This window comes from Saccharospirillum alexandrii (assembly GCF_043641555.1).
GTDB classification, from domain to species: Bacteria; Pseudomonadota; Gammaproteobacteria; order Pseudomonadales; family Natronospirillaceae; genus Saccharospirillum; species Saccharospirillum alexandrii_A.
Map to the genome: position 1 here is coordinate 1 of NZ_JBHZRJ010000001.1, position 230,686 is coordinate 230,686.

Genomic DNA, 230,686 nt, shown 5'->3' on the forward strand with positions numbered 1-230,686 from the left:
GCGTTGAGCTAACCTGTACTAATTGCCCGTGCGGCTTGGCCATATAACGCCCAAGGGGTGTTGGGTCGCCGATGGAAGGACAAAGAAAGATACGACAGTGCTTGGTACTGACGAACGGTATTTTGAGAAGCAACAGACTTGATTAGAGCGAATTCGGTGAAAAGAGAGCTTTGAGCTGAGAGTCAGGGCGCTAAGGCGCATACTGCTGACTAACAGCTAACAGCTAACAGCTAACAGCTAACAGCTAACAGCTAACAGCTTCTCTTAACACCAACCAGTTTGCTTGACGACGATAGAGCTGTGGAACCACCTGATCCCTTGCCGAACTCAGAAGTGAAACGCAGCCTCGCCGATGGTAGTGTGGGGTCTCCCCATGTGAGAGTAGGTCATCGTCAAGCTTTTAATACCAACCCCAGGCCTGAGAAGGTCTGGGGTTTTTTTATGCATGGGGAGACCCGCTTTTTGGTGTGTGTGGTCCCGAATCGTCGGACCGCCCCATGTAAGAGTAGGTCATCGTCAAGCTTTTAATACCAACCCCAGGCCTGAGAAGGTCTGGGGTTTTTTTATGCCTGTGGCTTCGGTTCAACGGACGATGACCTACTCTCATGAGAGCAGCGGAGCGCCGCCCGGGTCCTCGTAAAGCTTTTAATACCAACCCCAGTATCGAAAGGTACTGGGGTTTTTTTATGCATTGGTTAATACCCTTTTACAGCGAATGGTTTTTCAACGGCGTCTTAACTCGTTATACTTCGCCCACCTTCGAATTTGATTACATAATACAGGTCTGATAATGAATAAACTGATAGGTCTGATCACCGTAACCCTGTTGGCGGGTTTCGCCTGGGGTGAGTCTTATGAAGATCAGGTGCGCGAGCGCCTGGCGCCAGCTGGTAATGTGTGTGTTGAAGGCCAGGAGTGCGCAACAGCGACAGTTGCTGCTTCCGCGCCTCAAAGCTCTGAGCCCAGAAGCGGTGATGCGGTGTACGCTGCGGCTTGTGCTGCCTGTCACACCTCGGGCGTATTGGGTGCACCCGTTTTCGGAGATGCCGGTCAGTGGTCTGCTCGTCTGGAACAGGATACCGCGACACTGTACGACCATGCGATTAACGGCATTGGTTCCATGCCAGCCAAAGGCGGCAACGCCAGTTTGAGCGATGAGGAAGTCCAAGCAGCCGTCGATCACATGATAGCGGCCGTTCAGTAAACGGAACTCGACTCACGTCGGTCTATCAGAACCGGCTGCAGAGGTCTATTTGCTCAACAGAAAAGCCAGAACGAGCCGGTAATTCGGCTCCTTCTGGCTTTTTTGCTGTTGGCCTGTTTTTTTGGGCGGTTGAGACTGGATCACTGCTCGTCTTCAAATATTCTGAAGACCGTGGTCAGTTTCTTCTGCTTTTCTCACCCCGCCTTTCCGATACTATGGTGGTTAATAATCTAGGGCTGTCGCTTAGTGATGGCTTGGGCCCGGTGTCTTCATGCAGTCAACTGTGTGGAGGCTATAACCACCAGAGGAGAACACCATGGGGCTTTTAGTAAACGGACAATGGCAAGACAAGTGGTACGACACCAGTAAAAGCGGTGGCAAATTCGAGCGTGAAGACGCGCACTTCCGTAACTGGGTCACCAGAGACGGTGAAGCCGGTCCTTCAGGCCGGGCCGGTTTCAAGGCCGAGAGCGGGCGCTACCACCTCTATGTCTCCATGGCGTGCCCCTGGGCCCATCGCACCATGATTTTTCGCAAGCTGAAAGGTTTGGAAGATCACATTGGTTTGTCGGCCGTGCATCCTGACATGCTAGAAAACGGCTGGACGTTTGAAGGCCCCACTCTGGAAAGCCCGACCGTTGTTGGTGATAACCTGCACCAAAGCCGGTTTTATCATGAGCTCTACACCCGGGCCAAATCCGACTATACCGGTCGGGTAACTGTGCCTGTACTGTGGGATACCGAGCAAAACACCATAGCCAGCAATGAAAGTGCCGAGATCATTCGCATGCTGAACCGCGAATTCGATCATATCACCGGTAACACGCTCGATTTTTACCCTGAAGCGCTGCGCGCTGAGATCGATGAGGTCAATGACCGGGTGTATCACACCGTTAACAACGGGGTCTACAAGAGTGGCTTTGCAACCACTCAGGACGCCTACGAAAAGGCGTTCGATGAGCTGTTCGACAGTCTGGACTGGCTGGAAGACCGGCTGAGCACCCGGCGTTACCTGGTCGGTGAGCAGATTACAGAAGCTGACTGGCGGTTGTTTACCACCCTGGTCCGGTTCGATCCGGTGTATGTGGGGCACTTCAAGTGCAACCACCGGCGCATTCAGGACTACCCGAACCTGCAGAACTATGTACGGGATCTTTACCAGCAGCCAGGCATTGCCGGGACGGTGGATCTGGTGCATATCAAGCGCCATTACTACTTCAGCCACAAGACCATCAATCCCCATGGGGTCATCCCGAAAGGCCCGGCGCTGAGCTTTGATGCGCCCCACGATCGCGATCGCTTCAACCGCTAATTGGCCAGGCCTGTGAGGAACCGGTACGCTGGCCCGCACCGGTTCCTCAGCTGTGCCGTGTGGGGTATCATCCGCACTCGGTTTTAGCGGATAACCTCCTGATGATTCACCCTCAATTCGACCCGGTTGCCCTAGCCCTGGGGCCCCTTCAAATCCAGTGGTACGGTCTGATGTATCTGGCTGGCTTTGCAGCCGGTCTGTATCTGGGTATCTGGCGTGCGCGCAAGCAGTCGTGGCGCGGTTTTACTTCGGAACAGGTGCAGGATCTGCTGTTTTACATTGTCGTCGGCATTATAGTGGGTGGACGTGTCGGCTATGTCCTGTTTTACAACCTGAGCGAATTCTTCCAGAACCCCCTTTATTTGTTCCGTATCTGGGAAGGCGGTATGAGCTTCCATGGCGGCTTCCTGGGGGTCTGTCTGGCCGTGATCCTGTTTGCCCGCAAGACCGGCAAACCGATCTTCGCCGTGGGCGACTTTGTCGCGCCGCTGGTACCGCCGGGCATTTTCTTTGGTCGCCTGGGTAACTTCATTAACGGAGAGCTCTGGGGACGCCCCACCGATGTCTCCTGGGGCATGATCTTTCCGCAAATAGATGGCCTGGTGCGCCACCCGTCTCAGCTCTACCAGATGGCCGGCGAAGGCCTTGGGCTGTTTATTCTGATGTGGTGGTTTAGCCGCAACCCGCGGCCACGCATGGCGGTGTCCGGTCTGTTCATTGTCGGCTATGGTGTCTTTCGTACCGCCGCCGAATTCTTCCGTGAGCCGGACGAACACCTGGGCATTCGCGCACTTGGGTTCCTGACCCAGGGCATGATACTGAGTATCCCGATGATCCTGATCGGCCTACTGATGATGGTCTGGGCATACCGTCGCAATGTGTTTGATACGGCCCCAGCGGTTGAACCGAGCGTAAACGGCTCAACATCAGCCTCAGCGGCCAAATCCGGTAAGACATCTTCCAAAAAGCAGTCCGGGAAGTCGGGCAAAGGCAAGCGCACATGAAGCAGTATCTGGACCTGATGCAACGCATCAAAGACGAAGGCACCCGCAAAGCGGACCGCACCGGTACCGGTACCCTCAGCATTTTCGGTCACCAGATGCGGTTCGATCTGAACCAGGGGTTCCCGCTGGTTACCACCAAAAAACTGCACCTGCGCAGCATCATCCACGAGCTGCTGTGGTTTCTGAGTGGCGATACCAATATTCAGTACCTGAAAGACAATGGCGTTCGCATCTGGGATGAATGGGCCGATGAAAACGGTGATTTGGGCCCGGTTTATGGTCAGCAATGGCGCCACTGGCGCACACCGGATGGCGATACCATCGATCAGATCAGTCAGGTGATGCACACTCTGAAAACCAACCCCGACAGCCGGCGTATGCTGGTCGTTGCCTATAACCCGGCCGATGTCGACAAGATGGCGCTCCCGCCCTGCCACAGCTTGTTTCAGTTTTATGTCGCCAACGGCAAACTCAGTTGTCAGCTGTATCAACGCTCCTGCGATGTGTTTCTCGGGTTGCCGTTCAACATCGCCAGCTATGCGTTGCTGACCCACATGGTGGCCCAGCAAGCCGGGTTGGACGTGGGCGATTTTGTCTGGAGCGGCGGTGATGTGCATCTGTATCTGAACCATCTGGAACAGACGGACCTGCAGCTCAGTCGCGAGCCTTATCCTTTGCCGCAACTGCGCCTGGCGCGAAAACCGGAGTCACTGTTTGACTATCGGTTCGACGATTTCGAGATTTTGGATTATCAGTCACATCCGCACATCAAGGCCGAGGTTTCGGTCTGATGCATGCCCCTGGCATCCGGAGTAGGGACATTCCGGCGAGCCTGGTGACAGACCCGTCATCAAGCCTGGTAGCAAAGCATAACTCACACTGTTTGCTCTTGGTGTATTGAAAAAGGCAGGACGCTTTCTTCAACAACTCGGTAGAGTAAGGAACAAAATGCCCAACACAGTCACAACCCCGACAGCCGACCGTTTGCAGCCCGAACAACTCAAAGCTCAGGTCTCGCTGGAGCATCTGCTGATCGAAACCTCTGACGATCTTGAAGGCGTTAGTGGCTTTCTCGGCCAGCCGCGCGCCAAAGACTCGCTGGAATTCGGCATCGCCATGCGTGGATCCGGGTATAACCTCTATGTGATGGGCGCTTCCGGCACCGGCCGGCAGTCGCTGGTCTCCAAGTACGTAAAAGACCTGGCTGACACCCAGCAGTCGCCAACCGAATGGGCCTACATCAATAATTTTGAAAACGCCCGGGAGCCAATGACACTGGAGCTGCCGGCCTCCCGTGGTGACGACTTGCTGAAGGCCATCAACGGCTTTATTGGTGAGTTGATGGATACCTTTCCGGCAGCGTTTGAAAACCCGACTTACCAGCGTAAACGCACCGCCATCGACCGGGAATTCAATCAGAAATACGATGCTGCCATGGCGGTGGTGGAGCGGTTTGCCAACCAGCATGAAATTGCCGTCGTCTCCGATGGCAATTCGGTCATGCTGCTGCCAGTGATCGATGGCAAAGCCCTGGATGAAACCGAATTTGCACAACTGCCAGAAGAACTGCGCAGCGAATTTCAGCGTCGCATCAGTGAGATTGAAGAGCACCTGAACGAGCAACTGCTGGAAATGCCCACCTGGCGGCGCACCAGTTCGGAAAAGCTGCGAGAACTCAATAACGAGACCGTGCAGCAGGCCATAAAACCATTGCTGAAGGAGCTCGAAGTTCGGTATCAGAGCCAACTGTCGGTGCTGCGTTATCTGCGTGCGGTTAAACAGCATCTGCCGCCGCTGATTCTCGAATTGTATTCCGATGAACTGGGGCTGGAAGTGCGTTCAGACCAGGAGCGCAAACAAACGCTGCAAACCTATTTGCGCCCCAATTTACTGACTCAGCACGAAATGAACGCCGGCGCACCGGTGGTTTACGAAATGCTTCCAACGTACCAGAACCTCTTTGGCCGCATCGAGTACAGCACCCAGCAAGGCATTCCGGTCACCAACTTTCAATTGATTCGGCCCGGCAGTTTGCTGCGTGCCAACGGCGGCTATCTGATTCTCGATGCTGAAAAACTGCTGATCGAGCCCTTTGCCTGGGAAGCGTTGAAGCTGGCGTTGAAGACCAAACAAGTAAAGATGGAATCACCCTTTATTGATGCCTCGCTGATGCACACCATCACACTCTGCCCGCAAAGCATTCCGTTGAACGTGAAGGTCATTCTGATTGGCTCGCGTGATATCTATTACCAGCTGCAGGAATGGGACCCTGAATTCAATGAACTGTTTCGGGTGCCGGTCGATTTCGATAATTTCATTCCACGCAACTCGGAAACCGTCGACAACCTGATTCTGCGCATCAAAGCCTATGGCGATGACAAGGGCTTTCGTCCTTTAACACGGGCCGCTCTGGAGCGGCTGGTTGAATTCAGCCTGCGCGAGGCGGAACACCAGTCAAGGCTGTCGGCCCAGGTGATCAAGGTGTTTAAGGTGTTTGCCGAAGCCGATTTTCTGTGCCGGCATGACGACGCCCGGGTGATCGATGCCGAACACATTGAGCGCGCCCTGAATGCGGCGGAGTACCGCAATGGTCGCATTGCCGACCAGATGCTAATGGAGATTCAGGAAGGCACTGTCCTGATCGACACCCAGGGCAAGCGTGTCGGTTGCGTGAACGGTTTGACCGTGATGGAAATTGGCGAGAGCCGCTTTGGCTCCCCGGCCCGCATAACCGGCACCGTGCATGTAGGGGCCAAGGGCGTCGTCGACATCGAGCGGGAAGTAGAGCTCGGGCAGGCCATACACAGCAAGGGCGTGATGATCCTCAGTGGCTTTCTGGGCCACGATTTTGGTCGCCAGTTTCCGCTGACGCTGTCGGCGCACATCGCCATGGAACAGAGTTATGGCGCCATTGATGGCGACAGCGCCACCGTCGCCGAATATTGCGCGCTGATCAGTGCCATCGCACAGATTCCGGTGAATCAGGGCTATGCGATTACTGGCTCAATGAACCAGTTGGGCGAAGTGCAGGCGGTCGGCGGCATCAATGAAAAAATTGAAGGCTTCTTCAAGCTTTGCGAGATTCGTGGGCTGACCGGTGAACAGGGCGTGATTATACCGGCCGATAACGTCAAGCACCTGATGCTGAAGCAGGAAGTCATCGAGGCGGTCAGCGCCGGGCGCTTTCAGATTCATGCGGTGCGGCACGTTTATCAGGCGCTGGCGCTACTGACCGGCATGCAACCCGGCGAGGCTGACAGCAAAGGGCTGTTCCCGGCGGAGTCGGTCAACGGCCAGGCCCAGACAGCCCTGAAACAGCTGTTTGAGAACTACCAGGATACCGATGAAGAATAACGCCCGTCGCTGTGCACACGCCAGCCGGAGCGTGAGCCGAATCGACTAATGTCGCATTGTGGTTCAACCGCCAAAAACAACAATAGGAGGCTACACTCGACTAGCCATGGCCGCTTGCTCCTCCCTGCTACGGGCAACTGACGCGCAGGGAGTTCAGCTGAAACGGCCAGAATCATTTCAAAACAAGAACATAGGGGAAGAATATGGACAGCAAGGTCTATCCGGTGCCCGCTGCGGCACGTGAACGTGCCCTGGTCACTTCTGAAGATTATGACCGCCTGTATCAGCAGTCAATCGAAGACAACGAGGGTTTCTGGCGCGAACAGGGCCATCGACTCGACTGGTTCAAGCCCTATACCCAGGTTCGGGACGTCAGTTTCGACAAGAACAATCTGCACATCAAATGGTTTCAGGACGGCACGCTGAACGTTGCTCATAACTGCATCGACCGCCATCTGGCGACCAAAGGCGATCAGACCGCCATTATCTTCGAAGGCGATGAACTGACCGACGAGAAAACCGAAATCACCTATCGCCAACTGCATGGCCACGTCAGCCGGCTGGCGAACACCCTGAAAGACCTGGGCGTCAGCAAAGGCGACCGGGTCACCATCTACATGCCCATGATTCCCGAAGCCGCCTACGCCATGCTGGCTTGTGCCCGCATTGGCGCGATTCACTCGGTGGTGTTCGGTGGTTTCTCACCCGATGCCCTGGCCGGTCGCATTGAAGACTGTGACTCCAACCTGGTCATCACCGCCGACGAAGGCGTGCGGGGTGCCAAAGCCATTCCGCTGAAGCAGAACGTCGACAAGGCGCTGGAACATTCCGGTACCGAGTGTGTCAAAAAGGTACTGGTGGTGCGTCGCACGGGCGCTAAGGTAGGCTGGAAAGAAGGCCGGGATGTCTGGTATCACGAGTCGGTAGACAAGGCCAGCGATGACTGCCCGGCCGAAGAGATGAACGCAGAAGACCCGCTGTTCATCCTCTATACCTCCGGTTCAACCGGTAAGCCCAAGGGCGTGCTGCACACCACCGGCGGCTATCTGGTGTACGCCTCGCTGACGCATCAGTACGTATTCGACTACCAGGACGGCGATGTCTACTGGTGCGCGGCCGATGTAGGCTGGATCACCGGTCACAGCTACATTCTGTACGGACCGCTGGCCAACGGCGCCAAAACCCTGATGTTCGAAGGCGTGCCGACCTACCCGTCGGTGAAGCGCATAGCTCAGGTCATCGACAAGCACCAGGTCAATGTTCTGTACACCGCTCCCACCGCCATCCGCGCGCTGATGGCCAAAGGCAACGAAGCCACCGAAGGCTCCGATCTTTCCAGCATTCGCCTGCTGGGCTCGGTTGGCGAACCGATCAACCCGGAAGCCTGGGAGTGGTACCACAGCCATTACGGCCGCAATGAAGTGCCCATCGTCGATACCTGGTGGCAAACCGAAACCGGCGGCATCCTCATCACCCCGCTGCCCGGCGCGACCGATCTCAAACCCGGCTCTGCCACACGGCCCTTCTTTGGTGTTCAGCCAGCGCTGGTCGATAACGCCGGGCGCGAATTGAAAGGCGCGGTAGAAGGCAACCTGGTCATCACCGACAGCTGGCCGGGCCAGATGCGCAGCATCTATGGCGACCACGACCGTTTCGCCCAAACCTACTTCAGCACCTACGAAGGCTATTACTTCACCGGCGACGGCGCCCGTCGGGACGAAGACGGCTATTACTGGATCACCGGTCGTGTCGACGACGTACTCAACGTCTCCGGCCACCGCCTCGGCACGGCCGAGATTGAAAGCGCCCTGGTCGCGCATCCATCGGTCTCCGAAGCCGCGGTTGTTGGCTACCCGCACGATCTGAAAGGGCAGGGCATCTACGTCTACGTCAGCCCCATGGCCGGTGTGGTACCGAGCGATGAACTGACCAAAGAGCTGGTGCAATGGGTGCGCAAGGAAATTGGCCCCATCGCCTCACCCGACCTAATTCAGTGGACCGACGGCCTGCCGAAAACCCGCTCCGGCAAGATCATGCGCCGCATTTTGCGCAAGATTGCCGCCAACGAGCAGGACAGCCTGGGCGATACCTCAACCCTGGCCGATCCATCTGTGGTGGATGATCTGATTGAGCATCGTCTGAATCAGAAATAAGCACCCGCTGAACCAAGGTAATCGACAACCCGGCCCCGCGCCGGGTTTTTGTTGGTTCACAGACGCCAAAAAACAGGTCAAACTAGGTCACAATAGAAAACAGCGTCAAGCGCTGACCGACTACAACAAAAAAATGCACCAACAAGCCATGCCCGGAGCGCCAATAACCGGTCTGGCCAAGCTGCCACGCAGCCTCAGCAATAGGAATGCCCATGTCATATCAGCTACTCATCGCCGATGACCACCCCCTGTTCCGGGATGCATTGATGATGGCCCTGCAGCAGGGTGACCTGAGCGACAGCACCATTGCCCTGGCCTCAACGCTGGAAGAAACCCTGACCGTGCTTGAGCAGCGACAGGATCTCGACCTGCTCATGCTCGATTTGCGCATGCCGGGCAGCGACGGCTTCTTTGGCCTGATTCAGATTCGCAAAACCTTTCCGGACGTACCGGTTGTGGTGATCTCCGGCAGCGACGACCCGGCCGTCATCGCCCGTACCCGCACCTTTGGCGCGCTGGGGTTTATTGCCAAGTCAGCCCCGACAGACGCCATTCGTCAGTCGGTACTGGCCATTCTGAACGGCGATGAAGTCTGGCCGGAGGGCGTCGATGCCACCCCGGAAGACGACGAACTGCTCGACATCGTGCGCCGACTCGGGGAACTGACCGACCAGCAACGCCGGGTGTTGCAACACCTGCAACAAGGGCGGCTGAACAAGCAGATCGCCTACGATCTGAATATCTCCGAAGCCACGGTAAAAGCCCACGTAACCGCCATTTTCCGCAAACTCGGCGTGTTAAACCGGACTCAGGCGGTCATTCTGGTCAACCGCCTGGCGATGGACTCAGAGAACACCTGACTGCTTTGATTCCAGCGACATACTGACAAAAAGCGTCACATTCTGGCCGATACCGCAAAGGCTGTGAACCAGTACTCCCCTGAAATGCCGACTGAGCGGCTTTCCCAACATTGGCACGCTTCTCGCTCTATGCTCTGTGTAAGCGAATTAAATCGAAGTATTTGATTCAGTACCCAGTGGGAAATAAGGGGAAGTGACATGACCTCCACGCTTAAACACAGCACCGCCCGCCGCAGCCAGGACGACTCGGCCAGCAAGGTTGTGCACCTTTATCAGGTTCGTCCCGAACTCGCGCTGGCGCACCTCAAGCGCACCACCGGGCTGGATTTCGATTCCGTACCCCAAAGTCTGGTCAATCACGTTAATCTGGCAAAAGAAGACGATGACCGGTATTCCGAGCCGCCGATTCTGACGGACGTAGTGGAGTGTCGCGGCTGATCAGCCCCTGAGGACTGACAGCCGCGCAATGCAGGCAAGCGTTGGAAAAGCAGTTATCAATCTTCCGGGGCAGCGAATCAGCTTTCTGATGATCCCCAAAGGACTTTGCGTGCAGGCCGTGACCGCTCGGCCGATTTATCCTGCACCGGCTGGACAAAGAGTTCATCGACCACATAGTGATCGAGATCGCTCTGCAAAATGACATCGATGCGTTCCAGCCGGCCCGTCAATTTCAGATTGGCCACACCGGAGAGCAACAGTGTCTTGCTGTTGATTCTTCCCTGGTCTACCGCAACATCCCGTACGCCAGAGGCATCCCGATAGCGAAGCAGCAACCGAACAGGGCTGTTGTCCTGAGCGTCAAAGCGTACCCAACTGGCCACATTGAAGCGTTTCTGCCAGCGCTGGGTAACGGCGATCTGGTTCGGAGTGCTAAAGATGTGCTCCGGAACCTGGGTCAAAATGTGCATTTTCTGCATCTTGTGAATCCTCCTCGAACCACTCAGCTTATAGAAATGCCCGACCCAGTTCAGAGCATCAGGTCTCAACTTCAGTAATTGCCTAAAACATCTGTTTTAATTTTTGCTGCCTATTCCGGTTAGGCCCCAACAGACTCAAGCCGCCGTCATCGCTCTAAGCAATGACCTCAGCGTGGCTGGCTTCACGGGCTTGCGCAGATAACTCAGCCCCATGGCTTCCGCTTCTCCGCGTAACTGGTCGTCCGGGTGTGCGGTGATCAGAATGCCCGGAACCGGGGTTTGCCAGTGTGCCAGCAACTGCGGGTAAAGCGTCAGCCCGGTTTCGTTCTCACCCAGGTGGTAGTCGAGTAGCACCAGATCGGGCACGGGCACCTTGAGCGCCTGGTCGCCACTGGTCGCGAAATGGGTCTCGCACCCCCAGCGTTGCAGCAGAGTGACCAGAGCGTCCACATTCTGGGGTTCATTGTCGATCACCAGCACCTTTAGGGTCAGATCGGACCGGGAGGCGGCCGTTATGGTCTGGGCGGGTTTCAATACCACTGTCGGCTGCGCCAAGGGTAGCTCAACTTCGAAGCAGGAGCCCCGTCCCGGACGTGAGTAAACCCGAATCGGGTGCTGCAACAGCTGGCTCAGACGGGTCACAACACCCAGACCGAGGCCCACGCCTTCGGCCTCCTGGCTGTGTTGATCGAGCCGGGTGAAGTCATTGAAAATGCGCTGTAAATCCCGGTCATCAATGCCCAGACCGGAATCCCAAACCTGAATAACCACCCGGTCACCGCGCTGGCGGGCTCCCACTAGAACGCCACCCGAGCGAGTGTACTTAATGGCATTCGACACCAGGTTCTGCACGATGCGACGCAGCGCATTGGGGACCGACTTTACCGCCAGACGGGTGTGCCGAATCCGCAGCTGAAGCTGCTTTTCGCGGGCGACTGGCTGAAACTCGTTGTCGATGCCCAATAACAGCGGGCCCAGCGCCATCGGTTGGGATTCGGGGGCCACCTCCTGACCATCGAGCCGGGCAATTTCAAGCAACGTCGACATCAGCTCTTCCGTGGTGCGCAGCGACTGATCCAGCTTGCCCAGCGTCGCCTCCGCAGGCCATTGCTCAGCCAGAGCCGCCGTATAAAGCCGGGCCGCATTCAACGGCTGCAGAATGTCGTGACTGGCGAGCGCCAGAAAGCGGGTCTTACTGGCATTGGCGCGCTCGGCTTCACTTTTAGCCGCCAGCAGAGCCGTTTCAGCGCGTTCCCGCTCACCGATTTCAGCCCGCAATTCCGCATTGATCAGTCGCGCCGCTTCCGTCCGTTCCGCTACCCGAATCTCAAGCGTGTTCTTGGCATCCTGCAATTCGTCTTGTGCCTTCACGAACTCGGTAATGTCGTTAAAGGTGGTTACAAAGCCACCACCCGGCAGCGGGTTGCCCCGTATTTCAATCACCGACCCATCGCGTCTCACCCGGATAAAGCGGTGCGACGTACCCTGTTTCAGGTGCTCAACACGGCGCCGCACGTGCTCATCCGGTGAGCCGGGCCCGCATTCACCGCGCTCGGCATTGAACCGTACCAGCGTCTCGACCGGAACGCCTACCCGAATCATGCCTTTGGGATACTGGTACATCTCCAGGTATTTGCGGTTCCAGGCGACCAGGTTCATGTCGCCGTCGAGCACCGACACGCCGTGGTCGATGTTTTCCAGCGTTGCCGACAGCACCTTCTGGTTGAACTGGATCGCCTGAGTGGTCTCATCAAAGAAGGTCACCACATCTTCAAAATTCAGGTGCCGCCCCGACAGTGCCGAGTGCATCATGGCGCGTGCCGAACTGGCGCCAATCACACCGGAGAGGGTGCGTTCAACGTAGCGTATGAAATCGGCCGTCGGGGCTTCCTGGGGGTTCAGGTGCAGGTGGTTCACCCGCTCGAAATCTTCGATAAGGGTGCGGGTGCGACCGTAGCCGGCAAACCGTTCCAGCATGGCGATCAACTCGCCGGTGCGAATGCTGATCTTGCGCGGCACTTGCCCGGGGTGGTGCAAATGCTCATCGAGATTCACATAGGCCGCCGCCTGCATTCGATCGTTGAGGCTGGGCTGGGTGCGACGCGATAACCAGATGTACACCACCGTATTGGCCAGCAAGCTGAAGAAAACACCGTGGCTCAGCGGGTCGGTAAACTCGAACCCGAAGAGCGCCTCTGGTTTAAGCCAGTCGAACCCGAACAGGCCATGCTGCAAAAAAGTATCCGGGAGCATGGTGGAACGGACCAGGGTAGGCAGCATCAGCGTCCACACCCAGAGCAAGGTGCCGATCAGCATGCCGCCGTAAGCCCCCCAGGCATTGCCCTTGCGCCAGTACAGACCCCCGATCAACGCTGGCATCAACTGCACCACCAGGGAAAACGCCAGCAGGCCGATGGTCGAGAGTTCATCGATGCCACCAAAGCTGTGGTGATACAGCCAGGCCGCCAGAATCACCCCGACAATGGCCAGGCGCCGCACCATGATCAGCGCTGGCCCAACCTGGCGTCTGGGCTCCGCCATGCGCCCGCGCATCAGCAGGGGCAAGATGACATCGTTGCTGAGCATGGTGGACAGCGTGAGCGTGGTGATCACAATCATCGCCGTCGAGGCTGAAAACCCGCCTATAAACACCAGCGCGCTCAGCCAGTTCTGCTGGGTCGCCTGGGGAATCAGCAGTACGTAGGTATCGGCGTTCACGGCATCAGCCGGAAACAGCATCAGACCAGCCGTGGTAATGGGCAGAATCACCAGGCTGATCAGAATCAGGTACAGGCTGAATCCCCAGCGGGCCTGGTTCAGATGGCGCAGATCGGTGTTTTCCACCACCGTCACATGGAACTGGCGCGGCAACACCAGAATGGCACTGGCGGCCAGTATCGTCTGGGTAATGAAATTGAGCGACGGCCCATTCCAGTCGAAGACCTCGATTTGCCGGAAGGTCGTCATGTAATCTGCCGGGCCGTTAAAGAAGACATAGATCACAAAGAGAGCCAGCGTCACCAGCGCGGCCAGTTTGATCACTGATTCAAACGCTATCGCCAGCATCATGCCCCGGTGATGTTCCGACACATTGACCTGCCGGGTGCCGAACAAGGTGGCAAAGCCGATCATCGCCAGTGCCACCATCAGCGCGGTGTCGCTGATGCCGCTTTGCTGGATCAGCACCGGGTCGACCAGTACTTCCAGGCTGGTGGAAACCGCCTTCAACTGCAGCGCAATGTAGGGCACCCCCGCCAGGGTGCAAATAGAGGTTACCAGCACGGCTATGCCGTTGCGCTTGCCATAGCGCGAGGCCAGAAAATCGGCAATTGAGGTCGTATTCTGCCGGTGCCCGAGCTTCACCAGCTTGATCAGCACCGGCCCACCCAGGGTAAACACGAGAATGGGCCCGAGATAAATGGGCAGAAACTCCCAGCCACCGCTGGCGGCACGGCCCACACCGCCGTAGTAGGTCCAGCTGGTGCAATAGACCGCGAGCGACATTGAATAAATGCTGGCGTTGATCCACCCCGGCCAGCGTTTTTCCTTTTGCCGGTCACCATAGAGGGCGATCATGAACAGGACCGCCACATAGGCGATCGCCAGGGAGAATAACGACCAGGGGTTCATCACGGGGATACTGCACCTCTTATTATTGGGTATTCTTAGACTTCACCGGTTGAAAGCCGGCAACCGGGCATGCCTATCCGGGGTCGGCGTGAACCCGTCCATGGGGCCTAGACCGCAACATCCATGTTGCGGACTTCCCCGGATAGGCATACCCGGCAGCTGGCACGATTTATGGCGCTGTTGAACCGTCAACCAGTGATATCCGTAGTGTCTGAGTCGCAGTGGTATAAAACCCGATGCCAGACGTGCATTATTGGACAGCGGGCCTATCGCGTTACAATACGTTATCAGTAATCATGGTTTTAGCAGTATTCATGCTGTAACCCTCGCCGTAAAGATCTACTCGCCTCTATCGCCCGATTGGAAGGAACGGAATGTCTAAACCAGAGCAACATCCTGCAGTAAAACACGGTCGCATTGGCGTCTTGCTGGTCAATCTGGGCACGCCGGATGCACCCGATACCACCAGTGTGCGCCGCTATTTGCGTGAGTTTTTAATGGACCGGCGCATTATCGAAGTCAGCCCGCTGATCTGGTGGCCCATACTGTTTGGCCCCATTCTGACCTTTCGCCCGAAAAAATCGGCCGCGGCCTATCAGAAAATCTGGCTGACCAACCCGGATGAATCCCCGCTGCGGCGATATACCCGCGAGCAGGCAGAGCGCCTGCAGCAGCAACGGCCCGAGTGGGTCATCGACTGGGCCATGCGTTATGGCACGCCGTCGATCGCCTCGCGCATTGACGCCCTGATGGCTCAGGGCTGTGACCGTTTGCTGGTATTGCCGCTGTACCCGCAATATTCCGCCACCACGTCGGCCTCAGTTACCGATGCGGTTTTTGATACCTTGAAGAAGATGCGCTGGCAGCCAACCCTGCGCTTGGCCCACCCCTGGCACGACCATCCGGCGCATATCGATGCGCTGGTCTCACAAACCCGGGAGCAACTGGCTGCGCTGGAGCAGGAGCCCGAGGTGCTGGTGCTGTCGTTTCACGGTCTGCCACAAGCCTATTTCGATAAGGGCGACCCCTATTACTGCCATTGCCAGAAAACCGCCCGTTTGCTGCGCGAAGGGCTGGGCTGGCCAAAAGACCGGGTGCGGGTTACGTTTCAGTCCCGGCTTGGTCCAACCAAGTGGCTGCAACCCTATACTGCCGAGGTGCTCGAAAAGCTGCCGGAAGAGGGTATTAAACGCATTGCTGTGGCTACGCCAGGGTTTGTGTCGGATTGCGTTGAAACGCTCGAAGAGATAGCCATTGAGGCGCGTCATGGGTTTCTGGAAGCAGGCGGTGAAGTGTGCGATGTACTGCCGTGCCTGAATGCCTCCGATCGAAGCATTGAGATGCTGGACAAAATTGTTACTCAGGAGTTGCAGGGCTGGGTGTAAACCGGCATCCGGTAGTCGCCCTAACCCCCCCTTGAAGGGTTCAGGGCGAACGGCTTGCAGTTCAACTCCGGCGCTTGGGGTTCAGCGGTTTAACATTGCTGGGCGGCGTGTCTTGTTGGCTGACCAGCCGATCGAGCTTGGCATCGATGCGTTCGAGTGCGCTGGCAATACGGCCCAGGGCCGTATCGTCGATCGGGCTTGACGCTTGCTCGTTAACCGGTGAATTGTCGACAACTGCGTTTGAGTGTTCTGCAGCGCCCGACGGCTTCTCGTCGTCACCGGTTTCCGCTTCCATATGGGCCATAAAGGTCTCACCCATCAGGTCCTGGCGAATTTCGACCAGATCGGCGGCGTTGAGGTGAGGGCGGTCGTCGGAATAGGCGCACAGCATCAGGCCGTCACACAACTTGTTGATTAAGCGGGGAATCCCTTTGCTGAGTGCATAAACCTGTTGCACCGTGTCGGCATTAAACAGGGTGTCGCCTTCGTAACCGGCAATAAAGAGGCGATGATCGATGTACTCACCGGTCTCTTTCGCGCTCAGGCCGTTGAGGTGAAAAAAGAGTTTAACGCGCTGTGCCAGCTGCGGAATGTTGTAGATGGCGTCTTTCAATTCGGGCTGGCCCAGCAGGATGACTCGCATCACCGGGCCACCCTTGCCCTCCAGGCCCGACAACATACGAATGTCTTCCAGGTTCTCGCGGCTCAGGTTCTGGGCTTCGTCCACTGCCAGTACCACGGGTACGCCATCGTCCGACAGCTTTTGCAAATAGTCGTTAATGGCCAGCAGCATCGATACCTTGTTCTTATCGTCATACGGCAAGCCAGCCTGGCGGACAATCAGGTGGAACAGATCATCCGATTTCAGGTTGGTGTAGGCAATGTGAAACAGCTTCAGGTCCTGATTCAGGCCACGCATCAGCTTCTTGAGCAAGGTCGTCTTGCCCGAGCCAATCTCGCCGCTGACGACGACAAAGCCTTCAGGACTCCAGACAGCCGAATCCATATACACGAACGCGCGCGAATGCTGCTGACTCATATAGATGAAGTCATCTTCCGGCGCCATCCGGAACGGGTGACGTTGCAGACCGAAATGTTCGAGGTACATGTTATTGCATCCAGTTGGGTGCCTGTCGCGGGCACCGAACAGTTTTAGGGGTGATGACAGATCTGGTCATCGGGGTCAGACCGCTCTTCCAAGTTCACTGGCAAAAAACACCGTCTCTGCCGGTTGATACTGCCGGTAACTGTTCGACACGGTATCAAACTGAAAATCATCCAGCAGTCGCTCCAGGCGAGCATAGCACCGGTCCAGATTCGTGTAGTGTCTGAATCGTGAAAACCAGCTGGCGGCATCAAACCGGGGTTGATCCGGGTCGATCTCCCAGGGGTGCAAATAGAACATCTGAGGAACGCTGTCCCCCTGGCTCGCCTGGCGAAACAACTGTCGGAATACAGGATAAGGAAATTGACGAAAATAACCACCACCGGCGGCCGGAATCGAGAGGCCCATAACCTGCGCGGTGGTTAACGGAAACTCACGCAAGGTTTTCCCGTTGGCGGCTTGCAGCAGGTAAGGTTCGCGCGGGGAACCGGGAATGCCGTAGTTGTCGTGGCGGATCGGGAAAATGCTGGAATCCCAGGTAAAGCCGAGTTCGGTCAGTACATCGAGCGCCCAGAGCGAGCGCTGGGTAATGGAATAACTGGCCGCGCGATAGCCCGTGACCGGTTGCTGAACAATGTCTTCAAGCAAGGCTTTGGAACGACGGGTTTCTTCGGTAAAAACGGCGCGTGTCTGATTGTAAATAAGCTGATGGCTGTAACCGTGTGACGCGATTTCATGACCGTGGTCAGCCAGGCGGCGAATCAGCTGTGGGTAGCGTTCGGCTACCCAGCCGAGCACAAAAAACGTTGCCTTGACGCCTTTGCGTTCAAACAACTGAAGCATCGCCTCAGTGTTGGCTTCTACCCGGGAGGGCATCGCATCCCAGTCGGCCGGTTTTACCACCTTGGCCATTGCCGCGACGTGAAAGTAATCTTCCACATCGATGCTTAGCGCGTGAACGGCTCGGGTCGGGTCGGGCTTGCTGTGTTGGCTCATGTGAACTCTCCTGCGGACGTGCCGCGGTTACAGACGCCAGACCGGTAATTGCAGCTCAGCGCACCGGGCCCGATCGAGAATGCATTTTATATCGAAAGCGCCCGCGCCCGGAACCAGCATGCCTTTCAGGTCGGCTGGTGTCATGGCCCGGTATTCGTTATGGGCGACGGCGATAACAATGCCATCCAACTGATTCAGGTCTTCCAGTTTTGCCAGTGGCAGGCCGTATTCATGCAAGGTGTCGGCTTCGTCAGCGTGCGGATCATGAACGAACACCTCAACATCCCAGCTGCGCAAACTGCGAATAACATCAATGACTTTCGAATTGCGAATATCGGGGCAGTTTTCTTTAAACGTAATACCGAAAATACCGAGTCGTGCGCCTTTAACCGGCTGATTTCTTGCCACCAGTTGTTTCACAATCTGAGTCGCCAGAAATTCACCCATGCCGTCATTAATTCGGCGACCGGCTAGAATTACATCCGGGTGATAGCCGAGTTTTTCTGCTTTGTGTGTCAAATAATAAGGGTCAACACCGATGCAATGCCCCCCGACCAGGCCGGGTTTGAAGGGCAGGAAATTCCACTTGGTACCGGCGGCTTCCAGAACTTCGGTGGTGTCGATGTTCATGTGATTAAAAATAATGGCCAGCTCATTCATCAAAGCAATATTGAGATCGCGCTGGGTATTCTCGATCACCTTGGCTGCCTCGGCCACTTTAATTGAGGGTGCCCGGTGCACGCCGGCCGTGACCACCGATTCATACACCCGGGCGACGATGTCGAGAATCTCCGGTGTCTGGCCAGACACAATTTTCAGAATATTGGTAAAAGTACGCTCACGATCCCCCGGGTTGATACGCTCGGGTGAGTAGCCGACAAAGAAATCCACCCCGCAGGTCAGACCCGAGGTGCGTTCGAGCACCGGCACACAGTCTTCTTCTGTGGTGCCCGGATAGACGGTCGACTCATACACGACGATGTCGCCGACTTTTAGATGGGGGCCCAGCGTTTCAGAGGCTTTGATCAGCGGCGTCAGGTCGGGTTGCTTGGAATCGTTAATCGGTGTCGGTACGCAGACGATGTGAAAATCGGCCCGCGCCAGATCAGCGGCATCGCTGGTAAACAGAATGTCTGCCTGGTTCAGATCCTTAATGGCCACTTCGCCGGTATGGTCGTCGCCCTGCTGTAGCTGCCGGATACGGCTGGTGTTCACATCGAAACCGACGCAGCCATGCTGGTGCCCGAAAGCAACGGCGACCGGCAGGCCAACATACCCAAGGCCGATGATGGAGATGCGCCGGTTGTGGGGCGAATGATCAGTAGTGGCGGCATCGCGAGCGGGGTTTGAGTGTTTTTGGGTCATAGTCACATCCTGTGAGAGTGTGGTTGCCAGTGGTCAGTCAGGTCAATTGAACGAGCGAACCGTCCAGATTGGTGTATGTCGTTGCCCAGCGGTGGCCCGTAAGGCTTTCGCTCAGCGTGGTAAAATGAAAGTCATCGAGCAGGCGCTTAAACTGCGTGAAACAGGGCTTCAGGTGGCGGTAATGACGCAGTCGGGATACCAGGCTCAAACCACTGAAATGTGGTTGTTCCGGGTCGATTTCCCAGGGGTGCAGATAGAACACCCGCGGGGTGTTGCCACTCTGGCCAGCAGCCCGAAACAGATAGCGGAACAGCGGGTAGGGCATCTGCCGAAACGAGCCGCCGCCGGATACCGGCACCTGCAAGCCCATGAAATTGGTGGTTGTAAACGGAAACTCAGACAAGCTGCGGCCCGACCGGGTAATGATGGTATAAGGTTCTGAAGGCGTTTCCGGAAGGCCATACTGATCGTGATAGATCGGGTAGATGCTGGCATCCCACTTAAACCCAAGTTCGACCAATACATCCAAAACCCACAACGAAGTGCGGGTGACCGAGCAATTGACGGCACGATAGCCCACTATGCTTTGTCCGGTCAGATCTTCGAGCAGGAATTTGGCACGGCGGGTTTCTTCGCGAAACGTTGCGGGCAGCTGGTCGTGTGCCGATTCATGGTGGTAACCATAGCAGCCGATCTCGTGGCCGCCGGCGGCAATGCGATGCACCAGGTTGGGAAACCGTTCGGCAACCCAGCCGAGAATGAAAAAAGTGGCTTTTACATCTTGCTGCTCAAACAGTTCCAACAGCCGATCAGTGTTCATTTCAACGCGGGAGGGCAGGCGGTGCCAGTCGGTCCGGGAAACCGCACCAGACAGCGCCAGGGTGTGAAAATAGTCTTCCACATCAATGGTCATGGCGTTAATCGGCGCTGGGGGTTTGGCTGTGGTGGTTCCGGCAAGCATGGCTACATCCTGTAACATCGTACCCGGGTATCAAACGTTGGAACAACGCCACCGGGTTGGCTATCCTTTGAAGGACGAGTTTACTGCTTCTGTGAGAAAGATGCACTAGGCTAAGACTTGTGATTTTTACGGAAAAAGAGCACCATAATGGGCGATAGCCATCGGAGTTGGCTGTCCCATTGGTGCTAGCCATTTGGGTCATCGTTCCAGATCATTGGGCAAGGAAGCTACTGTGTCGTATATCCGTATTCGAAAACACTATCTGCACGTTCCCTACCTGGCGCTCGGTCTGCTCGAGTTTCTTGTGCTGTTTCTGAGTTTTTACGTACTCAGCGAGATCCAGCAGGCGCTCGACCTGGTGCCGGTCTCCTACAGTCTCTGGTCGTCCCTGTTATATGCCTCCCTGCTCAGTGCCGGTTCCCTTGCCATGGGGGTGTACCTGGCGATGATGCGCGAAGGCTTTGCCGCCATGTTTTTTCGAACCCTGGTCGCCTTCTGTTTTCTGGGGTCGCTGGGGTTATCGGTTGTCACCGTCATCTGGCCCGCGCTCGATGTGGGCAGTTCCAACCTGTTCTGGGCGGTGATGATCTCGACTGGCATCACTCTGCTGGTTCGACGGGCCTTTGTGCATCTGGTCGATTCAGACCAGCTGTCGCGCCGTATTCTGGTACTTGGCACCGGCCAGTTAGCCGGTCAGATTCACCGTGAGTATGAGCGCTACCGGCGCAGCCTGGGGGTTCGCATTGTCGGTTACCTGGGCAGTGAGGAAGAAGCGTTGCCAGCCCACGCCTGCATGCCAACACCGGAAGACCTCTTTACCTTTTGCAAAAACAACCGTATCTCCGAGATAGTCGTCGCGACGCAGGAACGCCGGCGCACCGAGGGCGCCCAGTTCCCGCTCGACGACCTGATACGCTGCAAGCTCGGGGGCGTACAAATTTCCAGTGCACAGGCGTTTTACGAACGCGAGCTCAACCGCATTGACCTGACCCTGTTGCAACCGTCGTGGATCATCTTCTCCGACGGCTTCAAGGCGTCCAAGGCGCGCGATGCCATCAAGCGCCTGTTCGACCTGGTAGTCAGCGTAGCGCTGGCCATCCTGCTGGCGCCAATCATGTTGTTTGTCTTTGCGGCGGTTTATCTCGAGTCGGGCCGGCCTTTCGTCTACAGCCAGATACGCACCGGGCAGCACGGCAAACCCTTTAAAATCTATAAAGTCAGAAGCATGCGTCAGGATGCCGAAAAAGACGGCAAGGCAGTGTGGGCCAAAGCGCAGGATTCGCGCGTAACCCGGGTGGGCGCCTTTATCCGCAACACCCGGCTCGATGAAATTCCCCAGCTCTACAACGTGATTCGCGGTGACATGAGTTTCGTAGGCCCCCGGCCCGAACGCCCCGAATTTGTTGTGGATCTCGAAAACAGCATTCCCTTTTATACTCACCGTCACGCGGTCAAACCCGGGTTGATGGGGTGGGCACAGTTGAATTACCCCTACGGTGCGTCGGTTGAAGATGCGCGCTGCAAACTTGAGTACGACCTCTACTACGCCAAGAACCACAGCTTTGTGATGGACATACTGATTATGATCCAAACCGTTGAAGTGGTATTGCTCGGCAAAGGAGTTCATTGATGAGTGTTTCAGGCTGCAAACGTTCTCTGCTGGGCGCCCTGGGAGTGCTGTGGGCCCTGGCTCTGGCCGGGTGTGCCTCTTCTGGGGTGATCGACGGGCAAGGCCCTGAAATTACTTACAAACGCGAAGCCTATGTTATCGGTATTGGCGACCAGTTGCGGGTTGATGTTTGGCGCAACCAGGAATTAACCAGAGATCTGATCGTCAGACCCGATGGACTGATCACCATGCCGCTGATGGGCGATATGCAAGCCGAGGGGGAAACGCCCGAAGAATTGGCGGCTGCCATTTCAAATGAGCTGGGCGTTATCATTATTTCACCCGAAGTCAGCGTCACGGTGACCAACCCGGTCAGCGTTGCCTACCAGTATCGGGTGCGTGCTATGGGGCAGGTAAATGAAGCCGTATCGATCGCCTTTGTCGATGGCATGACAGTCGTCGACCTGGTGCTTGCCGCTGGCGGAATCAGCCCTTTCGGTGCCGGCAACCGGGCAGTACTTAACCGGGAAACGCCCGATGGTTACGTCGAATACCCGGTTCGACTCGACGACATTCTGAACAAGGGGGATATTCGGACCAACTACCCCTTGCAGCCGTCCGACATTCTAACCGTACCTGAAAAATCAGTGTTTCGAGGAGAGCTCTGATGGATCCGAGTAACATTAAAGATTTATTACAGTCATTGAAAATGGAAGCCTTGCGTTACCGCTATGTCATCGCAGCGTTGTTTATTGCGGTTTCTTCTGTCGTGCTGGTAGCCGGCTTCATGATGCCCAAAACCTATTCGTCCAAAGTCATACTTTATGCGGACGTGAGTAATATTATTGGTAATCTGCTGGAAGGCCAGGCTGAAATAACCCGGATCGATCGGGCCAAGGAAGCACGGGACATCGTCTTTACCGATCGAATTTTACGGTCAGTCGCCATTGAAAGCGGTTTTGAGAATCCTGAAGACACCATTCCCCGGCTGCGCAACGGGTTGCGTATCTCAGCTAACGGCGACTACGTGGAAATCAGCTACCGCTCCAGTAATGCCGATACCGCTTTTAAGGTGGTCAGTGCTGTTACCCAGGAATTTATCGAAGAGACCTCACGCAAAAAACGGGAAGAGAGCCGGGGAGCCTTCGAGTTCATTGACTCTCAGGTTGCCTCCTACCAGCGCCAGCTGGAGGCGGCTGAAAACCGGTTGAAGGAATTCAACAGCCAGAACATCGATGTTACCGAACAAAGCGTGACCAACCGGGTAAACGGCATCAAGAATGAAATACAAACCTTGCGTCTTTCAGTGCAGGACAGTGAGGCCCGGTTGCGCAGCTTTGAAGCCCAGATGCTGACCGAGCCGGAGTTCCTCACGGTAGAGCGGGACATTGAGCCCACCAGTCGCGAACGCCGCATGGAAGCCTATGAAGAGCAACTGGCGGAACTGCGCCTCAGCTATCGCGATACCCATCCGGACATCGTGAATCTCATCGAACAGATGACCGTTCTGGAAACCCAGATCGAACAGGAACGCATCAACAACCCGGGTCGCAGTGCCGTCGAGCGGGTGGAAAACCCGGCGATGACAAACCTTAAGGAAATGATCAGCAACGAACGGGCAACGCTGAGCGCCGCGCGCGAGCGGTTGAACAATCTGAGTAACTTGCTGGAAAACGAATATGCCAATGCCGAAACGGTTGCCTCCAAGCAGGCCCGACTGCAGGAATTGACGCGCGATTACTCGGTGACCAAAGACGTTTACGAAGACATGCTAAAAACCCGGGAAAATGCCCGCCTGTCGATGACGCTGGATATCGAAGGCCAGGGCGTAACCTACAAAATTCATGAGCCGCCGTCCTACCCGGTCAGATGGGACGGCTTGCAACTGGTTCATTTTGCCGCGCTGGGGCCTTTGCTTGGCTTGATGTTGCCTTTGGGGCTCACCGGTGCACTGGTGTTGTTTGACCCCCGGGTTCGCTCAGCCAGTTTTATGGAATCGCAACTGCCGGCCCATATACAACTGGTGACCAGCATTCCGCTTTACAACAGCGCCGTCAGTGAGGTGGCCAGTAAACGCAGCCTGATTCTTCTGGCGCTGTTGGTGCTATTGTATCTGGCGGTTTATGGCTTTGTTGTATTTGGTGCATCGCCCGAACTGATCAGCACCTTTTTGCCAACCTTGTAAGGCCGTGCCGGAGTACGAATGGATAACAGTAAGCTCTTGCGAGCATTGGAGAAAAACAAGGCACAACGCACCCAAGCAGCTGACTTTGAGCTGCAAAGTGAAACCAAACCCGTACGCGAAAAGCCGCGGGGGGCAGACATTATTACCGACCTGCTGCCCCAGGAGCATCGGCTGACCCGCCAGGCGTCGCTTGAATTAATGCCCAATCCGGATCCGATGTCGAAGGTCGATATGAAAAAGAACAAGCTCGTCTATTCCGGTATGAAAAACCGCGCTGTGCTCAATGCCTACCGTGAGTTGCGTATCAAGCTCATAGAGAAAAGCACGGCCGGTAGCGCCAACACCAATGGTGGCAACATCGTCGTCATGCTCACCTCGGTCGACGTGAACAGCAATTCAATTCTGACGCCGATGAACCTCGCCATTTCCTTTGCGCTCGACCTCAACTCCTCGGCATTGCTGGTCGACTGCAACCCCTACGGTTCCGATCTGCAACGCCTGGTGACCGCGCCGCTGTCGGTGGGTGTTACCGATTACCTGAAAGAACGCTCGCTGGGGCTGGATCGAATTATTTATCCTTCGGGTATTGATCGGGTGGCGGTTATACCGGCCGGTAATGAAACCGGCATCAGCGTCGAACAATTCTCATCTCAGGGCATGGAACACCTGATTTACGAATTGAAAAACCGCTACCCGGACCGCTTCATCGTAATCAATACACCGCCGGTGCTGGCGAACAGCGAAGCCCGGGTATTGTCCAAGTTCTGCGACCAATCGGTGATTACCGTGCCGTACGGCCGGGCCAGCATGGACGCCATTGAAGACGCGGTGGAGGCAATAGGCGCTGAACGGGTGACCGGTGTTGTGTACCAGCAATAACAGCCATTACCCACGGTGTTCAACACCCCGGCTGTTTGGCCGGCAGGTGGTGTTGCTGGCGCTGATCGCTTCGGTTGAACCGGCGCTGGCCGAATGGTCACTGGAAGCGGCGGCGACAGGCGCGCTGGCCAATGACGGTACCGAAACAAACGGGTCCGTAACGCCGGAATTCGCGTTCGAACTGGAAACGCCCTGGGTTGACTGGACATCGGCAGCGAACGTAGCGGTCACATCGCCCCTCGACGAGTGGCAGCCAACCACCCCCTGGCAGGCCGAGAACGACATTGTCTGGACCTCCAGTGACGAGGTGTTGTCTGTGGCACTGGAACATCAGCATACCGAAGACGAGGTCGACTTCAGCCAGGCCCGAACCATTGATGACCGGGTGGCTACTCTAGTTGCCCTGCAGCGTCGACAGGGCCAGCGGCTGATTCACCGGCTGGAAGCAGGATGGGACTGGCAGAACAATCGCCAGGTCGATGATGATCTGGTGCTGTCGGAGGTGGAAGACCAGGGCTGGCAGGCGGGCTATGCCCCTGCTTTTCAGCAGAGCCGGCAAACCCTGTGGCAGGCCGAGACCCGCTATCAGGAGCGCGAGTCGGGGCTCAGCGAATGGCGGTATGGACTGGGCTGGCAGTACCGGACCCAGGTGAATACCTGGAACCTGAATGGCCAGTGGATTGAAGCCAGTCGCGAACAGCAGGAACTGGAAACCTACAGCCTGTCGGCCCGGTGGCAGCGAGAAACCGATCTGGGTCTGTGGCAGGCGCAACTGGCGAGGTCGGTGGATGACACCCTGAGCTCCCAGACCATTGGCAACCAGAACACCGCGGTAGACCAGCAAGCGCTGGCCATCACCCGCCAGTTCACCCTGAGCCTGTCCGACGTACAGTGGCAGCAGGATCTGACGGTCTCGGCACTGCTGGAACTGAGTGATCAGGAACAGGAGCTGACGCTTGCAGGCAGCAATGTAGCCGATGACCGGGAACGCACAGCCCGGATTGAACTCGGGATTGAATATCAGGCCTCGCAGCGTTCAACCACCACGCTGGATACCTCGTACCAGTGGCTGGAAGAATCGCTGTGGCAAGCCAACCTGGGGTGGACGCGGGTGCTGAGTCCGCGCTGGCAAAGTCAGGCGGAAGTGCAGTACACCGAAAGTGACAACGATGAAGAATGGCAATGGCTGATCGGGCTGAGAGTGCAGTTGATCGACGCAGGTCAATAACACCCTCGGGCGTGATCGGACCGCCATGTTCAGGAACGAGCGCTCTGCTATCGGAGCAGCCGGATATCGACCGTTAAGGAGGACACCATGACGCAGTTGGTTCAGGATTATTTTACCGCCTCGGCACGCCGCTTCCCCGACAAGATCGCCGTGCGTTGCGCCGATCAGTCCATCAGCTACCAGGCACTCGATCAGGCAACCAACCGACTGGCCCGTCATCTTTCAGGGTGTGGCGTACCAGCCCAGTCTATGGTCGCGTTTTTCATGCCCAAGAGTCTGGAGTCGATGCACTGCATCCTCGGTATTTTGAAAGCCGACTGTACCTACGTTCCCATTGATGTGAATTCACCCGCGCAACGACTGCAATCGATTCTTAAGAGTCTCGACTCCCAGGTCATTCTGGTCAGCGATGCCAGCGAAGCCCTGCTGCGGGAGCGCCTGCCGGAAGATGCCGGCATCGAGATCATCAACGTCAATCAACTTGCAGATGCATCGTTGAGTTCTGAGCCTGTAGCCTGCACCAATTTATCGATCGACCTGGCCTATGTGTTGTTTACTTCCGGTTCCACCGGTGTACCCAAGGGCGTGATGATTCCGCACAAGGCCATTGTGGATTACATCGACTGGTGTGTTGAAACCTACGAACTGACCGACCAGGACGAGATTGCCAACCACGCGCCGCTGTACTTCGATAACTCCACCTTCGATCTCTACACCGCCTTCAAGACCGGCGCGACACTGCATCTGGTCGACGATGCCCTGAACGCTGTCTTGCCCAGGCTAATCCGCTGGCTCGACGAACATGCCATTACCACCTTTTTCTGCGTGCCGTCGGTGCTGACCCTGTTGCTCAAATCCCGTCGCCTGAAGCCTGAGGCGTTTCGCCAGGTACGGCATATTCTGTGCGCCGGTGAAGCCTTACCACCGACCGTGGTGCGCCAGTGGATGCTGATGTACCCGCACATTCAGTTCACCAATATGTACGGCCCCACTGAAATCACCGTCGATTGCACCTATCACGTCATCGATAAGGTGCCAGCGGCCGACGCCCGCTCGATCCCGATTGGCAAACCGCGACGCAACATGGACATCTGGGTCAGAACCGAGTTGGGCGAGCTGACCCGCACGCCGGGTGCCCAGGGGGAGTTGCTGGTGCGCGGCACATCGGTTGCTTATGGCTATCTCGGGTTGGCGGAAAAGTCCGCCGAGGTGTTCATTCAAAACCCCTGGCACGAGCGCTTCCACGACCCGCTGTATTGCACCGGCGATCTGGTTCAGATCGACGACGCCGGTTTGCTGCATTATCTCGGCCGTCTGGACGACCAGATCAAGTACCTCGGCTATCGCATCGAGCTGGGTGAAATAGAAGCTGGGTTGAACAGTCTGGATGCCATTGAAGAAGCCGTAGTCGTATTCAGCCCGGAACAGGAAGGCGAGGAGCCTTTTATTGCCGCCCTGGTTCACGCCGACCCGACCGTTAGCCAGACAGACCTGATCGATGCCATGAAAGCGCGGCTACCCGGTTATATGGTGCCTACTCGCATTGAGCGAACCGATCAGCCGTTTCCGCGCACGCCTAACGGCAAGTACGACCGGAAAACCATTCTGAAACGCTTTGTCACGACGGAGGCCGCATGATAGTAAACCCCCTGATCAAACGCCGGCGCCCGGGTCTTAAATGGGTGTTGCTGATCGCTGCTGTTGTACTGGCAATGCTGGCAACGGTTGCGGTCGCGTTTCTTAGACAGTCGGACCTGCCGCTCAGAGATGCGATGTTTGATGAGCATGCGGCGCAGCGTCAGCAAGTGTTGCTGGAACAGGACAGCGCCACCGACGCTGGAGCCATCGTACTGCTCGGCGACAGCCACCTGGAACTGATGGACAACGAACAACACTGGCCGGGATCCCTGAATCTCGGCATACGCGGCGATACCACGGCCGCTGTGCTCGATCGCATGGACAGCTACCAGAGCCTGGCAACCGCCCGTGTTGTGATCATCAGCCTGGGCGCTAACGACATCGCCCAGGGCTACCGGGTCAACCAAAGCGTTGCCAACCTGCGCGATATCGTTTCGCGACTGCCCGGGCAAACACCGGTCTTACTGACCACCATTCACGCCATGGACGAGCGTGTTGGGCTGGTGGGGTATAACCGTAATATTCGCCGCTGGAATGAAGCCTACCAGGAGGCTTTTGCCGACTCGGATCAGGTGCAACTGGTGGCCTCACCCCATGCCCCGCAGAGCGACAGCGACAACCTCGCCGTGGCCATGCACGTTGGCGATGGCATTCACCTGAGTCAGGCCGGTTATGACGCCTGGCTTTCCGCCCTGAGACCCGTTGTCGATACGGCAGTTGAAGAATGATCGACTAGGGCTAACTGCTGACAGAGGTGGTCGATCAGCCGCTGCCGGCTAACGGCGGTGGTGAAAGTGTGATCGGCCTGTTCGACCTGGTCCCAGCTGACCCGCCCGGTTTGCATCAGCCGTGTCATTGTACGCCCGCCCGCCTCCTGTAAGGCCGCCATGCCAGCTTCATCTGGCGAAAACACAAAACGGACCACCAGACCACGCTCTGTCAGCCGATTGAGATCCCGCTCCAGGGGCGACAGTTGCCGGCTGAGGCGCTGGCCGGTTGCATGGGCAACCCGGCCGACGCGCTCCACCAGATGACGCCCCACGTTCAGCCACTTCTGCGGCGAGGTGAGCAAACGCAGCCAGGCTTTGGGGTTGCTGGTCGACTGCGCATACTGCGCCCGGGTCAGCGCCGATTGCGCACCCGAAGGCATGCGGCTGTCGTCACCCTGTTGCCAGTAAAGCGTTTGCACATTAATCAGCGTCAGCCCGGCCACTGGAATGTCCGGGTGCGCAAGGGCTGCCTGGTAGGCGTTGTAGGCACCGGCGCACACCCCAAGCAAGGTCACCGCGGGCGCCCCGAGATCGATCACCGTCCTGGCCATGGCGGCCAGATCATCGCGACCGGTCAGGTTGTAGGCTTCATTGCTCAATGTCTGGGCGTGTTGCGGGCTGTCTCCCAAATGCGCGAGGTCCAGCCGAACGCTGGTAATGCCCTGCCTTGCCAGCTGCCGGGCAAGGTCGACATGCAGCCGGTTTGGCCCGGCGTGGTGGCCAGCGCCGGTATTGGGGATCAGCACCCAGGGGGCTGTGCTCGCCGCCCGCAATGGCCGGGTCAGAATGCCAAAGACGGCGCCGGCCCGCAGCGATGTCTCGGTAAACCCGGTGGAGTGCCAGCTTTCTATAGGCGCTATGCGTTCGGGCTGATGAGCTTTGCTGGAGACTGATTGTGAGCCGAGCCAGGTGATCAGGTGCTTGATGTCCGGTTGTGGAACGATCGATGCCTCAGCCTGACGCGCCATGCCCGACAGTGCAGAAGAGCTGATTCGTTCTACCTGGCCGCCAGCCGCCTCAAGCCCGGCCAGCGCGGCAATGCGCTTCTGTTCCGGTGTGTGAATTACCAGGGTATTCAATGGGTAGTCGGGTTCTACGGCCAGCGACCGTTGCTCCAGCTGCGCCGCCGTGTCGCGGTGCATTGGGTAGCCGCCCCCGGTCAGGCAGGGGGCATCGTCCGGTGCTCGGCTGTGCAGCTGCAGGTCAATCAGATTCAGGTCGCGAACGAACGTCTGGCCCCGGGTGTGCGGGTACCACCACACCAGGCCTGCCAGCGAGACACGGGAAACAACCGCCGGTGTGAGCAAACAGCTGGCCCGCATGGCCAGTAAAACAGGGGCGAGACCGCAGTGCCGCTGCACCCAGCCAGTGACCGCAATCAGGGCCTGTTCCCAGTCGTCCAGTATGCCGGGCTCGGTTAATTGACCGCTGCTGTTGCCGTAACCGGGCAGGTCAAACACCAGTGCTGCCTGACCGGCGGCCTGCAATTGCAACGCCAGCTGACGCAGCGTCGTGTGGCAGTGCATGTATTCCGGGCCGACCGGGTGGCACAGCACCACAGGTGGCGCACGGTGCGTCTCTACATCGAACCAGTGTGCAAAAACGGCACCGTTGTTGTCGGTGGGTAGCCAGAAGGTGTGCTGCTTCATGAAGGGCTCGTTTCGGTGGCGTTGTGAAGGGTGAACAGGGTGCGCGCCGCCTGCGTTTGTTGCGCCAGTCTGTCCCGTTCAATGCGGTTCTGGTCTGTTGCCAGGGTGTCCAGAAAATCCTGCAGGGGCCGGTTGCGCTCGGTGTTCACCCGGTCGAAAACCAGTGTATCGATTGCGATCAGCTGCTCAGTCAGAACATGCAAAAACGCCGCCTCGACCTGACGCTGCAGCACCCGGCACGACATCACCCAGGCACGAATGCAGCCCTCCACATCGATCAGGCAGGCCATGATCTCGCCATGGGCACCGTGCGCATCGGCCAGGCTGGCTGAGTATAGCCGGCCACCCTGGCGAAGCACTGCATCGAGCTCGTCGTCCGTCCAGCGCTTGCCATTCAAGTTGAATTGATTGGTCTTGTTGATCAGCTGCAAGGCCCGGTCGCGCTGTGTCTGGCTGCGGTCGTGCCAGGTGAGCTGCATGTCGAGTGAGCTCAGAAAGGCCGTCAGATCGGCCCCTTCTGCGTTGACCGGGGCCATACCCTTAAGCCGGGTCCGGTAGAGTTCTGTGCGTTGCCGGTCTTCCTGGCTGGTGGTGTCCTGCTTGAAGTGCGTTAGCAGCCGTTCCAGAAAATCCGGAAAGGCGGCCACGGAATCCGGAAACTGAAGACATTGCACTTCGGGCAAAGCGGTGCTGACTTCCGACAATTCGACTGGGTTGTCGTCGACAAAAACCACGGCATCCAGACCCAGATCCAGCTGTTCCAGCAAGTGACGGATCTGGGCCGACTTGGGCTGATAACTGCCCAGAATGGCGACCAGGTCAGCATCAATCAGCGTCATATTGCCCGTTTCAAACGGGGCCCGGGCCAAGTCGGCATCGTTGCGACTGACTGCGGCGATCAGGGCGCCGCTGTGCTTCAGGCGCTGCAGCGCCTGCTGATATAAAAAGTGCGGGTAGCCGGCGCCCTCGGGCCGGTACTGAATGCCATCGAGGCCGTCTTCACCGATGATGCCCTGCCACATGACCTGATCGAGGTCGGTCACCAGCACCTTGCGCGGCGACTTCGGGCTTGGGTAGCGCTGCTCATAGAGGGCTTCGGAAATGGCATCGGCACTGCGGCCTGCAATGGCAACGCCGGTGTTCAGAAAACTGGCCAGATCAAAGGCCTCGCCATCAAGCAACCTGGCGCCAGCCCGATACGCGGCTTCGCGCAGCCGGTTTGCGAGTTGCGCTTGCAGGGCCGGGCTGGCCATAACCGGTGGCAGGGGCGCATCGAGGTAGAGAATGGGCATGCTGCGTTGCTGCAGGCGTTGTTCCTGTGCGGCCAACCTCGCCTCCAGATCAGCCAGTTCCAGTGGTTGTGCGGGCAACCCGGTGCGCCAGTCGGTTTCCGGCAACCAGTCCCAGGGCAGCATCAGCCAGACTTCATCGTGGCTGGCGGCGGTATAGCTTTGTTGTGCCAGCGTATTGAATGGCAAATGCTGAACCGTTAGCCGTTGCCCTGCCAGGGCGTGTCGCGCCTGTAAGTACAGATCGAGGTTCTCACTCTGAAACGACGTCGCCAGCAGGACGGTTGAGGCAGGTGCGTCGTCCGCGAGCGCGGCGACCGCGCGTTGTGCTTGCAGATATTTCATGGCAGCGGCCTAGAGGTAGCGGTTCACCAGCTCGACGCAATCGTCGAGCGTGTTCAGTTGCATGGCCTCGTCGAGGCTTAACGCCAGGTCGAACTCACCTTCCAGTGCCGATACCAGAGCCACCTGTGCCATTGAATCCCAGGTGTCACACTGGCTGCGATGCACGCCCTCAGCCGTGTCGAGTTTGATGATGCTGCTCAGAATGGCGTCGATGTCGTCACGAAGGGAGGCTTCCATGCGCGGGTCCTTTTGGTTTGGGTCGATGAGTGAGTTTGGGTCTGATGCGGTGTTTATAGACTTGGCGGCAGGCACCGGCGATCCAGCGATCACCGAGCAGGTGAACCAGCAAAGCAAACAATAGACTCAGGGCGGTACACAGCAACAGAATGACCAGGCCCGGCATTTGCCCGTACCAGGCGTCTATCAGGTAGCGGCCTAACTGGTGATGCACCAGATACAGCGGGTAAGTCAGGCTGCCGAGCAGGAGAATCCAGGGGCGGTTGGCCGGGTTCCAGTAACCCAGGCTGATGGCCGTCAGCGCGGCAAAGCCGAGTGCGAGCAACAGGCTGCCGGCCAGCCAGTCAAAACCGGTGCTGGTGCCAAAGTTGTAAAAAGCGATTTGCTCGGGCAGGTAACTGCAGGCCAGCGCAAAGCTGCCCAGCAACACCAACCAGGCCCAGGGGTCTCGCCGCTCGGTGCGCAAGGCGCACAGGGTCATACCGGCAATAAAATAAGCAGAGTAATCAGGCGCGATGAGGTATTTCAGAAAAAACGGCTGGCCCACCAAACGGTAGCCGATGGCCGAGATCAGCCAGAGACTGAGCCAGAACCGGTAGGCACCAAGCTGGCGAGTCAGCAGCGCCAGCCCGATCAGGATGTAAAAATGCAGTTCGACCAGCAACGTCCAGTACACCGGGTCGAGATGGGTGACGCCCAGATAGGGCTGCACCATGGTCAGGTTGGCGGCGACCTCGAAAGCACTGACTTCAAGGCTGGCGCCAAGAAAGAACCAGAGCATGGCAAGGGTAAACAGAATGGAAACCCAGTAGGTTGGAAACAGCCGAATCCAGCGATAGACCGCAAAATCGAGTGCCGTGCGGCCACTGGCCGATGCAAAAATAATAAAGCCACTGATCAGGAAAAAGAGATTAACGCCCATAAACCCGAAATGGGTAACGTTGGACCAGCCAGGCAGTAACTCGGTTGAGGCAATGAGGTTATAGCGATTGGGAAAGTTCGTGTTGCCCACGCCGCTGGCGGTGTAGTGGTACAACAGCACCATCAGGGCTGCAAAAAACCGAAGCAGATCCAATGCGGGCAAGCGCATGTCCTGTCGTGGCAGCGGTGCCGAAAACCAGTATGCTTTCATGCCCACCCCCGTGGCTGGCCGATCAGCCAGTTGGCCTGGTGCGAGAACACCCGGCGGGTTAGCACCATGGCGCCGTAAAAGACAGCCAGACTCAGCACAACCCGGATCAGCCAGGTACCCAGATTAGCAACAATAAGACCATGGTCCAGCGCGATGGCAACGGCGAGGGTGCCATAGGTATGCGCCAGAAAAATGCCGTAGCTCTCGGCGGCCCATGGCCGCAGTACGCGATGCATTGCTGCCGACAACGACAGGCAAACACTCAGTAGCAACACGGCCAGTGATAACTTGTTAATCAACTGAAAATCGATCAGAGCACGCTCGGGGCCAAACCATTCGGTCACCCGATAAACACCGGCATGCTGTTCCACCAGAGTCATCCATAGAAAGGATGCAACGGCCAGCACGGCACTGACCCACACCATGGTGCGATGACCTGGCTGGCCCCGTTCAAGCCAGAGTGCTGCCAGCATTCCCAGCAACAAACCGGGCCAGAAATACATCCATAGCCACCAGACTTCCCGGTTGGGGTAGTGTGGGCGCTGGATGGTGTTGGCCCAGATTACCGCCACGATAAACACGCAAAGCAGCAGGGCGGGGCGTCGAGCCAGAGCAAGCCACAGCGGCAGCGACAGGTAGATCAGGGCTAGCATCGGTATGAACCAGAGCGGGTAGTTCGCCGTCGTACCACCGGTTATAACGTACCAGCCCAATTGCAACCACAGGGGCCACTCGGCCAGGTGCGGATAATTCGCACTCGGCTCACCGTTGGGGAAATACTCATAGGCCAGCCCCGGTAACAGCCAGACCAGATAGGGCACCCCAACGAAACGGGCCTGTCTTGCCAGAAAGCGGCCATAGGAAGCTGCCGTGCCTAGTTCAGTGCGCTTCAGTGTCAGCAACAGGCCAGTCAGAAAAACAAAAAACACCGGTGCGTTGTTAAACAGATTCAACAGCCAGCGTTCTGTGGTGCGGTTGCCCGGCCAGTTTAATAGATCAAAACAGGCGAGACTCGCCACCGCGATCAGCAAAGCCAGCGCCCGGTAACTCGACAGCGCGGTGCGCCAGGAGACGTTCATTGGCTCAGCCATGGGGCGCGGCTCCGCTGTCTGATGGGGCTGGCTGGGCTGTGTTTGCACCCGCCAGCGACGTCAGTAACTGGGCTGCGGCTGCGCGGCTGCGGTACCACGAAAAGGTGTGGTTGGCGTCGGTTACCGGGTGAATGTGAACGCCGAGTTTACGCGCCAGTTTGGTTTTCGGCAGCCGGGTTTCGTCGGCCAGAATGTCCCAGCCCGGGTCCCGATCCGAAAATACGAAGTTCACCTCAATGCCAGCTCGCACCAGTTGCTGCAAATCCCCATTCAGCTTTGTATCGGGAATGGGTTTGAGAATCCCACTGAGCTGATCACCCAGAGCCGCAACGCGTTTGCGCGCAAAGCGAACCGCATAACCGGCAATGTAGCCCAGGCTGGCCTGGCCTTTCAGCAGTTTTAACCAGCGTTTCGGGTCTTTCATCGCCTGTCGGTAGTAGGCGGTATCCTGGTGCGTGGATGATTCCCGCGGGATGTCCAGCGACAGGCCCGGCCGCCAGTAGAACGTCAGCGGGTTGATGATGGCCAGCCGCTGTACCAGATCGGGTTGCATCAGCGCAGTGTGCAGGGCGTGGTGGGCGCCGGAACAGATGCCGCCCAGCGTGATGGCACGCCCGGGAAAACGCTGCCGGATGTCGGCGAGCAGGGAGGCAACATAGTCATTGGCGTCGGCCGGATAACAGTGGTTTTCTTCGGCCACGGTTGCCCGGGCACTGTCACCCAGGTTCAACAGATCGAGCCGGACCGATGGAATGCCCTGCAGCGCTGCTGCGCGGCAGAACTCGGTATAGGTGCGGTTCGGGCCAACATGATGCACCGACCCCGAGTTGATCAAAACCAGAACCGAAGCCCTCGGGGCCTCGTTAACCGGCTGGGTGATCAGATAAAACTGACCTTGCTGATCGCGCGTGGTGGTCTCTGTAAAGCGGCCCTCATGCCATTGATGGTTTGCAATAGCGATGTGTTCGGGCTGAGGGGGCGTGGTTGTGTCTTTGGGTGCGGGCACCACGGCACTGACAATCTGCGTTAACAGTTCGACGGGAATTTCCGTGTATTGCGGCTCGGCCATCATGCCGGCATAGCCCTGGTACGGCTGGCAGACCGTGTCTACTTCCGCCAGGCTGGCCTGCAGGGCTTTGGCCGGTTGTTCACTGAAACAGAGTACGCGTTTGGCCGGTTGCAGGTCGGCACCGGAAATAGACAGCGCACTGAGGTCGGCCAACGTCGCGTCGGTGTAGATGAACCCGCCCGACTCAATAAAGTCGCTCTGGCTTTGAACTTCAGAAAAACGCGAGGCGGCGGTGAGTTCCCTCACCAGGCGCTTGCCGCTGGCCACCGGTTCAATCAGCACCAGGTCGTCACCGGACTTGATGGCCTGAACGGCCAGCGTTGCTCCCAGGCGCAGGCCCATAAGGGTGCACGCCAGGTTGGGGCGCTGGCGCTTCAAATCATTGCGAACGGCGCTTATGGCGTCAATCCAGCGGTTAACCAGGTTTGGGGAGGTCAGGTCTGATCCGGCATTGCCGGTGCCCGGGTAGTCGAGTCGGGCGACGCAACAGCCCGCCTGGGCCAACTGATCGGCCAGAAATTTTAGCGTACGGTGACTGTGCACATACTCGTAGCCAATGGGCGGGCACAGCACCACCAGGTGAGTAACGGGTTGCTCAGCCGGTTGATGCAACCAGTAGAAGGTCTGGTCGTCGTTATGCGTCAGCCAGCCCGCCTGGCGATGAATAGCCGGGCTGGGCGATTTGGCTGGCAGCACGGTCGTGGTTGTCACTTCTGAGACGGTGGTCATAAGGCGTCGACCTCTGCCGCCAGGCGCACGGTGCTGGACAGGTTCAGGGCGCTGAGGTGACCGCGCAAGCGGGTTTGACCCGGAGCATCGGGTATCAGCCTGACGCGCTGTACCTGCTCTGGCAGCAGGTGAAGGCCCTGGCGTTCGGCCTGCCAGCCGGTCAGGGTAAATTCGGCATAATACACAAAGCGTTCGGCGCGCAGGATCAGCCAGACATCGTCGCCTTCGCGGGTGATGTCGCAACTCAACCCGAGCCGGTCGCGATCGTATTCTACCGGCAAATTCAACCCGGTTGGGAAGTGGCAGTGCTGGCTGAACAGGACGTCGTTTTCGCCACAGAGCGAGACGGCAATGACATCCCAGGGTTCTGCACCAAAGTGATAGCTCGCGGTGGTGTCCTGAAACCCACCCAGCACTGAGTCCAGGCTGGTCAGGGTGTTGCTGTAGGGTGCCAGCGTGACTTCCTGTTCGTGTTCAAGAGTGTTGCCCCGGCCAGTATGGAGCAAGGTAACCGTAACCCGGGCATCGATGGCGGCGGGGCTTTCATTGATGCACGACAGGCTGTGCCCATTCAGGCCCTGCGGTACCAGACTCACCTGCACCGCCTGCCAGGCGGTGGCAACACCGTGAAGTGCCGGTTTGGCACCGCCGTCGCTGTCGAATAACCCCCAGCCAGCGCCGGGCACCAGGTCGTTCAGCCACCAGACGAGGGCACCCTGGCACGGGCTGGCGTCGCTGCGCCATAGGTGAAACGCCTGGCTCAACAGGTAGCCGGTCAGCAGGCGGCTGCGCTGGGCGTAGCCGGCCGGGTCAGCGGAGCGCAACTGCACCGGGTCACAGTGGAAATATTGGCGCAAGTAATGATCGCGAATGTCTTCGAAATCCCAGCCGCATCCGGCATCCCTGGGCACACCGGCTTTCCAGGCCGGGGTGTGGGTCAGCGGTGGGGTGGCGCCAAAGTGCCGGGCGGTAAAGGCATCGTCTGGCAAGTGTGAGTGCCCCAGGCATTCGGGGGTGAACCGCACCTGGCTCAGTTGCAGGTCCTGTTCATCCCGGCGGTAGGCGCCCAGCCCGAAATAGTGCGCGAGGCCGGTATCGGTATGAAACGGTAAGGCGCCATCGCATGGCGTTGACGGCCAGTAGGGCCAGTCCGGGTTGGCATCGCGCAGCAGGGCAGGCAGGTGTTCTGCAAACCAGGGGTTGCGCCAGCGCTCGCGGGGCTGGCCGAGCATGGCGGCCTGCTGCTCGACTTCGCTGTTGCCGCACCAGGCAACCACGGCGGCATACTGGCTAAGCCGGCGGGCTTGCTGGTGCAGTTCGGCCGACGCCGAGGCCAGCCAGTCCGGGTCGTCATGCGGGTAGTCCATATTGGCGAAGGCGGCGTCCTGCCACACCAGCACGCCTAGCTCATCGCACAGGTCGTAAAACGCATCGGCTTCATACTGCATGGTGCCGCCGATGCGCAGCATGGTCATGCCGGCATCCCGGGCTGCGGTGAGAATGCGCCGGGCTTTTTCAGCATCGAATTCAAAGCCAGCCAGGTTGCTGTGTGACCAGCAGGCACCGCGCATAAACAGCCATTGCTGGTTGATGTGGAAGCCTGGGGCCTGCTCGCTCAGGCTAACCGTCAGTTCCCGGAATCCAAGTTGAATGCGTCGCTCGGCCAGGCATTGGTCGCCCTGCCACAGTGCCAGGGTAACGCGGTGCCGGTAGGGCGTGCCCTGGCTGTGGACCTGCCAGCGTGGCAAGTCACCGAACGACAGCGTTTCACCCTCGCCAGAGAGGGTAACCGGTACCGCATCGCCCAACTGAAGTGTCAGGTGCTGGCCGGGCCGTTGCAACGCTGTGTCTTCGGGTGGGCGGGCTGAAACCTGGCAGTCGTCATCCTGTACCCGCGGGCACAGCGACCATTGATCGAGCCAGGCTTGCGCCTCATTCAGCCATTCAAGCGGCTGACAGGGACCGATGGCCCACTGCGAACCCGACCAGACGGTATGGCCAAGCAACGAGGTGCGGTACCAGCGCAGGTTGTTATTGACCAGCCCGGTTTTCCACTGAGGCCGGGGCTTGCGCGTGCTGAGCACGCTGGCCAGAGACCGGAACCGCAGCGTCAGCTGCCGGGCACTCGCGGGCACGGGCAAATAGTCGGTTATGAAGGAGTTACTGCCAGAGAACACCGGTTGGTCGTCGAACCACACATCAAACAGCGTTGCCAGATTGGCCAGGCGCAGCACGGCCTGGTCGGGCCGTTCTTCGGGTAAGTCGAGCCGGTACCACCAGTCCCGTTCGCCGGGTTGGTTAACCGCCTGCCTGGGCAAAACGTCGAGCTCACCTTCACACAGAAGCGCATTCACGGTCCGTGCAGCAGGGATGGGTATCCAGTCTGACGTGGCCGGAGTGGCATCGGGTTCGGTGCTGGCCAGGTGCCACCCGGTGGCGTGAGTGAGAGACGCAGCGCTCATCGGATCATTCCCGCATCAGTGTGCGTACCTGATCGACCGCCTGCTGCCAGTCGCCTGCCATCTGTTCCAGTGTGGTTAAATCCAGCGGCTTGTCTCGCGCAATGGCGCGAGCCAGCTGAAATTGCAGGGTTTTAGCCCCCTGACTGATGCGTCCGAACGCCGCTGCCGCGTCGCCAAAGGGCAAGTCGGTTCGCTGGTTCAACCAGCGCAAGTAGGCCTCGGCCAACCCATAGCAGGCACCGAATTGCCGCAGGGTGGCAAAGGAGTAAAGGTGAAAGTGGGCCATGCCAGCGCCTTTAACGGCCGGCAGGTCGTTAATGAAGGCTTCGATAAACAGGGTGAACGGATTGTGCTTGGGAATCAGCGCGCACTGGCGGCGCAATGACGCCAGCGAACACTGTGTCAGTGTATCGGGATCGAGCGTGCCGGGCGTATGGTGCAGCTTAATGTACTCGACATAGGGTGGCAGCATGCGCTCGTGCACCAGGCCGTGGGTCTGGAACAGCTTGTCGAAATCTTCACCACTGACCTGGTAGTAAGACTGGCCGTGGAAGTAACCCATGGCCCGTTCAGTAACGGAAATACTGTTTACCGACACCGTCGATTTCACATGTTCGGTGTGATACGTAGTGCCCTGAGTATCGGGCAGGTAGCAGGAATCCAGTTCCACCAGCACCGGCCGCCCGGCCGCAACCTGCCGTTCGACGTGTTCGGCCAGGGTATGCCAGGGGTTCATTTCCTGTATTTCAAAGCCGTAAAGCTGCCACAGGTCGGCATGGGGGTATTTGAAAAATGTCCACTGATCGACTTCAAAATCGATCGCCAGGGTAAAGGCGAGACCGGCCACAGGGTCGAAACCCAGGGCGTGTATTTGTTCGATCAGAACATCGACGTAGCAGTTGGTTTCCGACCATACCCGGTCTTCCCCGTGCAGGGCATGACGCTGATAAGTGGTCGGGTCCAAAGACACTATGTGTTTCATAAGCAGCGCTGGCCGGCATGGTACAGCCCGGCCTCTCCTTGCGATTCGGGTGTTAGCTTTCCTTAACCACCACCTGCATGGTGGCGTTGTGCCCGCGTATCCGGTCGTTGTTGACCATCAGTGCGGCGCCATGGGCATCGCGCAACTCGCGGCACAGACTGTATTTTCCATCGTTGCGATAGCCGCCGATGCCGACGATTTGCAACGCCTTGCCGACCACGTCGACCACCATTTCTGAACAACGGGTTTTTACGTTGTTCACCTGAATGGCGAAGCCGTATTTTTCGGCCTGGAACAGGTTATTGTCATCGAGCATCGCCTGGTAAGCCTGCATGGCGCCGGCCAGCCCGCCTTTCATGCTGAACAGAACTTCATCCAGCTCGGCCAGGCGCAAGGCGGTAACCTGGGGCAGTTCATCGCTGCGGCGCATCATGTCGCGCACGGCCAGGCGGGCCTTGTTGGTCGCGCCCTGGGCCATGCCGGTCCAGAGTGAACCCCAGGTGAGGTGCGATACCGGGTGCATGGTATGCGCCAGCACCACCGAGAACGGGGTAGGCAGAATCTGATCTTTATGACCCTGGGCTTCGAGTGTGAAGCCGGCACTGCAGGTGCCGCGAAAGCCCAGGGTATCCCAGCCGGTCAGCGGCGTCAGATTGGTTTTCTGGGTTTCGACCAATACCTGAACCTGGTCGCTGGCCGGTGCGTCTTTATGGCTGCGGCAGGTAACGAGAATGGCATCGGAGTGCAGTGCGTAGGAGATAACCGGCGCCTGCTTGGTCAGCGTGAATTGGTCATCGGTGACTTCAACGTGGCAGATGCTGGAACGCAAATCACCGCCCACGCCCATTTCCGTAGTGGCCGATGCCAGCAACAGCTGCTGTTCGCACATCTGGCGCAAATAACGGCTGAAATAGGCCGAGTCCTGACCATGGTGAACGATGCAGGCCACCTGAATCTGGTGCATGGCGTAAATCATCGCGGTCGAAGAGCAATAGTGGCCGAGAATTCGGCACAGCTCGGACACTTCCGTCAGGCTCAGGCCATCGCCGCCAAAGCTTGAAGGGACATAACTCGACAACAGGCGTTCGCTGCGCAAGGCGGCAAAGGCCTCGTGCGGAAAACGGGCTTGCTGGTCTACGTCGTCGGCGTGAGCGGCAACAACGCTCTGCCCCAGTTCATGAACGGTGGCTTTTATTTGAGCGAAGGTTCTAAGTGCGTGTGCTTCCATGCGTTTTCTCCTGTTCTTTTACAATTAGAACTGCAAGTACCGCCGTCAGTTGCGGTTAGGCACTCAGCTCTTCTACGGCGTCGTTCAACGCAGCAATACTTTCAAACGTCTGTCTGGAAAGGCGGTTATCGTCGAATTCAATGTCGAATTCGTCTTCGAGAGAGAGCATCAGGTTGACGGTGGTCAGCGAGGTCAGCCCGACTGAATACAGGTCGTCGGAATCCTGAATGTCATTGATATCTTTGGACAGCTTGACGGACTTGGCGACAATACTGCGAATCCTTTCCTGGTACACGGCGTATGCTCCTTGCTACATCTATAGTGAGTATATTCAGTTTTGGGTAAATTTCCACGCTCTAACGATGTCAGAAGGCGTAGCGTCGTTCTTTAAACCACTCCAGCCAGCTGCAGTATTGGCGAAAATCACTGAGCTTGTCGGGAAAGGCGAATCGCCTCAGGGCGAACAAATTGTTATGGGCATCGGCCCCCAGGTCAATGTAACCCGCATCGGCCGACATGGCGGCCTTTAGGCCTATGTGCTGGGCAATGGCCATTTCACGGGGGCCAAAATCCACCCCGCTGCGCCCGGTGGGGTAACAGAAAACCGGCAGCGGGTGCTTGAGTTCGGCTTTCAGCCGGCTCCAGCTGTGGCGAATTTCCCGCTCGGCATCGGCCAGCGACTGCGCTTGTAAAATATTGTGTCGGTGCGAATGGGGGCCGAATTCCACACCCTGGGATTCCAGCGCCCGGGCCTGCGACCAGGAAATAGCCCGGTAAGCCGGTGGCGGCAAGGGCGGCAGATCACACCCCAGTTGGTGGCTGATGTCTTCCACAAAGGCATCGTACCCGGTGCCATCCTGCCCTTTGATGTAGTTGCGCATAGACCGCATGCAGCGCCGGCGAGTGTCGCGGTCGGCGTTGTCCAGATGCCAGGTCTGGTCGCCAATGTGCACCTGCTGAGCGCTTTGCATGCGCGACATAATCAGGTATTCCAGCTTGTAATCCCACGACCACCACTCGTTGTCTGGCAGGCCGGTGGCGATGAAGATGGTGACCGGAACCTGAAATTCCTGAAAAATGGGAACGGCGATTTCAGCCTGGTCGTAGAAACCATCGTCCATGGTAAAGGCGACGGCCTTTTCGGGCAGGGGGGTTCCCTGGCTCAGGTGGTCGACCAGTGTGCGTATCGAAATGGGCTTAAAGTTATTCTGACGGACGTAAGACAAGGCCGCACGCAAAGTGTCTGGCTGGTGGCCATAGACGCCAAGGGGTTTATCCTGCATGCGATGCAGCATGAATATGGGCAGGCACTGGTTGCGCAAACCACCCATAAGGCGATTCATGGGTGCGCTGGTCAGTGCTTGAATCAGGGTGTTTTTGACGGTCATCCGTAACATCTCGTCTTTACTGCTGTTATCCTTAACAACGCCAACTTTGTCACAGTTTGGCTGCCAGCGGAAGGGTTTTTAACGCTTTTTAAAGCGATTTTCTGAGGTGTTTGCAACCCCTGTTTGCCAGAGTAGTGTTCAAAAAATGCCAGCCTGGTCGATACAGTTTATTGGCAAACACTGTGCAAACGATTGATTATTATCAACTAACTGTCACTCTGCCTAGCTTGTCAGTAGGCATTAATTCGCCTTTCCACAGCGCAGTATAGTCGACTCTTTTCATGGCCGTTTATTTTGCACCTGGTTCAGATTTTGATTGCCTGGTTTTCAGGGCAGGTGCTTTATGACCGGCGGCCCGATTAACCGGGTTAGCCAGACTGGCAAGCGTTGCCAGACGGCAATCATCAGCTTGAATTTGGGGCTGTCTGGCCGGGTTTCCGCAGCCGGTTGGTCTTCTGCCGAAAGCGTATACCAGTAATGTTGAACCGGTTTGGCCCCCCATTGTTTCTTGAACTGGAAGGTTGGAGCATCCCGGGTGGAGCGCCCGAAATCGAACCAGTCGTACCCTTGTTCGATGGCGCGACGCAGAATTTGCCGGTACATCCACATGTTCATGTTCATGGGGTTGGCGCGGCGCAGTGTTGAAGCCCAGGGTATTTCCAGTACGTTGCCCTGGCCCATTAGAAAACCGCACGCCACCGGCTTTTGTGCCTGATAAACAACGGCCAGTTGCGCTTTAAACGCATCGGTTTGCAGCAGTGTTCGAAACCAGTCTTTCCCGTAGACGGGTGTACCCAGGTCTCGCATGTTGTGCGCGAATACCCGGTAGAAATCATTCAGCAGCTCACTGTGCCCAAAGCGAATCACCGGCTGGTGCTCTTCTGCTTTATTTGCCTGGGCTCGAACTTTTGCGCCCAATTGCTGGTCTAGCCGGTCGTCTGTCGTTGGCAGTGGTAACAGCATGGAGACTTTTTGTTCGCTGCAAGGGTAGGGCAAGCCGGGCTGTGTGGTGCGTACCTCGATATGGCTTAACTCATATTCCGCCAATAATGGTCGTGCTGCTTCAATCAACGCCCGGGCAACGGCGCTGGAGTGGGTGAGCGGGCCACCGTAGTTAAAGTAAGGCACGGAGGTGCCAAAGCGACCAAACAAGCGGCTGCTCTGTATGACCAGCGGCAAAGCGCCGACCACATTGCTCTCTTCAACAGCCAGCAATACGGGGCCCTGGTGGCCCATTGCGTTCTGAATCACGGTGCCCATTTCAGGGTGGTGATATTGGCTTCTCTGCGGCTGGCGCAGGCACCAGTCGGCCCAAAGTGGGTCATCCCAGGTGGTGATTCTAATGTTGCCGGTAAAGGGCTGTGCGGCATCGTCGGGCCAGGCTTTAAACTGGGCGATGGCATCCGCTTCCGGGGGTTGCGCCAGGGCGGTTAGCTGTTCGATGAGTGACTGACGCTGTGCTTTTAAATCGCTTTCCAGGGCATCAAGTGACTGGCTGGCTTGGGCCATGCTTGCCTTTAAACTGGCACGGGTTTCCTCGGTGGCATCCCGGAACTGGCGAGCAATGGCTTTTTTCTCGGCCAGTCGCTGTTTCAGCTCTGGTTGGCGCTGACGCAGGGCATCTGCCTGAGCCAGCAAGGCAGCCTGGTGGGCTTCGTCCAGCGTGTGTGCGGCGTATGGCAAATCGGACAAAAAGGCGGCCAGTTGCTCCGGCCGTTTGATCAAGTCGTTCACATCCATGTCAGATCCAGTCGGTCTTGTTGAGGTCCATTTACACGACGCAGAATTGTCGTGATACTGCGCAGTGTAATGGATCGACTCTACAAACCAAAGGAAGGTTGCATGGCTGTGTCTTATCAGTGGTCGACAACCCGTTCGCGACCGGGTTTTGTGGCCCAGCGCGGGTTACCACTTTTTCTCTGCCTGTTTGGGGCAACCCTGTTTCTGGCCCTGGCACCCGATACTCTGGGCGCCTTGCATCGTCGCTGGACGGAATTAAACGGCACCTACTCTCACGGCTACTTGTGGGCCCCTGTTTGCCTGTGCCTGGTGGTCTACCGGCTGGCAACGGGGGCGTTTCATACCCGGCCCAGTTTGTTTGGTGCGGTGGCTGTGTTGCTCAGTGCCACCACCTGGCTGGCCGGTTTCGTTATTCAACTGGGGTTGCTGCAACAACTGGTGCTGCCCGCCCTGCTTGGCAGCCTTGTCCTCACCTGTTTCGGCTGGGCAGCCCTGCGCCTAACGCTGGCTCCCTTGCTGGCCCTGTATCTGGCCATTCCCATCTGGGACGTGTTTACCGGGCCGCTGCAGAACCTGACTACAGCAGTGAGCACCTTTGCCATTGCACAGCTTTCTATTCCCGCCTTTATTGACGGCTTCTTCATTCATTTACCCTACGGCATTGTGGAAGTGGCGGGTGGGTGTTCTGGCTTGAATTACAGTCTGGTAGCCATTGTGCTGGCACTGGCCTATGCACACCAGCGGCGGCTATCCACACCCATGACATTGCTTGCCGTGCTGGTGATGCTGGTGTTGAGCATGGTGGGTAACTGGGTGCGAGTCACTGCGTTGATTTTAATCGCGTATTACAGTGAGATGAACAGTTCACTGGTAACCGAACACGGCCTGTTTGGCTGGGCGATATTTTGCGGCTTTTATCTGGGCTTTCTGGTTTGGGCGCACCGGTTGAAAGCGCATCAGCCAAAAGCGAGCAGCGCTAGCACCTACAAAGCCACTAGCAGCGATGTTCCCGCTGCGCTTTCTCCGCTAACCCAGGTACTGACAGGAGCGTTTGTTCTGGTTGTGATTTCAGGCACTCCCTGGCTGGCACTGCAACGCTGGCAGAACAGCTGGCACTTTCCCGAGCAATGGTCGGCCACGTTTGCGACTCAGCAAAGCACACCGGGATGGCAACCCGATTTTCACCATTACGATCTGCAAGCTAACCTGCGTTTAGACCATTCCGGCCTGGCCCTGGCGTTGGGGCAAAGGGTTTACCTAGACCAGGCACAAGGCAAAGAACTGGTGGGGTATGGCAACCGCATAGCCCCTGCCACGCAGATTGCACAACGCGACACCCGGCAACTGGAAAGCGGCCGGGTGGTGCAAGTGCTGGAGCTGAATGATCAGGGCGACCGCAGGCTTGTGATCTGGACATACCAGTTGGGCCAGGCAACGGCTGTAACGGACCTGGCGGCGAAATTTCAACAGTTAGTACAGTGGGTAAAAGGCCGGCCGGTCACCGCCCTGTTTTATGTGCAAACGCCATGCACCCGAGCCGGTTGTGAAGCAGAGCGCGCCGCTTTGGGTGACGACCTGGCGGTACTGGATACCTGGCTCGACCAGCGCAGCCTGTACCCGGAATAGGTGTCTAACCCAGGCCCGACAACCGGGCCCTGAACTGCAGCGGCGTTCTGGCGTTGCCTTCGTGCACGCCAATTCGGTACAGCTGGTGCAAATCCAGCGAGCTGAGGCGGTTCAGGCCATTTCTGGTGGTCACCGCGGCCTGGTAGTGTTCCCGCACCAGGTTCAGGCTGGCGTCGTCGTAATCGCCATTCGGAAAGCAAAATAATGGCACCTCATGACCCAGCTGTTGTTCCAGACGCTGGCGACTGCCGACGATTTCTTCCTGTCGCTGTTCGGGGGAACTGGCGTGGTTCAAACGCCTGTGTGTGCAGGTGTGCGAGCCAATGGCGAACACCCCGCTGGCATCCATCTCCTGCAGGGCAGGCCAGGGCATTAAATCGGGCGTGGGGCTGTTTTCGGGCCTGGCGTCTTCGCCCAGGCTATCCAGTGCGGCATTCAAGGTGTCTTCACTGTGTTGCTTGAGCGTTTGAATGCAGGCCGACACGGCGTCCCGCGAGTAAGGCTGCCCCAGTAATTCAGCCGCCGGTGCCAGCACCGGGTGTTGGCGCAGCAAAGGCGATTGGCGCAACACCAGGTCTGCAATGCGGTTGGGCCAGAACGGCGCCGCCTGGCCGACTTTATCGGCCACGGCAAAAATAGAGGCCACCAGGCCTCGCCGTTTCAGTTCCGGGTAGGCGTACTGGTAGTTATCGAGCCAGCCATCGTCGAAGGTGATGGCGCAGGCTTTTTCCGGCAGTGGCTCGCCGGCTTTGTAACGTTTAACCCAATCTGCCAGCGCTACCACGGGCATCCAGCATTGCAATTCCTCCAGGTGCATGCTGAAGGTTTCCGGGGTGACAACCATGCCCGGCTCTTCCGTTTCACAGCGGGGGTCATCTGCGGGTAACACCCGATGGTACATCAGCACCCACAGGGTGGGCTCTGCTGGCCGGGCACGGTGCGCGCCGCGCCAGTCCCGCCCGAGGTTCAGGGCGGCCTTTACCGGCTGCTTGACTGTCTGTTTCAGTTTGGTGGCAAGCGACGTCATGCGGGGATCACCTCAAGGCCTTTAAATACTGTTTCAGTTCAAACCAGGCCGGGGCCGGGTCGCGCCAGCGGTTGATCTCGTGGCGCTGGTGTCTGAACCTGGGTGTCATGAACTGACCAAGCCGTTGCAGCCGCGCGGGCCAGCCAGACGAGCGTTTGAACACGAGATACAGACTATCCAGATCACCCAGCAGCCAGCGCAACCGTTGCCCCACCCGGTAGTGCCCGGCCACGGGGATTGGCCAGCCAAGCTCGGCACACAGCAACTGATATGGGAAGTCGACCCCCGCATCGATCGCCAACTGCAACGAGCCCCAAAAGCGAGTGTTTACTTCCATCAGGTAGGGCGTGCCGTCTTCACCAATGCGGAATTCCACCATGGCGACCCCGTGCCAGTTGACGGCCTGTAACAGTGTTTGGGAGTGCGCCTGCAGATCAGCCGGCACCTGGCAGCTTTGGCTAAGCACACTGACCCCGCCTTCCGGCGGCTTTTCACGCAGCCGCTGGTGGGCAAAAAACTGCACCGGCTTGCCGCGGTTAAACAGGGCAAACACACCGGCACCGGTGCCCGGAATAAACGCCTGCAGCATGAAAGGGTGTTCGTTCAGATAGGCGTTTTGCTGAAAAATACGCGTCAGGTCTTCGGCGGTGTGCGCAATTCGAACTGTGGTTGCCAGCCATTGCTTTCCATCGAACAGGCGCGATAGCGCAGGTTTCACGACCACTGGGTATGACACGGCCTGCACATCCACCTGATGTGCACCTTCAAAATGCTGGCTGTGTGGCACCGGAATTTCAGACCGCTCTGCCAAGGCCACCAGGTGGGATTTATTGGCTAGCTGCAAAACCGTCGACAACGGCGAAAACGGGAGCCTGAGGCCAGGCACACTTTCCTGAAACTGTAACAACAGTTGGCTGGTTACCTCGGTAACCGGCATGACCAGCTGGCAGGGCTGGCGTTCCAGAAACCGTGTCAGCCAGGCCACAAAATGCATGGGCTCATGTTCGGAAGAGGGGCACTGAACGTACAAATCGCTATAACGTGACTGGCCGGCAAGGGCGGTAGGGGTGGAATCACAGGTAATAACGCGCAGGCCGGGCTGACGCCCCAGGCTACGTACTACGGCGAGCGCACTGCGTTGATTGGCGTCTGGTATCAGAACGCTGATCGATTTCGAATCCATTCGAGGCTTTCCAGTAGTGACTGCTTGGAATTAAGCCCACAGAGTGTACAAAATGGATTTTACCTTGAACAGCACTAGCCGGGAGTAAGTGCAGGGTTTAGAATGTTGATTCTTCACTGGATCAAAGGAAATGACCAGCGTGCGCACCACTGCCACCCCTACCATACTGCACACCATCGATACCACCGGCCCGGGTGGCGCCGAAACCGTGTTCCTGGATATTGCCCAGCACCTGCAAGTACCCGGCTACCAGACGCTGGCGCTGATTAAAGGCCCGGGCTGGGTGCGCGACCAGTTGGAAGCGCGCAACATTCCCTACCAAATACTAAAGCCCCACGGCTTCTTGAGTCTGCCCTATTACTGGCAAGTGTTCCGGCTGATAAAAAAACATAACGTTCGTCTGGCCTACGCCCACTTGCTGGGTTCAGCTTTGACGTTGTCGTTGATTGGCCTCCTAACCCGTTTGCCCGCCATCGGCGTGTTGCACGGCCAGGTAGATGTGAACCCGAACGAACGGTTTGTGCCGATAAAACGCTGGTTGATGAAGCATGGCCTACGAAAGGTAGTGGCGGTGAGCCAGCGCCTGGCTTCCAGCATGATTGACCGGGGTGTGTTCACAGAACAGCAGGTTGCCGTTATTCACAACGGCATTGATACCAGCCGCTATCACAACATCAAAACCGGGGCTCTGAAAGCCTCCCTCAACCTGCCTGAAGCAGCGTTATTGGTGGGTAGCCTGGGCAACATCAGACCCGCAAAAGACTATGCTAACCTCTTGAATGCGGCAGCTATAGTTATAGAGCAGCAGCCACAAGCCCATTTTGTGATTGCAGGGCATCAAAAAGAACCGCTGATGTCGGCATTAGACCAGCAAGCTGGGACTCTTGGCATTACAGACCATATTCACTTTATCGGCTTCATTGATTCAACGGCTGACTTTCTGGCTGAACTGGATGTATTTGCGCTGTCGTCTTCCAGCGAAGGGTTCTCAATAGCGACCATAGAAGCCATGGCCAGTGGCATACCCGTCGTAGCAACGAGATGCGGTGGGCCCGAAGAAATTATACGGGCTGATGTAGATGGCGCCTTGGTGCCGGTTGGCGAACCACTGGCACTGGCACGGAAAATAAGTGAAGCACTACAAAGCACCCCAGAGCTCACAGCACTAACTGCGAGCGCTCACAGCCGAGTGGAAGCAACATTCAGTCTGCATGCCATGCTGAAGCACTATAAACACCTGGGATTAACCTACTGCAGGCAGGACGCCGCGCAGATGAAACACCCACATGATGCCGTTCAAGAGAGCGGGGAAAAAGTTAAAAAGGAAGCATAATGACAACGGCTGGTAGCTTGCCCGTGCCAAATAACTGGATTAATGACAATTATGGTTCAAAAAAAGGGTTATTGAACTACAGCCTGCACGAAGCCAAGAGGTTGATGGGTTTCTATTCCTCATTAAAAGTTGATAGGCATGCAAACCCAAAGCGCATTGTATTTGTGTGTGTAGGTAATATATGCAGGAGCCCTTTGGCAGAAGCCTTAGCAAGATCGAGAGGGTATAACGCGATATCGTACGGGCTAGATACCCGAGGTAATGATGGTGCTGACCCCCGAGCAATTCAGTTTGCGGCTCAAAATGACTTGGATTTAACGAGCCATAGAACCAGAAGGATAGCTGAATATAATGAGCGGAATGGGGACCTAATAGTTGGAATGGAACCGAAACATCTAAATCTCATCAGAAAAAACAAGTCAAATGCACTGGAAACTCTACTTGGGATTTATAGAGCAAAGCCATGTGCATACATACATGACCCTTACAACACAAACGCCTATTACTTCACACAATGTGAACAAACAGTGTTGGAAGCAACTGAAGCACTTCTAGATCATGTCCAGTAGACAGGTTTCCTACACAGTCGAAGACTTCTACTTCTTGAAGTATAAGCCAATGTGGCGCTACTTCTGGAGCGAACATCCTGCGTTTTGGTGTGTTTGTGGATACCTATTTGTTGAGTATTTCAGGCCTCAATCAATATACCCCGCAATAGACTTTTTACCCTGGGCTAAACTGTTTCTATTAGGAAGTGTCGCTCTGTCATTTGTTGATAAGAAAAGTAAGACCTCCTGGTCGCTACTTCATTTTTGGCTTTGTGCTTTCTTTATCCAGCTGAATATTTCTATTCTATTTGCCTACAATTCATGGTGGTCAGATTTCTACTATATAAATGCCATGCAATGGTTTATTGTTATTTTTGCTATAAGCCGAATTGTAGTAACTCGAGAGCGAATGTATATTTTCAGTCTTGTACTTTTTATTTGTTCTCTCAAACTTTCATTTGGTACTGCTCTAATATGGGCTGGAAGAGGGTTTGCCTTTACAAACTGGGGAATTAAAGGTCCACCAGGATTTTTCGAAAACTCCGGCGAACTTGCAATACAAATGTTAGTTGCCTTCTCTCTTGCTTACTATCTGTATCAGGCAAGAGCCAAGCCATTGAATAAAATAGAGTTCTTTATTTTAGGTTTGGCTATTGTAACTCCAGTGCTCACAGTGTTGGGTGCAAGTAGTAGAGGGTCTCAGCTTGCGTTAGCTTTTATAATGTTTTTACTGGTTGGAACTAGAATATTCAAAATTAAATACCTGGTAGTGTTCTCGCTTGTATGTATTGCTACCTGGCAGTTGTTGCCAGACGAGCAAAAGAATAGATTTCAAGGCATGGGGAGCGATAGAACCTCTGAACAGCGATTACTATACTGGACAAGAGGTTTGGAAATGATCACTGAACACCCATTTACCGGCGTCGGTTATTACAATTTCATTCCATATTTTTCAGATGTATACCCAAATGATGTTCTGTTTGTTAATCAGCGGGGAGAGCGAATTGCAGAGTTGCCTCATAATATTTTGATTCAGGTAGGTACCGATGCAGGTATACCTGCAATATTGTTTTATCTAGCAATAGTATTGAGCGCAATTCGTATGAGAGTGCATCCTGACGACAAGATTCTCTGGAATATAGATAAGGGTTTGTCGATAGGTATCATTGGTTTCTTCATCGCGGGTCAATTTGTATCCGTTGCATATTATCCATTTCTCTGGGTTGCAGTAGCATTTAAGTTGGGCATGCAAGCAATTACAAAGGAATCGAAGCTCAAGGTTGAAAAGTATGAACAGCGCACTATCTAAGTATTTATTTTACTATCCGACGACATTGCTGAACGGGGAGAATGTTGGATATTACCTAAAGAGCTATAGAGCCTCTCAGTACTGGAGGAGTGAAGAGATAGCCCAGTTTCATGAAAGTGAGCTAAAGAAGCTTTTAAAAATTGCTAGGACTGCTAGTTTCTATCAAGGAAGATATGATTTAGAAGGTTTGCTTAATAAGAAGGGGGATGATTTCTTTCGTTCGTATTCTCAAGAAGTTCCAATTCTCGAGAAGAAGGACCTAATTGAAAATAAGTCTAGAATGAAAACTACTAATGCCGGGCGCTATTCAGAGAAAACAACTGGTGGGTCAACTGGTGAACCAGTTACAGTCTTAAAAAATTCCATTGGTTTGGCAAGGGAGCGCGCTGCAACCTGGAGGGCATACGAATGGGCTGGTGTTACAATTGGTACTAAGCAAGCGCGATTTTGGGGTGTGCCCCATAATAGAAAGAATAGACTTAAGGCAAGCTTGATTGATTTCGTAGCAAATAGAATGCGGTTTTCAGCGTTTGACTTGGATTCAGGTTCGCTAGATAGAATATACCAGAATATAAAAAAGTACAGCCCGGACTACCTGTATGGTTATGTGTCCGCAATTAGAGAGCTTGCGCACTTTGTACTAGAGAATGCTGAAAAGAGGAATGACACGTGGTCGATTAAATGCGTTATCACTACCTCTGAGGTTCTAACTCAAAAAGATCGTGAGATTATTGAAAGAGCGTTTAAGTGTAGAGTATACAATGAGTACGGATGTGGGGAAGTAGGTTCTATTGCACACGAATGCGAGTTTGGCTCAATGCATGTTATGGCTGAAAACGTATATTTAGAGCAATCTGAGGAAGGAGAATTGATAGTTACTGATCTTCATAATACGGTAATGCCGTTAATTCGCTACAGGATTGGTGATTTTGCTCAGATAGGCTATTCAGAATGTTCTTGCGGTGTTGGTTTGCCGGTGTTGACTAGTATTGGAGGTCGAGCATACGACATAATTCGAACCCCCGAAGGAAGACGCATTCATCCTGAGTCTGTTATTTATATATTCGAAGCACTCCAGCAAAAATATAGTTACTTTAAACACTTCCAAGTAGTTCAGTCTGCAGGAAATGCATTAACAGTCAATCTTGTTCCTACTTCAAATTGGTCAGAGAAAGGTAGAAGTGAACTTACTCAAGATATAAAAAGCTCTTTGTCTACCAATATGAATGTGGAAATATGTATTGTAGATTCTATTCCACGAGAAGCATCAGGAAAAATGAGAGTTGTTAAGTTTGTGGGTAACATCGCATGAAGCTTTCCATTGTTATACCCTGTTTCAACGAAGAGCGTGAACTCCCTGCTACATTGTCTGCACTTATCAAATATATACCCAGTGCATATTCTTATGAAATAGTTATTGTTGATAATGGTTCAACTGATAGAAGCATTGAAATTGCGACTAGCTATAATGTTAAGCTCATAGAAAGTAAGTCCAATACAGTTGCTGGTGTTAGAAACGAAGGCGTAACGCATTGCAATGGGGATATTCTGGTTTTCCTTGATGCAGATGTAGAAGTAACAAAGGCATGGGAATCCGAATTAGGCTACGCTTTGAGATCTCTCAAAGAAACAGATATTTTAGGGTCACACTGCAGTGTCCCAAACTCAGACAAGATCCTGTTCAAGTATTGGTATAAGGCCATTGAGGTTAATAGTAGCTCCCATGTAGGGACTGGACATATGATACTCTATAAGACACTTTTTGAAAGACTTGGTGGTTTTAATGAGGGGTTAACCACTGGCGAAGATTATGATTTCTGCAATCGAGTGAAGCTGAAGGGTGGCAAGGTCCTTGAGAACGAGAAGCTGGTAGTCTATCACAATGGCTATCCTGAGACTTTAGTTGAGTTCTTTAAACGAGAGCTTTGGCACGGAGTTGGAGATTGGCAGTCTGTAGGGGCTATTTGGAACTCAAAGGTCCTGATATTGGCTTGTGTCTATACTCTTTCAGTTACATCAGCACTGTCTATCATGGCTATTGCTCCTCTGATGAGTTTGTTCATTCTAGTCGGTATCCAGAGCTTGCTGCTCTTTGTTGCTATAAGGAAATTTGGGGTATTTGACGGATACAAAGGGGTATTTATTCGAACGGTGGTCTTTAATGCCTATTTTACAGCGCGATTCCTTTCTTTTACTGCTATATTTAGAGTGTTTCGTAAGGGAATGTAAGTATACTGGGGTTTAAGGCTCAATTAGCAGCCTTTGAATACCGAATTTGTATACATTTGTTCTTGTTGAGCGCAGCATCACATGATGTTGGTTTTTTAAAATCTATACTAGGCAACCAGTGACGTGCTTAAGAGGTTAGATTTAATGAAAACTAGAGCAAGCGGATTTGTATTTGCAATAGGCGTGATCATTTCGAGTGGTGCTATTGCTGAATCCTATGTGGAAGACTTTGAAGGTGGGTTGGGAAGCTCGAATTTTTTTAAATGGGGAAGTGAAGCATATACTGATATATCCAGCGATAAGGCATATAGCGGAAATGAATCGCTAAGATTTCGGTTTATGGGTGACACTGACCTGAATGAAGATGCCTGGGCCGAAAAGAGATTTGAGCTCGATCGTATCTATAGTGAGTTATGGATACGGTATAAATTGTGGGTTCCAGAGAACTACTTCCATCGTAATGGTGATGGGCCCGACAATAACAAGGGTCTGATTATGTTATGGAGCGATGACTATTCAGGCATTTCACATACAAGTTTGCATTTCACGAGACCACGGGATATTAACTCTAGTGGTGAAAGTGCAAGTAACCCCGGTGGGTCTGCTCTTTATGGCACGTGGAAGCCAAATAGTGGTGTTGCCTTCAATTTTTTCAATCCGTACGATCTAAGTGATGATAGCCCTTCTATGGATGAAATGAGCATGGGTATCCTCTCTTCGGATAGAGGGCGATGGATAGACTGGGTTATTCATGCGAAAGTATCAGATTTACATATTGAACAAAATGACATTGATGGCCCAGGTAATGGTAAGTTGCAAGTATGGAAGGATGGGGAGTTAATTTATAATGTTACAGATGCAACTAACTATACTGAAGTAGATGGTATGAATGGTTGGGACCAAGGGTACATTTTAGGCTGGGCTAACTCAGGCTTTGATGAGACCACCTACATGCATGTGGATGACTTTATGATTGGAGTTTCTGCGGAAGATGTAGGTTTTGAATTGATGAAACCGTCTTTTGGTAACGTAATTAAACAGATAGATTGAAGCTAGATATTTAAAGCAGAAGGATCTGCGCTTTAACTTAAAATTGTAAAATTATGATCATAATTAAGACTTTCTCTTCAAGCCAGGATTAACACAAGCTCATATCAATTGCCCACTGGTTGCTATTGAAGTCAAATAGATGATCTACATATAAGCGAGCTTGCTTGACGGTCCACAACCCACTTCGCACCTGTGGCCAATTGCATGCATCATCTATGTCAACTATAGAATTACGATGAAATGTAGAGGGGACGTGTTTATAACCAAGTGAGGAAAGTGCAGCAGCTCGGTGGTAGCCGCCTCCACCTACAAGGTAAACCAATTCTTTCCCCCTCTTCAGAATTGTGACACCTACGAACCCTTGAGACTTATCATAGCCGTGTTGAATTAGGCTGTTATACAGGCTTATTGACCTATCAAATTCAAGTATCCCTTTATCAGGATGAACGGGTCCAAAGAACGCCCAGCCGTGGTCTGGGTATCTTAGATCAGTTCTACCGTGCTCGGTGTTGTCTTTCTGATTCCACCAACGAATATCTAAATCTACTTCGGCATGCGAAAGCGATGACCATGGTGACAAAAACATATAATGAGGCGGTAATTTACTGAATTCCTTTGGTGGAAATTTAAAACCTGTTAATGCATCTGATGCATTCTTTGGTTGCCATTTTGTATAAAATTCTTTTAATTTTGATCTTGAGTATGTTAGGTATTTATCGGAACGATACTGTTTTAGAGTTTCTACAAATGGGTGCCAGTCGTTGTTTCTGAATCCAAGAGCAGTATAGTGAGTGCATTTTCCAATAGGGCATGAGAAAGCAGCCTTTTTCCCTCCCTGGTTATATAAGAGTGCTTCAACTGGATCATCAAAATATTTCGGAATCACCTCGTTATGTTCGATTCTCTTAACTTCTACACCCAGTGTAGCCAGTGCACCTTTTAAAACACTCTTGTAATTGTAGTTTGCCATTTTTGAATCTCTATTGTTGTATGGCAAAAGTGGTGAGGCTAAAACCACTTTGTTTTTGCCTGTAGTACATATTCAATAGCTAACTATATTGCTTTTTGTGTGCTATCGATCTTTGGTTTTCCGGCTGTGAGTAGCAGCTGAAAGTCTTCAGATTTTGAAACCAACTGATTATAGGACCCTGTTGCTTTTACACAGCCATCCTTAAATACAAGGATATTATTGGCTTTTTCGACTGTAGAAAGACGATGTGCAATCATTACAATTGTTCGTGTTTTAGCTAGATCTAAAATATCATTCATGATCAATCGTTCAGTCACGTTATCGAGCGCACTGGTAGCTTCATCAAAAACCAGAATTGCGGGGTCTTTATAGAGTGCGCGGGCAATACCAACGCGTTGCTTTTGTCCACCGCTCAAGCGAGCGCCTCGTTCACCTAACCTGAAATCAAACTGCCCTTCGCACTGGCAGATGAAATCATAGATATTAGCCATCTTGGCAGCTTGCTCCAATCTGCTGAAGTCCACTTCATTGTCAGGAATACCAAAAGCGATATTCTCTCTAAAGGAAGCATCCAGGATGAATATGTCTTGAGCAACATAACCAATTTTCTTCCTCCACGCTTTTATGTTGCTTTGATCCAGCGGCGTTCCTCCAACCAGTACAGCCCCTTCTTCAGGCAACATCAGTCCGAGTAATATGTCTACTGCTGTGCTTTTTCCTGCACCGGAAGAACCAACAAATGCTGTGATTTCATTTGTTTTAATTGTGAAGCTGCATTGGCGCAAGGCAGGTTCGTTCGCCCCGGGGTAATGGAAGGTAATATCATTGAAACTGACATCGCCGCTTGGTGCAGCGCTATTCCCTAGATTCTTGAGTAAGCTGATATGTCGTTTACTCTTTTCAATTTCTTCATCTATGTCCAATACCACTGATCCATTAGCTTTCATCTGGGAGTAAGCTTTGTAAATTGCCTGAGCTGCAGGCAGGAGTTTATAGCCTGCCATTGCATACAAACTAATAATACTTAAGGCCTCGCCAGCTGTACCTGAAGTTAGAAGAATGTAAATTGACAAACCAAGAATCGATGAGAAAACCACGGTTTCTACTACGAACTTTGGCAAATCTCCGGCAAGTGCTATATATGCGGAGGCTGATAGGCCACGTCGAGTTACCGCATCTACCTCTGCTTTATAGTAGTCTTCATTGCCTTTTAGCTTAACCTCTTTAACACCGGCGATACTTTCGTCGAGGTACTTCAGTTTGCTTCTGTTCAATTTTGTGATCAGTCGACCATAGTCTACTACTTTTGCCCGAATGATCTTGAAAATTAGAAAGTAAACAACTACTACGAGAGATGTTGCAATAAGCGCAATCTCAATGTCTATTATTAGTAACCCTAAAATGATCAATGTGGCTATGAAGAGCTGTGAAACAAGCGTAAGTAAAGGTTGAACAACCATATAGACCATACGGGGTATTTCCTGGGTTATTTGGGAAATCAACCGGCTGCTGTTATTCATGGCGAAGAAGGTGTAATCGTTTTCAAGATAACTGTTGTACACAGTCCGCTGCACATGAGCCCCTAGTTTCATCGATACCTGGAAGAGTTTCCATAAGCTGTATGACGAAATTCCATTGCCTACAAGCAAAAGTAAGACAACTCCCACCGCATAGGTGATCATAAAGTGCGTCGTGGATTCGAAAGGGTAGGCTGCGTACAAGAAGGCCAGTATGGTACTCGTTTGAATCGACTCCGGGTTGCTCACCATTGTTATAAAAGGAGCAATCGATGCAATGCCAGCGACTTGAAAAAGAGCAGTAATCAGGAAAAGGAACTGTAGAAGTATCAGTTTTACCCGGTTTTCATGGCCAATAAGCCTAAACAGCGCTTTATAAAACATTATTGCGGTCCTTCGGGGGCATAACTTTTAGATGGGGCACCCGTTTCAGTATGTTGGTTGCGTGATCGGCCGGAAATGAGTTCGTGGGCAATCCGCTCTATTTGTGTCTCTTTCGAGAATAAGTTTGTGGCTCTTCGACGAGCCTCAATGCAATGGGTGGTGTAGCGGTCTGGGTCGTTGTTGTAGTTTAGAATATGCTGTGCGAGCTGGCTCGCTTTGCCAGGTTCGATGTATTCACCACAAATGCCTGGTTCTATCGTCTCTTTTAATCCTTGCAGTTCCGATACAATGATGGGAAGGCCAGAAGATAGCATCTCAACACTGGACATTGTGAAAGAATCCCATCCAGTTGAGGCAATGGCACCCAGGAAAGACGATTGCATCAGCTGAGGTATGTCGTTTCTATAGCCGGCAAAGGTTATGTGGCTACGCGTCTTCGGGTTGGAAGCCAGTTGTTCATAAGGAAGGCTTTCATTGCCTTTGTTTCCACAAATCAGAAGGTGAAACGGCTCAATCTTACCGATCCTATCAAGGCTATTCATGGTTTCTACCAGTACCCGCACCCCTTTTCTTTCTTCCATATGCCCTGAGAAGAAGATTATTCTTCGGTGTTCAGGGATGTTGAATTGGGAGTGTGCATACTTAGAGCCTTCGCAAGGCTTATAGAGGTCCGTGTCGACACCCAGTGATATTACACAGGTTCGACCGTTAGGAACGCCCCGGCCTTTGGTAGCTGTTAGCCGCATTGCTTCTGATTCGAAAATGAATCGAGTTGGAGCTGAGGCTTTTCTGAAAATCCATTCGGCTTTCTTGGCCAACCATTTAACGCCGGTATTGATTGAGCTCATACTGGCACCCCAGTAAGAGACAATGTTCTTAATACCAAGGATGTGTGCCTGTCTTCCAACGGGGGTTGGGTATGGCATGTCAAATGCCAGTATGGTGTCTATAGTATGAACTTTGTGAATACTCGCTAGCATCTCTGCATCTTCACTGGTGTAGTAGCCCATCTGAAAGGTTTTATCTGACGGAGTAACCACTTGCGTATATGACCACAGTATTTGGTTAGATTCATACCCCGCCCTTAGTGCTGCTGCTTCAAAAGCTCTTTCGAGTGAGCCTATAGCGTAGCCTGTGTCTTGCTCGCAATGCAGCATGATTAGAATACAAGGCTTTTTCATGGTGTAATTACCCACAACCAGATCATCCTTAAGGCGCGCTTCAATTGTAGTGTTTGAAAGAACGCTTCCCGTTTGGCATGACTGTTCATCGGTAGTATCGTAACCGGTATAAGAAATATTGATTTTACCGTGTTTCTAAGAGCCATTTTTAACGGGTATGTAGGTCGACCAAGAAATCGGTTTCTAGAAAAACATTGTGCAATTCTCAGAGAAGAACTGGCACCATCTACAAATTTTTTCTCGATATTTCGAGCTGTGTATTCAACGGGCTTTAGCCTATGGCCAACCGTCGCATCAGGGAAGTAAATCACTTTAGCGCTCATGGCTACGAGACGCCTGTAAATAATGGTTTCTTCACCAGCAGCGAGTGACGTGCCATTGCGCCCCAGCTTTTCATCAAACCCACCCATCGCAACAAGAACAGATTTCTTGCAGCAAAAATTCTTACCAAAGAATTCGTGGTGTATATCGGTAATCTCCAGTGGCGACTCGCCATAGTTCAGTTGTACAAAATAGGGATTGTATCGTTGGTCAAACCACCAGGGAGGCGTTCTGTCCCAGTTCACTTCTATTTTGCTGAACAGACAGTCTGACTGGGTCGATTCAATTTTCTCCAGATAGCACGAGAGCCAGTTAGCGGGTATATCTGCGTCGTCGTCTGTGAAGAGCAGGTACTGACCTCGGGCTTTTACCACACCCAGGTTTCTGGCGTTGGAAAGCCCCTGCTTCTGTTCGAAATGATATTGCAGCGGTGCTTCTGTCGACTCGGATGACTTGCGTACAACCTCTTCTGTGTTGTCTGGCGAGTTGTTGTCGATCACGAGAATCTCGACATCGCTCCACCTCTCGACTTTACATTGAACGAGTTGACCAAGCGTAATGGCGAGAGAGTCGGCGTTGTTGTAGGTGCAGAGAATAACGCTGAGCGTGGGTGTGTTATTCATAGCTGTAAATACCCAGTGTTTTTTGTGCGCATATAGTGCTCGTAAGGCTAAACCGTGACGCAGTAGTGTTGTTTGAAGTCGTTGGATTGCGCTGCAAGCTTAATAACGCGGTCGATAGCCCATCTGGCGATTGGGGGGCAGGATCGAAGCCCGGGTCTATGCCATTCTGGAAGAGCCGAACGGTATCGGTTGAAATCAACGGTTTCGAAAGCGCCAGTGTCTCCAGAGCAACCATCGGCATACCTTCATGGTCTGAACACAGCACGACGGCATCGCATGCCTGAATAATCGCGGGAATGTCGTTTCGGTGGCCATGGAATTTAACCTGAGGTTCGGCCAGGTTCAGTGTGTCAGCCTGGGCTTTAAGTGTGGCTTCTAATGGGCCATTTCCAACAATATGAAAGCGGTATTGGTTTGATTGATCCAGGACAAGCCTGGCGGCTTCCAGGAACAGGTCGACTCGTTTTACTGGCACCAGGCGGCCAATGATGGCGATGTGGGTGCAGCCGGGTTCAAACACCAGGTCGGTGCCGGCGTTGGCCTTTTCGGTCAGCTCTTCGAGGTCGACGCCGTTGGGTACGCAATAGAGGTGTTGCGCGCCATATTGGCCTTTTAGTTTCTCCATCAGCTCCCGGGAAACGACGATGACGCTGTGTTGCAACCAGCGGCCGCAGGCGTGATCTAGCCAGCGTTGAATGCCTGTTTTCAGCCCACCATTGAATTCGCTGGCACCGTGAACGGTGCGCACGCACCTGGCCCGCAGGGTGGTCAGGTTGGCCAGGCTGCCGAGAATGTTCTCTTTTTGGCGGTGGGTGTGAATAACGGTGGGTTTGAATGCCTTTATGGCCCGGCGAATGCCCTGGAACAGTTGCCAGGCAGAGCAGCGTGTTTCGTCTAATACGGTAACCGGAATGTCGATGGCGCGCAGGCGGGAGGCGAGTTCGCCTTCGTTCATCAGAACGGCGGCGACGGTGCAGTCTTTATTGAGTTGTTTGATCAGGGCATAGGCTTGGGCTTCGGCGCCCGCCCAAAGGTCTCCTGAAACAATATGCAGGACCCGGATCTTTTCTGTGGATCGGGAAATCGACATGTACTCAACATCCGTGTTGGTTATACTGTGTTGCATTATGCATCAGGGAAGGCTGTGTTTAAAGCGCCTTTCCCGGTCTTTATGGCTAATCGTTACCACCCTGGTCCAAGGAGTTGACCATGTTACCTGCCCTGTTCTGGATTCTGGCGGTCTGCGCCGTTTACAGCTATTTTCTTTACCCGCTGGCGCTGATCGCGCTGCGCGCCATTACCCGCCCTGAAGCCATAGCACCACCCGGCAGTCACACCGGTAAACCCCCTTTTCTGAGCCTTATCGTCACCGTTTACAATGAAAAACACCGCATCGAGCAGAAAATCCAGAATGTTTTAACGCTCGATTACCCGGCTGATCGGCTGGAGCTCATTGTCGCGTCCGACTGCAGCGATGATGGTACCGATGAACTCGTTAAAACCTATGCTGAACAGGGGATACGCCTGGTGCGGGCCGAGCAGCGTCTGGGTAAGGAAAACGCCCAGCTTGCGGCCATTCAGGCTGCGAAAGGAGAGGTGCTGGTGTTTTCAGACGTCGCCACCAAAATGGACCCGGAAGCCTTGCAGAACCTGAGCCTGTATTTCGCCGATGCCCGAGTGGGTGCCGTCTCCAGTGAAGACCGCTTCATCAGTAAAGATGGCAAGGTGGCCGGTGAAGGTGCCTACGTTAAGTATGAAATGTGGTTGCGCCAGCAGGAGAGCCAGTTGGGTGGCCTGGTAGGCCTGAGCGGCTCGTTCTTTGCCGCCCGGGCAGAGGTGTGCGAACAATGGGATATCCATTCGCCGAGTGATTTCAACACCGCCCTGAATTGCGCCCGTCTGGGGCTGCGCTCGGTCACCGCGCCCAATGTATTGGGCTACTATGAAGATTTGAAAGATGCCTCCCGTGAGTACGCCCGCAAAGTGCGCACCGTATTGCGGGGCATGACCGGACTGGCACGCCATCTGGATGTATTGAACCCTGTTCAGTTTGGTTTGTTTTCATTCCAGGTGTTCAGCCACAAGCTGATGCGCTGGGGCGTGCCCTGGTTTTTGCTGGCGTTACTCATTGTCACCCTAGTGCTGGCGAATGATGGCTGGATATACACCCTGGCTCTGGTGGCGCAGGCGGTGTTCTATGGCATCGCAGCCTGGGGGCATTGGGGTCGTGGTGGACGCGAGAACGGCGCTGTGCGGCTGGTGTACTTCTTTGTTCAGGTGAACCTGGCCCTGGCCGATTCCGCCATTCAATACTTCAAAGGCACGCGCATGACCACCTGGAAGCCATCGGCCCGATGAGCTGGGCCGTGTATCCGCCCGCCGGTAATCCGGTTGTGTTGCGGTCGTCTGGTGTTGACGTTGCCAGCCTGTTTCCCGCTCATCATCTGGTCTGGTTGCAATCGGGAACCGCGGCACTGGCGTGGTGTTTGTGTCAGCACCGGTTGCGGTACCCCGAGGTTGCGCGGCCGGAAGTATTGATACCAGCTTATGGCTGCCCCGATCTGGTAGCCGCCGCTGATTACGCGGGTTACAGCCCCCGGTTGGTTGACCTGGCCGAAGGCACCAGTGAATACGATGCTGCCGCCCTGTTGGCCGCGGTCAATGAAAACACCCTGGCAATACTGGCGGTCAACTTTTTGGGGCTGGCGGCCAACGTGAGCGCCATTCGGGCGCTGCTGCCCGAAGCCTCGTCAATCGCCATTATTGAAGACAATGCTCAGTGGTTTCCTGAGCCGGATCGGCCCGCAACAACCGAGGCCGATTACCTCACCTTTTCGTTTGGCCGTGGCAAAGCCATCGGGCTACTGGGTGGTGGCCTGGTTGCTGCCCGCGCTCAGCCTGTGCCGATGGACGTATTAGCGCCCGTTACCGACAAACGCTGGCCGATAAAGGCCCGTCTTTATAACGCTTTATTGCACCCGGCTTTGTACGGTCTGGTGACGCGGCTGCCGGGTTTGTCGTTGGGGCAGACGCGTTATCACGCTCTGGAGAGGTTGATGGCAATGGATCCGCAACCGAAGGGCGTTCTTGCGGCGAACGTTGAGCGTTACCAGCAGTTCGATACCTGGCGGGAAACCTGTTTCGATGAAGCTTTCATGGCCATCAGTGCGGTTCAGGTGCCAGGGCTGACAACCCAGGGCAGGCACACCGCTAACCGGGGGCGTTTGTTGCGTTACCCGGTGTTACTGGCGAACCGTGAACAGCGGGATGCCGCACTGGCTTCGCTGACCCAGGCAGGGCTAGGCGCTACGGCCATGTACCGGCATGCGTTGCCAGACATCGCCGGTTTGGAAGGGCGCTTCGACAGATCACGGGTTCCCAATGCCCGGCAATTTGCCGACAGGCTGATTACTTTGCCGGTTCATGTGGGTATCAACCAGCCAGTTATCGAGCGCATCATAAACACGCTCTCCCGGGCTTTGGACTGACCAGCCCGGACAGCGCTGGCCGACTTCAGGCCGGCGCGGCGTTACCTGCCTCAGCTTCCTTCAGGTGTTGTTCAATGTCGGCATTGTTCGGTGCCAACTGACGCGCCCGCGTCAGTACAGTAACCGCTTGCTGGTGTTCCCCGTTCAGGTGCAGTAACCAGCCATAGGTATCCAGAATGCCAGGGTTTTCCGGGGCAATGTCTGCAGCCCGGGCAGCGAGGTCTAGTGCTTCAGTTGGGCTGTCCTCGCGCAGCAGCCAGGCCAGGTTGTTCAATGCGGCAACGTGGCTTGAATCTCGCTGAACGGTTTCGCGATAAGCGCTGATGGCCTCGGCATTGGCCTGCTGATTCAAATAATAATTTCCTTTCATGAACCAGGGGGCGGCTGCATCGGGGTCGACCTGGTGCCATTGCTCCAGCGTAATGACCAGTCGCTCCGGTTCCCGGTCACTGATCAGTGCCGTGTAGATGGCAGCCAGCTCACGGCTGGGTGAACGGGTCCAGTAGGGGCGAACAAAATCGAGCGCGTCGGCGCGGTTGTTGTTAGCGGCCATTAATCGGGCTTTCTGCGCCACTATGTCGAGATTATCTGGCCGGCTTGCCAGCAAGGTGTCGAGCCGGGCCAGGGCGTCTTCACTATCGCCCTGGCTGTTGTCGATTTGGGCGGCAAGAAACTGCGTTGGCAAGTCGTTTGGCTGGCGCTGCTCAGCTTGTTCGATCCACCGGTTGGCATCGGCCCAGTTACCCTGGCTGGCGGCTTGTTGCGCCCGTGCCCGGAAATACTGGCCGGTCATGGCACGCGCTCGTGGCTGTTCTGAATCCTGATACTGGCTCGCCAGTTCACCTGCCTGGTCCCATTCGGCCAGCGTCAGCAATCGGTTCATGGCAACCGAGTTCAGTTCCAGTGCAACGTCTTGTGGGCTGGCGGCGGCTTGTTCCCTCAGCCAGGCCAGAGTATCGGTAGCTGACGTGGCATCAGTACGCCATTGCAGCGCGGCTTCCAGTAAGTCGGGCCGTTCGGGTATGGCCTGATAGCCGCGCATCAGCAAGTCGGTTGCGGCCAGCGTCTGGCCTTGCTGGCGCATCAGTTGTGCGGTGGCCGGGTAGGCTTCGGTGAATTCGGGGTGGTCTTCCAGCAGTGAGGTCATTTGCACCAGGGCCCGGCTGGCGTTGCCCGCGCGATAGTCGAGCATGCTGCTGATCCAGTAAGGATTCGGCTCTTCCGGAAATGCTTCGGTGAGTTCACCGGCTATGCGCTGGGCTTCTTCCATTTCATCTTCAGCCACCAGGGTGGTCACATAGAACTGTGTGGTCAGCCAGTCGGCGGCGTTAATGGAGTAGGCCTTGCGCAGGTGGCCCAGGGCGAGCTGGGGCTGATCGCGGTCAGCGTAGTATTGCGCCAGCATCAGCATCAGGCGGGTACGGTCTGGCTCCAGTTCCAGCGCTTTGCTCAGTGTTTGAATACCCAGTTGGCTGCGGCCATCGCGCAACAGCAGGGCACCGTATAACGCCAGCAGATCTGCATCGTCGGGGCGGGCCAGTAACGCAGTGCTGAGTACATCCAGTGCTTCCTGGCTGCGGCCGAGCTCAACCTGCGCCAGCGCCGCAGCTTGCACAAAGGTTGCCGGTGCAGTTTCTGGGTCGAGGTGCTCCGAAAGCAGTTGTTCGCCGTCGGTCACTTCGCCGTCCTGCAGGGTCAGCAAGCCCAGCATCATGCCGGCGTTCCGGTTGGCCGGGAACTGGTTCAGAATATCCTGAAAGGCGTTTTTGGCGCTCAGCACATCGCCCCGGCTGGCGGCGGTGATGGCCTCCCGGTATTGCTGCTGGGCGGAATAGGCTTCGGGGTTCGCCTCACGCACGATGTTGTTGTAGGCCGTCGCTTCTACCGGGCGGCCCAGCTCTGTCAGCACCGACGACAGCAGTTCCAGCACCTGTATCCGTTCCTGAAGCATCATGTCGGTGGAGGGCAGGTCGATCAGCGCCTGTGTGAGGTGCGCCTCGGCTTGAGTCAGTTGGTTATTCTGATAATCCACCCGTGCCGCCCGATAATTAACCTCGGGCAGGCCTTTCTGGGCTTCAGGCAACTGATCGATCAGAGCATTGGCTTGCTGGTAGCGGCCGGTATCGGTCAGTGTGGTGATCAAGTCGAGCGTTATTGCGGTGTCGTCCGGGTAGTCTGCATGCAGTTGGGTCAGGCGTTGTACGGCCGTTTGGGTGCGGCCACTCTGGAAGTCGACAAGCGCCAGTAGCCGGCCCTGGGTTGCCGGGTTGTCATCGGGGGCTTCCACATCGGACAACACGGTATCTGCGGAAACAAACTTGCCCTGCTTCAAATAGGCTTGTGCCAGCAACTGCCGGGATTCATCGGTGTGTCTGTCGCTGACCGATTCCAGCAGTGTCTGGGCACTGCTCGGGCTGCCAATGGTCAGCAGTAAGCGGGCATAGCGATGGGTCTGTTCAAGGTCGCCGGGGTTGGCCTGAATGGCGTTGCGTTGTTCAATCATCGCCGCACGGTATTGGCCCTGTTCTTCATAGGATTGGCTGCGCTCCACATGGGTGCTGCTGGCTTCGTAACCAGGGGTGTCGTTGCAACCGGCTATCAGCAGGGCAACGGTGAAACCGGCAATCCACCAGAGGGGCCGATGTATGGCCGTGGGTGCTACCGGGTTGTCGGTCTGGGAAATCCTGTTCATGGGGTTGCTGTCCTTGTTTTTGTGGCAGATGGATGCGCTGGTGTAAATCGGTGTCGCGGTATTCACAGCGAATCTTCCTCTGTTTTTTTGTCGGTGCTCAGAGAATATTTCCGGATCAGGTCGTAGAGCGTCGGGCGGGTAATGCCCAGCATTTTAGCGGCCATGGAGACATTGTATTCACTCAGTGCCAACGCCTGTTCAATGGCTTCCACTTCAGCTGACTGACGAATTTTACGCAGGTTCAGGTTCAGCACTCCGTCCCCCTCGCTTTTCAGATCGAGGTCTTCGGCATTCAGAATGTGGTTGTCGGCCAGTACAACCGCACGTTTGACTTTGTTTTCAACTTCGCGAATGTTGCCGGGCCATTCGTAGGCGTCAATGCCGGCTAGGGCATCGTCGGAAAAGCGCAGGCTGCGCTGCTTCATTGAACGACTGTATTTTTGCAGGAAGAAATTGGCCAGCAAGCGCGCGTCGGTTCCGCGGCTGCGCAAGGGCGGAATCTCTACAACGATTTCGCATATCCGATAATACAGGTCTTCCCGGAACTCGCCGTTGGTTACCATGGTTTTAAGGTCTTTGTTGGTTGCGCAGATCACCCGGGCATCAATGTTGATGGCCTTGCGTCCACCGACCCGTTCAATCACCCGCTCCTGCAGGAAGCGCAACAGTTTGGCTTGCAGTGGCAATGGCATGTCGCCAATTTCATCAAGGAACAGGGTGCCGCTGTTGGCCTGTTCAATACGGCCCTCGGTGGTTTTTCCCGCACCGGTAAAGGCGCCTTTTTCGTAGCCAAACAATTCACTTTCGATCAGGTTTTCTGGCACCGCCGCGCAATTGATGGCAACAAAAGGGCGATCTTTGCGGTCGCTCATGGTGTGAATGGCACGGGCCAGTACTTCCTTTCCTGTGCCACTTTCGCCGAGCAGGGTTGAGGTAACGGGAGACTGGGCAATTTTTTCCGCCATGCGGCAGACGCGCTTCATGGTTGCATCGGCCGTTACCAGGCCGGCAATGGGCTCGAAGAAGGCTTGCTGAGTACGGTTTTCATGTTCCAGACGGGCAATGCGAAAGGCCTGATCTACCACCAGGCTAAGACGTTCTGGGTCGACCGGTTTCAAATAGAAGTCGAACGCACCGGCGGCGATGGAATCGAGCGCGTTCTTGTGATCGTTTTTTCCGGTCATCACAATAATTTTGCTGTCTGGCGCAATGGTAAGGATGTCGCGTATGCAGGCAAAACCTTCACTGACGCCTTCGTCATCCGGCGGCAAACCCAAGTCCTGAATAACGATGCTGGGGTTGTACATGCGCACGGCATTCAGGGCTTCGGTTCGGTCTTTTGCGGTAATCAGCGTCGACTCGAAGTCGTCGAAGTGCCATTTTAACTGGCTTTGCAAGCCTTCATCGTCTTCTACAATCAGTATGGTTCGATCGAGCGCTTCCATGGGCTCTCCTCCTGGTTTACTGGCCATTGTTACTGAACACAATGGCAAATTCGGTACCCTGAAACGGCTCACTGTTAACACGCACGTGGGCACCAATATGTTCAAGGTAGGTTTTGGTCAGGTAGGCACCAATGCCTACTCCGGTATCGGTTTTGGTGGTGCTGAAAGGTTTGAACAGGTGGTCCTGAATAAACTCCAGCGGCATGCCGGTGCCGGTGTCTTTTATGCTGAGCATGGGGGCACCGCTTGGCGATAACCCGACCGAGAGCGTAATGCGGCCATCCGGTAGGGTGGCATCCTGGGCGTTGCGAATCAGGTTTTTGATCGCCAGCATGAATTTCTGCCGGTCGGCATCGATGGAAAAGTCCTCTTCAGTCAGTAATTCGGGTTTCGGGTCGCGGTCGCTGCATTCACTGACCAGCTCGCGCAGCAATTCATGGACCTGCAATTGGCGCCGGTCTTCTTTTCCGGTCGGGTTGAACTTCGACATCAAACCTTGCATGCGGCGTACTGAGCTGGCGACGGTCTTGATCATATCGTCAATGAAGGCCGGGTTGGCTTTGTGGCGTTCGGCGTTGCGGTGCAGTAAATCGAGCTGGGCCACTACGTTGTTCACATCGTGCATGATGAATGCTGACAGCCGGTGGTAGGTTTCCATCTGCTGGCCTTCACTGATCAGTTTTTCCTGCTCGTGCAAACGGATGTGACTGGCGATCTGGGTGCAGACGTTGGTCAGCAAATCCAGGTCTTCAAAGGTGATGTTGGGGGCGGCGATGGGTTGCTCCAGAATTACAAAGCCGGTCATCTTCATCTGGTTAAGCAGCGGAGCCATGATCCAGATGCGTGAATCTTCCTGCACCCAGTCTGGCAAGGTGTCGTTGTACATGGCCAGGCTGGGGTTATCGGTGTGGGGTACGAAGATCCAGGCGTGTTTGACCATGGTGCGAACAAAAGGCTCGCCCAGTGAGAGTTCCCGTGGCAGTGATTCCTGCCGCATGGTCGAGGCTTTGAAAGACAGCGAAGGGCCTGTGTTGATCCATAAGGCACCGGCGTTCGACTTTACCGCCGTGCAGACCACCGACAGCAGCTGTTGGTGGTAATGCCGGTGCGAGGGGTCGAGTTCTGATAGCCGGCGGATGAGGGTTAGCCACTCTAACCGGTAATCGTACTTCTGGTTAAAAAAGTGTTTGCTGGCCATCACCTCGAAGCGTTGTCTCAGCTCTTTGGAAATGAACAGCGCCGCGGCCAGCAAGAGTACGATCAGGGTGAAGAGGGTGTAGATATAACCACTCCAGAACCCACCCAGTATTTTTACGTAAGACCCGCCAATGGCTGCCAGTGCCATGAACCCCAGCGTAAACACAACAGAGGCGGAATAGAAAAACACCGGGCGCGACAGCTGCAATTGCGGCCGGTGGTTCTGGTAGTCCCGAAACAGCAGGGTGCCGATCAGCAAGACCACCGCCAGTAACCAGGCGGCGGCGGTACGCGTTTGCCAGGCCAGGGTGGTGATGCTGCCGGAAAACAGTTGCTGGCCATACACCAACACATCGGCGGCCAGGGAAAGGGAAAGACAAACGGCAAGCAGTTTGATCAGCCGGTGCGGCCGCACGTTGCGTACCGTTTGTTCGGTCATGATCAGGATCGAAATGGCCATGGCGATATACAGCGAGGCCGTCAGCCAGGTGGCGCCGCTGAACTGCCAGATCACCAGCAACGCCGTTAACACCAGCGCAATAAATACCAGAGCAAGCCCAAGTGTGGCACGTGGCCATTGTGACCATTGGGCGTGCCGTTGCAGCAGCCAGCTCATGGCAGCAAACCAGCCTGCGAAACGCAGCACTTCAGCGGATAACAACCAGGTGGTGACGTTGCTGGAGAGCGAATAACTGCCCAGCATGGCGATCAGCCAGACAAGCTGTGCCGCGACGCCAAGCGACAGCGACCATTGCCAGCGCTGGGTGCGAGACCGATAGGCCATAGCCATGAGCAGGCAGGCCGTCATGAGAGTGGCCGTGCTGATGACCGTATAGGTAACCGAGAGGTAGTTCATAGTCCGTTATTGCATTCCCTGAGCGGTTCTTGGCAGAACACCGTTCATCCTTGAATAAGGCAACAGTATAGCGCTAAGTCGGGTCAGGGTCAGGCAGGTAGACGAAAAACTTTACAATTTAGCAGGCTGTCGAAGTTCGCAGAATCTCGGCGGACTGCTACCGGAACATGGATGTTCCGGCAAAATCGATGACTGTTAAGTCATTGATTTTGTGAGAGAAGTAAAAATCGCAATTTTTGCTTCTCGTGTTTTGGAAAAGGCAGGAGGCCTTTTTCAACAACCTATTAGGTTTTGCTATGCGATGGGAGAGATGCAGGTTGGCGTGGGGGAGCAAAGACGCTTTTCAGCGTGCCCGAACCCAGTTGCTGTAGATGCCTTCGTGGTCGAATGCGGCGACTTCAATAATGGCCGACTCGGGGTTTCTGATGCTCTTCAGCAAATACTGGTCGGTGCCGTTGTCGCGAATCAGCACGACGGTAAACCGGTTATCGTTGGCCTGACGGTACCGAATCTCATAGCCACCGAGTTCTTCTGGCGGAAGCGGGTCACCGTTGGTGCGTTCCTGCGGGGTTTCCCAGTACAGCATGACGTCGCCCTGGCTGAAACCCTGGGGCGACATGCAGCCGGCGATCGAAAACACCAACGCGAGAAGGCCCAGGTGGAATACACCAGGCCGTCGGCTCAGTACAACTTGTTTCACTGGGTCGATTACTGCCATTACTGCTTCCGGTGGAGGGCTGACGCGCCACATGGCATGCGTCAGCTCTGAACAGGATTAATTCCCGGATCTGTTTAAGCGCTGATCTTGTTCAGACCAAACCGCCAAACACTATTATTGGTGACGCAGTCGACGACGCGCTGCTCCGACACCAATCAGGCCAAGGCTCAATAATGCCAGCGTGGCTGGCTCCGGTACCGGAAGCGAGCCGACGGTGATGGTATCGATACCCCAGCCATCGTTCTTGTTGGGTCCGTTGTCGAACAGCAAGGAAGCGCTGCTGATCGCGACATCGGCCATCAATGAAACGTACATCAGATTGCCATTGCTGAGCGAACTGTTCAACTGTGTTGTGTGTTCGGTACCGTCATCGAACACCAGTTTGAGCGACGCACCCTGGTCGTTGACGTCTGACAGGTAGAAACCGAGGCTGTCAAAAAAGCCGACACCCGAGATATCCCAGCTGACGATGTCGGCATCGTTGCTGTCGAGCCAGTTGGTCGCGTGTGACGGGGAGCGTCCGAATTCACCGGTGCTGCTGTTTTCGATCATCAGCAAATCGGGGCGAACATCGGTGCGGTTGGCGGCGCCGTCCGATTTCACCATGGTGAAGGTACCAACCGCCGTGCTGAACTGTTCAGACGCCATCACCCAGCTGCTTTGCTGGTTGCCGGTTTGCACCGCACCGAGAGACGTAGCCCCTATGGCGGATATCGTGCCCAGGTTATCAAAGGTTTCCTGCTGGTAACTGGCCAGGCTGCTGAGGTAGTCAGCTTCGGCCTGGGTCGCTTGCACCGAGCCGTAGCTGACGTTGGAATAGATGATGGCAGCCTGAGCGCTGGAAGCCGCAACCAGAGAGGATATGACAACCGCAAGTGAGATCGTTGATTTACGCATATTCATTCCCTGAGACAAGACCGACTGAAGACACTTCAGTGCTCTTACGGCGTAGCGAATTGAGACCAAATAGATGACTACGCCCGGTCGTGGTCGCCTCGCAGCGACGTGATGACAGACTCATAGCGATTTTCGTGCCAGGCTTAAGTAGTGGTCTTTAATGGGTTAGGGAGGCAGAGTCGTTGGCTACTCGTTGCCGATGCCTCAATTGACTGGTTGGTTGTCGCCAGGCCCTATTGTATGGGAACAATCTCATTTTACAGCGGGCACAGGCCGGGCATTGTAAATACCCCTGCCATTGCACAGTCTCCGAATAAATCGCCTCGGGTAAACAGTGGTATGTTAAGAATATCGACACACCTGTTCCTGGTTGTGCAGGTATTAGGCTGGCCGCGATAGAAAGGGTAAGGAACTGAAAAGATAGGGGGAAAGGCGGGGGGAGGCTGGCTCGATGTAGGTGACCAGATCCCTGGTCCTGTGATTAATTAATGCCTTTTAAATCGGGTCATTCCCCGACAGCAGAACCGGTTAGCTGCCCTGGGCAACGACGAACTCGCTGTAAATACCGTTGGCATCAAAAACGGCCACTTCGAACACCAGATCATTCACGTTGGTCAGTGCATCGAATGAGTATTGCTCGACCGCCGGGTTGTCGATCACGATATTGGTGTAGTCGCCTGAGTTCATGGCGCGGTAGCGAATTTCGTAACCCCCGATGTCGGTAAAATCCATCGGCTCGCCGTTAAGGCGCTCTACCGGAGCCGACCAGTACAGTGTCAGGGCGCGGGCGACTGAATCGTCACCGTCACCTGAACCGGCATTGCCGCTGTTTGAGCTTCCATTGTTGGCGGTGGTATCGGGGGAGCCAAAGTCGGCGGGTTCAATCTGGCAACCATACAGCGCCAGCAAAGTGGTGCAGATAATCAGTAGTCGTGCCGTCATGTAGGAGAAACCTCTGGATGAGTGCGGTGAGTAAGTTGAAGTGAGTGCACTATACGGAGACTTGATGGCCCCGCCTGTGACGGAGTTCATAAGCTGCATAACGCTGACAAAAATGCCGACATCGGTTACAAAAATGGCGCGTTTTCGAGGTTTTTCCGTGAGTAATTTGACGTGATCGATGATGTTTGCGGAACCAGTTCACGTTGTTCGGGGAACTAATACCGCCCGACGAAAAACTGACGGCGTCGCATTGCCATTCGGCGGCTATAAAATCTGCTTTGGGACGCATTTCGTGGGAAATAGGTGGCGCAGTGCGGGTGTCGGTACCTGGCTGGCGTGCAGCTTGGTTTCGGGCTTAGTGGCCTGTCAGGAAAATCCTGACAATTGCTCACTTGCGACCTGAAGACTTGGCGCTAGAATGCAGCGAATCGTTAATGATTGGGTAACAGGAGAAAGAAATGGATGTCAGCGTAGTTATTTTAGCGGCGGGTCAGGGCTCAAGGATGAAATCCCGCCTGCCCAAGGTGCTGCACCGGGTGGCCGGCGTGCCCATGGCTCGCCACGTCTATGAGACTGCATGTCAATTCAGCAGTGACATTCACCTGGTGGTAGGCCATGGCGCCGACCAGGTTCGGCAAACGTTCAGTGACACCGCTGCCCGGTTCTGGCTACAGGCAGAGCAACTCGGAACCGGCCATGCGGTAGCCCAGGCAATGCCGGGTGTCCCGGAGACCGGCGCTGTGCTGGTGTTGTATGGCGATGTACCGCTAACCCGCGCCGAGACACTCAAAACCCTTATTGAACAAGTAACCGAACACACCATGGGCCTGCTGACCGTGCAGTTGGAAGACCCGGCAGGTTACGGTCGTATCGTGCGCGATGCGAACGGACGGGTGGCTTCCATCGTCGAACATAAAGACGCTTCTACCGAGCAACTGGCCATTACCGAAGTCAACAGCGGCATTATGGCGTTGCCCGCCTGGATGCTTCACGCCTGGCTGCCCCGGTTGCAAAACGACAATGCCCAGGGCGAGTATTACCTGACTGATCTGATCAGCATGGCCGTGAGCGAAGGGGTTGCGGTTCAGGCGGTGCAGCCACTCGACGTGGAAGAAACGCTGGGGGTGAATAATCGGCAGCAACTGGCGGTGCTGGAGCGCTGGTATCAGCAGCGGGCGGCCAATTCCCTGATGGCTGAAGGCGCAACCCTGATGGACCCGGCACGGGTAGACATTCGCGGCACCGTGCGGGTCGGCCAGGATTGCCTGATCGACGTTAACGTGGTGTTTGAAGGTGAGGTCGAACTGGGCACCGGTGTGCGCATCGGGCCGAACTGCGTGATTCGCAATGCCCGGCTTGGTGACGACGTTGTGGTTGAGGCCAATACTCTGATCGATGGCGCCCAACTGGGCGCTGGCGCCACGGTAGGCCCTTTTGCCCGTCTTCGCCCGGGAACCGAGCTGGATGAGGGTGCCAAAATTGGTAATTTTGTCGAAACCAAAAAAGCGCGTCTCGGCGCTGGCAGCAAGGTGAACCACCTCAGTTACATCGGCGATGCGGTGATTGGCGAAGGAGCCAACATTGGCGCTGGCACCATTACCTGCAATTACGACGGCGTAAACAAGTTCGTAACCGACATTGGCGCCGGTGCTTTTGTTGGCTCTAACAGCACGCTGGTCGCGCCGGTTACCATCGAGGCCGGTGCCTTTGTCGGTGCCGGGTCGGTACTGACCAAAACCGCACCGGCCGACCAGCTGACGGTTGGCCGGGCGCGCCAGGTGACGGTAAAAGGCTGGACGCGCCCGGCCAAGCAGTAACGGCAACGCTCGTTGGGCTGGTACGAAGTAAGAGACCGACTAAATTTGAATTCAGCCCGGGCGGCTTAAGCGCTGGCCGGGCACTCACAACCGATTCATGACGGCCCAAAAGAAAAGGGCGGCGAATCACAAGGAGCAAAACTATGTGTGGCATTGTAGGCGCAGTAGCACAGCGGGACGTGGCAGAAATTCTGGTCGAAGGCTTGCGTCGTCTCGAATACCGGGGCTATGACTCGGCAGGCGTGGCGATCATTAACGACGAACAGATGCATCGGGTGCGTCGTGTCGGTAAGGTCAGTGAACTGGCTGCGGCACTGGACGAGTCGCCGCTTTCCGGCGGTACCGGCATCGCCCACACCCGCTGGGCGACGCACGGCCAGCCAAACGAGCGCAACGCTCATCCGCATGTGTCGGGTGACAACGTGGCCGTGGTGCACAACGGCATTATCGAAAACCACGCCCGCTTGCGTCGTGAACTGGAGCAGGATGGGTTTGCCTTTACCTCGGAAACCGATACCGAAGTCATCGCCCATTTGATCGAAAAAGAACTGCGCACTGCCGACTCCCTGTTGCAGGCCGTGCAGCGCGCGCGCAAACAACTGGTCGGTGCCTATGGCACGGTGGTGATGGACCGGCGCGATCCGTCCCGGCTGATCGTCGCGCGTTCCGGCTCTCCGTTGGTGATTGGCCTGGGCATTGGTGAAAACTTCATTGCGTCCGACCAGCTAGCCTTGCTGCCGGTAACGCAGCAGTTTATTTTCCTGGAAGAGGGTGACGTTGCCGAAATTACCCGGCGCAGCGTGCACATTGTGGATGCAGACGACCAGGTGGTCGAACGCGCCAGCCAAACCAGCGACATCACGCACGATGCCGGCGACAAGGGCCCGTTCAAGCATTTCATGCTGAAAGAAATTCACGAACAACCCGACGCCATCAACAACACTCTGGAAGGCCGCATAACCGATACCGATGTGGTGACCGAAGCCTTTGGCGCGGGGTCCAACGACATACTCGCCGGCGTTGAAAACGTTCAGATCGTCGCTTGTGGTACGTCCTATCACGCTGGCCTGGTGGCGCGTTACTGGTTTGAAGAAGTCGCCGGGGTACCCTGCCAGGTTGAGATCGCCTCTGAGTTTCGGTATCGCAAATCGGTTGTCGCGAAGAACGCCCTGTTTGTCACCATATCCCAGTCAGGCGAAACCGCCGACACTCTGGCGGCGTTGCGGTTGGCGAAAGACCTGGGTTACACCTCTACGCTGGCCATCTGCAATGTGCCGGGTTCATCGCTGGTGCGCGAATCAGACCTGGCGTACATGATGCGGGCCGGTGCTGAAATTGGCGTCGCCTCCACCAAAGCCTTCACCGTTCAGTTGATTGGCTTGATGTTGCTGGTGCTGAGTGTTGCCAAGCACCGGGGCGTCGACCAGGCTGTGATTGGCCGAATCGTTCAGGGCTTGCGCGGCTTGCCCGCCCAAATGAAGCAGGCGCTGACCCTGGCGGAAACCATTGAAGACCTCGCCGAAGACTTTGCCGACAAACACCATGCGCTGTTTCTGGGCCGCAGCACCCAATACCCGATTGCGATGGAAGGTGCGCTGAAGCTGAAAGAGATCAGCTACATTCATGCCGAAGCCTACGCCGCTGGCGAATTGAAGCATGGCCCGCTGGCGCTGATCGACAGCGACATGCCGGTGATCGTGGTGGCGCCGAATAACGACCTGCTGGAAAAACTGCACAGCAATATGGAAGAAGTGCGCGCCCGGGGCGGCCAGCTCTACGTGTTCGCTGACAAGGGCGCGCATTTTACCGCGGGTGAAGGGCTTAAGCTGATCGAACTGGAACCGATCGACGACATACTGGCGCCGGTTCTGTATACCGTGCCGCTGCAGCTGTTAAGCTATTACGTTGCCATCATCAAGGGTACCGATGTCGACCAGCCCCGTAACCTCGCCAAGTCAGTCACCGTCGAGTAGGGCAATCAGCCATCGCCCCTTTTTGGGGTGATGGCTGGTCAGTTGTGTAAATAGATGGTATAAACCGGGGTTAGAAAAAAGGGAATCTGGGCGGAGTGGTTGGAACCACCGTTGCCAACGCCCCCGGTAGACTGTTTGAATCAAAAAGGAATTTGATAATGCTTCCTGCTGTATTTTTTTCACGGTTAATGTTTCTTGCCCAGCGCGTAACCACCAAAACTTCCTCTGTTTTATTCGCCACCTGTGGCCTGGTATTGCTCGCCACCGGCTGTGCAGACGGCTCCGGCTCCGATTCTGGCGGCAGCGTCAACAACCAGTCCCAGTCCCCCGGTACAGCACTGCGTACCTCCTCGTTTGAGTCGTCGACACAATGCCCGAGCGGTGGTGTGTTGCTGGAGCTCGGTTTCGACACCAACAAAAACGACATCCTCGATGAGGACGAAGTGCAGACCACTCAGGAAGTGTGTCATGGCACAAATGGTACCGATGGATTCAATGGCACTGACGGTGAAGATGGAACCGACGGCGTAAATGGCACCGACGGTGTGGATGGTACTGATGGAGAAAATGGTACACCCGGACTGGTAAACCTGGTCGAACTGACGGTTGAAGAACCTGGCCTGAATTGTCCCTATGGCGGAACCCGTATTGACAGTGGCCTGGATGCTGACGGTAACGGCAGCCTGTCAGAAACTGAAATTGGCAGCCAGACCCAATATGTATGCGAGCAGCAAAGCTGCCTGTGGACAGACAACGACGATGGCACCACCACCATCAGTTGTGATGGTGAAGATGACCGGGTGGTATTGAACCCGGATGCACTCGGCTTTACCTCTCGTACCAGCTGTGGCGTGTCTATTGATCACCCAGAAGTTGTTGATGCTACGATCCCGCTGATTTATACCATTGATGCGATTGGTAACGATCTTAAGTTTATTACCTTGTCAGTACTGGATGGTGATGTACAGATCAGCAATTCCCGGTTGTTAACATCAACTGTGAACAACCCGCTGGAATTTGAGCGCAGCGCCATATCGGTGTATTTCGATACTTACCAAGAGGCGACCGGAGGGCGTTACCAGGCACTGTTGAACGAGGAATTGAACCAAATGGCACTGGTCTATTTCGATGAAGACGAATTACCCGGCGAAGGGTATCTTGGCTCGGTGTTTCAGGCATTTACCACCGAAGGTGGACCCGGCGTATGCAACCGGGTGTTATCGGTCGCCGATTAAACGTTGAAATTTGGCGCCCTAGTTAGCAAGGACGAACACAATACCGGGTAACTGGTATTAACCACTACCGTTACTCAGGGGTGTGTATGAACAATCTAGGCCGTAGCTTGCATATCGATGTTGCAAAAGGCATTTCCATCATTCTGGTGGCTTTGTCGCACAGCAACTTCATTTACTTTGCCCCCAAGTTTTCAGCTGCCATGGCTTTGTTCCGGATGCCGCTGTTCTTTTTCCTGTCGGGCATTTTCTTCACCACGGCCGTCAGCTTCAGGCCGTTTCTGATGAAGAAAGCGGATACCCTATTAAAACCTTACGCCATTACCATGCTGCTGGTGTTGCTTGTGCTCTTCATGGCAGACTCGGGTGCCATGCTGTACAAAATAAAGGTCATTCTTTATGGCAATGGCCAGATTACCAAGTGGGAGCCCTTGTGGTTTCTGACGCACCTGTTTGCGTTACATGTCTTGATGTATCTGGTATTCCGGTTCACCCGCATCAGTGCCTGGCCCTCCTACCTGAAAGTCGTGCTTGTGGTGGCTTTGCTGGCGGCAGGCAGCCTGCTGATAGATGTGTTCTGGAACAAGTCGATCTCGATTATGGGTCGAGCAGTTGAGTTTCCCGGCCTGCCTTTTAGCCTGGATCTGGTGCTGATCAGCAGCGCTTTCTTCTCGATGGGGTTCTTTTTGAAAGACCGGGTCGTTGAGTTCAAGCCCGTGTTACCGGCGCTGGTGTTTGCACTGCTTGTGCTGGTTGGTGTTGCTTACTTTACCCAGGCAGAGCTGGTGTTGTTCAAACGAATTCTGAATGAGCCGGTGCTTGCCTTGCTTGGAGCATTCAGTGGTATTTACATTGTCCTGTGTGTGTCATGGCTGTTACTAAAAACCGACAGGGTTAGCCGGGTGCTGATTCTGTATGGCCAGAAGAGCCTGTTCATTCTGATCTTTCACATGTTTATTGGGCGAAGCCTGTTCGAGGCCATGATGCGCTATTGGGGTGACCAATATGAGTTGTATTATGCGCTGCTGTCTTTCGTGGTGAGTATTATTGTGCCGCTTTATATTGCCAGGGTGGTGGCACTCAATAAACTGCTGACTTTTTTGTACCTGCCATTTACCCGTATTAAACCCCCGGTTTTAGTAATGAGAGATAAGGGGGCCTGAACAGCCCCTAGCCAGTTGAGCCAACCGGGGTTGGTTGGCTCAATAACGGCCTTTCAAGAGAGCGACTTCACACGGCGGCGACTGAACATCAAGCCGGCAAGGCCAAGTCCGACCAGAGCAATTGAGCCAGGCTCAGGGACGCTTACCGCAAATTGGGTAACATGACTGATCACCCAGCCATCCAGTTTTCCATTGCCGTTTTTATCGACCAGAGGCTCCAGGTCAGCCAGTTGGAAGACGCCCCAGTCGAGGCTAGCCGTATTGGACATCAATGCCCAGGATTTGGCATTTTTGATGAGGTAGTAGGCCGGTTCCTGGCTCAGAGAGAAGGCAAAAACGTTATCGCCATTGGTACTGAACAGGCCGACATCTTCGTCTTTCACCGAATACTGAAACTCGGGCGAGCTGTTTAGAATAGAATTCACCCAGGAAGTCTCTGTCGTAGGGTTGGAATTGTCGAGCGTGTCGGTGATGGCAAGAACCGAGTCTGTTTCTCCAACGTCAGTGCCATTGAAGCTACCGGCATCTGTGATGACGTAAGCCTGAGTGGTGCCAGCGAGTGCGCCTAACAACAAACATGTTGCCAGGGGTTTAAATAAGGGTTTAGCGGAGCTTAGAGGGCTCTCATACTGCTTGGAAGACATCATATACCACCATCCTATGGGAGTTATGTCGGGCAATATGATGCTGAGCAAAGGCTATGCCATTGAGGTGTAAGCCTTGCGGGGTGTGACTTGTGTCACAAATGAAAGATCATGTTGTAAAATAAACCGACACAATCATTGTTCTTTCCGGTGCGACAGCTGTGCAATCAGGCCCTCGGGTATCGAGGGCCGACCGCGCTGATTCAGCGCTGTTGCGATTATTTTTGCACCCAGGCAGAGGGCATTGTCCGACTGCCGGATCACGCTTTGTTCAAATACAAATCGGACTCTGTCCATCATGCTGAAATTCAGGCCAATGTAGAACTCATCCTGGCTGGTGAGCGACCGTTTGTAGTCTAGTTCGGCCCGCACGACCACCAGATTGATGCCCTCGCGGGCCAGAGCGGCGAAGTCGACACCCCGGTCCAGCAGGAACTCGTGCCGGCAATGCTCCAGGTAGTTCTGGTAGACCGCATTGTTGACGATGCCCTGCAGGTCACATTCATAATCCCGGACTTTGAAGTCGAGTCTGTACTGATAGCTCATTGGTTCGATTCAAACCCTTCCAGAACATTAACGGCGTTAATGCCAATGGCGTCGACATCGTAGCCGCCTTCCATGGTGAACAGGGTTGGCAGGTTCAGGCTGGCGATGCGCTGGCCCATGGTCAGGTAGTCGGCCGAGGTCAGTTTAAAGAAGGAGATCGGGTCGCCTTCGAAGGTATCTACCCCCAGCGCCACGATGACGGCATCCGGTGCGTACCGTTCAATTTCCCGACAGGCCTTTTCCAGTCCTTCCTGCCAGACGCTAAATGGGGTGTTGGGTGGGTAGGCAATGTTCAGGTTATACCCCTCGCCTTCGCCCTCACCGATTTCGTCTTCAAAGCCGAGGAAATGCGGGAAGGCAAAGTCCGGGTCGCCGTGCAGGCTGATGGTGAGCACATCGTTGCGGTCGTAAAAGATGCTTTGAGTGCCATTGCCGTGATGGAAATCGACGTCGAGAATCGCCACCCGCTGTGCGCCCTGGTCCAGAAATGCCTGGGCAGAGATGGCGGCGTTGTTGAAAAAACAGTAGCCGCCGTACATGTCGGAGGCCGCATGATGGCCGGGCGGGCGACACAGGGCGAATGCCGCCCGGTCGCCGCTGGCGACGCGCTTCTGTGCCGTTAGCGCTACCTGGGCGGAGGCATAGGCGGCATCCCAGGTGCCTTCGGTAATGGAAGACTCGGCTGAAAAGCTGAAGTAACCGAGGCGGCCATCAATGTCTTTGGGTTCGCGGTGTCTCATGCCCCGCCCGGCCCAGATGGCGGGTATGGCTTCGCCGGGCTTGCCAGCGGCGGTCCATTCGTCCCAGCACTGTTTGAGAAAGTCGACATAGTCGGCGCCGTGAATACGCAGTATCGGGTCGAGACCGAATTCTTCGGGTTCGATGACATCGCCCAGCTTCTGATGAATCACCCGCGCCAGAATGGTCTCGGCCCGGGAGGGTTTTTCGTAGGGGTCGACCAGAATGCCGCCATCGAGTTCAGACTTGACCGTACGGCGGTGATGCAGGGGCGAGAAAACGGTTTTCATGGCGGCTGAGATCCGTGAATTTGGGAAAGCGCACTTTCTCACAGCGGAGAATATCTCTCAATGCTTTGGCGTGGCGTGGGCCTGGAAGTCGGGCATAAAAAAACCCACCGCCAGGTGGGTTTCCAAATGCGCTGATGGCTACATCAGGCAGTGGCGTCTCTGCGACGACGGGCAGCAAACAAGCCCAGCAGGCCAGCACCGACGAGGGCGATGGTACCTGGTTCAGGCACTTCGGTGATGACCGACAGTACTGAGTTGCCGACGTAGAAATCACCCAACAAGGACGTTACGGTCACATCCAGCATGCCATCGGCGTTCAATGAAGCCAGGGCTTGCAGTTCCAGTTCGCTGTTGAAGTCGTTGGCGACGAACGTAACACCGCCAGTATCGAAGTCGAAATCTTCAACGGTAACCAGCGTCCACTCAAAGCTATTCCACCACTGGTCGCTATCGTCACGAATATCGATACTCAGGGTGCCGCTTACGGCAGTGCCCAGGGTAAACGCATTATCGTTCAGGTCGTGAGTGTAGGAGAATGACTGCCAGGTAGACAGATACTGGTTCTGTTCGACGGTATCAACGATCAGGCCAGCGTGAGCAACGGAGACGCTCGCTACCAGACCGATCAGAGTCAAACCTATATTTTTTAACATAAAAGAACCCCTTCCTTTGAGAGATGTAACATTTCCATTTTCATGGTTGGCATAGCGAATGCAAACCTCGGGCCAACCTCATTATGGCCCGGTATTCCGGGGTTTGGTGGCAAATGAGCCGCCTGATTTAATAACGCCTGTAAAACTTGTCGACATTGAATAGGGCTGACGGCTCCCTGGGGTGAACGGGTCGGGCCTATCTGGTCTGCAGTCGGTTTTCAACGGTTGGCCAGGGGGTGTCCTGCCATAAAAAAACCCACCTTTCAGTGGGTTTCTGGTGCCATGACCCTTAATTCAGGCGTTGGCGTCTTTGCGCCGGCGTGCCAGGAGCAACCCAAAGGCACCCGCCCCCAGTAGCGCAATGGTGCCTGGCTCGGGGACTTGAGAGATAACCGATAAAACAGAGTTGCCTACGTAGAAGTCGCCCAACAGCGACGTCACAGTGACATCCAGCAAACCATCGGCATTCAGTGAGGCCAGGGCAGCCAGCCCCAGTTCGCTGTTAAGATCATTGGCGTAGAAGCTAAAGCTGTCGGTATCAAAGTCGAAATCCTCGACAATCACCAGAGACCACTCAAAGCTTTCCCACCAGCCATCCTGGTCGTCACGAATGTCGATGCTCAGAGTACCGCTGACCGCAGAGCCCAGCGCAAAGCCATCGTCATTGATATCGTGAGTGTAAGAATACGACTGCCAGGTGGAGAGATACCGGTCATTTTCGATGGTATCAGTGATCAAACCGGCATGGGCAACGGAAATGCTCGTCACCAGGCCTGCCAGTGTCAGACCTATCATTTTTAACATGTTTTCACCCTATCCTTTGAGAGAAACGTTTACTCCTTATTGCACCATTCACATGGCTTTATATTAGCGTGCACTAATCACACCATTGTCTTAAGCGGCCCGTGGGCTCCACTGGCCAATGTTTGGTCAACCGTTTTGCCGTGAAAAGGGGTCGACACTGTAAAACTTGCCGACATTCAGGCGCGCAGTGCCTCAAGGTCTGCTTCGCTGCCCCTAGGGTGCTTAAGTCGGCTCCAGACTTTTTCGTGAAAATAGAACGCAACGGTGTTGATGGCCGGTTCCACCATGGCCACCAGGCTGCCGATCAGGATGTCGCCGGTCAGTGCCCAGGTCACCAGGAAGGCAACGGTGAAGTGCATAACAGCGAAGGTAACGGTTTTGACCAGATCGCGATTCCGGGTCAGGGCTTTGGTTTTTTGCAGTGCTAGGTACATGAGTGCGCTTACCTGTGATGTTCGGTGATGCTGCAAATGATAATCGCTTTCATTTAAAGTTAAAGACTATCGAAGTTATCTGGCTGATAGTTCTACTATATCAGCTGGTCCTCATTCGTCGGAACGCCAGCCAGCGCCACAGTCGCTCTAGTGGCCCCTGGCCAATGCGGGTAATCCAGACGTGGGCAATACCAATCTGCAATACCGTAACCACTGCCACGATCAGCAGGGTTTCGAGCCGGTTCAGGTTGCCCCACAGGCCGGGTGCAACCTGTGAGAAGAACAACACGGTCAGAGTCGACTGGCTAAGATACAGCGTAAAAGCCATCTTGCCGGTGTTTCTGAGTGCGGTGACCAACCAGTGCCCTGATTTTGCCAGGGGCACCAGCAGCGATGCATAGCCGATCGCCATGGGCGGGCCCGCCACCATCATTAGGCTGATGGTTGATTGTGCCGCACTGGATTCCAGCCCCCACAAATAACGCATCCCCAAAACCCCGGCTCCCCAAAGGAACCCGAGCGCCCACAGAGGCAGCGCCCAACGCCAGGCATTCGGGTTGTTAAAAAAGCCGACACGGTACAGTGCGATACCAATCAGCATCAGTCCGGTGCTGAACCAGAAGGTGATGAACGGCATCACCATCAACATGAAGGCGTTTTCAGTGATGTTTTTTAAAGTTCGTTCGCCCAGGTCACTGTTGGTTGCGCGCAGTTCTGCGAGCGTTTCCTGGCTATAGGGCAGGTCGGGTACCTGCATCAGGTTTTCGCCGGTCATCAGTGAGCCAAAGAGGGTGTAGCCAAGGAACAGCTGGCCGATCAGTAAAAAGGCAATGCCGGTGGTGACCAGGCGGCGTACGGAATCGCCCAGGTGGCGAATCACGAAGAAACCACAGAGCGCATACAACGCCAGCACGTCACCAAACCAGATGAAAAAACCGTGCAGCAGGCCGATAACCAGCAACCAGCCCAGCCGACGCTTGATCCAGGGTTTTGGGGTGGTTCCGCGTTGCTCCATTCGGTCCCATTGCACCGCCAGGCCAACTCCGAACAACAGGCTGAACAGGCTCATGAACCGGGATTCGACAAACAGCGACTGGAACAGATACACCCAGTCATCGACCGGGCCACCCGCCTCGTTCCAGCGCGGTACCGAGTAGGCAATGTCTGGCGCGGTCATCGAGTAGATGTTCATGATGTAGATGCCGAGAATGGCAACACCGCGTATCAGGTCGAGGCTGTCGATCCGGTTCTGTGTGCTGGTCGGTTGCATGGCGGGTCGTCGGCCAGGTTGGGAAGTTGCCATGCAGTTTGCCAGAAAAACCAGAGGCGGGTTACCGCCGTCAGTCACAGAAAATGGATTCAGGGGCGGGTGACGGGTGTCGCAGCAGTGGCGTCAGCCGCTGGTTTGGTTGAAAACAGCGTTGTTAAGGTAACCAAAAGCGCGACTGGGATAACCCAGGCCTCCGGCGTGCCCAGGGTATACAGCGTTAAACTGCTAAAGGCCAAAGCGACTACAGGAATGGGCAGCAGTAACCAGAGGGCTTTGTTGCTGGCAACCATCAGCGCGTACCCCAGAGTGGCCAGTGCCGTTGCATCCGGCGCAAGGCCAACAAACTCTGCGCTGCCCAGCGGGCGACCAAACATCAGGCTGGTAAAGGGATGAACAATAACGGCGTAAACCAGCATCACAAACCCTGCCGATCCTCTTGCATCCCGCCTGGCCAGCGGCCGGTTCAGTTGTGGGCTAATACCGACCAGCAGGATCAAACCCGCCTCCAGCAAAAAGAACGGTACCGCATACCTTGCTGCCCAGTTCACCGGTGCGTAATAGAGCCACAGGAATAAACAGGCACTGCAGATCCAGAACGCAGCGAGCAACAGGGCCGTTGCGATTTGAACCGCCCGGTGGCGCGACCAGACGCCCACCAGCAGCAAACACCCCAGTGCAATGACAGCGGGTAGCAAGGCACCGACCAGCGAATTAATCTGATCAAACAGGCGCCAGTAAACCCGTTCAGAGAACAGAATAAAATCACTCAGGCGGTAGCTGAGCCAGGTGTCCATTACAGATCGCGCACGTACGCGGCCATGCGCTCGCGCTGCTTGGAGTCGGGCAGGGGCCCGGCGGCGCAAGCCATGTTTTCCCGCATGTGATCGACCCGGGTGGTTGCCGGTATGGTGCAGGTGATGGCCGGGTGGGAAATCACATACTTCAACAAGAACTGGGCCCAGTTTGTAGCGTCGAATTCACGGGCCCAGGCAGGCAGGGGTTTGCCTTCCAGCTGGTGAATTAACTGCTTTTGCTGAAACGGCCGGTTGGCGATAACCGCAATGCCCTTGTCCATTGCCAGTGGCAGAATGCGGTTTTCGCTATCGCGGTTGAGAATGTTGTAGGAGACCTGAATAAAATCGAGCGGCTGCCCATGCATGATGTTTTCAAACTCGGCATGACGACGGCTTTCCGAGGTGGTAATGCCAATGTAGCGGACCTTGCCCGCGGCTTTCATCTGTCGTAATAAGCGCAGATGCGATTCCCAGTTCACCAGGTTATGCACCTGCAATAAATCGAAACGCGGCACGCCCCAGCGTTGTTCTGAGGTTTCTATTTGGCTGGCGCCGTTGTTGGCATTGGACGTCCAGACCTTGTCGGCCGAAAAAACCGGTGTCGACTCGCCGAGTTTGTTAAGCCCGAAACCCAGGGTGTTCTGAGACGAGCCATACATGGGCGATGAATCTATCATGCGACCGCCCGCTTCAAAGAAAGCCGCCATAACAGCGGCGCTCTCGTTCAGCAGGGTGGTGTCGTTGCCGACGTTAAAGGTGATCCAGGTGCCCAGTCCAACGATGGGCATGGCCTCGCCAGAGGAAGGAATGGCGCGGGTTCGTACCTCGGGCACAGAATCTGCCCAACCGCTGGGCGGCAGCACTGATGCCCCGGCCAGCGCCAGACTATGCTGCAGCAGTCGGCGGCGTGTGAGGGTCGGGCTTCGGTCGGTCACGGCTTACCCCAGCGGAAGAACAATGACAGAGGTAAGGGTAGTAGAACTTCAGCGGGCGGGAAGCCCCAGTTGTTGCCGGTAGGCATTGTGACGGGCAAGCAACGAGCCGTCCTGCTCCATTTGCAGCAGGATGCGTGTGAGGTCGGGGAGTAAATGCTGGTGGTCGCGGTGGATATAGTGATACACGTTAACGCTGGTGAGGGGTGTTTTTAACCGGTGAATATCCGATAGGCCCATTTCTACGACAAAGTATTGGGCTGACAATTCTGGGGAAATGGCGGCGTCAATTCGGCCCTGGTTCAATAGCTGAATGAGTTGACGCGTCTGGTTGACTTCAACCCATTGCACATTGCCAGGCCATGTCAGCCCAAAGGTCAGACTGCGGAGTCGGCCCAGCCGCACCCTCTCCTGGCCCAGTAACGCTTCCCGGGTTGTGGCTTCGCCTTTCACAAAGGCGGTGATGTAAATCTGGGTCAGCGGTACGTGTACTTGAAGGAGATCGGGGTTTCGTTGCTGGTGACCGTCTATCTGAGCCATAACGGCATCGATATCTCCGGCGGCTATCATCCGGCTTTCGCGTGCCGTTGGGACTTCGACGAAAATGATGGCCTGACCCAGTTGTTCATACACGTCGGTCATCAAGGTCGTGCCAACCTGGTTCACGGCATTACCGGGAATTGAGGAGACGACGAGAGGCCTGGGTTCAGAAAGGCACGTTGATTGTAAGCCCGACATCAAAAACAAGGCCCCAAGGCCATTACGAACGCATGATGTCCGGTGCAGGAAGACCCCAATAGGCATAGGCTGACTACGTTGACTGCGTCTATGAAAGGTAGCACAAGCTTGTCGGGGGGCTCTTTAATCGGGGTTTCTTTACCCGAAGAGTTACCACAGGGGCAATTGTGCCGGAGCGTCCTGGTGTGGCACCTGGCTCAGCCGGTACCCCACGCCCAGCAAGCGCACCGGGGCGCTGCGCCGGTGCCAGGCTTCATCCAGCAGGGCGTTGAAAACAGACGCATCCGGGGCGGTATGACTGTGCTCTGCCGTGGTTTGCTGGAAATCATTGAACTTGACCTTAACCACTGCCCCTTCAATGCGATAACCGGTCAGCCGCGCAAAGCGCCGCTCCAGGTCGTCGATCAGATCGGGCAGGGCGTTTCTGCAATGCTCCAGGTCGGGCAAGTCCTGAGCGAAGGTGTTTTCGGTACTGACCGACTTTCGTTGCCGCGTCACCTTAATACTGCGCTCGTCGCGCCCATGGGCGAGGTCCCATAGCCGTTGCCCGAAGCTGCCGTTGCGTTCCAGCAAGGTGCGCAGCGATTGCTGGCGCACATCGCCGCAGGTGTAAAGCCCTTGGGCATGCAGCCGCTCAGCGGTGCGTTGCCCGACGCCGTGGAGCTTGGTGACCGGCAAGTCGAGCACGAAGGCGTCTATTTCATCGGGCAGAATGACTTTCAGGCCGTCCGGCTTATTCCAGTCGCTGGCAATCTTGGCGAGAAATTTGTTGGGTGCCACGCCGATCGATACCGTTAGCCCCACTTCCTGTTGCACGGCTTCCCGAATCGCTTCCGCCATGCGGGTGGCGCTGCCCTGGCAGGCTGGGCTGTTGCTGACATCCATATAGGCTTCGTCGAGTGATAACGGCTCGATCAGATCGGTATAGCGCCGGTAGATATCGAAAATCTGGGTGGAAACCTCCTTGTATACCTCCATACGGCCGCGCACCAGAGTCAGGTGCGGGCATTTTTTCAGCGCCATGGCGGTCGACATGGCCGAGCGAACGCCAAAAGCGCGTGCCTCGTAGTTGCAGGTTGCAATAACCCCGCGCCGGTCCACCGCGCCCCCAACGGCGATGGGGATGCCGCGCAATGCCGGGTTATCGCGCATTTCAACGGCCGCGTAGAAGCAATCGGCATCGCTGTGGAGGATTTTTCGCATGGTGTGGTGGCGTCGGGTGATTACAACAGAGGGGAAAGTATGGTCAGCAACTGTATGGATGTCCAGTCAACAGGGTTGGTTAATCTGTAGTCAGCCGGGTTATTAAGCCGGTTATTTTTATGATATCGATCACAAATGCCCGCGGCGGCAAGCGACCCGTCAGTATGCCTTGGTTACACTCCGCGCGCCTCGGAATGAGGTGTTAGTTTCATTTATTAAGGATATTTCGTTAAGGAGAAGTACCATGAAAAAGTTGTTGCTTACTGCTGGTTTGACCGTTGCAATGTCGGGTACCGCCATGGCCGGAAGTGGCCCGGGTTGTGGTTTGGGGTCGATGATTTTTGCAGAAAAAACCGGAACCTTTAACCATGTTCTGGCCAGCATCACCAATGGCATTTATTCCAACCAGGCCTTCGGTATGTCTACCGGTACCCTGGGTTGCGATTCAAGCCAGTCGATCGAATACACTCAGGTCGCAGCCTATCTCGACACTAACCTGGATCAGGTAGCGGTCGATATGGCGCGTGGCGAAGGCGAAGCACTGGACGGTCTGGCAACACTGCTCGACATTCAGGCAAGCGACCGCGCTGCATTTTCTGCTGCTGCACAAGCCAACTTCACTCGCATCTTTCCGTCTGCAGACACAACTCGCGAAACCGCGGTTGATTCACTGATGGCCGTGCTGCGTGAAGATCAGAACCTGGCTGTATACGCACTGAACGCCTAAACCCGGCGTTGCTACGGGGAGTCGTCGGCTCCCCGGTTTCCCCTTCCCTGTATTTGTTATTCAAGGCTTTATTACCGTGAAAACCGGAATTGCCCGCACCCTCGGTGGTGCGCTGGTGTTGCTGCTGCTCGGGCCAGCTGCAATCGCTGCTAGTACCTCATTTAACACCAGCTGGATCCATTGGGTTGAACAGAACCGCTTGTACCATGACGATGGCTGGTACAAGGTCATGCATTACCGGGCCATATCGGGCGGTGCGCGCAGCGATGTGGAAGATGCCGACTTTTTTTTTGCCCCGGCTGGCCGGTTCGACCCGGTTGCGGAGCTGTTTTCAAGCGTGCGTGCCTTTATGACCGACACGCCCGAACTGGGCGATGCTGCTGCTCAGTGCCGTTACCCGCGACGTTTTGAATGGGTGCTCGAAAACTTTCCCGAAGACATTGTTTTCCCGCAGGTTGAGTGCCCGGCTTTGTCTGCGTTTATTGAACAATCGGCGCCCTCGGGCATGACGTTAATTTACCCCAACGCCTATCTGAACAACCCGGCGTCCATGTTTGGCCACACCTTCGTGCGCATCGACGGGCAAAGCGGGGGCGAAACCCGAAACGCTCTGCTGGCATTATCCGTCAGCTACGGCGCCGATGTTCAGCCGAATGAAAACGGCTTTGTTTATGCGTTTAAAGGGCTTACCGGGTTGTACCCGGGGTCGGTGCGTTCCCACCCGTATTATCGACAGGTGCAGAATTACAACGAACTGGAATCCCGGGATATCTGGGAATACCCGATGAATTTTTCGCCGGCCCAGGCCGAAACCTTTATTAAGGCGGGCTGGGATTTAAAAGACATCAACATCAATTACGCCTACCTGCTGGAAAACTGCTCCTACCGGTTGCTCAGTTTATTGGAAGCGGCATTTCCCCAGTACGATCTGGTCGACGACTTCGATGTGTATGCCGTGCCCGTCGATACCCTGCGAACACTGGGTGGTGCCGGGTTGCTCGAAGCGCCACGATTCCGGCCTGCCATTGCCAGCCGCATTCATTTTCTGGTCGGTGAACTGGCCGATGAACAGGTTGAGCTGGCGCAACGCCTGGTCGATGACGCCGTCGCCCCGGCCGATACGGAAGCACTGGCGCAATTGCCTGCAGAGCAGCAGCGCCTGGTGGTCGATCTGGCGTACGAGTATTCGCGCTTTAAAGCCAAGAAAGAAAGCTCAGGCATGGCAGAGGTATCCTATGGCCTGTTGCGCTTGCGCGCGCAACAATCCGCTGGTCAGATAGCGCCGCCTCCCGAAGCCTGGCCATCCGAACCCATGCAGGGCCATGGCGTTCGCCGTGCCGGTGTTGGGCTGGGTTACGGGGCCGATAACACCGTGCATGCCCGGTTCCGGTTTCGCCCGGCCTATCACGACAACTACGATCGACAGGCAGGCTTTCTCGATAACGCTCAGGTGAATGCCTTGCAAGCCGAAGTGCGGTTATCGGTCGACGAGGACGACGCGGCCGATCTGGCACTCGACCGGCTCGACCTGGTCGACTTCCGGTCGCTGAACCCCTATCACGCCATGACGCCCTCGCTCGCCTGGGCGGGTCGTTTGGGCTGGTTGCGCCAGAACCCGCAGGAAAAAGCCCTGCCGTTCGGGGCTGAAATTGGCCTGGGAAGAGCGGTAAGCACGGGAAGCAACAGCCTGGGCTTTCTGCTGGCGACGGCCGAAGCCACAACCGCTCCGCAACTGCTGGCCGGGCTGCACGCTGGCTGGCTGGTCGACGTTGCCGCTCACGATCGCTTCGGCCTGGAGGCGCGGCTGGCCCATGATGTGTTGGCTGAAGAACCCTCGGCCACTCTGACCGCAACCTATAACCGGGTGCTCTCAACGCACCGCGCCGTTCGCTTTCAACTGGCGGCGAGAACGCAGGGCCAGACACTGGAGAGCAGCGCCACGCTGGACTTCAACTGGTACTTCTAACCGGGCTGCGTTAACCCTGTGGTCATACTTCTGTGCTAGGTGTAGGCTCCTAGCAAAGGCCGCTGTTGCCGGCCGTGATCTCATGCAGAGGAAGACAGAGTGAAGAAAACGTCCATGGCGCTTGGCAGTGGCGGCGCCCGCGGTCTGGCCCACATCGGCATCCTCCGGGCGCTGCAAGACAGCGGCGATTACCAGATCAGTTCCATTGCCGGTTCATCCATTGGTGCGCTGGTTGGCGGCTTGTATGCGGCCGGCAAGATGGATGATTACGCCGACTGGGTCAGCGAGCTGTCGCTTGGCGAAATCTGGAAGCTGCTCGACTTTTCCTATTCCCGGGTCGGGCTGTTCAAGGGCGACCGCATTATGGATCGCCTGGCCGAACTGGTGGGCGACACCCAAATCGATGACCTCAACATGCCGTTCAGTGCGGTGGCGACCGACATTCAGAAACGGGAAGAAGTCTGGATCACTCAGGGGTCCATGTTCGAGGCGATTCGTGCCTCCATCGCCATTCCCGGTTTCTTTACCCCGGTACGCCGACATGGCCGGTTGCTCGTCGACGGTGGCTTGCTGAGTCCGTTGCCGATGACACCGCTGCTGTACCACGATGCCGAATTCAACGTCGTCGTCTCCCTGAACGGCAACGCGCATCAGCCCGAGCCGATAAAGCCAGTGCCGGACGAAGCGGCGGATCCGCAAGATGAGCCGTCCAACAAACTGCTGCAATGGTTTCAGCAAACCCGTCAATCGCTGGGGTTTGAAAATGCAAGCCAGGGCAACTCGAACTCGGTTGTCGATATTTTTGCCCAGTCGGTAGAAGCCATGCAGGACCGGATTGCCCGCTACCAATTGGCGGCGTTCGAGCCGGATCTGCTGATTGAAGTGCCGGTCGATGCCTGCGGCATTCTGGATTTTCATCGCGGTAAAGAGATGATCGATCTGGGGTACGAGCTAACCCTGGAGGCGTTAAAAAACAAACGTTAGTGCCCGCCAGGGCTGTGCTCAGTTGGACCGGGATAAATCAGGTGGTTCATCAAGGTCGTCTTCTGTGGCGTCCGGGTCCGGTTTGCGCAACTGGTGTTCCCATTCTTCCATCAATGATTTCACGCGTTCTACATAAGCCTTGTTCTGTGCAATCGGCGTGTTGATGTCGTACAGACTGGCCAGCTCAACCATCGAAGCACGATCGATGGATTCGAAATCGCCTGCCATTGTCTGTGCTCTGGCTGCATCGTACCCCAGTGCTTCGAACGCGGAGCGGCCCATGCGAATCGAGCTGTCATAGGTTTCCCGAATGATGTCGCGGCAGCCGATCGACCACAGGTCATACACATGCATGCGGTCGCGCGCACGGGCCAGCACATGAACGTTCGGGTAAGTGGTAATGATGTAGCGCGCCAGTTCGGTGATTTTTTCTTTGTCGTCAATAGCGATCACCACCAGTTTCACATCTTCTATGTGAGCGGCTTCGAGCAAATCGGGCCGGGTACCGTCACCAAAGAATACCCGCAGGCCGAAAGCGCGCAGCATTTCCAGCTGGGATGAACTGTAATCGACGACTGTGGTTGTGACGCCACCGGCGCGCAGCATCCGGTTAACCATGCCACCCACCCGCCCGTGGCCGATGATTAACACCTCGCCATGGTCGGTAATGTCATCCATTTTGTCTTCCTGGCCGTGTTCAAAACGCGGCACGATAAAACGGTCGTAGACGATGAACAGCGCTGGGGTGATCACCATCGAGAGCGCAACCACCAGCAACAGCGGGTCGGCGATGGCTTGCGGTATGACCGAATTGGCCACGGTAAAAGACAACAAGACAAACCCGAACTCACCGGCCTGCGCCAGACCCAGTGCGAGCAACCAGCGGTCAGCGCCGTTGACATTGAACAACCGGCCAAGCACAACTAACACACTGGCCTTCACGACGATAAGCAGTGCCGTTAAACCCAGCAGCGCAAGCCAGTGCTCGCCCAGCAAACCGAAATTAATGCCTGCGCCAACGGTCATGAAGAACAGACCCAGTAGCAGGCCTTTAAAGGGCGCAATGTCCGATTCCAGCTCGTGGCGATATTCGCTGTTGGCCAATACAACGCCAGCCAGAAAAGTGCCAAGCGCCGGCGACAACCCAACCAGCGACATCAGCAGGGCGATGCCAATCACAATCAGCAGTGCCGCTGCGGTAAACAGTTCGCGTAACCGTGCCAGGGCAATGAAATTAAACAACGGCCGGGTCAGGTAGTTGCCGGCGACCACGACCAGGGCGATCGCCGTGAGTGTGACCAGGGCGGTTTGCCAGCCATTCAAGCCAGCCACCAGGCTCAGCGTTGCGCCGTGATCGTCGGCTGCAGCGTTGGCGGCACCCCCGTCGAGACCCGCAATGGCGAGCAGGGGCAGCAAGGCCAGCATGGGGATGACGGCAATATCCTGAAACAGCAGAACCGAAAAGCTCGACTGGCCCCCGTCGCTTTTAAACAGGCCTTTTTCGTTCAGCGTCTGCAACACGATGGCGGTGGACGACAACGACAGCACCAGGCCAATCGCCAGCGCCACCGTCCAGGGTTGACCGAGCAGCAGTGCAATGCCGGCGACGGCCAGCGTTGAGAGGGATACCTGCAACCCACCCAGCCCGATCAGGCGGTGACGCATGGCCCAGAGCTTTTTAGGCTGCAGTTCCAGGCCGACCAGAAACAGCATCATCACCACGCCGAATTCGGCAAAGTGTTGCAGTGAAATGACATCCACATGAAGCAGGGTCAGCAGCGGGCTGATCACGATACCCGCAATCAGGTAGCCCAACACCGAGCCCAGCCCCAAACGAGTGGCCAGCGGCACTGCCACGGCGCCGGCACACAGGAAAACAAAGGCCATCAACAGGAAACTGGTCATCGGCTGGCTCTCACAGCAATAGGAGTGGGGGTTTGGTCAGGTCAGCGCTTGGGTCCAAGCAGGAACCAGAGAATGAAGCCCAGCAAAGGCAGCAGCAGTAAAATCAGTATCCACAGAACTTTGCTACCGGTTCCGGCACTACTCTGCGCCGTCTTCAAAATGCCGTAAATAACACAGATCAGTAAAATCAGGCCAAAAAAACCGCCGACTTCAATAGACATGGGTGTCTCCTATAACAGTGTCTCGGGAGCTCACAATAAACGAGGAGGCGACGGACTGGAAGGCAAAGCTCAGGATGCAGGCGGTAGTTGGCGCCCGTTTACCCGGGTTGCCAGGGCACCCTTATCGGTGACACCCAGTTTTTCATAAATGCGGGTCAGGTGGGTGCGTACCGTACCAGGGGCAATGCCCAGCTGCTGGGCGACCTGTTTGTAGCTGAGACCGGCAGCGAAGGCGGAGGCGATTTGCTGTTCGCGAGGGCTAAGCGGTAGCGCAGAGACGGGTCGGGCCTGCAGCAACCAGCGGCTGCCGACCGGCTCGGCCGTCAGTTCAAGCTGGTGGCCGGTGTAACGGCCATGCAACGCCAGTGCTTCGATAACCGCAGCCGGCAGCCGCCGGCGAGAACAGAGGCCCCATTCCTCAATCAGCAGGGCGGTGAAGCGGTCGTCACTGGCGTGCAACACGCCAAACCGGTCTACCAGGGCGGTGTGCCCCTGTGCTCTGGTGACGGCCGCCAGGTCGTTGTTTTGCGCCGCCAAAAACAAATGACGGGTAACCAGCGACTTGAACGCCCGTTCCTGCCGGGAAAAGTCGGCCTGGTTGCGTTCCCGGGCCAGGGTGACAAACACATGCAAGCCAGTGCGCGGGTCGATTTGCATCGTCGAGATCATTTCGCGCGCGTGGTAGCGCCCCCAGTGTTCGCTGTAGGCCTTGGAATGAAATACCCGGGGGACTTCCGAAAGCGCCCAGGTTTGACCGGTGTTGCCAATGACCAGGTTGGCGAACGGGTCTTCGTGTTTAACCGGTTCCCAGGTTTCAAACAGGGTGGGCGTCTGGTCGAGCACAGTGGCGGTGTGCAGTTCCCGGCTGGTGCCATCGCCTTCACCCCAGATGGCGAAGTCGAAATCGAGGTGGGTACGGATACGTTGCAGAGTAGAGACCTGAAAATCAGCCGCCGACAGCCGGGCGCTGTCGTGGTGCACTTCCAATAGAAAATCACTCCAGTCAGAGACCATTCTGAGCTCCCGAATAGGGTTTAAACGGGCGCGTCCTGGCCCGAACTACCACGAGGTCTGCTCCCCGTGAAAACTGATCACTCGGACAACGTTAGCAAAGCCTGTTCAAAAAAGCACCAGTGGGGTACAGCATTTGCCGTATAACGGAGTCCGTTAAGCTGACGTAGCCTTGAATCTGTATAAAACAGACAAGAGACCGTTCCGCCATGCTTACCAGAAAAATGCTTGCCATCCCCACGCTGATCGCGCTGGGCTCCTTATTGACCGCCTGTGGCGACAGCAGTGGCGGCGGCTCAGGTGGAGGATCGGGTGGGGCCGGGACCGATACCGGCAGTGGTTCCGGTGGTTCTGGAACCGGTATAGCGCAATCCGGGTTTGAAACCGAAGCGTCGCAGCGTTGGAACTGGGTGCACCCGTTACCGCAGAACTACGGCCTGCAGGCCGTCATCTCCGACGGGCAGATGTTCCATGCTGTGGGCACGAACGGGACCTACATGAACTCACCAACGGGCGATAACTGGACGGTGAGGCACTTTCCGGCAGATACGCTTGCAGGCATCGCCTGGAATGGCGCGAGCACCTTTGTTGCCGTTGGCGAGAGTAGCCTGAGCGAGGTGGAAGGCCTGATTGCCTACAGCACAAATGGCGGGGCTGACTGGCAGCCTGCCGAGCTGCCAGGTGACCCCGGTCGGTTCAGCGAGGTGGTCTGGACCGGTAATAACTTTGTCGCCGTGACGGCGAGTGGTGACATGGTGGCTATCAGCCCGAACGGCATCAGTTGGACGGTGTCTGAACCTGGCGAGATGGTTGGTATCGGTGCGCTTGCGAACCAGGGGTCGACGCTGGTCAGTGGCGGTACCCAGGGTGCTTATTACAGTGAAGATGGCGGTGCTACCTGGGCACCTGTAGCAGGGGCTATTTCGGCCAACTCATCAATTCGTGCGTTTGAGTACCTGAACGGCCAGTTCATTGGCATTGGCGGGTACCAGCTTGGTGGCTTTCTAACCAGTAGCAATGGGGCTGACTGGAGCAAGGATGACGACGATTTTAACTACGTCTACCAGGGTAGCTTTGCCGATAGCTTTACCTTTTCCGCTGTCACCCAATTGGGCGATCACTTTTGGGTCAGTGATATCGACGGCAATATTCATAGGCGGGATCTGGACGCGCCGAACTGGACTCAGCCCGTTACCAGCAGCCTGGGGTTCATTGCATCCATGGCCACCAGAAATGACACATTGCTGGCCGTCGGCACCAAGGGGAGGCTGGTGCGCGCCTTCGCTGCAGACGATATTGAAGAACTTAAGAAAACCCCATTGGGCGAGGCCGATTTTACCGCCATGGTTCAGGACGACTCTTACAATATTCTGATTGGTACCGAAGACGGCAAGGTGTGGTTCACCGATGACGATGGCGTCAACTGGACAGAATCCACTGTGCTGGCCGGTGGGGCGATCGAGGATCTGGCCTTTTCAGGCTATGGCTTTGTGGCTGTGGGCAATGGCTTCATGGCCAGCAGCCCGGACGGGACAACCTGGACGGTCAGGGATGGCATCGAACAACCGGATTACCCGGGCACTGCTCTGCCGTTTGACTCCGTTGCTGCCACTATCGACGGCTGGGTGGCCATCGCCAACAACAACGTTGCTGTCTGCACCGCGGTCGATGCTTGCGAGTATCTTGATGAAAACACCCCGGCACTCGGTATGAGTCAAGTTGTACACGATGGCCACAACTACGTGCTTGTTAATTTCAGTGGCGGCGTTTTTCGCAGTGTCGATGGACTTGAGTGGTCCCGGATGTATACCGCTGACGACAATTTGTCATCCATCGCCGCCAGTGCCGAGGCGATGGTGATCAGCGCTGCCAACTTCGATGTTCAGAATAAGGTTTATGTGAGCAACGATCTGGGGGTTACCTGGGAGCCCGCCCAGTTTGGTGAGGGGGCAGAAATACCTTCGGCGGCACTGTCAGTTAGCGACAACACATTTTATCTCTACAGCGCTCAGACCTTTACCCTTTGGACCAGCACCGATGGCCTGAATTGGGAACCGGAATATGCCCCTTTGCCGGTTTTCGACGTAGCCGAAGTATCGAGTGGGCAAATGATACGCGGCTCGCTTAATCGCCTCTTCGAGCGACTGGTTGAGGAGGAGTAAGTGGTGAATCATAAAACACCGTGGGTCCCCCTGGCCGGGTTGTTGGCCTTGATTCTGCTGGCCGGGTGCAATGCCTCAGGCTCGGGGTCGGCCGAGAACAGCGACAACACACCGGGCAATGGCAGCGGTGGCCAGGCAGACGCCTCAGCTGGAACCTACGTTGGGCTCGGGCCGCTGGCGCCCGGTTCAACCGTCGAGTTTTTCGAGCTGGATCCGATGACCGGTCAGCGTAACACCGGAGGTGCCGTCGCAACGGCCACCGTTGATGATCGCGGTGCCTATACGTTGCCACCGCTCAACACCCGCTGGGTTGAAGCCGTTGCCAACGATGACTATCTGGATCTTTATACCATTGGCACCCGCTATACCGAAGACGCGCCGGCGAACGTCAGCGCTATTCTGGATACAGAAGACAATAGCCCGGGACTAAACGTTCATTTGTTTACCCATTTGGTTGCAGAGCGTGCCAAGTGGCTATTGTTAAACAGCGAATCGGAATCTGTTTCAGCGGCTATGGAACAGGCGAGGCAGGAGTTTTCGGAAGACTGGGCTTTGACCCTTTCACCGGAAGCACTGCACTTTTTTTATGAACCGGATGCACCGGTCACAGATTTGGATGACTACGCCAAACTGCTGGCCGCCTCTTCCTATGTCTCCAGATACACACCAGACGATCCCAGTTGGCTCAGTGACCTTGCAAGTGACTATTCACAATCACGGCTGACGCTGGAATCCGGTGCTCTGTTTGATATGACCGAAGCACTCTCAACACGGTCCCAGTTTTATTCAGACAGAGCCATCTCACGGATGGAGCGGGTTTTTCGCGATGAAGACAGACCCACTTACTGGCAACTGTTTGCACGCACACTGAGCGGGTGTGAAGCCGCCAGGGCGTTTTCAAGCCGCACCATCGTTTGCCTGGGCGAAGACCGCGATACCATCGAGACGGTCATCCCGAGTGGGGACGGTACCTATACCAAAACCCTCTACTTCCACCCCAGAGCAACGGGCATGTGGGCGCTGGAAGTGTCGATGCAGGAAAACTGCGACGTTAACTGGACGTCGTATCTCGGTGAAACAAGCAGCACCAGTATGGCCAGTGACAGCACGACTGACAGAGTAAGCCACAAGCTGATCTCCGGTCGCCGGCTGATCCAGGGGTTGTACCGGCTTGAAGTGCGGTTCAACCGGGATGACTGCCTGGTGCAAAAGGCAACCCTGAATTTTCGCAAGGTCGCAACCGGGACCGACAGCGCGACGAGTCGCGGATTGTATTTAATCGAGAAGGGTGAGCAGTTCAGCGGCGTGGTGGGTAACTACGAAAATCCAACGGCCAATATTGAATTGTCGTCGACACGCGCCTACCTGTTTTACCGCAACGCCACTCAGGGCGTTTCCGATGTCGAGTTCACACTGAACTATGACAACAGCGGTGCAGTGGCGTTGGATCTGCACGTGGAGGAGTATTATACCAATCAATTCGGCTCGGGGTTCATCGGCATTGGCGCTCAGTCGACAAACGAGTCAGTCGGGCAATTGACACAAATCTATGAACTGGAACCATCGACGCCCTATCGCGTCTGGGTCGAGAACGTCAGTGCGGATACCACAACTTCCCTCAATGACTTCAGAGCAAACGGACGGCGGTTTTTCGAGTTGACGATCCAATAACCAACCATTAATCAACCACCACACGCGCCTGGCCCGGGATGGTCGGGCGCATCGACGGTAATACCCGGGCCAGTCATGTTTGGGCCCATTTTCCGGATGGAGACTGAACGATGAACAAAAAGTCGATGGCCGCTGTCATTGTGTTGGTGTCACTGGGGCTGATGGGGTGCAATAGCTCCAGTTCATCGAACTCGTCGACTGATCAGACGACCACGCCGATCTCAGAGGATGCCATTACAGAAAACGACCTGGATCTGTCGGCTGTCACGCTGAGTCAATCAAAGGTCGCTCCCCTGACCCGCATTTTCCTGAACAACGTACCAGCCTCGGTTACAGAAACCGATTTATACATCGAGTTCAGGTTGCAATCGGATGCGCAGATCGTTGGCCCGGACAATTCAAGCGACAATGGTTTTGCCGCCGTTGTCCGCGAAGAAGGCGAGGGTGACGAAGAACCCAGCTATTGGCTGTCGGCACCACTGGCCGATCCGGATGGGGCTGACCTGGCCCTGCGAGTGACCGATGGGGCCAGTTACAGCAAGGTATTGAACCTGGAAGTCGAGGCGCTGCCACAGGCTAACACTGACATCACACTTGATAATGTGCTGGATGAAGTTGAAGCCCTGTTGCAAACCGTTACCGAAGCCTATGGACTGACTTATCCGGGTGACCTGCAAGCGATGATCGACACGCCGGCCAGTGTACGTGTCGAATACTTACCGCTGATACGCGCCTACAACGCTATCGGCAATCCGGATAACCCTGAGGGTCTGCGTCAACAGACATTCGGCGCTGAAACCCGGAACGTGCTGAACCGCATGCTCGCTCACTGGCAACCAGAAAGCGGGATTCGCAAGCGTGCCGAGTTTGTTCTCCAGAACGATGATCTGATAGAGGAAGTCGTTCCCTATTTCGACGTATCCGCAGGTACAGCTCCTGACCTGAGGTCGTTCAGCAATGGCGATCTTACTGGTCGAAGTCTGGCACCTGGCGCACGATCAACCACGCCAGATCCGCTTGAGGATTTGATGCTGCCTGCGCAAATTGATATCGATTCCCCGAGCGACCTGGAATACTGGATGCGCCGCTACGGCGAAATGTATCGCCTGCAAAGAGACATTCAACTCGCGGTCGATATCACCGAAGACGTAGTCATGGTGATTGGTGCGGCGGCCGTCGTTGCCTCGGGTCCGGCTGGAGTGCAGGGTGCCGCCAGCGTGGTTGCCCTGTCGCAAGCTGCCGATACGGCCGTCAGCATTGCGGGTTACACCAACGATGCCTTTCGCATGGTGCGTGCATTTGCACCGTGCTGCATGATCGATATTCAACTCGAACTGTCACCGGCTTCCGGCATTGTTGGCAATGAAGATGCGGCCAGCCCGGCGCTGCTGGTGCAGAAGGTTAACGCCTTCGCCACCAGCGATGCCATCGATCTGGCCGGTGAACTGATGAGCATTGCCATCGACGAAACCGCTGGCAAAGTATCTGGCAAATTGTCAGAACGGTTCGAGAATTCCGACTTGGCTGAGCTTGCCATTTCCAACACGCTTGAAAGCGTATACGACGGTTACGACTTCGTTGGCAAGCGAACTTATTTCAGCTGGACGGTCAACCTGAATGGGTATGATCCGGAGCGCTGGGTTGATGTTGAGCTGGACGGCATTGCCGGTGGGCCGGTCGTATTCAAACAACTGGAAACCCGATTCGAACAGTTCCGGTTTGACCTCGACGAAACCACCTTCTTTGGACAAGAACACGCGTCCACCATACTGCGTGCCGGGCCAAAACAAGACGCTTTCGATTTTGGCCCCTGGCACCCGCCCATTCCCGGTGGTTCCAGTGAAATCAGTGCTGAAACAATTGAAGTAACCGCATCACCGGGTTTAGTCCGAATTGAGGAACCCGGTGAAGAGATTGAATTCACCGTCACGGTGAGCAATGCCGTCGATTATAGCCTGGACGACTCCGAGCTTTATGATCTGGATCCTTCCTTTGGCAGTGTTGCCGGAGTAATAAGCGGCCAAAACACGGGCGTCTACACCTATCGCTACACAGCGCCGGAAGGCGAGCTTCCCGAGAGGTTCTTCGTAACGCTGACCGCTGAATCCCGGCTAGGGGTGCGAGGCCGTACGCCCAACCCGGCCGAACGCTTTACCACCCTGGCGTTCACAGCGGACCAACCGCGCTTGTTGATCGAGCCCGGTGGTGCCTGCCTGGAAGTCGGTAGCCAGCAAGCGTTCACCGCCATCGACCCGGATAACGGTGACCCTCTGCCCGCAGACTGGTCGGTGAGCGGCCCCGCGACCCTGGTGGGCCCCGGCGTTGTTGCCGCGACAGGCGAAGGCACGATTACAGTGACCGCCACCCACCCGGACGACCCGGACCGGACTGACCAGATTCAATTCATAGCCGGTGATTGCACGTGCTGGTGGAGCGGTAGAGTGGAGGGCGACTTTGGCCATAGGCTTACCAGTGATGTGCTAACTATCGACTTCGACGACAACGGTGCGTTAACGGGCCTGGTATTAAATAGCAGTGCTACTGGCAATATGTTTTTAAACGCCAGTTCGCCCATTCCCCCTGGCGCACTGGGGACGTTCACCTTAGCTGAAAATCAGGGGCTGGACTCAACTAAATCGGGCCGTCTCCAGACTTGGGTAAACCCAGCGCCGCTGGAACCCGCTCAATCTGGACTGCCCCCTATCTCGAATTTGGAACTAACACTCACACGCCACGAAATGCTCGACCAGGGCGCCTATGCCGAACTGGTCGCACCCGGAACAAGGCGGCTGACAGGTACCATTACGGGTACCGCAGTCAATGATTACATCGACTATGAGCAGGGCGGATACCAACGGCTTCAGGGCCGTTTGAACGCCAGCTTTCAAGGGGACTTCTGGGTGGATCTTGGCAATAACCGGCTCAATTGCAGCCGTGGCCTGGGCTTGTAGCCTGTTGTGATGTGTGACGAGGTTACCCGGGCCCATATCAGAGGTGCCTGCTGTATATACCCTGAAAAATTGGCTGCCAATAAGGTCGCCCAAAACCGGTGCCTTAACCATAGAGGGAATGTCATGGAGTCTATCAAACACTGCGCACCTGTCGCCGTGTGTATCCTGGGCTTACTGATCGCTGGCTGTAACGACACTGGCAGCAGTGAAATCGCTGAAGTGAGTGGCGATGAATTTAGCGAGTTGTCGAACCGCTTCGATGAGTTACAGTCAGCCAATAACTTGCTTGCTGATCAACTGAAAGACCTGGCCGCCCAATTGACTGACAGTAACCAGGGTCTTATGGAATTAGCCGAGCAACTGGCGATGGTCGAAGGAATCTTGTCTTGCGTCGATGAAGATCAGGCTGTGCAAAGTTTTGTCATCGAAAATTGCAATTTAATCGTTCGAAACGGGTCAGGCAGTACAGCCAGTTCAACAGGGCTGGGCAATTTGATTATTGGGTATAATGCGGATGATTTTTTGAGCAAGGACAGGACAGGCAGTCATAATCTGATTATTGGTGATGAACACCAGTACAGCGCCTATGGCGGTTTGGTTGCCGGTTTTCAAAACTCGATTTCCAGTCCTTATGCAACCGTCACGGGTGGCAGAGACAACGCTGCCGTGCATGAGTACGCGAGTATCAGTGGCGGTCGTGGCTTGAGTACGTCACTGAACGAGGCTTGGGTTGCCGGTCACCTTGACTCGAATGGGTCGACTTTATCCCTAGACGCGGAAACGGTTAGTTTAAGCGCAACAGACTTATTGAATCTTACGTCGATGAACACTATTGAAGTTGAGGCGGGCTCCGACATGTCAATGGTATCACAGAGCAACATGAGTGTTCGCGGTATGAGTAGCCTCAGTTTAAACAGTTATGGACTTGCAACACTTGAAGGGTCGAGTGGAGTTAGTCTGAATAGTTCAGCAATGCTCGAAATACTTGGCTCTCTGGTAACTATTAATGGGGGCGGTGCTCCTGCAGCCCGGATGGGCGATTCAGTAGTGGCGGCAGGCGGGTCGGGAACCATTGTGACTGGTGAGCCTACCGTGTTGATTGGGGGTTGGTAGTAAATTCGCTGGTATGAGCTGTTGATAGCATCAACCCAACGTTCTGTCGTAGTTAAATGACCCGTTAGCTCATAATCGACGAAAGATGTTCGATGCCCGCCTTCAATATTACCCGCGCATACTTGCCGACCGTGTCTTTACGCATGCTTACCAAGGGTACAGTTTTACTGTTGAACTGGAAGTTTCTGTGGCAGACTCTGTTGCGTCGGGCCAAAGGTGGTCTGTCTACCAACGTTCAACAGGAGGATTTTTTATGTCTCGCACCCTGGCAATTGCTTGCAAGGCGTTACGGGCCTGATACGACGCACCGTGTCCTCGAATAGTTTCCCGATGACATTCTGCATCGGGTAGAAGCCACATCTTTATCGTCGATTTCCCGTTACGCCTCACATAGATCCCGAATGACGCAGCCTTTAGCTTGCGTGTGGATTTTTATTGCCTGGCGATTGTCATAGGCTGACAGTCGCCAGACCCAATACAGGTATGGAAATCGATGACTCCTACTATTTCGTTGGCTGAACTCGGCTGGCGCCCCCTATTTCAACAAGCCCTTACTCTGGACCAACTGGAAAGCGGCGTTATTGCGCGCGTTCTGGGTGTCGACCGGGACCGCCTGCTGCTGCGCGGTGAACAGTCCCAGTGGCACGAACCACTGGAAAAACGCTGGCACGATGTGGCGATTGATGAGCGCCCCACCGTGGGCGACTGGGTCTGGTTGCAGCCAGACGTGCCCGGAACCCTGATGTTGCTGCCACGCCAAACGCTGTTGCAACGGGTTGCCTCAGGTACTGAACCCAAACCGCAACTGTTGGCGGCTAACATCGATACGTTGCTGATTGTGTCGTCCTGTAACGCCGATTTTAACCCGGCGCGGCTTGAGCGCTATTTGGCGCTGGCGCTGGAGGCGGGTGCCATGCCTGTCTTTGTACTGACCAAAGCCGACCTGAGCAGCGAGGTCGACCATTACCGGGAGGCAGCGCAAACGCTGCATGCCTCAACTCCGGTGGTGGTGTTGAACGCACTCGATCGCAATGCGGTTGATCAGTTGAAACCCTGGTTGGCCCCCGGACAGACGGTGGCCATACTCGGCTCCTCTGGTGTGGGTAAAACCACGCTGACCAACACCCTGCTCGGTGAAGGACGCTTCAGCACCGCCGGTATTCGCGAACAGGATGCCAAGGGGCGGCATACCACCACCGCCCGCCAAATGGTGCACTTGCCCGACGGCGGATGGATTGTCGACACACCCGGCATGAGGGAGTTGCGACTGGGTGATGCCAGCGACGGTATTGACCGTGTCTTTGATGACATCGTCGAACTGACCCGACACTGCCGGTTTGCGGATTGCCAGCATCAGGGTGATCAGGGGTGTGCATTGGCAGCGGCCTTAGAGCAGGGAACACTGGATTCGAAACGACTCCAGCGGTTCCTGAAACTCAGGCGGGAAAGCCAGAATGCCCAACAGACGGTGTGGGAGCGCCGGAAGCGCTACAAGGCTTTTGGTAAGATGGCTCGTCGTGTACAACAGGCTAAAAACGAGAAAAAACGATGAGATCGATTCAGTTCAAGTAAGTAACCTAACCTTTCAGGGCCGGCATCATGTCGGCCCTTTTTACATCTACCAGTGTTTGCTTTTTAAAACCGATTTTCCATATTGGTAACGCACTGATTTTATTGGAAACGCTAGCAGCTGGCTCGGGAATTGCTGGGTCCCAACGAATGTGTATGCTCGTTGTAACCCGTGGTATCTGCTTGTTGTCAGAATGGTTGAAAGTACATTCAAATTAACCCGATAAAGACAGGACGCAGACTCCATGGTGTTTCAAAAAATAACGCATGCACTTCTGTTGTTAATGCTCTCCCTGGCCGTTGCTCACGGCGCAACCCTGACAGTGACGACCACCAGTGATACCACGGCCAATGATGGTGTGTGCTCGTTGCGCGAAGCCATCAGTTCGGCGAACAGTAATGCGGCCTCGGGCGCCGCTAACGGTGAATGCCCGGCGGGGGATTCAGCCACCACCGATCGCGTTGTCCTGCCTGCTGGTACCTTTAATCTGAGCAGTACGCTCACGATTGCCGAAGACCTGGTTCTGCAAGGTGTCAGTAAGACGGATACGGTGCTCGATGGCGGTAATTCGGTCCGTGTCCTGAACCTGGCCAGTGGGGCCGATTTGGAGGTCATTCAGCTTCGGATTGCGAATGGCAGTATAGCCAGTCCGGGAGCGGGTTTATACGCGACTACCAACTCAGTTGTGACGATTCGGGACAGTCAATTCAGCGGTAATGCATCTGCAAGCACGGGCGGGGGCATTTTTTCAAACTTCGCATTTTTGAATATCTACGACAGCACATTTACCAACAATTCCGCATCCAGTGGTGGTGCAATCTATGGTGATTACAGCACGGTCACAATAAGAGGCAGTTCTTTTTCCGGTAACTCAACATCGAGTAACGGTGGCGCCATTTATAGTGAGTACGGACTGCTCGACATTAAAGAATCCAGTCTTACCAGTAACACGGCATCCTCAGACGGTGGTGCCATTTTTACCTATGACTACGGAGTGACAGAACTGGATGACGTGACGCTTACCAGCAATACGGCCAGCGGGGATGGTGGTGCCGTCCATATGGAGAGTTATAGTCTGTTGACGGTGCGCAACAGTCAGTTTGGCAACAATTCGGCAGGGTCAGAAGGCGGTGCAATCTTTGCCTATTATTCAGCGACGGTAGATTTGGTCAATACCAGTGTGTCCGACAATGAAGCGTCGTCCCATGGCGGTGGCTTATACATTCAAGAAGCTACGCTGATCACTCTGAACAGCCAGATAGACAACAATACCAGTGGCGATGATGGCGGAGGGTTTTACCTTGACTACCCAGCAAGTGCAACGCTCACCAATACGTCACTGATGGGCAATACGGCGGCCGATGGTGGGGGCGGTGTCTATGTTTATTACGCGCCACTAACACTCTTTAATGTCAGCATTGCTGACAATACAGCAACGGCGGGCGGCGGCGGCGGAATATACAACGAGGGTGGACCTCTGCGAATTGAACAATCAATTATGAGAGACAATGGTGCCGAATCCGGAGGTGGTGGTATTTACGTTGAAGATCAAGTTTCACTGATTCTGACCAATACCACCGTGAGTGGCAACAGTGTCAACAGTGGTGACGGTGGCGGTTTGTATCTGGGCTCGAACATTCAAGCAGAACTGCGCAGTGTTACCCTGGTGGACAACTCAGCCTCCGGGTCGGGAGGCGGCGTTTATAAAGACGACACCGGCTCACTGCTCGCCTACAACAACAGCATTATCGCCGGCAATACGGCAACTTCGGATGCCGATTGTGCAATTGAAGAAAACACGCTGTCACGGGGTTTCAATGTGCTTGGCAATGGCACCGGCTGCCCCACTCAGGCGACCGACCAATCCATAAACGCACCGGCGGTATTCGACGACTTGCTTGCGTCATTGGCTGGCAACGGCGGACCTACCCTGACACACGCCCTGGTTGCAGGAAGCATAGGCGACAACGCGGGCGATAACGACAACTGCCCCGATGTTGATCAGCGCGGTACCCAGCGACAGCAGAACGGTCGCAACTGCGATATTGGCGCCTATGAGCGAGTCAATTCATCCAGCAGTTCCGGTGGCGGAGGTAGCGGTGGCGGCATGAGCTGGTGGCTGGCTATGCTGGGTGCACTACTGGTGTTTGGTAGAAAAGCTGCGGTACGCCCTCCCGTTCAGAGCTAAGGTGGCTGGGGTGGCGTCGTAGGCGACAGGCTCCCTTCCAGTAACCCAGGCAAGCTTCGGGTTCAGCGTCTAACCTGTTCAGACGTTGATCCGAAGTTTGCATTGGAGGCCCCATGGCTGAGCAACCCCTTATTGCCGCTAAAAAACCCGCGAAAGTAGAACTGAAGCAGGGTGAATCCTACACCTGGTGCCGTTGCGGGCGCTCTTCCAACCAACCGTTTTGCGACGGTTCTCACAAGGGTACCGGCATTACGCCCGTTACTTTCAAGGCCGAATCCTCCGGTGATGCCTGGCTGTGCCAGTGCAAAGCCACGGGTGATGCGCCGTTCTGCGACGGTACCCATAAAAAGTTGACTGACTATAACGAGGGTGACCCCTCTCCCTCGATGATTCAATCCGGCGCGCCGAAAGCCGAGGCCACGCCTGAAGAGCCCACCGTGGCCCGTATTCACGAACTGGCTCGCGATGGTCTGAGCAAGCTCGGCCACCACGGTGAAATGGGTGCCATGGGCGTGCCGCGCAAAGACCTGCCGCACTGGGATGACCTGCAAATACTACCCGCCCAACTGGCCCGCAAACCCCTGCTGGACGATGTAGAGGTGGATACTCGCGTCGTCATCGGGCCCCGTGCAAAGAAGCCGCTGGTGCTCGACATTCCGCTGTTTGTGTCCGATATGAGCTTTGGAGCCCTCTCCGAGGAAGCCAAAGTCGCTCTGGCCAAAGGTGCCGAGCTCGCTGGCACCGGTATTTGTTCGGGTGAGGGCGGTATACTGCCTGAAGAACAGGCCGCCAATTCACGCTATTTCTACGAACTGGCGTCGGCCCGTTTTGGTTGGGACATCGAGACCGCGGCCCGGGTTCAGGCCTTTCATTTCAAGGGAGGCCAGGGTGCCAAAACCGGAACGGGAGGTCATTTGCCCGGCAATAAAGTCACCGACAAAATCGCAGAAGTCCGTGGCCTGAAAAAAGGTGAAGATGCCATTTCTCCGGCCACCTTCACCGACCTGGTGACACCGGCAGATTTCAAAGCCCTGGGCGATGAAGTGCGGGAACGTTCAGGCGGTATTCCCATTGGTTTTAAGCTCTCGGCCAATCACATAGAAGCCGACATCGACTTCGCGCTTGAGGCGGGTGCCGATTACATCATTCTCGATGGCCGGGGTGGTGGCACAGGCGCGGCGCCACTGATATTCCGCAATAATATTTCAATCCCCAGCATGGCGGCTCTTGCTCGCGCGCGGCGCCACCTCGATCGCACGGTCGGGCGTGATGTCACCCTGGTGATTACCGGGGGGCTGCGGATGCCGGAAGACTTTGTAAAAGCGCTCGCGCTCGGTGCGGACGCCGTTGCGATCGCCAACTCCGCGATCCAGGCGGTCGGCTGTGTGGCCGCGCGTATGTGCAACACCAACAATTGCCCCGCTGGCATTGCCACCCAAAAACCCGAATTACGGGCGAGGTTAAACGTTGATGAGAGTGCTGAACGCCTGGCGCGTTATCTGGGCGCCAGTGTCGAACTGATGCAGGTGCTCGCCCGCGCCTGCGGCCACTCACGCCTGGCCGACTTCGACCCGGAAGACCTGACCAGCTGGAAGCGGGAGATGGCCGAACTCACCGGCGTTCGCTATGCCGGCGTAGGCTACTAAGGCAAAAAACTGAACGTCAGTCGCGATGGTCGGGGTCGAGCCGGCCCCACGTTTACGCCTTAGTTGGATTTCCAGCTTGCCAGACAGGCTGGTCGTAAAGCCTTGTTCTATACACTGGTTTATGAAGGTTCATTACCGTAAAGTGACTTTTTACAGGGGCGCTTTAGGTAAGGTTCCGTCACGCTGATGCAATCGCTTTCGTGATGTGCTTGAAGGTAGTTTGAGCGAACACTGGCTTAGTTTCATTCAATAGCGCGTAGGGAACACAGTATGCCGAATGTAGAAGATTTACTGAAATCAACCATGACTGAGATCGAGCGGGTGCTTGATGCCAAGACAGTGGTCGGTCCGCCAGTCACGCACGGGGACACCACCGTTGTCCCACTGGTCAGTGTTGGGTTCGGCTTTGCCGCCGGTGGCGGTGCGGGTAATGTCGCCTCGGGCGACAAGGCCTCCGCAAAAGCCGAAGGTGGTGGCGGTATGGGTGCCGGTGGCGGCGGGGGCGTAAAGCCCGTTGCCGTTGTCATCATTGAAAAAGACTCGGTACGCCTGGAATCCATCAAGGGAACCGCGATCACCGTGATGGAAAAAGTCGTGGACGTTGTTGACAAGGTGGCTACCAGGAGCCAGAACAAGCGTAATAAAGACAGCGACGATGAAACGGGTGACTGAAGAGCGAAGCACTGCTCCGGTGTTGTGCACAAACGTTACGACGACATGAAGCCAATGACTGGAATCAGAGTCGGCAAACCGGTCGTCGTGGGTGATGTCACCATCATTCCGCTCGTCAATGTTCACATTCAGAGTGTGGCGCAGGCGGGTCGTTACTGGTTTCATGGGTCGGCCGATCCGTTTGCCGTCGTTGTTGTAAGCCAGGGGGTTGTCAGTGCCGTCGATATTGAGACTGGGGAATTCCCGATTGACGAGCTGATGACGAAAGTACCCGATCTCTCGGCCGTAATTCAATCATCACAAGATGCCCGTAGCTGAATGCCAGGTTTTGCTCGGGGTCCCGACACCAGGCATTAGACTGTTTAAAACCGTTGATCCACGCTTCTCAACGGTGTCGGATCAGCCAAACAAGGCCGGGTCGAAACAAACTGTGGAGCACAAAGTGAATAACATTGATGACCTTATCAAAACAGCTGTCGGTGAGATGGAGCGCCTTCTTAACGCCAAAACGGTCGTAGGCGAGCCCATCACTCACGGCGATACAACCATTGTCCCGCTGACGAGCGTGGGGTTTGGTTTTGGCGTTGGCAGTGGTTTCGGTGCCTCAACATCGAGTGATTCAGGCGATGGCTCCGGTATAGGGGTTGGCGGCGGTGGAGGCATTAAACCCGTTGCGGTGGTTATGATCGAGAAAGACACTGTCAGGCTTGAGAATATCAAAGGCAGCACGGTGACCGTTGCTGAGAAAATGGTTGATCTGGTCGATAAAGTAGCGACCAACAAACTAAAGACCGACGATCAAGCAACCGACGAAAAGACAGAAAGCAAGCCTGCATCCAGTAAGGCTAAGCCCCGCAAGCCAGCATCAAAAGCCCCCTCCCGAGCGAGAAGCAGCAGTCGTAGTAAAGGCGATTAATGGATTGGTTGCTGTTGTTTGTTTGGGTGCTGCTGTCGATACTGATCACCCTTGTGGTGCTGTTGGCCGTGCCATTGGAATGGCGGTTCAATGTTGAACTCGATGAAGATCATCGCGGCGCAGACAGCCACATCCGATGGCTGTTTGGGCTGGTGATCATACGCACGAGTAATGATCCCAAGTCTGACTCCAGCGAAAAACCCGCCAAGCCTAAAAAACGCAAGCCTAAGCGAAACCGGCAATCGCTCCGGCGGGTGCTATCGGTCGATGGGTTTGTTGGCCGCCTGCTAACACTGATTCGGCGTATCGTGTCGGCCATTCATATTGAACAACTCTCTGTACAGGCTCGACTTGGGCTGGGAGACCCGGCAGACACAGGCCAGCTGTGGGGAGTGATCGGACCCGTGACTGGCTTATTGTCTATTCCCAAAGCCACTCGAATTAACATAGAACCCGACTTCTTCAACGAAGTACTGGAATTTCAGAGCGACGGTCGTCTTCGGGTAATCCCACTTCGCTTGGTTGGCCTATTGTTGGGCTTTTTACTGTCATTCAACACATGGCGAGCTTTTCGTGCGATCAAAGCAGGCGCTCGTGAATAGTTTTCAGGTTTAGCCACTAATGAGCGTGTGAGGGCGGTTGAGTCTGGGCGTTGCGGTGTGACGTCTGGTTGTCTTTGTCGCTGGTCCAACTGCCTGCGATGGTGAGTTTCTGTCACATCCAGCCCGCTAGTGCGTTTGACCGTTCAACCACAACCCCAGTAACCCACTGCGTCCACGCACATTCAGCTTTCTGCACAAGCGGGCACAATAGGTGTGAACGGTCGATTGTGTCAGCCCCAGCTGGTCAGCGATTGCTTGCTCGGTTTCCGTGCTGAGCAGGGCTTCCAATACTCGACGTTCCGCAGGGGTCAACGGTGATTCAGCCACTTTGAGGCCGTATAGCGTTGCAACGCGCTGATGAAACCAGGCCATCGGCCGAACGGCGGTTTCAACCAGTTTGATGTCGTTGCTGGAAAAACCGGGCAGCGTCGGGTCCATTCGATGAAAGGACATCCAGGATTCAATGTCGTCGCTAAGAGGGGTCGTTACATAAAGGCCATCCACGATGCCGTGTTTTGCTAACAGAGACTGGTAAGACGGTCCGTACCGATCGTCAGAAACGACAGCCGCTTGTAAGGTGCCGATCCGAAACGTTCCGGCCTGGCTCATGGCAGAGCCTGCTGTCGATTCCGGGTCGAGCGATTCCATCAACCGGTATTGATCCATTTTTACCTCTTCCATCAGGTTCTGCTGGCTCGTGCTGTAAAAACCTGCCGAGCGCCAACCGTCCATCGGGTTGCCCGGTTCGTGTCGGTGCATGCGAACAACGCCGCACCAGCCTGCCACCTGGGCATCGAGTAATGCCGACAGTTCAGCCAACGCCCACTCTAAGGCTTCGCTGGTTTGGCGGGCGTCAAACTGGTGCAAGCGATCCCAAAGGTGGTGAATGCTCGCCTGATGAATCGGCATCATATCTGTGTCTCACAGTGAGTGTGTAAACCAGTGTTAGGTTGAATCATAACCTACCGAGCCCGACCAGTCTCTGTTTAGGGACTGTTCGGGCAGGGCGGGTGCCGATAGTGTGGGAGCATCTACAACTGAAGCCATTCCGGCTTGTTGTCTGTTGGTGGTGCCCGGGTTGAGTTCGGGCCTGTAAACCGGAGCTCTCCCCCATGATCAACCGATTTTCTCTTACGCCTGGCCAACTGGTACGGGCGCTGGCGGTCGGTATTGCAGCGTTGTCTGCATTACCGGCGCTCGGCTATAACTACCCACCCATATCGCAGACGGTGTCTAACAGCGGATACAATCTGCCCATCGGGAAAAGTCTGGGGCAGAGTTTCACGGCAACCGCCAGTGGCAACCTGGAGAGTCTGGGCCTGAGCACCAACGGTGCCTATTTGGATGTTGAACTGTATCGCGGTTCCGGGCGCGATGGTACGCGCTTGTACCGGCGGACCAATGTTCTGTTTAGTAATGTGGCGCCAGGCTCTGTGAATACGCACGAGCTTACACAGAACATCCTGGTTGAAGCGGGTGAGGTTTACACCTGGGTCATCAAGAACGTATCGCCTGCGGAGTTTGATGCCCGGTTTATTCATTCCAATTATTTTACCGATGGCGGCACCGACATAGATGCCTACCCGGCTGGTGAGCGGTTTGTGTTTGACCCAGCAGGGCCCTACCCGGAAGCAGACCTCGTTTTTCAGGTAATTATTTCGACCGATCTCGATATCGAAGGTCAGGGCGTGTTGATACAGGATGGTGACACGACACCCGCCGTTGCCGATGATACCGATTTTGGTGCCCAGGAAATTCGGCTCGAAACCGTGACCAAAACCTACGAAATAACCAATGTTTCAGGCAGGACGCTGACCCTTAGCGGAGCATCGATCACCAACCCGGACTATTTCAGCGTCAGCCGCCAGCCGGCAACGACACTGGCCAATAATGCCAGCACGAGCTTTGACATCACCTTTGCACCGGTGACGATTAATAACAACGCAACGGCACAAGTTACGGTGGCAAGCACCGGCATACCCAACCCCTATACGTTTTCCGTGAAAGGCGTGGGTTTGCGAGATACAACCCGCCCGGCTCCGGTGATTACCGGTCCTGACGCTATTCTAACCGGTCCGTTTTCAGTAGAGATTGATTTTAATGAGCCGGTTATCGGCTTGGAACCAAGCGACTTTACCGTTTCCCGGGCTCGGGCAAGCGGCATGTCGACACTGGGTAATGGCCGCTACCGTCTTAACATCATCCCCACCGGTGGCAGCCCTATTAGTGTGTATTTAGCGTCAGAACAAGCCACTGACCTGTCTTTGAATAACAACCTGAGCTCAAATGCCTACTTTAAAACCTATGTGGAGCGGTTTGATTTTGAAGATGAGACGGGTGAAGCATTGACGTCTCCGGTGGTGAACGCGGGCGAGCGTTTTGCGTTTACCCTGGCGCTGGGCAGTGGCGACTTTGATGTCAGCCCGGTGACGAATGAGTATGGTGCTTCCGGCACCGTCAGTACCGTTAACAGCCGAACCTTTCAATTCACACCCGCAACACAAGGTGCCTTTGCAGGTACGTACGAAATCACGCTGACCGACGCTGTGTCGGGCTGGTCCGACACACTGGAAATTCGAGTACCTCTGGCGCTCACGTTGTCTCGTACCGAATTGCTGGACCGGGGCGAACGGGCACTGGCTGATGTGACCGTCACCGGCGCAAGCCCGGGCACCGCGATTTCATTGGCACTGGCCAGCTCGGAGACAGAGGGTTTGCCGGTGTTGGCGCAAACGGAACTGACCTCGGCAGATGACAGCCCGGCGGGTCATCCGGCAACCACGACTCTAACCTCAGTAAACTTGCCGGATGTCGCAGTCGATGTCGAAATAACCGCATCCGCCTTCGGATACTTATCGGGCGAAGCAGCGGCGGAGGTGGTTCTAACGGCCGAATATCGCGGCCGTGTGACCGACTATTTGAACGGGCTGGATGAGGTGTCAGTGAGTTTGCTTGCCACCGAAAACGATGCGGTTCAACTCGACCAGCTTGGCGCCCCTTACCAGGCGCAAACAAATGCGTTGGGTGACTTTACTCTGGCCATTCCCGACGCGCTGCTGGCAACGCCGCTGACCTTGCAATTCGTTAAAGACGGTTTGGCTGTGTTAGCGATTGATGCCGGCGACTGTCTGACAGACCCTGATGGTTGTGACGTTGAAATGGTGTATTCACAAGCCGCGATTGCGCCCGTGTTCGATCAACCGACGGGCTTATATCAGGACCAGGTTATCGTGGAGCTCACCAGCGCCACCGAGGGGGCTACCATCAGCTACACACTCGACGGCAGCGAACCGACACCCGTGCACGGTCAGCGAATCAACAGCGGTGATGTTGTCATTCTGAGGGAGTCGGCCGTCATCGGCGCCCTGGCGTTTGCTGAAGGCCTGGCACCCTCGGCGGTCAGCCAGTCGGGTTATTTGATTCAGAAAACAGAGGCACCTGAAGAGTCGGAGGGCGAAAACAGTGGCAGCAGCAGTGGCAGCAGCGGCGGCAGTATGAGCACCTGGTTGAGCTTGCTGGCTCTGTTACTGTTCACCCATACCCTCTATTACCGACGTTATAGAGCTTAGTACCGATATCGGCATCGGTATCGGTCGGGGTAAACTGCGTATCTGGTTGTAAGATACGCAGTTTACCGCCGGTTTGTCGTCATTGTGCACGATGTTGTCCGCCCCATACCTGACCGCTCGATTCACCAGCCCAGTCCAACTTGACGGCCGTTAACCAGAAACGTAGCCTCAGCATACCCGATGTCAGCGAACGAGCAGATTGCCAGGCACCTCTGCGTGCCATGAGTGCCATCGCCTCATCTCAACACACCTCTCAGGCGCCAACGGTTGCTGGTGCCCTGCCCAGACCAGCCGGGGAGCGTTTTGCTGGATTATCTGTCGTTACTGTTGCCCTACGAGTTCTCCTGGCTCGCCATTCTGTTTTTTGGAACAGCCAGTGTTCTGTACGCCAAAGGGCAACGCGTGCTGGCGCAATCGGGTGAGCCTGTGGCCCGGTGGCGTAGCGTGCTGTTCTGGCTTGGGCTGGCGCTGGCCTACATTGTTATGCACACCCGGTTCGATTATTACGCCCAGTTCATGTTTTTCATTCATCGCATTCAACACCTGGCGTTGCATCATGTAGCGGCGATACTGCTAATGGGCGCGAACCCCTGGCGTGCGCTGGCGGCCGGGTTTCCGGACGGCGCTGCGAAACGGTGGGTTGCCCGCGTGCTGCAGTCGCCCCTGGTTCAATGGCCTTACCGGTTTATTCAGTTTCCGCCTATCGCGGTGATGGTATTTGCCGGTCTTATCTTCTTCTGGCTGACGCCCAGCATTCACTTTAACGCCATGCTTAGCCAGCCGCTTTATCTGCTGATGAACTGGTCGATGTTCATCGATGGCCTGTTGTTCTGGTGGTTGATTCTGGACCCCCGTTCCCCGGCCCGCGTCGGGACGCTCGGCTTTGGCAAGCGAATACTGGTGATCTGGGCGGCCACGGTGCCGCAACTGGCGCTGGGCGCCTACATCGTTGGTGCGCCACAAAGCCTGTATGACATTTACGAAGTGTGCGGCCGGGCCTGGCCGATTGCCCCGCACGACGACCAGGTACTGGGTGGGCTGTTCACCTGGATACCGCCCGCCATGATGGGCGTACTGGTGATGGTGGTGGTATTGAGACGCTTGCTGCATCAGTCGGACAACGACGGTGCACAGCCCGCTTGAAGGCTAGAGAGGAATCGCTTGTGATGAAAACCCTGCCACTCGCCTGCGCGGTTGCGTTGGCTCTGTTGATAACGGCTTGTACCGGTGGTGATACTGACTGGACCGGCTCAAACATTGAAGGCGTGATGTCGGATCTTGAATTCGAACTGACGTCAGATACCGGTGAAGCGGTAACCGAAGAAACCTATCGGGGCAAAGCCAGCCTGGTGTTTTTCGGCTTTATGAATTGCCCGGATATTTGCCCGGGAACGTTGCAACGTTTGTCGACCGCCATTGACGCCTTGCCCGCCGACAGGCAGAACGATGTGCAGGTCTTGTTTGTCAGTGTCGACCCCGCGCGGGACACGCCCGATGCATTGAACGAGTACACCGGTTTTTTCGGCCCACAGTTTATCGGTCTTACCGGCACCGAGTCGCAATTATCCGACCTGGTCAAACGCATGAGAGCCACTTACGGCTATGGTGAACCCGACGACAACGGCAACTATTCGGTGTCACACAGTTCAGCCATTTATGGCTTCGATTCGCAGGGCAATGCCCAGGTGCTGATGAAGAGTGATCAGCCGGCTTCGGACATCAGTCATGATATCGAACGGTTGTTGCAGCGCTCGTAAAAGAACGTGACCGAGCACTTCGGTTCAACCTAGCGTGCATTGATTCTGACCGACTATTTGGCTATTTGGCTTGGTGGTTTTGGTCTACATCAACTTAAGCGCTGGAGGGGCCACCTACCTGTATGGGCTTTTCCCGCCGGGCGTGGTTAAATGCAGGCAAATCTTTCGTCTTTGCTTCTCATGCATTGGTTTGCCGCCCTTAATCTGATCGGAACTGCACTGCTGCTCCTGCTGGCCTCCTTCACCGGGCAACGGCCAGAGAGCCGCAAGAATGTTGGTTTCATCTTGCTGTTATTGGCAATGGCCACTTACAGCCTGGCGCTGGCGTTTGAATCGCTCGCGAGCGACCTGAGCGGTGCCTGGTTCTGGAATCGCATCCAGTATCTGAGCATCCCCTTTCTGCCGGCCCTGATGTTGCTGGTAGTGGGCCGCTATGTCGGCTTGCCGTTCCAGCACCCCTGGCTGAAAGCGGTGCTGATTGGGTCCTTCGGTTTTTCCTTGCTGATTACCCTGCTGCACTGGTCGAGCCCCTGGCATGACCTCTATTATCGGAACATAGCGTTCACTGTGGTGGATGATGTCGCCGCGGTCAGTTTTACCCCCGGTTTGTTTTACCATTTGTTCGATGTGTTTTACCTCTCGAATGCCGCTATCGCTTTGGTTTTGGTCGGGCGTCGTGCCTTCCAAGTGTATGGCTTGTTCAGAACACAGGCCGTCGCCGTTTTCATTGGCATTATCATTCCCTGGTTGTTCGCTCTGGTGGGGGATTTCGCTTCGCTCCCCACAGATCTCGATATCGTTCCGCTGGCCTTTGTGCCCAGCGCGCTGGTGTTGGGGTTTGGGGTACTTAACTGGGGGTTACTGGGCCTGGAACCCATTGTCATGCGTACGGTATTTGGCGCCATTCCTTCGGGTTGCATCATTGTCGATCACAACCGTCGATTGCTCGATTGTAATGTTGCGGCGCAACAGATGTTTCCCGGGTTAACCCAACTTAAAACCGGTGAATCGATTGACGCCATTTACGACGACTTGCCCGGGTTTGGCGCCGTACTCGAAGCATTGAATGATCGGGACCACTGGCTGATATGGTCTCCCGACAACCGAACCCATTACCGCGTGCAACTGACCTGGCTGGAACAGCACCAGATGCACCTGGGCTACCTGATTCTGATACAGGACGAAACCCAGCAAGTCACTGCCGAAGCCCTATTGCGTGAACGCGCCGAACTGGATGGGCTGACCGGCGTATTGAACCGAAGCAGTTTCGATGAGCATTTGAACCGGGCAGTGGAAGACAATGCCCGGGCCGGTACCAGCCTGGCGTTGATCCTGTTCGACCTCGATCACTTCAAGGCATTGAACGATACCCAGGGGCACCAGGCGGGCGATGAAGTGCTTAAAACCGTCGCCCGGTGTGCCTACGACCTAAGCCGGCACGGAGACAGTGTGGCTCGCTACGGCGGAGAAGAGTTTGCGCTGATCCTGCCAAAAACGAACCTGGCTGGCGCCCGGGCAATTGCCGAACGGCTGCGGGAAGTCATCGCTCACGATACCCCGGTGACGGCCAGTCTGGGCATCGCTCTTACCGATAGCGAGAATGGGCAGAGCCCGGCAGAGCTGATTCATCATGCTGACCAGGCACTGTACAGAGCCAAACGCTCAGGACGTAACACGGTTGAGGTAGCAGACGTTTCCGCCACCGGCGTTGCCGCCGCTGGCGTTGAGTAACAGGCGCTGAGCGACGAGACCTTTCGTGTGGTTCACATCACTCAATGAGATAAGGGAGGCGCTGTGAAAATCTGTATATACGGTTTGGGAGCCATAGGCGGCCTTTTCGCTGCCAGGCTAAGCGAAAGCGGCCACGAGGTCAGCGCCGTCGCCCGGGGCGAAACGCTCGCGGCCGTCGCCCAACACGGGTTAACGCTGTACAAACAGGGCAGCGTTACCGAGATTGATCGGCGCGTACCGTTACGGGTAACGGACGACCCTGCCGAACTCGGCCCGCAAGATTGGGTCATCATCACCGTGAAAAGCACGGCTCTGCCTGCCATCGCGAAAAAAATAGCGCCGCTGCTCGGAGCCGAGACACGGGTGCTGTCGGCGATGAACGGTGTGCCCTGGTGGTTCTTCTCTGGCCTGCCGGAAGCACCGGGCCACATCGCGTTACCGTCGGTTGATCCGGGCGGGAAGGTATCCGCTGCGATCGATGCCAGCCGGGTGATCGGTTGCGTCACTTATCTATCGGCTTCATCGCCGGTGCCCGGGAGCGTGAGCCCCATTGAAGACCGTACAATCATCGTTGGCGATGCCGTGGGCAAACAGACAGACCCTGCTCGTGCGATAGGCAGGGTATTGCGCGACGCCGGGTTCGACGTAACAGATTCCGACCACATTCAGCGCGACATCTGGTACAAGCTCTGGGGCAACATGACGGTGAATCCGATATCTGCCATCGCCGGAGCTAAAGGCGACCGGATTCTGAGTGACGAATACGTCAGGGCGTTTATGTCCCGCGCCATGCGGGAATCGGCCGCGGTAGGCGCCAAAATTGGCATTGCCATCGACGATGACCCCGAAGCCCGTCATGCGTTAACAGCACAGCTGGGCGCGTTTAAAACGTCCATGCTGCAAGATGTGGAAGCCAAAAAACCGATCGAACTCGACGCCCTGGTGGGCGCGGTACTGGACATCGCCCGGGCCGTAAACGTCGACGTGCCCAACATCGAAACCCTGTTCGGCCTGGCCCGGCTGTTCGCCCGGCAGCGAGGGCTCTATTCGGAGGCCTTCGGCGAATGAAGCCAGTGGTCTGGGCGGTTCCACGTTCAGACCAACGGTGCTTACCCTCTTTGACCACCCGCCACGGCTTAAGCCCTAACCAGTATTACCCCCTTCTGTAGAGTGAACCCTTTTATGGGTATTCAGTGAGCCACCAGCCCGTTATGCTCAGACCTGTATAATTCATTCAGGAAGGGTGGGTCTTATGGCGCTGAACCAAAATATCGCACTGTTGATTGACTGCGACAACGTAAGCCACAGAGCCATTGAGGGCGTATTGGAAGAGCTTGCCAAATACGGCAAGGTAAACGTCCGCCACGCCCACGGCGACTGGAACAACCCGGCCATGAAAGGCTGGATCGAAAAGGTTCACCCCAACGCCATTCGCCCGATTCAGCAATTCGCCCTCACCAAAGGCAAAAACGCCACCGATGCCTCCATGATCATCGATGCGATGGACCTATTGTATGGTGACAATGTGAATGCTTTCGCGCTTATGACCAGCGACAGCGATTTCACGCCCCTGGTCATGCGCCTGCTGGAGAGTGGATTCACGGTATACGGCTTTGGTGAGAAAAAGACGCCCCAGCCGTTCGTGGATGCGTGTTCCCAGTTTATATATACCGAGAACCTAGAAACAGCAGAGGAACAGGAGCCGGCGGCAAACACGGTTACAAAAGCTGAAGCGCATCCTTCACCGAAAAAGCAAAGCAGAAATGAGCTGAGAATGAATACGGCCCTTGTGAAGCTGTTGAGAACGGCCGTAGAACAAACCTCAGATGAGGAAGGGTGGGCACACTTAGGGGGTGTTGGATCCTACATATCCAACAACAGCTCTTTTTCACCCGTCAATTATGGGTATAAAAAATTGAGTGAACTGGTTAAGGCATCGGAACTGTTTGAAGTGCAGACTCATAACAAAACAGTGCATATTCGTGATAATCGGGCGAGGTAGGCTGTCCGCTGTTGTATGGCGGCTAGGAGTTTTTACTAGGCATTGCGGACATCAAGCTCCAAGTCGGTTGTTGTTCAGATAGTGAAGTAAAGTTGGTAATCTGCCTTAATACTTAACAAATTTGGGAATATATAAGCATGAAAGCGGCAAAACAGACGGACACGATTGATCAAAGACTAGCCGATCTGGAAGAAATACACGCGCATGTGAGCAACATAGACAAACGTATCGCCAAGCAGGTTAAGGGGGACATTCTAAAACTGAAAGCCGGTCATTCAGCAGAAAAATCATCCGCCTATCTTCTGGATAAGCTACTCCAGGAATCTAATAGAAGCATCCTTTTACACGATCTTCGCTTGGATTTAGACGGTGACATTGCCCAAATAGATCACCTATCAATTAACCGTTACGGTTTTGTGAAACTGTATGAAACCAAGTCCTTCTCTACGGGTATTAAAATCGATGATGATGGGGTTTTCTGGCGATGGGATGACTATGCAACACGTTACATAGAAATACCTTCGCCAGTTCTTCAATCGCAACGGCACGAAGTGACCCTTAAAAATGCGCTTAATGCCATTGGCTACGAAGCATTGCACTTTAGTCATTATGTGCTGGTAGATTACAAAGCCAAGCTGATCAAACCTAAAGATAGAAAGTTTGATAATGTTTGTCGACCAGACAGGCTAGAGGAGGTGTGGAATAGAGAAGAAGAAAAGCCACTAAACCTACGTGATCTAAGTGCCGGATTAAAAGGTGTAGGACGTTTGTTTAGCGGAAAGGCATTGACCCCGGAACAACTGCAAGAGTTTGGCAATAAACTCGCGAAAATGCACACTGCTCTTCAAATGGATGTTTGGTCCAGGTACGGGTTGGAAAAGCCGGAGAATACACCTGCCGTTGAAAACCAAGAGGTATCGGCAGAAAAGAAGGCGTATAAGAAGTCACCACTCCTCCAGCAGCCCACTGGTGAGAATGCTCAACTCCCAGAGCGACTGTCATCTTCCAAGGCGGCGAGGCGATTAAAACTGAGCACTTTGGAGTTCCTAGCCAACGCAGAGAGCTTTGGCCTGGTGACAAAAGAAGGAGATGCGTATGTCGCGACTGAGAAAGCCCAGAACCACGGCGTTGAAAACAAAGTCTTTAGGAATATCCCCTACGTTTCATGGCCTATACCAGTAATTGATAAGATTGGTGCTACGGTGACCTCTAAGAAGGAGGTCTAAAAAAGAGGTTTAGAGCAATAGGATTGCCATCCTCCTCCAAACCATGCGAACCTGGTATAAGCTGTAACCTAGGGAACCCAACATGGATGAGCTTTACCAGGGCCTCTACGACCTTCTGGCAACCGATGACCTTCAGCAGCAAGTGGACAAATCCCTGCTGGAAGCCACCTTCGAAAAGATCAGCGAAGCGAACCTGCCGGAGCGCCTGGCAATGGCATTAGCCGAGCAACTGGTCCAGAGCTTGAATGGCATCAAAGCCACAGAAACAAGGAAGAAAGCCGAAGAACAAGTAGCCTGGGTCAACCAACTGCTCGCTTCCCTGAAGCAACCCCCTATACTCGCCAACACCATCAGTTCCCCACCCAGAGCCCTGCGCGCGGTTCACCCCAGGGGGCTCAAGCCAGAACTCCCAGCCATTGGCCTGGCCCAGCCCTGGCTGTTCACCGCAGGCAAAGACTCCCCGGCACTGCTGCACGAACTCCAAGCCGAGCTGAACAGCTGCAACCATGTGGATATTCTGGTGAGCTTCATCACCGTATCCGGTGTGCGCAAACTGCTCGACCGCCTGAAGGCCATTACCGCGACCGATGGCCAGGGCCGCAGCCAGGCCAGTGTGCGCGTGCTCACCACCACCTACACCGGCGCGACCGATCAGAAAGCCCTGAACCAGTTGGCTGAGTTACCGAACTGTGAAGTGCGGGTCTCGCTGGATGGGCGTCGTACCCGGCTGCACGCCAAAGCCTGGCTGTTTGAGCGGGATACCGGTTTCGGGTCGGCCTATGTGGGCAGCGCGAACTTCTCCGGCGCCGCGCTGATGGGCGGGCTGGAATGGACGGTGAAGTTCACCCAGCATGGCCAGCCCGATCTGTTCAGCCGGGCCAAGGCGCATTTTGAAACCCTGTGGCTCGACAATGAGTTCCAACCCTACGACCCGAACAACAGCGACCACCAGGCCGCCCTGCGCAGCGCCCTGAAACGGGAGTCGACCCAGTACGACGCCCCCATAGGTCTGCCGACCTTCTTCGACCTGGTGCCCAAGCCGTTTCAAACCGACATTCTCGAACAGCTGGATAACGAACGCGCGCACGATCGCACCCGCAACCTGCTGGTGGCGGCCACCGGTACCGGTAAAACGGTGATGGCCGCGTTCGACTACCGGCGCATTGCCCGGCAACAGGGCGGTCAGCCCCGGCTGTTGTTTGTCGCCCACCGGGAAGAGATTCTGAAGCAGGCCCGGCACACCTACCGCCAGGTACTGCACGACCCGAATTTTGGTGATCTGCTGACCGGCCACCACGACCCCGAGCAACACAACCACCTGTTCGCTACCATCCAGAGCCTGCAAAGCCAGGAACTGCTGGCGCAACTGGGCGCCGGCTATTGGCAAGTGGTGGTGATCGACGAATGCCACCACATCGAAGCCAAAGGGTTCGAAAAGTTCGTGACCACAGTAGAGCCCGCGGTGTTACTGGGCCTGACCGCCACCCCGGAACGCCACGATGGCAAAAACATCCTGCGCCACTTCCACAACCGGCCCGACGGCACACCCGCCGCCCAATTGCGCCTGTGGCACGCACTCGACCTGCAGCTACTGGCCCCGTTCGAATACTATGGCTGCGACGACGGCGAAGACTACCGCAAGATTAACTGGGGCCAGCCGCAACTGGAACAGCAACAGCTCAGCAACCTGCTGACCGGCAACCAGATGCGCGCCCGCACCATCATCAACAACTGGCGCAATCTGGTGGCCGATACCCGCCAGTGCAAAGCTCTGGCGTTTTGCGTGTCTGTTGAGCATGCCGCGTTCATGACCGAGCAATTCAACCAGGCAGGCATTGCCGCCCGCATGGTGACCGGTAAAACCAACCAAGACGACCGAAACGCCGCCCCGCGCCAACTGCAAAACGGTGAGATCAACGTGATTGTCACCGTCGACCTCTACAACGAAGGCATCGACTTACCCTTCGTCGACACCCTGTTGCTGTTGCGCCCCACCCAAAGCGCCACCGTCTTTCAGCAACAGATCGGCCGCGGCTTGCGGCTCTATGAAGGCAAGGAAAGCTGCCTGGTGCAGGGAGGCTCTGAACAATTCACGCGGAGCTCTGGCTTTTCCGAGGGACCTTGCCGCGAGGCGGGCTCATGCCGGAAGGTCTGGACCTTTCAAATGAGCCCAACGAAGTGGCAAGGTTCCTCGGAAAGCCCCGAAGGGCGGGGCCAAAACGTCCTGCCCCGGCGTTGCACCTCTTGACAAGGGCTACGGCCATTGCGCTGCGAAGTGCGCCTTGTGGCAGAACGTTTTGGCTCCCGCAGAGCCTCGCGTGAATTGTTCAGAGCCTCCCCGGATTTTGTAGGCCAGTATCAGGATGGCTTCCGGTTCGACACCCTGTACAGCAGCATCACCGGCCTTTCGCGCCGGGAGATTGCCGATTCCGTCGAGCACGGCTTCGCCAAACTGCCCAGCGGCTGCCACCTGCAGCTGCATAAAACCGCGCGCGAACACATACTGCACAGCCTGAAACAGGCCATTAACCAGAACTGGCGACGCCTGCAAGCCGAGCTCACTCGCTATGCCGCGCTGAAAGGCAGCAACCAGGTGAGCCTGAGTGCCTTCCTGACCGATCACGACCTGGAGCTGGAAGACATTTACCGCTCTCACAGCACCAACACCAACAGCGGCTGGACCAACCTGCTGCGCGCCGCCGGGCTCATCACCGGCAATGGCAGCACCGAAGAAGCCTACTTCAGCAAACGCTTCGCCGCCTTACTGCACCAGGACGACCCGGCCCAATGGGAACTGCTGGCTAAAGTCGCGGAAGACCCAGCCAACTACACCATAACCAGCGGCCAGGACCGCCTGCGCCTGCAAATGCTCGCCTACCAGATCGACAGCAACACCAAAGCGATCGGCACGGTGGAAGCTTCTATAGTCACTTTGTGAAATTACTTCACACATTGTTACGCTCAAGAGTGCTTGCGCGTCACCGGAATACCTACATAAACTCACAAAAGCTATAAGTCAGAACTGCAGCAGAATTCTCTCAAACACCGGGAGGTATAAGGTTCCTGCGTGATCGACTGATCGACGGGGTGTCGTTTGCGCCCCCCTTTGCTCTTGTGTTATGTAGGAAAATTCTGTAGTAATAACTCAAAGTGTTGTTAAACCTATAGTGGTTCGAGCTACTAATAAGAAAGTACCTCGCTATGGTTTAAGGGAGTTGTAGATTGGGATTAATCCCGTTCGTTGTTAAACAACTACATTTAGAATCTTCGGCGAATGAGGGAATCAGTCGCCTGTCTATATATGTCAAGTACTTTAATCGCCCAACTTCAGCGCTTATTTGGTTCAAATACTGCAATTGGAATAGAGCGATATTCCATTCTCGATCTGTTGATTTAAGAAAAACTAGGGCTCATAAGTCAGTGCTAGACCAAGTGGTACATGCTCTAAGTGCCAATTCTCTATCAATAAACTCAGCCCATACTAGAAATTGGATACTATTGAAATGAGTAGTGAACTGAATGCTTGCATTAAAATAGCTGCGTGTATCTGTGCAAAAGACGGAGTCATTTCTCAGTTGGAGGAGAGGGCTATATTCCAGATAGTGCTTGAGAAGTTTCCTCGCACTACTGCTAAGAGTATAGACCTAGCAATTGATGAATTTTTTGAGTCTAATACTCAATTAGAACATTACATGTCTTTAGTAAATGATATTGAACTAAGAAAATTCACTCTGGATATGGCAAGGAGAAGTGCGTCTGCAGACGGATTGGATATAAATGAAAATATCGCTCTTAATAAAGCCCTTCTGATTTGGGGGCTTGAGCAGGATGCCTAGAATAGTAGATCAATCTCCCGATCCAAAGTCACATATTAAAACTTTGATGCGTATAGGGTATACCTTCAATTCTGCTATAGCAGACATTCTTGACAACTCGCTCACTGCAGATGCAAGTATAGTCGAAGTACTGGCCCCCCCTGGACTCAACGAGCCAGTAATTTCCATACTTGACGACGGCTTTGGTATGAGCTTAGAAGAACTGATTTGTAACATGCGCATCGGCTGTAAGGACCCTTCTGAAGAGCGCGATAAAGGCGACTTGGGAAGATTCGGCTCGGGCTTAAAGACGGCTAGTTTTTCTCAAGCCAGGCAATTGACAGTCGTAACCAAAAAACGGGGACTGCCGATCGTTGCAGCAAGATGGGATATTGACAAAGTTGAAGAAACAAACACATGGTGTTTGGAAGTATTTGAAAATAATGAAATCCTAGATATTTCTGGGTTTATAGAAGGGAGCTTGCAGGAATGTGGTACTCAGATTATTTGGGGTAAGCTTAATTTCATAGACGGCGGTAATCATGCTCGAGACTATGATCTTGACTTATCTTCCAAACTTTCTGAATTAAGATATTACTTAGCCCTTTACTTCCACAGGTTTATGACAGGGCGTGGTAAGTGTACGTTTAGGTTGAACGGCAGCACTATCAAGCCAATTGATCCGTTTATGTCAGATGCTACTGGTTACCAAGAAGGGCCATCTGAAAGATTGAGGTGTAAAGGTGGATATATTGAAATCCAAACCCATGTACTGCCCCACTTTAAGAACATGAATGCTAATGAACTTGAGCTGCTAGGTGGAGCAGCAGGCATATCTCAAAGTCAAGGTTTATACATATATCGTGAAAAAAGACTTATTAGTGCAGGGGGGTGGATGGGTATGGCTAGAAACAGCCAGCTCAGTGCTTTAGCGAGAGTGCAGGTCGACATTCCCTCAACGCTTGATAATGATTGGTCTACTGACGTAAAAAAATCAAGCTTACAAATGCCGCCTCGCGTGAAGAGAGAGCTGAGAAAATTCCTTTCAGATCCTGTGAAACGCTCACGGCGTATACATACCTATCGAGGAAAAATAGAAGCTGCAAACGGTTTTTGGAAAGTATGTGAAGATGAAAATAAAGGTGCTATTAGTTATCAGATTGATACAACGAATAGCCTGTTGACCTCATTCCTTGAAACTTGTGATGCTAGACAGAAAAGACTACTTGTGGAGTATTTGACCAATTTGGCCGGTAACCTACCTATAAACAATATCTACGAAAAGATGGCCGAGCGCCCGAGTGACGTAAATCAAAATATCGATGAAATGAGCTCACTTGATTTTTTAGTTGAAAAGATTTTTGAAGGTAAACAATGAAGCAAACTATATTCGATAGATTAATCTCCCAAGTTTCTGCCAAATTGAGAATTATGGAAGAATTCGGATCGGCAATTTCTAACGGGCTCATTAGCGAAATAATCAACGAAATTGCCATTGAATACAATAGTATTCCGAACTTCGAAATGACCGAGGAAGACGTGGCTCGTCTAAAGTTTCACATTGGAAATATGTTTAATGTGAAAGTTGGAGAGGAAGCGATAACTTTACATAATCCGGAACTGCCACGTTGGTTCGATAGCAAGAAAACAGAGATAGAATGGAAGCATTGGCGAGCCTATAGATCGATGCTGGAGTCACAAGGCCGATCAACTGCTATTGTCGAAGCCAATGAGAAAGTAATTGACGACATTCTTGACTACTCCGGTGATCCCAGCACACCGGGAATGTGGTCTAGAAAGGGTCTGGTAATGGGTAACGTTCAGTCGGGAAAAACCCAGAACTATATTGGATTGATTAATAAGGCTATCGACTGTGGATACAAAACCATAGTCTTGCTAGGGGGGCATTTAAATGATCTTAGAAAGCAAACACAAGAAAGGGTAGATGAAGGTGTTCTTGGTCGTCACTCTATACATTTGACTAGAGCCTATAGGGTAAAACCATCTCCTATCGGCGTAGGATTATTTGAAGAAATTAATATTAATACGGGCACTACTACAGCAGGAGACTTTAACAAAAATTTTGCAGATAGCTTGGGCTTCAAACTTACAGGTGAAGATCCGGTCATTTTCACAATTAAGAAGCATACCGGAGTGATGGAAAGATTGTTCAATTGGATTAAAGACTATCACTTTCTTGAACCTGATCTAGGTAAGAGACTAGAAGGCCCATTGCTACTAATTGATGATGAGGCAGACTATGCATCTATAAACACAAAACACCATAAAGAAGAAGTTACTAAAACAAACGAGTACATTAGACAACTCCTTTCCCTTTTCAGTCGAAATACATACGTCGGCTACACCGCTACTCCTTTTGCTAATATATTTATTGATCCTGATGAGAATTCATACACTGAGAAAATGGATCTATTCCCATCTGATTTTATGATAAAGATACCGGTTCCTGATAATTATTTGGGACAAGACTACTTTTTTAGGGACTTAGATAATCGAGAGTCAGAAGAAGAGTCTCCTTATAAGACACGGAATTCTCCTACTATTCCTATAGATGACCACAGCAGTGTTTACGAACTCAAAAAGACTGATGAAATATTATCTATACCCGACTCTTTAAAAGATGCAGTTAGAGCATTTATGCTGGTTACAGCGATTAGGTCGCTAAGGGGAGAGCGTTTTTCGCATAATACTATGCTGGTAAATATATCTCACTTAAAAAGCCATCAGAATCAACTGGAATTTCTTATTGGTGAGTACAAAGTCGAGATTGTTGAAGCGCTCGAGTCATATTCGGCTCTTAATTACGACCAAGCAAGGAAAAGTAATATCATTAGAGAGCTGGAAAAAACATTTGAACATAGGTTTGATATTGAAGAGCAGTACCAGGACATCTTTAAGAAACTTCTAGAGTCTGCGTCTAAGATTAAAGTATGGGCAATCAATCAAAGCAATAAAAAGTCGGACGGGAAAGAATTAAACTACTCCGTTCATAAAGAGCATGGGCTTTCTGCAATCATTATAGGCGGCCATAAGCTCTCAAGAGGTTTGACTTTAGAAGGGCTGAGTATCTCCTATTTTGCGAGAAACTCAAAGGCCTACGATACTTTAATGCAAATGTGCAGGTGGTTTGGTTATCGGCCGAACTATGCAGACCTGTGCAGAGTGTACCTTCCTCAAGAGTCTATATATTGGTATTCCTTTATATCAAGTGCAATCCGTGAGCTCTATCATGAATTAGAATTGATGAGTAGGCGTGAGCAGCGACCAAGTGAATTTGGACTAAAGGTAAGAGAACATCCGGGTGCTATGATAATTACGGCAAAAAATAAGATGGGTGCTTCCGAATCTGAAGTACGATCGCAAGATTTATGGGGTCAAATTCAACGCCGCTTTCGATTTAGACCTGATCCTAAGATTAATGAAAAGAATCTTAACTACACTAAGAGGTTTATTACTAGAATAATTGAGGACAGCGGTAGTGAAACTAAATTTGAAAAGGATCATGAAACAGGTTCAATAGTTATTTCAGGTGTCAGCTACGATCAAATAGTTCAATATATTGAAGACATTGATCTACCCGAAGATGATCTAGGTAACGGAGCATTAATAAATCACCTAAAGAAAATGAAAGCTTTGGGTCTAGGCAAGCCTCGTATTTCGCTATTCAATCAGAAGAAAACAAGAATGACGCCCTGGGAATTAAAGTTGTCTGAAGAAGAGAGAGGATTTATCAATGAGTCCTATGTATTCAATTCTAGTATATCGCTCACATTGCCCAAAAGGAAAATGGAAAAAAGGAACAACGAGTACAAAGTAAAAAGTGTCAATCTGGGTAACTCAGATGATGAGAAGATTTTCCTTGATAGTACAGAAAGAGAAAAGATAGCAGGTTTGTTAAATCGTAAGCCAGTAAGCTTTGATTACCTATGTTCTGATACTCGAGATTATCCTGGATTGACGATATATCTTTTTGCAGTAGCCGTAAGTCCAATGGTCGATAATAGCGATGATTCCATTGTTGAGTTGGGGCATGGTCGTATGCCTACAGTTGGTTATACTGTATCCATACCTAGATCGGAAAACCTAAAAGGCAAAACAAATAAAGAAATTAGTGAGATTGTAAAGCAAACAAAACATAGCTATCAAGTAAATAAGATTCATAGCCAACTCCAGGAAATCAGTTCGTATGAGGACTATTCTGATGAAGAGTAAAAGCTCCGAATTTTTTCTTGATAACCCGTGGGAGAATATCAGTGAACCTTGCTACCCAAAAGGGAGGAGGTTGTACCTAAATGACGACCGTTTTTGGGTATCAAAGGATGATAATCAAGGATTGCTTTTTTTTGTACAGGATAGCGGTGCTGACAACGTGAAAGCTCTTGAGGGTCTTGCTGGATTAGAAGTTACGGTAGAGAAGTTATACTCAGGTGAGTATAGGCTTGTCTGCCGGTTGCTTACACATGACCAAGAGACTGATGAAAAATTCGCCACTGTAGCTAAGGACATAGCTTTTCACTGTAGCAAGTATGAAGGTAACCAGCTTTTTTTAAAGACGCAGGAAAGAATTAAATCTTGGGCGAACTTCTTAAGGCCTAGCCGTACAGGTTTATCACAGAGTGAGTTTATTGGTTTACTGGGCGAGTTATATGTACTTTCTCAGTATATTATGACTACATTCGATGCCGAAGACTCTGTTAGAGCATGGGTGGGGTTGGAGGGGAAGAAACAAGACTTCACTTTCAATAATAGTGCATTGGAAGTTAAGACAACACTTTCTGGCAATCAACAGTCAGTCAGAATTAGTTCTCTTGATCAGCTAGATAGAGTTACGAACACTCTTTATCTCATGAGAGTCACTGTTTCACCATCTTCCTCCACCAATGGGTTTTGCCTCAGAGCCTTATATGAAAAGTGCTTGGAGGAAATCGAAAATGATATTATCTTGAATAGTATTTTCCTGAAAAAAGTTAGCGATTTATACAGTAAGGCTAGCAAAATACAGCTAGAGAGCGTTCACGAAGTTGTTGACGTTACTTTTTACCTTGTTGATGATCAATTTCCAAAGCTTACTCGTACCGAAGTACCACTAGCTATAAAAGAAGTAGAGTATGAAATAGCGATAGGGGCACTGAAATCTCACGAGGTGGCTACTAGTATTAGGGAGATCTTTGGTTATGAGTGACATCGCTGAGTATAAAAGAGAGCTTTTTAATGCCATTTCAATTGGTTCAGAAGCAAATGAAGTGTTTTCTGAAGAAAGCTACTTTGAGTTTATGAGCGATATGCTTTCAAATGCAGGAATTCTTGATAATGTCGAGTACTGTCCGTACAGGAATACAAGAAAAGGTATTCGGATTGATGGCTATAGTTGGAACCCGCTAGAAAGGACTATTTGTGGACTTATCGTAGATTTTACCAACGATAGTGAATCAGTTGCCAAGCTAGTTAATTCGGACATAAATGATATTGGAATGCGTGTATCTAGGTTCTTTCTGGCAGCTAATAGTGAGTCATTTATTGAGTCGCTGGAAGTTACAGATCCTGGTCGGGTGGCTGCCAATGAAATCTCTATGTTTCTACCTGAGGCTATTAAGATTAGGGTCGTAATACTAACTGATAAAGTGCTTAGTGAGCGTGTGAAAAAGTTGAGTATTAATGAAACTCTCGATAAAGAGACGTCAATTGAGATTTGGGATTTAGAACGAACACGTGGGCTTGAGAGGTCTGATTCGGAATATGAGGAGTTTACGGTTGATTTAACGAAATACGATGATGGTGTAAGAATCCTCCCTGCAAATATATCGGAACATGGCTTTAGTACCTTTTTAGGGGTAATGCCAGCTAAGTTGTTAAGTAAGATATATGATGACTATGGTCAGAGACTGCTAGAAAGTAATGTAAGGACATTTCTTGACTTTAGGGCTAGTACCAATAGAGGTATTCGGAAAACACTAGTCACTGAGCCCGATCATTTCTTTGCATATAACAACGGCATCACAGTAACAGCTACTGAAGCAAATACAGTATTTAAAGACGGGCAGCTGTACCTTACGTCTTTAGCGAATATGCAAATAGTAAATGGGGGCCAAACTACCGCTGCGATCTACTTTTCACCTCGTGAAAAAGGAGGTATTAAAGGCGTGGATGGTATGTACAATTATAGTGATATAGATTTGGAGAGAGTTTATATTCAGATGAAGTTGACTGTCATTGAAGACAAGGTAGCTTCAGACATAATGAAGTCGAATATCGCCACATACGCAAACTCACAAAACTCTATTCAGCAATCAGACATGGTTTCTAATCATCCGTTCCATCTGAATATAGAGACTCGTTCCAGAAAGCAGTTAATGCCTGCTGGCCGTAATGGGTTTTCAACAAAATGGTTTTATGAACGGACTAGAGGGCAATACTCGACTATGCTTCGTGCACTGAGTGGTAGTCAGCGCCGTAGATTTGAGGCCGAGTATCCAAAAAAGCAACTGTTTAACAAAACTGATATGGCTAAGTATGAAAATACATGGCGTATGAAACCCTATATAGTAAAAAAGGGTGCTCAAGCAAATTTGAAGTCTTTCGGAGCAGATATAGTTAAGGAATTCGAGAAAGACGAAGCGGCTTTCGGCCCCTCATATTACAATGATTTGGTTTCAAAAATATTACTATTTAGGATGACTGACAGCGCAATCTTGAATGCTGATTGGTACAAAGAGAATAGAGGTCTGAAAGCGGAGTTGGTTACTTATAGTATTGCATTGTTGCGGAATGCGTTGATCGGTAAAAATATGGATATTAATCTTAATTACATATACATAAATCAGTGCGTCTCCGATACATTGCTCAGTACACTTACGTCAATGGCCTATGTAATTCGTAATAAAATATCAGATGTTATGTTTACCGGTGGCATTACGAATCCCAGTGAATTCTGTAAGTCCGAGAGAGGCTGGAAGAAATTGCTAACGGTTGAGTTTGATTTGAGTCGGCTTAGTGGAAATGATGTGTTATCAGCCGATGGTGTAAAGGATTCCGCGAAAGAAAATAGAGATATCGATGAGGCAGGGAAGAGTATAACCGTATTGGAATATGTGCTTTCTGTTTCAGCAGAAGAGTGGGAGTTAGTATCGGAGTTCAATTCTGGTTACTACCCAAATAATGACAAAAGAGTTGGAATTCCAAGGAAGTGTGTAGAGCTCCATAGATTTGGAAAGCTTCCGAGTGATAAGCAGTTGAGCCTGGCAAGGGAGATTAGAGAAACAGCTTACAAGGAAGGTTTCGATTTTGTTAGATAGTGGTTTGTATAATGGGTGATTACTTGTCTGATCTTTTATACTTCTTCAGCTGAAATTGTCTTGTGAGTACGCAAAGTAAGGGTATAAGATTTTTCTAGCGAGGTTATGGTTTCTGGGCCAGTAATTCATTGGGGATGTTGAAATCACATTTTTCTTTCCATGTATTTGAGAAGAGATGCAGCAGTGTAAAGCTTGCTAGAGAGTCAGTTATGGATCTGAGCGTATCTAGCAGTAAATTCTGCTACGTCCTTGAAAGAAGAAGGTCCCATACTACTTTTGCAAGCTTATTTGCTAGTAATGGTGGCACAGCATTGCCAACCTGTACGAACTGTTCTGTCCGGTTTCCCTTGAAGAAGTAGTTGTCTGGAAAAGTTTGTATCCTAGCGGCTTCTCGAACTGTAAGGCTTCTGCACTGAATAGGATCGTAGTGAATAAAATAGTGACCATCTTTCGATATATGGCTTGTTACTGTCTTTCCGGCGCGATTTCCAGCTTGGACTTTGAACCTGTCTACAAAGTGCCCGCTTTCCCAGTTTTTGTGATCAGGGAATAGTGTTTCTGGATAATCTTTTGCTCTTGGAGATTGTCCATTATTTAACTGAGCGTATGCACTAGCAAATAGATATCTTTGAATATCTGAGGCCATATGACTTCGTGAGGAGTGATTGGCAACACCCTTCATTCGCTTATCTAGATACCATTTCTTAAGTTCTTTCGGTAGTTGGCTTTTTCTTGGTTTTTTTTGTTCTATGAAAAAATCTCCCTGAGTCAGCGTGTGTATAATACTCAAAGGGTTCTCTATTTCTTTTGCTAACAAATTATATTCACTAGGCAAATGTTTCTTTACAATTTTTAGCGATTTTCTATAATTGTTCAACCAATTTTCTGTAGTATTAGGAACTTTGGTTATTCCACTCCGTAATTTGGGTAGGTCTGATATCACCTGCGAGACAGTTACTTCATTGGCACGCTTTGCCTCTTCAAGTAAACTTTTATTCTTATCAAATTCGATACCTAAATTCTTTTTTATGCCTAGAAGTATTACGCGATGCCTAGTTTGTGGTATCCCAAACTCTTCGGTTCGAATAATGAAGTCAGGTCCTTTTCCCCGGTACCCCGTAATATACATATCATCCGAAGCGGGTACTGCAAAAGGGTAAATATCATATTTAGCTTTAGGTTTTTTATTCAGAGTTCTGGATGGGCAATGTAAATCGGAAAGTATTGTTTCGAATATAGAACCGCCATTCACTTTCGCGGTAAGTATGCCCTTGACGTTTTCCATGACGAATATTTCAGGTTCAACCAAGTCAAGTACTTTTAAGTACTCCTGGTAAAGAAAGTGCCGGTTATCTAGCTCTGGAATGTATTCTTTATTGCCTTTATTTCTAACTCGGCCTGCTAGGGAATATGCTTGACAAGGAGGTCCGCCTATAACTATTTTCTGCCCTTGAAACCCCTTTATGGATTCTTTTATTGCATCGAATATTGCTTTGTGATCACTACTTCCTAAAGCCTTAGGCCCATGGAGCGTCTCTCTTTTCGCTGCGTCTAGTAGGTCAGTGTACTCGTTGAAGGCAACCTCGAGGTCTTCTGTTCCACCCGCTTGAATATAGTCATAGTATGCTTGAGGGACTTCACCGCCTCTGAATTGACGAAAAAATGCTCTCAGAGTAAGAGTGTCGTGTGCACTTTTTTCCTTTTCAACAGATGCCACTATTTGAAAAGGAAAGTCACCATTTTCATCCTGATAGGCTGAAAAGCCCTCTCCGAGCCCTCCTGGTCCGGCGAAGAGGTCGATTACTCTGATTTGTGCTGCCATGGTCAGTCCACTAGTCTATTAGATGGGTAGCATACCAGGTTCTTGCCTACTTTCCAGGAGCATATTTGTGGATATTGTCAACAAACAAACCCGCTCACGGTATATGTCGGGGATAAGATCGAAAAATACTCGTCCTGAAGTAAGTATCAGGAAAGAATTGCATAGAAGGGGCTACCGCTATCGTCTTCATTCCAGAAAATTGCCGGGAAAGCCGGATGTGGTGTTGACTAAGTATAGAACAGTCGTTCTGGTAAATGGTTGCTTCTGGCATATGCATGGATGCAAACTATTCAAACTTCCACAAACCAGAACTGATTTTTGGAGAGAAAAACTCGAAGGTAATGTTAAAAGAGATCTGCGTAACAAGGACTTGCTTAATCAAAGTGGGTGGCGAGTGTTCGTAGTCTGGGAGTGTGGAGTTAAAATCAAGAAACAGAATGCTGTTGAACAAGCGGTTGATGCCTTTGAAACTTGGCTGGATACGGAATGTATGAATGGTGAATACCCTGCCGATAGCTAGGGAAGGTCTGAATAACCAATGATTTTCTCCAAGCCTGACGAAAATCATCGGTTATTCAGACCTTCCTTAGTTCTAAACGATCAATATACCTTTACTGCGAAAACATTCTACGAGTGAACTCATCTACTACGCTTTCAGCTCTTATGTAATCTCGGATGCTTTCGCGAGCAGTTATGCCTGACTCTGACATTATACTATCGAGATGGCTTGAGACTTCCTCAATCTGAGCTGAAAATCTATCATTATCATTTAAAACAGAAATAACAGCATCCTTGACTTTTTTCTGTTTTTTTGGTGCAGTATCTAATATATCAGGAGTTTCCCAATGCTGTTTTACAAGAGCATATAAGGCATAGAACCGGAAAATAACACGAGATCTATCAACCTTTGCTGTGCGCACCAAATAGTCAAACTTATACAAGGCAAGCGCAGCTAGATGATAAAGTTCAACATTGTGGTTCTCTGAAAAAATTCGACCTGAGAACTCTTTTCGAATCCCTCTATGATCACGAGCAGCGCGGTGTGGTTGATAAAAAAACATAGCAGCAGCCGCCTTCATCAAGTCCGAAGGACGAAGAATTCTTGTTCGTTCAATCGAGACATCTCGATACTGATTGTCTCGTCTTTCGATAAACATACGTGCATCACCGCTTTGGGAAGCACAATATTCCTCCAAATCTTTCATAAATGGACGTAACGCCCAAAACTGATCTTCTTTAACTTCGTTTTGTCGATTTGTACCAATGATGACGCTAGACACAAAATCAGCATCACCACAGCCAATCAATCTAAGCGGTACTGAAATACTTTCAGCCTTATCTCTAATATGTGCCAAAATATTTGTGGTTTGGCATCCATTTACGATCTGATAGTCTTCAATCGTAAAAATATCTCCTTTACGATCGATATTTTTTGAAACCACTGTAATACCATTATTTTTGAATACAAAAGAGGCTTCGTCACCATTTTTTAGATCTGATATTATTGACTTATTTATTTCTGATTCTGGATTAAAATCTCTAACATTGTCGTAAAAAAGCGATCTATTCACGTGAGCCACCCCTTGTTGGTCGGGCTCTCCAAGCGCAATATTCAGTACCTCTGATGCGGAGACATAACCAATATATGCCTCATCAACCTTATCATGACTCGGCATTGTAATTGCCTTTGGGAAGCTTAGTTTTGCTGATGACGAATTAGTAGCTGAGCGAAAACCATTTTGAATGACTTTGGCCCCTACACATTCAATATGAATGTCATTAAATATGTTCAATTCACTTAAACGATTCTTATTTGTTTCAATCAATTGCTGTATAACAGCAGAGGCTTGACCAGATCCGGTAGTGCAGTAGTAGCATCTCAAGGAAGGGCTAGTCTTTGCCGCCTTACCATAAATTTCGTCTTTTACTGCGATAAGTTCGTCTACTTGCGGACCTTTCACAAGGGTTTGGCTAGTGAAAAAATCATATACTGCATCGAGAAATTTAGATATGTTCCCATAATCTAAGCTGTCTGACGTTTTTGATTGAAAGAAGGTAAATTCTGAAGTGTGGTTCCTACCAACAGATAGTACTTCGGCCGCTTCGTCGACATCTGTGCATAGTGTCCCTTGAATGGATATGGCAATTCCATCAATTCCAAACTCTACGCCCTTTAAATGAGCCCTAAATGGATCTATGTTCTCTCCGAGAATGCCATTTTCTAATGAAAAGATTGACATAACTTCAAAAAGATCAGATTCACTCATAACTTCATTGGGATTCATTTCTTTGAAAGTATTGAGTTGCGCTTTGATAATTGGATTCATAGCCACTTCTTTTCTCTACTTTTTCATTTGTATTGTTGGTGTGGGCAAAAATCGGATAGTGACTGCCATACTGAAAAAGGATCTCCAGAAATGACACTAGATATCAACGTTCTGCTGGCTCACATAGTTATAGAATTGATCGTATAGTGACATGAGTGGCCCAAGTACATCACCCTTTTTCTGAATATTAGGGATCCTCTGAATAACCTCCCTCCCCCGGGGCTCTGGCTTATCCGAGGGTCGTTGGCGCGAGGCGGACTTATGCAGGAATGTCTAGACCTTTCAAATAAGTCCAACGAAGTGGCAGCGTTCCTCGGAAAGCCCCGGCGGGCGCGGCTAAAACGTCCTGCCCCGGCGTTGCACTTCTTGAAAGGGGCTACGGCCAGTGCTCTGCGAAGTGCGCATTGTGGCAGAACGTTTTAGCTCGCGCATAGCCCTGGGGGAGTTGTTCATAGGCTCCCTAGCTCTTAATTGCTAATGTTAGCCCGGAAAACCTCTCAACCCGCTTAACAACCCCCTCACACCAAACCCCCTCACCCCCAACAACAAACAACTCCCGCTTAGCCCGCGTCAACCCGGTATAAATCAACTCCCGGCTCAACAACCCCATCGCCTGCTCAGGCAACACCATCGCCACTCGCTCGAATTCAGACCCCTGGGTTTTGTGTATCGTCATCGCATACACGGTTTCGAATCGGGGCAGGCGGCCGGGGGCCAGGGGGCGGTAGTCGTTGTCGCCGGTCTGGAACCAGGCCATTAGGTGGTCGCTGGTGTCGTCGCGCCAGATGAGGCCGATGTCGCCGTTGTAGAGGCCGATACCGTAGTGGTTTTCGGTGATCATGATCGGCTTTCCCTGGAAGAAGAGGGCTTGGGTTGGGTTTTGAGTAGCCGTTTGTTCAGGGCTTCTACGCCCATGGGCCTACGCGGGTGCCCAAGGCCAACAGCTATTAACTGGAACTGGAGTGATGGTCAATATTGTGCGAGGCTTCGTCGCACCTCTGCGGGATCTATGGAGGATTGAAAGAAGCAAACTCAGGATCGGTATTAAAATCATGGAATTAACACCCGATGATCGAAAGATTGCCCAAGATGCACTCACCTGGGCGAAGAAAAAGGGAACAAAGAAGGCCATTGCTCGCCGACTGACGGACCAATCTCTGTATCTGCCGGAAGAAGACCCGGTTTCTGTATTTATGGCCGGGTCACCAGGTGCCGGTAAGACGGAGTCCTCAAAAGAGCTGATCGACCAGTTCCCTGATAACCCCATCCTGCGCATCGATGCAGACGAACTGAGAGTCGAATTTGATCAATACGATGGATGCAACAGCCATCTGTTCCAGAGTGCAGTATCGGTTATCGTTGAATACATACACGATATGGCGCTGAAACAAAGCCAGAGTTTCATCATGGACGGGACGCTCCATAATGAAGACAAAGCTAAGGATAATATTACCCGTTCCCTGAGTAGAGGCCGGGTGGTGCAGGTATTGTATGTGTATCAGGACCCTTTGCGGGCCTGGGAATTCGTGCAGGCCAGGGAGAGGTTGGAAGGTCGGCGAATACTGCCTGTCAATTTCATTGAACAGTTTTTCGCCGCCAGGGCTACGGTCAATGCTTTAAAAGCTCATTTTGGTGCCGATATTAAAGTTGATCTGCTAATAAAGGATTATTCGAACAGAACCAGAGTCTACGAGGCAAATATTGACCGTATTGACTATTATGTAGATCACGAATACAGTCGCGAGTCCCTGACCCGATTGATCACTTAACACCCAAGAGGCATCGAACAATGTTCAGCCGTCAACCCAAGGTGGCGTCAACTGCATTTGCAGATTTTATCCGGAATGCGTCGTCTAAAAAGAAAAAACGGGTCTATGCCAAGGTCCTGGAAGGCGCGTCCGAGCGTCAGCGTAAGCAGATTGAGCAAGCACAACAAACCTCCAGCGCCTGCTAAAGGTTTGTATGGCGCTTTTGGCGCGCCCAAGAGCAGATTCTACTGCGACTGCGGGCTCAGCAATGAAGCCTGATGCTTAAACCACTGAATCTCTCAACCTTTCTCTCAACCCCTTCACACCAAATCCCCTCACCCCCAACAACAAACAATTCCCTCTTAGCCCGCGTTAACCCGGTATAGATCAACTCCCGGCTCAACAACCCCATCGCCTGCTCAGGCAACACTATCGCCACGCGCTCGAACTCAGACCCCTGGGTTTTATGTATCGTCATCGCATACACGGTTTCGAACCGGGGCAGGCGGCCGGGGGCTAGGGGGCGGTAGTCGGTGTCGCCGGTCTGGAACCAGGCCATTAGGTGGCCGCTGGTGTCGTCGGGCCAGATGAGGCCTATGTCGCCGTTGTAGAGGCCGATGCCGTAGTGGTTTTCGGTGATCATGATCGGCTGGCCCTTGAAGAAGGGGGCGCGGGTTGGGTTTAGGGTTTTGAGTATCCGTTCGTTCAGGGCTTCTACGCCCATGGGGCCTACACGGGCGGGGCAGAGTAGCCGGAACTGGAACAGGGCGTTGAAGGCGTCGGCTTTGCTCGCGGCACTGGCGATGGGGCGGTACCAGTGGTCGACCCAGTGGCTGATCTGTTGCTGGGCTTTGTCGGTGGGAATCCACGCCAGGTCGTCTGCGTCGCTTTGCAGGGTGGCGAGGCTGGCCTCGGCTTCGCCGTTGATGACCTGGGTGGCCAGGCGGCCGATGCCGCTGTGTTGGTGGAAGCGGCGGCTGTGTTTAAGGAAAGTTAGATAGTTTGGAGCTGCGAGTTCTGAGCTTTGAGCATCGAGCTTCGAGCTTTGAGTAGGAACAGTCAGGCCTAAAGCCTTTAGGGCTTTGGCTCTTTGTTGGCTGTAGCCCGGGTGGGGGCGTTGGGCGAGGTCGGCTAGTACTGAGCCTGCGGCTACGCTCGGTAATTGGTCTGCGTCGCCCAGTAATATGACTTTGGTGTGTTCTGGTAGAGCGCGGAACAGTCTTGTCATCATGGGTAGGTCGACCATGGAGACTTCGTCTACCAGCAGCACGTCGCAGTCGAGCGGGTTGCGTTCGTTGTGGCGAAAGTCGAGCCGGTTGGGGATGACGCCGAGCAGCCGGTGCAAGGTGGTGGCTTCATCGGGAATGCTGTTCAGGGCGAGCAGGTCGATGCGGCCAGCCAGGTCGCTTTTGGCATCGCGGATCGATTCGGCCAGGCGCTGGGCGGCTTTGCCGGTGGGGGCGGCCATGCGTATTTTGAGGTCGTGCGGGCTGGTCATCGCCAGTAGGGCGAGCAGGCGGGTGACGGTGTAGGTTTTGCCGGTGCCGGGGCCGCCGGCGATGATGTTGAAGCCGTTGAACAGGGCGTTGGCGGCGGCGATGGCTTGCCAGTCGGGTTCTGCGGTGGCGTCTGCTTCGGCGAGTGCCGGGAACAGGGTGTGCAGGGCGGCTTTTGCGGCTTTGGTATCAACGGTGGTGTCGCTGGCGTCGGGTTGCAGGCGCTGGCGCAGTTGGCTGGCCAGTTCCTGTTCGAATTGCCAGTAGCGGCGCAGGTAGAGGCGGTCGCCATCGAGCACGATGGGGGCGTTGTCTTCGGGGCCTATGGGCAGTTGGCTCAGCTGGGCCAGCCAGTCTTCCAGGGGTGGGAAGGTGTAGCCGGGTTTGTCGTCGCTGTGCCATTCGGTGTGGCCGGCCCAGGCGGGCAGGTAGAGGCAGCTGTGGCCCTGCTGCAGGGTGTGGCTTGTGCCGGCGATGCTGTGGAAGAGGTCGTCGGTGTGGGTGTTCAGCCAGTCGCAGAGTTGTGCGGCCAGGTGCAGGTCGATGTCGTTGATGTTGGCCAGGCGCTGTCGCGCGGTGTGTAGCGGTGGTTGGTTTGGAGAGTGCCCGGGGGTTGGTTCGATGCTCATGCGGGGGTCTCCGTGCCGGTGAACAGGGTGTCCAGGGCGTGCAGGGCGGTTAGGTCCGGGTCGCGGTGGTAGATGCCGGTGGTTTGGCCCTGGGTCATGCCGCGCAGGTACAGGTAGTGCACGCCGCCGAGGTGCTGTTCGGGTTTGTAGTCGGGCAGGCGGGTGCGCAGGTAGCGGTGCAGGGCCAGGGTGTAGAGCAGGTATTGCAGGTCGTAGAAGCTGGCGTGCACGCTCTCGGTGAGGGCCGTTGGGTTGTAGTCGCCCAGGCGTTCGCCAAGCCAGGTCGATTTGTAGTCGACCACGTAATAGCGGCCCTGCCACTGGTAAATCAAATCGATGTAGCCGTGCATCATGCCTTTCAGGCGCGGCGGTTCGGGCAGGATGACGTCCGGGGTATTGCGGTGCCGGGCGAGGATGCGGGCCAGGCCCTGGCCTTTGCTTGCCATCGGGAAATAAAACGCCGCTTCGCGCTGGGTGTGCGCCTGGCTTAGGTCTGCCAGGCGGGCGCCGCTGGGCAGTTCGGTGTTGAGGATGTCGCTGAGCCAGGTGGCGAGAGCCGGGCGCAGCGGGCTGATGCCGGGTGTTGTGGGTTCCTGGTTGCTGGTTTGGTCACCGGTTGTGCCGTCTTTCGGCAGCAGCGCGGGGTAGCGTTGTTCGGCCCAGGCGAGTTCGGTGGTGAAATCCGGGTGTTCAAAGTCGAGCCGTTCGAGCAGGTCGTGCAGCAGGTTACCGGCTTCGGCGCCCCGGGCCAGGCGGAAGCGCAGTGGCCGGTCTTGCGGGGCGGTGGGGGCTTGTTCGGGGTCGTCCTGGTCGCGGTCCGGCGTGGTCAGGCCGCCGTGGCGGGCGTTGCGGGTCAGCGCCGAGAAGGAGCTGAGCCACCAGTCGCGTTCAATGCGGCCGTGGAATTGGGCGGCGTGGGCGGTGCTGGTGGTTGTAGCCTCGGGGGCCGCGGCGTCGGCGAGCGGGGTGTCCGGCAGGCTGAGCACGGCGCCGTTGCCCTGGTTGGCGAAGGTGGTTAGCTGTTCGGTCAGGGCGTCGAAGGTTTTTGCGTTCAGGCAGCGGGCCAGGGGCGAGCGCTCCAGTTCCTTGAACTCGGCGGCCATCACATACAGGCGGCGTTCGGCGCGGGTGGCGGCGACGTACAGCAGGCGGATGTCTTCGGCGGCCTGTTCTTCTTCATAGAAGTCGCGTTCCGGGTCGCTCGGGTTCAGGGCGAGCACGGCGTTGTAGTTGGCGCGGTCGTGGTAACGAATCAGCATCGGCGGTTGCTTGGGTTTGCTGCGGCCGTAGCTGACGAACGGCAAAAAGACGATGGGGTATTCCAGCCCCTTGGCGCCGTGTTGGGTGATGACCTGTATCAGGTTGGCATCGCTTTCCAGGCGCAGCTGGGCGATGTTGGCCAGGGTGTCGTCTTGCCGGGCCTGGTCGAACCAGTGCAGCAGTTGCCAGGGTTGGCGGTGTTGCTGGCTGGCCTGTTGCAGCAGTTCGAGCAGGTGCAGGCTGTTGGTGAGCGTGCGTTCGTGGCGTTGCGGGTGCGGGCGCACGTGGCGCTGAAACAGCTGCAGCGCCATGCTCATCAGGCCCTGGCTGAACCAGCGTTCGCGCAGTTCGGTGAGTTCGAACAGGGCTTCGGCCCAGGCGTGTTCGTCTTGCTGCAGCTGGAACAGTCGTTCGGTGTCGTAACCGAACCAGGGCGTGGCGAGCGCGGCGATCAGGGCGCGGTCGTTCTCCAGGTTCAGTATGCCGTTCAGGGCGCGGGCCAGGGTTTCGGCCTCGGCGCTTTGCAGTACGTTGTCGCGCGCGCTCAGGTACACCGAGGCGAGCTGGTGCGTGCGCAGGGCGTTCTGGATGACTTCGGCTTCGTGCTTGCTGCGCACCAGCAGGGCGATGTCGCCGGGTTGTACTGGTTGGCCATCGAGTTTGGCCTCAAACAGCAGTCGGCGGATCTCGCGGGCGGTCCAGTCGGCCAGCACCTCCAGGCCGGTTCGGGTGTAGCCTTTGGGCTCGTCTTCGGTGGCGGGCAGCAGGCACCATTGCACGGCGCCGCGATCGGCCGGGTCGTCGATGTCGGGCAGGTCGGGTTTACCGGCTTTCACCGGCAGGTAATCGATGCCGAACCCGAACACATCGGCGCTGGCTTTTTGCGTGCGTACCTGGCCGTCGGCATCGAGCGGGTGTTCGCCGTAAAACAGCCGGTTGTAGCCCTGCACCACGGCCGGGTGGGAGCGGAAGTTGGTGTCCATGTGCCATTGCTGGTCGGCGTTGTCGCGGGCTTTGAGGTAGGCGAACACATCGCCGCCGCGAAAGCCGTAAATGGCCTGTTTCGGGTCGCCGATCATGCACAGCAGGCCGGGCTGACCTTTGGGGTACAGGGCATCGAGAATGGCGTACTGGTCTGGGTCGGTGTCCTGAAATTCATCGACCAGTGCGACCGGGAATTGCTCGGCGAGTTTGGCGGCCAGCGCCGGGCCGGCGTCGGCGTCTTGCAGGCGCTGGCGCAATTGGATGATCAGGTCGTTGAAGTCGAGTTGGTCGAGCCGGTCTTTGCTGGTCAGCAGGTGCGCGCGGGCGAAGGTGATGCCCTGCCAGGCCCACCAGGCTTTGGCTTCTTTCGCCATACCGGCCAGTTGCTGGGCCAGGGTGTGCAGGTGCGGCAGAGCGTCGACTTTCTTTTGGGTGCTGAAGGCGTCTTTGAGGAATTTGCCGCCAAACACCTCGGGCACGGTGCCGGGCCAGGGTTGCTGGCTGAGGTCCGTCAGTTCATCGAGTTTGGCCTGCCATTCGGCCGTGCTGGCCTCGCCGCGGCGGGGTTTGACGTTCAGGGTGTAGAAGGCGTCGGCCTCTGAGGCCCAGTGCCGGCAGAAGGCGTTCCAGGCGTCGTGCGGTTCGGTCAGTTCCGGCTCGACGACGGTCTCGCTGCCGCCGATGGTGCGGCCCCATTCGTTGGCAAAGTCGTCCGGTGTGGCCCAGTAGCTTTGCAGGTGTTCGAATTGGTCGCCGCGCGCTTCGCGCCGGTACCAGTCCTGTAGGGCTTCGAGAATCAGCGCGCTGCTGTCGGCTTCCATTTCGGCGTGAAAGCTGATGCCGCTGGCGAAGGCCTGCTGGGTGAGGGCGCGTTTGCAGAAGCCGTGAATGGTGTACACGGCGGCTTCGTCGAGGTTGAGCAGGGCCTTGTGCAGCAGGGCGCGGGCTTTTTGCGGTTCGATGCGCTCAGCGAGTGTGTTGAAAAACGGTTCGTCGATGGCGCCCCAGTGATCGTGGGCATCGCGAATAAGCTGACCCAGGCGGCCTTTCAATTCGGCGGTGGCGGCTTTGGTGAAGGTCATCACCAGTATCTGTTCAACACTGAGTTGTTGTTCGAGCAGCAGACGCAGGTACAGCCGGGTGATGTTGTAGGTTTTGCCGGTGCCGGCGCTGGCCTCGATGAGTTGGCGGCCTTGCAGGGGCAGAGTCTCGGCTTTGAGTTGCTTGGGGGCTTGGTCCAACATCAGTGTTTGGGGTACCGGTTGCGTTCAGGGCATTCTGGCAAGGTGGGGGGTGGTGTGCAAACTAAATGGGAGGTTGGTTTTTCTTTGGTGCCAGGAGTTCGTGTCAGGCACCGGGTATACCTCTCCGGGGTCGGCGTGGACCCGTCCTTGGGGCCTAGACTGAAGCATCCTTGCTTCAGACTACCCCGGAGAGGTATACCCGATACCTGACACTTGGTTTTTTGCCACTTCCGAAACCTGGATGTCTGGATGTGTCTTTTCTGAATGACCCTATCTGCCGGGACAGTCCCCATTGATCCTTACACCACCGGCATTTTTTTGAAATGCTTCAAAACGCGCATTGCCCGCAGGGTGTTCCAGCGACTGGCGGTACCTGTCCGTTCCATCGTGAAATGAACCTTGCCGGGATGCCTGGCCTGTACCGGCCAGGTGCCGTCTTTTCTGCGTTTTTTAACGAGAACGTCCAGCGCATCTTGCATGCGTTCGTCGTAGTCGATGCCAGCCAGCTGGAAGAAGTCCAGAGCGCGTAAGATGTCAAAGCGCCACCGGGACGGGTACGACAGCATGAGCAGTTTGGGATCAAAAACCTCGCCGGTGCGCTGGGAGCGGAACAACCGGTGACGCAGCAGGAACTCGACCGCCTGCTCTCCGGCTGATAACAGGGCGTCCAATTGGTACCGATAGCCGTTGGTTCGGTACTCATGTATGCCCTCAAGAACCGACAGCGTTGAGTGCACGGAGCTGTGGACTGTTGAGCGCCGGTTAGATTGGCAGTTCCATCCGCCATCCGGCATGTGTTGCGTCAGAAGAAAGTCCACCACCGACCTCAGGTCGTCTGCGTTCGACCCGAAATAGGCGGCATAGTTCAGGAACATGCCGTTGATACAGACGTCGCTTTTTTTCGCATCGGTCGCGTGGACGATGCCACCGTCGGGCCCCCGGTGTGTTTGAATCACCTGTGCAATGGTCTCCTGCACGGGTGCGAGGTTGGGCGCAATGGCCAGGTTTTTGAGGTCCAGAAGGGTGTAGTGGGTAGAGGTCCATTTCATCTGGTAGAACGCCTCACCCCAGTGCCCTTTGGGATTCCGTAGGCCGAGTAACTGGGCACCCCAACCTTCCCGGGCAATTCGGGTGCGCAGATCCGGCCGATCCTGTCCGAGCAGGTCTCTATGGGTTTGATACTGGATGGCGACATCGCCCTCCAGCAACCAGTCGATGGCCGTGCGCAGCTGATCCGGCGTTTTGGCAGACACTGTCATGGCGCTGTTCCCTCAAGTCGTGACCGACCGCCTTGAGTATAGAGTCAGAGGCGGGGCTCGCGTTGACTTGAATCAAATGAACTTGCCTGAACAGTGCCTGCCCTTATGAGTCAGCCGCGACAAGCGGCTTCGACCGTGGCGATGTCGATCTTCTTCATCTCCATCATCGCTTCGAAGGCGCGTTTGGCGACTGCCGGGTCGGGGTTGGTAAATGCTTTCGTCATCGCGACCGGAGTTATCTGCCACGACACGCCCCACTTATCCTTGCACCACCCGCACATGCTTTCCTGCCCGCCATTATCGACAATGGCGTTCCAGTAGCGATCCGTCTCGGCCTGGTCATCGGTGGCCACTTGAAACGAAAAAGCTTCACTGTGCTTGAATGTGGACCCACCGTTAAGCCCGAGGCATGGGATGCCCATTACGGTGAAGTCTACGGTCAGAACGTCCCCTTCTTTGCTCGACGGATTGTCCGCCGGGGCGCGATGCACCGCTTGGACTGACGAGTCGGGAAAGGTCTCGGCGTAAAACCGGGCGGCTTCTTCGGCATCGCCGTCGTACCAGAGGCAGATTGTGTTTTTGGCTGGTGTGCTCATGGTGTATCTCCTTGATGTGACCGTTCAGGGCATTCAAGCGCAGCTTCACCGCACCTGAATGGCGACAGGGCATTGGCGGGCAGATCCCGTTGCGCCTCTTATAAGGTAGTCGAACCATAAGCCGCTAAATCGACAGGGGATGAAAAATTATTTTTAACTTGTGAACGCTGGATAGACAAATACTGCCACTGATCGACCTACGACAGCTGTGACCAGTTGACCGAAACACAGCGACCAGTGTCCATCAGCTTTTCGAACGAACTAAAAGAAATCGGCTCCGTTGTAGAATCAGTTGGGTTTACGTGCAACCCGGACCAGCCACAGGCAATGGCCGGTGCGATGTCTTTTTCCAGAGTGTCACCAATAAACAGGGCCGAAGCCGGATCGATCCTTTCTTTTTGTTCCAGCAATTTGATCAGCGCTTTATTCGGCTTTCTTAGGGCAATACTTGCGTCACCGCTCGAATACCAGAAATCAAACGTCTTATTCAGACCCAGGGCTTCAATAACACTGTGCTGAAAAACAGAGGGGCCGTTTGTCATGATGCCAACCCGGCACTGGTACTGTTCCCGCAACCGGTCGGGAAGGGAGTGAACACCATGATACAGCGTTTGCACTTCGGCCCAGCGCTGGGCGAAGGCGGAAAACAATGCCTCCTTCTCTTTGCGATCGCGTTCGGGAAAACAGCTCTCAATGGCTTCAATGCCGGTGCAGGCACCGTTGATGGAGACCTTCTCCATCCAGGTGGGCATCACCGATTCCAACGTCGTGCCGAACACGGTGTTGAATACATCATCAAAACGCTCTGTTGGGTAACAAAGCGTCATGTCGAGGTCGAAAACGATGGTTTTGAACAAAGCCGGGTTTCCTTTTGGCAGTTTCGGGTGTTGACGTAATAGCGATAACTCGCCCATGGCCATGAGCCGTTATTATTCGTTGTTATTCCTTCTCTACTTGCAACTTCTCTTGCGCCAGGTGCTCAAACAACGGCGCGTACAAGGCAGTTACGCCCTCAAAAATCGCATCGTGCTCGGGTTGTTCGGGCCAGAACCAGGCCATGTAGGGGTCTTCGCTGAGGCCGTTGCTGAACCAGCCGTCGCCGTACCAGACTTTGTCGAAATCGCCCGGGTTGTACTCGCGGCGTTCGCGCGGTTTGGCCATTTCCATCGCGATCTCGGTGTGCCAGGGCAGGGGTTCGCACTGGCCGCGGCGCCAAAAATCGAGCCAGTGGCTGAGTTCGGTTCTGGCGGTGTCGACTGTCATCGGGGCAAAGTTGATCGCGTAGACTTCGTCTTTTTTGCGCTCGCGGAAGACACCCATGGTGATTGTTTCTGATTGAGTATTGGCCAGTATATGGTGCAGCCAGAGACGCAGATGGTCTTTGCCTTTGGCGTCGGCGAGGCGCCAGAACAAGAGTTCGCCGCCGGGTAGACGCGGTAGGTGAGCGGTTACTTTCAGGGTGTCGTTGAAGGTGCGCTCGGCCGGTTCGGTGACCAGCTGGGCGGCGCCGAGCGAGAGTAAATGCTCACTGAAGGCGTCGGCCTGGGCTTGCCAGTCGGCGAGGGTATCGTCGACCAGGGGGTTATCCGGCAGTCGGCCGGAGAGGCGGGCGGCCATGAGTTGAGTGTCGGCATCCGGCAGGGTTGAGTCGAAGCGGGTGGCGATCAGGTCTTGTTGCAGCTGGTAACGGTCCAGATGGTTGGCGGCGAAGGGTTCGGCGTCGGCCAGTTCGGGGGTGTCGTTCATGTCGAGGAATAAGCCCAGGCGGTGGCGGGCAAAAGCACGGGCCGGGTGTTCGGCGAAGCGGACCAGGTCTTCGATGCTCAGTTCTTCGGGCCAGTCTGGTTCGGCCAGCAACGGCGTGTTGTTGGGTGTTGGTAGCGGTTGGCCCAGGCGGAGCCAGCGGCTGTCGAAGCTGGGCCAGGGGGTGGCGTTGTCTGAGGCCGGGTCGGTGAGGTAGTTCTCTGTCGCGAAGGGCTGTAATGGAAGCGCCTGAATGCCGGTGTTGGTGCGCCAGCCGGTGGCGCCTTCGATGTAGCTGAACAGTTCGGTCAGCACCAGCGAGGGCTGGCGTTCGGTGTTGGTGTTTACATCCCGGCCCTGGTAGCTCAGGTAGAGGCTGTTGCGGGCGGAGAGCAGTGCTTCTAGAAAGAGGTAGCGGTCGTCGCCACGGCGTGAGCGGTCGCCCAGGCGAGGGCGGTCGTTGGCCATTAAATCGAAGCCAAGCGGTGGCCGCTGGCGCGGGAATTCGCCGTCGTTCAGACCGAGAATGGCGAGCACCTTAAACGGCACCGAGCGCATCGGCACCATGGAGCACACCGTGATCTGGCCGGTCATGAACTGGCGGCCGGTGCGGGCCGGGCTGGCGAACATCTGTTGCAGGGCGTGGCGTACCACGGCCAGCGGCAGGGTGCCGGTGAAGCCGGCTTGCTGGCTGTGTTCGCTGAGGTCGCGCAGGGCATCGCGCAGGTCGTCCTGGGCGGATTCAAAGCGGGCGTCGGTGGCGAACAGCGCCAGGCGCACGCGTTCTTGCAAAAAGCCTTGCCAGTCGCGGGCGGTGCGCGGGGTGTGCAGGTCGGTGGCCAGGCGCTTCAGGGCATCGACGAAGCCGGCGAGTTTGCCCAGCAGTTGGGCGTCGCTGCCTTCTACGTTGGGCAGCAGCAGGCGCTGGCCCACCACGGTTTCGGTATCGCCCCAGGCGAAGCCGACGAGCAGACGTTCGAGGCCCTGTTGCCAGCTGTAGGTATCGTTGATGGTGCTGTCGCTGGATTGGACGTACTGGCGTTTGTGGGCGTCGTCCAACCCCCAGTGCACGCAGGCGGCGTTGAGCCAGCGGGCGAGGGGGTCGAGGTCATCCTGCGTCAGGCCAAACTGTTGCTGAATGGCGGGCACGCGCAACCAGCCGATGACCTGCGTCACCTGGAAGCGGGCGTCGGGCAGGGTGAGCAGGTCGAGAAAGGCGGCGATGGTTGGGTCGGCGTCTTTTAAGTTGCGGTCGGCGATGGAGCAGGGCAAGGGCGGTATGTCTTCGCCAATGTCGTCGAAGCGGCGGGCGAATACGGCTTCTACAAAAGGCGCGTAGTCTTCGACGTTGGGGCACATCACCAGTACGTCTTTCGGGGTGAGGGTTTTATCGGCATTGAACTGGTGCAGCAACCAGTCGTGCAGGCCCTGAACCTCGCGCAGGGCACTGTGGGCGCTGCGTACGCACAGGGAGTGATCGCTCACATCGCTGGGCTGCTCATATGGATGCTCGCGGCCATCGCGCAGTTTTAGCAGGTCGCGTTGCAGTTGGTTGAGCAGGGTGTCGCCTTCGGGTTCTACGAACACCGGGGTTTCGATGTCGGCACGGTCGCTGAGCAGGTTGACGAAGGCCTGGCCCTGTTGGCCCAGGTTGCCGATTAACGGGTTGCCGACTTCGATGTTCAGGTCGTCGCTGTCGTGGCCTTGCAGTACCCAGTCGGCGCGTTTTTTGGCGGCTTGTTTTTCGCTTTGGGTTTCGCCCCAGTACTCGTCGCTGGGGTTGAGGTGGAACAGGTGGATGTCCAGGCCAGCCTGGTCGGAGAGGCCCTTCAGAAAATCGAGCCAGAGCGGGGCCAGGCTATTGATGCCGAAAATGAACAGACGCTCGGGCAGCGGCTCAGCCGGGCTGTCGAGTTGCTGCATGGCGCGCTGCAGCAGGGCGAGCGGGTGGTTCGGGTTTTCTCGCACCAGGTGGCGCCAGAGTTGGGCTTGCCAGTGGTCGCCCTGGCCGGCTTCCCAGCTTTCAATCCAGTCGGGCCGGTACATTAAGTATTGTTCGTACAGGTCGGCCAGTTGCTCGGCCAGTTGGAAGCGGCGCAGCGGTTGCTGGCGGTTGGATTGGTTCTGCCAGTAGCGGCTGGGTTCGGCGAAGGCTGGGTCTTCGGTAATGAATGCTTGCCCCAGCAGGTCGTGCAGGCGCCAGACCAATACTTCTCGTCGGAAGGGTGACTGTTCTGGCACTTCGCTTGCACCCAGAACCTGGCGGATCAGCGTCCACATTTGCTGGATGGGCAGTGGAAAAGCCAGGTTCATGCTGATCTGGCGGCTGGGGTGGTCGGCGAGCTTCATGTTCAGCCAGTGCGCCATGCCCTGGTGCTGCACCAGAATGATGTCGGGCTGCAGCGGGTTGTCGACCGGCAGTGCCAGCAGGGTGGCGAGCGGGTCGATCAGGGTGTCGAGCTGGTTGCCGGGCAGAACGTGAAACATGAAGCAGACTCGTGGGGTTTTGGGCAGTGTAGCAAGGTGTGTGGGGCTGTGGCACTAGCCCGCCCAGGTGGCTTTGTCCGTGGTACTAACCCGCCCCTGGCACTGGCCATGCCCCTGCCGGGTCGCCGTAAACCCATCCATGGGGGCTCGACTGCAGAATATGAATCCCATCCTTGGGATTCACCCTTCGGGCTCGCTGCGCTCATGCTAAAGCGCTCCCGGCGTTTTAGTCCATGCTGCAGACGTCCCGGCAGGGGCACAGCCAGTGCCAGGGGCTAGCCAGCGTTGCGTACCTAAAAAAACGGCTAACAGCATCTGGTGGCGAATCCTGGAACAGGGCATTCTGTTGTGCTTTTAATAAATTGTACTGTCCAACAATAAGGTGTTCGGTTGGGTTGGCCTGATTTCGGGCCGGTGACGTACTTATCTCATCCGATTTTTAAGGAGTATTGGCATGTCCCTCTGGAAACAAAGTGCGCTGACGCTGGCGTTAATTGCATTGGCCGGTGGCGGTTGGTTGGTCTGGCATCCTGCGGGCGAAGGCACGCGTGTGCAGCTGGGTCTGGCTGAGGCGTCTGAAGGCGGTGGCGGCGGTGGCGGTCGTCCGGGCTTTGGTTTTGGTGGGGGCGCCACGCTGGTGGTGACCGATACTGTTGGCGAGGCGGTGATCAACGATCATCTGACGGCGATTGGCGATGGGGCGGCCTTGCGCTCAGTGTCCATTAACCCCGAAGTGGGCGGGCGCATCGCTGAGGTACTGAAAGGCTCTGGCGAACGGGTAGCGGCTGGCGATGTGATCGCGCGCATGGATTCCAGTTCGGAGCGCATCGCACTCGATCGTGCCCGGCTTGCGTTGCGCGATGCGGAAAACCGGGTTGAACGACTGACCCGGATGCAGCAGGGCAACAGCATTGCTCAGGTTGAACGCAGCGATGCCGAGTCGGCCCTGGAAGGGGCCCGATTGCAGGTCAGGGAAGCGGAGCTTGCACTGGACCGGCGCACGATTCGAGCACCCTTTGCCGGCGTTCTGGGCATTGTGTCACTGGAACCGGGTACCCTGGTGGGTACGCAGAATGAAGTGGCCCGGCTCGATGACCGTTCTGATCTGTTGGTTGAATTCCGCGTTCCAGAGCGCTTTGTCGGGGCCATATCTGTTGGGCGCGACATCACCGTGACGCCGGTGTCGAACCCGGGCGCATCGCTGGAAGGGTCGATCACCGCGATAGACAGCCGACTTGAGCCCGACAGCCGCACACTCCGGGTCCAGGCACTGGTCGATAACGAAGCCGATCTGCTCAGGCCAGGCATGTCGTTCGTACTGGACATGCGCTTCCCGGGCGATACCTTCCCGACGGTGAATCCGCTGGCCGTTCAATGGCGGTCGGAAGGCTCGTACGTGTGGCGAATTAACAGCGATAACAGCGCTGAACGCGTGAACGTGCGCATCATTCAGCGCAACTCCGATGCCGTTTTGGTCGATGCGCCCTTGCAGCCGGGTGATGCGGTGGTCACCGAAGGTGTCCAGTCGGTTCGGGCCGGTGCCACAGTACGCCTGGCGGATGGAGGCTGATCATGTCTGCAGAACCCAGAATAGCGCGGATGGGTGGGTTTACCGCCCTGTTTGTTCGCCGCCCGGTGCTGGCCCTGGTGGTCAGTGCGCTGATCGTCGTGTCGGGCATTGCCGGTTTGTTTGGCGCTGAAATTCGAGAATTGCCCGCGGTCGACTCGCCGGTCGTCACCATCAGTACCTCATACAACGGCGCCGCTCCGGAAACCATAGACCGGGAAGTGACCAGCATTCTGGAAGGCGCCGTCTCCCGTGTCTCCGGCATCGATTCCATTTCCTCCAGTTCCAGTTTTGGTCGCAGCCGCATCACACTCGAATTCCGCAGCGACGTGAACCTCGATACGGCGACGTCCGACATTCGCGATGCCATTGGCCGCGTTACGGGCCGGTTACCCGGTGATGTCGATGAACCGCAAATCATTAAGGCCGACTCCGATGCCTCGCCGGTGATGCGTTTGTCGGTCACGTCGGCCACGTTTTCGATTCAGGACCTTTCTCTGCTGGTTGAAAACGAAGTGCTCGATCGGTTAGCGGCGGTTCCCGGTGTGGCCGACTTGCAAGTGTTCGGCTCACGCGAGCGCATTTTCCGGGTAGATATTGACCAGTACCGGCTGGCCAGTTTTGGCTTAACCGTCGCCGACGTGCGCCAGGCATTGAGCAATGTATCGTTCGATTCACCGGCGGGTGCCTTGTCGAGCAACGACCAGAGCCTGGTGGTGCGTACCTCGGCTCAGATCAGCAAGCCTGAAGATTTCATGGACCTGCGCATTCGCCAGGAAATACGCATTCGCGATGTGGCCACAGTCACCCTGGGTGAAGACCCGGGCGACAGCGTGTTGCGGGCAAACGGTGCCGCTGGGGTGGGCATCGGCATTATTCGGCAGGCGCAATCGAATACCCTGGAAATTTCCTCGGCGGTTCGACAGGCAGTGGATAATATTCAGGAAATATTGCCTGAAGGGGCCAACATCCGGGTGTCGAGTGACGATGCCACTTACATTGGCGGCGCCATCTCGGAAGCGGTTAAAACCCTGGTGTTTGCCGTCGCGATTGTGACGCTGATTATCTTTGTTTTTTTACGGGATTGGCGAGCCACACTGATCCCCGCCATTACCATTCCGGTTGCGCTGATCGGGACTCTGGCGGCGATTTATCTGGCCGGCTTTTCCATCAATATTCTGACGCTGCTGGCACTGGTGTTGGCGACCGGCATGGTGGTCGACGACACCATTGTGGTGCTGGAAAACATTGTGCGTAAACGCAACCAGGGCATGGGTTCCCGTGCGGCGGCGGTGCTGGGTGTTCAGCAAGTGTTCTTTGCGGTCATCACCACCACGGCCACCTTGGCGGCCGTGTTTATTCCGTTGTCATTTTTGCCCGGGCAGGCTGGCGGTTTGTTTAGAGAGTTTGGTTTTACCCTGGCCATGGCGGTGGTGTTGAGTTCGGTGGTGGCGCTGACGCTGTGCCCCATGTTGTCTTCCCGGCTGCTCAAGGCGCATTCGGAATCGCCCGGTGCTGCGCCGGTAAAGCGGGGTTTGTTTGATGTTCTGGGCGATGCGCTGCAGCGCTTGTTCGTGACCATTTTGCATTTTTCATTGCGGGCGCCACTGGTCATTCTGACGATCTCGGGGTTGGTGTTTGCGTTGGCGATGAGCCTGTGGGGTCAGTTGGATCAGGAAGTCACACCACCTGAAGATCGGTCGGTGGCGTTGTTGTCGGTATCGGCGCCGCAAGGGGTGAGTCTCGACTTCACCACGCAACAAATGCGACGGGTGGAAGAGCTGGTACAGCCGCTGATGGATTCCGGTGAAATAGAGAATACCTTTTCGATTGCAGGCATTGGTTCCGGTAACCGGGGCTTTATGGTGATGGGGTTGTCGCCACAGGATCAACGTGAGCGCAGCCAGCAGGAGATTGTCGGGCAAATCAACGGCTTGATGGCGACCATACCCGGTATTCGCGCCTTTGCCATTCAGCCGAACAGCTTGGGTATTCGCGGCGGAGGCCGTGGTTTGAATTTCGCCGTCGTCGGCAGTAACTACGATCGATTGAGCGATACGGCCGACGCTCTGATTGCTGCGCTGGAAGAGAACCCCCGGTTTGGCCGAATCAGTTCTTCCTATGAAACCACACAGCCACAGCTCTCGGTGACGATTGACCGGGATCGTGCAGCGGACCTTGGCATCAACATCAATGGGTTGGCCGAGGCCATGCAAGCGTTGCTTGAAGGGCGCGAGGTGGGGTCGGTGTTTATCGAAGACCGCAGCTTTGATGTGAAGATGCTGTCGACCACGCACCCGGTCCGCGACCCGAGCGACCTGCAAAGCATATTCCTGCGCACCGGGGATGGGCGCATGGTGCCGATGTCGACGGTTGTCTCGTTGCAGGAGCAAGCCGTGGCGCCCTCACTGGCCCGGGAATCTCAGTTGCGGTCCGTTTCAATTACGGCAAGCCTGACACCCGGTTTTGCGTTGGGTGATGCCTTACTGCAAGCCGAGCGATTGGCCGAACCCCTGCTGCAGGATGGCATGCGCATATTGCCCTTGTCGGAAGCCGCCGCGCTGGATGAAACGTCCAATGCCATGCTGCTGACCTTTGGCTTTGCTCTGTTGATTGTGTTTCTGGTGTTGGCCGCGCAATTTGAAAGTTTCGTCAGTGCGTTGATAGTGATTTTTACCGTACCGTTCGGACTGGCCTGTGCGATTTTCGCGTTGCTGATGTCGGGTGTGAGCCTGAATGTGTACAGCCAGATAGGCCTGGTGTTGCTGGTCGGTGTGATGGCCAAGAACGGTATTCTGATGGTGGAGTTTGCCAATCAGTTGCGTAACCGGGGATACGAGGTTCGTGAGGCCATTGAAGAAGCCGCCATCATTCGGTTGCGCCCGGTAATGATGACGATGATGTCTACCGTGCTGGGGGCCTTGCCACTGGTGCTCTCGACCGGGCCAGGTGCCGAAGCCCGCGAAGCGTTGGGTTGGGTGATTGTGTTGGGGCTGGGTATGGCGTCGGTGGCTACGTTGTTTTTGACGCCGGTCGCTTATTTGCTGCTGGCGCGTTTCAGCAAACCGCAACAGGAAGAGCAAGACCGGCTGGATCGTGAACTGGCGGTGGCAGACGAGCAACTGGCCTGATCGGGTTCGATGGTTTTAGCCGTTGACGTTGGCTACACTCTGCAGACGACTTGCAGATAAGTACCTTCATGGATCTCGCCAACCTCTCTTCACTGTCAGAACCTGACCTGGCGTTTCGGTTACTCGCCGCCCTGTTGCTCGGTGCCCTGATTGGCTTGCAACGGGGTTGGGTTGCGCGGCATCTGGCGGCGGGTGAGCGCATAGCGGGCATTCGAACGCATGCCCTGGTGGGGTTGCTCGGTGGTTTCTCGGCCGTGCTGTCAGCTGTACTGACGCCCTGGGTATTTCCGGTCGCTTTTCTTGGCGTGGCCGCCATTGCGCTGGTGGCCTACCGGGCCCGCTTGCAGCATGAACGTAATTTCAGCATTACCGGCCTGATCGGCCTGTTGCTGACCTTCATGCTCGGTGCCATTGCGCTCTCAGTCAGTGTCTTCCTGGCCGCGGCGGGAGCGGTGGTGACGGCACTGATTCTGGACTACAAAGCTGAAATTCACGGTTTGCTCGCCAAACTGGAAGAGCATGAGTTGGATGCCGGGCTTAAACTGCTGTTGATTTCAGTGGTGATATTGCCGCTGCTGCCCAACCAGGGTTACGGGCCGGGTGCGGCGATTAACCCCTATGAGATCTGGTGGCTGGTGGTGCTGATCGCCGGTATTTCCTTTGTGGGTTATTTCGCCGTGCGCATGGCCGGTGCGCGGCGTGGCATTCTGTTTACCAGTTTGTTTGCCGGGCTCAGTTCAACTACGGCGCTCACCCTGAACTTTGCCCGGCTCTCGCGCCAGGCGCCGGAAGCCAGCCGGTTGCTGGCCGCCGGTGTGTTGATCGCCTGCGGCACCATGTTTCCCCGCCTGCTCGTTTATGCCTACCTGATCAACCCGGAGCTGATTAGCCTGTTGCTGTTGCCAGTCATTACCATGGCACTTGCCCTTTATGTGCCTGCTGTTTTTATCTGGCGGGGCATTGAGCAGACGGTCAGCCTCGAAAAACCCGTGCTCGATCGCAACCCGCTCGACTTGAGTGCGGCGTTGTATTTTGCCGTGTTGATTACAGTCATTCTGTTGCTCGGAGAATGGCTGAGCAGCACCGTGGGCGATGCCGGCATTTATCTGCTGGCGGCGGCCTCCGGCGTTGCCGATGTCGATGCCATTACCCTGTCACTGACCCGTTTGTCTGTGAATGGCATTGGGCTCGATACGGCTGTGCTGGGTATTGTGATCGCCTCGGCGGTTAATAACCTGGTGAAGGCCGGGCTGACGGTATGGCTGGGGAGTGCCCGGTTATGGCGTCTGGTTATTTTGCCGATGGTGGCTTCTTTGTTACTGGGGTTGCTGGTGGCTTTACTGGGGTAAGCTGAATTGACCTGCCAGCCACAGCGCCCGGGATCCAGTTAGCCCGGGGTGGAGAATGGCGGGTAATTCGTTTGTAGATGATCTGGCATTATCTGCGCTACTGTTAGGCCAAAAAGTGCCAGGCAGGTCACATTTAAACCCTGTTCGGCGTGCAAGAAACCCATCCCTCCTCTTTTTCAGCCTCCCTTTTTCCGTCTGCATGATGAAGACTGTTCCAGCTGTAATTTCCCATCTCTACTGAGCGCCGCTCAGTGACACCGTCTAACAACAAAAAAACGAGGGACAGGATGACCATGCTGACGCACGATTCAGGCAAACCCCTACTACTCAGAAAACTGGCCGTTGTAACGGCTTTGTCGGCCGCCATTTTAGTGACAGGCTGCAAGCCACCGCAGGACCTGGCGCCTTACCAGGAACGCGATATACGTGACGATGTGTTTTATTTTGTCATGCCAGATCGCTTCAGTAACGGCAGCCCGGCCAACGATTACGGAGACCTGGGCGGCGACAAATACACTCACGGTTTCGACCCGACCGATAAGGCGTTTTACCACGGTGGTGACCTGGTCGGCCTGGTCGACAAACTCGATTATCTGGAAGGGTTGGGTGTTACTGCCATCTGGATGACCCCGATTCTTAAAAACAAAGCGGTGCAAGGCACACCGCCGAATGCCAGTGCGGCGCATCACGGCTACTGGACACTCGACTTCACGCAGATTGATCCGCATCTGGGCACCAACGAAGAGTTAAGAGAACTGATTGATGCCGCTCACCAGCGGGACATTAAAATATTTTTTGACATCATCACCAACCATACGGCCGATGTGATCAAGTACGAAGAGTGTCACGACAGCGAGGGCAACCTCCCCGAAGGCCAGACGCTGTGCGATTACAAATCCCTCGAAGACCTGGCCGCAGGCGATACCTACACACCCTTTGTGCCCGCCGCTGAAGCCAATGCCAAAGTACCGGCCTGGTTGAACGACCCCCAGTATTATCACAACCAGGGTGACAGCCTGTTCTCGGGTGAAAACTCGGTGTATGGGGATTTTGTCGGGCTTGATGACCTGGCTACCTCGGACCCGGCGGTCATAGAAGGCATGACCGAGATCTTCAAAAACATCGTCACTGACTTCAAGCCCGATGGCTTCCGCATTGATACCGTCAAACACGTTCATACCGAATTCTGGCAAGAATTTTCGCCGGCGATCATCGAGCATGCTCGCAACGAGGGCATCGAGAACTTCACGCTCTTTGGCGAAGTCTACAGTGCCGATACCGATCTGCTGAGCATGTACACCACCGAAGGCAAGTTACCGTCGGTACTGGATTTTGGTTTTCAGGCGGCGGTGTCCGCAACCGTCTCTGGCGGCGACGCACCGGTTACGCTGGCGAACCTGTTTCGCGATGACGATAAATACAGCGATGCCGACAGCGATGCGTCGACGCTGATGACGTTTACCGGCAATCACGACATGGGTCGCTTCGGCCATTTTCTGGGTGAAACGGATACGCCAGACACGCTCGCAAAAATGAAGCTGGCACACGCCATGATGTATTTCCTGCGAGGCGTACCGGTTATTTACTACGGCGATGAACAGGGTTTTACCGGCACCGGTGGCGACCAGGCATCGCGCCAGAACATGTTTCCCGCCCAGGTGGATGAGTACCTGGCGAACGACAACATAGGGTCAGCGGCGACGCCGGGGGATGACAATTTCGATACCGAACACCCACTGTACCAGGCCTTCGCTGAATACGCTGAAGTACTGCGTGCCCACCCGGCGTTGCAGCGCGGTGTACAGCACGAGCGTTATGTCGAGACCGGGGGTAAAGGTGCCTTTGTCGTATCCCGTGTGTATGAACGTGAAGAGTATCTGGTGGCGTTCAACACCTCGGCCGAACCGGTTGTGGTTAGCCTGCCTGCGGTTGCCAAAGCTTACCTGGGGGTTTACCCGGAGCGGGCGGCTGCACGGCGCAATGGCGACCAGGTTGAGCTGGAACTTGAGCCCTTTGGCATGGCCATTTACCGGGCCAACAAACCCGTGCCGGTGTCTCCCGCCCCCGAGGTTGAGTTGTCGGGTTTTAATTCCGATGAACCGCTCACCGGCCGGGTCACCTTACTGGCTGACATAGACGGGCTTGAGGACATTGCACTGCCCGACTACGAAGCACGCTTTGAGTATTCCACCGACGACGGCCAAAGCTGGCATCGCATTGCGGACGATTTCGATGCGCCCTACCGTGCCTATTTCCGCCTGAATGAGTTTGCAGACGGCACCGATGTGCAAGTGCAGGTGACCGTCAGCAATGGCGATAGCGACATGGGCACCGCAACCCGAACGCTGCGGGTAGACAGCCGCTACCCGGAAACAGTGACGCTCGATTACCCCAACCTCAACCAGCGAGATGCCTTGTACGCGGTCAGCAACAGTGGTCGTTTTCAGGGACCCATTGTTGCAGAGGGGGGTGTTTATTCGATTTCATGGGCCCCGACCGATACCCGGCAAACACTGACCTGGGCAACCCTGAACGACGCCACCGGCGTAGCAGAACTGGACCAGCCGTATGCGCTAACGCGCAGTGCCGTCTTTGCAGTAGCGGAAGAGGATGGTGCGGGTGACTTAACCGCTCATCTGACGATAGACGCTCAGCCAGAACTGAGCCTGAGCGGTACCCAGGTCGATCAACTGGTTGAACAGGCCAGAGTATCTGACGACAGCATCGATGGGCTTAACCTGCGCGGTGGCATTGTCGGCTGGGATCAGGGCAGTGCGGTCGACATGAACAACACCGAATACAGCACCTACCACACCGAAGCGTTCGTGTTGCGCGGAGACGGTGAATTCAAATTTGCCGATGATCTCTGGGCGGCGATTAATCTCGGTGCACCGGTGACTGAGACGGGTTTAAGCTGGGGTGCGAACCCGGCCAATCTGCTCAGCTTTTTCGAAGCCGACTCGGTCTACGATTTCTGGGTGATTGGTGCCGATGAAGACGCCGATGGTGAGCTCGATCGCATAATCCCCATTGTGGCAATGGATGCCGGTGTGCTGGCAGAGCCTGTGTATTTGCGTGGCACGCTGACCGACTGGAATGAAGGACGTCGCCTGGCGCATCTCGGTGGTGACCGCTATGAACTGATACTGACCGATCTGGCCGCAGGCGAGTATGAGTTTAAACTCGCCGACAACGACTGGGCGGATATTAACCTTGGCTATGCTGACGTAACCGTCAGTGCCGACTCAATCGGCATCACCAACCCTGGCAACGGAAATATTGGCCTGTCGGTGCCGGCGGTGAACGACTACACCTTTGTGCTGGATGCCAGCGACCCGGCCAATCCGGTGTTGTCGGTAACATCCAGCGAAGTGGCACCCTACCAGGCCCAGGGAGCGCTGTATTTGAAAGGAGAGTTGAACGGCTGGGCTAACGTGCCTGCCTATCAGTTTACATATTTGGGGGGTGGCCAGTATCGCACTACCGTCGGTATTGATCCTGCCGATATTGATTACAGCGGCGACGATGCCAGTGCCATCGATTTCGCCATTGCCAACGCAGGCTGGGGGTTCAAACTGGCCGGTGCGGGTGATGTGCTAACGACAACCAACAGCGTCACACTGAGTGATGCCGTAGGCAGCAACAACAGGCTGGATGCTGGCCTCAGCCCTGGCTATTACGACTTGTTGCTGGATGCATCGGCTAATGCCAGTGCGCCCACGTTAAGCCTCTCTGCCAACACTGAGTTCACCTACGGCGACCGCTTTGGCCAGCCAATGTATTTGCGTGGCAACTTCAATGGCTGGAGTAACGGCGTGCCAGTAGCGCAGGATGGGGTTCAATACAGTGATACGCTAACACTGCCTGCAGGCGAAGCCCTGTTCAAACTGGTCAATGACGACTGGAGCTTGCAGGTGCAGTTTGCTGATGTCGTTCAAAACGGCGGGCTGCCACTGAGCGGTGCTGACGACGGCTTCGGTGGCCTTAACATCGCCGCGACTATCCCGGTGGCCGGCGATTACCGGTTCAGGTTCAATGCCACCAACCCCGGCCGGCTAATGCTGACGCTGGAAGCGCAATAGCCTAACTGCCCATTAAGCCCTTCAGGCGAGGCCGGTGCGCTGATCTCCGCTCGAAGGGCGACTTCCCTTCTAAAAAACCGCGGTTTGCCCCTGCTTCGGAATGGTGGCCGCTATCTCATGGCGTTTCCACAACTCACTGGCCAGGGCATCCTGAGCACCGGGTTCGCCGTGCACCAGGTAGAAGTCCGGCTGGCTGGTGAAGCTGGCGGCCCAGTTCAGCAATTCTTGCTGACCGGCGTGGGCGGAGAAGCCGCCAATGGTTTCTATGCGGGCGTTAACGGCGAATTCATCGCCAAACATTTTGATGGTTTTCAGGCCGTCGACCAACAGTCGCCCCAGGGTGCCCCGGGCCTGATAGCCACAAAAAACAACGGTGGTTTTGCGATCCCAGATTCTGTTTTTAAAGTGATGCCGTATGCGGCCACCGGTGCACATGCCGCTGCCGGCGATGATCAGCGCACCGCTTTTAATCCGGTTGATGGCCATGGAATCATCGGTGCTGGACGTTACCGACAGCCTGGGCAGGAAGTCTTTCAGGAAGCTGATGTCGGTGTCGCACAGCTTTTTAACACCGCCGCAATCGAGTGTGTGCAACCAATGGTCATAGACCTCTGTCACTTTGTGGGCCATGGGGCTATCGAGGTAGATTTGCCAGCCATCGAGCGTACCGCGCTGATGCATGGCGCCCAGGTGGTACAGAACTTCCTGGGTGCGGCCAACCGCAAAGGCCGGAATCAGTACATTGCCGCCCTGTTTCCAGGTTTCCTTGAGGATCTGCTCCATCTGCACAATGGAATCGGGCAGGGAGCGGTGGTCCCGGTCACCGTAGGTGCTTTCCATCAACACAATACTGGCGTCCGTCAGGTGGGTTGGGTCGTTCATCAGCGGCGTGTCTTTCTTGCCGAGGTCACCGCTGAACACCAGCTTTTTGGACTGGTTTCGTTCGCTGAATTCAAGCTGCACGACAGCCGAGCCCAGAATATGGCCCGCATCGAACAGGGTGACTGAAAGGCCGGGTAGTAGCGAATAGGGCTCATCATAGGGTTGGCCGACGCACAGCGAGAAAACAGTCTCCAGATCGGCCTGGGTGTAAAGCGGCTCTATGGGCGGCTTGCCTTTGCGCAGCAGTTTTCGGTTCTTGCGTTCGAGGTCTCGCTCGTAAAGCCCGGCGGCATCTTCGAGCATGATCGGTAACAGCTCAACGGTCTCTGCCGTACACAGGATGGGGCCGCGAAACCCTCGTTTGGCGAGCAAAGGCAACAGGCCGGAATGGTCCATATGCGCATGAGAGAGCACCAGTGCATCGATGCGGCTGGCATCAAACTCAAAGGTCTCATCCCCCAGTCGGTCGACGGCATCGCCACCCTGGTGCATGCCACAATCGAGCAGAACCCGGCCGATGCCGGGCATGGTCACCAGATGGCAGGATCCGGTGACCTCCTGAGCGGCACCGAGAAATTGAACCGTAGCCATGACCTGTCCTTTTTTGAGGTGGGTGCTCTCAGTCTAGCTGGTAACGACTCAGTTGCTGGCGAATGTCCTCTGGCCCAAAAACCTGTTCGGCGTGCCAGCCCAGCGCGCGGGCCGCCTCTACGTTTTTCAGGCCATCGTCAAAAAACAGAATGGATTCCGGGTTCGCCTTCAAGGCTGCCTGCACCGCTTGATAAATGGCCGGGTCGGGCTTCATAACGCCCAGGGTCATGCTGGTGAAGTGATGTTCAATCAATGGCAGAAACGTGTCGCGGTCGACCAGCATCTGCCAGTGACAGGGGTTGGTGTTGCTGAGTAGGCTCAGGGTGTAGCGCTCGCGCAGGCTGTGCAGCAAGTCGGTGATGCCGGGGAAGTCGTCATCGAGGATGTTGCGAAACGTTGCCTGAAAAGTATCCCGGTCGAGCGCGGGTTTGAATTCGTCGATAAAGGCATCGGTGAAGGCTTCAAAGTCGAGCTGGCCGGTCTCGAAGGCATGAGTCGAGTAGGCGTTACCCCAGAGGGCGTGAATCTGCTCGAACGGCACGTCTTGCTGCAACATGCGGCTGACTTCCTGATGCCAGTGAATGCGCACCAGAACGCCACCCATGTCGAAAACGAGGTGTTGGATCGGGGTCATGAGGCCTCTTTGGATCTGAAACACGGAGATTATAAGAATACGCCCCAGTTTACGGCATACCCGTTGGGCGGTGCCATGATTCGCTGTTTATCGGTTGGCGTTACAGTGTTCGGATCATTACACTGGCGGCCCTCTACCAAACTACCCGATCGAGGCCTCAGATGAGCCGAAACAAGCGCGATATACCGGTGTTTGATCACCCGATCATCGAAACCCATTGTCATCTCGATTACCTGAAAGACGAGGCCCTGACCGAGGTGCTGGCCCAGGCGCGCGCAGTCGGCGTTGAGCGGGTGGTGACCATCGCGGTGTCGCCGGATAACCTGGCCAGAGTGCGGGAGCTGCGCGACCTCGACCCGATGATCCACGCTACTCAGGGCGTACACCCGCACGATGCCGAGGCCTACACCGCCGAAACAGCGGCAGAGTTGCGCGCTCACGGTCGCGATGAGCGCATTGTGGCCATTGGCGAGATCGGGCTCGATTATTACTACGACCACGCCGACCGGGATGTTCAGCGTCGGGTGTTTGCCGAGCAGTTAGCCATCGCCGCCGAGCTCGATCAGCCCGTGGTCATCCACACCCGCGAAGCAGATGCCGATACCCAGGCCATTTTAAAGGAGTTCGCCCCCAGTCTGGCGAAGAAGGGCGTGATTCACAGCTTTACCTCGGGCCTGGAGCTGGGGCAGTTCTGTCTCGAACAGGGCTTTATGCTGGGTTTCAACGGCATCATCACCTTCAACAAGGCAGAAAACGTGCGCGAAGTGCTGGCTGCGACGCCGATGGACCAGTTGGTTGTCGAAACCGACGCGCCCTTCCTGACCCCCGCACCCTACCGGGGCCGCGAGAATGCGCCCAAGTATTTGCCGTTTATCATTGAAAAGGTTGCAGACGTGAAGCAGGTGCCTGTGGCTGAAGTGCTGCGCCAGAGCTATGCCAATGCGCGCCGGTTGTTTGCTTTTCAGTGATTTAAACTTGATACCTGAGTTTCGGGTTTTGAGGGATACGAGCGGCGGGTGCCGGTGATGCCTCTGTGGGGAAGTCCGCAACATGGACTAAAACGCCGGGAGCGTTTTTGCATGAGCGCAGCGAGCCCGAAGGGTGAATCCCATGGAGGGGATTCATATCATGCGGCCTAGGCCCGAGACGTCGGACCGCCAGGACGGATTCACGCCGACCCCACAGAGGCATCACCGGTAGCCGACGCGGATTGTGGCCACTGAGCTACCCCCGGGGCAGAAGCCGAACCAGGCCCGAATGGCGTTAGCCATGACGCAGGGCGTCGATGTCCTGGCGTAGCTGGGATTTGTCGTCGGTCAGAATGCGTTCCAGTGTGGCGACACGGGCTTCCAGTTTGTCGATGCGCGCTTGTTGGTCGACACCCATGGCGTTATCGGCCTTGCGCCGCTGTTTCATCTGTTCTTTAATCAGCCCGCCAATGGTGGTGATGGCGATGATAGCGAGTATAAATACAAAAACATCCATGCGGGTGCCTCCCTGTTAGTCAATAACCGTCAGTTTAACCAAGCAACGCTACCCCGGCCAGACGCCATAGGTCACGACAAATCGCCCCAGCGGTGCTGCAAAATGGCCAGCATGGCCAATGGGGCCGTCTCGGTTCTGAGAATGCGCTGCCCCAGCTGCCAGCTTTGAAAGCCCTGTTGCAGGGCGTAGGCTACTTCATCGTCGGTTAACCCGCCTTCTGGGCCGACCAGAAAGGCGACGGATTCCGGGGCTTCGCCGGGCCAGTTTGGCCGCTGGGCAGAGGTGTGCAGCACCAGCTTAAGCGGCTGTTGGCGGGTGCTGGCCCAGTCGTGCAGTGAGGTAATGGGGTGCAGAACCGGCAGGGTATCCTGGCCGCATTGTTCGCAGGCGCTGGTGATGACACCCTGCCAGTGCTGCTGTTTTTTATCTTGTCGGTCGGCTTTCAAGCGCAGGTCGCAACGCTCGCTGGTCAGCGGGGTGATCTCGCTGACACCGAGTTCGGTGGCTTTCTGCAAGGCGATGTCCATGCGGTCGCCCTTCGACATCACCAGGCCCAGGTGCGTTGCCAGCGGTGAGGGTGCTACCGGCTCAAGCCGTTGTGCCAGGCTGACCGACGCACTGCGTTTGGATACGTCAGTCAGATTGGCCGCAAAGCGCTCGCCACGACCATTGAACACTTCAACAGGCGCGCCATCACCCAGGCGCAGCACGCGCACCAGGTGGCCATGGGCGCCCTCGGGCAATGCCAGTTGGGTGCCCGGGCCGTCGGCTTCGGGCAGGTAGATTCGCGAGATTCTCATCGTATGGTCGGCGCGTTACAGCAGGCCTGTGGTCTCATCGAGCCCCAGACGCAGGTTCATGTTTTGTACCGCAGCGCCGGAGGCGCCCTTGCCCAGGTTGTCGAGCCGCGCCATCAGCATGATCAGGCCGTTGTCGGCCGCGTAAACAAACAGTTCAATCCGGTTGGTGCCGTTGCAGGCGGTGGGCTTCAGGAAGCCGTCTTCAAGCTGCGACTGGTCGTTCAGCGGGAACAGATGCACGAAGGGCTCACCGCCGTAGGTGGCGGCCAGGCGCTCATGCAGGGCTGTTGCCGGGCCACCCAGCAAACGGGCGTGCAGCGGTACCTGAACGATCATGCCCTGTTCGAAATTACCGACGGTCGGCACGAACACGGGCGGGAACTGGAAACCCGGTATGCGCTGCATTTCCGGCAGATGCTTGTGCATCAGGTCGAGGTTTTTGGGCCGGGCGGCAATGTCTTCAAGATCCGCACCGCTGCGGCTTTTGTAGTCAGCAATCATGGCCTTGCCGCCACCGCTGTACCCGGTGATGGCGTGTACCGCGAGTGGGTAGTCTTTGGGAATCAGGTCGGCATCGACCAGCGGCTTGGTCAGCAGCGTCATGCCGGTCGGGTAGCAACCCGGGTTGGCAATGCGGTTGCTGTTGAGCAGCAACTCGCGCTGACCGGGCAGCTCCGGCACGCCGTATACCCAGTCCGGTGAAACCCGGTGGGCGCTGGAGGCATCGATGATGACGGTATTGGGGTTAGTGACCAGGCCGACGGCTTCGCGCGCGGCGTCGTCCGGCAGGCACAGAAACACGACATCGGCTTCGTTCAGGCATTCATCGCGCAGCAAGGCATCGCGGCGTTTATCCTGCGGGACAGTCAGCAGGTCGACATTGGGGTGAGCCTCCAGACGCTGTTGGATTTGCAGGCCAGTGGTGCCGTACTGTCCGTCGATGAATACCTTGTGTGCCATGCGAGAATTCCGTGCCAGTGAACCAGACGCCAAGGGTACTATTGATTGGCCTGCGGGGGTAGACGGGTATCGTGAATGAAGCGCGCAAAACCGGGCGGTCGGTGCCTGTCTGTTGCTTGTTCTGCCACCCCGCAGACAGTGGTAGACTGACGACATAGTGATAAAACCAAGAGGCTTCGGTGACAACCGATACAGAGGGTGAGTTCGTAACCAAAGAGACCGATATTCTGCGTATGTTTCGACAGGCGAAGCAGCAGATGGCCCCGGTTACGCTGGTGTTCCCCGAAAGGCATCGCAGCCTGACCACCTACCTGGTGGAGATCAGGCCCCGCGAGCGCGTGCTGGTACTCGATGAGCCCATGCCCAAAGTCATGGCCCGCTACCTGGCGGCAGGCGAGTCGTTTACGCTGGAAACCTATTTCGACGGCGTGCGCATTCGTGCCCGTCAGTTACAGGCAAAATCGATCGGTACCGAGTCTGACCCGCGCTACCAGTGCCCGCTGCCAACCGAACTGTATTATCTACAACGCCGCAAGAGCTTCCGCGCGCTGGCCCGGCGCAGCCTGATCATCGATGCCCGGGTGCTCAGTGAAACCGGTGAAGTACGCTACGGTGTACTGCGCGATATGTCGGTGGAAGGCTGCCGGCTGGAGTTTGAAGGCGACCTGACCGAGCTTTATGGCACGCAGGGCGAAACACTGTCGGTCGAGCTGACCTTTCCCAACGAAACGCAGCTGAGTTTCCAGGTTGACATGCTGCGCTCAGACTTCGATGAGTCGACCGGCGTAACCGGCATTGGTTGCAAGTACACCGCGCTGCTGCCGCAAACCGAAGTGCAATTTTCAGCGGTCGTTACCGATTTGCAGCGCGACCACATCAACTTTGTTAAAAACGGCGGTAACCGGGATGAAATACCCGCCCGGTTTCTGTTGCCCAATGGCGAGGTGCCGGTGCGCTTTAAACCGCACAGCAACAAAGCATCGACCACGCCCAGGGCAACCTCAAAGTCACCGGAACTGACCGTAACGCTCGACATCGCCGCGACCTGGCGCAACGCCCTGGCGGCCGTGCGCAAACAGCAGGCGCTTAACAAGGCCGAGGCCAGTACCGAGCTGGTTGAATCATTGCGAACGCTCAGTCAGGTCTGGCACCAGGACCGCTTCGGTTTGCTGGTGCACAGCCGAATTCGCAGTGAAGACAATTCCGACATTGAACAGCGCCTGGCGATCAGCCTGGTGCAGGCTGACCATCAGGTTCGGTCACCTTCCTCAAAGAACGCCTATGCCGATGCGGGCATCACCCCCTGGATGACGCATGCACTGTTGCGCAGGCTGGGTGCCAAAGAGCAGCCCATGGCAAAGTTGATCGCAGCGGTGGACCGGCTGGCCTACAAGGTGGTGGATGAACAGGTTTATTACCGGCCAACGGCGGCGCTTGGCGCGCTGCACAAACAGGCGACGTTCGATGCACGGCTGATTCAACAGTTGATTGCGACTCAGGGTCTCTACCCGCTTGGGTCCTGCGTTCGGCTGAGCAATGGCTGCGCCGGGCTGGTGTTGCAGCACAATGATAAAAACCAGCCTAACCGGGTGCGCCAGTTGTACAAGCTGAGCGAACAGTCGCCCCTGCCGCCCAGAGACATCGATATCGAAGCAGACGGTATTTCCGTGGAAGGGCCAGCAGACCCGGTTAAGCTGGGGCTGCCGGTCGAACTGTTGCGACCGGCGGTGAGGGCCTGAGAGCCAGCTACAGCCGGTCGATGATCGCCAGCGATGGCTCAGACCGGTTCATGGTGTAAAAATGCAGGGCCGGGGCGCCGGCATTGATCAGTTCGCGGCACAAACTGCTGACCACTTCCAAACCAATCGACTGAATACGGGCGCTGTCATCGCCACAGGCTTCCAGTTGCTTGCGCAACCAGCGCGGAATGTCAGCGCCGCAGGCGTCGGAGAAGCGAATCAGGTTTGATACCTGGGTGATCGGCATAATGCCGGGCACAATATCGATGTGACAATCGCGCTTGCGCACTTCACTGACGAAATGCACATAAGCATCGACGCTGTAAAAATACTGCGTAATGGCGGTGTTGGCACCGGCATTGGCTTTTGCCACGAAGTTGTCGACATCGCGATCAAAATTGGGCGCCTGCGGATGCATTTCCGGGTAGGCCGCCACTTCCAGCTTGAACGTATCGTCGTAGCGTTCACGGATAAACCGCACCAGATCAGCGGCGTACCGGAAATCACCCCCGGTACCGCCCATACCTGAAGGCAAGTCGCCCCGCAGCGCAACGATGCGACGAATACCGGCGTCTTTGTAACGGTCGAGCAGGTCAGTCAGCGTCGCTTCAGTCGCACCAATGCACGACAGGTGCGGAGCCGTTTGCACGCCGCGCTGGTTCAGTTCGATCACCGTGCTGATGGTACGCTCCTGAGTGGAGCCACCGGCACCATAGGTGACCGAAAAAAATTCGGGATCAGCAGCCTTCAGTTCACTGTGAACGTTCAGCAGTTTTTCGTAGCCAGCGTCTGTCTTCGGTGGAAAAAACTCGAAGCTGACAGGAACGGAATTAGGCATGAGTTATGTTCTCTGGTCATTCTTGCTATAGAGTCAGGAGTCCGTGTCACCCACCGGGTGTACCTATCCGGGGTCGGCGTGAACCCGTCCATGGGGCCTAGACCGCAGCATCCTTGCTGCGGACATCCCCGGATAGGTACACCCGGCAGCTGCCACTCTGCTCGGTGCTAGTAATAAATACTAGCGTGGGTTTTTAGGTTTCAAGGTTCCGCCCGGGAGGTTAGCGACGGGTGCCGGGTGTGTCCCTGTGGGGTAGTCCGCAACATGGATGTTGCGGCCTAGGCTCCATGGACGGATCTACGCCGACCCCACAGGGGCATACCCGGTGGCCGTTGCGGGCCAACACCTCCCCGGCAACCCAAACGCTAAACTCGACTCAGTATTTGTAGTCGTTTGGTTTGAATGGGCCTTCAACCGGTACCCGGATGTATTTGGCCTGGGTTTCGGTCAGGGTGGTGATAACACCACCAAAACCGCGCACCATTTCTGCTGCTACTTCTTCGTCGAGCTTCTTCGGCAATATTTTCACGTACAGCGCTTCGGCTTTCTGGTCGGCCGGCAGGTCGGCGAACTTTTGCTCGTACAGGTACATCTGAGCCAGAACCTGGTTGGCAAAAGAACCGTCCATGATGCGGCTCGGGTGACCGGTGGCGTTACCGAGGTTCACCAGACGGCCTTCGGACAGCAGAATCAGATAATCATCGGCGTCGTCGGAGCGGAAAATCTGGTGGACCTGGGGTTTGATTTCATCCCAGCGCCAGTTTTTGCGCATGTAGGCGGTATCGATTTCGTTATCGAAGTGACCGATGTTGCTGACCACAGCACCGTTCTTCAATGCTTTGAGCATGTTGGCGTCGCAGACATTGGTGTTGCCGGTGGTGGTAACGATCAGATCGGTGGTGCCGAGAACGTCAGTGTTGATGCTGGCTTCGGTGCCATCGTTGATGCCGTTTTTGTACGGCGATACCACTTCGAAACCGTCCATGCAGGCCTGCATCGCGCAGATCGGGTCGATCTCGGTGACTTTTACGATCATGCCTTCCTGACGCAGTGACGCGGCTGAACCTTTGCCCACATCACCGTAGCCAATAACCAGGGCTTTCTTGCCGGCCAGCAGGTGGTCGGTGGCGCGTTTGATCGCATCGTTCAGCGAGTGACGGCAGCCGTATTTGTTGTCGTTCTTTGATTTGGTCACGGCGTCGTTAACGTTGATCGCCGGTACTTTCAGCGCGCCTTCTTCCAGCATTTCCAGCAGACGGTGCACGCCGGTGGTGGTTTCTTCCGAAATACCGTGGATGTCGTTCAGCAACTGCGGGTATTTGCTGTGAACCATCTCGGTGAGGTCGCCGCCGTCGTCGAGAATCAGGTTGGCATTCCAGACGTCGCTGCTTTCTTTTTCAGCCAGAATGGTTTGCTCGATGCACCACAGGAACTCTTCTTCGGTTTCGCCTTTCCAGGCAAAGACCGGGATGCCGGCAGCGGCAATGGCGGCAGCGGCGTGATCCTGAGTTGAAAAAATGTTGCATGACGACCAGCGCACTTCGGCACCCAGTTCGACCAGGGTCTCGATCAGTACGGCGGTTTGAATGGTCATGTGAATGCAGCCCATGATGCGTGCATCCTTGAGCGGCTGGTCGGCCTTGTACTTGTTGCGCAGGGCCATCAGCGCCGGCATTTCACGTTCGGCGATGTTGATTTCTTTGCGGCCATAGGCGGCCAGCGAAATATCAGCGACTTTATAGTCGGTGAAGGTATCCAGATTCACGGCGGTGGTCATAGTAATCTCCTGAAAAGAAAGTTTTTTGAGCTGCGAGCTGCGAGTTTTGAGCTAACAGCTCGTAGCTCGTAGCTCGTAGCTCTTAGCTCTTAGCTCACAACTTGGCAGCGGCCTTTAGCGCCGCTGCCTTATCCGTGGCTTCCCAGCTGAAACCTTCGCGGCCAAAGTGGCCATAGGCGGCAGTGGGGCGATAAATCGGGCGCAGCAGGTCGAGCATTTCGATGATGCCGCGCGGGCGCAGGTCGAAGTGTTCGCGCACCAGGTCGGCGATCAGTGCTTCGTCGACCTTATTGGTGCCAAAGGTGTTGATCGAGATCGAGGTCGGTTCAGATACACCGATCGCGTAGGACACCTGAATCTCGCACTTGTCGGCCAGGCCGGCAGCAACAATGTTCTTGGCGACATAGCGACCGGCGTAGGCGGCAGAGCGGTCCACTTTGGACGGGTCTTTGCCGGAGAACGCACCGCCACCGTGGCGTGCCATGCCGCCGTAGGTATCGACAATGATCTTGCGGCCGGTGAGGCCACAGTCGCCCACCGGGCCACCAATCACGAAGTTACCTGTCGGGTTGATGTGGTAGCGGGTGTCGCTGTGCAGCCACTCGGCCGGCAACACGGGCTTGATGATGTGTTCCATCACCGCTTCGCGCAGATCGGAGAGGCTGATTTCCGGGTTGTGCTGGGTCGACAGTACGACGGCGTCGACGGCGACCGGCAGGCCGTTTTCGTAACGCAGCGTGACCTGGGATTTGGCATCCGGACGCAACCAGGGCAGCACGCCGTTTTTGCGCAGCTTGGCCTGGTGTTCAACCAGACGGTGGCTGTAATAAATAGGGGCGGGCATGTAAGAGTCGGTTTCGTTGGTGGCATAACCGAACATCAGGCCCTGGTCGCCAGCGCCGAGGTCTTTGTTGTCGGCTTCGTCAACGCCCTGGGCAATGTCGGACGACTGCTTGCCAATGGCGTTCAATACCGCACAGGAAGCGCCGTCGAAACCGACGTCGGAGCTGTCGTAACCGATGTCGAGAATCACATCGCGAACGATGTCTTCCAGATCGACGTAAGTATCGGTGCGGACTTCACCGGCGATGATCGCCATGCCGGTCTTGACCATGGTCTCGACGGCAACGCGGGCGTTTTTGTCTTCAGTCAGAATGGCGTCCAGGACGGCGTCGGATATCTGGTCGGCCATTTTGTCCGGATGGCCTTCAGAGACCGATTCGGAAGTAAAGAGGCTGTACTCGCTCATGGGCTGTGTTCCTCAGTTCAGCGACGTGAGTGGGTGTCCAGCAGCGGCGTTTGCCTCGCTGGTATCAGTAAAAAGCGGTGTTTGCGGCGGCTTGCGGTAGACCTGGGTTTGCACCTGAAAGCCGTTGCGCAGGGCCAGAAAGCGCCCCTGTTCGTGATCCAGCCCGGCCGATTCGGCCCACTGGTGCAATTCATCCGGCTCGAAACCGAGCCACTGGTCGCCACATTGGTGATGCGCCCATTCCTGATCGTGGCGGCACAGGTCGGTAATCACCAGCAAGGCGCCCGGTGCCATCAGGTGTGCGCAATTGATCACTTCCTGGCCGGGTGCGGGTACGTGATGCAGCACCATGTTATAGACCACGACATCGAATTGTTCGTCCTCGGCCATCAGGCTTTCGGTATCGCCTTCACGCAGCTCGACGTGGCGTAGCTGCCGTGCCGGAATGCGGGCCTGCTCAAGCATGGCGGCTGAAATATCAATGCCGACGACCTGGCGAAACCGGTCGTTCAGCGCGGTCAGAAACTCCCCTTTGCCGGGCCCGACTTCAAGTGCGCGCTGGTGCGATTGCTGGCGGCAGCTGTCCAGAAGCTGCAGCGTTTCCGGGCCGTACTGATGAAACAGGGCAATGCGCTCCTGGTGCAGTTCAAACTCGTCGGCGTGGTTGGCAAAGAACGCCTGGGCCGCGTTCAGGCGGGCCGCGCGTATGTCGGCGAGTTTACGTTGCAAATCGTCAGGCAGTTCATACTGATCGAGCTCCCGGAACAGTTGCTGCTGAATCGAGAGTGCATCGCCGAGCGACCGGCGGTAATAAATGCTGTTGCCTTCGCGGCGGCTTTCCACCCAGCCAGCCTTGCTCAGTATCTTCAGATGATGGCTCATACCGGACTGGCGAACGTCGAGCAGATCGCTCAGTTCAAGCACGCCAAAGGCCCCGTGGCCCAGCGCCTGCAGCACGGTCAGGCGGGTCGGGTCACCGATGGCTTTAAAGAAAGACGGTACGAGGTCTAGTTTCATGGCGGCAAGACTAGCAGTGCCCCTCCGCTTTCTCAATAACTATATCAATATATTTTGATATAGATTTGTGCGATTAATCTGCACGGATGCGTCAGACGCTTTGCCCCCACCGGTTATTTTTGGGACAATTCACGCCCTTTCCCGCTTACCCGGGTGTTTGCCGCTCCCGAAAACCAACAGCCGAGGACTTTTCGATGCCGTCACGTAGTGAACTTGCCAATGCCATCCGTGCCCTGAGTATGGATGCCGTGCAGAAAGCCAAATCCGGTCATCCGGGCATGCCAATGGGCATGGCTGATATTGCTCAGGTGCTGTGGTGCGACCACCTCAAGCACAACCCGACCAACCCGAAGTGGGTTGATCGCGACCGCTTTATTCTGTCCAACGGACATGGCTCAATGCTGCAATATTCACTGCTGCACCTGGCAGGCTATGACCTGGGCATTGACGATCTGAAACAGTTCCGCCAGTTGCATTCACGCACCCCGGGCCACCCCGAATACGGTTATACGCCGGGCGTAGAGACCACCACCGGCCCGCTGGGTCAGGGTCTGGCCAACGCCGTTGGCTTTGCCATGGCAGAGAAGACTCTGGCGGCTCAGTTCAACCGCAAGGGTCACACCATTGTTGACCACAATACCTACGTCTTCCTCGGTGACGGCTGTCTGATGGAGGGGGTGTCTCATGAGGTGTCATCACTGGCGGGGACTCTGGGACTGGGCAAACTGATTGCGTTTTATGACGACAACGGCATTTCGATCGACGGCGAAGTCGCTGGCTGGTTTACCGATGATACCGTTAAGCGGTTTGAGGCATACGGCTGGCAAGTGATTCCGCGGGTAAACGGTCACGACCCGGAAGAGATTCAACAGGCCATCGAAACCGCCCGGGAAAACACCGACCAGCCAACGCTGATCTGCTGCAAGACCATCATTGGCTTCGGTTCACCCAATAAAGAAGGCAAGGAATCCAGCCACGGCGCGCCCCTGGGTGATGATGAAATCGAGCTGGCCCGCAAGAAGCTGGGCTGGACTCACGGTGCCTTCGAAATTCCGCAAGACATCTACGACGCCTGGGATGCCCGTGGCAAGGGACGTAAGGCGGAGTCAAAGTGGGATGACCAGTTCGCCGAGTACAAAGCGGCCTATCCGGACCTGGCGGCTGAATTTGAGCGCCGCGTGAAAGGTGAGTTGCCGGCCGATTTCGACAAGATCGCCAATGACTACATCGCCAGCGTCAACGACAAGGCGGAAACCATCGCCAGCCGCAAGGCGTCGCAAAACGCCATTGAAGCACTGGCGCCCAACCTGCCTGAACTGCTGGGTGGGTCGGCCGATTTGGCGGGGTCGAACCTGACGCTGTGGAGCGGCGCGCGTGGCATCAGCCAGGCCGAGCCAGACGGCAACTACTGTTTCTATGGCGTGCGTGAATTCGGCATGACTGCGATCATGAACGGCCTGGCTCTGCACGGCGGCTTCCGCCCCTATGGCGCTACCTTCCTGATCTTCATGGAATACGCCCGCAACGCGGTTCGTATGTCGGCATTGATGAAGCAGCCGCTGATTCACGTCTACACCCACGATTCGATCGGTCTCGGCGAAGACGGCCCAACGCACCAGCCGGTTGAGCAGCTGTCTTCACTGCGCCTGACGCCGAATCTGGATACCTGGCGCCCGGCCGATGCGGTGGAAAGTGCCGTTGCCTGGAAGTCGGCGATTCAAAGCAGCGACCGGCCAAGCGCCCTGGTGTTCTCCCGTCAGGGTCTGACGCACCAAAAACGCTCAGCGCAGCAGCTGGCTGACATCGAACGGGGCGGTTACGTGCTCAAAGACAGCAACGGCACGCCGGCTGCGGTTCTGATCGCCACCGGTTCCGAAGTGGGTTTGGCGGTTGAAGCCGCTGAAGCCCTGGAAGCGAAAGGTGTGGCGACGCGCGTGGTCTCAATGCCCTGCACCGAGCGTTTCGACGCCCAGGACGCCGCCTACCGGGACACCGTTTTGCCACGCGGCATCAAGCGCTTTGCCGTGGAAGCCGGCATTGCCGACTACTGGTACAAGTACGTGGGTCTCGACGGTGCTGTGCTGGGCATGACCAGCTTTGGTGAATCGGCTCCCGCCGGTGATCTGTATGCCCATTTTGGCATCACATCTGACTCATTGGTCAACTTGGTACAATCCTCGCTTTAAAATTCCCGCCCAACGGAAAGGGCCAGCCAATCGGCTGGCCCTTTCTTATTGAAAACCGACTGAACCTAATGGATAGACCCGGATTCCTGCACCCGGGAGAGGGTGATGTGAGTGCGCCCTTTATCTGCCGGAGGTACTGCTGATGATTGTTGTCGACAAGGCTCGATCAGGCAGACAAGAGTCCTTATACTGTGTAAAAACTAACCGCTAGGTCAAATATGAGGTTTGCATGAAATTGGTTCGTATATTCAGTGTTGTTCTGGCTGTAAGCGTTAGTTGGGCAAGTGCCGAGGTGTTGCCCGCCGTGGCCTACTCCGACGGTGTTAAATTTGATAACTCCTTTAATGAAGCGGTGTTCCGTGAAGGGGTAACCCGGTTTCAGTCTACCTACGATATCGATGTTGTGGAGGTAAACCCCTCCACCGCCGACGCTTTTGAATCGGCCCTGCGGGACCTGGCCAGCCAGGGGCGCAGCCCGATCGTTGCGGTTGGCTTCTCCTATGCCCCTGCGCTGACCGCTGTGGCGCCGGAATTTCCGGATATTCAGTTCACCATCATCGACTCTGTGGTTGATCTGCCAAACGTTCAGTCCCTGATCTTTAAAGAGTGGGAAGGGTCGTTTCTGGTTGGAGCGCTGTCAGCGATGAGAACAGGCGGCGCACCGCTGGGGTTTGTCGGCGGCATGGATCTGCCCTTTATTCGCGGCTTTGCCTGCGGTTATGCCCAGGGCGCGCAGTACGTCGACGATGATTCCCAGGTCATGGTGCGCATGATCGGCGATACCCCCCAGGCCTGGTCGAGCCCCGAGCGTGGGAATGAATTGGCGCTGGAACTGGTTGAGCGGGGCGCTGAAGTGATTTACGCCGCCGCCGGTGGCAGTGGCGTTGGTGTATACCGGGCCGCCGAAGACAGTGGCACTCTGGCCATTGCGGTCGACTCCAGCCAGAACTACCTGCACCTGGGCACCATGCTGACCTCTATGGTCAAACGGGTAGGTGTGGCGGCCTTCACCAGTTGGGAGCAGGCCGTGAACGGCCAGTGGCAGCCCGGGGTGCAACAGCTGGGCCTGGCAGAAAATGGCGTGGACTGGTCGTTGGATATTTTCAATCGCCAGCTGGTCACGCTGGATATGGAAAAAGAGATGACCCAGCTGCGTGAGCGCATCATTGACGGTCGTATTCGGGTGCACAACTATGCCTCGAACAATCAGTGCCCGGTGCCCTTGCTGGAAGGCTGAGCAAGCTACTGATGCCGGGCCTGATCGCGATAGATGAATCCAGGATGAATCAGCTGTGATTCTAGCGATGTAACGACGAAGTGGCTGTGTATAATGCAACAGTTTGTTGCAAACGAGCTTTGCGGGGTTGACCAAACGGTCAGCTTTGCCTAGAGTGCTTCCAATGGCCCCTTGAGGGGTTCGTTGGGCGTATGCAAAACAACCATAACATTAACGCTGAAAGGGGATTCACCATGAAACCAATGTTGAAAGCGGCTGCTGCAGCTGTGCTGTCCTTTTCTGCTGCCATCGCCGCAGCGGAAGATTTCCAACCTGCGGTCGTCTATGACACAGCAGGCAAGTTCGACAAATCCTTTAACGAAGCGGTCTATCGCAACGGTGCCGAGCAGTTCACCATGGACAAAGGCATTGCCGTCCGTGAATTTGAACCGCAAAACGAAGAGCAGCGTGAGCAAGGCCTGCGTCGTCTGGCCGATCGTGGTTTCAGCCCGATCGTCGCGGTAGGCTTCAACTACTCGTCTTCGGTTGAGAAAGTAGCGGCTGAGTATCCGGATGTTCAGTTCTCCATCATCGACTCTGTTGTTGACCTGCCAAACGTTCAGTCCATCGTCTTCGCCGAGCATCAGGGTTCTTTCCTGGTCGGTGCGCTGGCTGCCATGGCGTCCGAGAACGGCGCGGTTGGTTTTGTCGGTGGTATGGACATCCCGCTGATTCGCAAGTTCGCCTGTGGTTACCAGCAAGGTGCCCAGTATGTGAACAGCGACATCGAGTACTTCGAGAACATGACGGGTTCAACCCCGGCGGCGTTTAACGACCCGGCCCGTGGTTCTGAACTGGCCAAGTCACAGATTTCCCAGGGTGCAGACGTGATCTTCGCTGCTGCCGGTGGTACCGGTATCGGTGTTTACCAGGCTGCGGCTGACGAAGGCGTTTACGCCATCGGCGTCGACTCCAACCAGAACTACCTGCAGCCAGGCACCATGCTGACCTCCATGGTCAAGCGTGTGGGTGTTGCGGCTTACGCCTCCTGGGAAGAAGCTCAGGCCGGTGAGTGGGAAGGTGGCATCAAGGTGCTGGATCTGGGTGCCAACGGCGTTGACTGGGCACTGGACGAGTTCAACGAAGACCTGATCACCGAAGAAATGCAGACTCGTATGGCTGAAATTCGGGCCGGTATTGTGGACGGTTCCATCAGCGTTCACGACTACACTGCCACCAGCAGCTGCGATATCTGATCACAGCTCGATGCTGTTAAAAGCACCTGCCTGGCGGCAAGTGCTTTTTTATTGGGGTGATGATTCTTGTCAGTCACACCCCGTTCGGCCGGTTCCCGGGCCTGTCCTGGTTCCGGCCGATGTATTATTAACGCCCTCCCCGGGAGTCTGTCAGACTCCCGGGGAGGGCGACGTCCGGTTCGGACGATTTCCGAACCGAGTGAGACCCGACGCATGTTCGGCTACTCTCAGAGCATACAGCGTTTCCATTAACCTCTACTGACCGGGTGACCCATGACTGCCCAGACCCACTCTGCTGCAGAATACGCCCTCGAGCTGCGCGGCATCGACAAGCACTTTGGTGCGGTACATGCCAATAAGAACATCGATCTGAAGGTCGAAAAAGGCACCATTCACGGTATCGTCGGCGAAAACGGTGCTGGCAAGTCCACGCTGATGAGCATCATCTACGGCTTTTACGAAGCTGACCGGGGTGACATTGCCATCGATGGCCAGGTGCTGAAGATCAGGGATTCCAAAACCGCCATTGCCTCGGGCATTGGTATGGTCCATCAGCATTTCATGCTGATTCAGAACTTTACTGCGCTGGAGAACGTCGTTCTGGGCGCCGAGAGTGGTGAACTGATTGATGACAGCCTCGATAAAGCCCGCACTGAACTGAACCGGTTATCGGATGAATTCGGCTTGTCGGTACCGCTGGACCAGCCCGTTGAAGAATTGTCGGTGGGGTTTCAGCAACGCATCGAAATTCTCAAGGCGCTGTACCGCGGCGCCCGGATTCTGATTCTGGACGAACCCACCGGCGTGCTGACCCCGCAGGAAACAGAGCATCTATTTAAAGTGCTCGACTCGCTTAAGGCTCAGGGCACCACGGTCATCCTGATCACCCACAAATTACGCGAGATTCTGGCGGCGACCGACAACGTATCGGTCATGCGGCGCGGCGAGATGGTCGCCCACGTAAAAACGGCCGAGACCAACCAGGAAGAACTGGCGGAGCTGATGGTCGGTCGCAAGGTATTGCTGCAAGTCGACAAAGGCGATTCAGCACCGGGTGATGTAAAACTGTCTGTGCGTAACCTGAGCATGACCGACAGTGCCGGGGTTAAACGCCTCGATAATGTGTCACTGGATGTGCGTGCCGGCGAGATCGTTGGTATTGCCGGCGTTTCCGGGAATGGTCAGTCCGAATTGCTGGAGACGCTGGCGGGCATTACCCCGGTCGACAGTGGCACCATCGATTTGAACGGCCACACCCTCGATGCCCAGCACCCGATGAACCCGTCGCAAGTGCGCAAGGCTGGCATTGGGCACATTCCGGAAGACCGGCATCGCATGGGCCTGATTAATACGTTTTCGGCCTACGAAGCCTTTGTGCTCGGCTACCACCGCAATCATGAATACAACGGTGCTCTGCAAATGAAGCAAGGCGCCATTATTGAAGATTGTAAGGAAAAGATGGAGCGCTGGGATGTTCGCCCGCAAGACCCCTATCTGAAAACGGCCAACTTCTCCGGGGGTAATCAGCAAAAGCTGGTGATTGCCCGCGAAATTGAACAGAACCCGGATGTCCTGCTGATTGGACAGCCAACCCGGGGCGTCGACATTGGCGCGATCGAATCCATTCACAAACGTATCCTGGAAATGCGCGACGCGGGCAAGGCCATTTTGCTGGTCTCGGTTGAGCTGGATGAAATCCGCTCACTGTCGGACCGCATTCTGGTGATGTTCGACGGCACCATCGTCGGTGAAGTACCGGCCGATAAAGCCGACGAACGGACCCTTGGCCTGATGATGGCCAACATTGTTCCCGATGAAATCAAGGCGTTGCAGGCGGAGGAACCAGCATGAGTCAACACCGAATACCCGCCTGGATCACCGTAGGGGTCATCCCCCTGGCCAACGTGGCCATGGCTGCCCTGGCAGCGGCTCTGGTCTTCTGGTATCTGAACATTAATCCGCTCGATGCGTTACAGGCCATGGTTTATGGCGCCTTTGGCAGCTCCTATGGCTGGGGCTACACCCTCTATTACATGACCAGTTACATCTTTACCGGGCTGGCCGTGGCTGTGGTGTTTCAGGCCGGGATGTTCAACATTGGCGGTGAAGGTCAGGCTTACATAGGCGCACTGGGCGTAGGCCTGGTTTGTCTGGGCTTGGGCGGCCATGTGCCGTTAATTGTGTTATTGCCGATCAGCATTATTGCGGCCTTTGTGTTCGGTGGCCTCTGGGCGCTGATTCCCGCCTGGCTGCAGGCCAAGCGCGGCTCGCACATCGTTATTACCACCATCATGTTCAACTTCATCGCCGCCTCGCTGATGAACTACCTACTGATCAACTTCATGAAGCCGGCCGGCACCATGTCGGTGGAAAGTGCGGTCTTTGATCCGTCTTCCTGGATCCCGAAGATGCATGAAGCGCTGGCGTTGATTGGTATTTCAATTGATCGCTCACCGCTTAACCTGTCGATGTTCTGGGCGCTGTTTGTTGCCTTTGCCGTCTGGTTCTTCCTCTGGCGGACCCGCTGGGGCTATGAAGTACGGGCCATGGGCAGCAACGCCTCCGGTGCCCAGTACGGCGGCATCAGCATTCCGGGAACCGTCATCATGATCATGATCATTGGCGGTGGCCTGGCCGGCTTTATGGCGCTGAACGTGGTGCAGGGTGAAGCGCACCAGATCAAGCTGAACCTGGTGAATCAGATGGGCTTTACCGGCATTGCTGTGGCGCTGATGGGGCGTAACCACCCGGTGGGCATCGTGATCGCCAGTTTGCTGTTCGGCTTCCTCACCCAGGGCGGGAGTGAATTGCAGTTCGAATACTCGGTGGACGCGCGCATTGTCGTGGTGTTGCAGGGGCTGGTTATCCTGTTCTCGGGCGCCTTGCAAAACATGATGAAGCATCCGATTGAACGGCTCTATTTGCGGTTAACCAGCAACCGCAGAAAGACCTCTGAAGAACTCGCGGCGGAGGCCTGATCATGGAACTATTCGACAGCATTATTCTGATTCTGGACGCCACTCTGCGTAATGCCACGCCGCTGATTTTTGCCGCTCTGGCCGGCATGTTTTCCGAGCGCTCAGGCATTGTGAACATTGCTCTGGAAGGCAAGATTCTGATCAGCGCCTTCGCCGGTGCCTCGGCGGCCTATTACACCGGCTCGCCGTGGATGGGCCTGCTCGCGGGCATCATGGCCTCGGTTGTCTTTGCCCAACTGCACGCCTTTGCCACCGTCACCCACAACGGTGACCATGTGGTCTCGGGTCTGGCGATCAATATTCTGGCTGCGGGCCTGACGGCTGCGGTGGGGAACTACTGGTTCAGTCAGGGCGGCAATACGCCCAACCTGGTCAGCCGGGCTGAGGAGCTGAACGCCCGCTTCGAGCCGATCGTGTTCCCGTTTGCCGATGCCCTGGCCGATGTACCGATTATCGGTGGCATCTACTCCGAATTGCTCAGTGGGCACTATATTCTGGTGTACCTGGCCTTTTTGGCGGTGCCGCTGTGCTGGTTCGTGCTGTTCCGCACCCGTTTCGGTTTGCGTCTGCGGGCTACGGGTGAAAACCCCCAGGCCGTCGATACGGCTGGTATTTCTGTAACGCAGGTGCGCTACCTGGCGTTGCTGGTGTGTGGTGTGCTGGCTGGCTTTGCCGGTGTGTACCTGGCCGTGGCACTGACCGCTCAGTTCTCGCCGAACATGAGTGCCGGTAAAGGCTACATGGCGCTGGCAGCGCTGATTTTCGGCAAATGGCGGCCCAAAACAACCATGCTGGCCTGTTTGCTGTTCGGGGCCTTGCAGGCCATTGCCGACCGCAGCCAGGGGGCCATCATCTTTGGCTTTGAAGTGCCGGTTCAGTTGGTAGAGGCATTGCCGTACATTCTGACCGTTGTGTTGCTGGGTGGCTTTATTGGCCGCGCGGTAGCGCCCAAGGCCATTGGCAAACCCTACGTGAAAGAACGTGCTTGATCCTTGGGCCGGGTGATCCCTGGCCGGACCAGTCACACACTTGAGATCAGAAGGCGAATAAACGCCTCACCCGACAAGATTCGGGATCTCACTGAGACCATCCCCCGCTGCGGCCTTGTCACCGTAGCGGGGGATAACCGTATTATCAGGCATCGCCTGAACGAGAGACTGCCGATATGAACACCATTCCAACGCTCGATTTACGCCGTTTTAAAACTGACCCCGAAGGCTTTGTTCAGGAAATGGGCGCGGCCTATCAGGCCTGGGGCTTTGCTGGCATTACCGGCCATGGCATCGATTCGTCAGTGGCCATTAATGCCTTACGAGCGGCTGAAAAAGTTTTTGCCCTGCCCGATGACACCAAGAAAGCCTATTTCAAAAACAATGGCGGCACCCGGGGCTATACCCCATTCGGTACCGAGATTGCCAAGAACGCCGAACACGTCGACCTGAAAGAGTTCTGGCATGTGGGCCGCGAGATTGAAGGCGAACCGCCGCACAAAGACCTGACCCCGAATATCTGGCCGGAAGAAGTGCCCGAGTTCAAAGACGCCATGCTGCGGCTTTACTACGAGCTGGATGCGCTGTCTCAGGAACTGCTGCAAGCGTTTGCCTTGTTTATCGGCGAAGACCGGCACTATTTCGACGAAAAGGTAAACTACGGCAACAGCATTCTCCGGCCACTGCATTACCCGCCAATTACTGACCCCAACCTGCCTAACGTGCGGGCCGGCGCTCACGAAGACATCAACCTGATCACGCTGCTGGTCGGTTCCGAGCAGGAAGGGCTGGAAGTGAAGAACATGCGCGGTGAATGGGTCGGTATCTCGATGATTGAAGGCACCATCATCTGCAACGTGGGCGACATGCTGCAACGCCTGACCAACCACGTGCTGCCTTCAACCACGCACCGTGTGGTTAACCCCAAAGGCGAGGCCGGCAAGGTATCGCGGTTCTCCATTCCGTTCTTTGTCCACCCAAACCCGGGCACCTCGCTGGATGCACTGCCGCAGTGCGTCACCGAAGACAACCCGAAACGCTACCCACCGATCACCAGCGATGAATACCTGATGGAACGGTTACGCGAGATCGGGCTGGTTAAGTAACAGGCGTTTCGATGGTCGGCATATGCCTTGGTGCCAGGAGTCCGTGTCAGGCACCGGGTATGCCTATCCGGGGCCGGCATAAACCCGTCCATGGGGCCTAGACTGAAACATCCATGTTTCAGACTTCCCCGGATAGGCATACCCGGCACCTGACACTTTGTTGGTCGTAAACACCGAGCTATAGATTGAGTAATACCCACCAACGCCCTGTATGACCCATCTCTCCAATCGCCTTTGGTAGGCTGAATAGGGTGGGGGATTGGCTTTTTCTCCAACTACCTCATACTGGGTGGGAGAATACAGCCAAGTCAAGCAGGTGCCCCATGTCGACATCCCCGATCAAACACGTTGCCATCACTGGCGGTACTCACGGTAATGAACTTACCGGGGTGCATTTGCTCAAGCACTGGCGCAATAACCCCGAAGAAATCTGCCGGGACGGGCTGGTGACCGAGCTGCATCTGGCCAACCCCAAGGCCAATGGCTGCAACCGGCGCTACCTGGATCAGGATCTGAACCGGCAGTTCAGCTGGGATGATCTTTCGGATCACAGTCTCTGTGGTTACGAGCAAAACCGGGCCAAATCACTGAACACCTTGCTGGGCCCAAAAGACGCCCCCCGCGTCGATTTCATCATCGATCTGCATACGACCACCGCCAACATGGGCACCACCCTGGTGATCAAATCAGACGATGCGCTGGTGGTGGGCATGGCGTTCTACATCAAGCAGCAGATGCCTGAGGTTACGTTGTTTTATGAGCCGGAAGATCGCCTGGGCGATAATTTCCTGATCTCACTGGCGAAACATCATGGTTTGCTGGTGGAGGTGGGGCCAGTGCCTCAGGGCATGTTGCGCTGGGATGTGTTTGACAAAACGCGCCAGGCTACCCGCCTTGGGCTGGATTACCTGGCGGCCGTGCGCGCGGGTAATCAGCCAGAATTGCCAGCGTCTTTGCCAGGGTTCCAGTTTGTCGAAAAGCTAAAACTGCCGGAAAACGAACGTGGTGAACTGACGGCGATGATTCATCCCGATCGGCAAGACACCGATTACCAGCCCATTCAACCGGGCGACCCGCTTTTCATTACGCTGGAAGGTGAAACCCTGAATTATGAAGGCACTGAAACCTTGTACGGGGCCTTCATCAATGAAGCGGCGTACTATGATCAGCATATCGGGCTGAGCCTGATGCGTAAGATTGATATCCCATTGCCGGGTTAAAAGTGGCTCTAGGCTGCAGTTTCCGAGTTAACTACGCGAAACGAGTGTCTGGTACCGGGTATGCCTATCTGGGGAAGTCTGAAGCATGGATGCTTCAGTCTAGGCCCCATGGATGGGTTCATGCCGGCCCCAGATAGGTATACCCGGTGCCTGACACGGATCTCTGGTACCTAGGAAAGTTAAACTCGGAGTTTAAATCTGCCCGAACTGGAAGCTGATGAATACGCTGGGGCCGGAGATGTCGCTGGCATCCAGGTTGTCGATCAGTGGTTCGCTGGTCAGCCGGTAGGCACCGCCGATGCCGATTTCCAGAAAATCGGTCACATTGACCTCGCCTGAGAGACTGAATTCGCTGACTAGGAAGTTGGCATCTTCATCGTTGCTGCCGCCGCTATCGACGATGGATACATTCCCCGCCCCCAGCAATACCTTGCTTTCCCAGTGGACCACCCGGTCGGGCTGGTGGGTATAACCCATCAGCAAGCCCGCATAGCCCATCTCCAGTTTCCGCCCGGTGTCGTCCCATTCCAGCTCATTGACCAGGCCGTAGCCGGCACCGCCGATGATCAGCGAATGGGGGCCGGAAGTGAAGGTTGCTCCACCCTCGCCACCGATCATCACGGCATTGTCACCGTTAATAGTTCCCAGCTTCACCAAAGGCCCGCCAAAGCCCCCCGAACGCGCATCTTCCATATCGATCAGCGCTGTTTTTGTGTGGTCAGATGCCTGGGCAGGCAGGCATAGCAACAATAAGGCAGTGCCGGCCAGTGCCGGGGCGATCAACGGGGTGGTGCGCATCGTGTCTCTCTCCACTAGGAACCAGATGTCAGTGAGTGTAGGCGAGTGCCTGGCCCGGGCCAGTGGCGGAAGTCACGGCTTGAGCCGGCTTTCCAGATCGGCCAGTTGTTGCTCAAGGTCGGCCAGCTGCTCGCGCGTGCGCTGCAGCACGGCCTGTTGCGCTTCGAACTCCTCGCGGCTGACGACATCGAGTTTGCTCAGTTGCGATTGCATCAGGCTGCGCAAGTTCTGGCGCACCTCGCTGCGGGCCTGCTGGCCCTGGCTGAACAGTTCACTCGCCTGGCGGCTGATCTGGTCGAGTAGGTCTTCGGGCAGTTTCATGGCTGTGCTCCATTGGGGTGCTTTCATGCCGCACACTTATTGTGCAGCGCTCCAAATCAGTGCGTCGTAACGCGGTTTGTGACGCAGTTCAATAGCTAACTGCTTGATATTAAAGGCTTAGTCGAGTTGGCACGGGCTTCGCTATAGACCCTCCACGGATGAAACCAATCGCAGCCAACCGTTGCATTGGACATTGTAACTCGGGTGATCGGCTGCCGCACTGATGCTGGCGGCCAAACCCTCGGGCCGGTGCTGATTCTCAGCGCAACGGTGGAATCAACAGGAGTGAACGACATGAAACTCGTATCAGCCATTATCAAGCCCTTTAAGTTGGACGACGTCCGCGAAGCGCTGTCAGAAATTGGCGTGCAGGGCATTACCGTGACTGAAGTGAAAGGCTTTGGTCGTCAGAAAGGCCACACCGAACTCTATCGCGGCGCAGAGTACGTGGTGGATTTTCTGCCCAAGGTGAAGGTTGAGGTCGGTATTTCAGACGAACTGCTCGACCGCGCTATCGAATCGATTACCAAGGCCGCCAACACCGGAAAAATCGGTGATGGCAAGATCTTTGTGACCCCGCTGGAACAGGCGATTCGCATTCGTACCGGCGAAACTGGCAACGACGCGATCTGAGCCGGGTTGACTAACGGGAGAGACTGAACAATGAACGAATTGACGCAAGTACAATACGCACTCGATACTTTTTACTTTCTGATCTGTGGCGCTCTGGTGATGTGGATGGCAGCGGGCTTCTCCATGCTCGAAGCTGGCCTGGTTCGCGCCAAGAACACCACGGAAATTCTGACCAAGAACGTGGCCCTGTATTCCATTTCCTGCACCATGTACCTGATCTGCGGCTACGCCATCATGTACGACGGTGGCCTGTTCCTGACCGGCATTACTGAAATTGGCGACGGCTACTACTCACCGTCTTCCGACTTCTTCTTCCAGGTGGTGTTTGTTGCCACGGCCATGTCGATCATCTCCGGTGCGGTTGCCGAGCGGATGAAGCTGTGGGCCTTCCTGGTGTTTGCCGTTGTGATGACCGGCGTGATCTACCCACTCGAAGGTTCCTGGACCTGGGGTGGTCAGGCTGTGTTTGGTATGTACACCCTTGGCGACCTGGGCTTCAGTGACTTCGCTGGCTCTGGCATCGTGCACATGGCAGGCGCGTCTGCTGCACTGGCCGGTGTTCTGCTGCTGGGTGCTCGTAAAGGCAAGTATGGCAAGAACGGCGAAATCAACGCCATTCCGGGTTCCAACCTGCCGCTGGCGACCCTGGGTACCTTCATCCTGTGGATGGGCTGGTTCGGCTTCAACGGTGGTTCCGTACTGAAAGTTGCGGATGCCGAAAGCGCCAACGCCGTCGCCCTGGTGTTCCTGAACACCAACGCCGCTGCCGCTGGTGGTTCTATTGCCGCCCTGATCCTGGCACGCCTGTGGTTCAAGAAAGCTGACCTGACCATGGCCCTGAACGGCGCCCTGGCTGGCCTGGTGGCCATCACCGCTGAACCGTCAACACCAACCCCGCTGCTCGCTACGCTGTTCGGCGCCCTGGGTGGCCTGGTTGTGGTCTTCAGCATCGTTACGCTCGACAAAATGAAGATTGATGACCCCGTTGGTGCCATCTCGGTGCACGGTGTGGTCGGTCTGCTGGGTCTGTTGCTGGTGCCGTTCACCAACGATGGCGCAACTTTCTCTGGCCAGATCATCGGCGCGCTGACCATCTTCGTCTGGGTATTCGTTGCCTCACTGGTTGTCTGGGGAATCCTCAAGGCGGTCATGGGCATTCGTGTCACCGAGGAAGAAGAATACGAAGGCGTCGACATTGCCGAATGCGGCATGGACGCTTACCCGGAATTCACCGGCTCCAAGTGATCTCCGGTTAGCTGATCGTTACACCAAAAGGGCCTTCGGGCCCTTTTTTGTTGCCTGGATGAGCTGGGCTTCCATTTTGACAGGTGTTTGAAATCTCCTATACTCGAATTGTTAACGGCCAGACCAGTAGGGTATGCTCATCGCATCTATCGGCTATTCCGTTACTCTGAGGAGTTCAGCATGAAGCTTGTAACTGCCATTATTAAACCATTCAAACTCGACGATGTTCGCGAATCCCTCTCTGAAGTGGGTGTTCAGGGCATTACTGTCACCGAGGTCAAGGGCTTTGGCCGCCAGAAGGGCCACACTGAGCTGTATCGCGGCGCCGAATACGTGGTCGATTTTCTGCCCAAGATCAAACTCGAAGTCGCCATCGACGACGCCAAGGTGGAGTCCGTCATCGAGGCGATCTCCAAAGCTGCCAACACCGGCAAGATCGGCGACGGCAAAATCTTTGTGTCGTCACTGGAGCAAGTGATCCGCATTCGGACCGGCGAGACTGGCGAAGACGCGGTTTAAACGGCTGTCTCCACTGCAGGCCGGTCTGGTACCGGTCTGCCTTCCCATTACTGTTATTTCTTCTTTTCTATCAACCCATGCTTACGTAACTGACTCCGAAACTGATGGTAACTCAGCCCCAGCGCTTCAGCGGCGCGTCCCTGGTGGCGGCCATTGGTATCCAGTGCGCCCTCCAGTAATGCCACCTCGTAACGACTGACCTGTTCGTTGAAGCTCTCGTTTGGATTGGCTGCAAAGCCGTTTTCTGTGGTTTCCGGTGCGGGTTGCCAGGGTGAGTGAAAGGGGTCGAGCACCAGGTCGTCGATCGGTTCGGCTTCGTTGCCCCAGCGATAGACACTGCGCTCGATGGCGTTTTTGAGTTCGCGGACGTTGCCGTAGAAGGGGTGACTGGTTAGCTGTTCCAGCGCCCGGTCGGTAAAACCCGGAAACACCTCCCAGCCTAGTTCGCTGCTCATCTGAATGCCGAATTGATCGGCAAGCAGGGTGATGTCGTCGTGGCGGTGGCGCAGTGGCGGCAGGGTGAGTACGTCGAAGGCGAGACGGTCGAGCAGGTCGGCGCGGAAGCGGCCTTCTGCGGCCAGCCCCGGCAGGTGTTCGTTGGTGGCGGCGATGATGCGCACGTCGACGGTCAGGGTTTGCTGGCCGCCGAGGCGTTCAAATTCACCGTATTCGATCAGGCGCAACAATTTTTCCTGCAACGCCTGCAACATATTGCCCACTTCATCCAGAAACAGCGTGCCTTCGTGGGCTCGTTCGAAGCGGCCTTTGTGCAACCGGGTAGCGCCGGTAAAAGCACCGGGTTCATAGCCGAACAGGTCGGCATCGAGCAGGGATTCGCTGATGGCGCCGCAGTTGATTTTCAGAAACGGCTGTTGCCAGCGCTGCGACAGAAAATGCAGCCGTTCGGCGATAAGTTCCTTACCGGTGCCCCGTTCGCCGATGACCAGCACAGGGCGGGTGAGCGGGGCGACCTGGGATACTCGGTCTAACAGGTCCGACAAGGCCGGGCTTTCGCCAAGGATTCGCTGTGGGCTGCGCTCGGTCATGTCTTTGCTCTTTATATTGGCCTATATGGCTAAATAAATTAGCCATTAACACCAGTAAAGTCCAGCCTGGGTTAGCCTGAAATAACCTAAACTCTTATAAATCAATAGGTTACGAACTTGGCATGGTATCTGTAATAGGTACTGCGTAACGCACACAATCACTGACGATATGACGTAGCCAGGGATTTTCAGGACCGAACCGCAGAGGGACAGGATATGTTTATGTTGAACCCGCGCGCACCGCTGTACATGGGCATGATTACGCTGAGCAGTGCCCTTGCCGTCGTGACGCACCTGGGCATCGGATTATTGACCTTCGTCTGGATGACCATGCTCTACGAGAGCATCACGCATCTGGTCGGGCGGTCGACCAACGAACGCTAGAACACCGCTGGCCACTTGTTTCAGCTGGCTTATTAAAGACTATATGGCACTCAGGAGTATGAGCTATGGGTATTTTTTCGAGACTGACCGACATCATTAATTCCAATCTGACCGCTTTGCTTGACCGGGCTGAGGATCCGCAGAAGATGATTCGGCTGATCATTCAGGAAATGGAAGAAACGCTGGTGGAAGTGCGCAGCAGTTCAGCGCGCATCATCGCCGACAAGAAAGACGCCCAGCGCCGGCTCGACCGCTTGCATGCGGAAGTGGCCGAATGGGAAGCCAAGGCCACTCTGGCGCTGGAGAAAAACCGCGAAGATCTGGCTCGCGCAGCCCTGGCGGAAAAGCAGGTGCTGCAGGAGGAAGAGGCTATCATTGAGCAGGAATTCAAGGCGCTGGATGAGCATCTGAAACAGCTGTCCGGTGAGATTGGGCAGCTGCAGCAGAAACTGACCGACGCCAAAGCGAAGCAGAAGTCCATGGTCATGCGGCATCAGACGGTATCGACGCGTCGTCGGGCGAAAGAACAACTGTCGCGCGAGTCGCTGCAGGATGCGTTCGAGAAGTTTGAACGCTATGAGCGGCGCATGGATTCGATGGAAAGCGAGATAGAAGCGATGGATCTGGGCAAGGGTGAGCGCTCTGATCTGGCTGGCGAGATCGACAGTCTGGTCCGGGACGACAGCATCAATCTTGAGCTGGAACGCCTGAAAGCCAAAATGAAAAACCGCCCGGAACAAAACTAAGCCCCGGGCCGACTGACCGGTCGGCCCGCAAGGAGTAAGGCATGCATTTTTTTGAATTTCTGTTTGTCCCGACCATCCTGTTTCTGGTGGTGGTGATGCCGATCTGGCTGGTATTGGACTACCGCCACAAGGGGCGCACACGCCAGGGCCTGTCGGAGGATGACCAGGTTAAATTGGATGACCTGCTACGCACCCTCGACAAGGTGGTCGATCGGGTCGATGCGCTGGAAGGCATTTTGGATGAACGCAGCCCTCGCTGGAAGCGGGACCGCTAACTCGTCGGAGAGACTCTAATGACTAAGAAAGAATTCTGGCAGCGCCGTCGCGAAGGCTTCGGAATGAATCTGTACCGGAACAAGAAAGATGGCTGGGTGGGTGGCGTCTGTGCCGGGCTTGCCGATCATTTTAACATTGAACACTGGATAGCCCGGCTGATCGTCGTGGCGGGGTTTATGTTCTTCGGGTTCCTGACCCTGCTGGCTTATGTAGGCGCTTGCGTCGCCATGGCGCCGCGCCCCAAGGGCCCGGTGCAGCAGGAATACCAGTACGACGAAAACAACCACCAGGATCGGCCACGTAATCTGTTTCGCTACGGAGAGAGCCCCGGTGAGCGGCTCAGTACGGCCAGGGAGCGCCTGAACCGGACACTGAGCCGTGTCGAGCGGATGGAACAGTACGTGACCTCCAAGCGCTATGAGCTGGATCGGGAGTTCTCCAAAATTCAGGATTGACGCACACCGTCGTTCGACTGGCCCGCACCGGTGCATTGCGGTAAAGTGCGGCCAGTTTATTTATTTCACCTCACAAAAGAGAACCTGCCGTGTCGCACCGCCCGGATGATTCGTCAGCCGACCGCACTCCGGTTACTGGCTGGCGAGACGCCATACGCCGCCCCACCTTCTGGATCGTCATCGTATTGCTGATTGGCTTTGTGTATCTGCAATGGCCAACCCGCCTGAAACCGCTTGATCAGCCCGACTACGTGACGACCACGATCAACGACGCCATTGCCGTGGAATGGGAAGCCGCACCCAGTGCCCAACCGGATGCGGACAACGACGCCTGGTTTTTGCGGCGCCGGGGTATGGATTTTCTGGTGCAAACCGGCGACTTGACGCAGCCGTTGCCCGAATTGGCCGCTGGCATGCTGGAGACCGACCGCGAGCAGGTGGCAGGGAGCGTATATGAGCCCCTGCAAAGCAGTGAATCGACCGCCCGCTATGCGTTGTACGATGCCGAAAACCGGATCCAACGCCACCGGCTCTATGTTGTCGGCTCTGACTGGGTAAAAATCTCCGTGTTGTACAAAGGCCAGAATGAAGAACGCGAAGCTCGGGCGCGGCGGTTTATGAACCGGGTTACCCGAACGCAGTGAGCCGCTACCCGAACCAATAAGCAAATCTAACAACAAGAACGGTCTGCCGTGACCACAGGAGTGTCTTTTATGAACAGTTCCGCTACATCTTCAACCTACCGCTGGGCCGTGATTGGTACCGGCGGTATGGCCGATCAGTTTGTGGCCGATGCCCGGCACGGAAACGGCGGCGAATTTGTCGCGGTATGCTCGCGTTCGCAGGCCAGTGCGCAGAGCTTTGCGGACCGCCATGGCATTGCTCTGGCGTTCGACGATCTCGACACCCTGCTCGCGCGGGATGACATCGATGTAGTGTACATAGCCAGCCCCCATACCCAGCACCGGCAACAGGCGATGGCGGCCATGGAAGCGGGCAAGGCCGTGCTGGTGGAAAAGCCGGCAACGCTGAACGCCGCCCAGACCCAAAGCCTGTACGACACCGCCGAGCGTTGCGGGGTATTGTGTGTCGAGGCTTTGTGGACTCGCTTTAGCCCGGTTTACCGCTCGGTACTGGCGGATCTGCGGTCGGGCCGAATTGGTCACGTGCGTCATTGCCAGGCCAGCTTTGGTTTCGCAGCACCGGCTGACCCGGAGCATCGTTTAAATGCGCCCCAACTGGCCGGCGGAGCGCTGCTCGATATTGGCATCTACCCCTTGCTACTGCCTCTGGACCTGTTCGGCGTTCCCGACGACATCGAAGGTGACGTGACACTGGGCGTTCTCGGAGTGGATCGGTCTGCCGATCTCGTATTGCACTATGCAAGCGGGGCCAGAGCATTGCTGTCATACAGCCTGGACTTTCCATTGCCGACGCAAGCGGCCATCAGTGGCGAAGACGGCTGGGTCGAGATCAAGGCGCCCTGGTTTGCCAGCCAGGCGGCCCGCTGGCAGGTAGGTCAGGCGCCGGTCAGCCAGCAGCAGTACCCGCTGTTGGGTACTGGCTACCATTATGAATTCAGCGCGGTAAACCGCAGCCTGGCTGCGGGGCTACTGCAATGCGAGGAACACAGCTGGGCCGATTCTCTGGCCTTGGCAGAGGTTATGGACCGGATTCGCAAACGCTGGGGGCCAGATTACGGGGCCGAGCTTGAAGGCATCTGACGCGGATAAATAATCGTCAGGTAGTCATCGATAAAACGGGCGTATTCGTTATCCCGCTGCAGCTCTGCCAGGGCCCGGTTCACCCGGGCGATCAGGGCGTCTGAACCGCTCTGATTGCGCGGTGCAATAAAATGCATCGACAGTGTTTCTACCGGAAACGGCAGCGCCCGTATGGCCGAGTGAGGGACACCGGCATTGCGCAGTAATTCGCGTGCCACATAGCGGTTGATCTTAACGAAATCGGCTTCGCCTGACTGCAGCATGGCAAAGCAGCTTGGCATATCCGAGGGGGTGATGCGGGTGATCGAGCCGCTTTCCACCAGGGGGTTCAGTGCCTGTCCGTGCGCAAAGCCTTCCGGCAGACACAGGGTCAGGCCGGCCAGATCTTCCGGGTTGCTGGCGTTGATGGTGCTCGACTGATCAACGTAGGCGTAGGAACTGACGGTAAACAACGGGTCGGAAAACAGATAGTGTTCGAGGCGTAGCTCCGATTCGATGTAGGGAAAGGTGCCAGCATAGTCGCCGTCCAATGCAGCCTGATAACCCGTGGCCCACCCGGTAACATCAATTTCAACCGGCTGATCGATTTGCTCGAACAGATAGCGTACCAGGTGCGTGGCCAGGCCACCTTCGGGCAGGTTCTGATCGGAAAACGGGGCATAATTGTCACCGGTGACCAGCCGAATCGTCGGGGCGTTTTCCGCCCATATAACCGCCGGAGCAAACCCCAGCAGAATGCAAAGAGCCAGCCCCAGTGCAGGGCGGGGCAGACGTTTGGGGTAGGGAATTGCGCTGGGTGTCCGGTTGTCTGACATGGCGCTCACTTCTGTCCGTAGTCGGATCAATCGTCAGTATAGCGCCATTTTCAACGATGAACGCAACGATTAAGCGTTGTTTGCGTCGATTATCCGGTACACCCGAGCCTCAAAAGGGGCCAATACTAATGCAGGAGACGCAGCGTCGGTTGGCAGGTTCCCAAGCATTAGAGCCGCGCTGTCGAGCACATCCAGTACCGGGTCGACATCGGCTGGCCGGTCGCTCAGGTTGCACAGCACAATGAAGCGGTCGTCACCGCTGCGGCGGTAGGCAAAAATCTGCGAGTGCTCTGCCAGCAACAAGTCGTATTGGCCGTAAATGAGCGTTGGGTGTTCGCGACGCAGACGAATCAGTTGCTGGTAATAAGCCAATATCGAATTCGGGTCCTGCTGTTGTGTGGCGACGTTGATCTCCCGGGTATTGGGGTTCACCGCCAGCCAGGGCGTGCCGGTGGTAAAGCCACCGTTTTCGCTGCTGTTCCATTGCATCGGGGTGCGTGAATTGTCGCGGGCGTTGTCGCGAATGCTGGTGAGGATATCCTCTTCGCCCCAGCCCTGTTCGCGGCGTTGCCGGGCCAGGTTGTGAATGGCGACGTCGTCGAATTGCTGCAATTCGGTGAAGGGGTAGTTGGTCATCCCCAGTTCCTGGCCCTGGTAAATAAAGGGCGTGCCCTGCATCAGAAAATACAGGGTGGCGATGGCGGTGGCGCTTTCACGCCAGTAACGTTCGTCGTCCCCCCAGGTTGAAACGATGCGGGGTATGTCGTGATTCTCGACAAACAAGGCGTTCCAGCCCTGGCCTTCCAACCCTTTTTGCCAGCGTGTCAGCACCTGTTTCAGGTGCGGCAGATCGAGCCCGGCGGCACCGTCGGTTTGCCAGAGTTTGAGCTGTTCGAACTGAAACAGCATGTTGAAGTTGCGTTGCTCGGGCGCGACCCACTCGGGCGCCTGTTCGACGGTGACGCCATTGGCTTCGCCGACGGTCATGATGTCGTAGTGGGCAAAGGTGTTAGCGCACAGGTCACTGATGTAATCCATCACGCCATTGACGTTCATGTGGCCGGCGGCGGAGGGCACGGTCGGCAGCCCTTTGGGGTTCGGCATGTCTGGCAAACCCGGCTGCTTGCGGATATGGGAGATGGCGTCAATGCGAAACCCGTCGACGCCTTTGTCGAGCCACCAACGCACCATGTCATACAAGGCGGCGCGCATCTCGGTGTTTTCCCAGTTCAGGTCGGGCTGTTTGCGCGAAAATACGTGCATGAAATATTCATCGGTATTCTCGTCGTATTCCCACACCGATTCGTTAAAAATGCTCTCCCAGTTATTGGGCGGCTGGCCATTCTTGCCCTCGCGCCAGATGTACCAGTCCCGTTTCGGGTTGGTTTTCGACGAGCGTGATTCAAGAAACCAGGGGTGTTCGTCACTACTATGGTTCAACACCAGGTCGAGCAAAATACGCAAGCCGCGTTTGTGGGCTTCCTCCAGCAATCGATCGAAATCAGCAAGCGTACCGAAGTCGGCCATGATGTCCTGATAGTCACTGATGTCATACCCATTGTCGTCGTTCGGTGACGAGAAAATAGGGCACAACCAGAGCACGGTAACGCCCAGTTCCTGCAAGTAGTCGAGCTTGCTGATAATGCCGTTCAGATCACCAATGCCATCGCCATTGCTGTCCATAAAGCTGCGTGGATAAATCTGATACACCACGGCTTCTTTCCACCAGGTGCGATCGGATGTCTGAGTTGGAAAAGCTGTATTCAAGTGGTGTTCCTGTGAGGTTATGGCGTTGCGTTTAAGTGACCGGTGATAAGAACGCGCGCAGGTTAAACAAGTTGGGGCCCGTGGTTGCTTTTGGCCCGTTGGCTGAAAATCGTGCCAGGCACTGGGTAGGCCTATCCGGGGTCGGCGTAAATCCGTCCATGGAGCCTAGGCCGCAACATCCATGTTGCGGACTACCCCGGATAGGCCTACCCAGCGCTTGTCACTTAGAGCGTCACCAAATATAACTCCAGAATTCAAAAAAAGGGTTACCGGTGACTGATCTGAAAGCCAAGTTGAGCGCAGAGTAATGAAGCAGTCCCCGAAAATGAAGCCTCCATCGCTCAACCTTGTGCAGAATCAACCCCATAAGGGGTGATCTAAAGGTGCGGATCCGAAAGTGACTATTGTGAGGCGGGTCCTGAACAAATCACAGTTGAATGGGTATACTCCGGGTTCATTTATCCGTTAAGGAAGACCTATGAAACCGATTGCAAAGCTCACCGCAGGCCTGTTCATCGCCTCCCTGGCCCCTCTGGCGCTGGCTGAGCCCGACCCTGATCTGCTGGTGGGCACCTGGAACTGTGATTACTCGGAAACCACCGATGGCGTGGAGCTCGATATGCAGTTGAAGGTTAATTATCGCGCTGACCGGACCGCTGTCTATGACATGACCATGAACATGGAAGTGCCGTCGATGGCCCCGATGAACCTGGGTGTTGCTGGCAGCGGCAACTGGTCACTTGAGGGCGATCAGCTCACAACGACTACGACTGAAGTCAGCGCCGAAAACCTGGGTGAACCCAACCCCATGGTGGATATGATGATCCCGCAGATGGAAGCCGGCATGATGCAGGAGTCCGAGTCCGTCAGCACCATTGTTGAACTGACCCGGAATCGTCTGGTTGAGCGGACTAATGAAGCCGATGCGACGACGGTGACCTGTACTCGTTAGTGGCTTGTGTCAGCCGCCTAGTGCGGCTATGCGCGAGCTAAATTTAACCGACAAGACAAGTGCCGGCTGCCGGGTAGGCCTAAGCGGGGGAGTCCGCAACATGGATGTTGCGGTCTAGGCCCCATGGATGGGTTGAGTGGGCGGCATTCCGCCCGACCCCGATCAGGTCTACCCGGTGGTCGGCATGAATTCCCCGGCACCGAATAGAACCGTGCCGCAAGCAACCACTAGCTCAACGCCGGCACCGCCCGGTCAATGATTCCCTTGCAATTGATTCCTGTGGGTAGCCCGCCCAGGTTGACCTGGGTGCCCGGTGTTAGCCGTGAGGCGATGAAGGCGTCGGCGATGTTGGCGTCGCCATGGCGCAGCAGGATGCTGGCTTGGAGGGCCAGGGCCATGGGGTCGACCAGGGAGCGGGCCCGGTATTCGAAGTCTGAGGTGTTGGCCCAGTCCCGTTTTAGTTGATCCAGATGGGCGTCGTAGCGGGGCGATTGGGTGCGGGCCTGCTCGAGTTCTTTGAACAGAGCGGTCAGTGCATCCGGTGATTTTTGCACGGCGCGCAGTACATCGAGGCATTGAATGTTGCCCGAGCCTTCCCAGATGGCGTTGACCGGTGCCTCCCGGTAGAGACGCGGTAACACGTTTTCTTCGACATAACCCACCCCACCTATGCATTCCATGGCCTCGTAGGTCAGGTGCGGCGTGCGCTTGCAGACCCAGTATTTGCCGATCGGGTTGGCCAGTCTGGCCAGCAGGGCTTCGTGTTCAGAATCTGCTGCCTGGTCCAGTGAATGGCCAATGCGCAGGGCCAGTGCCAGCGCTGCTTCGGATTCGATGGCCAGATCCGCCAGTACGTTTTGCATCAGTGGCTGGTCATGCAGGGCTTTGCCGAAGGCTGACCGGCCCGAGGTGTGGTGCAGGGCCTGGGCGGTGGCAGCGCGGATCAGGGCGGCGGAGCCGACGGTGCAGTCGAAGCGGGTCATGGCGACCATCTCGATGATGGTCGATACGCCCCGGCCTTCCTCGCCGAGCAGCCAGGCTTCGGCGCCGCGGAATTCGATTTCCGAGGAGGCGTTGGAGCGGTTGCCCAGCTTGTCTTTCAGGCGCTGAATAAACAGGGCGTTTTTGTTGCCATCGGGCCGCCAGCGCGGCAGCAGGAAACAGGATAAACCGGCCTCGGTTTGCGCAAGGGTCAGGAAGGCGTCGCACATGGGAGCAGAGCAGAACCATTTGTGGCCGATCAGTTCGTAGCGTTCGCCCGGACCGCGCGCGCCAATTGGATAGGCGCGGGTGGTGTTGGCGCGTACGTCGGAGCCACCCTGTTTCTCGGTCATCGCCATGCCAATGGTCAGCCCGGCTTTCTCAAAAAACGGAACGTTTCTCGGGTCGTAGTGGCGGGCGGTTATTTTCGGCAGCCAGTCTTTGGCGACCGATTCTGTGCCCACGATGGCCGGTACCGCCGCAAAGGTCATGGTCAGTGGGCAGGCAGAACCGGCATCGGCGTGCATGTGCAGGTATTCGAGCCCGGCCCGGGCAACGTGAGCCCCGGCTTTGCGCTCGCGCCAGGGCAGAGACGGAACGCCCGCTTCAACGGCGGTTTTCATCAGTTCGTGGTAGGCCGGGTGAAAGCTGACTTCGTCGATGCGCTGGCCGAATCGGTCGTGCGAGTGAAACGTTGGTTCGACGGTGTTGGCGGCAAAACCGGCATCGATCAGATCACCACCGCAGCGGTCGCCGTAGGCGGTTAAGTCCGCCTCGGCCCAGTGGCCGCCAAAGACGCCAACCCAGTGGTGCAGGGCGCGGTCGCTGCGGTAAAGGTTGTAGTCAGCCAGGGGCGCAGGCTGGTTGAACACCTCGTGCGTATCCGGTTGAGCCAGGTGGTGGTCGCGGTTGAAGGGTTGGGGATCTGGGCGCTTCATCGTCGGCTTCGCTGATCGGCTCGGGTCTGTTCATCCTAACGCCGGGTCGCTTCCCTTGTCACGATAGCAGTAGGCGCTGGCGCTCGGGTAACGAGCCGGTCAAATGATGATGGTTCAGGCCGCGCTCCGCCAGCTCCCTGTGGTATAGGGCTTGCTGTTGCTGACGAAAGGCTTCCGGGCTGCGGGTGCCGTCCTGCACCATCGGAAAATCGGCAGCGCAGAGCCATAACTGGTGGTAGGGGCGCTCGGCCAGCGCGACCAGTTCGGCTGGTGGGGGAGGGTCGAACATCAGTTGATGGTAAATCAACGTGGTCAACGGGGTCGTGTCGCAGATAATGCCTGCCTGGCCCTTGGCCAGGGCCTGTTGTACGGCCCGGTTCTCCCGGTCTACCTGGGTGCGGGCGATGGTCAGCAAGTCATCTGACGTCAGAACACCGCCACGCTCATGCCAGAACTCGCGCCCGAATTCAGCGACCCAGGGCAGGCCTCGCTGTTCAGCCAACCATTGGCTTAAGCGCGTTTTTCCGGTCGATTCAGCGCCGAGCAAAGCGATGCGCTGGCAGGTCTGGGCCGCATAGACGGCCGGCTCGACCCAGTCAGTATTGGGTTGACTGCGCAATGACGAGCCACTGACCGGAAACCGGACCCGGTGACGGTCAACCACCACAGACTCGACCGGCTGCTGCCAGTGGGTCGAGAGAAAATCAGCGAACCCCTGGCCGTAGTCTTCACTGCTGAACACCGCATCCACCGGTGCTTGCAGGCTGAGGTCGATCAGGTCAGCGCAGAATTGGCGTTGGTGCTCATCGCTCGCATCGTTACGGGGCATCGACAGACCAAGGCGAACCGCATCGGCGGCATCGAGCACCTGATGCCCGGCCTCAGGCATTGCCTGTACCAACCAATGGCGTCGCAAGTCGGCGGTGCAGCCCGCGAACTCGGGCCGCGAATAGCTCAGCACGATCAGCCGGTCGCAAGCCGATTCAGCGCATTCGAGCAGGTAGCGATGTCCGGCGTGCAGGGGTGAGAACTTGCCGACGACTAAGCCGGTTCGGAAGCGTCCAGGGAGCCTCTGAATAACTCCCCCGGGGCTCTGGCTTATCCGAGGGGCGTTGTTCAGAGGCTCCCTATACATTCAGCCCTCAGTTCCCGGTGCCAGCGCCAGAGGCCGTAGCAAGCGTTAAGCCAGAAGCCGACGTAAACAATCGCCGTCAAACTCAGGCCGCGCGATGCGTAGAGCGGAACGGCCACGGTGTTGACGATCAGCCAGAACCACCAGGTTTCGAGGCGGCGTTTCATTAACAACAGCTGCGCCAGCACACTGAAAGTCAGCACAGCCGAGTCGGCGAAGGGCGCATAGGCATCGGTGTTCAGGTGCAGGATGTAGCCGTAGCCCAGTAAGGTTCCAATGGAAATCAGGCTGAATACCCCGAGCATTGGCCAGGGCGTGCGCTGAATCTCTGCAGCACCACCGCCGCGTTGCCATTGCTGCCAGCCAATGACACTGGTGCCGATGTAGAACACCATCAGGGTGGCATCGGCGTAGAGTTGCACCCGATAGAACAACACGCCAAACAGCACACAACCGATGATGCCGAGTGTCCAGGTGTGGCGATGGTTGCGAGCGGCGAGAAACACACTGCTGAGAAAAAAGGCGTTGGCGCTGTATTCCAGCAAGGTCAGGCTGGTCATCCGTTGTGGGCTCCGGGGTAGTGGCTGGTGTATTGAATGAGTTTGTCGGTTTTGGTTTGGAGGTGATTTATGCGGACTGGGAAACCGGTACCAAAGGCGTTGGCCAGTGCGCGCTCCAGAGCCGTGTGATCGGTGTTTCCCCGCACGCCGAGTGTCAATCCGCCGTGCTGATCCTGATGCAACTGATACTGCGCCAGGCCGAAGGGCTGCAACAGATGGGTAATGTCGACGTTGTTGAGCCAGCCTTTAGCGGTTTTGTACCGGACCGGCGGGCGACCATCCAGCTGCTGCAGGTAGCGTCGGCCCTGAGCATCTTCGATCAGGCAGGCGTAATCTCCGGTTCGGTAGCGTAACAGAGGCAGGCAGGGGTTAAAGCCGCCGGTTAGGGTGATTTCGCCGCGATCGGTGGGCGTTGTTACCGGCTTGCCCTGTCGATCCAGAATCTCTACCTGAAGCGTCGCCTGAACCAGGCGCAAGCCGTATTCGCTGCCGTCGTCGGCCGCGATGGGGCCGGCTTCGTTCATCGAATACAGGTTGATGACCGGGCACTGAAACCGTTGCACCAGCCGATCTTTCAGGCCCTGCAGCAGCGTCATGGAAGTCGATAATACCGCCGCCGGGCGATGGCTGAACTCCAGATTCAGTAACGTGCTCAGGCTGCGCGGGTCGCCAGTCATCAGCAGGGGTTTGCAGGCATCGATGTAGCGGCCCCGGGCGCTCGGCTCGGGCCAGTCGGCCGGGTTCAGGTTCGTTTTCAGCAGGACTTTATCGTCCCAGTAGGGCAACACCGAGGCATAGGTAAAGCAGCGTTGCTGGTCGCCGACCAGCATCACCCCGGTGTCGCCCGAAAGCGATTGCAGATCAATGCCGTGCCAGCTGAGGATGCGTTCGTGAAAGCAGTGATAGCGCGCTGCAACCAGGGGCAATGACGGTACCGTAAGCGGGTGCCCGGTAGTGCCACTGGTTTCATAGGCAATCAACTGCGCCGGGTCAATGTCATCCGGAACGAAGTCGGTGAGGTTGTGGCTCAGGTCATGGCGGCTGGTGGTTGGCAGGGCCGATACGTCATTGTGCCAGGGGTAGTGCCGGTAGTGCGGCACCTGCTGCCGGCAACGTGCCAGAAAAGCCGCCATCCAGCGCGGATCAGGCTGCTGCATGGCGGCTTTGTCGGCGTGTAATTGCCTCACCGCCTGGGCCGTGAGCCGATGACCGCTGCGCCCGGTATACCGCGGCGCATCGGGGTGCTCCAGGCACTGACGCAAGCGAGCTGCCGCCCGAGGCGTTAGCCCGGGCAGGCGCTCGGTGTCGACCCAGGGAGCGGCTTCTGTGTGGCGCTGATCCGGGTTCATCGTCATTCGCGGGTGTACTTGTCGGCGGCTTCACGCGCACGCTGTTCTGCCAGTGCCTGGCGGATGGCTTCGGCGCGTTCCTCGGCGGCGCGCGAGGCAGCCACCACGCGCGCGCGTTCGGTTGAGCTGACCATCAACAGCCGGTCCCGGGCTTCGCGATCGGTTTCACCCTGAGGTTTTAACCGGAGGCCATTGAGTGCCAGTCGAATCAGTTCCTCGCGCTGGTCTTCATCCTGCCGGTTGGGGTGGGCTTGCGCCATCAGGGTGTCGGCCGAGTGCAGTAAACTGACCAGATCTGACGCGAACAGGGTGACCCCGGTAAAGGCGTCATCGGTCAGTAGCCAGACCATTTGCAACAGCGCGCTGGGAGGCTCGGCTGTTTCTGCTTTGGGCTGGTGCGGTGTATTTGTGTTTGCCAGGCCGTTCTGCTTCAGAGCTGCCTGGGTTTCCCGTTCAATGGCGTCGAGTGTAACGTCATCGAGGTTCTCGAATTGCTGATAGAGCCGGGCGAACTCGGCTTCATCCAATTCGACGACAGTGCTTTCAACGGTGCCGGACTCACACAGCGGCAGGCCTGCCAGCGCGGCCAGAGCATCCGGGGTGGCCTCAGAATCAAGCCGCCGCACCAAATCGTGCAACAAGGCGAGCAGGTCCAGTCCTCGTGGGCTGGGGGATTCGGGGTAGGCCAGCAGACGCTGGTGCAGGCGATGCATCGATGGGCCACATTGCAGTTCAGACATGCCTCAGCGCTCTCCCTGTGATGTGGCGTCGGCGCCATAGTATTGTCTGGAAAACTCTCGGGCGAACTGGAGCATGGGTTCCAGCCCGTTAACCCGGTAAACCTGCCAGCCCTGTTGCTGGCCCAGTTGAATGCGTTCCATGGCCGATTTCAGCCAGGATGATTGCTGCAACCGGGGGTCATCCAGGTCGTATGGCAAGTCCAGCACCCAGTGTCCGGCACCCTGGCAGTGTTGCAATGTCCGGGCGCTGATCTGCTCGCCGGGAGTGCCGGCTTCGTCGTCCTGGAACATAGAACTGATGCCGTCGTCGGATAGCATCACCACCTGGGTCGGAGTTTGCCGGGGCTGGGCGTAGGTGGTGCGCAGCTGTTTCAGCGGAAAGCTGGTGCCACCGCCGAAGAAACCCGTCAGCACCTGCAAGGCAGCGGTTTCGTTGCGAATAAACCCCTCGGTGGCCAGGCACTGATGCGCGCCGCTCCACAGGGTTACCTGCACCGCTGCTCCGGCTCTCAGGGCGGATACACAGAGTAGGGCACCGGCCAGCGCCGGATAGGAAATGCGCTGCTGGGGGTTGGGCATGGAGCCCGAGCTGTCGACGTAGAGGTCGAGATCACAGGGTTGATGTTGCTGCGCATCCGGGCTGTCTTGTCCGTACACGGCTTTCTGGGTGGTAAACCCCGGAATGGGCGGGTTACCTGCCAGCAAGGTGGCGAACCAGTCGATATCGGCGGGGTCGTCACCGGCCTGCCAGACCTCGACGCCTTCGCGCAGAAACTCCCCCGGGCTGGGAGTGACCCGTGAGGGAAACGGCAATAAATAAGGGCGAACCGCATCGCGATAGTAACGCACGGCCGCATCATGCCGGGTTATGTCGACACCGGCGGCTTTGAGGATCTCGAACGCATCCTGGGGTTCCAGTGCCTGGCCCCTGGAGCTTACGCCTTGTTCGCCATCGTGCGTCGGGTCTTCCCCGTCTGTTGTCGCTGGCAGGTCGGTCAGTTCGGTGTCACGGCTCGGGTGCAGGGTATCGATGCGCGGCACTTGAAGCACGCCGGTACCCTGATACCCCTGACCCGCCTCGGCGGTATCCTGCAGGGTAGCGAAGGTGGCGGCGGCCGATTCGGCTTCGTCGATCAGATAACTGAGCAGCAGGCTGGCGAAGCGGCTGGCGCCAGTCAGCCAATCCTTGCTGTAGACCTTGATGATTCTGCTGCCGAGCCAGGCGTCCCCTTCCATTTCGGGGCTGATGTCGGCTGGTGTCAGCGTGCCGGGGGCCAGTTGCCAGAGACGCTCATAAATACGCATATACAGCGTCCAGAGCGGGCTGCCCTGGCCGGTGTTCAGCCGCTGGTACAGTTGGTCCATCCGGCAGTGGGTGTGGCGCTGCAGGCGATGATTGATCAGCAAGTCGGTGTACAAATTGGCCACCAGTGGCGCCTGTTGCTCGACACTGGGCAACGCCTGGCGAATGACAGCGAGCAACTGCAAATGTCGGGTCATGTTGGCCGGGGCATACACATGGTGCCCGATTTCATGTGCCAAAATTTCCAGAGCGAAGTCAGTCAGGTCACGTTCGATCACCATGGGCAAGTTGACCATAACGCGTTGCGAGGCCAGGCGAATGGCGGCAATGTTATCGGTCAGCCCGGCTGACTGTGTTGCTTTAACATCGAACAGCCAGAGCGGCTCCTGCAATTGCAGATGCTCGCTCCACAACTGCAACGCCGGGTGCCAGTGGTGTTGCCAGGTGTCCAGTTCGCTCATGGCTGCTCCCCGGTTTTCGGGATCACCCGCAGGGCGTAGCTGTCGTGAAAACTGACGACCCAGTCATGGCGGCGCTCCAGGCATTGGCGTGGTGTGTCAGTGCTCTGGGATACGTGGGCAAGACCGGTTGGAAGACCCGTGCACTCAGGGACGGGAAGCTGCATCGGGTGGTGGCTCGTGGAAGGCAGTAACACCTGGCCGAAGGCGTCTATGTACAGATGCCAGAACTCACGTCCTGCCTGAACCAGCGTCTGCCCAGGGGCGATCAGCAACCGGGGCCTGGCGGTAAAGTCACCGCCCAGCCAATGGGAAGCACCGAATTGCACCGGGGCGCTGTGCCAACCCAGTGTCGACCCTTGCCACCAGGGGTGTTCGAACGCCTCTGGGTCGCCCAGTGCCAAGTTTTCCAGCCAGTCGGGATGCCGGTGTAAAGCTTGCAGGGCGGCTTCACGATACTGCGGCAACCCGGCCATCCAGCTGAACACCAACAGGGCATCGGGGGTGGCGTCGGGCGCAGGCAAACAGCGTTGCCATTGGTCGAGCAGCCCGGTTCGCTGACCGGCCCCGGGCAGATGGGACAGTGCATTTAGCAGTTGGGTCAGCAGCCGGGGTGCTGCATCCGGGTAGGGCGCCAGCCAGGTTGGTAACAGCTGTTGAAACAGCCGGTCGGTGACCGGTTGTTGCTCGGCTCTTAGCCAGCCGTGGCGAGTCAGGGTCAGGCCGCACTGGTAGGCGGTTTCGCACAACGCGGCTTTGTTTGAAGGCGACCAGTGATCCAGGCTTGTTAGCAACGAATCGAGATCTTGCTGAACAAAGCGGCCAAAGGCGCTGGCAAACTGCACCGGATCACCCTGGCGCGCGAGCCGGTAAGCCTGATTAAGCGGGTCGGCTTGCCGCGTCAGGTAGTGTGCCAGCCACTCAGATTGCATGGCATCTATCCAGAACCGGTGTCGCCGTGGAGCGAAGTTTCCAATTTATATCTGGGTTATGCATTGAGAGCTAACCCTGACTGCTCAGCCAGCGCTGATAATTGCTGTAGCGCTGGTGCAGGTATTTAAGCGTCATCGCATCATCGTGCACCGCCCCCGAAAGTTTGTTGCCAGCCGCCATCTGATGCAGGGCGCGTTCAATCTGTTCCAGCCGTTTGCGGCATTGCTTGTCGGAAACGCCTTCCAGCCCTTCGTCGAGTTCGGCTTTCAGCTCGGCCACTTCATCTTTCCGGTGCCGGCCCTGGCGCTCAAACTCGGCACAGCTGAGCTGGAACAAGTGGCGCAACCAGCCTATTTTGTCGCTGAGCAGTGCGGCATTTTCGGGCTGTTGAAAGAAGGGTGCATCGGCATCGGCGAACAGGCGCGAGTGCAACACAAAAGGCAGCATCTGGGTCAGGTCGTTGAGTTCAACTTCGGTGTTGCCCCGGAAAAAAGCCATGGCTTTGGCATAGACAATCAGCGACATCAGACTGCGCACCGACAGGCCATTACGCGTCTGGCAGCCCAGATCGGCGAGTCGGTCACGGCCGTCTTCGAGCATGGCCAGCTGGTGTCTCGGCACGCCGGCCAGCCGGGAGGTATCTTTGCTTTTGTATTCGAACTGCTGCCCGGAGTACTCACTGAACTCGAACTGGCTGGCGAAGAATTCCAGCCGTTGGCGCAACTCTGCGGGCAGGGTAACAGCGCGGATGGATCGCTCCATCTGGTCCATTTCCGCCTCGGAAAACTGCAGGGCATCGGGCAGGCAATCTGCCGGGTCGACGCCTTCTTCAATGCGCAACAGCAATTCATCCAGAAACCTCGGGTTGAATGGCAGTGCCTGCACAACGACGTCAATGCGATCTTTCAGCGCTTCAATTACCGGGTAAGTGCCACCGCCCTGATCGTCGTTGGCGGTCAGGTACCAGGCCGCGGGCGGGCACTCGTGAATCTGATTGAACATCTCGGCGTAGTTATCGCCCATCACGGTCAGCAAGGCACTTTGGGTGCGAGTCGGAATGCGGTTGTATTCATCGACGATCTTGACGCGCATGTTCAGCCAGCGGCGCCAGCTGATGCGGATGTCGGATTCCTGCTCGGCCTGCATCAGATCCATTGGCATGGGGTTGCCCAGCAAGTCAGCGACGGTCATTTGCGGGTGCCCGTGCTGCATGGCGCGGCGGACTTCCTTGGGGCTGTAGCCGCCAAGCAACCCCATCAACAAGGCCGAGGCCGTCTTGCCGCGACCGGGTCCACCAATGAACAGACACTTTCTGCGCGCGGCGAAGGTCAGCAGCGGGAGCAGGATAAAGCTGGAATAGCTCTGGTCCGTCGGCAGGAAAAGCGGCGTCTGGCTGTCACCGAATTGAATGGGCTGGGGCGCAGACACATTGTATTCAACGTCGTAATGCGGGCTGATGACAGCGTGATTGACGATCCAGAAGTACGCCTGGCGCAGTTTTTCATCAAGCGGGGCAGTAATGCCTTCTTCCGCATCGTCAGCCTGGCCGAAGGGGCCACTGACCAGAGAGGTCACATCAAAGGCTGCCTCCTTTGGCTTGCCTGCAGCAGGGCGCGTTGGAGAGGCTGAAATACGGGAAAACGGATTGAGTCCTTTCATGGCTACCCACGAGGTGATGGCTTTGAAAGGCCGCAGTATGCCAGAAATGGGTCATTTGGCGAATTCAGGAATGGGTGGGTGAGTCATTCTCGAGAAGTTCTAGCCTGGCTTTGAGGACCGTATTCTCTGGATCAGACACCAGGGCTCTTTGCAGCAGTTTGATCGCATCCTGACGACGGCCAAACCCCTCGAGCGCGTCGACCTGCTCCAGTAACCAGCGATCGTTTTTTCGAGCCCGATCCTTCCGGCTCGGCCCGGTGCCGATCGATCGAAGATACACGATCAGCACCAGGACCAACATGATGGCGCCTACGCCTGCGATGCCCATGGTATGACCCTTCTCGTCTGTGTTCGGTGGCTGTGGTCCGCGTCGGTTACCGGTGGTGCCTCTGCAGGGTCGGCGTGAATCCATCCATGGAGCCTAGGCCGCAGCATCCTTGCTGCGGACTACCCCGCAGAGGCACCACCGGCACCCGATGCTCGCAATGTGCGACCTCTGCAAATCTAATTTTAAGTATAGTCCTGTGATCGAATTGACACGAATACCCGGGTTGCGGCCCTGTTGGCGACTCCGGCTTTCGGTATACTGCCCTTATGACACAGACTCCTCTCTTCGTTCTCAACCACGTCTTTGGCTTCGATGCCTTCCGTGGCCCGCAACAAGCCGTGATCGATGCGCTGGTCTCGGGGCAGGATGCGCTGGTGCTGATGCCCACCGGGGGTGGCAAGTCCCTGTGTTACCAGATTCCGGCCCTGGTTCGGTCTGGGACCGGCGTGGTGATCTCACCGCTGATCGCCCTGATGCAGGACCAGGTAAACGCTCTACGCACCCTGGGCGTTCGAGCTGGCTTTTTGAACTCGACGCTCTCATTCGATGCGGTGCAGCAAACCGAAACCGCCTTGCTCGCCGGTGAGATGGATTTGCTCTACATCGCGCCGGAGCGACTGTTGCAGCCGCGGACGCTTGAGTTGTTGAAAGCCGCCAATATCAGCCTGTTTGCCATTGATGAGGCGCATTGTGTATCGCAGTGGGGGCATGATTTCCGGGCCGATTATCTCAAACTGGATGTGTTGCAGCGTGAATTCCCGTCAGTGCCGCGCATCGCGCTGACCGCAACCGCCGACCAGCGCACCCGGCAAGACATTCAACAGAGGCTTGGCCTGCTGGATGCCCCTGCCTTTATCAGCGGCTTTGACCGGCCCAATATTTTTTACCGGATTCAGCCCAAGCAAACACCGCGCAAACAACTGCTGGCGTTTTTGAAGCAAACACCTGAAGAACAGGCGGGCATCGTCTATTGCCTGTCGCGCAAGAAAGTTGAGCAAACCGCCGACTGGTTGCGTACCCAGGGCTATAACGCCTTGCCTTACCATGCAGGATTGTCGGCCGATATTCGCCAGGATCATCAGTCCCGATTTCTGCGTGAAGACGGCATTATTATGGTGGCGACCATCGCCTTCGGCATGGGCATCGATAAACCGGATGTGCGCTTTGTCGTGCATCTGGATTTGCCGAAAAGCATTGAAGCCTACTACCAGGAAACCGGTCGTGCCGGTCGCGATGGCGAACCGTCAACGGCCTTGCTGCTCTATGGGTTTGAAGATGTAGTCAAGCTGCGCCAGATGATGGCCCAGTCAACCGGCAGCGATGAACATCAGCGCTACGAACAGCAACGGCTGAATGCCATGCTGGGGCTGTGTGAGGTGACTACGTGTCGCCGGCAAGTGCTGTTGCGCTATTTTGATGAACATCTTGAAGAGCCTTGTGGGCATTGCGACACCTGTATCGAACCGGTTGAAACCTGGGATGCTACTGACGCCGCGCGTAAGGCACTGTCTTGTGTTTACCGGACGGGCCAACGCTTCGGTGCTAACCACATCATTGATGTGTTGCGTGGCAGTGAAAACGAAAAGCTGCGTCGCTTCGGCCACGATCAGCTCTCAACCTATGGCATCGGCAAAGATCTCAGCGCCAACGACTGGCGATCGGTCATGCGCCAGCTGGTAGCACTGGGCTATTTGAATGTTGACCCGGAAGGCTTCGGCGGGCTGCAACTGACCGATGCGTGCAGGCCAGTCCTCAAGGGCGAGCAAAGCCTGGCACTGAGACGAGATGCCACCCCGGTCAAATCCAGTGGTGAACGCAAGCCCCGGGTCGCTGACAACGTTGCCGAGCAAGACCAACCTCTATGGGAAGCCCTGCGCGAAGTACGCCGCCAGTTGGCACTTGAACACAACCTGGCTCCCTTTATGGTCTTCCACGATAAAACCCTGAAAGACATGCTGGCGTTGAGGCCACAAAGCCTCGATGAATTACGGGCGGTTTCGGGTGTGGGCGACAGCAAACTGGAGCGTTATGGGGAGGCGTTTTTGGCTGTGTTTACGGAGGAGTTGTCTGCTTGATAGGCTGCTTCTGCTACCGGCGAGGTTTGCCTGGGTGCTTGTCGTTCGTGCCGGCAACCGGGTAGGCCTATCCGGGGTCGGGCGGGATGCCGCCCACTCAACCCATCCATGGGGCCTAGACCGTAGCCAAGGCGTCGGACCGATCCATACTACGGACTTCCCCGGATAGGCCTACCCGGTCACCGTCACTTGGATAGGGGTTACCTTATCCACGGATTAAAATCGGAACGATTGTCGTGCCAGAATCAGACCGACTAAAACATAAGCTGCCATTGACCAAAGTAATGCAGAAGCACTGATGCCTGCGTCGATCATCAGTCCGAACAATGCCGGTGAAGCCGCTGTACTCATCACCCCAAGTGCGGTGACCAGTGAGCGGATGGCGCCTAGGTGGGTGGTGCCGTAAATTTCAGCCCAGAGCGCGTTCATGATCGTGCCCGTCATGCCGATGCCGGTGCCGAGCATGGTCATCATGATGAAGACGACCCAGATGCCTTCAAAGGTGCCGGCAAATGCCAAGCCAGCAAACAACGGAACGCCGAGAAATACCAACAGGCGTGCGGCCGAGAAACGGTCGACCAGAGTGCCGGTTATCAGCGACGCTACCCAGTGAACGCCACCGTAAACAATGAAACTGGTGGCGAACAGGCCTGTGCTCCAACCTTTTTCACTCAGAATAAACGCCTGTTGAATGAAGATGCCGGTCACGATAAAACCGGGTGCCAATAGCAGTGGCAAGGCCAGCCAGAAACGTTTGTCTCTTAGAACGGTGCGACGGGAGCCATCGGGAGCATCATCCGGACGGAGTCGTTTTTCCATGCCCAGTCGTTCGACTTCGCTCGGGCCTGCCCGGTGCAGCAGCCAATGGGCTGTGGGCAAGTAGACGCCAATAATCACGATCGCCACCACCAGCCAGCTGTTCTGCCAGCCAACCAGGGCGATGATCAGTACCAGCAGACTGGGTAGAATCATTTCACCCAGCGGCACGCCGTTACCGGCAATGCTGATCGACTTGCCCCGGTTCACCGAGAAGTAGCGACCCATGACGGTCATGGCGGTGTGTGGCATCAAGCCCTGGCCGAAAAAGCGGAGCATGAACAGGGCAATAACGAGGCTGAACAGCGAGTTCATTTGCCACATTAGCAGGCTGGCGGTAAACAAGCCCAGTGCAATCAGGGTGACAAAGAGCCGCAATGCCAGTTTGTCGACCAGGCCGCCGATGGCCATGATGGTCAGGCCACTGACCAGGGTTGCCACTGAATACGCCGACCCGTAGGCCGATGCCGACAGGCCGAGTTTTTCCTGAATCGGCGCGCCGAACCAGCTGATAAAGAACGACTGACCAAAGTTGCCAAAGAATACCGTCAGCAAACCGAACACCAGCATCGGCCAGTACGACCGAAGCACGTCAACATATCCACGTATCACGAGAAAATTCCTGGAATAATGAGTGCCACAGAGGGCGAATACAGCGGTTAACCGCTAAACGATGAGACACATCGTCGGAAGAGTGATCAACGTTAGCACAGGTTAAGCTATGCTGACAAAGCGCGGTGACGGGACAGGCCGTTCAGTTGATCAGCGTCTGGATTGACCTGGGTCACTGTGGTGGACAGAGATGTTGAGATATTAAGTGAGAGCTGAGAGCTGAGAGCTGAGAGCTGAGAGCTGAGAGCTGAGAGCTGAGAGTTTGGAGCGTGGTGTTTTTTAGTTGAATGAGTCGGGAGGAGTTAAGATGAGTGACGCTGTCCATGTCGTCTGCCCTAGTTGCGATGCGGTGAATCGCATTCCGGCGGCGCGTCTGGCCGATGGGCCCAAGTGCGGTCAGTGCAAGTCGGCGCTGTTTACCGGCAAGCCGCTGGCACTGACCGCCGCCAATTTTGAAAAACACATCGGGCGCAGTGACATTCCCGTAGTGGTGGATTTCTGGGCACCCTGGTGCGGGCCCTGCAAGATGATGGCGCCGCAATATGAGCAGGCGGCCCAGTCACTGGAGCCTGCTGTGCGGCTGGCCAAGCTGGATACAGAAGCCCATCAGGCGCTGGGTGCCCGCTATAACATTCGCAGCATTCCAACCCTGGCCGTCTTTAAAGGCGGGCGCGAGGTTGCCCGCCAGGCCGGTGCGATGGGGATGAATGACATCATCCGCTGGGTGCGCAGCCAGATTTAGGCCATCTTCATCATCCGCTTACGAACAAAGGGCAGCCAGACAAAGCCCAGTATAAACCCGCTGACCAGCCCGCCCATGTGAGCGGCGTTGTCGATGGGCCCGAAAAAGCCGATGGCGATGTTGAGCGCAACAAAACCCAGGGTGTTTTTCAGGAAGGTGGTTCGAAACTCCGGTCTGAACAGCTTGGTGGTCAGCAGGGCCAGAAAGAAGCCGTACATGCCGAAAATGGCGCCGGAAGCGCCGACCGAGACAACGCCATAGTTGAACATCAGGCTGGTCAGGCTCGCCAGTACGCCCGTAATCAGATAAACAATGGCAAAGGAGACACGGCCAAGCAGCGGTTCGAGAAAAATGCCGATGTTGGCCAGTACCACAGCGTTGAAGATCAGGTGCAACAGGCCCCCGTGCAGAAATACGCTGGTCAGCAAACGCCACCACTGACCATCGACCGTCAGTGGCCCGAAATTCCCGCCCAGCACCACCAGCTCCCGGGCGGGAAACCACATGATGCTCTGGGTGTAGAGGGCAACCAGTACAAACAAAGCAGCGTTGATGTAGATAATGGCCGGGGTAAGCCAATACCCCTTGGTGGGGGTCAGTAGGTTCATTCAGCGGTCTCATTGGTCATGTTGTGTAGGCAATTGGGGTCATTCGCGTTTGCTGCAAGGGTGTTTGCGTTGCGCTTACCCACAAAATCTGTGGATAAGGCTGTGTGCAAACTGGTAGCCAAACCGGTTCAGGCGATGCTTGTGCTTGTTACGAAAAGACGTTAAAAAACAAACAGTTAAATCTCTCACCGACTGCCAGAGCCTTTGCCTATGCTTGATCGATCTGCCGAAATCCTGACTCTGATACAACAGGGGCGTTTAAGCCCGGCGCTGGCCCGTTTGAAGCTCTGGCTCAAAAAAGATCCGGGCAGTGCGCCAGCCTGGCATTTACTCGGTGTCGTTCAATTGCACCGCCACGACTATAACGCGGCTGAGGCCGCGCTGCAGCAAACGCTCCAATTAAGGCCGGAGGATGCCTACGCGCGAAATAACCGGTCGCTGGTATTACTGCGCCTGGGCCGGACCGATGACAGTCGACGGGAGGCGGAAGCGGCGGTTGCCCGGCAGCCTAGCGAGCCAGGGTTCCTGGCCAACCTTGGTTACGCCTGTGAAGCGCTGCGGGATTATGTCGCCATGGCGGACGCGTTCGAGCGGGCGCTGGCGCAGGGAGCCGATCCGCACGAGTGTGGTCTGGCGATCGCCAAAGCGCGTCGCCAGTTGCAACACTGGGCCGAAGCACGAGCCGCGCTGGCGCCTTTGTCGCTTACCGACCCGGATGTGTTATCGGAAACACTGGTTCTCGCTCATAGCAGCGGTGACCGGGCCGCCATAGCCCACACCGAAGCATGGTGCCAGGGTGACTGGGACACCATCGCCGGTGCTCTGGTAAAGGCGGGCCAGTTCGAGCCCGCAGAAGACTACTACCAGCGGCATCTGCAGCGCCACCCAGACGACGCCAGTGCTCGCTACTTGCTGGAAGCGCTGACCGGTCGGGTGGCCAGGGAAGCGAATGCGGCCTACGTGTCCGCCGTGTTTGACGGCGCAGCGGAGCAGTTTGACCAGCACTTGCTGGGCCCTCTGGATTATCAGGCACCCGCCTGGCTCACCCGTCATTTGCCAGAGTGGGCGCCGGTAAACCGGGTATGGGATTTTGGCTGTGGCACGGGCTTGGCTGCCGGTCCAATAAGACAGTTTTATCCCGAGGCAGACCTGATTGGTTTTGACCTCAGTGCCGCCATGCTGGAGCAGGCCAGGCAAAAAGGGCAATACCGGGCGCTGCATCAATTGGATATCCGGGACCCTCATCTGTTTGATGTCGTGCCGGCCGATCAGCAAGCACCAGACCTGGTGCTGTTGATGGATGTACTGATCTATGTCCCGGATGCCAGCCGGTGGCTGGCCAACGCCATGACGCTAATGCCAAAAGGCTGCCGCTGGGTGATAACGCTGGAGCAGGGCCATCATGAACGAATCCACAAACAGGGGCGGATTCAGCACGATGGCGATGAATTGATGGCGTCACTGCCACCGCACCGCTGCCTGTACGATGAGACGGCACCGTTAAGGGTAGAGGCTGGCAAGACGGTAACTGGCCGGTGGCTGGTGTTGGTGTCATGAGTCAGAAATTCGGCGGGTAATTTGTTTCGGAGGTTTTTCTGAATGTGGTGCCAGTCGGACTGCCGGGTACTCCTACTGGAGGCACGCCGTGAACCCTTCCCTGGGGGCTCGAAGACAACATCCATGTTGTCTAACGGCCTCCAGTAGAAGCACCCGGCAGTCCTTCGATCAATTTGTGGTTAAATTAGCGCGAATTTCTGACTCAGTCACTGAGTACCTGGCCGGTTAAACCGCGACCGGGAAAGTCCGCGGTGGAGTAGTCGGCCCATCCGGGGTTCTGGGGGTGTGGGCATCGCGCAGATAACCGAGAATGGCATCCTGCAGCTCGGAGCCTTTGTTCAGGCCCTGGTTGCCGAACAGCCGGTTGAATTCCAGCAGGTAGGGGTGGTCGCCGACCATGGCGATGTCGAAACCGGCGTGGTTGACGCCCAGGTCGCGCGCTACAGTCAGGGCTAGTTCAACCGCTGACTCGGGAACTTCGCCATATTCAACCCAGCCGCCACGAGCAACGTTGTTGTAGAAACCCTGGTCGGCCTGGTGGCGCCAGTAGGCGGTTAGTACCTGGTCGCCGATCACGACGATGCGCAGGTCTTTTTCGATCGGCAGGTATTCCTGAACATAAAGCACGCTGGCCTGATCGCAATAGCGGCGCCAGTCGGCCCGGTCTTTGATCAGCCAGACGCCTTCGCCCATGCTGGCTTTGGGGTTTTTGGCGACGAACGGCAGGGTCATCAGGTCCCACAGCTGCTCCTGTTGCAGCGGGCCGTTGGGTTCGATCAGGGTATAGGGCGTGTTCGCCGGGGCCACGGTTTCGAAGGCGCGGGTCATCTCCACCTTGTCGTGGCCGATGCGATAGCTGGCCTCGCTCGGGAACACCCGGGCGTTCAGGCCATAGATCAGCGCATTGAGCTGCCAGTATTGAGGGAACAGCACCCAGTCGGCGCTGCGGATGGCGTCTTTATGCTGAAAGAAGTGCTCGGGCTTGATGACCTGAATATCCGGTAATCCGAGGGTACGAAACACATCAAAGGAGATCAGGTTCATGGTGGCTCATCGCTTGAAGTGGCGAAATAATAGCCAGAACCGGTCGTAACACAAGCAGTTTTTACGACCGGGTGATCATGACCTCGTTATCACTCTCTCCGGTTCTGAAACGCCCGCAAATGCGCTGCAACTGTTGCGACTCGTCGCGCAGTTTCTGGCTGATGTGGCTGGTGTCGCCAACCGTCTGGCGCAAGCCTTCAGCGCTGCGGGTCAGCAGGCTCGACTGGGCGGCGACGCGGTCGGTTTCATCTCGCTGCTGGCTCAGCGCCAGCTCGATATCCTGGCTGGTCTGCTGCAGGCCTTCAAAGGTGTCTTTTAGTCCATCGAGGTGTGCTTTCAGGGCATTCAGGGTGATTTCGCTGTCTTCACCGGCCCGGGCTGTTTCGGTCAGCAAGTTGTCGACGTTGTCTACCTCGCCGGTCAATTCGGCGACCAGGGCGCGGATGGAGGTGGTCGATTCGGACGTGCGTTGCGCCAGATTGCGAACTTCCCCGGCGACCACAGCAAAGCCCCGCCCCTGATCCCCGGCCCGGGCCGCTTCGATAGCGGCATTCAGTGCCAGCAGGTTGGTCTGGTCGGCGATCTCCGTGATCACACTGACCACCTGGCCAATGTTGTCACTGGCCCCGCGTAACGACTGCAACGCGCTGCTGGCGTCGCGAATAATCGCTACCGTGCGTTTTGTCTGACGCTCATTTTCGGCCAGTTGAATCTCGATGGCCTGATTGCTGTCAACCGCAGCCAGAATGCGTTCGGACGACGCCCGGGATGACTGCTCGATGTGCTGTGTCCGTTCGCGAATGATGTCCAGCGATTCAGCCATAACGCCAATTTTCTCGCCGGTGTCATGGCTGGCCCGGTTGACGGCGCCGGCTTGCTGGTCCAACTGCTCGGACTGGCGGTGCAGCACGGCCGAGGTGTTGCGAACATCCCCGGCGAAGTCGCCAAACTGACGGATCAGGCCATTAAAAGCACTGGCGACCTGGCTGACTTCATCGTTACCGGTGACCGGCAACGCCTGGCTCAGGTCGCTCGTCTGTTCAATAGAGGACAGGCGAGTCGACATGCGCTGCAGCCGGAAACTGACCGAGCGGGCGAGCCACACCGTCATGAGAATGACCAGCAGACCAAAGCCGACAACGCCCAGTATGACCCGGCGTTGCTGCTGATCAAGGAAGCGGATCAGGGCGTCAGCACCGGCTCCGGTGCGGGCGCCGTCGGCGTCCCGCCGGTCGAGAATGGCCGACAGAATGGGGTCCATCGCCGGGTACAGGTCGCGGTCAACGACTTGCCCCACCGTATAGTAGCTGCGCTGTTCGATGCCGGAGCGAATGTTATCACTCAGGGCGAGCACGCCCTGATAGGCTTCCTGATGATTGGCTGCCCAGTCGGCCAGTCTGGGGTTGGCTTCGATGCTGGCCCAGTCATTGGCCAGCCCCCGGGTAACCAGGTCGAAACGGTTATCGACCTCGTCCCAGAACACCAGTTGGGCCTTTATCCGGTACGCCAGGTCCTGAAGATCACGCAGGTGCTGATCGAACGTCGCCAGCAAGACCACATCGGCCAGTTGTTCACGCACCAGAGACTGGGTCTCCTGCTCGGTGCGCTGCACGATGGTCAATGCCAGCCAGGACACACTCGCGACGGCGGCCAGGCACAAACCGGAAAACAGCAACAGACGAACTCGAACGGTTAAGCGCACATCAGACTCCCGGACAGGTTGAAGCCGGAGTCTATGACTTTTCCATGACAATTCTGTTTCATCGACCGGCGACTGTTGCTATATCAAAAAATATTGATATAGTTTTCACCCAGATGACCCGCTGATTTAATGTGTAACTTGCGAGCGGTATACAAATGCAGCTAAAGCGCCTCCGCTCCGAGCCTTTCTGCACCTGTATCCTCTCCCGATCAGCCCTGGTCCCACTTTTACGACATTGCCGACGCGACCGAGGTGCTTCATGACAACGCTGTTTTCCCACTTTCTGGCTCAGGTGCTGGGCTGTGCCAGCCTGGACAACGTCCACAACGTGGTACGCAGCCGGCTGATGTTTTCACCCGATCACGGTTTTTCCCGGGAAGACGTGGATGACTTCATTCTCAATGGCAGTGTGGATTCGAATGTCATTGCCCGCTGGGCAGCCCTGTTAAAGCTCGATGAGACCCTGCTGGCCGATGCCGCCCGGGTAGCGGCCGGTGCCAGAGCCCTTCAGCAGAAGGCGCTGCCGCGTCTGGAGGTGAACTGGATTGGACGTTCAGCCGTGACACAGCCGGAACAGCGGGTCGAGGTCAGGGCGACCGTACAATCTGACGGACGAGATTCGGAGCGGCCCTATATGACCCGAAAGACGGGCTACACCCTGGCGGATCTAAACCGGGAAGGCGGATTCCAGCAGGTGCTCAGCTTTGCCAGCAGCCACTGGCACGATGTTGAGCAGGTTAGCGGGCAGTCGGCCTCGGCGCTGTCGTTGAGTTTTGAGGTGATCTGATAAATTCACGTTTTGGAGTATTCAGGCACAGGTTGAGCACCGGGTGCCAGGCAGACCCATCGGGGGTGGTCCGCAGCACGGACGCTGCGGTCCAGGCCCCATGGACGGGTTCACGCCGACCCCCGATGGGTCTGCCTGGTGGCCGGTGCGGGCCAATGCCACCAGTCCGATGCAACCTGAGTCACTAATCCCCCAGCAAGTGACTGCGTGCCGCGTTGATTCTTGCGGCGAGCCAGTCGCTGCCGCCCCGGTCGGGGTGGGCCTTTTGCATCAGGCGGCGGTGTGCCTGGATGATCGCATCGCGGTCTGCTCCGGGTTCCAGGCCGAGGATGTTGTAGGCATCGGCGTCGGTCATCGCGCCCGAATCAGTCTGCGGGGGCGGCTGTGCATCGTCTTGCCGGGCGCCCGGGTCATCCTGACGCCAGCGGTCGCCAAAGCGTTTGTCGAGGTAGGTTTCCAGCAGGCGGGCCGAATCGGCATCGTTCTGGCGGCAATAGGCGAGCAGGTCAATGAACTCCTTTTCCTCCAGGTCGGCCAGGGTTTTCCCTTCAAAGGGCCCCGCCAGCACCGTGCCGTGCATGACACCACTGTCGTGCTCCAGCTCCATGTCGAGCAACGCCGATTGAACGCGAGAGGTCTGGCCTGTGGCGCCGGTCGTCTTGCCGGACTGGCGGCGAGACAGGATCGAGGGTAGAAAACGAATCAGCAGCGGCAGCAGGCGGCGGGCCCAGGGCAGCAGGGCGGCTAGCAACACGCCCAGCAAATACAGGCGGTGAGTAGCCGCCAGAAACAGCAGGCCCGCAATCAGCAGCGTGATCAGACCAACAATGAGGGGTCGTTTGCGCTGTGCCGGCGACATGCGCTTCAACGCGATGCCGAAGACCAGCACAATAACAAACAGAAAGAGTATGGAAATGGGTGTCACGGTCAGCGCTTCAACTGTTGGGTCAAACGTTTAACATCGGCGGAGCCAGAGCGGGCCAGGTCGTCCAGGGCGCGCTGGCCGCCACTGGCGTACACCGCCACGGCACCGAGCAGGTCTTTGAGTTGCGCGGCGGCGCGGTTATCAAATGGCATCCAGGCACCGCCGGAAAGCTTCGCCATTTGTTGGAAGGCGTTGCGCGCCTGGGCGTCATTGCCTTCCTGAAAAATGAACAGTGGGGTGTTGAGCAGGCCCAGTTCACCGGCATGCTGACAGAGCGGGTCAACGCCTTCCTCGCAACAGTCGACAATGAGTATCACCGCCTTAATGGCCTTTACCCGGGTTTCTTTCAGGGCATGCTGAAGCACGCGCCCGATCTGGGTCTGACCACCGAGGCACTGAACGCGATTCATGGCATTGAGCAGACGCTCGGGCCGGGTGACCCAGTCGGTTGCCTTGAATTCCCGAAACCCGCGGTAATAGCACAGCTGAATAGCAATGCCATCGACCGATTCGGTGGCCAGAAACAGTTCACTGTGGAGATTGCAGGCCATATCCCAGGTGGGTTGGCGGCTGGCCGTGGCGTCGAGCGCAAAGAGTATGCGGCCCTGTTGCCGGCTGGCAACCGGGAGTTTGGCGGCCTGATCAATGAACTGATCAATCGCCTGAGTGTTGGAGCGTGTCGTCAGTTTCCGGTCGGACAAGGGGCAACCCCGCCTGAATAATGTCCCCTAAGGATACAAAGCCCGGGCGGGATTGACCATGCAAGCGACCGTAAAAGCCGCTTGCGGTTGATCAGCGCACTGTCACGCAGGTGCATTCAGCCAGGTTGCTAACCTTGTGGGAGACGCTGCCCAGCAGCAGGCTCTTCCAGTCACCCAGGCCGCGCGTACCCATCACGATCATGTCGACCTTGCGGTCCTGGGCTACGGCGACGATCTTGCGGGCCGGATCGCCGATCTCGACCGCAGTCTCCACGGTTTTGCAGCCGAGTTCATTGGCCAGTTTGACCCCGGCTTCAACGATGGAGTCGCCCACCTTCCTCAGTTCGTCAGGCGTCGCATGCATGTAGATGGACGCACCGCCCATCACCATGACCTCATCGCCAACCGGGGGTTCGGGCACGTGCAATAACAGCAGGCCTGCATCGTGGTGCTTGGCCCAGTCGGCCGCGAATTCAATGGCTTTTTTTGCGGGGTCTGAACCGTCAACGGGAACCAGTATAAGTTTGCTCATAGTGATCTCTCCTGTTTGGCAGGCGTCATCCGGTGGTGGCTGACGCCCGTAGAGTCGAGTCGATGAAACTACTTTGGCACTATTGGGCGGTGCAGTTCTTGATCTGCATCAAGATTGGCCAGAGGCGCCCTCTCGACGACCTCACCATGGTAGACAGTTTAACTATTGTCAAAGTTTGGCCGCCGCTACCCGGGAGGTCACCCTGGTAGCGGGTAGTGAAATACGGCTTGTGTGCCCCCATAGTGATTGTCGTAAACAGGGTTGACGATGCAGCCTGAAAAAACTCGGGGCCGGGCCGCCAAAGGCGTGGCACCCAGCCGATCAAGTGAGGTGTCTGATGAGTAATGCGGTTAAAGAAGTACTGTCGCTGGGGTTTCCCTGGCAGACGGCTGATCCCTTTCTGTTTTGTGTCCATCACAACGATGCGTTCCCCAAGGGCAACGCAGAGATGGGCCCACAGGCTTCGCTGGCGGGTCGTCAGATCGGGCAGGATTTCGACTGGAGCCAGGACTGGCGCATGTACCATGGCGACCGGATTCCCGGTTTTCCGGCGCATCCGCATCGTGGTTTCGAAACCATAACGGTTGTCACCAAAGGTATGGTTGACCATGCCGACTCCCTGGGGGCTGCCGGGCGCTATGGCGGCGGCGACACTCAGTGGATGACGGCCGGTAACGGCGTGCAACATTCCGAGATGTTTCCGCTGTTGAGCGAAGCTGAGGAAAACCCGATGGAGTTGTTCCAGATCTGGATCAACTTGCCAGGCAAGAATAAGGCGGTGCCACCGCACTTTTCGATGCTCTGGCGCGAAGAGACGCCTGTGGTGACCACGGAGGATGCCCAAGGCCACCGTACTTCGGTGACCGTGGTGGCGGGCGAGCTCGACGGTCACAAAGCCCCGCCGCCACCACCGGATTCCTGGGCGTCGGACGCAGCCAACGACGTGGCGGTGTGGATCATCGACGTCGACGCGGGTGCCGAATGGACCTTGCCTGCGACCCGCGCGGGCGTTAACCGGACACTCTACTGTTTTGAAGGGGGTGCGATTCAGGTAGACGATACCGAATTGTCACCAAAGCAGGGCGCGCGCCTGGTCCCGGACCAGGCCGTCACCTTGCAAGCCGGTGAGCAGAAAGTGCGTCTGTTGCTGTTGCAGGGCAAGCCTATCAACGAGCCAGTCGTTCAGTACGGCCCCTTTGTAATGAACACCGAAGCCGAAATTCGCCAGACCTTTGCTGACTTCCGCAAAGACGAGTTCGGTGGCTGGCCCTGGCCGCGACATGACCAGGTGCACGACCGGGCGCGCGGGCGTTTCGCACGGCATGCCGACGGTCGTGAAGAGCACAAAACGGAATAATGCCGGGAATACACTACACTGAACGTGTTGATTCAACGCTGAGGTAACAGGGTGATTCGAAATGCGTTAAACAGGGTGGGCTTGCTGGCCGTGCTGGGCAGTCTCAGCGTGTTGGCCAGTGTTCAGGCTGAGTCGAATCTGGTGATTGGCACGGGCTCGGTTGCCGGTGTCTATTACCCGACAGGCGGGGCTATTTGTCGTTTTTATGAACGTGAAGCCAGTGCTGACGAACGCTGCAACGTTGAGGCGACCGGCGGGTCGATCGACAACCTGACCGGGTTGCGTGAAGGCCGCTACAGCCTCGTCGTGGTTCAGTCCGACTGGCAGCACTACGCCTACACCGGCCACCCGGCATACGACCAAGCCGATGCCTTTGATTCATTGCGTTCTCTGTTTTCACTGCACAGCGAGCCCTTTACCGTAGTGGCACGAGCCGACTCTGGCATTGCGACTTTCAGCGACCTGAAAGGTCGCCGGGTGAACCTGGGTGAACCAGGCTCCGGCCAGCGCGGTACACTGGACGTGTTGATGGCCAGTTACGGCTGGACCTATGACGATTTCCAGCGAACCGCCGAGTTACCGCCGCTACGTCAGGGCGAAGCCTTATGCGACTATCGCCTCGATGCCATCACCTACGCGGCAGGCCACCCCAACCCGGCCATACTGAAAGCCACCGAGCGGTGCGAGACGGTATTGGTACCGGTGACGGGCGAGGCCGTTGAGCGGCTGCTGGATCAAAAACCCTATTACCGCATGGTCAGTATTCCCGGTGGCTTGTACCCGGGCAATCCGGAGCCGGTGCAAACGCTTGGAATGGCGGCAACGATAGTGACAACAACTAACATGCCCGATGAAGTCGCTTACCGGATCGTCAAGGCCGTCTTTGAAAATTTCGACACCCTGACCCGGTTGCACCCGGCCTTTGCCGGACTGGATCCGGCCACAATGATACGGGACGGTTTGTCAGCACCCTTGCATCCGGGTGCAAGGCGTTATTACGAAGAAGCCGGATTACTGTAAAGTGACCGGCACCTTTTATTAGCTCAAGTTTCGAAGTTTGCTGAAGTGACCAGCGGCGGATGCCGGGTGTGCCCCTGTGGGGTAGTCCGCAGCATGGATGCTGCGGTCTAGGCCCCAGGGAAGGGTTCACGCCGACCCCACAGGGGCACACCCGGTAGCCGATGCGGACCACAGCCACCATTTCAAACTCCGAAACTTGAGTGCTAACCACTAGGAGCACTCATGCCCCCGATTATTTCTGTGCAGGGTCTGAACAAGACTTACGCATCAGGATTTGAAGCCCTCAAAAACCTCGATCTGGACATCAATACCGGTGAGATTTTCGCGTTGCTTGGCCCCAATGGCGCCGGTAAAACCACCCTGATCAGTATTATTTGTGGTATTGCCAACCCCACCCGGGGCACGGTGACCGCCGATGGCCACGATATTCTGACCGACTTTCGTCAGGCCCGCGCCAAAATCGGGCTGGTGCCACAAGAGCTGGCGACCGATGCGTTTGAAACGGTCTGGGCCACGGTGAACTTTTCCAGAGGCCTGTTCGGCAAAGCGCCGAACCCGGAGCATCTGGAAAAAATACTGCGGCAACTGTCGCTGTGGGATAAACGCGACTCGAAAATCAAAGCGCTGTCGGGTGGGATGAAACGCCGGGTGATGATCGCCAAGGCATTGTCGCACGAACCGAAAATCCTGTTTCTGGACGAGCCAACGGCAGGTGTCGATGTCGAGTTGCGGCGCGACATGTGGGAAATGGTGCGTGGCTTGCGCGAGCAGGGTGTGACCATCATTCTGACCACCCACTACATTGAAGAAGCCGAGGAAATGGCCGATCGGATCGGTGTGATCAGTCAGGGTGAAATTATTCTGGTTGAGGAAAAAACCGCACTGATGCGTAAGTTGGGTAAAAAGCAATTGACGTTGTCGCTGCGTGATCCGTTGACGAAAATACCGGATTCACTGGCGTCCATGCCACTGACATTGAGTGATGATGGCCGCGAGCTGAATTACAACTTTGATTCGCAGCAGGAGCACAGTGGCATTTCCGAATTGCTGAAAGAGCTCGACAGTCAGGGCGTTGAATTCCGGGATCTGCGCACCCGGGAAAGCTCGCTGGAAGATATTTTCGTGGGATTGGTTCACGGTCAATAAAGGATACTGCCTAGATGAATTTCTATTCTGTTCGTGCCATCTATATGTTTGAAATGGCGCGCACCTGGCGCACATTGCTGCAAAGCGTTGCGACGCCGGTTATTTCAACCTCGCTCTATTTTGTGGTGTTCGGTTCGGCCATTGGCTCCCGCATGGTTGACATTGATGGTGTCAGCTACGGGGCCTTTATCATTCCCGGCCTGATCATGCTGACACTGCTGATGCAGAGTATTTCCAATGCCTCTTTTGGCATTTACATGCCCAAGTTCTCCGGCACAATCTATGAGGTGCTGTCGGCGCCGATCTCCTACGTCGAAATTGTGCTTGGTTACGTCGGAGCGGCCGCGACCAAGTCGGTTATTCTTGGCCTGATCATTCTGGTCACCGCGACCTTCTTTGTGGATTATCGCATTGAGCATCCGATCTGGATGTTCAGCTTTCTGGTGCTAACCTCAATCACGTTCAGTTTTCTCGGGTTTGTGATAGGTATCTGGGCAGATGGTTTTGAGAAACTGCAAATTGTGCCAATGATGATCGTAACGCCGCTGGTGTTTCTGGGGGGCACCTTTTATTCCATCGACATGCTGCCCTCTTTCTGGCAAGGGGTGACCCTGTTGAACCCGGTGGTGTATCTGGTTAGTGGGTTTCGCTGGAGCTTCTATGGCGTGTCGGATGTGCATATTGCCGTTAGTACGGGTATGACCTTTGGCTTTCTGGTGCTCTTTGTTGGCCTGGTCTGGTGGATCTTCAAGACCGGCTATAAGCTCAAGAGTTAACCAACTCGCGAACTACCGCCTATATTGACGATAACCAGTTCACACTCCTGTTGCGAAGGCCTTTACCTTGGCCGCAGGACGACTCACTCTGAGTGAGTCGTCACTGCAAACGGTGACAGGTTTTGGATGCCTTTGCCGGAGACCGAGCATGAAGGCGCAGTCGTCAATACCCCGCACAATGAGGGACGCCTCTTTGGCAGTTGATCCGATCGATATCAACGAAGAGGCACCTCTGATCGAAATACCCGGAGACAAGGGCTTGCCCCTGGTCGGCCATACCCTTGAAGTGTTGCAGGATATTCAGGCCTTCTTCGATCGCAAAACCCGACGCTACGGCCCGGTGTTTTCAACGCAATTTCTGGGCGAAACCTGGATTCGGCTGACTGGCCCGGAGGGATGTCAGTTCCTGTTGCAGGATAGCGGCAACCACTTTTCCACCGCTCAGGGCTGGGCCAGCTTTGTCGGTGAACTCTTCCCGCGTGGTTTGATGCTTAAGGATGGCGAGGAGCATCGCTACCATCGTCGCATCATGCAGGCCGCATTCAAGAAAGACGCCATGGTGGCCTACCAGGCGCTGATGTCCTGTGCCTTGCCCGATATTGTCAAACGCTGGCCGTTGGATAGTCCGGTCGATCTGGCGCAACTGGCCCGGCAAACGGTGCTGGATATGGCTTCCCGGGTGTTTATCGGCGAGACCGATCATCAACAGCTGCAACAACTGCAACAGGCGTTTCGCAACAACGTTGAAGCCACCATGGCGCTGGTGCGCAAACCCTGGCCAGGCACCAAGTACAACCGCGGCTTGCAGGGGCGTGCGTTTCTGGAACGGTATTTCCTGAACAAGGTGAGCGAAGTAAGGGCCCGGGGTGGCGATACTCTGTTCGCGCAGTTGTGCCGCGCCAAGGATGAAGACGGCCACAATTTCACCGACCAGAACATCGCCGACCACATGATTTTTCTGATGATGGCCGCTCAGGATACCACCAGCAGTGCCCTGACCAGTCTGTTCTATGCCCTTACCGAATACCCGGAATGGCAGGAGCGATTGCGGGAAGAACACGTGGCCTTTAAGCCCTTAACGTATGAGGATCTTGGGCAGCTGCCAGATACCAGCAATGTGTTTAAAGAAGTGTTGCGCCTCTTTACCCCGGGGGCTGTCATTCCACGCCGCGCCCTGCACGACGTGGCTTACCAGGGGTATCGAATTCCGGCCGGTACCATTGTGTCGGTATCTCCGGTGCACAATCACTACCTGCCTGAATACTGGCGCGAGCCGGAGCGTTTTGATCCGGAACGTTTCTCAACCGAACGCCAGGAAGACAAACAGCATCCGTTTCTCTTTGCCCCGTTCAGCGGTGGCGCCCACAAATGTATCGGCATGCATTTCTCGGAGATGGAAATCAAATGCATTCTGCATGAAATACTGGCCCGGGTGCGCATCGAGCGCGACCCGAAACCGGCCGTGCGCTGGCAAAAAGCCCCGGTCTGGCACCCCAAGGGTAAACTGATGGGGCGCCTGGTTGCGCTAACCTAATCGACTTAAGAGCTTGAGTTTCAGGGTTCGCTCAGGAGACTAGCAGCAGGTGCCGGGTATACCCCTGTGGGGTAGTCCGCAGCAAGGATGCTGCGGTCTAGGCCCGAGACGTCGGACCGCCATGGACAGATTTACGCCGACCCCGCAGGGGTATACCCGGTGCCCGCTGCGGGCCAATGCCTCTCAAGCAACCCGAACTCTATAACCACTGACTTAACCCGCCTTAAGCGTAACCTCATACCGATACTGTCGCTTGGTCTGGCGATGCTGCGTTATCTGGTACTCAGGGTGCACGCTCGGGCTCCAGGAATCATCCCCACCTACGCCCATGTGCTCCGCATCGATGTGCACATAGACTCCGTCTTCCTCTGAGAGTTCGTATTGGTGCCTGGCGGCTGCCAGCTCGGCCTGGGAATACCGGCTCAGGCTGAAGTGGAAGTCACCGCTGACGCTCAGGCTGCCCAGTTGCAGTGACCGGGTATCGCAGCGCAGGCCATTGTCGCTTGGGAAAATATAGGGCGTGTGAGCGGCGCTCAGCGGCAGCGAATAGCGACCCATGTCGGCCGCCAGTTTCCGGTCCGGATAGTTCTCATGCGGGCCGCGTCCCCACCAGTTGAAGGTCTCAGGTATTTCGGTTAACGCCCATTCAAGGCCGATCCGGGCCAGGGGTGGCACGCCGGCCGCTGCTTCGACCTCGACCTGCAGGGTCAGTGAACCATCCTGATAACAACCGTAACGCCAGTGGCTGCGCAGTCGGGTTTCGTCGTCTGCCCGGTGCTGATGAGCAACGCAAATTTCCACACAATCGGCCCGTGGGGTAACCGCCAGAAGTGTGCTGGTCGTCGCCAGGCGATCCAGTCCGGCCGCTGCCCAGCGCGCTGCCCAGGCATTGGGGTCGACCCGGTCCGCCTCGCTGATGCCGATGTCGTTGTCGAGCGGGGCACGCCAGAAGCAGTCTCGCGGTGCGGCCATTAACAGTGGCTGGCCCTGGTGCTGCCAGTCGAGCAACTGGCCGGTGGTGCGATCGAACTGCCACTGACCACCCTCATGCTCAACGATGATCCGGTCGTCTGTTTCTGTGTAAGCCGGCGCCGGGGCTGCCGTTGTTACTGCATCAGCCAGCTGTGCGCTAACTGGCAGGCTGAGTTGCTGGCGTGCCGTTTCATGCCCGGGTTCAGACCAGGGGGTCGCCTCGGGCTGAGTAATCCAGATATCGAGGTGGTAGTCGCTGCCTTGTTGTGCCGCTGGCAGCACGGCGTCGATGGTGTATTGGGCCTGGCTCTGGGGCGCAACGCTCAATGGCATTTGCCCCTGGCTGATGATGTGGCCGTCTTCCAGTAGCGCCCAGTTAAGCTGCTCGTTGTCGGTGTGGCGGAACAGGTATTCGCTGTTTACCTGAACCGTCAGCGGGTCGGTGCTGATCAGTTTGATCTGCAGAAATTGCTGGGCCCGTTTTGCCTCATACAGCGTCGGGTGGACGCTGCGGTCGGGGAAGACCAGGCCGTTGATGCAGAATTGACGGTCGTTGGGCTGGTCGCCAAAGTCGCCGCCGTAGGCCCAAAAGCGGTGGCCGTCCGGGCTGGTGTGGTTCAGGCCCTGGTCGACCCAGTCCCAGATGAAACCGCCCTGCAAGCGTGGGTATTGGCGAAAGGCGCGCCAGTATTCATCAAAACTGCCCAGGCTGTTACCCATGGCATGAGCGTATTCGCACAGAATCAACGGTCGGTTTTCACCGGGCAGGCCGATCCATTTCTGAATCGACCACTTGGGGACCGATTCTGGCAGTGGCATGTCGGTATTAACGCGGGCATACATCGGGCAAATGATGTCGGTGGCGGCTGAATCGGCACCGCCCCCCTCATACTGAACCGGGCGGCTGGGGTCGGATTGTTTCACCCACTGGTAGGCCGCGTGATGGTTGGCACCCAGGCCAGATTCGTTGCCCAGCGACCAGATGATGACCGAAGCATGGTTACGGTCGCGCTGCACCAGGCGGGTCACCCGCTCCATATAGGCCGACAGCCAGCGACTGTCGTCCGACAGCTGGCTCGACGGGTTCATTCCGTGCGTTTCTATATTAGCCTCGTCGACCACGTAGAGACCGTACTGGTCGCACAGCTCATAGAATTCCGGGTGATTGGGGTAATGGGCGGTGCGCACGGCGTTGAAGTTGAACTGCTTCATCAGCCGGATGTCGGCTTCCATATCCGCCCGGTTAACGGCGTGGCCTCGCTCGGGGTGATGTTCATGCCGGTTTGCCCCGCGAATCAGCACGGGCTGACCGTTAACCTTTAACAGCCCGTCGCTGATCTCCACGCTGCGAAAACCAACCCAATACGCCTCATGGTCCAGTTCCTGGCCCTCAGCGTCGCTCAGGCTGACCACCAGCCGGTACAGGTAAGGGGTTTCTGCCGACCAGAGGTGAGGCGCCGTTACTGCCAGCCTGGTATAGGCACGGCAACGGAAGCCGCCGCGTTCGTCAACCTCACGCTGACCTGGTGCGATGTCGCTGACCTCGGCGACCAACTGGTCACCGTCGTAGAGACAGGCACGGATGTGGGTTTCCGGGTCAGACACTTCAGCGCACAGGTTCAGTGTGGCGTCGCGGTAGCAGGCATCCAGTTCGGTGTCGAAATGAACATCGGTAATCTGGCGCCGGGGCTTGGTGACCAGGGTGACGTCGCGGAAGATGCCACTTAGCCACCACATGTCCTGGTCTTCGAGGTAGCTGCCATCCGACCAGCGCAGCACCATCACCGCCAAGCGGTTATCGCCAGCGTGAACGAACTCGGAAAGGTCAAATTCAGCCGGTAACCGGCTGTCCTGGCTGTAGCCCACCCAGCGGCCATTGCACCAGAGGTGAAAAGCGGAATTTACCCCGTCGAACACCACCCGGGTTTGGCCGTCAATCGCTTCAGCCGGGAGTGCGAAGGTGCGAGCGTAGCCCCCGGTCGGGTTATCTGCAGGCACAAAGGGCGGGTTGACCGCAAACGGATACTGAACATTGGTGTAGATGGGCCGGTCGTACCCCTGGCATTGCCAGTTGCCCGGAACGCGCACACTGTGGCCGGTGGGCACGGCGGTCGGTGATTCGAAGAAGGCGGCGTCAGCCAGCTCTGGCCGGTCGTACAGCGCGAAATCCCAGTCGCCGTTGAGCGACTGCCGGGCCGATGTCAGGTCGTTGCGGGCGTCGTCGTGGCTTGCATAGGCACGCAGCGGGCTGTGGCCCGGTAGCCGGTTCTGTCCGGTAACCAGTGGGTTTTCCCAGTCGCGGCGAGACAACAGGTCGGTGAAAGTACTCATTGAGCCTACTCCTTCAGGGGTTATGCCGGTACTCAGCGTCTTCGTTATGGTTTTCCGACTGGGTACCCAGAGCTTTGATAACGTTTTCAAGGATTGTCAGTGATCACCCGGGCAAGGTCAATCGTCGTTAATCGGCCTGACGCTGTGTAAAGATGCTGTGAATTGGTGATCACCATCACAGTCTGCCTGGGCACTCTGCAAGAGCTGAACGCAGTACGAAGGCTTGGCCGGGTTAAAAACCGTCAAAACTTTGAAGGGACTGATCTATTCGTGTGACAGGGTCGAGATGAATTCTGTGACAGAGATTTCTATGAGAGAACATATTCAAAAATGCTGCTTCGAATTGACGGTTTTTTAATCGTAAACCGTCAAATCATACTGTCACTGTAATAAAAAATTCGGCCGGAACTCGCTCACATTTATTCGTGTTCTGCCTCGTTACCATGCGCTCACTTTCATCCATGACCGCAAAGGTAACTGAAAAGCTTATGACGAAGTTCACTCTTTCATGTTCGGTCGTCGCCTCGATGGCGCTGGCAGGATGCCAACTAGAAGAAGGAACTTCTAAATTTATCGGCGATGACTCAGACACAGATTCCCGATCCTTCGACCTGATGTATTCGGTCCGTGCAGATCGCGCATCCGGTGCCAGTTTGCAAAATGCAGAACTGAATGAATCGGGCAGCTATTACGTCTATTTGACATCGAACGACGCGGCGCTAGGCGTCGTTCAGTTTTACGTCAATGATGTATTGATGAATGCCGATTCAAGTTATCCGTATGATTTGAATGGTGGCAATAATATTGCTGCCAACGTTCAGAATATGGAATGGTTTGAGCCCGGCGAAAATATCGTTCTGGCGCGCGTCGACGGGGAAATTGTGGCGACTTCTCGGTTTGTGGTAGAGAGCGATGAGCCGACGCCGGAACCAGAACCGACGCCGGAACCAGAACCGACGCCGGAGCCAGAGCCGACTCCGGAACCAGAGCCGACTCCGGAACCAGAGCCGACACCGGAACCAGAACCGACGCCGGAACCAGAGCCGACTCCGGAACCAGAACCGACGCCGGAACCAGAACCGACGCCGGAACCAGAACCGACACCGGAACCAGAACCGACACCGGAACCAGAGCCGACTCCAGAACCGGAACCGACGCCGGAACCGGAGCCAATCAGCTACTCTCTGGACTATTCGCTGGAGGCGTCACGCAGTGACGGTCAGGAAGTTGAGGGGTTGACGCTGATCGAAGGCGAAGCCTACTACCTGACGCTGACGACCAATGATATCGACGCAGGCCATGTAGAGTTCTATGTCAACGGCGGCTGGTTTGGTGAAGACGAGGTGTATCCCTACGATTTCGCCGGTGGCAATTACGACTCTGCCAACGCCTTGCCATTGAACGAGTTGCAGGAGGGAACCAACACCCTGACGGTTCGCGTCAATGGCACGGTGGTTGCCCATTCAACGGTGACCCTGGTCATGAACGAACCAGCGCCCGAGCCAGAACCAGAGCCGGATACACTGTCGGTAACCTTGTACTGGAGTGTCCCGATGGAGCGCGCCAATGGTGAGCCGCTTAGTCTCGATGAAATCGGTGGCTATGAGATTCGTTACCGCGAAACCGGTACTGAAGACTTCGTCACACTGGTTATCGACGACGCCGGGACCGACCAGTACCTGATTGAAGATTTGCCCGGCGCTGACTATGAGTTTCAGGTGGCAACGTTCGACAGCAATGGTATCTACAGTGATTTTGTGACAGCCCAGTGAGTGAGTAAGGATGTACACTCGATTGACCCCGGCCCGTGCCGGGGTTTTTTTTGTGCGATCAGAACAGGTCTGCGCGAACGCTACCTGGTTTCTGGTAGGCGCTGGCAACCACAGCCGTCTCAAGTAGACTGTTCACTCTGTCTGGTTTGAGAGCGTGTTATGCGTGACGGTTTTTTTGGGGTTATAAAGCGGTGGCTGGTCGGCTTCATGTTGGTGCTTGCTACCAGCATGCTGCACGCTGAATCGGATGCCGTGCAACCGCCTGCGCCCTGGTTGCAGGTCATTCGTGACACGCCCTATGTTTTCAGCGATGGCTTTTACCAGAACATATCCATCATCCGACGCTGGGTGTTGCTCGAGCAAAGTTACTGCGAGCAACCTGACCGGCATATCCTGTTCGATCAGCGCGGCCGCTTCCTGACCTGGTTTGAGAACGAAGACACGGTCGCTGAAAACCAGGAGCGGTTAAACCGCATTCGCGAAACCCTGTATCGTGACGAACGGGTACACCGGTGGATCGGAGGGTCGGCCACGGAAACGGGCTACCCCTTTGCGCTGCGCTGCGACCAGCCTCACGTTGATTTGAGCGCCGCTATAGATCGCCTGCTGGGAACCGACCCGGCGGATCGGGTGTGGGGCACCTGGGATGGTATGGTGGCCGGCTCCGAAGACGAGCCGATTCCGCTGATTGAGCTGGTCCGGCAAGTGTTCAACAACAAGGCCGAACGTCAGGGTTATCAGCCGGATGAGGCCGTTGTGCAGTCGTTTATTGGCCAGATTCTGATAGAAAGCGGTGCCCGAAAAGAAAGCTTTTCAGCAGCCCGGGCCGTTGGCTTGTTACAATTACGGCCGGAAGTGCTGGCCGATTGCGAAATTGATGAACGGTTTCACCTGCACCGCATGGCACAGGTCGATTGCGCCGTCAGGCTCTATCAGCAAAACGACCGGAACCTACGGCCGGTTTTTAATGACCGTTTTGGGCATTTGCCGGACGCCCAGCGTGAACAGCTCTATTCACTGCTGCTGGTACAGGCCTACCACGGTGGTATCGGGCGATTAATGCAGTTGCTGGGAGACGAAGAACCGGGAACCGCCGCCCAGCAGTTTGCCGCCGATGCAGAACGTTACAGCGCTGAGGACATTGCCCTGGGGCTGGTGTTTCACAACATGGGGCGCATTAGCCTGGGGCTCGATTCATTGTATTATCTGGTCGATGTGCGCATCGCTACCGAAGCCGTTTGCGACACCCGGCCCCAAGCGTGTGAACCGGTTACTGACGCCACTCAATCGACCAGTTCTGATCCCGGGCAAAGTGATTGACTGCCTGAATCGACGGAAACCACTCGCTCAACAGAACGTCGGATGCTCGGTCTGGCTCGGCGTAGACCACCAGGAACAGGGCACCGGGTTCATCGGGGTCTTCACTGAGCAGGCAGTAACCGCGGTAATAATTGCCTTCGACAATCTCACCGAGGCAATTAAGGTGCAAGGTCAGCCCCATCTCAGCGTTGCCCGGTGGCCAGTTTTTCCATACGCCGGGCCAGGTCAAAATCCTTTTCCGAGATGCCGCCGGCATCGTGGGTGGTCAGCTGTACTTTGACCGTTTTATACACGTTGAACCATTCCGGGTGATGGTTGCTCTTCTCAGCCACCATGGCCGCCTGCGTCATAAAGCCGAAGGCGGTGACAAAATTCGAGAAGGTGAACGTTTTGGTCAGCTTGTCGTCTTCGAGTTCCCAGGGGAACTCCAGATCGGTATTCAGTGCGGCCAGTTCAGACTTGCATTCAACCGGTGTGTAGGCCTCTGTCATGGTGGAGCCTCCTGATGTTCAAGTGTAGGCTCACCATAACAAGGTCACCATCCGGTGTGAATTGCTGCTTGTCTGGAAAGTGACCCACGGTGGGCCCGGGTTCGTAAAGTAGGGCAACCATTTTAACCCGACGAGCGAGAAAGACAGCATGTTCGACACCCTGAAGGATTACAGCATTGTCTATTCATTTGACCGGACCGGTTACCAGCGGCATGCCCGGCACTTCAGTGAGATAGACGACGCGCGGGTGGCGGGTAAGCGAGTGCTGGTCACAGGTGGCACCAGTGGCATTGGGGCGGCGCTGGCGCAGCGGCTGGCGGCTGCGGGTGCGACGGTGCTGGTAACGGGCCGGGGGAAAGGTAAATTCAACGAGTCGGGCCTGGCCGAGCTCGGTGTAGAGTTTATCGAGCTCGACATGACCCGGTTTGATCAGGTGTTATCACAACCGCTGCCTGAACTCGATGCCCTGGTTTGCAACGCCGGAGGCATGCCCGACAAGCTGATGCTGGTTGAAGACCGTTACGATGTGATCTTTGCCTCCCAGGTGGTGGGCCACTACTTGCTGATTCGCCGTTGCATCGAGCAATCGCTGTTGCCGGAAGGGGCGCCGGTGCATCTGACCGCCAGCGGCGGAATGTACTTGCAGAAACTGGAGCTGGGCGACTTGTGCTGGCAGCAGCACCCGTACGACAAGGTGAAGTCCTACGCCAACGCCAAGCGCGCCCAGGTCATTCTGAACCAGGAACTGGCCCGGCAATTTCCAAGCTACACCTTTTCCGCCTCACATCCGGGCTGGGTAGGCACCGAGGCCCTGCGTGAAGCCTTGCCCGGGTTCTCCAATAAAATGGGTGACCGGCTGCGCACCAGCGAAGAAGGAGCAGATACCATCTACTGGTGCCTGGCCGAGGGCCAGGCACTGCCCGCTGGCGAATTCTGGTTCGACCGGAAAGCCCGCAAGGTCTATCCGTTTTTTTGGACCCGTGAATCGGCCGGGACCCGGCAATCGCTGCTCGATTTGTGTGAAGATGCCTGGCAGCGGCATCGACCGGTGATGGGCTAAAAAGCGCGCCAGTCGATGAGGCGTGGGGCGTTTCTGGTGTACACTAGCGGTCTGTAAACCGGCCGACCGGAGTGTTGCCATGACTGCCCCGACTTCCAATCTCATTATCTTCGACACCACCCTGCGCGATGGCGAGCAAAGCCCTGGCGCGTCCATGACGCGGGACGAAAAGGTCCGCATTGCCCGGGCGCTGGAGAAAATGCGGGTCGACGTCATTGAAGCCGGCTTCGCGGCCGCCTCCAAAGGGGATTTCGACGCCATTAACGCCATTGCCCGCTCGGTGCGCGAGAGCACGGTGTGCTCCCTGGCCCGGGCGCTCGACGCCGACATTGAAGCGGCCGCCGGTTCTCTTGAAGGGGCGGAGCGCGCGCGCATTCATACCTTCATCGCCACCTCGCCCATACACATGAAATACAAGCTGAAGATGCAGCCGGATGCGGTGGTCGAGCAAGCCGTGCGGGCGGTGACCAAAGCCCGTCAGTACACAGATGATGTCGAGTTTTCCTGCGAAGACGCCGGGCGCAGTGAGCTCGATTTTCTGTGCCGCATCATCGAGCGGGCCATTGCCGCCGGGGCAACCACCATCAACATCCCCGACACCGTCGGCTACGCCGTGCCCGAGGCGTTTGGCCAGCTGATTCACGACATCCTGCAGCGCGTACCCAATGCCGACCAGGCGGTGTTCTCGGTGCATTGTCACAATGATCTGGGTCTGGCCGTGGCCAATTCCCTGGCGGCCGTGTTGCAGGGCGCCCGCCAGGTTGAATGCACCATCAATGGGCTGGGCGAGCGCGCCGGTAACGCCGCGCTCGAAGAAATCGTCATGGCGGTGCGCACCCGTCAGGATCTGTTCCCGGTCGATACCGGCATCGATGCCCGGCACATTGTTCCGGCCTCCCGGCTGGTGTCCTCGGTGACCGGGTTTCCGGTGCAGCCGAACAAGGCCATTGTCGGGGCCAATGCCTTTGCCCACGAATCCGGCATTCACCAGGACGGTGTGCTCAAGCACCGTGAAACCTACGAAATCATGTCGGCCGAAGCGGTCGGCTGGAACGCCAACCGCATGGTGCTGGGCAAGCACTCGGGTCGTAATGCCTTCAAAACCCGCCTGGTCGACCTCGGTTACCAGTTTGAATCGGATGACGAACTGGTCGACGCCTTTACCCGCTTCAAGACGCTGGCTGATAAAAAACACGACATTTTCGACGAAGATTTGCACGCCCTGATGTCTCAGGTGGAGCAGGACACCGCCGTACCCGACCGGATTCAACTGAAACATCTGGTCAGCCACAGCGTGATGGGCGAATCGCCACTGGCAACCGTGGTGCTGGACATTGAAGGCGAGTCGCACGAGGCCACCGCTGCCGGAGACGGCCCGGTCGATGCCAGCTTCAAGGCGATCGACAGTCTGGTGCATTCCGGCACCCAGTTGCAGTTGTATTCGGTGAATGCAATTACCGCGGGTACTGAAGCTCAGGGTGAAGTGTCGGTGCGTCTGGAGAAGGCAGGGCGCATTGTGAACGGGGCAGGCAGTGATACCGACATCGTGGTGGCCTCGGCCAAGGCATACATCAAGGCGTTGAACCTCATCCTCAACGCCCCCGCCAAACCTCACCCGCAAACCACCGTATGACCGATTTTACGCCCCTGCCAGAAGCCAGTCGTCAGCAGTATCTGTCGGCGATGGGCATCGACAGCTGGTACCCCAGAGTGCGG

186 protein-coding genes and 1 rRNA gene (1 of these 187 cut by a window edge) are annotated in these 230,686 nt (G+C 55.9%); 99 read left to right on the forward strand and 88 right to left on the reverse strand.

Features of this window, described 5'->3' with window-relative positions; all coding sequences use genetic code 11:
• The first annotated feature begins 282 nt into the window (after window positions 1–282).
• The 9 genes from rrf to ACHUE7_RS00045 all read left to right on the forward strand — a co-directional run bounded on the left by rrf (window position 283) and on the right by ACHUE7_RS00045 (window position 10,325).
• Window positions 283–398, forward strand: a 5S ribosomal RNA gene (gene rrf / locus ACHUE7_RS00005).
• Window positions 399–790: 392 nt separating this feature from the next.
• Complete coding sequence (locus tag ACHUE7_RS00010; protein ID WP_127560785.1) at window positions 791–1,204, forward strand: c-type cytochrome; 414 nt, start codon at window positions 791–793, stop codon at window positions 1,202–1,204.
• A 316-nt stretch (window positions 1,205–1,520) separates the two neighbouring features.
• Window positions 1,521–2,516, forward strand: a complete 996-nt coding sequence (locus tag ACHUE7_RS00015) for a glutathione S-transferase family protein (RefSeq protein WP_394168131.1) — start codon at window positions 1,521–1,523, stop codon at window positions 2,514–2,516.
• 101 nt (window positions 2,517–2,617) lie between these two features.
• Window positions 2,618–3,520: a prolipoprotein diacylglyceryl transferase gene (gene lgt, locus ACHUE7_RS00020; RefSeq protein ID WP_394168132.1), complete on the forward strand. Its 903-nt coding sequence runs from the start codon at window positions 2,618–2,620 to the stop codon at window positions 3,518–3,520.
• Window positions 3,517–4,311, forward strand: a complete 795-nt coding sequence (gene thyA, locus ACHUE7_RS00025) for a thymidylate synthase (protein WP_348475841.1) — start codon at window positions 3,517–3,519, stop codon at window positions 4,309–4,311. The genes lgt and thyA overlap by 4 nt, the downstream gene beginning before the upstream one ends.
• Before the next feature lie 157 nt (window positions 4,312–4,468).
• Window positions 4,469–6,874 carry a Lon protease family protein gene (locus tag ACHUE7_RS00030; RefSeq protein WP_394168133.1) on the forward strand — a complete coding sequence of 802 codons (2,406 nt, stop codon included), beginning with the start codon at window positions 4,469–4,471 and terminating at the stop codon, window positions 6,872–6,874.
• A 203-nt stretch (window positions 6,875–7,077) separates the two neighbouring features.
• Entirely contained in the window at window positions 7,078–9,027 is a 1,950-nt protein-coding gene (acs, locus tag ACHUE7_RS00035; RefSeq protein ID WP_394168134.1) for an acetate--CoA ligase, read from the forward strand.
• 212 nt (window positions 9,028–9,239) lie between these two features.
• Window positions 9,240–9,887 (forward strand): response regulator transcription factor, encoded by a 648-nt coding sequence (locus tag ACHUE7_RS00040; RefSeq protein ID WP_348475838.1) that lies wholly within the window; start codon window positions 9,240–9,242, stop codon window positions 9,885–9,887.
• A gap of 198 nt (window positions 9,888–10,085) precedes the next feature.
• The gene (locus ACHUE7_RS00045) at window positions 10,086–10,325 is read left to right on the forward strand and encodes a hypothetical protein (RefSeq protein WP_348475837.1); all 240 of its coding nucleotides are present in this window, start codon (window positions 10,086–10,088) and stop codon (window positions 10,323–10,325) included.
• A 77-nt stretch (window positions 10,326–10,402) separates the two neighbouring features.
• On the opposite strand, the gene ACHUE7_RS00050 is transcribed toward ACHUE7_RS00045, so the two are convergent.
• A complete protein-coding gene (locus ACHUE7_RS00050; RefSeq protein WP_394168136.1) occupies window positions 10,403–10,804 on the reverse strand; it encodes a hypothetical protein in 402 nt (133 codons plus the stop codon).
• A gap of 135 nt (window positions 10,805–10,939) precedes the next feature.
• Window positions 10,940–14,434, reverse strand: coding sequence for a PAS domain-containing hybrid sensor histidine kinase/response regulator (locus tag ACHUE7_RS00055; RefSeq protein WP_394169135.1), 3,495 nt, complete (start codon window positions 14,432–14,434; stop codon window positions 10,940–10,942).
• Window positions 14,435–14,808: 374 nt separating this feature from the next.
• Between ACHUE7_RS00055 and hemH the strand changes: the two genes are divergently transcribed.
• Window positions 14,809–15,819, forward strand: a complete 1,011-nt coding sequence (gene hemH, locus ACHUE7_RS00060; protein ID WP_394168137.1) for a ferrochelatase — start codon at window positions 14,809–14,811, stop codon at window positions 15,817–15,819.
• A gap of 61 nt (window positions 15,820–15,880) precedes the next feature.
• Here hemH and ACHUE7_RS00065 read toward each other — a convergent pair whose 3' ends face one another.
• The 4 genes from ACHUE7_RS00065 to ACHUE7_RS00080 form a co-directional block, all read right to left on the reverse strand.
• Window positions 15,881–16,927: an ExeA family protein gene (locus ACHUE7_RS00065; protein WP_394168138.1), complete on the reverse strand. Its 1,047-nt coding sequence runs from the start codon at window positions 16,925–16,927 to the stop codon at window positions 15,881–15,883.
• 75 nt (window positions 16,928–17,002) lie between these two features.
• Window positions 17,003–17,920, reverse strand: coding sequence for an XrtA system polysaccharide deacetylase (locus ACHUE7_RS00070; protein WP_394168139.1), 918 nt, complete (start codon window positions 17,918–17,920; stop codon window positions 17,003–17,005).
• Window positions 17,921–17,947: 27 nt separating this feature from the next.
• Entirely contained in the window at window positions 17,948–19,285 is a 1,338-nt protein-coding gene (locus ACHUE7_RS00075) for a nucleotide sugar dehydrogenase (protein WP_394168140.1), read from the reverse strand.
• Window positions 19,286–19,322: 37 nt separating this feature from the next.
• Window positions 19,323–20,246, reverse strand: a complete 924-nt coding sequence (locus ACHUE7_RS00080) for an XrtA system polysaccharide deacetylase (RefSeq protein WP_394168141.1) — start codon at window positions 20,244–20,246, stop codon at window positions 19,323–19,325.
• A gap of 232 nt (window positions 20,247–20,478) precedes the next feature.
• Here ACHUE7_RS00080 and ACHUE7_RS00085 point away from each other — a divergent pair, with 232 nt between their 5' ends.
• From ACHUE7_RS00085 to ACHUE7_RS00115, 7 genes are all read left to right on the forward strand, one after another.
• Window positions 20,479–21,876, forward strand: coding sequence for a TIGR03013 family XrtA/PEP-CTERM system glycosyltransferase (locus ACHUE7_RS00085; RefSeq protein WP_348475830.1), 1,398 nt, complete (start codon window positions 20,479–20,481; stop codon window positions 21,874–21,876).
• Complete coding sequence (locus ACHUE7_RS00090; RefSeq protein WP_394168142.1) at window positions 21,876–22,523, forward strand: polysaccharide biosynthesis/export family protein; 648 nt, start codon at window positions 21,876–21,878, stop codon at window positions 22,521–22,523. Before ACHUE7_RS00085 ends, ACHUE7_RS00090 begins: the two co-directional genes overlap by 1 nt.
• The gene (locus ACHUE7_RS00095; protein WP_394168143.1) at window positions 22,523–24,040 is read left to right on the forward strand and encodes a hypothetical protein; all 1,518 of its coding nucleotides are present in this window, start codon (window positions 22,523–22,525) and stop codon (window positions 24,038–24,040) included. Before ACHUE7_RS00090 ends, ACHUE7_RS00095 begins: the two co-directional genes overlap by 1 nt.
• 18 nt (window positions 24,041–24,058) lie before the next feature.
• Entirely contained in the window at window positions 24,059–24,919 is an 861-nt protein-coding gene (locus ACHUE7_RS00100) for a P-loop NTPase family protein (RefSeq protein ID WP_394168144.1), read from the forward strand.
• On the forward strand, window positions 24,903–26,147 hold the full coding sequence (locus tag ACHUE7_RS00105) for a hypothetical protein (RefSeq protein WP_394168145.1): 1,245 nt from the start codon (window positions 24,903–24,905) through the stop codon (window positions 26,145–26,147). Before ACHUE7_RS00100 ends, ACHUE7_RS00105 begins: the two co-directional genes overlap by 17 nt.
• A gap of 87 nt (window positions 26,148–26,234) precedes the next feature.
• Entirely contained in the window at window positions 26,235–27,785 is a 1,551-nt protein-coding gene (locus ACHUE7_RS00110) for an amino acid adenylation domain-containing protein (RefSeq protein WP_394168146.1), read from the forward strand.
• Window positions 27,782–28,513: an SGNH/GDSL hydrolase family protein gene (locus ACHUE7_RS00115; protein ID WP_394168147.1), complete on the forward strand. Its 732-nt coding sequence runs from the start codon at window positions 27,782–27,784 to the stop codon at window positions 28,511–28,513. Before ACHUE7_RS00110 ends, ACHUE7_RS00115 begins: the two co-directional genes overlap by 4 nt.
• On the opposite strand, the gene ACHUE7_RS00120 is transcribed toward ACHUE7_RS00115, so the two are convergent.
• The 12 genes from ACHUE7_RS00120 to ACHUE7_RS00175 form a co-directional block, all read right to left on the reverse strand.
• Entirely contained in the window at window positions 28,456–30,204 is a 1,749-nt protein-coding gene (locus ACHUE7_RS00120) for an alpha/beta fold hydrolase (RefSeq protein ID WP_394168148.1), read from the reverse strand. The two genes, ACHUE7_RS00115 and ACHUE7_RS00120, sit on opposite strands and share 58 nt — an antisense overlap.
• Window positions 30,201–31,838, reverse strand: a complete 1,638-nt coding sequence (locus ACHUE7_RS00125) for an HAD-IIIC family phosphatase (RefSeq protein ID WP_394168149.1) — start codon at window positions 31,836–31,838, stop codon at window positions 30,201–30,203. The genes ACHUE7_RS00120 and ACHUE7_RS00125 overlap by 4 nt, the downstream gene beginning before the upstream one ends.
• 9 nt (window positions 31,839–31,847) lie before the next feature.
• A complete protein-coding gene (locus ACHUE7_RS00130) occupies window positions 31,848–32,075 on the reverse strand; it encodes a phosphopantetheine-binding protein (RefSeq protein WP_394168150.1) in 228 nt (75 codons plus the stop codon).
• Window positions 32,056–33,207: an acyltransferase family protein gene (locus ACHUE7_RS00135; RefSeq protein WP_394168151.1), complete on the reverse strand. Its 1,152-nt coding sequence runs from the start codon at window positions 33,205–33,207 to the stop codon at window positions 32,056–32,058. The genes ACHUE7_RS00130 and ACHUE7_RS00135 overlap by 20 nt, the downstream gene beginning before the upstream one ends.
• Window positions 33,204–34,298, reverse strand: coding sequence for an acyltransferase family protein (locus ACHUE7_RS00140; protein WP_394168152.1), 1,095 nt, complete (start codon window positions 34,296–34,298; stop codon window positions 33,204–33,206). Before ACHUE7_RS00140 ends, ACHUE7_RS00135 begins: the two co-directional genes overlap by 4 nt.
• A complete protein-coding gene (locus ACHUE7_RS00145) occupies window positions 34,291–36,096 on the reverse strand; it encodes a hypothetical protein (RefSeq protein ID WP_394168153.1) in 1,806 nt (601 codons plus the stop codon). Before ACHUE7_RS00145 ends, ACHUE7_RS00140 begins: the two co-directional genes overlap by 8 nt.
• Window positions 36,093–38,558 (reverse strand): glycoside hydrolase family 2 protein, encoded by a 2,466-nt coding sequence (locus tag ACHUE7_RS00150; RefSeq protein ID WP_394168154.1) that lies wholly within the window; start codon window positions 38,556–38,558, stop codon window positions 36,093–36,095. Before ACHUE7_RS00150 ends, ACHUE7_RS00145 begins: the two co-directional genes overlap by 4 nt.
• Window positions 38,559–38,562: 4 nt before the next feature.
• A complete protein-coding gene (locus ACHUE7_RS00155; protein WP_394168155.1) occupies window positions 38,563–39,540 on the reverse strand; it encodes a DUF1839 family protein in 978 nt (325 codons plus the stop codon).
• Between the two features lie 52 nt (window positions 39,541–39,592).
• Window positions 39,593–40,768 (reverse strand): acyl-CoA dehydrogenase family protein, encoded by a 1,176-nt coding sequence (locus tag ACHUE7_RS00160; protein WP_394168156.1) that lies wholly within the window; start codon window positions 40,766–40,768, stop codon window positions 39,593–39,595.
• A gap of 55 nt (window positions 40,769–40,823) precedes the next feature.
• The gene (locus tag ACHUE7_RS00165; RefSeq protein WP_213679547.1) at window positions 40,824–41,063 is read right to left on the reverse strand and encodes an acyl carrier protein; all 240 of its coding nucleotides are present in this window, start codon (window positions 41,061–41,063) and stop codon (window positions 40,824–40,826) included.
• 70 nt (window positions 41,064–41,133) lie between these two features.
• Window positions 41,134–42,156, reverse strand: a complete 1,023-nt coding sequence (locus ACHUE7_RS00170; protein ID WP_394168157.1) for a polysaccharide deacetylase family protein — start codon at window positions 42,154–42,156, stop codon at window positions 41,134–41,136.
• Window positions 42,157–42,483: 327 nt separating this feature from the next.
• Complete coding sequence (locus ACHUE7_RS00175) at window positions 42,484–43,896, reverse strand: FemAB family XrtA/PEP-CTERM system-associated protein (RefSeq protein ID WP_394168158.1); 1,413 nt, start codon at window positions 43,894–43,896, stop codon at window positions 42,484–42,486.
• Window positions 43,897–43,998: 102 nt separating this feature from the next.
• Between ACHUE7_RS00175 and xrt the strand changes: the two genes are divergently transcribed.
• Window positions 43,999–45,522 carry an exosortase gene (gene xrt, locus ACHUE7_RS00180; protein ID WP_394168159.1) on the forward strand — a complete coding sequence of 508 codons (1,524 nt, stop codon included), beginning with the start codon at window positions 43,999–44,001 and terminating at the stop codon, window positions 45,520–45,522.
• Between the two features lie 4 nt (window positions 45,523–45,526).
• Here the strand turns inward: xrt and ACHUE7_RS00185 are convergent, their stop codons facing one another.
• Both ACHUE7_RS00185 and ACHUE7_RS00190 read right to left on the reverse strand, forming a co-directional pair.
• Window positions 45,527–46,549, reverse strand: a complete 1,023-nt coding sequence (locus ACHUE7_RS00185) for a polysaccharide deacetylase family protein (protein ID WP_394168160.1) — start codon at window positions 46,547–46,549, stop codon at window positions 45,527–45,529.
• Window positions 46,550–46,556: 7 nt separating this feature from the next.
• On the reverse strand, window positions 46,557–47,732 hold the full coding sequence (locus ACHUE7_RS00190) for a carboxylate--amine ligase (protein WP_394168161.1): 1,176 nt from the start codon (window positions 47,730–47,732) through the stop codon (window positions 46,557–46,559).
• Between the two features lie 139 nt (window positions 47,733–47,871).
• Here ACHUE7_RS00190 and ACHUE7_RS00195 point away from each other — a divergent pair, with 139 nt between their 5' ends.
• The 6 genes from ACHUE7_RS00195 (at window position 47,872) to ACHUE7_RS00220 (ending at window position 54,201) form a co-directional block, all read left to right on the forward strand.
• Window positions 47,872–49,065, forward strand: a complete 1,194-nt coding sequence (locus ACHUE7_RS00195) for a glycosyltransferase (protein WP_394168162.1) — start codon at window positions 47,872–47,874, stop codon at window positions 49,063–49,065.
• Window positions 49,065–49,634: an arsenate-mycothiol transferase ArsC gene (locus ACHUE7_RS00200; RefSeq protein ID WP_394168163.1), complete on the forward strand. Its 570-nt coding sequence runs from the start codon at window positions 49,065–49,067 to the stop codon at window positions 49,632–49,634. The genes ACHUE7_RS00195 and ACHUE7_RS00200 overlap by 1 nt, the downstream gene beginning before the upstream one ends.
• Window positions 49,635–49,683: 49 nt before the next feature.
• On the forward strand, window positions 49,684–50,922 hold the full coding sequence (locus ACHUE7_RS00205; RefSeq protein ID WP_394168164.1) for an O-antigen ligase family protein: 1,239 nt from the start codon (window positions 49,684–49,686) through the stop codon (window positions 50,920–50,922).
• Window positions 50,903–52,234, forward strand: a complete 1,332-nt coding sequence (locus ACHUE7_RS00210) for a phenylacetate--CoA ligase family protein (RefSeq protein WP_394168165.1) — start codon at window positions 50,903–50,905, stop codon at window positions 52,232–52,234. The genes ACHUE7_RS00205 and ACHUE7_RS00210 overlap by 20 nt, the downstream gene beginning before the upstream one ends.
• A complete protein-coding gene (locus ACHUE7_RS00215; RefSeq protein WP_394168166.1) occupies window positions 52,231–53,151 on the forward strand; it encodes a glycosyltransferase in 921 nt (306 codons plus the stop codon). Before ACHUE7_RS00210 ends, ACHUE7_RS00215 begins: the two co-directional genes overlap by 4 nt.
• A gap of 144 nt (window positions 53,152–53,295) precedes the next feature.
• Window positions 53,296–54,201, forward strand: a complete 906-nt coding sequence (locus ACHUE7_RS00220; RefSeq protein WP_394168167.1) for a heparin lyase I family protein — start codon at window positions 53,296–53,298, stop codon at window positions 54,199–54,201.
• 88 nt (window positions 54,202–54,289) lie between these two features.
• On the opposite strand, the gene ACHUE7_RS00225 is transcribed toward ACHUE7_RS00220, so the two are convergent.
• The 5 genes from ACHUE7_RS00225 to ACHUE7_RS00245 form a co-directional block, all read right to left on the reverse strand.
• On the reverse strand, window positions 54,290–55,171 hold the full coding sequence (locus ACHUE7_RS00225; RefSeq protein WP_394168168.1) for a hypothetical protein: 882 nt from the start codon (window positions 55,169–55,171) through the stop codon (window positions 54,290–54,292).
• Between the two features lie 83 nt (window positions 55,172–55,254).
• On the reverse strand, window positions 55,255–57,072 hold the full coding sequence (locus ACHUE7_RS00230) for an ABC transporter ATP-binding protein (RefSeq protein WP_394168169.1): 1,818 nt from the start codon (window positions 57,070–57,072) through the stop codon (window positions 55,255–55,257).
• On the reverse strand, window positions 57,072–58,268 hold the full coding sequence (locus tag ACHUE7_RS00235) for a glycosyltransferase family 4 protein (RefSeq protein ID WP_394168170.1): 1,197 nt from the start codon (window positions 58,266–58,268) through the stop codon (window positions 57,072–57,074). Before ACHUE7_RS00235 ends, ACHUE7_RS00230 begins: the two co-directional genes overlap by 1 nt.
• Window positions 58,250–59,197 (reverse strand): glycosyltransferase family 2 protein, encoded by a 948-nt coding sequence (locus ACHUE7_RS00240; RefSeq protein WP_394168171.1) that lies wholly within the window; start codon window positions 59,195–59,197, stop codon window positions 58,250–58,252. The genes ACHUE7_RS00235 and ACHUE7_RS00240 overlap by 19 nt, the downstream gene beginning before the upstream one ends.
• The gene (locus ACHUE7_RS00245; protein WP_394168172.1) at window positions 59,190–60,287 is read right to left on the reverse strand and encodes a glycosyltransferase; all 1,098 of its coding nucleotides are present in this window, start codon (window positions 60,285–60,287) and stop codon (window positions 59,190–59,192) included. The genes ACHUE7_RS00240 and ACHUE7_RS00245 overlap by 8 nt, the downstream gene beginning before the upstream one ends.
• Before the next feature lie 119 nt (window positions 60,288–60,406).
• On the opposite strand from ACHUE7_RS00245, the gene ACHUE7_RS00250 reads away from it, so the two are divergent.
• On the forward strand, window positions 60,407–61,555 hold the full coding sequence (locus ACHUE7_RS00250) for a glycosyltransferase family 2 protein (protein ID WP_394168173.1): 1,149 nt from the start codon (window positions 60,407–60,409) through the stop codon (window positions 61,553–61,555).
• Window positions 61,552–62,685 (forward strand): DegT/DnrJ/EryC1/StrS family aminotransferase, encoded by a 1,134-nt coding sequence (locus ACHUE7_RS00255; protein ID WP_394168174.1) that lies wholly within the window; start codon window positions 61,552–61,554, stop codon window positions 62,683–62,685. Before ACHUE7_RS00250 ends, ACHUE7_RS00255 begins: the two co-directional genes overlap by 4 nt.
• A gap of 25 nt (window positions 62,686–62,710) precedes the next feature.
• Here the strand turns inward: ACHUE7_RS00255 and ACHUE7_RS00260 are convergent, their stop codons facing one another.
• From ACHUE7_RS00260 to ACHUE7_RS00285, 6 genes are all read right to left on the reverse strand, one after another.
• Entirely contained in the window at window positions 62,711–65,377 is a 2,667-nt protein-coding gene (locus ACHUE7_RS00260; protein ID WP_394168175.1) for a tetratricopeptide repeat protein, read from the reverse strand.
• Between the two features lie 62 nt (window positions 65,378–65,439).
• The gene (prsR, locus tag ACHUE7_RS00265; protein ID WP_394168176.1) at window positions 65,440–66,822 is read right to left on the reverse strand and encodes a PEP-CTERM-box response regulator transcription factor; all 1,383 of its coding nucleotides are present in this window, start codon (window positions 66,820–66,822) and stop codon (window positions 65,440–65,442) included.
• Between the two features lie 16 nt (window positions 66,823–66,838).
• Window positions 66,839–68,875 carry an XrtA/PEP-CTERM system histidine kinase PrsK gene (gene prsK / locus ACHUE7_RS00270; protein WP_394168177.1) on the reverse strand — a complete coding sequence of 679 codons (2,037 nt, stop codon included), beginning with the start codon at window positions 68,873–68,875 and terminating at the stop codon, window positions 66,839–66,841.
• Between the two features lie 343 nt (window positions 68,876–69,218).
• Window positions 69,219–69,593, reverse strand: coding sequence for a hypothetical protein (locus ACHUE7_RS00275; protein WP_394168178.1), 375 nt, complete (start codon window positions 69,591–69,593; stop codon window positions 69,219–69,221).
• A gap of 114 nt (window positions 69,594–69,707) precedes the next feature.
• Window positions 69,708–70,490, reverse strand: coding sequence for a PEP-CTERM sorting domain-containing protein (locus ACHUE7_RS00280; RefSeq protein WP_394168179.1), 783 nt, complete (start codon window positions 70,488–70,490; stop codon window positions 69,708–69,710).
• A 528-nt stretch (window positions 70,491–71,018) separates the two neighbouring features.
• Window positions 71,019–71,432: a fibronectin type III domain-containing protein gene (locus ACHUE7_RS00285; RefSeq protein WP_394168180.1), complete on the reverse strand. Its 414-nt coding sequence runs from the start codon at window positions 71,430–71,432 to the stop codon at window positions 71,019–71,021.
• A 458-nt stretch (window positions 71,433–71,890) separates the two neighbouring features.
• Between ACHUE7_RS00285 and glmU the strand changes: the two genes are divergently transcribed.
• The 4 genes from glmU to ACHUE7_RS00305 all read left to right on the forward strand — a co-directional run bounded on the left by glmU (window position 71,891) and on the right by ACHUE7_RS00305 (window position 77,617).
• On the forward strand, window positions 71,891–73,249 hold the full coding sequence (gene glmU, locus ACHUE7_RS00290; RefSeq protein WP_394168181.1) for a bifunctional UDP-N-acetylglucosamine diphosphorylase/glucosamine-1-phosphate N-acetyltransferase GlmU: 1,359 nt from the start codon (window positions 71,891–71,893) through the stop codon (window positions 73,247–73,249).
• 143 nt (window positions 73,250–73,392) lie between these two features.
• The gene (glmS, locus tag ACHUE7_RS00295; protein WP_394168182.1) at window positions 73,393–75,222 is read left to right on the forward strand and encodes a glutamine--fructose-6-phosphate transaminase (isomerizing); all 1,830 of its coding nucleotides are present in this window, start codon (window positions 73,393–73,395) and stop codon (window positions 75,220–75,222) included.
• A 158-nt stretch (window positions 75,223–75,380) separates the two neighbouring features.
• Window positions 75,381–76,457 (forward strand): DUF7151 family protein, encoded by a 1,077-nt coding sequence (locus ACHUE7_RS00300; protein ID WP_394168183.1) that lies wholly within the window; start codon window positions 75,381–75,383, stop codon window positions 76,455–76,457.
• An 86-nt stretch (window positions 76,458–76,543) separates the two neighbouring features.
• Complete coding sequence (locus tag ACHUE7_RS00305; RefSeq protein ID WP_394168184.1) at window positions 76,544–77,617, forward strand: acyltransferase family protein; 1,074 nt, start codon at window positions 76,544–76,546, stop codon at window positions 77,615–77,617.
• A gap of 53 nt (window positions 77,618–77,670) precedes the next feature.
• Here ACHUE7_RS00305 and ACHUE7_RS00310 read toward each other — a convergent pair whose 3' ends face one another.
• The 11 genes from ACHUE7_RS00310 to dinB form a co-directional block, all read right to left on the reverse strand.
• On the reverse strand, window positions 77,671–78,192 hold the full coding sequence (locus ACHUE7_RS00310) for a PEP-CTERM sorting domain-containing protein (protein ID WP_394168185.1): 522 nt from the start codon (window positions 78,190–78,192) through the stop codon (window positions 77,671–77,673).
• A 204-nt stretch (window positions 78,193–78,396) separates the two neighbouring features.
• Entirely contained in the window at window positions 78,397–78,807 is a 411-nt protein-coding gene (locus ACHUE7_RS00315; protein ID WP_394168186.1) for an acyl-CoA thioesterase, read from the reverse strand.
• Complete coding sequence (locus ACHUE7_RS00320) at window positions 78,804–79,835, reverse strand: histone deacetylase family protein (protein ID WP_394168187.1); 1,032 nt, start codon at window positions 79,833–79,835, stop codon at window positions 78,804–78,806. The genes ACHUE7_RS00315 and ACHUE7_RS00320 overlap by 4 nt, the downstream gene beginning before the upstream one ends.
• Window positions 79,836–79,978: 143 nt before the next feature.
• Complete coding sequence (locus ACHUE7_RS00325) at window positions 79,979–80,488, reverse strand: PEP-CTERM sorting domain-containing protein (protein ID WP_394168188.1); 510 nt, start codon at window positions 80,486–80,488, stop codon at window positions 79,979–79,981.
• A gap of 294 nt (window positions 80,489–80,782) precedes the next feature.
• Window positions 80,783–81,292 (reverse strand): PEP-CTERM sorting domain-containing protein, encoded by a 510-nt coding sequence (locus tag ACHUE7_RS00330; RefSeq protein WP_394168189.1) that lies wholly within the window; start codon window positions 81,290–81,292, stop codon window positions 80,783–80,785.
• 176 nt (window positions 81,293–81,468) lie between these two features.
• On the reverse strand, window positions 81,469–81,726 hold the full coding sequence (locus ACHUE7_RS00335; RefSeq protein WP_394168190.1) for a DUF2061 domain-containing protein: 258 nt from the start codon (window positions 81,724–81,726) through the stop codon (window positions 81,469–81,471).
• Between the two features lie 100 nt (window positions 81,727–81,826).
• On the reverse strand, window positions 81,827–83,029 hold the full coding sequence (locus ACHUE7_RS00340; RefSeq protein ID WP_394168191.1) for a DUF418 domain-containing protein: 1,203 nt from the start codon (window positions 83,027–83,029) through the stop codon (window positions 81,827–81,829).
• A 56-nt stretch (window positions 83,030–83,085) separates the two neighbouring features.
• Window positions 83,086–83,790 carry a DUF6064 family protein gene (locus ACHUE7_RS00345; protein ID WP_394168192.1) on the reverse strand — a complete coding sequence of 235 codons (705 nt, stop codon included), beginning with the start codon at window positions 83,788–83,790 and terminating at the stop codon, window positions 83,086–83,088.
• Entirely contained in the window at window positions 83,790–84,725 is a 936-nt protein-coding gene (locus tag ACHUE7_RS00350) for an aldo/keto reductase (protein ID WP_394168193.1), read from the reverse strand. The genes ACHUE7_RS00345 and ACHUE7_RS00350 overlap by 1 nt, the downstream gene beginning before the upstream one ends.
• 48 nt (window positions 84,726–84,773) lie before the next feature.
• A complete protein-coding gene (locus tag ACHUE7_RS00355; protein ID WP_394168194.1) occupies window positions 84,774–85,388 on the reverse strand; it encodes a substrate-binding periplasmic protein in 615 nt (204 codons plus the stop codon).
• Between the two features lie 222 nt (window positions 85,389–85,610).
• A complete protein-coding gene (dinB, locus tag ACHUE7_RS00360) occupies window positions 85,611–86,663 on the reverse strand; it encodes a DNA polymerase IV (RefSeq protein ID WP_394168195.1) in 1,053 nt (350 codons plus the stop codon).
• Between the two features lie 244 nt (window positions 86,664–86,907).
• On the opposite strand from dinB, the gene ACHUE7_RS00365 reads away from it, so the two are divergent.
• From ACHUE7_RS00365 to ACHUE7_RS00375, 3 genes are all read left to right on the forward strand, one after another.
• Entirely contained in the window at window positions 86,908–87,390 is a 483-nt protein-coding gene (locus ACHUE7_RS00365) for a DUF3015 family protein (protein ID WP_394168196.1), read from the forward strand.
• A 76-nt stretch (window positions 87,391–87,466) separates the two neighbouring features.
• Window positions 87,467–89,356 (forward strand): Lnb N-terminal periplasmic domain-containing protein, encoded by a 1,890-nt coding sequence (locus tag ACHUE7_RS00370; RefSeq protein ID WP_394168197.1) that lies wholly within the window; start codon window positions 87,467–87,469, stop codon window positions 89,354–89,356.
• 99 nt (window positions 89,357–89,455) lie between these two features.
• Window positions 89,456–90,340 carry a patatin-like phospholipase family protein gene (locus ACHUE7_RS00375; RefSeq protein ID WP_394168198.1) on the forward strand — a complete coding sequence of 295 codons (885 nt, stop codon included), beginning with the start codon at window positions 89,456–89,458 and terminating at the stop codon, window positions 90,338–90,340.
• 18 nt (window positions 90,341–90,358) lie between these two features.
• Here the strand turns inward: ACHUE7_RS00375 and ACHUE7_RS00380 are convergent, their stop codons facing one another.
• The 3 genes from ACHUE7_RS00380 to ACHUE7_RS00390 all read right to left on the reverse strand — a co-directional run bounded on the left by ACHUE7_RS00380 (window position 90,359) and on the right by ACHUE7_RS00390 (window position 93,480).
• Window positions 90,359–92,245 carry a monovalent cation:proton antiporter-2 (CPA2) family protein gene (locus ACHUE7_RS00380; RefSeq protein WP_394168199.1) on the reverse strand — a complete coding sequence of 629 codons (1,887 nt, stop codon included), beginning with the start codon at window positions 92,243–92,245 and terminating at the stop codon, window positions 90,359–90,361.
• A 41-nt stretch (window positions 92,246–92,286) separates the two neighbouring features.
• On the reverse strand, window positions 92,287–92,466 hold the full coding sequence (locus ACHUE7_RS00385) for a PLDc N-terminal domain-containing protein (protein ID WP_348476354.1): 180 nt from the start codon (window positions 92,464–92,466) through the stop codon (window positions 92,287–92,289).
• Between the two features lie 69 nt (window positions 92,467–92,535).
• Window positions 92,536–93,480 carry a helix-turn-helix transcriptional regulator gene (locus ACHUE7_RS00390; protein WP_394168200.1) on the reverse strand — a complete coding sequence of 315 codons (945 nt, stop codon included), beginning with the start codon at window positions 93,478–93,480 and terminating at the stop codon, window positions 92,536–92,538.
• A gap of 206 nt (window positions 93,481–93,686) precedes the next feature.
• On the opposite strand from ACHUE7_RS00390, the gene ACHUE7_RS00395 reads away from it, so the two are divergent.
• The 11 genes from ACHUE7_RS00395 to ACHUE7_RS00445 all read left to right on the forward strand — a co-directional run bounded on the left by ACHUE7_RS00395 (window position 93,687) and on the right by ACHUE7_RS00445 (window position 108,968).
• Window positions 93,687–95,639 (forward strand): beta propeller repeat protein, encoded by a 1,953-nt coding sequence (locus ACHUE7_RS00395; RefSeq protein WP_394168201.1) that lies wholly within the window; start codon window positions 93,687–93,689, stop codon window positions 95,637–95,639.
• 3 nt (window positions 95,640–95,642) lie between these two features.
• Entirely contained in the window at window positions 95,643–97,310 is a 1,668-nt protein-coding gene (locus ACHUE7_RS00400; protein WP_394168202.1) for a hypothetical protein, read from the forward strand.
• Window positions 97,311–97,420: 110 nt separating this feature from the next.
• Complete coding sequence (locus ACHUE7_RS00405; RefSeq protein WP_394168203.1) at window positions 97,421–100,261, forward strand: hypothetical protein; 2,841 nt, start codon at window positions 97,421–97,423, stop codon at window positions 100,259–100,261.
• 123 nt (window positions 100,262–100,384) lie between these two features.
• On the forward strand, window positions 100,385–101,374 hold the full coding sequence (locus tag ACHUE7_RS00410; RefSeq protein ID WP_394168204.1) for a PAAR domain-containing protein: 990 nt from the start codon (window positions 100,385–100,387) through the stop codon (window positions 101,372–101,374).
• Between the two features lie 493 nt (window positions 101,375–101,867).
• The gene (gene rsgA, locus ACHUE7_RS00415) at window positions 101,868–102,926 is read left to right on the forward strand and encodes a ribosome small subunit-dependent GTPase A (RefSeq protein WP_394168205.1); all 1,059 of its coding nucleotides are present in this window, start codon (window positions 101,868–101,870) and stop codon (window positions 102,924–102,926) included.
• A 262-nt stretch (window positions 102,927–103,188) separates the two neighbouring features.
• On the forward strand, window positions 103,189–105,132 hold the full coding sequence (locus ACHUE7_RS00420; RefSeq protein WP_394168206.1) for a choice-of-anchor Q domain-containing protein: 1,944 nt from the start codon (window positions 103,189–103,191) through the stop codon (window positions 105,130–105,132).
• Window positions 105,133–105,245: 113 nt separating this feature from the next.
• Window positions 105,246–106,778 carry a glutamate synthase-related protein gene (locus ACHUE7_RS00425; protein ID WP_394168207.1) on the forward strand — a complete coding sequence of 511 codons (1,533 nt, stop codon included), beginning with the start codon at window positions 105,246–105,248 and terminating at the stop codon, window positions 106,776–106,778.
• A 270-nt stretch (window positions 106,779–107,048) separates the two neighbouring features.
• Window positions 107,049–107,450 carry a GerW family sporulation protein gene (locus ACHUE7_RS00430; RefSeq protein WP_394168208.1) on the forward strand — a complete coding sequence of 134 codons (402 nt, stop codon included), beginning with the start codon at window positions 107,049–107,051 and terminating at the stop codon, window positions 107,448–107,450.
• 54 nt (window positions 107,451–107,504) lie between these two features.
• Entirely contained in the window at window positions 107,505–107,768 is a 264-nt protein-coding gene (locus ACHUE7_RS00435; protein WP_394168209.1) for a hypothetical protein, read from the forward strand.
• Between the two features lie 124 nt (window positions 107,769–107,892).
• Entirely contained in the window at window positions 107,893–108,366 is a 474-nt protein-coding gene (locus tag ACHUE7_RS00440; protein WP_394168210.1) for a GerW family sporulation protein, read from the forward strand.
• Window positions 108,366–108,968 carry a DUF2953 domain-containing protein gene (locus tag ACHUE7_RS00445; protein ID WP_394168211.1) on the forward strand — a complete coding sequence of 201 codons (603 nt, stop codon included), beginning with the start codon at window positions 108,366–108,368 and terminating at the stop codon, window positions 108,966–108,968. Before ACHUE7_RS00440 ends, ACHUE7_RS00445 begins: the two co-directional genes overlap by 1 nt.
• 126 nt (window positions 108,969–109,094) lie before the next feature.
• Here ACHUE7_RS00445 and ACHUE7_RS00450 read toward each other — a convergent pair whose 3' ends face one another.
• Window positions 109,095–109,880, reverse strand: a complete 786-nt coding sequence (locus tag ACHUE7_RS00450; protein WP_394168212.1) for a helix-turn-helix transcriptional regulator — start codon at window positions 109,878–109,880, stop codon at window positions 109,095–109,097.
• A 200-nt stretch (window positions 109,881–110,080) separates the two neighbouring features.
• Here ACHUE7_RS00450 and ACHUE7_RS00455 point away from each other — a divergent pair, with 200 nt between their 5' ends.
• The 14 genes from ACHUE7_RS00455 (at window position 110,081) to ACHUE7_RS00520 (ending at window position 130,381) form a co-directional block, all read left to right on the forward strand.
• On the forward strand, window positions 110,081–112,537 hold the full coding sequence (locus ACHUE7_RS00455; RefSeq protein WP_394168213.1) for a chitobiase/beta-hexosaminidase C-terminal domain-containing protein: 2,457 nt from the start codon (window positions 110,081–110,083) through the stop codon (window positions 112,535–112,537).
• Window positions 112,538–112,840: 303 nt separating this feature from the next.
• Window positions 112,841–113,680, forward strand: coding sequence for a cytochrome c oxidase assembly protein (locus ACHUE7_RS00460; RefSeq protein WP_394168214.1), 840 nt, complete (start codon window positions 112,841–112,843; stop codon window positions 113,678–113,680).
• Between the two features lie 23 nt (window positions 113,681–113,703).
• Window positions 113,704–114,294, forward strand: coding sequence for an SCO family protein (locus ACHUE7_RS00465; protein WP_394169136.1), 591 nt, complete (start codon window positions 113,704–113,706; stop codon window positions 114,292–114,294).
• A gap of 150 nt (window positions 114,295–114,444) precedes the next feature.
• Complete coding sequence (locus ACHUE7_RS00470) at window positions 114,445–116,025, forward strand: histidine kinase N-terminal 7TM domain-containing diguanylate cyclase (RefSeq protein WP_394168215.1); 1,581 nt, start codon at window positions 114,445–114,447, stop codon at window positions 116,023–116,025.
• A gap of 63 nt (window positions 116,026–116,088) precedes the next feature.
• Complete coding sequence (locus tag ACHUE7_RS00475; RefSeq protein ID WP_394168216.1) at window positions 116,089–117,093, forward strand: 2-dehydropantoate 2-reductase; 1,005 nt, start codon at window positions 116,089–116,091, stop codon at window positions 117,091–117,093.
• Between the two features lie 184 nt (window positions 117,094–117,277).
• Complete coding sequence (locus tag ACHUE7_RS00480; RefSeq protein ID WP_394168217.1) at window positions 117,278–118,027, forward strand: NYN domain-containing protein; 750 nt, start codon at window positions 117,278–117,280, stop codon at window positions 118,025–118,027.
• A 137-nt stretch (window positions 118,028–118,164) separates the two neighbouring features.
• On the forward strand, window positions 118,165–119,253 hold the full coding sequence (locus ACHUE7_RS00485) for a nuclease-related domain-containing protein (protein ID WP_394168218.1): 1,089 nt from the start codon (window positions 118,165–118,167) through the stop codon (window positions 119,251–119,253).
• Window positions 119,254–119,335: 82 nt separating this feature from the next.
• Window positions 119,336–121,501, forward strand: a complete 2,166-nt coding sequence (locus ACHUE7_RS00490) for a DEAD/DEAH box helicase family protein (protein WP_394168219.1) — start codon at window positions 119,336–119,338, stop codon at window positions 121,499–121,501.
• 36 nt (window positions 121,502–121,537) lie between these two features.
• Window positions 121,538–122,191, forward strand: coding sequence for a hypothetical protein (locus tag ACHUE7_RS00495; protein ID WP_394168220.1), 654 nt, complete (start codon window positions 121,538–121,540; stop codon window positions 122,189–122,191).
• 565 nt (window positions 122,192–122,756) lie between these two features.
• Entirely contained in the window at window positions 122,757–123,089 is a 333-nt protein-coding gene (locus ACHUE7_RS00500; protein WP_394168221.1) for a hypothetical protein, read from the forward strand.
• Window positions 123,082–124,446, forward strand: a complete 1,365-nt coding sequence (locus ACHUE7_RS00505) for an ATP-binding protein (protein WP_394168222.1) — start codon at window positions 123,082–123,084, stop codon at window positions 124,444–124,446. The genes ACHUE7_RS00500 and ACHUE7_RS00505 overlap by 8 nt, the downstream gene beginning before the upstream one ends.
• Entirely contained in the window at window positions 124,443–127,301 is a 2,859-nt protein-coding gene (locus tag ACHUE7_RS00510; protein WP_394168223.1) for a Z1 domain-containing protein, read from the forward strand. The genes ACHUE7_RS00505 and ACHUE7_RS00510 overlap by 4 nt, the downstream gene beginning before the upstream one ends.
• Window positions 127,291–128,271: a PD-(D/E)XK motif protein gene (locus ACHUE7_RS00515; RefSeq protein ID WP_394168224.1), complete on the forward strand. Its 981-nt coding sequence runs from the start codon at window positions 127,291–127,293 to the stop codon at window positions 128,269–128,271. The genes ACHUE7_RS00510 and ACHUE7_RS00515 overlap by 11 nt, the downstream gene beginning before the upstream one ends.
• The gene (locus ACHUE7_RS00520; protein ID WP_394168225.1) at window positions 128,264–130,381 is read left to right on the forward strand and encodes an AIPR family protein; all 2,118 of its coding nucleotides are present in this window, start codon (window positions 128,264–128,266) and stop codon (window positions 130,379–130,381) included. Before ACHUE7_RS00515 ends, ACHUE7_RS00520 begins: the two co-directional genes overlap by 8 nt.
• A 241-nt stretch (window positions 130,382–130,622) precedes the next feature.
• Here the strand turns inward: ACHUE7_RS00520 and ACHUE7_RS00525 are convergent, their stop codons facing one another.
• Complete coding sequence (locus ACHUE7_RS00525; RefSeq protein ID WP_394168226.1) at window positions 130,623–132,203, reverse strand: DNA cytosine methyltransferase; 1,581 nt, start codon at window positions 132,201–132,203, stop codon at window positions 130,623–130,625.
• A gap of 67 nt (window positions 132,204–132,270) precedes the next feature.
• Between ACHUE7_RS00525 and ACHUE7_RS00530 the strand changes: the two genes are divergently transcribed.
• A complete protein-coding gene (locus ACHUE7_RS00530; RefSeq protein ID WP_394168227.1) occupies window positions 132,271–132,723 on the forward strand; it encodes a very short patch repair endonuclease in 453 nt (150 codons plus the stop codon).
• A 91-nt stretch (window positions 132,724–132,814) separates the two neighbouring features.
• On the opposite strand, the gene ACHUE7_RS00535 is transcribed toward ACHUE7_RS00530, so the two are convergent.
• Both ACHUE7_RS00535 and ACHUE7_RS00540 read right to left on the reverse strand, forming a co-directional pair.
• Window positions 132,815–134,530, reverse strand: coding sequence for an AIPR family protein (locus ACHUE7_RS00535; protein WP_394168228.1), 1,716 nt, complete (start codon window positions 134,528–134,530; stop codon window positions 132,815–132,817).
• 460 nt (window positions 134,531–134,990) lie between these two features.
• A complete protein-coding gene (locus ACHUE7_RS00540; protein WP_394168229.1) occupies window positions 134,991–135,371 on the reverse strand; it encodes an ATP-dependent DNA helicase in 381 nt (126 codons plus the stop codon).
• A gap of 124 nt (window positions 135,372–135,495) precedes the next feature.
• Here ACHUE7_RS00540 and ACHUE7_RS00545 point away from each other — a divergent pair, with 124 nt between their 5' ends.
• Window positions 135,496–136,299 (forward strand): zeta toxin family protein, encoded by an 804-nt coding sequence (locus tag ACHUE7_RS00545; protein ID WP_394169137.1) that lies wholly within the window; start codon window positions 135,496–135,498, stop codon window positions 136,297–136,299.
• 20 nt (window positions 136,300–136,319) lie between these two features.
• A complete protein-coding gene (locus ACHUE7_RS00550; protein WP_394168230.1) occupies window positions 136,320–136,484 on the forward strand; it encodes a hypothetical protein in 165 nt (54 codons plus the stop codon).
• 56 nt (window positions 136,485–136,540) lie between these two features.
• Here the strand turns inward: ACHUE7_RS00550 and recD are convergent, their stop codons facing one another.
• The 6 genes from recD to recC form a co-directional block, all read right to left on the reverse strand.
• Entirely contained in the window at window positions 136,541–138,403 is a 1,863-nt protein-coding gene (gene recD / locus ACHUE7_RS00555) for an exodeoxyribonuclease V subunit alpha (protein WP_394168231.1), read from the reverse strand.
• Window positions 138,400–141,891, reverse strand: coding sequence for an exodeoxyribonuclease V subunit beta (recB, locus tag ACHUE7_RS00560; protein WP_394168232.1), 3,492 nt, complete (start codon window positions 141,889–141,891; stop codon window positions 138,400–138,402). Before recB ends, recD begins: the two co-directional genes overlap by 4 nt.
• Window positions 141,892–142,190: 299 nt before the next feature.
• On the reverse strand, window positions 142,191–143,150 hold the full coding sequence (locus ACHUE7_RS00565; RefSeq protein ID WP_394168233.1) for a hypothetical protein: 960 nt from the start codon (window positions 143,148–143,150) through the stop codon (window positions 142,191–142,193).
• A 110-nt stretch (window positions 143,151–143,260) separates the two neighbouring features.
• Window positions 143,261–143,746, reverse strand: a complete 486-nt coding sequence (locus ACHUE7_RS00570; protein WP_394168234.1) for a VOC family protein — start codon at window positions 143,744–143,746, stop codon at window positions 143,261–143,263.
• A gap of 197 nt (window positions 143,747–143,943) precedes the next feature.
• Window positions 143,944–144,603 (reverse strand): HAD family hydrolase, encoded by a 660-nt coding sequence (locus tag ACHUE7_RS00575; RefSeq protein ID WP_394168235.1) that lies wholly within the window; start codon window positions 144,601–144,603, stop codon window positions 143,944–143,946.
• Window positions 144,604–144,685: 82 nt separating this feature from the next.
• Window positions 144,686–147,976, reverse strand: a complete 3,291-nt coding sequence (recC, locus tag ACHUE7_RS00580; RefSeq protein WP_394168236.1) for an exodeoxyribonuclease V subunit gamma — start codon at window positions 147,974–147,976, stop codon at window positions 144,686–144,688.
• A gap of 454 nt (window positions 147,977–148,430) precedes the next feature.
• Here recC and ACHUE7_RS00585 point away from each other — a divergent pair, with 454 nt between their 5' ends.
• The 4 genes from ACHUE7_RS00585 (at window position 148,431) to ACHUE7_RS00600 (ending at window position 158,105) form a co-directional block, all read left to right on the forward strand.
• Window positions 148,431–149,546 carry an efflux RND transporter periplasmic adaptor subunit gene (locus ACHUE7_RS00585; protein ID WP_394168237.1) on the forward strand — a complete coding sequence of 372 codons (1,116 nt, stop codon included), beginning with the start codon at window positions 148,431–148,433 and terminating at the stop codon, window positions 149,544–149,546.
• Window positions 149,547–149,548: 2 nt separating this feature from the next.
• The gene (locus ACHUE7_RS00590; RefSeq protein WP_394168238.1) at window positions 149,549–152,674 is read left to right on the forward strand and encodes an efflux RND transporter permease subunit; all 3,126 of its coding nucleotides are present in this window, start codon (window positions 149,549–149,551) and stop codon (window positions 152,672–152,674) included.
• 68 nt (window positions 152,675–152,742) lie between these two features.
• The gene (locus ACHUE7_RS00595) at window positions 152,743–154,023 is read left to right on the forward strand and encodes an MgtC/SapB family protein (protein ID WP_394168239.1); all 1,281 of its coding nucleotides are present in this window, start codon (window positions 152,743–152,745) and stop codon (window positions 154,021–154,023) included.
• Between the two features lie 287 nt (window positions 154,024–154,310).
• Window positions 154,311–158,105, forward strand: a complete 3,795-nt coding sequence (locus ACHUE7_RS00600; RefSeq protein WP_394168240.1) for an alpha-amylase family glycosyl hydrolase — start codon at window positions 154,311–154,313, stop codon at window positions 158,103–158,105.
• 69 nt (window positions 158,106–158,174) lie between these two features.
• On the opposite strand, the gene ACHUE7_RS00605 is transcribed toward ACHUE7_RS00600, so the two are convergent.
• Together ACHUE7_RS00605 and ACHUE7_RS00610 are read right to left on the reverse strand one after the other, a co-directional pair.
• Complete coding sequence (locus ACHUE7_RS00605) at window positions 158,175–159,578, reverse strand: MBL fold metallo-hydrolase RNA specificity domain-containing protein (protein WP_394168241.1); 1,404 nt, start codon at window positions 159,576–159,578, stop codon at window positions 158,175–158,177.
• Between the two features lie 28 nt (window positions 159,579–159,606).
• Entirely contained in the window at window positions 159,607–160,212 is a 606-nt protein-coding gene (locus ACHUE7_RS00610; protein WP_394168242.1) for an HAD family hydrolase, read from the reverse strand.
• A 161-nt stretch (window positions 160,213–160,373) separates the two neighbouring features.
• Between ACHUE7_RS00610 and ACHUE7_RS00615 the strand changes: the two genes are divergently transcribed.
• The gene (locus ACHUE7_RS00615; protein ID WP_394168243.1) at window positions 160,374–161,180 is read left to right on the forward strand and encodes a TatD family hydrolase; all 807 of its coding nucleotides are present in this window, start codon (window positions 160,374–160,376) and stop codon (window positions 161,178–161,180) included.
• A 295-nt stretch (window positions 161,181–161,475) separates the two neighbouring features.
• Here ACHUE7_RS00615 and ACHUE7_RS00620 read toward each other — a convergent pair whose 3' ends face one another.
• The 3 genes from ACHUE7_RS00620 to argC form a co-directional block, all read right to left on the reverse strand.
• Complete coding sequence (locus ACHUE7_RS00620; protein ID WP_127557709.1) at window positions 161,476–161,697, reverse strand: hypothetical protein; 222 nt, start codon at window positions 161,695–161,697, stop codon at window positions 161,476–161,478.
• A 71-nt stretch (window positions 161,698–161,768) separates the two neighbouring features.
• On the reverse strand, window positions 161,769–162,497 hold the full coding sequence (locus tag ACHUE7_RS00625; protein ID WP_394168244.1) for a 16S rRNA (uracil(1498)-N(3))-methyltransferase: 729 nt from the start codon (window positions 162,495–162,497) through the stop codon (window positions 161,769–161,771).
• A gap of 15 nt (window positions 162,498–162,512) precedes the next feature.
• On the reverse strand, window positions 162,513–163,457 hold the full coding sequence (gene argC, locus ACHUE7_RS00630; protein ID WP_394168245.1) for an N-acetyl-gamma-glutamyl-phosphate reductase: 945 nt from the start codon (window positions 163,455–163,457) through the stop codon (window positions 162,513–162,515).
• A gap of 179 nt (window positions 163,458–163,636) precedes the next feature.
• On the opposite strand from argC, the gene ACHUE7_RS00635 reads away from it, so the two are divergent.
• Entirely contained in the window at window positions 163,637–165,196 is a 1,560-nt protein-coding gene (locus tag ACHUE7_RS00635) for a flagellar brake protein (protein WP_394168246.1), read from the forward strand.
• A 7-nt stretch (window positions 165,197–165,203) separates the two neighbouring features.
• Here the strand turns inward: ACHUE7_RS00635 and metF are convergent, their stop codons facing one another.
• The 4 genes from metF to ACHUE7_RS00655 all read right to left on the reverse strand — a co-directional run bounded on the left by metF (window position 165,204) and on the right by ACHUE7_RS00655 (window position 170,077).
• Window positions 165,204–166,034, reverse strand: a complete 831-nt coding sequence (gene metF, locus ACHUE7_RS00640) for a methylenetetrahydrofolate reductase [NAD(P)H] (RefSeq protein ID WP_394168247.1) — start codon at window positions 166,032–166,034, stop codon at window positions 165,204–165,206.
• Window positions 166,035–166,410: 376 nt separating this feature from the next.
• Window positions 166,411–167,811: an adenosylhomocysteinase gene (gene ahcY / locus ACHUE7_RS00645; RefSeq protein WP_348474612.1), complete on the reverse strand. Its 1,401-nt coding sequence runs from the start codon at window positions 167,809–167,811 to the stop codon at window positions 166,411–166,413.
• 94 nt (window positions 167,812–167,905) lie between these two features.
• On the reverse strand, window positions 167,906–169,060 hold the full coding sequence (gene metK / locus ACHUE7_RS00650; protein WP_394168248.1) for a methionine adenosyltransferase: 1,155 nt from the start codon (window positions 169,058–169,060) through the stop codon (window positions 167,906–167,908).
• Window positions 169,061–169,072: 12 nt separating this feature from the next.
• Window positions 169,073–170,077, reverse strand: a complete 1,005-nt coding sequence (locus tag ACHUE7_RS00655; protein WP_394168249.1) for a metalloregulator ArsR/SmtB family transcription factor — start codon at window positions 170,075–170,077, stop codon at window positions 169,073–169,075.
• A gap of 194 nt (window positions 170,078–170,271) precedes the next feature.
• On the opposite strand from ACHUE7_RS00655, the gene tkt reads away from it, so the two are divergent.
• The 8 genes from tkt to ACHUE7_RS00695 all read left to right on the forward strand — a co-directional run bounded on the left by tkt (window position 170,272) and on the right by ACHUE7_RS00695 (window position 181,028).
• Complete coding sequence (tkt, locus tag ACHUE7_RS00660; protein WP_394168250.1) at window positions 170,272–172,263, forward strand: transketolase; 1,992 nt, start codon at window positions 170,272–170,274, stop codon at window positions 172,261–172,263.
• Window positions 172,264–172,492: 229 nt separating this feature from the next.
• The gene (locus ACHUE7_RS00665) at window positions 172,493–173,500 is read left to right on the forward strand and encodes a BMP family lipoprotein (RefSeq protein ID WP_394168251.1); all 1,008 of its coding nucleotides are present in this window, start codon (window positions 172,493–172,495) and stop codon (window positions 173,498–173,500) included.
• 233 nt (window positions 173,501–173,733) lie between these two features.
• Window positions 173,734–174,735 (forward strand): BMP family lipoprotein, encoded by a 1,002-nt coding sequence (locus tag ACHUE7_RS00670; protein WP_348474607.1) that lies wholly within the window; start codon window positions 173,734–173,736, stop codon window positions 174,733–174,735.
• A gap of 273 nt (window positions 174,736–175,008) precedes the next feature.
• Window positions 175,009–176,586 carry an ABC transporter ATP-binding protein gene (locus tag ACHUE7_RS00675; RefSeq protein ID WP_394168252.1) on the forward strand — a complete coding sequence of 526 codons (1,578 nt, stop codon included), beginning with the start codon at window positions 175,009–175,011 and terminating at the stop codon, window positions 176,584–176,586.
• Window positions 176,583–177,713 carry an ABC transporter permease gene (locus tag ACHUE7_RS00680; RefSeq protein ID WP_394168253.1) on the forward strand — a complete coding sequence of 377 codons (1,131 nt, stop codon included), beginning with the start codon at window positions 176,583–176,585 and terminating at the stop codon, window positions 177,711–177,713. The genes ACHUE7_RS00675 and ACHUE7_RS00680 overlap by 4 nt, the downstream gene beginning before the upstream one ends.
• Window positions 177,714–177,715: 2 nt before the next feature.
• On the forward strand, window positions 177,716–178,702 hold the full coding sequence (locus tag ACHUE7_RS00685; RefSeq protein WP_127557684.1) for an ABC transporter permease: 987 nt from the start codon (window positions 177,716–177,718) through the stop codon (window positions 178,700–178,702).
• A gap of 176 nt (window positions 178,703–178,878) precedes the next feature.
• Window positions 178,879–179,808: an isopenicillin N synthase family dioxygenase gene (locus ACHUE7_RS00690; protein ID WP_394168254.1), complete on the forward strand. Its 930-nt coding sequence runs from the start codon at window positions 178,879–178,881 to the stop codon at window positions 179,806–179,808.
• Window positions 179,809–180,131: 323 nt separating this feature from the next.
• Window positions 180,132–181,028 carry an aspartoacylase gene (locus tag ACHUE7_RS00695; protein ID WP_394168255.1) on the forward strand — a complete coding sequence of 299 codons (897 nt, stop codon included), beginning with the start codon at window positions 180,132–180,134 and terminating at the stop codon, window positions 181,026–181,028.
• Between the two features lie 192 nt (window positions 181,029–181,220).
• Here the strand turns inward: ACHUE7_RS00695 and ACHUE7_RS00700 are convergent, their stop codons facing one another.
• Window positions 181,221–181,826 carry a hypothetical protein gene (locus ACHUE7_RS00700; RefSeq protein ID WP_394168256.1) on the reverse strand — a complete coding sequence of 202 codons (606 nt, stop codon included), beginning with the start codon at window positions 181,824–181,826 and terminating at the stop codon, window positions 181,221–181,223.
• Between the two features lie 72 nt (window positions 181,827–181,898).
• Window positions 181,899–182,174, reverse strand: coding sequence for an accessory factor UbiK family protein (locus ACHUE7_RS00705; protein WP_394168257.1), 276 nt, complete (start codon window positions 182,172–182,174; stop codon window positions 181,899–181,901).
• Window positions 182,175–182,441: 267 nt separating this feature from the next.
• Here ACHUE7_RS00705 and glnK (ACHUE7_RS00710) point away from each other — a divergent pair, with 267 nt between their 5' ends.
• From glnK (ACHUE7_RS00710) to glnK (ACHUE7_RS00720), 3 genes are all read left to right on the forward strand, one after another.
• Complete coding sequence (glnK, locus tag ACHUE7_RS00710; RefSeq protein WP_028670788.1) at window positions 182,442–182,780, forward strand: P-II family nitrogen regulator; 339 nt, start codon at window positions 182,442–182,444, stop codon at window positions 182,778–182,780.
• 30 nt (window positions 182,781–182,810) lie between these two features.
• Window positions 182,811–184,025: an ammonium transporter gene (locus ACHUE7_RS00715; RefSeq protein ID WP_127557675.1), complete on the forward strand. Its 1,215-nt coding sequence runs from the start codon at window positions 182,811–182,813 to the stop codon at window positions 184,023–184,025.
• Window positions 184,026–184,205: 180 nt separating this feature from the next.
• On the forward strand, window positions 184,206–184,544 hold the full coding sequence (gene glnK, locus ACHUE7_RS00720; RefSeq protein ID WP_028670786.1) for a P-II family nitrogen regulator: 339 nt from the start codon (window positions 184,206–184,208) through the stop codon (window positions 184,542–184,544).
• 53 nt (window positions 184,545–184,597) lie between these two features.
• On the opposite strand, the gene pspF is transcribed toward glnK (ACHUE7_RS00720), so the two are convergent.
• The gene (pspF, locus tag ACHUE7_RS00725; protein ID WP_394168258.1) at window positions 184,598–185,590 is read right to left on the reverse strand and encodes a phage shock protein operon transcriptional activator; all 993 of its coding nucleotides are present in this window, start codon (window positions 185,588–185,590) and stop codon (window positions 184,598–184,600) included.
• A 222-nt stretch (window positions 185,591–185,812) separates the two neighbouring features.
• On the opposite strand from pspF, the gene ACHUE7_RS00730 reads away from it, so the two are divergent.
• The 6 genes from ACHUE7_RS00730 (at window position 185,813) to ACHUE7_RS00755 (ending at window position 189,175) form a co-directional block, all read left to right on the forward strand.
• Window positions 185,813–185,974 (forward strand): hypothetical protein, encoded by a 162-nt coding sequence (locus ACHUE7_RS00730; RefSeq protein WP_348474599.1) that lies wholly within the window; start codon window positions 185,813–185,815, stop codon window positions 185,972–185,974.
• 65 nt (window positions 185,975–186,039) lie between these two features.
• Window positions 186,040–186,720 carry a phage shock protein PspA gene (gene pspA / locus ACHUE7_RS00735; protein WP_394168259.1) on the forward strand — a complete coding sequence of 227 codons (681 nt, stop codon included), beginning with the start codon at window positions 186,040–186,042 and terminating at the stop codon, window positions 186,718–186,720.
• A gap of 41 nt (window positions 186,721–186,761) precedes the next feature.
• A complete protein-coding gene (gene pspB, locus ACHUE7_RS00740; RefSeq protein ID WP_028670783.1) occupies window positions 186,762–186,995 on the forward strand; it encodes an envelope stress response membrane protein PspB in 234 nt (77 codons plus the stop codon).
• A gap of 18 nt (window positions 186,996–187,013) precedes the next feature.
• Window positions 187,014–187,451 carry a PspC domain-containing protein gene (locus ACHUE7_RS00745; RefSeq protein ID WP_348474597.1) on the forward strand — a complete coding sequence of 146 codons (438 nt, stop codon included), beginning with the start codon at window positions 187,014–187,016 and terminating at the stop codon, window positions 187,449–187,451.
• A gap of 89 nt (window positions 187,452–187,540) precedes the next feature.
• The gene (locus tag ACHUE7_RS00750; protein ID WP_394168260.1) at window positions 187,541–188,095 is read left to right on the forward strand and encodes a hypothetical protein; all 555 of its coding nucleotides are present in this window, start codon (window positions 187,541–187,543) and stop codon (window positions 188,093–188,095) included.
• A 69-nt stretch (window positions 188,096–188,164) separates the two neighbouring features.
• Window positions 188,165–189,175, forward strand: coding sequence for a Gfo/Idh/MocA family protein (locus tag ACHUE7_RS00755; protein ID WP_394168261.1), 1,011 nt, complete (start codon window positions 188,165–188,167; stop codon window positions 189,173–189,175).
• Here ACHUE7_RS00755 and ACHUE7_RS00760 read toward each other — a convergent pair.
• Window positions 189,148–189,990, reverse strand: coding sequence for a substrate-binding periplasmic protein (locus ACHUE7_RS00760; protein ID WP_394168262.1), 843 nt, complete (start codon window positions 189,988–189,990; stop codon window positions 189,148–189,150). The genes ACHUE7_RS00755 and ACHUE7_RS00760 overlap by 28 nt on opposite strands.
• A 69-nt stretch (window positions 189,991–190,059) precedes the next feature.
• Window positions 190,060–191,757, reverse strand: a complete 1,698-nt coding sequence (locus tag ACHUE7_RS00765; protein WP_394168263.1) for an alpha-glucosidase — start codon at window positions 191,755–191,757, stop codon at window positions 190,060–190,062.
• A gap of 478 nt (window positions 191,758–192,235) precedes the next feature.
• Here ACHUE7_RS00765 and ACHUE7_RS00770 point away from each other — a divergent pair, with 478 nt between their 5' ends.
• Window positions 192,236–192,709 carry a hypothetical protein gene (locus ACHUE7_RS00770; RefSeq protein WP_127557655.1) on the forward strand — a complete coding sequence of 158 codons (474 nt, stop codon included), beginning with the start codon at window positions 192,236–192,238 and terminating at the stop codon, window positions 192,707–192,709.
• A 227-nt stretch (window positions 192,710–192,936) separates the two neighbouring features.
• Here ACHUE7_RS00770 and ACHUE7_RS00775 read toward each other — a convergent pair whose 3' ends face one another.
• The 9 genes from ACHUE7_RS00775 to ACHUE7_RS00815 all read right to left on the reverse strand — a co-directional run bounded on the left by ACHUE7_RS00775 (window position 192,937) and on the right by ACHUE7_RS00815 (window position 203,090).
• Window positions 192,937–194,628: an acyl-CoA dehydrogenase family protein gene (locus tag ACHUE7_RS00775; RefSeq protein ID WP_394168264.1), complete on the reverse strand. Its 1,692-nt coding sequence runs from the start codon at window positions 194,626–194,628 to the stop codon at window positions 192,937–192,939.
• 58 nt (window positions 194,629–194,686) lie between these two features.
• A complete protein-coding gene (locus ACHUE7_RS00780) occupies window positions 194,687–195,763 on the reverse strand; it encodes an AAA family ATPase (protein ID WP_394168265.1) in 1,077 nt (358 codons plus the stop codon).
• The gene (pnuC, locus tag ACHUE7_RS00785; protein ID WP_394168266.1) at window positions 195,745–196,320 is read right to left on the reverse strand and encodes a nicotinamide riboside transporter PnuC; all 576 of its coding nucleotides are present in this window, start codon (window positions 196,318–196,320) and stop codon (window positions 195,745–195,747) included. The genes ACHUE7_RS00780 and pnuC overlap by 19 nt, the downstream gene beginning before the upstream one ends.
• Window positions 196,317–197,675: a phenylacetate--CoA ligase family protein gene (locus tag ACHUE7_RS00790; protein WP_394168267.1), complete on the reverse strand. Its 1,359-nt coding sequence runs from the start codon at window positions 197,673–197,675 to the stop codon at window positions 196,317–196,319. The genes pnuC and ACHUE7_RS00790 overlap by 4 nt, the downstream gene beginning before the upstream one ends.
• Window positions 197,672–198,409 (reverse strand): hypothetical protein, encoded by a 738-nt coding sequence (locus ACHUE7_RS00795; RefSeq protein WP_394168268.1) that lies wholly within the window; start codon window positions 198,407–198,409, stop codon window positions 197,672–197,674. The genes ACHUE7_RS00790 and ACHUE7_RS00795 overlap by 4 nt, the downstream gene beginning before the upstream one ends.
• 3 nt (window positions 198,410–198,412) lie before the next feature.
• Window positions 198,413–200,173 carry a hypothetical protein gene (locus tag ACHUE7_RS00800; protein ID WP_394168269.1) on the reverse strand — a complete coding sequence of 587 codons (1,761 nt, stop codon included), beginning with the start codon at window positions 200,171–200,173 and terminating at the stop codon, window positions 198,413–198,415.
• The gene (locus tag ACHUE7_RS00805) at window positions 200,170–201,102 is read right to left on the reverse strand and encodes a hypothetical protein (protein WP_394168270.1); all 933 of its coding nucleotides are present in this window, start codon (window positions 201,100–201,102) and stop codon (window positions 200,170–200,172) included. Before ACHUE7_RS00805 ends, ACHUE7_RS00800 begins: the two co-directional genes overlap by 4 nt.
• 70 nt (window positions 201,103–201,172) lie before the next feature.
• Window positions 201,173–202,762: an AAA family ATPase gene (locus ACHUE7_RS00810; protein ID WP_394168271.1), complete on the reverse strand. Its 1,590-nt coding sequence runs from the start codon at window positions 202,760–202,762 to the stop codon at window positions 201,173–201,175.
• A gap of 64 nt (window positions 202,763–202,826) precedes the next feature.
• Window positions 202,827–203,090: a hypothetical protein gene (locus ACHUE7_RS00815; protein WP_394168272.1), complete on the reverse strand. Its 264-nt coding sequence runs from the start codon at window positions 203,088–203,090 to the stop codon at window positions 202,827–202,829.
• 266 nt (window positions 203,091–203,356) lie between these two features.
• Here ACHUE7_RS00815 and recQ point away from each other — a divergent pair, with 266 nt between their 5' ends.
• A complete protein-coding gene (recQ, locus tag ACHUE7_RS00820) occupies window positions 203,357–205,165 on the forward strand; it encodes a DNA helicase RecQ (RefSeq protein WP_394168273.1) in 1,809 nt (602 codons plus the stop codon).
• Between the two features lie 216 nt (window positions 205,166–205,381).
• On the opposite strand, the gene ACHUE7_RS00825 is transcribed toward recQ, so the two are convergent.
• Entirely contained in the window at window positions 205,382–206,593 is a 1,212-nt protein-coding gene (locus ACHUE7_RS00825; RefSeq protein ID WP_394168274.1) for an MFS transporter, read from the reverse strand.
• 307 nt (window positions 206,594–206,900) lie between these two features.
• On the opposite strand from ACHUE7_RS00825, the gene trxC reads away from it, so the two are divergent.
• On the forward strand, window positions 206,901–207,335 hold the full coding sequence (trxC, locus tag ACHUE7_RS00830) for a thioredoxin TrxC (RefSeq protein ID WP_394168275.1): 435 nt from the start codon (window positions 206,901–206,903) through the stop codon (window positions 207,333–207,335).
• Here trxC and ACHUE7_RS00835 read toward each other — a convergent pair.
• A complete protein-coding gene (locus ACHUE7_RS00835; RefSeq protein ID WP_394168276.1) occupies window positions 207,332–207,943 on the reverse strand; it encodes a rhomboid family intramembrane serine protease in 612 nt (203 codons plus the stop codon). The genes trxC and ACHUE7_RS00835 overlap by 4 nt on opposite strands.
• Before the next feature lie 210 nt (window positions 207,944–208,153).
• On the opposite strand from ACHUE7_RS00835, the gene ACHUE7_RS00840 reads away from it, so the two are divergent.
• Window positions 208,154–209,500 (forward strand): methyltransferase, encoded by a 1,347-nt coding sequence (locus tag ACHUE7_RS00840; protein WP_394168277.1) that lies wholly within the window; start codon window positions 208,154–208,156, stop codon window positions 209,498–209,500.
• A 225-nt stretch (window positions 209,501–209,725) separates the two neighbouring features.
• On the opposite strand, the gene ACHUE7_RS00845 is transcribed toward ACHUE7_RS00840, so the two are convergent.
• Window positions 209,726–210,544: an ATP-grasp domain-containing protein gene (locus ACHUE7_RS00845; RefSeq protein WP_394168278.1), complete on the reverse strand. Its 819-nt coding sequence runs from the start codon at window positions 210,542–210,544 to the stop codon at window positions 209,726–209,728.
• A gap of 61 nt (window positions 210,545–210,605) precedes the next feature.
• Window positions 210,606–212,246, reverse strand: coding sequence for a methyl-accepting chemotaxis protein (locus ACHUE7_RS00850; RefSeq protein ID WP_394168279.1), 1,641 nt, complete (start codon window positions 212,244–212,246; stop codon window positions 210,606–210,608).
• 259 nt (window positions 212,247–212,505) lie between these two features.
• Here ACHUE7_RS00850 and ACHUE7_RS00855 point away from each other — a divergent pair, with 259 nt between their 5' ends.
• Window positions 212,506–213,033 (forward strand): hypothetical protein, encoded by a 528-nt coding sequence (locus ACHUE7_RS00855; RefSeq protein WP_394168280.1) that lies wholly within the window; start codon window positions 212,506–212,508, stop codon window positions 213,031–213,033.
• Between the two features lie 184 nt (window positions 213,034–213,217).
• Here ACHUE7_RS00855 and ACHUE7_RS00860 read toward each other — a convergent pair whose 3' ends face one another.
• From ACHUE7_RS00860 to ACHUE7_RS00870, 3 genes are all read right to left on the reverse strand, one after another.
• Window positions 213,218–213,958: a DnaJ domain-containing protein gene (locus ACHUE7_RS00860; protein WP_394168281.1), complete on the reverse strand. Its 741-nt coding sequence runs from the start codon at window positions 213,956–213,958 to the stop codon at window positions 213,218–213,220.
• Window positions 213,959–213,960: 2 nt separating this feature from the next.
• Entirely contained in the window at window positions 213,961–214,659 is a 699-nt protein-coding gene (locus ACHUE7_RS00865) for a VWA domain-containing protein (RefSeq protein WP_394168282.1), read from the reverse strand.
• Between the two features lie 91 nt (window positions 214,660–214,750).
• A complete protein-coding gene (locus ACHUE7_RS00870; RefSeq protein ID WP_348474573.1) occupies window positions 214,751–215,191 on the reverse strand; it encodes a universal stress protein in 441 nt (146 codons plus the stop codon).
• Window positions 215,192–215,528: 337 nt separating this feature from the next.
• On the opposite strand from ACHUE7_RS00870, the gene ACHUE7_RS00875 reads away from it, so the two are divergent.
• The 5 genes from ACHUE7_RS00875 (at window position 215,529) to ACHUE7_RS00895 (ending at window position 221,024) form a co-directional block, all read left to right on the forward strand.
• Window positions 215,529–216,548, forward strand: coding sequence for a pirin family protein (locus tag ACHUE7_RS00875; protein WP_394168283.1), 1,020 nt, complete (start codon window positions 215,529–215,531; stop codon window positions 216,546–216,548).
• A 51-nt stretch (window positions 216,549–216,599) separates the two neighbouring features.
• Window positions 216,600–217,568 (forward strand): TAXI family TRAP transporter solute-binding subunit, encoded by a 969-nt coding sequence (locus ACHUE7_RS00880; RefSeq protein WP_394168284.1) that lies wholly within the window; start codon window positions 216,600–216,602, stop codon window positions 217,566–217,568.
• 222 nt (window positions 217,569–217,790) lie between these two features.
• The gene (locus ACHUE7_RS00885) at window positions 217,791–218,714 is read left to right on the forward strand and encodes an ABC transporter ATP-binding protein (RefSeq protein ID WP_394168285.1); all 924 of its coding nucleotides are present in this window, start codon (window positions 217,791–217,793) and stop codon (window positions 218,712–218,714) included.
• 14 nt (window positions 218,715–218,728) lie between these two features.
• Window positions 218,729–219,490 (forward strand): ABC transporter permease, encoded by a 762-nt coding sequence (locus ACHUE7_RS00890; protein WP_127557611.1) that lies wholly within the window; start codon window positions 218,729–218,731, stop codon window positions 219,488–219,490.
• Window positions 219,491–219,683: 193 nt separating this feature from the next.
• Window positions 219,684–221,024 (forward strand): cytochrome P450, encoded by a 1,341-nt coding sequence (locus ACHUE7_RS00895; protein WP_394168286.1) that lies wholly within the window; start codon window positions 219,684–219,686, stop codon window positions 221,022–221,024.
• Between the two features lie 213 nt (window positions 221,025–221,237).
• On the opposite strand, the gene ACHUE7_RS00900 is transcribed toward ACHUE7_RS00895, so the two are convergent.
• Window positions 221,238–224,327 (reverse strand): beta-galactosidase, encoded by a 3,090-nt coding sequence (locus ACHUE7_RS00900; protein ID WP_394168287.1) that lies wholly within the window; start codon window positions 224,325–224,327, stop codon window positions 221,238–221,240.
• 653 nt (window positions 224,328–224,980) lie between these two features.
• Here ACHUE7_RS00900 and ACHUE7_RS00905 point away from each other — a divergent pair.
• Together ACHUE7_RS00905 and ACHUE7_RS00910 are read left to right on the forward strand one after the other, a co-directional pair.
• Window positions 224,981–226,099 (forward strand): fibronectin type III domain-containing protein, encoded by a 1,119-nt coding sequence (locus tag ACHUE7_RS00905; RefSeq protein WP_394168288.1) that lies wholly within the window; start codon window positions 224,981–224,983, stop codon window positions 226,097–226,099.
• A 159-nt stretch (window positions 226,100–226,258) separates the two neighbouring features.
• Window positions 226,259–227,419 (forward strand): hypothetical protein, encoded by a 1,161-nt coding sequence (locus tag ACHUE7_RS00910; protein ID WP_394168289.1) that lies wholly within the window; start codon window positions 226,259–226,261, stop codon window positions 227,417–227,419.
• Here ACHUE7_RS00910 and ACHUE7_RS00915 read toward each other — a convergent pair.
• Both ACHUE7_RS00915 and ACHUE7_RS00920 read right to left on the reverse strand, forming a co-directional pair.
• Window positions 227,370–227,648, reverse strand: a complete 279-nt coding sequence (locus ACHUE7_RS00915) for a hypothetical protein (protein ID WP_394169165.1) — start codon at window positions 227,646–227,648, stop codon at window positions 227,370–227,372. The genes ACHUE7_RS00910 and ACHUE7_RS00915 overlap by 50 nt on opposite strands.
• Window positions 227,602–227,910: a 4a-hydroxytetrahydrobiopterin dehydratase gene (locus ACHUE7_RS00920; protein WP_394168290.1), complete on the reverse strand. Its 309-nt coding sequence runs from the start codon at window positions 227,908–227,910 to the stop codon at window positions 227,602–227,604. The genes ACHUE7_RS00915 and ACHUE7_RS00920 overlap by 47 nt, the downstream gene beginning before the upstream one ends.
• Before the next feature lie 148 nt (window positions 227,911–228,058).
• Here ACHUE7_RS00920 and ACHUE7_RS00925 point away from each other — a divergent pair, with 148 nt between their 5' ends.
• From ACHUE7_RS00925 to ACHUE7_RS00935, 3 genes are all read left to right on the forward strand, one after another.
• Window positions 228,059–228,970 (forward strand): SDR family NAD(P)-dependent oxidoreductase, encoded by a 912-nt coding sequence (locus tag ACHUE7_RS00925; protein WP_394168291.1) that lies wholly within the window; start codon window positions 228,059–228,061, stop codon window positions 228,968–228,970.
• A gap of 79 nt (window positions 228,971–229,049) precedes the next feature.
• On the forward strand, window positions 229,050–230,603 hold the full coding sequence (locus tag ACHUE7_RS00930) for a 2-isopropylmalate synthase (RefSeq protein ID WP_394168292.1): 1,554 nt from the start codon (window positions 229,050–229,052) through the stop codon (window positions 230,601–230,603).
• On the forward strand, window positions 230,600–230,686 hold the 5' portion of the coding sequence (locus ACHUE7_RS00935; RefSeq protein ID WP_394168293.1) for a hypothetical protein. Its footprint extends 687 nt past the window's final position; only the first 87 of its 774 coding nucleotides appear in the window; it begins with the start codon at window positions 230,600–230,602; the stop codon falls past the right edge of the window. Before ACHUE7_RS00930 ends, ACHUE7_RS00935 begins: the two co-directional genes overlap by 4 nt.

Excerpts from the sequence above, each read along its gene's own strand:
- ACHUE7_RS00490 (WP_394168219.1), top strand. The coding sequence starts at position 119,336 with ATGGATGAGCTTTACCAGGGCCTCTACGACCTTCTGGCAACCGATGAC.
- ACHUE7_RS00380 (WP_394168199.1), bottom strand. The coding sequence starts at position 92,245 with ATGACCAGTTTCCTGTTGATGGCCTTTGTTTTCCTGTGTGCCGGCGCC.
- pspA (WP_394168259.1), top strand. The coding sequence starts at position 186,040 with ATGGGTATTTTTTCGAGACTGACCGACATCATTAATTCCAATCTGACC.
- ACHUE7_RS00135 (WP_394168151.1), bottom strand. The coding sequence starts at position 33,207 with ATGAAAGCATACTGGTTTTCGGCACCGCTGCCACGACAGGACATGCGC.
- ACHUE7_RS00470 (WP_394168215.1), top strand. The coding sequence starts at position 114,445 with ATGCAGGCAAATCTTTCGTCTTTGCTTCTCATGCATTGGTTTGCCGCC.
- ACHUE7_RS00445 (WP_394168211.1), top strand. The coding sequence starts at position 108,366 with ATGGATTGGTTGCTGTTGTTTGTTTGGGTGCTGCTGTCGATACTGATC.
- glmU (WP_394168181.1), top strand. The coding sequence starts at position 71,891 with ATGGATGTCAGCGTAGTTATTTTAGCGGCGGGTCAGGGCTCAAGGATG.
- ACHUE7_RS00510 (WP_394168223.1), top strand. The coding sequence starts at position 124,443 with ATGAAGCAAACTATATTCGATAGATTAATCTCCCAAGTTTCTGCCAAA.
- ACHUE7_RS00045 (WP_348475837.1), top strand. The coding sequence starts at position 10,086 with ATGACCTCCACGCTTAAACACAGCACCGCCCGCCGCAGCCAGGACGAC.
- ACHUE7_RS00230 (WP_394168169.1), bottom strand. The coding sequence starts at position 57,072 with ATGTTTTATAAAGCGCTGTTTAGGCTTATTGGCCATGAAAACCGGGTA.
- ACHUE7_RS00600 (WP_394168240.1), top strand. The coding sequence starts at position 154,311 with ATGACCATGCTGACGCACGATTCAGGCAAACCCCTACTACTCAGAAAA.
- ACHUE7_RS00670 (WP_348474607.1), top strand. The coding sequence starts at position 173,734 with ATGAAACCAATGTTGAAAGCGGCTGCTGCAGCTGTGCTGTCCTTTTCT.
- recC (WP_394168236.1), bottom strand. The coding sequence starts at position 147,976 with ATGTTTCACGTTCTGCCCGGCAACCAGCTCGACACCCTGATCGACCCG.
- glnK (WP_028670788.1), top strand. The coding sequence starts at position 182,442 with ATGAAACTCGTATCAGCCATTATCAAGCCCTTTAAGTTGGACGACGTC.
- ACHUE7_RS00255 (WP_394168174.1), top strand. The coding sequence starts at position 61,552 with ATGAGCTGGGCCGTGTATCCGCCCGCCGGTAATCCGGTTGTGTTGCGG.
- pspB (WP_028670783.1), top strand. The coding sequence starts at position 186,762 with ATGCATTTTTTTGAATTTCTGTTTGTCCCGACCATCCTGTTTCTGGTG.
- ACHUE7_RS00835 (WP_394168276.1), bottom strand. The coding sequence starts at position 207,943 with ATGAACCTACTGACCCCCACCAAGGGGTATTGGCTTACCCCGGCCATT.
- ACHUE7_RS00595 (WP_394168239.1), top strand. The coding sequence starts at position 152,743 with ATGGATCTCGCCAACCTCTCTTCACTGTCAGAACCTGACCTGGCGTTT.
- ACHUE7_RS00220 (WP_394168167.1), top strand. The coding sequence starts at position 53,296 with ATGAAAACTAGAGCAAGCGGATTTGTATTTGCAATAGGCGTGATCATT.
- ACHUE7_RS00365 (WP_394168196.1), top strand. The coding sequence starts at position 86,908 with ATGAAAAAGTTGTTGCTTACTGCTGGTTTGACCGTTGCAATGTCGGGT.
- ACHUE7_RS00300 (WP_394168183.1), top strand. The coding sequence starts at position 75,381 with ATGCTTCCTGCTGTATTTTTTTCACGGTTAATGTTTCTTGCCCAGCGC.
- ACHUE7_RS00610 (WP_394168242.1), bottom strand. The coding sequence starts at position 160,212 with ATGACCCCGATCCAACACCTCGTTTTCGACATGGGTGGCGTTCTGGTG.
- ACHUE7_RS00455 (WP_394168213.1), top strand. The coding sequence starts at position 110,081 with ATGATCAACCGATTTTCTCTTACGCCTGGCCAACTGGTACGGGCGCTG.
- ACHUE7_RS00680 (WP_394168253.1), top strand. The coding sequence starts at position 176,583 with ATGAGTCAACACCGAATACCCGCCTGGATCACCGTAGGGGTCATCCCC.
- ACHUE7_RS00155 (WP_394168155.1), bottom strand. The coding sequence starts at position 39,540 with ATGAAACACATAGTGTCTTTGGACCCGACCACTTATCAGCGTCATGCC.
- ACHUE7_RS00700 (WP_394168256.1), bottom strand. The coding sequence starts at position 181,826 with ATGCGCACCACCCCGTTGATCGCCCCGGCACTGGCCGGCACTGCCTTA.
- ACHUE7_RS00260 (WP_394168175.1), bottom strand. The coding sequence starts at position 65,377 with ATGAACAGGATTTCCCAGACCGACAACCCGGTAGCACCCACGGCCATA.
- trxC (WP_394168275.1), top strand. The coding sequence starts at position 206,901 with ATGAGTGACGCTGTCCATGTCGTCTGCCCTAGTTGCGATGCGGTGAAT.
- ACHUE7_RS00340 (WP_394168191.1), bottom strand. The coding sequence starts at position 83,029 with ATGGCAACTTCCCAACCTGGCCGACGACCCGCCATGCAACCGACCAGC.
- ACHUE7_RS00125 (WP_394168149.1), bottom strand. The coding sequence starts at position 31,838 with ATGAAATATCTGCAAGCACAACGCGCGGTCGCCGCGCTCGCGGACGAC.
- ACHUE7_RS00520 (WP_394168225.1), top strand. The coding sequence starts at position 128,264 with ATGAGTGACATCGCTGAGTATAAAAGAGAGCTTTTTAATGCCATTTCA.
- metF (WP_394168247.1), bottom strand. The coding sequence starts at position 166,034 with ATGCCTAATTCCGTTCCTGTCAGCTTCGAGTTTTTTCCACCGAAGACA.
- acs (WP_394168134.1), top strand. The coding sequence starts at position 7,078 with ATGGACAGCAAGGTCTATCCGGTGCCCGCTGCGGCACGTGAACGTGCC.
- ACHUE7_RS00430 (WP_394168208.1), top strand. The coding sequence starts at position 107,049 with ATGCCGAATGTAGAAGATTTACTGAAATCAACCATGACTGAGATCGAG.
- ACHUE7_RS00500 (WP_394168221.1), top strand. The coding sequence starts at position 122,757 with ATGAGTAGTGAACTGAATGCTTGCATTAAAATAGCTGCGTGTATCTGT.
- ACHUE7_RS00040 (WP_348475838.1), top strand. The coding sequence starts at position 9,240 with ATGTCATATCAGCTACTCATCGCCGATGACCACCCCCTGTTCCGGGAT.
- ACHUE7_RS00395 (WP_394168201.1), top strand. The coding sequence starts at position 93,687 with ATGCTTACCAGAAAAATGCTTGCCATCCCCACGCTGATCGCGCTGGGC.
- pnuC (WP_394168266.1), bottom strand. The coding sequence starts at position 196,320 with ATGACCAGCCTGACCTTGCTGGAATACAGCGCCAACGCCTTTTTTCTC.
- ACHUE7_RS00885 (WP_394168285.1), top strand. The coding sequence starts at position 217,791 with ATGCCCCCGATTATTTCTGTGCAGGGTCTGAACAAGACTTACGCATCA.
- ACHUE7_RS00385 (WP_348476354.1), bottom strand. The coding sequence starts at position 92,466 with ATGTCTATTGAAGTCGGCGGTTTTTTTGGCCTGATTTTACTGATCTGT.
- ACHUE7_RS00515 (WP_394168224.1), top strand. The coding sequence starts at position 127,291 with ATGAAGAGTAAAAGCTCCGAATTTTTTCTTGATAACCCGTGGGAGAAT.
- ACHUE7_RS00615 (WP_394168243.1), top strand. The coding sequence starts at position 160,374 with ATGAGCCGAAACAAGCGCGATATACCGGTGTTTGATCACCCGATCATC.
- ACHUE7_RS00305 (WP_394168184.1), top strand. The coding sequence starts at position 76,544 with ATGAACAATCTAGGCCGTAGCTTGCATATCGATGTTGCAAAAGGCATT.
- ACHUE7_RS00840 (WP_394168277.1), top strand. The coding sequence starts at position 208,154 with ATGCTTGATCGATCTGCCGAAATCCTGACTCTGATACAACAGGGGCGT.
- ACHUE7_RS00210 (WP_394168165.1), top strand. The coding sequence starts at position 50,903 with ATGAACAGCGCACTATCTAAGTATTTATTTTACTATCCGACGACATTG.
- ACHUE7_RS00875 (WP_394168283.1), top strand. The coding sequence starts at position 215,529 with ATGAGTAATGCGGTTAAAGAAGTACTGTCGCTGGGGTTTCCCTGGCAG.
- ACHUE7_RS00485 (WP_394168218.1), top strand. The coding sequence starts at position 118,165 with ATGAAAGCGGCAAAACAGACGGACACGATTGATCAAAGACTAGCCGAT.
- prsR (WP_394168176.1), bottom strand. The coding sequence starts at position 66,822 with ATGGAAGCGCTCGATCGAACCATACTGATTGTAGAAGACGATGAAGGC.
- ACHUE7_RS00525 (WP_394168226.1), bottom strand. The coding sequence starts at position 132,203 with ATGGCAGCACAAATCAGAGTAATCGACCTCTTCGCCGGACCAGGAGGG.
- ACHUE7_RS00565 (WP_394168233.1), bottom strand. The coding sequence starts at position 143,150 with ATGACAGTGTCTGCCAAAACGCCGGATCAGCTGCGCACGGCCATCGAC.
- ACHUE7_RS00095 (WP_394168143.1), top strand. The coding sequence starts at position 22,523 with ATGGATCCGAGTAACATTAAAGATTTATTACAGTCATTGAAAATGGAA.
- ACHUE7_RS00145 (WP_394168153.1), bottom strand. The coding sequence starts at position 36,096 with ATGACCACCGTCTCAGAAGTGACAACCACGACCGTGCTGCCAGCCAAA.
- ACHUE7_RS00175 (WP_394168158.1), bottom strand. The coding sequence starts at position 43,896 with ATGGATGTGAACGACTTGATCAAACGGCCGGAGCAACTGGCCGCCTTT.
- ACHUE7_RS00130 (WP_394168150.1), bottom strand. The coding sequence starts at position 32,075 with ATGGAAGCCTCCCTTCGTGACGACATCGACGCCATTCTGAGCAGCATC.
- ACHUE7_RS00780 (WP_394168265.1), bottom strand. The coding sequence starts at position 195,763 with ATGTATAGGGAGCCTCTGAACAACGCCCCTCGGATAAGCCAGAGCCCC.
- ACHUE7_RS00675 (WP_394168252.1), top strand. The coding sequence starts at position 175,009 with ATGACTGCCCAGACCCACTCTGCTGCAGAATACGCCCTCGAGCTGCGC.
- ACHUE7_RS00190 (WP_394168161.1), bottom strand. The coding sequence starts at position 47,732 with ATGGATTCGAAATCGATCAGCGTTCTGATACCAGACGCCAATCAACGC.
- ACHUE7_RS00325 (WP_394168188.1), bottom strand. The coding sequence starts at position 80,488 with ATGTTAAAAAATATAGGTTTGACTCTGATCGGTCTGGTAGCGAGCGTC.
- ACHUE7_RS00695 (WP_394168255.1), top strand. The coding sequence starts at position 180,132 with ATGTCGACATCCCCGATCAAACACGTTGCCATCACTGGCGGTACTCAC.
- ACHUE7_RS00185 (WP_394168160.1), bottom strand. The coding sequence starts at position 46,549 with ATGACGTCGCTTGCCACCAAACTGAAACAGACAGTCAAGCAGCCGGTA.
- ACHUE7_RS00405 (WP_394168203.1), top strand. The coding sequence starts at position 97,421 with ATGAACAAAAAGTCGATGGCCGCTGTCATTGTGTTGGTGTCACTGGGG.
- ACHUE7_RS00435 (WP_394168209.1), top strand. The coding sequence starts at position 107,505 with ATGACTGGAATCAGAGTCGGCAAACCGGTCGTCGTGGGTGATGTCACC.
- ACHUE7_RS00345 (WP_394168192.1), bottom strand. The coding sequence starts at position 83,790 with ATGGACACCTGGCTCAGCTACCGCCTGAGTGATTTTATTCTGTTCTCT.
- ACHUE7_RS00280 (WP_394168179.1), bottom strand. The coding sequence starts at position 70,490 with ATGCGTAAATCAACGATCTCACTTGCGGTTGTCATATCCTCTCTGGTT.
- ACHUE7_RS00335 (WP_394168190.1), bottom strand. The coding sequence starts at position 81,726 with ATGTACCTAGCACTGCAAAAAACCAAAGCCCTGACCCGGAATCGCGAT.
- ACHUE7_RS00800 (WP_394168269.1), bottom strand. The coding sequence starts at position 200,173 with ATGAGCGAACTGGACACCTGGCAACACCACTGGCACCCGGCGTTGCAG.
- glnK (WP_028670786.1), top strand. The coding sequence starts at position 184,206 with ATGAAGCTTGTAACTGCCATTATTAAACCATTCAAACTCGACGATGTT.
- ACHUE7_RS00120 (WP_394168148.1), bottom strand. The coding sequence starts at position 30,204 with ATGAAGCAGCACACCTTCTGGCTACCCACCGACAACAACGGTGCCGTT.
- recQ (WP_394168273.1), top strand. The coding sequence starts at position 203,357 with ATGACACAGACTCCTCTCTTCGTTCTCAACCACGTCTTTGGCTTCGAT.
- ACHUE7_RS00465 (WP_394169136.1), top strand. The coding sequence starts at position 113,704 with ATGAAAACCCTGCCACTCGCCTGCGCGGTTGCGTTGGCTCTGTTGATA.
- ACHUE7_RS00070 (WP_394168139.1), bottom strand. The coding sequence starts at position 17,920 with ATGAGCCAACACAGCAAGCCCGACCCGACCCGAGCCGTTCACGCGCTA.
- ACHUE7_RS00390 (WP_394168200.1), bottom strand. The coding sequence starts at position 93,480 with ATGGTCTCTGACTGGAGTGATTTTCTATTGGAAGTGCACCACGACAGC.
- ACHUE7_RS00275 (WP_394168178.1), bottom strand. The coding sequence starts at position 69,593 with ATGGCAGTAATCGACCCAGTGAAACAAGTTGTACTGAGCCGACGGCCT.
- ACHUE7_RS00810 (WP_394168271.1), bottom strand. The coding sequence starts at position 202,762 with ATGAAAGGACTCAATCCGTTTTCCCGTATTTCAGCCTCTCCAACGCGC.
- ACHUE7_RS00030 (WP_394168133.1), top strand. The coding sequence starts at position 4,469 with ATGCCCAACACAGTCACAACCCCGACAGCCGACCGTTTGCAGCCCGAA.
- ACHUE7_RS00115 (WP_394168147.1), top strand. The coding sequence starts at position 27,782 with ATGATAGTAAACCCCCTGATCAAACGCCGGCGCCCGGGTCTTAAATGG.
- ACHUE7_RS00110 (WP_394168146.1), top strand. The coding sequence starts at position 26,235 with ATGACGCAGTTGGTTCAGGATTATTTTACCGCCTCGGCACGCCGCTTC.
- ACHUE7_RS00690 (WP_394168254.1), top strand. The coding sequence starts at position 178,879 with ATGAACACCATTCCAACGCTCGATTTACGCCGTTTTAAAACTGACCCC.
- ACHUE7_RS00665 (WP_394168251.1), top strand. The coding sequence starts at position 172,493 with ATGAAATTGGTTCGTATATTCAGTGTTGTTCTGGCTGTAAGCGTTAGT.
- ACHUE7_RS00730 (WP_348474599.1), top strand. The coding sequence starts at position 185,813 with ATGTTGAACCCGCGCGCACCGCTGTACATGGGCATGATTACGCTGAGC.
- ACHUE7_RS00010 (WP_127560785.1), top strand. The coding sequence starts at position 791 with ATGAATAAACTGATAGGTCTGATCACCGTAACCCTGTTGGCGGGTTTC.
- lgt (WP_394168132.1), top strand. The coding sequence starts at position 2,618 with ATGATTCACCCTCAATTCGACCCGGTTGCCCTAGCCCTGGGGCCCCTT.
- ACHUE7_RS00205 (WP_394168164.1), top strand. The coding sequence starts at position 49,684 with ATGTGGCGCTACTTCTGGAGCGAACATCCTGCGTTTTGGTGTGTTTGT.
- recB (WP_394168232.1), bottom strand. The coding sequence starts at position 141,891 with ATGTTGGACCAAGCCCCCAAGCAACTCAAAGCCGAGACTCTGCCCCTG.
- ACHUE7_RS00410 (WP_394168204.1), top strand. The coding sequence starts at position 100,385 with ATGGAGTCTATCAAACACTGCGCACCTGTCGCCGTGTGTATCCTGGGC.
- ACHUE7_RS00160 (WP_394168156.1), bottom strand. The coding sequence starts at position 40,768 with ATGGAAGCACACGCACTTAGAACCTTCGCTCAAATAAAAGCCACCGTT.
- ACHUE7_RS00425 (WP_394168207.1), top strand. The coding sequence starts at position 105,246 with ATGGCTGAGCAACCCCTTATTGCCGCTAAAAAACCCGCGAAAGTAGAA.
- ACHUE7_RS00090 (WP_394168142.1), top strand. The coding sequence starts at position 21,876 with ATGAGTGTTTCAGGCTGCAAACGTTCTCTGCTGGGCGCCCTGGGAGTG.
- ACHUE7_RS00900 (WP_394168287.1), bottom strand. The coding sequence starts at position 224,327 with ATGAGTACTTTCACCGACCTGTTGTCTCGCCGCGACTGGGAAAACCCA.
- ACHUE7_RS00890 (WP_127557611.1), top strand. The coding sequence starts at position 218,729 with ATGAATTTCTATTCTGTTCGTGCCATCTATATGTTTGAAATGGCGCGC.
- ACHUE7_RS00330 (WP_394168189.1), bottom strand. The coding sequence starts at position 81,292 with ATGTTAAAAATGATAGGTCTGACACTGGCAGGCCTGGTGACGAGCATT.
- ACHUE7_RS00655 (WP_394168249.1), bottom strand. The coding sequence starts at position 170,077 with ATGAAACTAGACCTCGTACCGTCTTTCTTTAAAGCCATCGGTGACCCG.
- ACHUE7_RS00920 (WP_394168290.1), bottom strand. The coding sequence starts at position 227,910 with ATGACAGAGGCCTACACACCGGTTGAATGCAAGTCTGAACTGGCCGCA.
- ACHUE7_RS00320 (WP_394168187.1), bottom strand. The coding sequence starts at position 79,835 with ATGAAAACCGTTTTCTCGCCCCTGCATCACCGCCGTACGGTCAAGTCT.
- ACHUE7_RS00245 (WP_394168172.1), bottom strand. The coding sequence starts at position 60,287 with ATGTCGATTTCCCGATCCACAGAAAAGATCCGGGTCCTGCATATTGTT.
- ACHUE7_RS00200 (WP_394168163.1), top strand. The coding sequence starts at position 49,065 with ATGACAACGGCTGGTAGCTTGCCCGTGCCAAATAACTGGATTAATGAC.
- ACHUE7_RS00150 (WP_394168154.1), bottom strand. The coding sequence starts at position 38,558 with ATGAGCGCTGCGTCTCTCACTCACGCCACCGGGTGGCACCTGGCCAGC.
- ACHUE7_RS00760 (WP_394168262.1), bottom strand. The coding sequence starts at position 189,990 with ATGTCAGACAACCGGACACCCAGCGCAATTCCCTACCCCAAACGTCTG.
- ACHUE7_RS00545 (WP_394169137.1), top strand. The coding sequence starts at position 135,496 with ATGGTCAATATTGTGCGAGGCTTCGTCGCACCTCTGCGGGATCTATGG.
- ACHUE7_RS00240 (WP_394168171.1), bottom strand. The coding sequence starts at position 59,197 with ATGAATAACACACCCACGCTCAGCGTTATTCTCTGCACCTACAACAAC.
- ACHUE7_RS00080 (WP_394168141.1), bottom strand. The coding sequence starts at position 20,246 with ATGCTTGCCGGAACCACCACAGCCAAACCCCCAGCGCCGATTAACGCC.
- ACHUE7_RS00705 (WP_394168257.1), bottom strand. The coding sequence starts at position 182,174 with ATGAAAGCACCCCAATGGAGCACAGCCATGAAACTGCCCGAAGACCTA.
- rsgA (WP_394168205.1), top strand. The coding sequence starts at position 101,868 with ATGACTCCTACTATTTCGTTGGCTGAACTCGGCTGGCGCCCCCTATTT.
- ACHUE7_RS00855 (WP_394168280.1), top strand. The coding sequence starts at position 212,506 with ATGACAACGCTGTTTTCCCACTTTCTGGCTCAGGTGCTGGGCTGTGCC.
- ACHUE7_RS00620 (WP_127557709.1), bottom strand. The coding sequence starts at position 161,697 with ATGGATGTTTTTGTATTTATACTCGCTATCATCGCCATCACCACCATT.
- ACHUE7_RS00845 (WP_394168278.1), bottom strand. The coding sequence starts at position 210,544 with ATGAACCTGATCTCCTTTGATGTGTTTCGTACCCTCGGATTACCGGAT.
- ACHUE7_RS00930 (WP_394168292.1), top strand. The coding sequence starts at position 229,050 with ATGACTGCCCCGACTTCCAATCTCATTATCTTCGACACCACCCTGCGC.
- ACHUE7_RS00925 (WP_394168291.1), top strand. The coding sequence starts at position 228,059 with ATGTTCGACACCCTGAAGGATTACAGCATTGTCTATTCATTTGACCGG.
- ACHUE7_RS00540 (WP_394168229.1), bottom strand. The coding sequence starts at position 135,371 with ATGATCACCGAAAACCACTACGGTATCGGCCTCTACAACGGCGACATC.
- ACHUE7_RS00055 (WP_394169135.1), bottom strand. The coding sequence starts at position 14,434 with ATGAACCCCTGGTCGTTATTCTCCCTGGCGATCGCCTATGTGGCGGTC.
- ACHUE7_RS00420 (WP_394168206.1), top strand. The coding sequence starts at position 103,189 with ATGGTGTTTCAAAAAATAACGCATGCACTTCTGTTGTTAATGCTCTCC.
- ACHUE7_RS00605 (WP_394168241.1), bottom strand. The coding sequence starts at position 159,578 with ATGGCTACGGTTCAATTTCTCGGTGCCGCTCAGGAGGTCACCGGATCC.
- ACHUE7_RS00790 (WP_394168267.1), bottom strand. The coding sequence starts at position 197,675 with ATGACGATGAACCCGGATCAGCGCCACACAGAAGCCGCTCCCTGGGTC.
- argC (WP_394168245.1), bottom strand. The coding sequence starts at position 163,457 with ATGGCACACAAGGTATTCATCGACGGACAGTACGGCACCACTGGCCTG.
- ACHUE7_RS00075 (WP_394168140.1), bottom strand. The coding sequence starts at position 19,285 with ATGACCCAAAAACACTCAAACCCCGCTCGCGATGCCGCCACTACTGAT.
- ACHUE7_RS00050 (WP_394168136.1), bottom strand. The coding sequence starts at position 10,804 with ATGCAGAAAATGCACATTTTGACCCAGGTTCCGGAGCACATCTTTAGC.
- ACHUE7_RS00870 (WP_348474573.1), bottom strand. The coding sequence starts at position 215,191 with ATGAGCAAACTTATACTGGTTCCCGTTGACGGTTCAGACCCCGCAAAA.
- ACHUE7_RS00715 (WP_127557675.1), top strand. The coding sequence starts at position 182,811 with ATGAACGAATTGACGCAAGTACAATACGCACTCGATACTTTTTACTTT.
- ACHUE7_RS00215 (WP_394168166.1), top strand. The coding sequence starts at position 52,231 with ATGAAGCTTTCCATTGTTATACCCTGTTTCAACGAAGAGCGTGAACTC.
- ACHUE7_RS00755 (WP_394168261.1), top strand. The coding sequence starts at position 188,165 with ATGAACAGTTCCGCTACATCTTCAACCTACCGCTGGGCCGTGATTGGT.
- ACHUE7_RS00250 (WP_394168173.1), top strand. The coding sequence starts at position 60,407 with ATGTTACCTGCCCTGTTCTGGATTCTGGCGGTCTGCGCCGTTTACAGC.
- ACHUE7_RS00770 (WP_127557655.1), top strand. The coding sequence starts at position 192,236 with ATGAAACCGATTGCAAAGCTCACCGCAGGCCTGTTCATCGCCTCCCTG.
- ACHUE7_RS00910 (WP_394168289.1), top strand. The coding sequence starts at position 226,259 with ATGCGTGACGGTTTTTTTGGGGTTATAAAGCGGTGGCTGGTCGGCTTC.
- ACHUE7_RS00315 (WP_394168186.1), bottom strand. The coding sequence starts at position 78,807 with ATGAGCTATCAGTACAGACTCGACTTCAAAGTCCGGGATTATGAATGT.
- ACHUE7_RS00480 (WP_394168217.1), top strand. The coding sequence starts at position 117,278 with ATGGCGCTGAACCAAAATATCGCACTGTTGATTGACTGCGACAACGTA.
- ACHUE7_RS00805 (WP_394168270.1), bottom strand. The coding sequence starts at position 201,102 with ATGCAATCTGAGTGGCTGGCACACTACCTGACGCGGCAAGCCGACCCG.
- ACHUE7_RS00285 (WP_394168180.1), bottom strand. The coding sequence starts at position 71,432 with ATGACGGCACGACTACTGATTATCTGCACCACTTTGCTGGCGCTGTAT.
- ACHUE7_RS00170 (WP_394168157.1), bottom strand. The coding sequence starts at position 42,156 with ATGACCGTCAAAAACACCCTGATTCAAGCACTGACCAGCGCACCCATG.
- ACHUE7_RS00505 (WP_394168222.1), top strand. The coding sequence starts at position 123,082 with ATGCCTAGAATAGTAGATCAATCTCCCGATCCAAAGTCACATATTAAA.
- ACHUE7_RS00140 (WP_394168152.1), bottom strand. The coding sequence starts at position 34,298 with ATGGCTGAGCCAATGAACGTCTCCTGGCGCACCGCGCTGTCGAGTTAC.
- ACHUE7_RS00625 (WP_394168244.1), bottom strand. The coding sequence starts at position 162,497 with ATGAGAATCTCGCGAATCTACCTGCCCGAAGCCGACGGCCCGGGCACC.
- ACHUE7_RS00685 (WP_127557684.1), top strand. The coding sequence starts at position 177,716 with ATGGAACTATTCGACAGCATTATTCTGATTCTGGACGCCACTCTGCGT.
- prsK (WP_394168177.1), bottom strand. The coding sequence starts at position 68,875 with ATGAACTACCTCTCGGTTACCTATACGGTCATCAGCACGGCCACTCTC.
- ACHUE7_RS00550 (WP_394168230.1), top strand. The coding sequence starts at position 136,320 with ATGTTCAGCCGTCAACCCAAGGTGGCGTCAACTGCATTTGCAGATTTT.
- ACHUE7_RS00815 (WP_394168272.1), bottom strand. The coding sequence starts at position 203,090 with ATGGGCATCGCAGGCGTAGGCGCCATCATGTTGGTCCTGGTGCTGATC.
- ACHUE7_RS00535 (WP_394168228.1), bottom strand. The coding sequence starts at position 134,530 with ATGAATCCAATTATCAAAGCGCAACTCAATACTTTCAAAGAAATGAAT.
- tkt (WP_394168250.1), top strand. The coding sequence starts at position 170,272 with ATGCCGTCACGTAGTGAACTTGCCAATGCCATCCGTGCCCTGAGTATG.
- recD (WP_394168231.1), bottom strand. The coding sequence starts at position 138,403 with ATGAGCATCGAACCAACCCCCGGGCACTCTCCAAACCAACCACCGCTA.
- dinB (WP_394168195.1), bottom strand. The coding sequence starts at position 86,663 with ATGCGAAAAATCCTCCACAGCGATGCCGATTGCTTCTACGCGGCCGTT.
- ACHUE7_RS00795 (WP_394168268.1), bottom strand. The coding sequence starts at position 198,409 with ATGTCTGAACTGCAATGTGGCCCATCGATGCATCGCCTGCACCAGCGT.
- ACHUE7_RS00225 (WP_394168168.1), bottom strand. The coding sequence starts at position 55,171 with ATGGCAAACTACAATTACAAGAGTGTTTTAAAAGGTGCACTGGCTACA.
- pspF (WP_394168258.1), bottom strand. The coding sequence starts at position 185,590 with ATGACCGAGCGCAGCCCACAGCGAATCCTTGGCGAAAGCCCGGCCTTG.
- metK (WP_394168248.1), bottom strand. The coding sequence starts at position 169,060 with ATGAGCGAGTACAGCCTCTTTACTTCCGAATCGGTCTCTGAAGGCCAT.
- ahcY (WP_348474612.1), bottom strand. The coding sequence starts at position 167,811 with ATGACCACCGCCGTGAATCTGGATACCTTCACCGACTATAAAGTCGCT.
- ACHUE7_RS00570 (WP_394168234.1), bottom strand. The coding sequence starts at position 143,746 with ATGAGCACACCAGCCAAAAACACAATCTGCCTCTGGTACGACGGCGAT.
- xrt (WP_394168159.1), top strand. The coding sequence starts at position 43,999 with ATGGCTGTGTCTTATCAGTGGTCGACAACCCGTTCGCGACCGGGTTTT.
- hemH (WP_394168137.1), top strand. The coding sequence starts at position 14,809 with ATGTCTAAACCAGAGCAACATCCTGCAGTAAAACACGGTCGCATTGGC.
- ACHUE7_RS00015 (WP_394168131.1), top strand. The coding sequence starts at position 1,521 with ATGGGGCTTTTAGTAAACGGACAATGGCAAGACAAGTGGTACGACACC.
- ACHUE7_RS00745 (WP_348474597.1), top strand. The coding sequence starts at position 187,014 with ATGACTAAGAAAGAATTCTGGCAGCGCCGTCGCGAAGGCTTCGGAATG.
- ACHUE7_RS00100 (WP_394168144.1), top strand. The coding sequence starts at position 24,059 with ATGGATAACAGTAAGCTCTTGCGAGCATTGGAGAAAAACAAGGCACAA.
- ACHUE7_RS00585 (WP_394168237.1), top strand. The coding sequence starts at position 148,431 with ATGTCCCTCTGGAAACAAAGTGCGCTGACGCTGGCGTTAATTGCATTG.
- thyA (WP_348475841.1), top strand. The coding sequence starts at position 3,517 with ATGAAGCAGTATCTGGACCTGATGCAACGCATCAAAGACGAAGGCACC.
- ACHUE7_RS00775 (WP_394168264.1), bottom strand. The coding sequence starts at position 194,628 with ATGAAGCGCCCAGATCCCCAACCCTTCAACCGCGACCACCACCTGGCT.
- ACHUE7_RS00065 (WP_394168138.1), bottom strand. The coding sequence starts at position 16,927 with ATGTACCTCGAACATTTCGGTCTGCAACGTCACCCGTTCCGGATGGCG.
- glmS (WP_394168182.1), top strand. The coding sequence starts at position 73,393 with ATGTGTGGCATTGTAGGCGCAGTAGCACAGCGGGACGTGGCAGAAATT.
- ACHUE7_RS00590 (WP_394168238.1), top strand. The coding sequence starts at position 149,549 with ATGTCTGCAGAACCCAGAATAGCGCGGATGGGTGGGTTTACCGCCCTG.
- ACHUE7_RS00450 (WP_394168212.1), bottom strand. The coding sequence starts at position 109,880 with ATGATGCCGATTCATCAGGCGAGCATTCACCACCTTTGGGATCGCTTG.